At 65.7% G+C, this 225,525-nt stretch carries 205 protein-coding genes and 1 tRNA gene (1 of these 206 only partly in view); 103 read left to right on the top strand and 103 right to left on the bottom strand.

Annotated elements, in window-relative coordinates; all coding sequences use genetic code 11:
• Positions 1-22, top strand: the 3' portion of a protein-coding gene (locus HNE04_RS04445; protein ID WP_172217395.1) for a MarR family winged helix-turn-helix transcriptional regulator. It extends 425 nt beyond the left edge of the window; 22 of the gene's 447 nt are visible here — the last part of the coding sequence; its start codon lies off the left edge, out of view; the stop codon is at positions 20-22.
• Between the two features lie 144 nt (positions 23-166).
• Positions 167-463 (top strand): YciI family protein, encoded by a 297-nt coding sequence (locus HNE04_RS04440; RefSeq protein WP_172217134.1) that lies wholly within the window; start codon positions 167-169, stop codon positions 461-463.
• A gap of 152 nt (positions 464-615) precedes the next feature.
• On the opposite strand, the gene HNE04_RS04435 is transcribed toward HNE04_RS04440, so the two are convergent.
• Entirely contained in the window at positions 616-1,854 is a 1,239-nt protein-coding gene (locus HNE04_RS04435) for a branched-chain amino acid ABC transporter substrate-binding protein (RefSeq protein ID WP_172217132.1), read from the bottom strand.
• Entirely contained in the window at positions 1,851-2,501 is a 651-nt protein-coding gene (locus HNE04_RS04430; protein WP_172217130.1) for a TetR/AcrR family transcriptional regulator, read from the bottom strand. Before HNE04_RS04430 ends, HNE04_RS04435 begins: the two co-directional genes overlap by 4 nt.
• 79 nt (positions 2,502-2,580) lie before the next feature.
• On the opposite strand from HNE04_RS04430, the gene HNE04_RS04425 reads away from it, so the two are divergent.
• Together HNE04_RS04425 and HNE04_RS04420 are read left to right on the top strand one after the other, a co-directional pair.
• On the top strand, positions 2,581-4,179 hold the full coding sequence (locus HNE04_RS04425) for an AMP-binding protein (protein WP_172217128.1): 1,599 nt from the start codon (positions 2,581-2,583) through the stop codon (positions 4,177-4,179).
• Positions 4,180-4,202: 23 nt separating this feature from the next.
• The gene (locus HNE04_RS04420; RefSeq protein ID WP_172217393.1) at positions 4,203-4,967 is read left to right on the top strand and encodes a crotonase/enoyl-CoA hydratase family protein; all 765 of its coding nucleotides are present in this window, start codon (positions 4,203-4,205) and stop codon (positions 4,965-4,967) included.
• 228 nt (positions 4,968-5,195) lie between these two features.
• Here the strand turns inward: HNE04_RS04420 and HNE04_RS04415 are convergent, their stop codons facing one another.
• Positions 5,196-5,870, bottom strand: a complete 675-nt coding sequence (locus HNE04_RS04415; protein ID WP_172217126.1) for a LysR substrate-binding domain-containing protein — start codon at positions 5,868-5,870, stop codon at positions 5,196-5,198.
• A 208-nt stretch (positions 5,871-6,078) separates the two neighbouring features.
• On the opposite strand from HNE04_RS04415, the gene HNE04_RS28490 reads away from it, so the two are divergent.
• Both HNE04_RS28490 and HNE04_RS04410 read left to right on the top strand, forming a co-directional pair.
• Positions 6,079-6,366, top strand: a complete 288-nt coding sequence (locus HNE04_RS28490; protein ID WP_407926586.1) for a hypothetical protein — start codon at positions 6,079-6,081, stop codon at positions 6,364-6,366.
• On the top strand, positions 6,324-6,845 hold the full coding sequence (locus tag HNE04_RS04410; protein ID WP_407926585.1) for a group II intron maturase-specific domain-containing protein: 522 nt from the start codon (positions 6,324-6,326) through the stop codon (positions 6,843-6,845). Before HNE04_RS28490 ends, HNE04_RS04410 begins: the two co-directional genes overlap by 43 nt.
• Before the next feature lie 145 nt (positions 6,846-6,990).
• On the opposite strand, the gene HNE04_RS04405 is transcribed toward HNE04_RS04410, so the two are convergent.
• Together HNE04_RS04405 and HNE04_RS04400 are read right to left on the bottom strand one after the other, a co-directional pair.
• Entirely contained in the window at positions 6,991-7,788 is a 798-nt protein-coding gene (locus tag HNE04_RS04405) for an SDR family NAD(P)-dependent oxidoreductase (protein WP_172217124.1), read from the bottom strand.
• A 128-nt stretch (positions 7,789-7,916) separates the two neighbouring features.
• Positions 7,917-8,855 carry a LysR family transcriptional regulator gene (locus HNE04_RS04400; protein WP_172217122.1) on the bottom strand — a complete coding sequence of 313 codons (939 nt, stop codon included), beginning with the start codon at positions 8,853-8,855 and terminating at the stop codon, positions 7,917-7,919.
• A gap of 165 nt (positions 8,856-9,020) precedes the next feature.
• Here HNE04_RS04400 and HNE04_RS04395 point away from each other — a divergent pair, with 165 nt between their 5' ends.
• Entirely contained in the window at positions 9,021-10,301 is a 1,281-nt protein-coding gene (locus HNE04_RS04395; protein ID WP_172217391.1) for an aspartate aminotransferase family protein, read from the top strand.
• Between the two features lie 32 nt (positions 10,302-10,333).
• Here HNE04_RS04395 and HNE04_RS04390 read toward each other — a convergent pair whose 3' ends face one another.
• From HNE04_RS04390 to HNE04_RS04355, 8 genes are read right to left on the bottom strand one after another with little or no spacing between them, the layout of a single operon-like run.
• Positions 10,334-11,191, bottom strand: coding sequence for an amidohydrolase family protein (locus HNE04_RS04390; protein ID WP_172217120.1), 858 nt, complete (start codon positions 11,189-11,191; stop codon positions 10,334-10,336).
• 7 nt (positions 11,192-11,198) lie between these two features.
• Positions 11,199-12,317: an ABC transporter ATP-binding protein gene (locus HNE04_RS04385; protein ID WP_235964777.1), complete on the bottom strand. Its 1,119-nt coding sequence runs from the start codon at positions 12,315-12,317 to the stop codon at positions 11,199-11,201.
• 2 nt (positions 12,318-12,319) lie between these two features.
• Complete coding sequence (locus HNE04_RS04380; protein ID WP_172217118.1) at positions 12,320-13,909, bottom strand: phytoene desaturase family protein; 1,590 nt, start codon at positions 13,907-13,909, stop codon at positions 12,320-12,322.
• On the bottom strand, positions 13,906-15,570 hold the full coding sequence (locus HNE04_RS04375; RefSeq protein ID WP_172217116.1) for a class I adenylate-forming enzyme family protein: 1,665 nt from the start codon (positions 15,568-15,570) through the stop codon (positions 13,906-13,908). Before HNE04_RS04375 ends, HNE04_RS04380 begins: the two co-directional genes overlap by 4 nt.
• 9 nt (positions 15,571-15,579) lie before the next feature.
• Entirely contained in the window at positions 15,580-16,431 is an 852-nt protein-coding gene (locus HNE04_RS04370) for an ABC transporter permease (RefSeq protein WP_172217114.1), read from the bottom strand.
• Positions 16,428-17,267, bottom strand: a complete 840-nt coding sequence (locus HNE04_RS04365; protein WP_172217112.1) for an ABC transporter permease — start codon at positions 17,265-17,267, stop codon at positions 16,428-16,430. Before HNE04_RS04365 ends, HNE04_RS04370 begins: the two co-directional genes overlap by 4 nt.
• 22 nt (positions 17,268-17,289) lie before the next feature.
• Positions 17,290-18,342 carry an ABC transporter substrate-binding protein gene (locus HNE04_RS04360; protein WP_172217110.1) on the bottom strand — a complete coding sequence of 351 codons (1,053 nt, stop codon included), beginning with the start codon at positions 18,340-18,342 and terminating at the stop codon, positions 17,290-17,292.
• A gap of 40 nt (positions 18,343-18,382) precedes the next feature.
• Entirely contained in the window at positions 18,383-19,873 is a 1,491-nt protein-coding gene (locus HNE04_RS04355) for an aldehyde dehydrogenase (RefSeq protein ID WP_407926584.1), read from the bottom strand.
• Between the two features lie 110 nt (positions 19,874-19,983).
• Between HNE04_RS04355 and HNE04_RS04350 the strand changes: the two genes are divergently transcribed.
• Complete coding sequence (locus HNE04_RS04350) at positions 19,984-20,910, top strand: LysR family transcriptional regulator (RefSeq protein ID WP_172217108.1); 927 nt, start codon at positions 19,984-19,986, stop codon at positions 20,908-20,910.
• 26 nt (positions 20,911-20,936) lie between these two features.
• Here HNE04_RS04350 and HNE04_RS04345 read toward each other — a convergent pair whose 3' ends face one another.
• On the bottom strand, positions 20,937-21,848 hold the full coding sequence (locus tag HNE04_RS04345) for a LysR substrate-binding domain-containing protein (RefSeq protein WP_172217106.1): 912 nt from the start codon (positions 21,846-21,848) through the stop codon (positions 20,937-20,939).
• Between the two features lie 179 nt (positions 21,849-22,027).
• On the opposite strand from HNE04_RS04345, the gene HNE04_RS04340 reads away from it, so the two are divergent.
• The 11 genes from HNE04_RS04340 (at position 22,028) to HNE04_RS04290 (ending at position 34,248) form a co-directional block, all read left to right on the top strand.
• A complete protein-coding gene (locus HNE04_RS04340) occupies positions 22,028-23,095 on the top strand; it encodes an ABC transporter substrate-binding protein (protein WP_172217104.1) in 1,068 nt (355 codons plus the stop codon).
• A 43-nt stretch (positions 23,096-23,138) separates the two neighbouring features.
• Positions 23,139-24,206 carry an ABC transporter ATP-binding protein gene (locus HNE04_RS04335; RefSeq protein ID WP_172217102.1) on the top strand — a complete coding sequence of 356 codons (1,068 nt, stop codon included), beginning with the start codon at positions 23,139-23,141 and terminating at the stop codon, positions 24,204-24,206.
• Entirely contained in the window at positions 24,199-25,119 is a 921-nt protein-coding gene (locus HNE04_RS04330) for an ABC transporter permease (protein ID WP_235964776.1), read from the top strand. The genes HNE04_RS04335 and HNE04_RS04330 overlap by 8 nt, the downstream gene beginning before the upstream one ends.
• A 27-nt stretch (positions 25,120-25,146) precedes the next feature.
• A complete protein-coding gene (locus HNE04_RS04325; protein ID WP_172217100.1) occupies positions 25,147-25,944 on the top strand; it encodes an ABC transporter permease in 798 nt (265 codons plus the stop codon).
• 10 nt (positions 25,945-25,954) lie between these two features.
• Positions 25,955-27,085 (top strand): NAD(P)/FAD-dependent oxidoreductase, encoded by a 1,131-nt coding sequence (locus tag HNE04_RS04320; RefSeq protein ID WP_172217384.1) that lies wholly within the window; start codon positions 25,955-25,957, stop codon positions 27,083-27,085.
• On the top strand, positions 27,075-27,452 hold the full coding sequence (locus HNE04_RS04315) for a (2Fe-2S)-binding protein (RefSeq protein ID WP_172217098.1): 378 nt from the start codon (positions 27,075-27,077) through the stop codon (positions 27,450-27,452). Before HNE04_RS04320 ends, HNE04_RS04315 begins: the two co-directional genes overlap by 11 nt.
• On the top strand, positions 27,442-28,857 hold the full coding sequence (locus tag HNE04_RS04310; RefSeq protein ID WP_172217096.1) for an FAD/NAD(P)-dependent oxidoreductase: 1,416 nt from the start codon (positions 27,442-27,444) through the stop codon (positions 28,855-28,857). Before HNE04_RS04315 ends, HNE04_RS04310 begins: the two co-directional genes overlap by 11 nt.
• The gene (locus HNE04_RS04305) at positions 28,847-29,989 is read left to right on the top strand and encodes an NAD(P)/FAD-dependent oxidoreductase (protein ID WP_172217094.1); all 1,143 of its coding nucleotides are present in this window, start codon (positions 28,847-28,849) and stop codon (positions 29,987-29,989) included. The genes HNE04_RS04310 and HNE04_RS04305 overlap by 11 nt, the downstream gene beginning before the upstream one ends.
• A gap of 24 nt (positions 29,990-30,013) precedes the next feature.
• Positions 30,014-30,367, top strand: a complete 354-nt coding sequence (locus tag HNE04_RS04300) for a RidA family protein (RefSeq protein ID WP_172217092.1) — start codon at positions 30,014-30,016, stop codon at positions 30,365-30,367.
• A gap of 137 nt (positions 30,368-30,504) precedes the next feature.
• Entirely contained in the window at positions 30,505-33,612 is a 3,108-nt protein-coding gene (locus tag HNE04_RS04295; protein ID WP_172217090.1) for a PAS domain S-box protein, read from the top strand.
• The gene (locus HNE04_RS04290; RefSeq protein ID WP_172217088.1) at positions 33,613-34,248 is read left to right on the top strand and encodes a response regulator transcription factor; all 636 of its coding nucleotides are present in this window, start codon (positions 33,613-33,615) and stop codon (positions 34,246-34,248) included.
• Here the strand turns inward: HNE04_RS04290 and HNE04_RS04285 are convergent.
• From HNE04_RS04285 to HNE04_RS04275, 3 genes are read right to left on the bottom strand one after another with little or no spacing between them, the layout of a single operon-like run.
• Positions 34,213-34,635, bottom strand: coding sequence for a response regulator (locus tag HNE04_RS04285; RefSeq protein ID WP_172217086.1), 423 nt, complete (start codon positions 34,633-34,635; stop codon positions 34,213-34,215). The genes HNE04_RS04290 and HNE04_RS04285 overlap by 36 nt on opposite strands.
• A complete protein-coding gene (locus HNE04_RS04280) occupies positions 34,628-35,287 on the bottom strand; it encodes a hypothetical protein (protein WP_172217084.1) in 660 nt (219 codons plus the stop codon). The genes HNE04_RS04285 and HNE04_RS04280 overlap by 8 nt, the downstream gene beginning before the upstream one ends.
• A complete protein-coding gene (locus HNE04_RS04275; RefSeq protein WP_172217082.1) occupies positions 35,288-35,671 on the bottom strand; it encodes a response regulator transcription factor in 384 nt (127 codons plus the stop codon).
• Positions 35,672-35,937: 266 nt separating this feature from the next.
• Between HNE04_RS04275 and HNE04_RS04270 the strand changes: the two genes are divergently transcribed.
• The 3 genes from HNE04_RS04270 to HNE04_RS04260 all read left to right on the top strand — a co-directional run bounded on the left by HNE04_RS04270 (position 35,938) and on the right by HNE04_RS04260 (position 37,456).
• On the top strand, positions 35,938-36,372 hold the full coding sequence (locus tag HNE04_RS04270; RefSeq protein ID WP_172217080.1) for a hypothetical protein: 435 nt from the start codon (positions 35,938-35,940) through the stop codon (positions 36,370-36,372).
• Between the two features lie 137 nt (positions 36,373-36,509).
• On the top strand, positions 36,510-36,962 hold the full coding sequence (locus HNE04_RS04265; protein ID WP_172217078.1) for a DoxX family protein: 453 nt from the start codon (positions 36,510-36,512) through the stop codon (positions 36,960-36,962).
• Positions 36,963-36,982: 20 nt separating this feature from the next.
• Positions 36,983-37,456 (top strand): hypothetical protein, encoded by a 474-nt coding sequence (locus HNE04_RS04260; RefSeq protein WP_172217076.1) that lies wholly within the window; start codon positions 36,983-36,985, stop codon positions 37,454-37,456.
• Between the two features lie 18 nt (positions 37,457-37,474).
• On the opposite strand, the gene HNE04_RS04255 is transcribed toward HNE04_RS04260, so the two are convergent.
• A complete protein-coding gene (locus tag HNE04_RS04255) occupies positions 37,475-38,419 on the bottom strand; it encodes a sulfurtransferase (RefSeq protein WP_172217074.1) in 945 nt (314 codons plus the stop codon).
• A 215-nt stretch (positions 38,420-38,634) separates the two neighbouring features.
• On the opposite strand from HNE04_RS04255, the gene HNE04_RS04250 reads away from it, so the two are divergent.
• A complete protein-coding gene (locus tag HNE04_RS04250; RefSeq protein ID WP_172217072.1) occupies positions 38,635-40,866 on the top strand; it encodes a cellulose biosynthesis cyclic di-GMP-binding regulatory protein BcsB in 2,232 nt (743 codons plus the stop codon).
• Positions 40,867-40,870: 4 nt separating this feature from the next.
• Here the strand turns inward: HNE04_RS04250 and HNE04_RS04245 are convergent, their stop codons facing one another.
• Positions 40,871-41,266: a response regulator gene (locus HNE04_RS04245; RefSeq protein ID WP_172217070.1), complete on the bottom strand. Its 396-nt coding sequence runs from the start codon at positions 41,264-41,266 to the stop codon at positions 40,871-40,873.
• Positions 41,267-41,405: 139 nt separating this feature from the next.
• On the opposite strand from HNE04_RS04245, the gene HNE04_RS04240 reads away from it, so the two are divergent.
• A complete protein-coding gene (locus HNE04_RS04240) occupies positions 41,406-43,877 on the top strand; it encodes a sensor domain-containing protein (protein ID WP_235964773.1) in 2,472 nt (823 codons plus the stop codon).
• A 5-nt stretch (positions 43,878-43,882) separates the two neighbouring features.
• Here HNE04_RS04240 and HNE04_RS04235 read toward each other — a convergent pair whose 3' ends face one another.
• A complete protein-coding gene (locus tag HNE04_RS04235; RefSeq protein WP_172217068.1) occupies positions 43,883-44,596 on the bottom strand; it encodes a hypothetical protein in 714 nt (237 codons plus the stop codon).
• 17 nt (positions 44,597-44,613) lie between these two features.
• A complete protein-coding gene (locus tag HNE04_RS04230) occupies positions 44,614-44,910 on the bottom strand; it encodes a hypothetical protein (RefSeq protein ID WP_172217066.1) in 297 nt (98 codons plus the stop codon).
• A 122-nt stretch (positions 44,911-45,032) separates the two neighbouring features.
• On the opposite strand from HNE04_RS04230, the gene greB reads away from it, so the two are divergent.
• Positions 45,033-45,602: a transcription elongation factor GreB gene (gene greB, locus HNE04_RS04225; protein ID WP_172217064.1), complete on the top strand. Its 570-nt coding sequence runs from the start codon at positions 45,033-45,035 to the stop codon at positions 45,600-45,602.
• Here greB and HNE04_RS04220 read toward each other — a convergent pair.
• From HNE04_RS04220 to HNE04_RS04205, 4 genes are all read right to left on the bottom strand, one after another.
• On the bottom strand, positions 45,572-47,842 hold the full coding sequence (locus tag HNE04_RS04220) for a RelA/SpoT family protein (protein ID WP_172217062.1): 2,271 nt from the start codon (positions 47,840-47,842) through the stop codon (positions 45,572-45,574). The two genes, greB and HNE04_RS04220, sit on opposite strands and share 31 nt — an antisense overlap.
• Before the next feature lie 94 nt (positions 47,843-47,936).
• On the bottom strand, positions 47,937-48,140 hold the full coding sequence (rpoZ, locus tag HNE04_RS04215; RefSeq protein WP_172217060.1) for a DNA-directed RNA polymerase subunit omega: 204 nt from the start codon (positions 48,138-48,140) through the stop codon (positions 47,937-47,939).
• 19 nt (positions 48,141-48,159) lie between these two features.
• Positions 48,160-48,780, bottom strand: coding sequence for a guanylate kinase (gmk, locus tag HNE04_RS04210; protein WP_172217058.1), 621 nt, complete (start codon positions 48,778-48,780; stop codon positions 48,160-48,162).
• Positions 48,781-48,792: 12 nt separating this feature from the next.
• Positions 48,793-49,710, bottom strand: a complete 918-nt coding sequence (locus tag HNE04_RS04205) for a YicC/YloC family endoribonuclease (RefSeq protein WP_172217056.1) — start codon at positions 49,708-49,710, stop codon at positions 48,793-48,795.
• Between the two features lie 91 nt (positions 49,711-49,801).
• Here HNE04_RS04205 and HNE04_RS04200 point away from each other — a divergent pair, with 91 nt between their 5' ends.
• The 6 genes from HNE04_RS04200 to HNE04_RS04175 all read left to right on the top strand — a co-directional run bounded on the left by HNE04_RS04200 (position 49,802) and on the right by HNE04_RS04175 (position 59,166).
• Positions 49,802-50,812, top strand: a complete 1,011-nt coding sequence (locus tag HNE04_RS04200) for a serine/threonine protein kinase (protein ID WP_172217054.1) — start codon at positions 49,802-49,804, stop codon at positions 50,810-50,812.
• The gene (locus HNE04_RS04195; RefSeq protein ID WP_172217052.1) at positions 50,809-51,714 is read left to right on the top strand and encodes a PP2C family protein-serine/threonine phosphatase; all 906 of its coding nucleotides are present in this window, start codon (positions 50,809-50,811) and stop codon (positions 51,712-51,714) included. The genes HNE04_RS04200 and HNE04_RS04195 overlap by 4 nt, the downstream gene beginning before the upstream one ends.
• Positions 51,715-51,721: 7 nt before the next feature.
• Positions 51,722-52,450, top strand: coding sequence for a ribonuclease PH (gene rph, locus HNE04_RS04190; RefSeq protein ID WP_172217050.1), 729 nt, complete (start codon positions 51,722-51,724; stop codon positions 52,448-52,450).
• A gap of 3 nt (positions 52,451-52,453) precedes the next feature.
• Positions 52,454-53,059 (top strand): RdgB/HAM1 family non-canonical purine NTP pyrophosphatase, encoded by a 606-nt coding sequence (gene rdgB / locus HNE04_RS04185; RefSeq protein WP_172217048.1) that lies wholly within the window; start codon positions 52,454-52,456, stop codon positions 53,057-53,059.
• Complete coding sequence (gene hemW / locus HNE04_RS04180) at positions 53,050-54,258, top strand: radical SAM family heme chaperone HemW (protein WP_172217046.1); 1,209 nt, start codon at positions 53,050-53,052, stop codon at positions 54,256-54,258. Before rdgB ends, hemW begins: the two co-directional genes overlap by 10 nt.
• Before the next feature lie 96 nt (positions 54,259-54,354).
• The gene (locus HNE04_RS04175; RefSeq protein WP_172217044.1) at positions 54,355-59,166 is read left to right on the top strand and encodes an NAD-glutamate dehydrogenase; all 4,812 of its coding nucleotides are present in this window, start codon (positions 54,355-54,357) and stop codon (positions 59,164-59,166) included.
• A gap of 3 nt (positions 59,167-59,169) precedes the next feature.
• Here the strand turns inward: HNE04_RS04175 and HNE04_RS04170 are convergent, their stop codons facing one another.
• From HNE04_RS04170 to HNE04_RS04125, 10 genes are all read right to left on the bottom strand, one after another.
• Entirely contained in the window at positions 59,170-60,231 is a 1,062-nt protein-coding gene (locus HNE04_RS04170; RefSeq protein WP_172217042.1) for a PAS domain-containing sensor histidine kinase, read from the bottom strand.
• Positions 60,232-60,365: 134 nt separating this feature from the next.
• Positions 60,366-60,455 (bottom strand) — tRNA-Ser (locus HNE04_RS04165).
• 38 nt (positions 60,456-60,493) lie between these two features.
• A complete protein-coding gene (locus HNE04_RS04160) occupies positions 60,494-61,636 on the bottom strand; it encodes an ABC transporter substrate-binding protein (RefSeq protein WP_172217040.1) in 1,143 nt (380 codons plus the stop codon).
• A 90-nt stretch (positions 61,637-61,726) separates the two neighbouring features.
• A complete protein-coding gene (ureG, locus tag HNE04_RS04155; RefSeq protein WP_172217038.1) occupies positions 61,727-62,371 on the bottom strand; it encodes an urease accessory protein UreG in 645 nt (214 codons plus the stop codon).
• A complete protein-coding gene (locus tag HNE04_RS04150; protein ID WP_235964768.1) occupies positions 62,368-63,063 on the bottom strand; it encodes an urease accessory protein UreF in 696 nt (231 codons plus the stop codon). Before HNE04_RS04150 ends, ureG begins: the two co-directional genes overlap by 4 nt.
• Positions 63,026-63,541 (bottom strand): urease accessory protein UreE, encoded by a 516-nt coding sequence (gene ureE, locus HNE04_RS04145; RefSeq protein WP_172217034.1) that lies wholly within the window; start codon positions 63,539-63,541, stop codon positions 63,026-63,028. Before ureE ends, HNE04_RS04150 begins: the two co-directional genes overlap by 38 nt.
• Before the next feature lie 2 nt (positions 63,542-63,543).
• On the bottom strand, positions 63,544-65,262 hold the full coding sequence (gene ureC, locus HNE04_RS04140) for an urease subunit alpha (RefSeq protein WP_172217032.1): 1,719 nt from the start codon (positions 65,260-65,262) through the stop codon (positions 63,544-63,546).
• The gene (locus HNE04_RS04135; RefSeq protein WP_172217030.1) at positions 65,263-65,568 is read right to left on the bottom strand and encodes an urease subunit beta; all 306 of its coding nucleotides are present in this window, start codon (positions 65,566-65,568) and stop codon (positions 65,263-65,265) included. It abuts the gene before it with no gap.
• A gap of 7 nt (positions 65,569-65,575) precedes the next feature.
• The gene (locus HNE04_RS04130) at positions 65,576-65,752 is read right to left on the bottom strand and encodes a hypothetical protein (RefSeq protein WP_172217020.1); all 177 of its coding nucleotides are present in this window, start codon (positions 65,750-65,752) and stop codon (positions 65,576-65,578) included.
• Between the two features lie 28 nt (positions 65,753-65,780).
• On the bottom strand, positions 65,781-66,083 hold the full coding sequence (locus HNE04_RS04125) for an urease subunit gamma (protein WP_172217018.1): 303 nt from the start codon (positions 66,081-66,083) through the stop codon (positions 65,781-65,783).
• A 183-nt stretch (positions 66,084-66,266) separates the two neighbouring features.
• Here HNE04_RS04125 and HNE04_RS04120 point away from each other — a divergent pair, with 183 nt between their 5' ends.
• A complete protein-coding gene (locus tag HNE04_RS04120) occupies positions 66,267-69,719 on the top strand; it encodes a hybrid sensor histidine kinase/response regulator (protein ID WP_172217380.1) in 3,453 nt (1,150 codons plus the stop codon).
• On the top strand, positions 69,716-70,678 hold the full coding sequence (locus tag HNE04_RS04115; RefSeq protein ID WP_172217016.1) for a response regulator transcription factor: 963 nt from the start codon (positions 69,716-69,718) through the stop codon (positions 70,676-70,678). The genes HNE04_RS04120 and HNE04_RS04115 overlap by 4 nt, the downstream gene beginning before the upstream one ends.
• Before the next feature lie 8 nt (positions 70,679-70,686).
• On the opposite strand, the gene HNE04_RS04110 is transcribed toward HNE04_RS04115, so the two are convergent.
• Positions 70,687-71,913 (bottom strand): glycosyltransferase family 1 protein, encoded by a 1,227-nt coding sequence (locus tag HNE04_RS04110; RefSeq protein ID WP_172217014.1) that lies wholly within the window; start codon positions 71,911-71,913, stop codon positions 70,687-70,689.
• A gap of 38 nt (positions 71,914-71,951) precedes the next feature.
• The gene (locus HNE04_RS04105; RefSeq protein WP_172217012.1) at positions 71,952-72,563 is read right to left on the bottom strand and encodes a hemerythrin domain-containing protein; all 612 of its coding nucleotides are present in this window, start codon (positions 72,561-72,563) and stop codon (positions 71,952-71,954) included.
• A 177-nt stretch (positions 72,564-72,740) separates the two neighbouring features.
• On the opposite strand from HNE04_RS04105, the gene urtA reads away from it, so the two are divergent.
• The 5 genes from urtA to urtE all read left to right on the top strand — a co-directional run bounded on the left by urtA (position 72,741) and on the right by urtE (position 78,419).
• Positions 72,741-74,009 (top strand): urea ABC transporter substrate-binding protein, encoded by a 1,269-nt coding sequence (gene urtA, locus HNE04_RS04100; protein WP_172217010.1) that lies wholly within the window; start codon positions 72,741-72,743, stop codon positions 74,007-74,009.
• A 143-nt stretch (positions 74,010-74,152) separates the two neighbouring features.
• Entirely contained in the window at positions 74,153-75,724 is a 1,572-nt protein-coding gene (gene urtB / locus HNE04_RS04095) for an urea ABC transporter permease subunit UrtB (RefSeq protein WP_172217008.1), read from the top strand.
• A complete protein-coding gene (urtC, locus tag HNE04_RS04090) occupies positions 75,721-76,848 on the top strand; it encodes an urea ABC transporter permease subunit UrtC (RefSeq protein WP_328700257.1) in 1,128 nt (375 codons plus the stop codon). Before urtB ends, urtC begins: the two co-directional genes overlap by 4 nt.
• Positions 76,845-77,720, top strand: a complete 876-nt coding sequence (gene urtD / locus HNE04_RS04085; protein ID WP_172217006.1) for an urea ABC transporter ATP-binding protein UrtD — start codon at positions 76,845-76,847, stop codon at positions 77,718-77,720. The genes urtC and urtD overlap by 4 nt, the downstream gene beginning before the upstream one ends.
• 6 nt (positions 77,721-77,726) lie before the next feature.
• The gene (gene urtE, locus HNE04_RS04080; RefSeq protein WP_172217004.1) at positions 77,727-78,419 is read left to right on the top strand and encodes an urea ABC transporter ATP-binding subunit UrtE; all 693 of its coding nucleotides are present in this window, start codon (positions 77,727-77,729) and stop codon (positions 78,417-78,419) included.
• A 190-nt stretch (positions 78,420-78,609) separates the two neighbouring features.
• On the opposite strand, the gene HNE04_RS04075 is transcribed toward urtE, so the two are convergent.
• From HNE04_RS04075 to HNE04_RS04045, 7 genes are all read right to left on the bottom strand, one after another.
• Positions 78,610-78,825, bottom strand: a complete 216-nt coding sequence (locus tag HNE04_RS04075; RefSeq protein ID WP_172217002.1) for a hypothetical protein — start codon at positions 78,823-78,825, stop codon at positions 78,610-78,612.
• 81 nt (positions 78,826-78,906) lie between these two features.
• On the bottom strand, positions 78,907-80,139 hold the full coding sequence (locus HNE04_RS04070) for a DUF4382 domain-containing protein (protein WP_235964766.1): 1,233 nt from the start codon (positions 80,137-80,139) through the stop codon (positions 78,907-78,909).
• 208 nt (positions 80,140-80,347) lie between these two features.
• On the bottom strand, positions 80,348-80,824 hold the full coding sequence (locus tag HNE04_RS04065; protein ID WP_172217000.1) for a hypothetical protein: 477 nt from the start codon (positions 80,822-80,824) through the stop codon (positions 80,348-80,350).
• 162 nt (positions 80,825-80,986) lie between these two features.
• Positions 80,987-81,817, bottom strand: a complete 831-nt coding sequence (locus HNE04_RS04060; RefSeq protein ID WP_172216998.1) for an urease accessory protein UreD — start codon at positions 81,815-81,817, stop codon at positions 80,987-80,989.
• Between the two features lie 2 nt (positions 81,818-81,819).
• Positions 81,820-82,587: an ABC transporter permease gene (locus HNE04_RS04055; protein ID WP_172216996.1), complete on the bottom strand. Its 768-nt coding sequence runs from the start codon at positions 82,585-82,587 to the stop codon at positions 81,820-81,822.
• Positions 82,584-83,423 carry an ABC transporter ATP-binding protein gene (locus HNE04_RS04050; RefSeq protein WP_172216994.1) on the bottom strand — a complete coding sequence of 280 codons (840 nt, stop codon included), beginning with the start codon at positions 83,421-83,423 and terminating at the stop codon, positions 82,584-82,586. Before HNE04_RS04050 ends, HNE04_RS04055 begins: the two co-directional genes overlap by 4 nt.
• The gene (locus HNE04_RS04045) at positions 83,420-84,457 is read right to left on the bottom strand and encodes an ABC transporter substrate-binding protein (protein ID WP_172216992.1); all 1,038 of its coding nucleotides are present in this window, start codon (positions 84,455-84,457) and stop codon (positions 83,420-83,422) included. The genes HNE04_RS04050 and HNE04_RS04045 overlap by 4 nt, the downstream gene beginning before the upstream one ends.
• Before the next feature lie 277 nt (positions 84,458-84,734).
• Between HNE04_RS04045 and HNE04_RS04040 the strand changes: the two genes are divergently transcribed.
• Positions 84,735-85,001 (top strand): GlsB/YeaQ/YmgE family stress response membrane protein, encoded by a 267-nt coding sequence (locus HNE04_RS04040; RefSeq protein ID WP_172216990.1) that lies wholly within the window; start codon positions 84,735-84,737, stop codon positions 84,999-85,001.
• Positions 85,002-85,078: 77 nt separating this feature from the next.
• On the opposite strand, the gene HNE04_RS04035 is transcribed toward HNE04_RS04040, so the two are convergent.
• From HNE04_RS04035 to kdgD, 8 genes are all read right to left on the bottom strand, one after another.
• Complete coding sequence (locus HNE04_RS04035; RefSeq protein ID WP_172216988.1) at positions 85,079-87,382, bottom strand: NADP-dependent malic enzyme; 2,304 nt, start codon at positions 87,380-87,382, stop codon at positions 85,079-85,081.
• Between the two features lie 90 nt (positions 87,383-87,472).
• Positions 87,473-88,354 carry a 2-hydroxy-3-oxopropionate reductase gene (locus tag HNE04_RS04030; protein ID WP_172216986.1) on the bottom strand — a complete coding sequence of 294 codons (882 nt, stop codon included), beginning with the start codon at positions 88,352-88,354 and terminating at the stop codon, positions 87,473-87,475.
• A gap of 21 nt (positions 88,355-88,375) precedes the next feature.
• The gene (locus tag HNE04_RS04025; RefSeq protein ID WP_172216985.1) at positions 88,376-89,164 is read right to left on the bottom strand and encodes an HpcH/HpaI aldolase family protein; all 789 of its coding nucleotides are present in this window, start codon (positions 89,162-89,164) and stop codon (positions 88,376-88,378) included.
• A gap of 9 nt (positions 89,165-89,173) precedes the next feature.
• The gene (gene gudD, locus HNE04_RS04020) at positions 89,174-90,505 is read right to left on the bottom strand and encodes a glucarate dehydratase (protein ID WP_172216983.1); all 1,332 of its coding nucleotides are present in this window, start codon (positions 90,503-90,505) and stop codon (positions 89,174-89,176) included.
• Positions 90,506-90,521: 16 nt separating this feature from the next.
• On the bottom strand, positions 90,522-91,466 hold the full coding sequence (locus HNE04_RS04015) for a 2-hydroxyacid dehydrogenase (RefSeq protein ID WP_172216981.1): 945 nt from the start codon (positions 91,464-91,466) through the stop codon (positions 90,522-90,524).
• Positions 91,467-91,478: 12 nt separating this feature from the next.
• Positions 91,479-92,450 (bottom strand): Bug family tripartite tricarboxylate transporter substrate binding protein, encoded by a 972-nt coding sequence (locus HNE04_RS04010; RefSeq protein ID WP_172216979.1) that lies wholly within the window; start codon positions 92,448-92,450, stop codon positions 91,479-91,481.
• A 2-nt stretch (positions 92,451-92,452) separates the two neighbouring features.
• Positions 92,453-93,415: a Bug family tripartite tricarboxylate transporter substrate binding protein gene (locus HNE04_RS04005; RefSeq protein WP_172216977.1), complete on the bottom strand. Its 963-nt coding sequence runs from the start codon at positions 93,413-93,415 to the stop codon at positions 92,453-92,455.
• A gap of 26 nt (positions 93,416-93,441) precedes the next feature.
• The gene (gene kdgD / locus HNE04_RS04000; protein ID WP_172216975.1) at positions 93,442-94,359 is read right to left on the bottom strand and encodes a 5-dehydro-4-deoxyglucarate dehydratase; all 918 of its coding nucleotides are present in this window, start codon (positions 94,357-94,359) and stop codon (positions 93,442-93,444) included.
• Positions 94,360-94,514: 155 nt separating this feature from the next.
• On the opposite strand from kdgD, the gene garD reads away from it, so the two are divergent.
• Positions 94,515-96,104 (top strand): galactarate dehydratase, encoded by a 1,590-nt coding sequence (gene garD / locus HNE04_RS03995; protein WP_172216973.1) that lies wholly within the window; start codon positions 94,515-94,517, stop codon positions 96,102-96,104.
• On the opposite strand, the gene HNE04_RS03990 is transcribed toward garD, so the two are convergent.
• From HNE04_RS03990 to gcl, 3 genes are read right to left on the bottom strand one after another with little or no spacing between them, the layout of a single operon-like run.
• Positions 96,097-97,002 carry a 2-hydroxy-3-oxopropionate reductase gene (locus tag HNE04_RS03990; RefSeq protein ID WP_172216971.1) on the bottom strand — a complete coding sequence of 302 codons (906 nt, stop codon included), beginning with the start codon at positions 97,000-97,002 and terminating at the stop codon, positions 96,097-96,099. The two genes, garD and HNE04_RS03990, sit on opposite strands and share 8 nt — an antisense overlap.
• 23 nt (positions 97,003-97,025) lie before the next feature.
• The gene (gene hyi, locus HNE04_RS03985; RefSeq protein WP_172216969.1) at positions 97,026-97,805 is read right to left on the bottom strand and encodes a hydroxypyruvate isomerase; all 780 of its coding nucleotides are present in this window, start codon (positions 97,803-97,805) and stop codon (positions 97,026-97,028) included.
• Between the two features lie 10 nt (positions 97,806-97,815).
• Positions 97,816-99,606 (bottom strand): glyoxylate carboligase, encoded by a 1,791-nt coding sequence (gene gcl / locus HNE04_RS03980; RefSeq protein WP_172216967.1) that lies wholly within the window; start codon positions 99,604-99,606, stop codon positions 97,816-97,818.
• A gap of 107 nt (positions 99,607-99,713) precedes the next feature.
• Here gcl and HNE04_RS03975 point away from each other — a divergent pair, with 107 nt between their 5' ends.
• Positions 99,714-100,628 carry a LysR family transcriptional regulator gene (locus tag HNE04_RS03975; RefSeq protein WP_172216965.1) on the top strand — a complete coding sequence of 305 codons (915 nt, stop codon included), beginning with the start codon at positions 99,714-99,716 and terminating at the stop codon, positions 100,626-100,628.
• Positions 100,629-100,636: 8 nt separating this feature from the next.
• Here HNE04_RS03975 and HNE04_RS03970 read toward each other — a convergent pair whose 3' ends face one another.
• The 5 genes from HNE04_RS03970 to HNE04_RS03950 are packed head-to-tail and all read right to left on the bottom strand — an operon-like array spanning position 100,637 to position 106,272.
• On the bottom strand, positions 100,637-101,620 hold the full coding sequence (locus HNE04_RS03970) for a Bug family tripartite tricarboxylate transporter substrate binding protein (RefSeq protein ID WP_172216963.1): 984 nt from the start codon (positions 101,618-101,620) through the stop codon (positions 100,637-100,639).
• A 42-nt stretch (positions 101,621-101,662) separates the two neighbouring features.
• Positions 101,663-102,886: a M20 family metallopeptidase gene (locus tag HNE04_RS03965; protein ID WP_172216961.1), complete on the bottom strand. Its 1,224-nt coding sequence runs from the start codon at positions 102,884-102,886 to the stop codon at positions 101,663-101,665.
• Positions 102,883-104,658, bottom strand: coding sequence for a 2-oxo-4-hydroxy-4-carboxy-5-ureidoimidazoline decarboxylase (gene uraD / locus HNE04_RS03960; protein ID WP_172217374.1), 1,776 nt, complete (start codon positions 104,656-104,658; stop codon positions 102,883-102,885). The genes HNE04_RS03965 and uraD overlap by 4 nt, the downstream gene beginning before the upstream one ends.
• 2 nt (positions 104,659-104,660) lie before the next feature.
• Positions 104,661-105,596 (bottom strand): allantoinase PuuE, encoded by a 936-nt coding sequence (puuE, locus tag HNE04_RS03955; protein ID WP_172216959.1) that lies wholly within the window; start codon positions 105,594-105,596, stop codon positions 104,661-104,663.
• A 10-nt stretch (positions 105,597-105,606) separates the two neighbouring features.
• Complete coding sequence (locus tag HNE04_RS03950) at positions 105,607-106,272, bottom strand: GntR family transcriptional regulator (protein WP_172216957.1); 666 nt, start codon at positions 106,270-106,272, stop codon at positions 105,607-105,609.
• Between the two features lie 68 nt (positions 106,273-106,340).
• Between HNE04_RS03950 and uraH the strand changes: the two genes are divergently transcribed.
• On the top strand, positions 106,341-106,694 hold the full coding sequence (uraH, locus tag HNE04_RS03945; protein WP_172216955.1) for a hydroxyisourate hydrolase: 354 nt from the start codon (positions 106,341-106,343) through the stop codon (positions 106,692-106,694).
• A gap of 8 nt (positions 106,695-106,702) precedes the next feature.
• On the opposite strand, the gene HNE04_RS03940 is transcribed toward uraH, so the two are convergent.
• A complete protein-coding gene (locus tag HNE04_RS03940) occupies positions 106,703-107,221 on the bottom strand; it encodes a hypothetical protein (RefSeq protein WP_172216953.1) in 519 nt (172 codons plus the stop codon).
• Positions 107,222-107,359: 138 nt separating this feature from the next.
• Here HNE04_RS03940 and xdhC point away from each other — a divergent pair, with 138 nt between their 5' ends.
• From xdhC to HNE04_RS03920, 4 genes are all read left to right on the top strand, one after another.
• Positions 107,360-108,154: a xanthine dehydrogenase accessory protein XdhC gene (gene xdhC, locus HNE04_RS03935; RefSeq protein WP_172216952.1), complete on the top strand. Its 795-nt coding sequence runs from the start codon at positions 107,360-107,362 to the stop codon at positions 108,152-108,154.
• Between the two features lie 128 nt (positions 108,155-108,282).
• Complete coding sequence (locus tag HNE04_RS03930) at positions 108,283-109,482, top strand: urate hydroxylase PuuD (RefSeq protein WP_172216951.1); 1,200 nt, start codon at positions 108,283-108,285, stop codon at positions 109,480-109,482.
• A gap of 137 nt (positions 109,483-109,619) precedes the next feature.
• On the top strand, positions 109,620-110,576 hold the full coding sequence (locus tag HNE04_RS03925) for a tripartite tricarboxylate transporter substrate binding protein (RefSeq protein WP_328700256.1): 957 nt from the start codon (positions 109,620-109,622) through the stop codon (positions 110,574-110,576).
• Between the two features lie 76 nt (positions 110,577-110,652).
• Positions 110,653-110,898, top strand: coding sequence for a hypothetical protein (locus HNE04_RS03920; protein ID WP_172216950.1), 246 nt, complete (start codon positions 110,653-110,655; stop codon positions 110,896-110,898).
• 22 nt (positions 110,899-110,920) lie between these two features.
• On the opposite strand, the gene HNE04_RS03915 is transcribed toward HNE04_RS03920, so the two are convergent.
• Positions 110,921-111,844 (bottom strand): LysR family transcriptional regulator, encoded by a 924-nt coding sequence (locus tag HNE04_RS03915; protein WP_172216949.1) that lies wholly within the window; start codon positions 111,842-111,844, stop codon positions 110,921-110,923.
• A gap of 114 nt (positions 111,845-111,958) precedes the next feature.
• Between HNE04_RS03915 and HNE04_RS03910 the strand changes: the two genes are divergently transcribed.
• The 7 genes from HNE04_RS03910 (at position 111,959) to HNE04_RS03880 (ending at position 119,547) form a co-directional block, all read left to right on the top strand.
• On the top strand, positions 111,959-113,050 hold the full coding sequence (locus tag HNE04_RS03910; RefSeq protein WP_172216948.1) for a tartrate dehydrogenase: 1,092 nt from the start codon (positions 111,959-111,961) through the stop codon (positions 113,048-113,050).
• A 96-nt stretch (positions 113,051-113,146) separates the two neighbouring features.
• Complete coding sequence (pyk, locus tag HNE04_RS03905; RefSeq protein WP_172216947.1) at positions 113,147-114,565, top strand: pyruvate kinase; 1,419 nt, start codon at positions 113,147-113,149, stop codon at positions 114,563-114,565.
• Between the two features lie 65 nt (positions 114,566-114,630).
• Positions 114,631-115,584 (top strand): Bug family tripartite tricarboxylate transporter substrate binding protein, encoded by a 954-nt coding sequence (locus HNE04_RS03900; RefSeq protein ID WP_172217370.1) that lies wholly within the window; start codon positions 114,631-114,633, stop codon positions 115,582-115,584.
• A 111-nt stretch (positions 115,585-115,695) separates the two neighbouring features.
• A complete protein-coding gene (locus HNE04_RS03895; protein WP_172216946.1) occupies positions 115,696-117,009 on the top strand; it encodes a glycerate kinase type-2 family protein in 1,314 nt (437 codons plus the stop codon).
• 20 nt (positions 117,010-117,029) lie between these two features.
• Positions 117,030-117,923, top strand: a complete 894-nt coding sequence (locus HNE04_RS03890) for an aldo/keto reductase (protein WP_172216944.1) — start codon at positions 117,030-117,032, stop codon at positions 117,921-117,923.
• A 3-nt stretch (positions 117,924-117,926) separates the two neighbouring features.
• Positions 117,927-118,523: a DUF6064 family protein gene (locus HNE04_RS03885; RefSeq protein WP_172216942.1), complete on the top strand. Its 597-nt coding sequence runs from the start codon at positions 117,927-117,929 to the stop codon at positions 118,521-118,523.
• Positions 118,524-118,566: 43 nt separating this feature from the next.
• Positions 118,567-119,547, top strand: a complete 981-nt coding sequence (locus HNE04_RS03880) for a hypothetical protein (protein ID WP_172216940.1) — start codon at positions 118,567-118,569, stop codon at positions 119,545-119,547.
• Position 119,548: 1 nt separating this feature from the next.
• Here the strand turns inward: HNE04_RS03880 and HNE04_RS03875 are convergent, their stop codons facing one another.
• The 4 genes from HNE04_RS03875 to HNE04_RS03860 are packed head-to-tail and all read right to left on the bottom strand — an operon-like array spanning position 119,549 to position 124,729.
• Positions 119,549-119,968, bottom strand: coding sequence for an acyl-CoA thioesterase (locus tag HNE04_RS03875; protein WP_172216938.1), 420 nt, complete (start codon positions 119,966-119,968; stop codon positions 119,549-119,551).
• Between the two features lie 12 nt (positions 119,969-119,980).
• Positions 119,981-120,967 (bottom strand): Bug family tripartite tricarboxylate transporter substrate binding protein, encoded by a 987-nt coding sequence (locus HNE04_RS03870; RefSeq protein WP_172216936.1) that lies wholly within the window; start codon positions 120,965-120,967, stop codon positions 119,981-119,983.
• Positions 120,968-120,990: 23 nt separating this feature from the next.
• Entirely contained in the window at positions 120,991-122,574 is a 1,584-nt protein-coding gene (locus HNE04_RS03865) for an indolepyruvate oxidoreductase subunit beta family protein (RefSeq protein ID WP_172216934.1), read from the bottom strand.
• Between the two features lies 1 nt (position 122,575).
• The gene (locus HNE04_RS03860) at positions 122,576-124,729 is read right to left on the bottom strand and encodes a thiamine pyrophosphate-dependent enzyme (protein ID WP_172216932.1); all 2,154 of its coding nucleotides are present in this window, start codon (positions 124,727-124,729) and stop codon (positions 122,576-122,578) included.
• Between the two features lie 84 nt (positions 124,730-124,813).
• Between HNE04_RS03860 and HNE04_RS03855 the strand changes: the two genes are divergently transcribed.
• Positions 124,814-125,713, top strand: coding sequence for a LysR family transcriptional regulator (locus HNE04_RS03855; RefSeq protein WP_172216930.1), 900 nt, complete (start codon positions 124,814-124,816; stop codon positions 125,711-125,713).
• Here HNE04_RS03855 and HNE04_RS03850 read toward each other — a convergent pair.
• From HNE04_RS03850 to xdhA, 7 genes are all read right to left on the bottom strand, one after another.
• A complete protein-coding gene (locus HNE04_RS03850; RefSeq protein WP_172216928.1) occupies positions 125,703-127,079 on the bottom strand; it encodes a DUF3999 family protein in 1,377 nt (458 codons plus the stop codon). The genes HNE04_RS03855 and HNE04_RS03850 overlap by 11 nt on opposite strands.
• Positions 127,076-129,874 carry a DUF2339 domain-containing protein gene (locus tag HNE04_RS03845; RefSeq protein WP_172216926.1) on the bottom strand — a complete coding sequence of 933 codons (2,799 nt, stop codon included), beginning with the start codon at positions 129,872-129,874 and terminating at the stop codon, positions 127,076-127,078. The genes HNE04_RS03850 and HNE04_RS03845 overlap by 4 nt, the downstream gene beginning before the upstream one ends.
• A 129-nt stretch (positions 129,875-130,003) precedes the next feature.
• A complete protein-coding gene (locus HNE04_RS03840) occupies positions 130,004-130,153 on the bottom strand; it encodes a hypothetical protein (RefSeq protein ID WP_172216924.1) in 150 nt (49 codons plus the stop codon).
• A gap of 153 nt (positions 130,154-130,306) precedes the next feature.
• Positions 130,307-131,329 (bottom strand): SIS domain-containing protein, encoded by a 1,023-nt coding sequence (locus tag HNE04_RS03835; protein ID WP_235964764.1) that lies wholly within the window; start codon positions 131,327-131,329, stop codon positions 130,307-130,309.
• Entirely contained in the window at positions 131,307-132,440 is a 1,134-nt protein-coding gene (locus tag HNE04_RS03830) for an N-acetylglucosamine-6-phosphate deacetylase (protein ID WP_172216922.1), read from the bottom strand. The genes HNE04_RS03835 and HNE04_RS03830 overlap by 23 nt, the downstream gene beginning before the upstream one ends.
• 27 nt (positions 132,441-132,467) lie before the next feature.
• A complete protein-coding gene (gene xdhB / locus HNE04_RS03825; RefSeq protein WP_407926588.1) occupies positions 132,468-134,849 on the bottom strand; it encodes a xanthine dehydrogenase molybdopterin binding subunit in 2,382 nt (793 codons plus the stop codon).
• A 2-nt stretch (positions 134,850-134,851) separates the two neighbouring features.
• Positions 134,852-136,309 carry a xanthine dehydrogenase small subunit gene (gene xdhA / locus HNE04_RS03820; RefSeq protein ID WP_172216918.1) on the bottom strand — a complete coding sequence of 486 codons (1,458 nt, stop codon included), beginning with the start codon at positions 136,307-136,309 and terminating at the stop codon, positions 134,852-134,854.
• A gap of 110 nt (positions 136,310-136,419) precedes the next feature.
• On the opposite strand from xdhA, the gene HNE04_RS03815 reads away from it, so the two are divergent.
• The 10 genes from HNE04_RS03815 (at position 136,420) to guaD (ending at position 148,909) form a co-directional block, all read left to right on the top strand.
• Positions 136,420-137,352, top strand: coding sequence for a LysR family transcriptional regulator (locus HNE04_RS03815; RefSeq protein ID WP_172216916.1), 933 nt, complete (start codon positions 136,420-136,422; stop codon positions 137,350-137,352).
• Between the two features lie 15 nt (positions 137,353-137,367).
• Positions 137,368-138,945, top strand: coding sequence for an ABC transporter ATP-binding protein (locus HNE04_RS03810; protein WP_172216914.1), 1,578 nt, complete (start codon positions 137,368-137,370; stop codon positions 138,943-138,945).
• Positions 138,938-140,017, top strand: coding sequence for an ABC transporter permease (locus HNE04_RS03805; protein WP_172216912.1), 1,080 nt, complete (start codon positions 138,938-138,940; stop codon positions 140,015-140,017). The genes HNE04_RS03810 and HNE04_RS03805 overlap by 8 nt, the downstream gene beginning before the upstream one ends.
• A gap of 1 nt (position 140,018) precedes the next feature.
• A complete protein-coding gene (locus HNE04_RS03800; RefSeq protein WP_172216910.1) occupies positions 140,019-140,939 on the top strand; it encodes an ABC transporter permease in 921 nt (306 codons plus the stop codon).
• Positions 140,940-140,979: 40 nt separating this feature from the next.
• Positions 140,980-142,149: a BMP family ABC transporter substrate-binding protein gene (locus HNE04_RS03795; RefSeq protein WP_172216908.1), complete on the top strand. Its 1,170-nt coding sequence runs from the start codon at positions 140,980-140,982 to the stop codon at positions 142,147-142,149.
• Positions 142,150-142,313: 164 nt separating this feature from the next.
• Positions 142,314-143,981 carry a DUF1800 domain-containing protein gene (locus HNE04_RS03790; RefSeq protein ID WP_172216907.1) on the top strand — a complete coding sequence of 556 codons (1,668 nt, stop codon included), beginning with the start codon at positions 142,314-142,316 and terminating at the stop codon, positions 143,979-143,981.
• Positions 143,982-144,004: 23 nt separating this feature from the next.
• Positions 144,005-145,393 (top strand): DUF1501 domain-containing protein, encoded by a 1,389-nt coding sequence (locus tag HNE04_RS03785; protein ID WP_172216905.1) that lies wholly within the window; start codon positions 144,005-144,007, stop codon positions 145,391-145,393.
• A gap of 39 nt (positions 145,394-145,432) precedes the next feature.
• Complete coding sequence (locus tag HNE04_RS03780) at positions 145,433-146,476, top strand: adenosine deaminase (RefSeq protein WP_172216903.1); 1,044 nt, start codon at positions 145,433-145,435, stop codon at positions 146,474-146,476.
• Positions 146,477-146,553: 77 nt separating this feature from the next.
• Complete coding sequence (locus HNE04_RS03775; RefSeq protein WP_172216901.1) at positions 146,554-147,624, top strand: BMP family ABC transporter substrate-binding protein; 1,071 nt, start codon at positions 146,554-146,556, stop codon at positions 147,622-147,624.
• Positions 147,625-147,631: 7 nt separating this feature from the next.
• On the top strand, positions 147,632-148,909 hold the full coding sequence (gene guaD, locus HNE04_RS03770) for a guanine deaminase (RefSeq protein ID WP_172216899.1): 1,278 nt from the start codon (positions 147,632-147,634) through the stop codon (positions 148,907-148,909).
• Between the two features lie 349 nt (positions 148,910-149,258).
• Here the strand turns inward: guaD and HNE04_RS03765 are convergent, their stop codons facing one another.
• Positions 149,259-149,525 (bottom strand): hypothetical protein, encoded by a 267-nt coding sequence (locus tag HNE04_RS03765; RefSeq protein WP_172216898.1) that lies wholly within the window; start codon positions 149,523-149,525, stop codon positions 149,259-149,261.
• Between the two features lie 137 nt (positions 149,526-149,662).
• Between HNE04_RS03765 and dcd the strand changes: the two genes are divergently transcribed.
• Entirely contained in the window at positions 149,663-150,229 is a 567-nt protein-coding gene (gene dcd, locus HNE04_RS03760; protein ID WP_172216896.1) for a dCTP deaminase, read from the top strand.
• On the opposite strand, the gene HNE04_RS03755 is transcribed toward dcd, so the two are convergent.
• On the bottom strand, positions 150,226-151,134 hold the full coding sequence (locus HNE04_RS03755; RefSeq protein WP_172216894.1) for a delta(1)-pyrroline-2-carboxylate reductase family protein: 909 nt from the start codon (positions 151,132-151,134) through the stop codon (positions 150,226-150,228). The genes dcd and HNE04_RS03755 overlap by 4 nt on opposite strands.
• 92 nt (positions 151,135-151,226) lie before the next feature.
• Here HNE04_RS03755 and HNE04_RS03750 point away from each other — a divergent pair, with 92 nt between their 5' ends.
• Positions 151,227-151,577, top strand: a complete 351-nt coding sequence (locus HNE04_RS03750; protein WP_172216892.1) for a hypothetical protein — start codon at positions 151,227-151,229, stop codon at positions 151,575-151,577.
• A 3-nt stretch (positions 151,578-151,580) separates the two neighbouring features.
• The gene (locus HNE04_RS03745) at positions 151,581-151,898 is read left to right on the top strand and encodes a hypothetical protein (RefSeq protein WP_172216890.1); all 318 of its coding nucleotides are present in this window, start codon (positions 151,581-151,583) and stop codon (positions 151,896-151,898) included.
• Between the two features lie 230 nt (positions 151,899-152,128).
• Here the strand turns inward: HNE04_RS03745 and HNE04_RS03740 are convergent, their stop codons facing one another.
• The 3 genes from HNE04_RS03740 to HNE04_RS03730 form a co-directional block, all read right to left on the bottom strand.
• Positions 152,129-152,575, bottom strand: a complete 447-nt coding sequence (locus HNE04_RS03740) for a hypothetical protein (RefSeq protein WP_172216888.1) — start codon at positions 152,573-152,575, stop codon at positions 152,129-152,131.
• Between the two features lie 473 nt (positions 152,576-153,048).
• A complete protein-coding gene (gene recJ, locus HNE04_RS03735; RefSeq protein WP_172216886.1) occupies positions 153,049-154,758 on the bottom strand; it encodes a single-stranded-DNA-specific exonuclease RecJ in 1,710 nt (569 codons plus the stop codon).
• Positions 154,755-155,708: a phosphoglycerate mutase gene (locus tag HNE04_RS03730; RefSeq protein WP_172216884.1), complete on the bottom strand. Its 954-nt coding sequence runs from the start codon at positions 155,706-155,708 to the stop codon at positions 154,755-154,757. Before HNE04_RS03730 ends, recJ begins: the two co-directional genes overlap by 4 nt.
• 49 nt (positions 155,709-155,757) lie before the next feature.
• Here HNE04_RS03730 and HNE04_RS03725 point away from each other — a divergent pair, with 49 nt between their 5' ends.
• Complete coding sequence (locus HNE04_RS03725; RefSeq protein WP_172216882.1) at positions 155,758-157,011, top strand: lipoprotein-releasing ABC transporter permease subunit; 1,254 nt, start codon at positions 155,758-155,760, stop codon at positions 157,009-157,011.
• Entirely contained in the window at positions 157,004-157,678 is a 675-nt protein-coding gene (gene lolD / locus HNE04_RS03720) for a lipoprotein-releasing ABC transporter ATP-binding protein LolD (RefSeq protein ID WP_172216880.1), read from the top strand. Before HNE04_RS03725 ends, lolD begins: the two co-directional genes overlap by 8 nt.
• 74 nt (positions 157,679-157,752) lie before the next feature.
• On the opposite strand, the gene HNE04_RS03715 is transcribed toward lolD, so the two are convergent.
• From HNE04_RS03715 to HNE04_RS03700, 4 genes are read right to left on the bottom strand one after another with little or no spacing between them, the layout of a single operon-like run.
• The gene (locus tag HNE04_RS03715; RefSeq protein ID WP_172216878.1) at positions 157,753-158,793 is read right to left on the bottom strand and encodes a VWA domain-containing protein; all 1,041 of its coding nucleotides are present in this window, start codon (positions 158,791-158,793) and stop codon (positions 157,753-157,755) included.
• 12 nt (positions 158,794-158,805) lie between these two features.
• Positions 158,806-159,795 carry a DUF58 domain-containing protein gene (locus HNE04_RS03710; RefSeq protein WP_172216876.1) on the bottom strand — a complete coding sequence of 330 codons (990 nt, stop codon included), beginning with the start codon at positions 159,793-159,795 and terminating at the stop codon, positions 158,806-158,808.
• Positions 159,776-160,783, bottom strand: coding sequence for an AAA family ATPase (locus HNE04_RS03705; RefSeq protein ID WP_172216874.1), 1,008 nt, complete (start codon positions 160,781-160,783; stop codon positions 159,776-159,778). The genes HNE04_RS03710 and HNE04_RS03705 overlap by 20 nt, the downstream gene beginning before the upstream one ends.
• A gap of 33 nt (positions 160,784-160,816) precedes the next feature.
• Entirely contained in the window at positions 160,817-161,812 is a 996-nt protein-coding gene (locus tag HNE04_RS03700; protein ID WP_172216872.1) for a S1C family serine protease, read from the bottom strand.
• A gap of 105 nt (positions 161,813-161,917) precedes the next feature.
• On the opposite strand from HNE04_RS03700, the gene HNE04_RS03695 reads away from it, so the two are divergent.
• The 10 genes from HNE04_RS03695 to HNE04_RS03650 all read left to right on the top strand — a co-directional run bounded on the left by HNE04_RS03695 (position 161,918) and on the right by HNE04_RS03650 (position 173,146).
• On the top strand, positions 161,918-162,748 hold the full coding sequence (locus HNE04_RS03695) for a TatD family hydrolase (protein WP_172216870.1): 831 nt from the start codon (positions 161,918-161,920) through the stop codon (positions 162,746-162,748).
• Positions 162,749-162,832: 84 nt separating this feature from the next.
• Positions 162,833-163,237, top strand: a complete 405-nt coding sequence (locus tag HNE04_RS03690; RefSeq protein ID WP_172216868.1) for a hypothetical protein — start codon at positions 162,833-162,835, stop codon at positions 163,235-163,237.
• Positions 163,234-164,694 (top strand): ATPase domain-containing protein, encoded by a 1,461-nt coding sequence (locus tag HNE04_RS03685; RefSeq protein ID WP_172216866.1) that lies wholly within the window; start codon positions 163,234-163,236, stop codon positions 164,692-164,694. Before HNE04_RS03690 ends, HNE04_RS03685 begins: the two co-directional genes overlap by 4 nt.
• A 4-nt stretch (positions 164,695-164,698) precedes the next feature.
• Positions 164,699-166,195 carry a diguanylate cyclase domain-containing protein gene (locus HNE04_RS03680; protein WP_172216864.1) on the top strand — a complete coding sequence of 499 codons (1,497 nt, stop codon included), beginning with the start codon at positions 164,699-164,701 and terminating at the stop codon, positions 166,193-166,195.
• Entirely contained in the window at positions 166,192-166,947 is a 756-nt protein-coding gene (locus HNE04_RS03675) for a class I SAM-dependent methyltransferase (RefSeq protein ID WP_172216862.1), read from the top strand. The genes HNE04_RS03680 and HNE04_RS03675 overlap by 4 nt, the downstream gene beginning before the upstream one ends.
• 7 nt (positions 166,948-166,954) lie before the next feature.
• Positions 166,955-168,745 (top strand): GspE/PulE family protein, encoded by a 1,791-nt coding sequence (locus tag HNE04_RS03670; protein WP_172216860.1) that lies wholly within the window; start codon positions 166,955-166,957, stop codon positions 168,743-168,745.
• A 100-nt stretch (positions 168,746-168,845) separates the two neighbouring features.
• Positions 168,846-169,334: a tripartite tricarboxylate transporter TctB family protein gene (locus tag HNE04_RS03665; RefSeq protein WP_172216858.1), complete on the top strand. Its 489-nt coding sequence runs from the start codon at positions 168,846-168,848 to the stop codon at positions 169,332-169,334.
• A 10-nt stretch (positions 169,335-169,344) separates the two neighbouring features.
• Positions 169,345-170,859: a tripartite tricarboxylate transporter permease gene (locus HNE04_RS03660; RefSeq protein ID WP_172216856.1), complete on the top strand. Its 1,515-nt coding sequence runs from the start codon at positions 169,345-169,347 to the stop codon at positions 170,857-170,859.
• Positions 170,860-170,957: 98 nt separating this feature from the next.
• On the top strand, positions 170,958-172,247 hold the full coding sequence (locus tag HNE04_RS03655; protein WP_172216854.1) for a DUF3422 family protein: 1,290 nt from the start codon (positions 170,958-170,960) through the stop codon (positions 172,245-172,247).
• Complete coding sequence (locus tag HNE04_RS03650) at positions 172,244-173,146, top strand: DMT family transporter (protein WP_207717437.1); 903 nt, start codon at positions 172,244-172,246, stop codon at positions 173,144-173,146. The genes HNE04_RS03655 and HNE04_RS03650 overlap by 4 nt, the downstream gene beginning before the upstream one ends.
• A 3-nt stretch (positions 173,147-173,149) precedes the next feature.
• Here the strand turns inward: HNE04_RS03650 and HNE04_RS03645 are convergent, their stop codons facing one another.
• Both HNE04_RS03645 and HNE04_RS03640 read right to left on the bottom strand, forming a co-directional pair.
• Positions 173,150-174,055, bottom strand: a complete 906-nt coding sequence (locus HNE04_RS03645; RefSeq protein ID WP_172216852.1) for a M48 family metalloprotease — start codon at positions 174,053-174,055, stop codon at positions 173,150-173,152.
• Positions 174,052-174,621: an SH3 domain-containing protein gene (locus tag HNE04_RS03640; RefSeq protein WP_172216850.1), complete on the bottom strand. Its 570-nt coding sequence runs from the start codon at positions 174,619-174,621 to the stop codon at positions 174,052-174,054. Before HNE04_RS03640 ends, HNE04_RS03645 begins: the two co-directional genes overlap by 4 nt.
• Before the next feature lie 66 nt (positions 174,622-174,687).
• Here HNE04_RS03640 and HNE04_RS03635 point away from each other — a divergent pair, with 66 nt between their 5' ends.
• Positions 174,688-175,485, top strand: coding sequence for an SDR family oxidoreductase (locus HNE04_RS03635; RefSeq protein ID WP_172216848.1), 798 nt, complete (start codon positions 174,688-174,690; stop codon positions 175,483-175,485).
• Position 175,486: 1 nt separating this feature from the next.
• Here HNE04_RS03635 and HNE04_RS03630 read toward each other — a convergent pair whose 3' ends face one another.
• Entirely contained in the window at positions 175,487-176,386 is a 900-nt protein-coding gene (locus HNE04_RS03630; RefSeq protein ID WP_172216847.1) for a DMT family transporter, read from the bottom strand.
• A 96-nt stretch (positions 176,387-176,482) separates the two neighbouring features.
• Here HNE04_RS03630 and HNE04_RS03625 point away from each other — a divergent pair, with 96 nt between their 5' ends.
• The 3 genes from HNE04_RS03625 to HNE04_RS03615 all read left to right on the top strand — a co-directional run bounded on the left by HNE04_RS03625 (position 176,483) and on the right by HNE04_RS03615 (position 178,777).
• A complete protein-coding gene (locus tag HNE04_RS03625; RefSeq protein ID WP_172216846.1) occupies positions 176,483-177,466 on the top strand; it encodes a quinone oxidoreductase family protein in 984 nt (327 codons plus the stop codon).
• Positions 177,463-178,245, top strand: coding sequence for an NUDIX hydrolase (locus tag HNE04_RS03620; protein ID WP_172216845.1), 783 nt, complete (start codon positions 177,463-177,465; stop codon positions 178,243-178,245). The genes HNE04_RS03625 and HNE04_RS03620 overlap by 4 nt, the downstream gene beginning before the upstream one ends.
• 139 nt (positions 178,246-178,384) lie before the next feature.
• The gene (locus tag HNE04_RS03615; RefSeq protein ID WP_172216844.1) at positions 178,385-178,777 is read left to right on the top strand and encodes a response regulator; all 393 of its coding nucleotides are present in this window, start codon (positions 178,385-178,387) and stop codon (positions 178,775-178,777) included.
• Here HNE04_RS03615 and HNE04_RS03610 read toward each other — a convergent pair.
• The 4 genes from HNE04_RS03610 to HNE04_RS03595 all read right to left on the bottom strand — a co-directional run bounded on the left by HNE04_RS03610 (position 178,752) and on the right by HNE04_RS03595 (position 184,908).
• Positions 178,752-180,434 carry a Na/Pi cotransporter family protein gene (locus tag HNE04_RS03610; protein WP_172216843.1) on the bottom strand — a complete coding sequence of 561 codons (1,683 nt, stop codon included), beginning with the start codon at positions 180,432-180,434 and terminating at the stop codon, positions 178,752-178,754. The genes HNE04_RS03615 and HNE04_RS03610 overlap by 26 nt on opposite strands.
• Positions 180,435-180,494: 60 nt before the next feature.
• Entirely contained in the window at positions 180,495-180,986 is a 492-nt protein-coding gene (gene lspA / locus HNE04_RS03605; protein ID WP_172216842.1) for a signal peptidase II, read from the bottom strand.
• The gene (gene ileS, locus HNE04_RS03600) at positions 180,986-183,826 is read right to left on the bottom strand and encodes an isoleucine--tRNA ligase (protein WP_172216841.1); all 2,841 of its coding nucleotides are present in this window, start codon (positions 183,824-183,826) and stop codon (positions 180,986-180,988) included. Before ileS ends, lspA begins: the two co-directional genes overlap by 1 nt.
• 83 nt (positions 183,827-183,909) lie before the next feature.
• A complete protein-coding gene (locus HNE04_RS03595; RefSeq protein WP_172216839.1) occupies positions 183,910-184,908 on the bottom strand; it encodes a bifunctional riboflavin kinase/FAD synthetase in 999 nt (332 codons plus the stop codon).
• A 181-nt stretch (positions 184,909-185,089) separates the two neighbouring features.
• Here HNE04_RS03595 and HNE04_RS03590 point away from each other — a divergent pair, with 181 nt between their 5' ends.
• Complete coding sequence (locus HNE04_RS03590; protein WP_172216837.1) at positions 185,090-185,653, top strand: HNH endonuclease; 564 nt, start codon at positions 185,090-185,092, stop codon at positions 185,651-185,653.
• Here HNE04_RS03590 and HNE04_RS03585 read toward each other — a convergent pair.
• The 4 genes from HNE04_RS03585 to HNE04_RS03570 form a co-directional block, all read right to left on the bottom strand.
• The gene (locus HNE04_RS03585; protein ID WP_172216835.1) at positions 185,647-187,017 is read right to left on the bottom strand and encodes an alpha/beta fold hydrolase; all 1,371 of its coding nucleotides are present in this window, start codon (positions 187,015-187,017) and stop codon (positions 185,647-185,649) included. The genes HNE04_RS03590 and HNE04_RS03585 overlap by 7 nt on opposite strands.
• 109 nt (positions 187,018-187,126) lie before the next feature.
• Complete coding sequence (locus HNE04_RS03580; protein WP_172216833.1) at positions 187,127-188,242, bottom strand: acyl-CoA dehydrogenase family protein; 1,116 nt, start codon at positions 188,240-188,242, stop codon at positions 187,127-187,129.
• Between the two features lie 10 nt (positions 188,243-188,252).
• Complete coding sequence (locus HNE04_RS03575; RefSeq protein ID WP_172216831.1) at positions 188,253-189,431, bottom strand: acyl-CoA dehydrogenase family protein; 1,179 nt, start codon at positions 189,429-189,431, stop codon at positions 188,253-188,255.
• Between the two features lie 42 nt (positions 189,432-189,473).
• Positions 189,474-190,139 (bottom strand): YceH family protein, encoded by a 666-nt coding sequence (locus HNE04_RS03570; RefSeq protein ID WP_172216829.1) that lies wholly within the window; start codon positions 190,137-190,139, stop codon positions 189,474-189,476.
• A 20-nt stretch (positions 190,140-190,159) separates the two neighbouring features.
• Here HNE04_RS03570 and purN point away from each other — a divergent pair, with 20 nt between their 5' ends.
• On the top strand, positions 190,160-190,741 hold the full coding sequence (gene purN / locus HNE04_RS03565) for a phosphoribosylglycinamide formyltransferase (RefSeq protein ID WP_172216827.1): 582 nt from the start codon (positions 190,160-190,162) through the stop codon (positions 190,739-190,741).
• Here purN and HNE04_RS03560 read toward each other — a convergent pair.
• Positions 190,736-190,969 carry a DUF1653 domain-containing protein gene (locus tag HNE04_RS03560; RefSeq protein WP_172216825.1) on the bottom strand — a complete coding sequence of 78 codons (234 nt, stop codon included), beginning with the start codon at positions 190,967-190,969 and terminating at the stop codon, positions 190,736-190,738. The two genes, purN and HNE04_RS03560, sit on opposite strands and share 6 nt — an antisense overlap.
• A gap of 30 nt (positions 190,970-190,999) precedes the next feature.
• Between HNE04_RS03560 and HNE04_RS03555 the strand changes: the two genes are divergently transcribed.
• From HNE04_RS03555 to HNE04_RS03545, 3 genes are all read left to right on the top strand, one after another.
• Positions 191,000-192,271 carry an RsmB/NOP family class I SAM-dependent RNA methyltransferase gene (locus HNE04_RS03555; protein ID WP_172216824.1) on the top strand — a complete coding sequence of 424 codons (1,272 nt, stop codon included), beginning with the start codon at positions 191,000-191,002 and terminating at the stop codon, positions 192,269-192,271.
• Between the two features lie 129 nt (positions 192,272-192,400).
• Positions 192,401-193,615, top strand: a complete 1,215-nt coding sequence (locus HNE04_RS03550) for a DesA family fatty acid desaturase (RefSeq protein WP_172216822.1) — start codon at positions 192,401-192,403, stop codon at positions 193,613-193,615.
• Positions 193,616-193,747: 132 nt separating this feature from the next.
• The gene (locus HNE04_RS03545; protein WP_172216821.1) at positions 193,748-194,209 is read left to right on the top strand and encodes a hypothetical protein; all 462 of its coding nucleotides are present in this window, start codon (positions 193,748-193,750) and stop codon (positions 194,207-194,209) included.
• 75 nt (positions 194,210-194,284) lie between these two features.
• Here the strand turns inward: HNE04_RS03545 and rpmG are convergent, their stop codons facing one another.
• From rpmG to trxB, 3 genes are all read right to left on the bottom strand, one after another.
• Positions 194,285-194,455, bottom strand: coding sequence for a 50S ribosomal protein L33 (rpmG, locus tag HNE04_RS03540; protein WP_055899695.1), 171 nt, complete (start codon positions 194,453-194,455; stop codon positions 194,285-194,287).
• An 18-nt stretch (positions 194,456-194,473) separates the two neighbouring features.
• Positions 194,474-194,707: a 50S ribosomal protein L28 gene (rpmB, locus tag HNE04_RS03535; protein ID WP_172216819.1), complete on the bottom strand. Its 234-nt coding sequence runs from the start codon at positions 194,705-194,707 to the stop codon at positions 194,474-194,476.
• Between the two features lie 119 nt (positions 194,708-194,826).
• A complete protein-coding gene (gene trxB, locus HNE04_RS03530) occupies positions 194,827-195,783 on the bottom strand; it encodes a thioredoxin-disulfide reductase (RefSeq protein ID WP_172216818.1) in 957 nt (318 codons plus the stop codon).
• Positions 195,784-195,917: 134 nt separating this feature from the next.
• On the opposite strand from trxB, the gene HNE04_RS03525 reads away from it, so the two are divergent.
• The 3 genes from HNE04_RS03525 to lolA all read left to right on the top strand — a co-directional run bounded on the left by HNE04_RS03525 (position 195,918) and on the right by lolA (position 199,792).
• Entirely contained in the window at positions 195,918-196,592 is a 675-nt protein-coding gene (locus HNE04_RS03525; protein ID WP_172216816.1) for a Crp/Fnr family transcriptional regulator, read from the top strand.
• Positions 196,593-196,696: 104 nt separating this feature from the next.
• The gene (locus HNE04_RS03520; RefSeq protein ID WP_172216815.1) at positions 196,697-199,024 is read left to right on the top strand and encodes a DNA translocase FtsK; all 2,328 of its coding nucleotides are present in this window, start codon (positions 196,697-196,699) and stop codon (positions 199,022-199,024) included.
• 135 nt (positions 199,025-199,159) lie between these two features.
• Positions 199,160-199,792 carry an outer membrane lipoprotein chaperone LolA gene (gene lolA, locus HNE04_RS03515; protein ID WP_172216814.1) on the top strand — a complete coding sequence of 211 codons (633 nt, stop codon included), beginning with the start codon at positions 199,160-199,162 and terminating at the stop codon, positions 199,790-199,792.
• Positions 199,793-199,979: 187 nt separating this feature from the next.
• Here lolA and HNE04_RS03510 read toward each other — a convergent pair whose 3' ends face one another.
• Positions 199,980-200,264: a GIY-YIG nuclease family protein gene (locus HNE04_RS03510; protein ID WP_172216813.1), complete on the bottom strand. Its 285-nt coding sequence runs from the start codon at positions 200,262-200,264 to the stop codon at positions 199,980-199,982.
• Between the two features lie 127 nt (positions 200,265-200,391).
• Positions 200,392-200,763, bottom strand: a complete 372-nt coding sequence (locus HNE04_RS03505; RefSeq protein WP_172216812.1) for a hypothetical protein — start codon at positions 200,761-200,763, stop codon at positions 200,392-200,394.
• 41 nt (positions 200,764-200,804) lie between these two features.
• Between HNE04_RS03505 and HNE04_RS03500 the strand changes: the two genes are divergently transcribed.
• The 5 genes from HNE04_RS03500 (at position 200,805) to HNE04_RS03480 (ending at position 205,865) form a co-directional block, all read left to right on the top strand.
• The gene (locus HNE04_RS03500; protein ID WP_328700255.1) at positions 200,805-202,130 is read left to right on the top strand and encodes a replication-associated recombination protein A; all 1,326 of its coding nucleotides are present in this window, start codon (positions 200,805-200,807) and stop codon (positions 202,128-202,130) included.
• Positions 202,131-202,324: 194 nt separating this feature from the next.
• Positions 202,325-203,254, top strand: coding sequence for a branched-chain amino acid ABC transporter permease (locus HNE04_RS03495; protein ID WP_172216811.1), 930 nt, complete (start codon positions 202,325-202,327; stop codon positions 203,252-203,254).
• Positions 203,255-203,272: 18 nt separating this feature from the next.
• The gene (locus tag HNE04_RS03490) at positions 203,273-204,367 is read left to right on the top strand and encodes a branched-chain amino acid ABC transporter permease (RefSeq protein ID WP_172217362.1); all 1,095 of its coding nucleotides are present in this window, start codon (positions 203,273-203,275) and stop codon (positions 204,365-204,367) included.
• Between the two features lie 9 nt (positions 204,368-204,376).
• Positions 204,377-205,147, top strand: a complete 771-nt coding sequence (locus tag HNE04_RS03485) for an ABC transporter ATP-binding protein (protein WP_172216810.1) — start codon at positions 204,377-204,379, stop codon at positions 205,145-205,147.
• A gap of 1 nt (position 205,148) precedes the next feature.
• Positions 205,149-205,865: an ABC transporter ATP-binding protein gene (locus HNE04_RS03480; protein WP_172216809.1), complete on the top strand. Its 717-nt coding sequence runs from the start codon at positions 205,149-205,151 to the stop codon at positions 205,863-205,865.
• A gap of 6 nt (positions 205,866-205,871) precedes the next feature.
• Here HNE04_RS03480 and HNE04_RS03475 read toward each other — a convergent pair whose 3' ends face one another.
• Together HNE04_RS03475 and HNE04_RS03470 are read right to left on the bottom strand one after the other, a co-directional pair.
• Positions 205,872-206,492: an outer membrane beta-barrel protein gene (locus tag HNE04_RS03475; RefSeq protein WP_172216808.1), complete on the bottom strand. Its 621-nt coding sequence runs from the start codon at positions 206,490-206,492 to the stop codon at positions 205,872-205,874.
• A 132-nt stretch (positions 206,493-206,624) separates the two neighbouring features.
• The gene (locus tag HNE04_RS03470; protein ID WP_172216807.1) at positions 206,625-207,596 is read right to left on the bottom strand and encodes a Bug family tripartite tricarboxylate transporter substrate binding protein; all 972 of its coding nucleotides are present in this window, start codon (positions 207,594-207,596) and stop codon (positions 206,625-206,627) included.
• Positions 207,597-207,657: 61 nt separating this feature from the next.
• Between HNE04_RS03470 and HNE04_RS03465 the strand changes: the two genes are divergently transcribed.
• The 3 genes from HNE04_RS03465 (at position 207,658) to HNE04_RS03455 (ending at position 209,511) form a co-directional block, all read left to right on the top strand.
• Positions 207,658-208,797 (top strand): helix-turn-helix transcriptional regulator, encoded by a 1,140-nt coding sequence (locus tag HNE04_RS03465; protein WP_172216805.1) that lies wholly within the window; start codon positions 207,658-207,660, stop codon positions 208,795-208,797.
• Positions 208,798-208,880: 83 nt separating this feature from the next.
• Positions 208,881-209,132, top strand: a complete 252-nt coding sequence (locus tag HNE04_RS03460) for a type II toxin-antitoxin system Phd/YefM family antitoxin (protein WP_172216803.1) — start codon at positions 208,881-208,883, stop codon at positions 209,130-209,132.
• A complete protein-coding gene (locus tag HNE04_RS03455) occupies positions 209,119-209,511 on the top strand; it encodes a type II toxin-antitoxin system RelE family toxin (RefSeq protein ID WP_172216801.1) in 393 nt (130 codons plus the stop codon). Before HNE04_RS03460 ends, HNE04_RS03455 begins: the two co-directional genes overlap by 14 nt.
• 22 nt (positions 209,512-209,533) lie before the next feature.
• Here the strand turns inward: HNE04_RS03455 and HNE04_RS03450 are convergent, their stop codons facing one another.
• Both HNE04_RS03450 and HNE04_RS03445 read right to left on the bottom strand, forming a co-directional pair.
• Positions 209,534-210,073: a hypothetical protein gene (locus HNE04_RS03450; protein ID WP_172216799.1), complete on the bottom strand. Its 540-nt coding sequence runs from the start codon at positions 210,071-210,073 to the stop codon at positions 209,534-209,536.
• A 25-nt stretch (positions 210,074-210,098) separates the two neighbouring features.
• Entirely contained in the window at positions 210,099-211,181 is a 1,083-nt protein-coding gene (locus HNE04_RS03445) for a CDP-6-deoxy-delta-3,4-glucoseen reductase (protein WP_172216798.1), read from the bottom strand.
• Between the two features lie 43 nt (positions 211,182-211,224).
• On the opposite strand from HNE04_RS03445, the gene HNE04_RS03440 reads away from it, so the two are divergent.
• The 4 genes from HNE04_RS03440 to HNE04_RS03425 all read left to right on the top strand — a co-directional run.
• Positions 211,225-212,148 carry an NAD-dependent epimerase/dehydratase family protein gene (locus tag HNE04_RS03440; RefSeq protein WP_172216796.1) on the top strand — a complete coding sequence of 308 codons (924 nt, stop codon included), beginning with the start codon at positions 211,225-211,227 and terminating at the stop codon, positions 212,146-212,148.
• A gap of 124 nt (positions 212,149-212,272) precedes the next feature.
• Complete coding sequence (locus tag HNE04_RS03435) at positions 212,273-213,727, top strand: TolC family protein (protein ID WP_328700254.1); 1,455 nt, start codon at positions 212,273-212,275, stop codon at positions 213,725-213,727.
• 112 nt (positions 213,728-213,839) lie between these two features.
• The gene (locus tag HNE04_RS03430) at positions 213,840-214,556 is read left to right on the top strand and encodes an efflux RND transporter periplasmic adaptor subunit (RefSeq protein WP_407926587.1); all 717 of its coding nucleotides are present in this window, start codon (positions 213,840-213,842) and stop codon (positions 214,554-214,556) included.
• Between the two features lie 8 nt (positions 214,557-214,564).
• The coding region (locus tag HNE04_RS03425; RefSeq protein WP_172216792.1) for a cadherin domain-containing protein at positions 214,565-225,525 on the top strand (10,961 nt) is incomplete at its 3' end.

The raw sequence follows: 225,525 nt of genomic DNA, 5'->3' as shown, positions 1-225,525 counted from the left end.
CATGTCAGCAACGCACCTATGACTAGCCGCCTCGGTCTTCGCCCCCGCTTTGATTCTGATGACTTACCAAGGTGCGTTAATCAGCGCTCGCTTAACAAGGAACCCCGCAGTTTTGTTGGAGGCAGCAAGTTCGCTCGCAAACCCCTCTGTTCACGTGGGGACTGACATGAAATACTACCTGGCCAAATTCCTTCCACCCCGCGCTGACTTTCTCGCCACCATGACCCCTGCAGAAGTCAGTCTGATGCAGGAGCACAGAGCCTTCCTCAACGATCTCCTTCAGAAGGGAGTGGTCGTGGCGCATGGCCCGGTGGACGATCCGGCAGGAGGATGGGGACTCTCGCTCTACCAGGTCGAAGATGACCAGGATGTCAGCGCGATCGCGGCGAACGACCCAATGGTGAGGTCTGGCGGCGCCCGCTATGAGGTGTTCCCGATGCGGCACCTGAAGGCGCGCGGCTGAGATTGCGGGCTTTCACTGGGTTGCGTGTCACACCCGACCCAAGCGCTGCGCAAAGCAGCGTAGGCTAGCGACCAGTCGCTCATGCCAGCACGTGGCTGACCGTTTGGGTAGTGCAGCTCAGCCGGCTCCCTGGCCAGATCTATCAGCCCAGCCTACGGACGCTGCATCTTGCACTCCGTGCCCTGAGCCAGTTCGTTGCCACTGTAAACCGCGTCGGTGCGGAAGCCCCAGTTCGTGCCTTCCCAACCGGTTTTCACGGCCTTGCCGTCGACGGGCGCGATCGTGTTGACGACTTGCGGCAGCAGCAACTGGTGATCCTCGGCGCGCATGCGCACGGGGCCCATGGCGGAATCGAACGTGAGGTCTTCCATGGCGCGGGCGATCTTCAGCGGCTCGGTCGAACCCGCCTTGTTGATCGCCGCCGCTAGCATGCGCACCGCCAGGTCCATTCGCGGCGACAGATACTCGCTGCCGGTCCTGGCCTTGTAGGCTTTGGCCAAGGTGTCGACCTTGGGCATGTCCGCCTGGCCCGGGTGCCATTCCGCCACCCAGGTGACCTGGCCGATCTTGCTCTGCGACACCGCGAGCACCATTCCCGGCGCGGCACCGGCGCTGTGGTTGAAGTAGCGCAAGTTGTAGCCGGCGTCGCCCGCGGCCTTGAGAAGCAGCACGAGATCCTGCCCCCAGTTACCCGTTATCAGGCTGTCGGCGCCGGTGTTCTTGATCTTGGCCACGTAAGGCGAGAAGTCCTTCACGCTGCCGATCGGGTGCAGGTCGGAGCCGACGAACTTGATGTCGGCCCGCGCCAGGCCTACCAGCTCCTGTCCATAGCGGGCCCACTGCCGGCCATGGGCGTAGTTCTGGTTGAACAGGTAGACGTTCTTCACGTCGGGCTGCTTCTTCACGTAGTTCGCGATGGCCTTCATCTTCATCGCGGAGTTGGCCTCGAACTGGAAGTGCCAGAAATTGCATGCCTTTCCCGTGAGGTCCGGATCGATCGAGGAGTGGTTCAGCACGAGGATGGCGCGGTCCGGATTGCGCTCGTTGTGGCGCGCGGCGGCGGCCACCAGCGCCGACACCACCGAAGAGCCGGAGCCGCCGGTGACCACCGCACGCGCGCCCGCGTCGATGGCGGCCTGCAACGCGCTTTGGCTCTCCTGGGCCGAAAGCTTGCTGTCGTACTGCAGCAACTGCAACTGCGTCCCCTTCAGCACGCCACCCTTGCCGTTGATGTCCTGCACCGGGATCTGTATGTTGCTGAGCATCAGCTGGCCGATGTTGGCGAAGGGCCCCGACAGCGGGTCGATGAACGCAATCTTGAAGGTCTTTTCCTGGGCCTGGGCGGCGCCGGCCGCCACTGCGGCTGCGATCACGAGAATAGGAAGTTTCATGTGTGCTCCTTGGTGGGGGGGAAGTTGCGTTTCAGTCCGATGACGCGCCAGGCGAGCGGCGCCAGCTCACTCAGCATCCGTTCAGGACCGATGCGACCGTCGGGGCGGTACCAGGTGTACATGTACCCGGAGATGCTGCAGGCAGCTTGCGCCGTGGCTCGGGTATCGCCGAACTCGAGCGTTCCCTCGTCCCGCGCCTGCTCCATCAGCGCGCACAGCTTGGCATAGAAATGATTGGCCAATCTCTTCAGCTCGGCCGCAAACTCGGGGCGGAACGCTTGCGGTTCGCGGAAGGCGAAGAAGGACGAGGGGTAGTACTCGATGGTGATCCGGATCAAGCTCTGCAGCGCCAGCGCTACCTTCTCGTGCGCGGGCCGGCCGTCGTCCGGGCCGTCCAGCACGGTAAAGCAAGCCACCGTGGGCTCCCAGGACAGCAGTTCGAAGATCTCCTGCTTGTTGCGGAAGTAGTAGTACAAGTAGGGCTTGGCGACGCCCAGCTCGCTGACGATCTGCTCGATGGTTGTGTCGGCATAGCCCTGCTCGTGGAACAGCCGCTCTGCCACACGCAGGATGTTTTCGCGCTTGGTGTCCGCGCTGGGAATGGCGGCCTTCTGCCGGCCGCGGGCGGGATGGGATGTTTGTCGCATAGGTGCCTACCGCACGGTAGCATATTCCTACCGCACGGTATACAGTGGCCCGGACCGAAATTGTTTGGAGGCTGACGCAATGGAGACACTTCAACCCCTGCACGAGTACCTGCGGCAGCATGCGCGCGCGCGGCCCGGCAAGGCCGCGTACGTCTGGTACGGCCAGGCCATCAGCTACGCCGAGCTCGACCAGGCGAGCGACGCCTTCGCCGCGCGGCTGGCGCAGCTCGGCGTCAGGAAGGGCGAACCTGTCGTCCTGTTCATGAACAACTGTCCCCAGTACGTGATGGCGCACTACGGCATACAGAAGCTGGGTGCCATTGTCTGTCCGTGCAGCCCGCTGTTCAAAGAGCACGAGCTGCAGTACCAGCTGGACGATCTGAAGGCGCGCGTGATCGTGGCGGCGCAGCCCCTGCTGCCAGTGATCGACAAAGTGCGGGCGAACACGGCGCTCGAGCATGTGTTCGTGGTGCGGTATGCGGACTTGCTGGGCGACAGCCCCGCCATCGACGTGCCGGCCGAACTGCTGGCAATGAAGGAGAGAGCGCCGTCGATTCCCGCCGGCTGCGAGGACTTCCTGAGGGTGGCGCGCAGCGGCGAGTCCGCGCCGAGTGTCCGGATCGACCTGGACGATGTCGCGCTCATGACCTACACCTCGGGTACCACGGGGCTGCCCAAGGGCGCGATGCTGACTTACCGGAACGCCCTTTTCAAGACCGCGGCCGCCGCGGAGTGCAGCGGCGTGAAGCAGGAAGACGTTTTTCTGGCGATCGCGCCGCTGTACCACATCGCGGGCATGGTGGGCGGTGTCAACATGACGGTGTACAAGGGCGTCACCAGCGTGCTGCTGTACCGCTTCGATCCTGTGGCCAGCCTGCAGGCGATCGCGCGCCATCGCATCAATTATTGGTACAGCATTGCGCCCATGAACGTGGCCTGCATGCAGGTGCCGGGGGCGAAGGACTACGACTTGTCCAGCCTCTTGACGAACGCAGTCACCAGCTTCGGCATCACCTACACGGAGGCGCTGGCGAGGCAATGGCGCGAGCATGCGCCGAACTGCGACTCGTTCGAGTCCGGATACGGTCTGAGTGAGACGCATACGGTGGACACTTACATGCCGCGTCAGGCAGTGCGCTGGGGCACGCACGGCATCCCGATCCCCGGGAATGAAATTCGCATCCTCGACCCCGATACAGGCGCACCCGTGCCGGTGGGCCGGGAGGGAGAAATCGTGCTGCGCAGTCCCGGCGTATTCAAGGGCTATTGGAATAATCCGGAAGCAACCGCCAGGACGCAGCGCGACGGCTGGGTGCATACGGGCGACATGGGCCACATGGACCCCGATGGCTATCTCACCTTCACTGGCCGGCTCAAGGAGATGATCAAGGTGTCGGGCTACGCGGTCTTCCCCGAGCAGGTGGAGAGCATCCTGGTCAAGCACCCTGCCGTGGCGCAGGCGGCAGTCATCGGCGTTCCCGATGTCACGAAGGGCGAGGTCATCCGCGCCTTCATCGTGCGCAAGCCGGGCCTGGACGTTGAAGCGGACTCGCTCATCGCATGGTCGCGAGAGAACATGGCGGTGTACAAGGCCCCGCGCGAAGTGCGCTTCATCGACCAGCTACCCGCCACAGGCGCCGGCAAGGTGTTGCGCCGCCTGCTCAAGGATCTGGCATGAACCGCATCGCGCAGGGCCGACCGATGAGCGAGGTCCTGCTCCAAGGCCGTGAAGGCAATGTCCTCGTCCTGACACTCAATCGCCCCGAGAGCCGCAACGCCATCAACCTGGCCCTGGCGCACGCGATCGCCGCAGCCATGGACGCGTTCGAAGCAGACGATGAACTTCGCGTGGCGGTCCTGACCGGCGCCGGCAAAGGTTTCTGTTCCGGCATGGACTTGAAGGGATTCAGTGACGGCGAGTTGCCCGTCTTGCCGGGCCGGGGTTTCGCCGGCCTGACTCAGAGGTCTCCAGCCAAGCCACTGATCGCGGCAGTGGAAGGCTTCGCTGTCGCAGGCGGCTGCGAGATTGCGCTGGCGTGCGATCTCATCGTCGCGGCGGAAGATGCCCGCTTCGGCCTACCCGAAGTCAAGCGCGGACTGGTTGCCTCCGGGGGCGGGTTGCTTCGCATGCCCCAGCGCATCCCCTATCACGTCGCAATGGAAATGGCCCTCACCGGCGAGAGCCTGGGCGCGCACAGTGCCAGACTCCACGGCTTGGTCAACCGCGTGGTACCGGCGGGTAAGGCGCTGGCGACCGCGCTTGAGCTGGCACGGGCGGTTGCGGCCAATGCGCCGCTTGCCGTGGCGGCAAGCAAGGAACTCGTGCAGAAGTCCCGCGACTGGCCGCAGGATCGAATGTTCGAGTTGCAGGAACCGCTCGCGCGCAGGATTGGCGAATCGGCAGACGCGCTGGAAGGCGCGCGTGCCTTTGTCGGGAAACGGGCGCCGCATTGGAGCGGAAGTTGAGCCGGCCGGGTCCTGCGTAAAGGCGATGACCGCTGCCCTCCGAGATCCCGCACGCTAGCGCGATCCAGGAAGCCGATACGTTTGGTGTACCCGTCGACTCAGCGCTTGGCCAATCGCCGCCTTCCGCTCGCCAGCCGCTTTATCGCGGGATCCGTGCACGGCCTTGTCGGCTGATCTCGACGACGTGACCTTAGGCGGCCAACAAGGTTCTTCATGGTCCGGCGTCCCTTAGAGGACCTGCTGGGCAGCCAGCAACTCGATCAACCGCTGCGTAGCTGCCGAAAGGTACCCCTTATCGCGGTAAGTGACAACCATCTTCTCGGCGATAAGCGTTGGCAGCATCAACAGCGTGGTGCTCTCCACTTGCACCTGCGGACGCGGAAGGCTACGGCGATCGAAGGTGTGATCAAGCCAGTCCCGCGTGGGAGCGCCCGGCGGCTGCAATGCCCAGCGATGCGGCACCAGATCCTTCAACGTCGGCGTGCCGCGGAACAGCTCGTGGCGCGCGCTCGCGGCCACCACGATCGCGTCCTCAGCGACAACCTGCGAGACTATTCCCGGTTCGGGCTGCATCTCAGACGCCACGACGATGTCGAGCTCGCCCTCGCGCAATTTTGGTGTCAGCACGTCAACCAAGCCGACGGCGGTTCGCAAGGAGACTCTCGGCGCCTCATGCAGAAGCCGACGCGCTGCAGCTGGCAGTAGGAACTGTGTGGCCGTGGGCACGATGCCGATGCGAACCTGGCCGGCCAAACCTGTGCCGATCGCAGACATCTCCCGCTTGGCGTCTTCAAGGTCGAATCGGACTTGCCGCGCCCACTTCAAAAGCACGTGCCCCACCGGCGTGAGGCGAATGCCACGACGGCCACTCTCAAGTGGGCTTTTTTTGTGTGCGCCCAGCATGGGCGCAATCCTGGAGGGGCAAGTCCTCCCGCGAGCTGGCCACAGTGAGCGAAGCGAAGCGCAACTGCATGAGGGTGACCGAGTGTGGGAAGGAAGCGTGGAGCGTAAACCTCGAGTCGAGGAACACGAACCGCATATGAGGCGCTGCCTGGCAGGGCGAGCAGGCATGAAACTGCGAAGCTCTTGTGGTCAAGGCGAGGTGGCGTAAATGCGGCGGCTGTGCGGTGAAGGCGATGGGCGCACGGTAGAGCAAACCGGGGAGTTCCTCAAAACCCACTGGCCCGCCATCCGGCAAGGCTTGCTCCAAGGCACCTACCGGCCCAGTCCGGTGCGCCGCGTGGGCATTGCCAAGCCGGGCGGCGGGATACGGCAGCTGGGGATACCCACGGTTGTGGACCGGCTGATCCAGCAGGCCCTGCTACAGGTGCTGCAACCCCTGATTGCGGCCATCGGGTGCTCGAAGGGCTCAGGCGCTGTTACGGGCGGCTGCGGTTAAAGGTCAATGAGACCAAGACCGCAGTTGCTCCGGTGTGGCGCCGCAAGTTCGTTGGGTGCAGCCTCATCCGGGTGCGCGGCGAGGTTCGCCTTGCTGTGGCCAAGGAGGCGGTGCAGCGCTATCGCCGACGCGTGCGCGAGCTAACCCCACGACAAACCGGACGCAGCATTGCGCAGATCGTGCAGGGCCTGCGGGTCTACGTGCAGGGCTGGAAGAACTACTTTCAACTCGCACCGATGCCCAGGGGGCGCCGCGATCTCGACGAATGGATGCGCCACCGCCTGCGCGCGATCCAGCTCAAGCACTGGGGCCGCCCGGCCACGGTGCGCCGTGAGCTGCGAGCCCTCGGAGCCTCCGAGGACACCGCCAAGCAGGTGGCCGCCAACGTGCGGCGCTGGTGGCGCAACAGCACCGGGGCCATCAATCGGGTGCTCGACCTGGCGTACTTTGAAAACCTCGGCGCTCCCCGTCTGTGTTGACCTCAACTACTCGCACCGCCCGGTGCGGACCCGCATGCCGGGTGGTGTGGGAGGGGCCCGATCTGCAATGATCGGCCCCTATCCCGATTGGTGGACCTTCTGGGGGACTGGCCCTTTTGCGCCGCCTCTTCATCAGGGGGCGATCTCAGTCCAGGATCATTCCCGCATTCACGTTGAGGATGGCGCCAGTCGTCGCTGCCGCCCGGTTGGATGCCAGGAACAACGCCGCGTTGGCGACGTCGGCCAGGGTCGGCAACCGTTTGAGCAGCGTGCCTGCGGCAGCGCCGGCCAGCATCTCCTGCACCGACAGGCCTGCGTCGCGAGCCAGCTGACTGAACACCGCCGCACTGTGCGAGCCCAGGTCGACGGCTTGCGGCACGGCGTGCGAACGGATGCAGGCCACGCGGACACCGCATCCGCCAAGCTCGCCCGCCAGGTGGCGAACCAGCGCCTCCACGCCAGCGCAGGCGACGCTGTGGCCCAGGTAGCCTGGGCCCGCCATGCGTGACGCCGGCGTGGTGATGCCCAGCAGCGCACCTGAGCGTTGGCGCGTCATCAGCGGCGCGAGCGCCTTCGCCATGATGAAGAAGCTGTCGATGTATCCCCGTACCGGCAGCTGGAAGTCTTCCAGCGACAGTGCCTCCAGAGGACGCCCCTGCACGTGGGCAATGCCGATCGCCTGGAAGGCCATGTCCACCCGGCCGACGGTCGAACCGATCTCCTCGGCGTGGCGCCGGACTGCGGTCAGGTCGAGTGCATCAACGACTACAGCGTCAGCCCGGCCACCCGCCCGCTCGATTTCGTGGGCGACTGCCCGCAACTTCCCTGCGGTTCTTCCCGCCAGGAACACCTGTGCCCCTTCCCGTGCCCATGCGCGCGCCACCGCCGCGCCGATCACGCCGCCACCGCCATATACAACCGCAACCTTGCCTTCGAGTTCCATGCCGTTCTCCTTGCGAGCGCCGGCCGCCCGGTGCGGCCGTTCTCCTCAACGACGATCGACATCCCGGTTTTTCGACAAGCCGGGTTGCATATCAAGGGTATTCCCCGCATAGCAGCGCTTATAGAGGCTCAGCGTGCGTGGGCGCGCACCAGGCAGTCACGAAACGCCTGAGCGGCGCGCGCCGGCGCGGGCGACTTGCGCATGACGCAGACGAAGTCGCAGCCGTAGCGGAACACTTCCGGGCGGATCGCGCGCATCCGCCCGCTCTTTTCGAACACGTCGGCATAGTGGTCGGGCAAAAACCCCAGGAAATGGCCGGAAAGGATCAGGATGGCGATGGCCTCCTGGTCCAGCCCTGTCGCGGCGCGCCTCAGTCCCGCGCGCTGGCTCGCTTCCATGTTGGGTGAGTGGTAGCCGAGCCCGGTGAACTTGTGTTCGGCCAGCGCCTTCCAGTCCAGGGCGGAATGCCGGCCCTTGAACAGGGGGTGGTTCTCACCGCAGTAGAGAAGCATCGTCTCATCGAAGAGCTTGTCGTAGGCCAGGCTTTCCGAATTGCGGTGCGCCGGGATGATCCCGACGTGCAGGCTGCCGTCGATCAGCTTCCGCTCTATCGCGCTGATGGTCGACACCCGGATCTGCAGGCTCACTTCCGGTGCGCTGTCAGCGAACATCGCGATCGCTTCGCCGATGCGTGCCGCGGGATTTGTCGCGGTCTTGTCGAAGATGCCGATTTCCAGCTGGCCGCCCATGCGGCGATGGATGTCGTCCACGCCCAGCAGGAACGAATCCGTGGCATCGAGCAGGCGCGTGGTCTCCTCGTACACGCGCTGGCCTTCCGCCGTCAGTGCGAAACCGGAGCGGCCGCGCCGGCACAGCGTGAGCCCGAGCCGGGTTTCCAGGTCCTTCACCTGGCGGCTGATTGTCGAGATACCGACGTTGAGGTGCAGTTCGGCAGCGGCCATGCCACCGCAGTCCGCAACAGTCCTGAAGACTTTCAGAAGGCGCAGGTCGGAGTCGCCGAGCTGGCCGATGGGCGGCCTGGGCGAAGTGGCAGATCTTGGTTTCATGCGGAGGCAAGTGAACCTTAACATTCTCCCATTTATCGGGGAGCCGGTCGTCTGGAGAATGGATCCTATAACTTTGACCCGGAGATCACCTTGAACCTTCTCGACACACTGGACGCCCCTGCCGCCGCCGTCCGCAAGGACGCCGCCTGGCTCGACGCGCACTGGATGCCCTTCACCGCCAACCGGCAGTTCAAGGCCGACCCGCGCCTCATCGTCGAAGCGAAGGGTGCTTACTACACGGACAGCGATGGGCGGAAGATCTTCGACGGCCTGTCGGGCCTGTGGTGCTGCGGACTTGGGCATTCGCGCCCCGAGATCACCGAAGCAGTCAGCCGCCAGATTGCGAAGCTGGACTATTCGCCTGCGTTTCAGTTCGGGCACCCCGCATCATTCGAGCTGGCCAATCGGCTCAAGGACCTCACGCCCGAAGGGCTTGACTACGTGTTCTTCACCGGCTCCGGCTCCGAGTCCGCCGACACCTCGCTGAAGATGGCTCGTGCGTACTGGAGGGCGAAGGGCATGGCGAGCAAGACGCGCCTGATCGGCCGCGAGAAGGGCTACCACGGCGTCAACTTCGGCGGCATCTCGGTGGGAGGCATCGGCGGCAACCGCAAGACTTTCGGGCAGGCGGTGGAAGCAGACCACCTGCCGCACACGCAGCTGGCGTCCAACTCGTTTTCACGAGGCGAGCCGCAATCAGGCGTGGAACTGGCCGACCGTCTGCTGGACCTGATCGCGTTGCACGATGCGAGCAACATCGCAGCCGTGATCGTCGAGCCGTTCTCGGGATCGGCCGGGGTCGTGGTTCCGCCTAAGGGTTACCTGAAGCGCCTGCGCGAGATCTGCACCGCGCACAACATCCTGCTGATCTTCGACGAGGTGATCACGGGTTTCGGCCGTGCGGGCGCAATGACGGGCGCCGAAGCATTCGGCGTGACGCCGGACATCATGAACGTGGCCAAGCAGGTGACGAATGGCACCCAGCCGCTGGGTGCCGTGATCGTAAGCAAGGACATCTACGACACATTCATGGCCACTGGCGGCCCGGAGTACATGCTGGAGTTTCCCCATGGGTACACCTATTCGGCGCACCCGGTGGCATGTGCGGCGGGCAACGCGGCGCTGGACGTGCTAGTGAAGGAAGACATGGTCGGCCGCGTGCGCAGCCTCGCGCCCTACTTCGAGGAAGCAGTCCATTCGCTCAAAGGCCAGCGTCACGTCGCCGATATACGCAACTACGGCCTGGCTGCGGGGCTGACGATCGCGCCGTTGGCCGGCGAACCGGCGCGGCGGCCGTACGAGATCGCCATGGCGTGCTGGAAGAAAGGCTTCTACGTGCGCTACGGCGGCGACACGATCCAGCTCGCCCCGCCGTTCATTGCGGAACGCGCGGAGATCGATCGCCTGATCAACGCGTTGGGCGATGTGCTCAATGAAGTGGCATAAGAGACTGTCGATAGCAATCAAACCCCGGTGGTTTAACGGCGGAGAAAGTTCTTCGCGTTCCCTTTCAGCCACAGGTCCTGGATGTCGCCCGGCAACTGAAGGTCGTGCAGTTCCTGCAGGGAGCGCTCGACCGGCATCATCGGATACCCCGAGCCGAAGATCATCCTGCCCTTGAGGATCGTCTTGCCATACTGCAGCAGCGCCTCGTAACCGGAGTTCGGCAGCGCCAGCAGCTTCGGCCGCATGGCAACGATGCCGATCCACAGGTTGGGGTGACGCCAGGCCACGGCCAGCAGTTCACTGACCCAGGGCCATCCCGGCGGGGAGGCGCACACCCGCAGCTCCGGGAAATGCATCAGCACTTCGTCGAGCGCCGCGGGGTGCCCGAACGTGGCGGCCGTCGCCGTGGAGAAGTTCATGCCGCAATGGATGTTCACCGGGATGTCCAGCTCGACGCACTTGGCGTACAGCGGGTAGAGCAGCTTGTCGTTGATCGGCAGCTTGTGTTCGAACCCCTGGATGTTCAGCCCGCAAAGCCCGAGTTCGCGAACGGCGTGTTCCAGTTCGCGCACCGCCGCCATGCCGCGGTGGGGGTCGACGCCCGCGAACCCGATGAAGCGATCACCGTGCGACTTGCAAAAGGCCGCCACCGCCTCGTTGGGAATCTTCACGCCAAAGGTCGAGGTGAGGTCGCGTGCCTTGAGCACTACGGCCTCGGCGCCCAGCCTCTCATAGGTGGCCAGGTAATCCTGCAGTGCCTCCGGCCCGAGTTCCTTGTCCACCAGTGCCTCGCTCGATGCATAGACGCGGCGGTAGTTTTTCAGGTGTTCGGTGGGGGGCAGTGTCAGCTCGGGCACGGGCGGCCGGCTGGAGAAATCGATGAAGGTCATGGCACGCTCACTGAGCCGGCAGGACCAGCGCGTCGCGCCAGTTCCAGGTGAGGAACACTTCATGTCCCGGCAGGTGCGTCCTGCGTCGGGCATGGTTGGCTTCCTGCACGATCACTTCGCGTCCCGCGAGCGAGACATAGTGCTTCACGACGCCGCTCAGCACGATCGAGTCGCGCAGGGTGCCGCGAACCACATTCGCGCCGGGCGCGGCGCTCGTGCTCATGGTGACGTTCTCAGGCCGCACCAGCACGGTGAACCCGGCGCCCTCGCCGGCGAGGAAGTCCGGGCGCATGGCCTGCAGCTCGCCCACCGGGCTGTCGAGCCGCACGGTGTCGCCGTCGATGGCGCGCAGCGTCGCGGGGAACAGGTTGGCTTCTCCCATGAAGTCCGCTGCGAACACCGTCCGCGGCCTGAAGTACAGGTCCGCGGGCGCGCATTGCTGCTCGATGCGGCCGCCGTTCATCAGCACGATGCGGTCCGACAGGGTGAGCGCTTCATCCTGGTCATGCGTCACGTTCAGCATGGTGATGCCCAGTTCGCTGTGGATGCGCTTGATCTCCAGCTGCATCTGCTCGCGCAGCTTCTTGTCCAGGGCGCCGAGCGGCTCGTCCAGCAGGATGAGCGACGGGTTGTAGACGATGCATCTGGCCAGCGACACGCGCTGTTGCTGCCCGCCGGAGAGTTCGCGCGGCCGGCGCTGCGCGATGTCCGGCAGACGGATCAGCTTGAGCACATCATGGACCTTCTGCTCGATCTGCGCGCGAGCCATCTTGCGAACGCGCAACGGGAATGCGATGTTGTCGAACACCGTCATGTGCGGCATCAGCGCGTAGTTCTGGAACACCATTCCCAGGCCGCGCTCGCTCGGAGCCAGGTGCGTCGCATCGCGGCCGTCGATGACCACTTGCCCGCTGGTCGGCTGGGCCATTCCCGCGATGATGTTCAGGAGCGTCGTCTTGCCCGAGCCGCTAGGCCCGAGCAGGGTGACGAATTCGCCCTTGGCGACCGTCAGGTCGATCTCCGAGAGCGCGGCCGCCGCGCCGTACTGCTTGCTCACGGATCGCAGTTCGACCATCGGTGCAGACGCAGCCGGGGTTCCATCTTTGCTGGATAGGGGTTCGCTCATGTTCATGACGAGTGCCTGGATAGGATGGCCTTGGCGGCGTTGTAGCCCGGGACGCCGGTGACGCCGCCGCCTGGATGGGTCGATGCGCCGCACTGGTACAGGCCGTGGATCGGTGTGCGGTAATCCGCGTAGTGCCGCACGGGCCGGCGAAAGAAGATCTGGTCCGCGCTCAGCTCGGCATGATGGACATGGCCATGCGGGAGGCCGAAGATGCACTCGAAATCGACCGGCGTGAGCAGTTGCTCGTGCGCGATCGTTGAAGTGAAGCCGGGGGCGAACTCTTCCAGCGTCTCGAATGCCGCGCTGCGCAAATCCCCGCGTGCCTCATCCCAGCTGCGACCGCGCAGGAAGTAGGGTGCATGCTGGCCCATGATGCTCATCACGTGCTTGCCCGCGGGGGCGAGTGACGGGTCCACCACGCTGGGCGTCACGATCGTCATCACCGGCCGGCGTGCGAAGTCCCCGTACTTGGCCGGATCAAACGCCTTTTCGATGTAGTCGGTGTTCGGCCCGATCCGCACTTGCGCCGGATAGGGAAAGCCATGCGCGGCGGCGTCGAAGCCCCTGAACGTGGGCAGGCTGTGGAGGGCGAGGTTCAGCTTGAACACGGTGGAGTCGTCGCGGATGTGGGATACCTCCTGGAGGAACCCATCCGGCAGTTGCTCAGGCTGCACCAGTTGCCTGAAAAGCGTTTGCGCGCTCGCGTTGGAGATGACCATCTTCGCGTCTATACGTTCGCCGCTCTCGAGCACCACGCCCGCGGCCCGCCCGTTCTCGACGAGGACCGAAGCGACCGGGGCGCCCTTGCGAATCTGCATGCCGTGCGCCGTCCCGGAAGCCGCGATGGCATTGGAGATGGAACCCATGCCGCCTTGCACGAAGCCCGTCCCGCCCGCCGCCGTCGTGTTGTCGCGCACAAAGCCGCGAAGGAGGACATAGGCCGAACCCGGCGAGCGGATGCCCGAATTCGCCCCGCCGCCCGAGGCGTAGAAGCCGAGCGCCGCGCGCATCTCGTCGGATTCGAACCAGCGCGCCAGGTAGTCGTAGGCGCTGAGGGTCATGGAGTCGTACAGGTCGTATAGCCTGTCGCGCATGCCCCGGTGCCGCCAGCTGAGCTGCACGAGCCGCAGCAGGTCGCCCACGCCTTTCATTTCGAGTTCGGGCGGCGCTTCGAAGAGCAGGTCGCGAAACAGCAAGCCCAGGCGCTGCATGTGCTGGCGATAGCGCGGGTAAGCCTGCGCGTCGTGCCGGGAGAAGGCCGCGATCTGCTCGCACGTGCGGTCCAGGTCGTCATGGAACACCAGGCTGCGGCCGTGGTCGAGCGGCATGAACATCGGCGGCGGCTTCAGGATCCTGAAGCCATGCCGCTGCAGTTCGAGATCAAGGATGATGCGTGGCTGCAGCAGCGCCATGGTGTAGGAGGCCGTCGAGAGCAGGAACCCCGGCCACAGCTCCTCGGTGACGGCCGCGCCGCCGACCAGGTCCCTGCGCTCGGCCACGAGCACCTTGCGGCCCGCGCGCGCCAGGTAGGCGCCGCACACCAGGCCGTTGTGGCCGCCGCCGATGATCACCGCATCGAATGCGTCTTTCATGCTTGTTCCCGCACTGCCGGGGATCCCAGCCAGGCATCCCCGATGCGGTCGAACGTGTGTTCGTCGGGCCGCAATGCCTCGGACTTCAGCACCTGTTTCGCGATCTTCAGCGACGCCGTCTTGGGAAGCGCCGCGCGGAAGCTGTAGTAGCGCGGCACCTTGAAGCGGGCCAGCTGCGCCAGGCAGATGGCGATCACCTCGTCCAGCACTTCCCGCGTCGGCTGCACGCCCTCCTTGAGCACAAGATAGGCCTTCACCTCTTCCCCGCGCACTTCGTCGGGCACGCCGATCGCCGCGGACTCCAGGACGCTGGGCGCGCTGTTGAGGACGGCTTCCACTTCGCGCGCGGCAATGTTTTCCGAGCTGCGCCGGATCATGTCCTTCACGCGGCCAACGATGTAGAAGTAGCCGCGTTCGTCACGCCGAAACAGGTCGCCGGTATGGAACCAGCCGCCGCGCAACGCCTGCTGGCTGGCCTGCGCATTCTTGTAATAACCCGCGAGGATGCCCGGGCCGCGAATCAGCAGCTCACCCACTTCGCCCGGCGCCACCTCAGTGCCCTGCTCGTCGACGATCCTGCACTCGCGAAACGGCGACGGCTTGCCGCAGGACCCCGAGCCGGTCATGTCGCACGCCTCGATGGGCATGAACATGGCCGAGCCGACTTCCGTCATCCCGAATGCTTCGCGTGCGCAGAAGTCGAAGCGCTCTTCGAGCGCGGCATGGATACCCATCGGGACGCCATACACGTTTCCGCGGACAACCGTCGGCACGCCATCGTTGCCGGTCGTGGGCTGCTTGAACACCACATAGGGAAACAGGCAGAACTCAATGGCGAATTCGCGCAGCCACGAGGTGAAGCGCGACGCGCTCTGCCGGGCCGCGACGAACAGGCTGGCGCGCTGGTAGAGCGTCATCAGCAGCAACCATTGAGGGTCCATGTAGTAGAACGGCGTCGAGGCCAGGATGCGCTCGAACTTGCGCCCGTCCCGCATGGCGTTCACCTTGCCGCTAACGATCCAGTAGCGCTGCGTCAGCATGCAGCCTTTGGGGAAGCCGGTCGTGCCCGAGGTGTACTGGATGTTCAGCAGGTCATCGAGCCCTACCTCGGGAAGCTCGGGCTGTGCGGTGCACGCCGCCAGCGCGGTCCAGGGTGTGTAGCCGGCCGGGGCTGGGTCTCCCGCCACGGCGACGTGCGCGCGCTCCACCCGGATGTCGCCGGACTCGATGCCGGCTTCCACGGTGTCGAGGCGCGAGGCATCGAGCACGAGGTACTCGGCGTCGCTGTCGTTGAGGACGTACACCAGTTCCCGCAGTTGGTAGCCGACATTCACGGGGATCATCACGGCCCCGAGGACGCCGATCGCGAGCCAGGTCAGCGGAAACGCTTCGACGTTGGGCAGCATCACGGCCACGTGGGTGCCCTTGCGGATGCCGAACGATTGCAGGCCAGCCGCGAGCCGCATCACTCGCGCATACATCTCGGCGTAGCTGGCGCGTTCACGGCTTTCGAAGAAGTTCCACAGAACCTTGCCGCCGGCTTCGCCCGCCGCCTGCGAAATCAGTTCGTGGATGTTCCGGGGAAGCGGCTCCGCCTCGATGCGGCGGCGCCGCTCGTCGAAGTCGGGGACGGGGTAGGCGAGTGTGGTTTGGCGTGTCATGGGATTGGATCAGCGGCTCGGTGAAGCGGCCTGCGCGGCACTGCTGCGCTTTTGCAGCGCGGACAGAAGGGCGCAGACCCCGAGGGAAAGCAAGGTGAGGAGCGTCGAGACGGCGGCGAGCACAGGCGACACCTCCCACTTGATGGCGCTGTACATCTTCACGGGCAGCGTCTGGCTGGCGGGGCCTGTCAGGAAGTAGGCCACCACCACCTCATCGAAGGAGATCAGGAAGGCGAACAGGGTGCCCACCAGCATCGGGCCGTATATCTGGGGCAGCACCACGCTGACGACGATGCGCAGCCGGCTCGCGCCCATCAGCATCGCCACCGTCTCCAGCGCTGGGTCGGTCTGCTTGAGCCCGGCCATGAGGCTGATGAAGGCATAAGGCACGACCAGCATGGCATGGGCAAACACCAGGCCCGCGGTGGACCCGATGATCCGCATGGACGTGAGGTGCATGTAGAGCCCGAGGCCCAGGATGATCACCGGCACCAGCATCGGGGCCATCAACGCCACCTCCGCGACGCGGGCGAATCGAGAGGCGCTGCGTGACAGCGCATAGGCCGCCGGCAGTGCGATCAGCAGCGACAGCACGGCGGTGAGCGCGCCCACCAGAAGGCTCTGCACGGCGGCCGACCACCACGCGCTTTGCGTGAAGAACTCGCGGTACAGGTGCAGCGAGAGGTCGCGCGGGGGAAACTGCATCTCCTGCGTCCCGTTGAGGGATACCGGGATCACGATCAGGCTCGGCAAGATGAGGAAGAGGTAACCGGCCCAGGCGGCGACACTGCCCCCCCGCCGCCACCAGGCCTCGCTGCGCGTCAGCGGCGCGGCGGAGGCAGTGCTTTCTCCCTTGCTCATGCCATAACCCCTTCGTTGCGGCGCACGCGCAGCAACAGCGCGATCAACATCGCGGAGAGCAGCAGCAATACGATGGCGATGGCGGAAGCCAGCGCCCAGTCCAGCGTCTGCCGCGTGTAGAAGTCCACCAGGTTCGCCATCATCATGTCCTTGCGGCCGCCGAGCAGGGCCGGCGTGATGTACATGCCCATGGACAAGGTCATGGACATCAGGAAGCCCGCCATGACCCCCGGAAGCGAGAGTGGTAGCGTGACCGAGAGGAAGATGCGCAGCGGCCCGGCGCCCATGATCTGCGCGACGCGGTGGAGGCTGCGGTTCTGCGCGAGCAGGCTGGCCAGCACCGGGAACACGACGAAAGGCAGCAGGAAGTTGGCCATGCCGATCACCACCCCGAGCCGGTTGTAGATCATCTCGGTGCGGCTGCCTTCGCCCACTATCTGCACCAGCGCCTGATTGATGATTCCCTGCTCGCCCAGGATGATGCCGAACGCGTAGCTCTTCACGAGGATGCTGGTCCAGAACGGGAGCATCACCATCGCAAGATAGAGCGTGCGCCTGCGCGGCTCCAGCCCCGAAAGGTGCAGCGCGAGCAGGTAGCCGAGCAGCACGCTCACCAGCGTCGATGCGAGGCTGATCTCCAGCGTGTTGCCCAGCACCCGGAAAAAGAGCGTGCTGCCCGCCAGCTTGCGATAGGCCTCCAGCGACAGCGCGCCGGTGCCGTCATGCAGGCTCGTCCAGATCACCAGCCCGAGCGGGTAGGCGAACATCGCGAGCAAGAGCGCCGCGACGGGGAGCAGCAGCAAGATGGTGGCACGCAGGCCGAGCTGGTGGTTCATGGGCGAAGGCTGTAGCCGGACCTCAGGTCAGCATCCACTCCGTGAAGCGTTTTTGCAGCGCGTCGTAGTTGTCGGCCCACCAGGCGTCGTTGACGATCACGTTGTTCGGGTTCGTGGCATCCGGCATGTAGCGGCGTGCCTCGGACTGCACGAGTGGTTGCGCCTTGCGCGAGTTGGGCGCGAAGTACAGGGCATTGGCGAATGCCGCCTGGCGGTCGGGGCGCAGGCAGAAGGCGACGTAACGCATCGCGGCTTCGCGGTTTTTCGAGTGCTTGGGTACGGCCAGGTACTCCAGGCTGTTGATCATCTGCTGGCGCGAGATATCGACGGAGCTGCCGGCTTTCTGCGCGGGAACGACGCGGCTCAGGTAGGTGAACGAGAAGTCGATCTCGTTGCTCGTGAGCAGCGTGATGGTCTCGGGCGTCGTCTCGATCCACTTCTTCACGAAGGGCTTGATCCGGTCCATCGCCTTGAAGCCGCGCTCGATGTCGAGCGGGTAGAGCTTGTCCGGCGCGACTCCGTCCGCGACCAGCGCCATCTCCAGCGTCTCCGGGATGCGGTTGCGCAGGCCGCGGCGGCCGGGGAACGCCTTGCCGTCCCACAGGTCTTTGAACGTCATCGGACGTTTGCCTTCGGGCACGCGCTTCGGGTCGAAGGCGATCCCCCCGCCGTACAGGTAGGTGCCCACATAGTTGCGGCCGCCGGGGGAGATCAGGTCCGACGTATCGACGATCGAGCGGTCGATGTCTTCCCACAGGCCCTGCTTCGCGCCGGCAGTGATCTGCGGGCCGATGCTATCGAACACGTCCCACTGCACGTTCCGGCTTTCGACCTGCACCTTCATCTTCGTGAGGTCGGCGTTGTTCACGAGCGTGACCGGAACGCCGGTTTCCTTCGTGAAGGGGTCGGCGAACACATCCTTGATTCCCTTTTCATAGGCTCCGCCCCAACAGGTGACGACCAGCGGGTTCGCCGCGGCTGCCGTGCGGGGCAGCAACGCTGCGCCTGCGATGGCCGATGCGGCCCCGAGAAACTGGCGGCGGGAAGGTTCGAGGCGGTTCAGTCGCGTGGTCATGGATTTCTCCTTGGGTGGTGAGTGGGGGCGGGTACTGATCTCAGGCAGCGGTCCAAACCGCCTTCCAGTCCATATACTTGTCGAAAGCGTGCATGGATTTGTCGCGACCGGAGCCGGATTGCTTGAAGCCGCCAAAGGGTGCCGACATATTTCCCTTGTCGAAGCAATTGATCCACACGACACCCGCGCGCAGTGCCTTGGCGGCTTTCTGGGCGCTGCGGATGTCGCGCGTCCAGATCCCGGCGGCGAGTCCGTAGATGGTGTCGTTGGCCACCTTCAGCGCCTCGTCCAGGGAACGCACGGAGATTGTCGCCAGCACCGGGCCGAAGATCTCCTCCTGTGCAATCCGCATTCCACTGCCGACCCCGTCGAACACGGCGGGCTCGATGAAGTACCCTCCGGATTCCTCGCGTGCGCGACCACCCCCGACGAGAAGCCTGGCGCCTTCGTCGCGGCCGGTTTTGACGTACCCCATCACGGAGCTGAGCTGCTGCTGGCTCACGATCGCTCCTAGGCGGGTGGCGGGGTCGAGCGGATCGCCTGGCCGCAGGTCGCGGGCGATTGCGACCACACGCTCGAGCAGCTGCGCGCGAATGGGCTCTTCCACGATCAGGCGGGAGCCTGCGTTGCAAACCTGGCCCGCATTGCTGAAGATGCCTGCGGCCACCGCGCGTGCGGCGCCATCGAGGTCGTCGCAATCAGCCAAGACGATGTGCGGGCTCTTGCCTCCGCACTCGAGGCCAATGCGCTTGATGTTTGACTCGCCGGAGTACTTCATGAACAGCTTGCCCACGGCCGTCGAACCGGTGAAGCCGACCGCATCCACGTCCATGTGCAGGCCCAGCGCGCGGCCCGCGGTTTCGCCGTAGCCCGTCACCACGTTCAGCACGCCGGGCGGCAGCCCGGCTTCCATCCCGAGCTGCGCGATTCGCACGGCGGTGAGTGGCGACTGCTCCGCGGGCTTGAGGATGACGGAATTTCCCGCCGCGAGTGCGGGCCCGAGCTTCCAGGCGGCCATCGAAAGCGGGTAGTTCCACGGCACCACGGCGGCCACCACTCCGATCGGCTCGCGCACGACGATCGCGGTGAAGTCGTGCGGCGTCGGCGCCACTTCCCCGTAGAGCTTGTCGATGGCTTCGGCATACCACTGGATGCAGCCAATGGCACTGGGCAGGTCGCCAGTGAAGCTGTTGGTGATCGGCTTGCCGACATCGAGGGTTTCGAGCAGCGCGAGCTCCTCGCTGTGCGATGCCATCAGCTCGGAAAAGCGCAGCAGGATGCGCTTGCGGTCCGCCGGCGCCATCCTCGACCAGATGCCCGAGTCGAATGCCTTGCGAGCGGATGCCACGGCCAGGTCGACGTCGGCGACGTCGCATTCGGCGACTTCGCAGATCGCCTGGCCCGTGGCCGGGTTGATGTTGGCGAACGTCTTGCCGGAGAGGGCGTGGCGGTAGGCGCCGTCGATGAAAGCACGTCCTTCGGGTTGGAGCTTCGCGGCGCGAGCACTCCAGTCTTCTCTGGTCATCGTCATGCTGGGGGAACCCTTCCAAGGCGGATTGCGGTGGTGATGCAGGCAGAGTCTAGGAATCCGAATCCATTACGTCCAATACAATTTGCGAACATTCCCGGAAACTGAAAGTTATGGTTAACGTTCGCCATCTCGCAGTGTTTCGTGCCGTGGCCAAGACGGGGTCCGTATCCGGGGCCGCGCGTGTCCTGCACATTTCCCAGCCCGCAGTCACCAAGACCTTGCACCTGCTGGAAGAAGAGCTCGGCCTGCAGCTGTTCCAGAGGATCAAGGGGCGCCTGTTGATCACGCCCGAGGCCCAGGCGCTGCTGCCCCAGGTGGAGCGCCTCTTCGGCCAGGTCGATGCCGTGCACCAGTACACGCAGGAGATTCGCAGCGGCCACGTCGGCAGCCTCACGGTTGCGAGCGTGGCCACCTTGTCCTCGACCATTGTCGCGACGGCGATCAGCCGTTTCAGCGCCGGGCACCCCAAGGTCCTCTTCGATCTGCGCGCGCAATCGACCCGCCAGGTGATCGAGTCCGTGAGGAACAACCAGGCCGACGTGGGTGTGATCGACGTGTCCGAGGGCGGCTCGGACATGGACGTCACCGAGCTGTGCCGGGCGGACCTGGGCTGTGTGATGCGGCACGACCATCCGCTCGCATCGCTGCGTCTGATCTCGCCCGCCGACCTGGCGGGCGAGACCATCATCACCTTTGCCGAGGACACGCAGATGGGCTGGGCGGTGCGCGATGCGCTCAGGAAGAAGAAAAGCTCATCGGTGATCCTGTTCACCGTGAACCAGACCTTCTCGGCGTACGCGCTCGCGCAGTCGGGATCCGGCGTCGCGCTGGTGGATCCGTTTCCATTGCTGCTGGGCGTGTTTCCAGAACTGAAGGTGCGGCCCTTCCGCCCCTCGATCCACAGCCGGCCGCACGCGCTGATCGGGAACTCGCGGCCGGCCTCGATGATCGCGCGTGAATTCGTCAAGGAACTGCGGGAAGTCGCGAATGAGTTCGCCTTGCGTTCCGAGGCGTTGATGCGCCCGCAGGCTCAGTGATGGGCGGGCTTTTGCGGAAGGAGAACCTACTTCATCACCAGCCGAGGATCCAGCTCGGCTATGGCGAACTTGCGCACATGCGCAATGAAGGACTCGACCAGCTTGGGGGGCGTGCGCTGTAAGGGCATCAGCACCGAAAACTCCAGCGGCACCAACGGCTCGAAGGGAATGAAGCGCAGGTCGTTCCCCTTGTATTCCGTGGCCGTGATCGCATCGACCAGCGAGATGCCCAGGCCTGCCGCCACCAGTGAACACAGCGCGGCCGAGACCTGGCTCTCCACCTGCGCCGGTTTGTATTTCACGCCATAGGCCGCGAACATGGCGTCGATCAGCAGCCGCGTGCCGATATGGCTGGGGTGCGAAAGAAAAAGTTCGCCTTCGATGTCGGCCGGTACCACCACTTCGCGGCCCGCCAGGCGATGGCCGACGGGTACGGCGCACACATGGGCGGTCGACAACAGGTTGTCTCCGTGCGTGCCGGTATGGCTGATGGAGAGGTTGACGATGCCCACGTCGCAGCGCTGGCCGATCACCATGTCCACGATGCTGCGTGAGTCGTACACCCCCAGCGTGATCTTGATCTCGCCATGGTCCTTGAGGAAATGCGCGATCGCACGGGGCATGAAGGACAGCGCAATCGACGGCGGCGCGGCCACATGCAGCGTGCCGCGCTGCTGCGTCTTGATGGCGTGGGCCGCGCGCGCAATGCGCTCGACGCCGATCAGCGAGCGGTTGACCTCCTCGTACAACAGCTGCGCCTCGGTCGTCGGGTGCAGGCGCCCGCGCGAGCGTTCGAAGAGCGGGAAACCCACGCTTTCTTCCAGGTCGGCGAGCAGGCGCGTGACGGCCGGCTGGGAGATGAACAGCATATCGGCCGCACGCGTGACGGTCTGGCACAGCATGGTGGCGCGGAAGGCTTCGAGTTGTCTCAGGCGCAAGGGATAACCCCGAAAAAATCATAACACAGTGTTATGGATGAAAAAAATAATGGTATTGGTTTTACCTCAGACTGCCATTTACCATTCATTTCGTCAGTGTAGTGGCGGGTTGTGCGGTCGTGATTGTCCCATAACCTGGTGTGCAAAATTAGTGCGTCGGGCGCCCCACGATGGACCGGATGCACCGTTATGGAGAAACCCTGGTGATAGCAAAATTCCTGAGCGCGCCGCTTGCCGCGACCGTCGCCTTGGCTTGCGTGGGCCTTGTCCACGCGCAATCCGTTCCCACTCTCTACGTCGGCTCTTACGGCGGCTCCAGCGAGAAGCTGTTCAAGGAAAAGATCATCCCGGCCTTCGAGGCCGCACACAAGGTCAAGATCGTCTACGTCGCCGGCAACTCCACCGACACGCTGGCCAAGCTGCAGGCCCAGAAGGACAAGCAGGAGCTGGATCTCGTCATCCTCGACGACGGCCCGATGCAGCAGGCCGTCCAGTTCGGCTTCTGCGACAAGGTCAAGGACGCGCCGATCTACAAGGACCTCTACCCGTTGGCCCGCATCGACGACCGTTCCATGGCTGTCGGCGCCGTCGCCACGGGTCTGGCGTACAACACCGAAGCTTTCAAGAAGGCCGGCTTGCCCAAGCCCGATTCATGGAACGTCCTTACCGATAAGAGGTTCAAGCAGAAGCTGGCCATCCCGCCGATCTCCAACACCTACGGCCTGCAGGCGCTGATCATGTACGCCAGGATGCGCGGCGGCAACGAGACGGCCATAGACCCCGGCTTCACCGCCATGACCAAGGAAGTGGCGCCCAATGTGCTGGCCTGGGAGCCGTCGCCGGGCAAGATGACCGAGCTGTTTCAGAACGGCGACATCAACCTGGCGGTGTGGGGCAGTGGCCGCGTCGAGTCTTTCAAGGCCACCGGATTCCCCATCGAATTCGTCTACCCCAAGGAAGGCGCGATGGCGCTGCTGATCACCGCCTGCCCGGTCGTCCACAGCGACGTGCCCGAGCAGGCCCAGGCCCTGCTGCAGTATCTGATGACGCCTGAAGTGCAGGCCTGGCAGGCCGACACCCAGGGCTGGGGCCCGGTCAACAGCAAGGTCAAGCTCGCCCCCGCCATCGCCGCCAAGGTGCCTTACGGCCCGGCGCAGATCGGCAAGCTGCTGCCGACCAACTGGTCCGTTGTCAATGAGAAGCGCGGCGAGTGGACCAATCGCTGGAACCGCACGATCGAACGCTGATGCGCTGATTGATTTCTTCGGCCGCACCTGGGAACCCGACACCATGACTTTCCTCTCCCTCAGAAAGCTCACCAGGCACTTCGACGATTTCGTCGCGGTCGAGTCGCTGGACCTGGACATCGAGCGGGGCGAATTTATCTCGCTGCTAGGCCCTTCGGGTTGCGGCAAGACCACCACCCTGCAGATGATTGCCGGCTTCGTGAGCCCCACGCGCGGCAGCATCGTGCTCGAAGGCCAGGACATCACCGCCCTGCGTCCTGAAAAGCGCGGCATGGGTGTGGTGTTCCAGAGCTATGCGCTGTTTCCCCACATGACGGTTGAAGCCAACGTAGGGTTCGGCCTGGAGATGCGCGGCATGGGCCGAAGCGAGCGCGCCCAGCGCATCGGCGAGACGCTGGACCTGGTGCGCCTGGGCGGCCTGGGCAAGCGCTTCACGCGCGAGCTCTCCGGCGGCCAGCGCCAGCGCGTCGCCATCGCCCGCGCCCTGGCCGTCCGCCCGCAGCTGCTGCTGCTCGACGAGCCCATGTCCAATCTCGACGCCAAGCTGCGCGAAGACATGCATATCGAACTGCGCGCCATCCAGCGCCACCTGGGCATCACCACCTTGCTGGTCACGCACGACCAGGTCGAAGCCATGACCATGAGCGACCGCATCGCCGTCATGCACGGCGGCAAGATCGTGCAGCTGGCCGTGCCTTTCGAAGCCTACGAGCAGCCCGGCTCGCCCTTCGCATCGGCCTTTCTCGGCAAGACGAATTCACTGCACGGGCGCATCGTCGCCAGCAACCAGCGCTGCGCCGTCGTCAATGTGAACGAGCGCCAGTTGCACATCCCGCACGGCGGCCGCAGCCTCGACGGCGATGTGCACGTCTTCGTGCGGCCTGAAAAGCTCCGCCTGGGCGCGGCCGGCGACGGCCTGCCGGGCCAGGTCAAGACGCGCGTCTTCCTGGGCAACCACTGGATGCTCCAGGTCGACACCGCGATGGGCCTGATGAGCGTGAGCCTGCCCAACATCGGCGAGGTGCCGCCCGCAGAAGGCAGCGCCGTCGGCGTGAGCTGGTCGGACGACGACCTGCGCGTGCTGCCCCGGCAAGAGGTGGATCATGGCTGAAGCGACCGTCGCCGTGCCCGCACCCGGCGCTGCGCTGCGGCGCCGCAAATCTACCGAAGGCGCCGGCGCTGCGCCCTGGCTCCTGGCCTCTCCCGCGCTGCTGCTGTTCATCGGCCTGCTGCTGGTGCCGCTGGCGCTGACGGTCCTGCTTTCCTTCCACGCCTTCGACGGTGCTCGCGGCGTGCTGCCCGACTACACCTGGCGCAGCTATGTCGAAGTGTTCTCCGATGGCTATTACCACGAGATCTTCCTGCGCACCGGCGCCTTGGCGCTGGGCGTGACCTTGCTGTGCGTGGTCTTCGGCGTGCCGGAAACCCTGATTCTCGCGCGCATGAAAAGCCCCTGGCGTGCGCTCTTCCTCATTGTCATCCTCGGGCCGCTGCTGATCTCGGTCGTGGTGCGCACGCTGGGCTGGGCCATCCTCTTCGGCAACAACGGGCTGATCAACAGCACGCTGATGGCGCTGGGCATCACCAGCGAGCCGCTGCGCCTGCTCTTTAGCATGACGGGCGTGGCGATTGCGCTGACCCATGCGCTGATTCCCTTCATGGTGATCTCGGTCTGGGCCAACCTTCAGAAGCTCGACCCGCAGGTCGAGAACGCGGGCCTGTCGCTGGGCGCCCCGCCCCTCCAGGTGTTCTTGCGCGTGATGCTGCCGCAGCTGCTGCCCGGCATCCTCTCGGGCTGCATCATCGTCTTCGCGCTCGCGGCCTCGGCCTTCGCCACACCGGCCCTGCTGGGCGGGCGCAAGCTCAAGGTGGTGGCAACCGCTGCCTACGACGAGTTCCTCAACACGCTGAACTGGCCGCTGGGCGCCACCATCGCCGTCCTGCTCCTCCTGGCCAACGTGGTCATCATCCTCGGTGCCAACCGCTGGGTGGAGCGCCGCTTCAGCCAGGTCTTCGACGCCTGACCCCGGCAAGCATTCAAAGAACTTCCCATGCGCAAGAACGGTTTCTTCTCGCTGCTCTATCACGCCATCTTCATCGGCTTCATCATCGCGCCGCTGGTGGTGGTGATGCTGGTGTCCTTCACCAGCCAGGGCTTCATCTCCATGCCCTTCGCCGAAGGTTTCTCGCTGCGCTGGTTCCGGGCGATTCTCGACTCCACAGAGATCATCCGGGCCTTCTGGTTCTCGCTATGGCTGGGCCTGGCCTCGGCCGCCATCGCCACCCTGCTGGCCGTGCCGGGCGCGCTGGCGCTCACCCGCTACAAGTTCCCGGGCCGTGGCGCGCTGATGGCCTTTTTCATGTCGCCGCTGATGATCCCGCACGTGGTGCTGGGCGTGGCCTTCCTGCGCTTCTTCACGACGATCAACGTGACCGGCTCCTTCATCTGGCTGGCCGCGACGCACGTCATCGTGATCATTCCCTACGCGCTGCGCCTCGTGCTGTCGTCGGCCACCGGGCTGGATCGCGATGCCGAATGGGCCGCACTCTCGCTGGGCGCTTCCCGCCTCACCGCCTTCCGGCGCGTGGTGCTGCCTCTCATCGTTCCGGGTGTGGCCGGCGGCTGGATGCTGGCCTTCATCCAGAGCTTCGATGAGCTCACCATGACGGTCTTCGTCGCCACGCCGGGCACCACCACGCTTCCCGTCGCCATGTATAACCAGATCGCCCAGACCATCGATCCGTTGGTCGCCGCCGTCGCCACCGTGCTCATCGTCGGCACGCTGGCCGTCATGGTCATCATGGACCGCCTCGTCGGCCTGGACCGCGTGCTGATCGGCAAGAACTGAACCCCGCATGATGAACATCAGCGACATCATCGTCATCGGCGGGGGCCTCGTCGGCAGCGCCGTCGCCTATGGATTGGCACGCCAGGGCGCCAAGGTCACCCTGCTCGATGAAGGCGACCAGGCCTTCCGTGCCTCGCGCGGCAACTTCGGCCTCATCTGGGTGCAGGGCAAGGGCTTCGGCATGACGCCTTACGCCCGCTGGACGCGCTTGTCGGCCGGCCTCTGGCCGCAGCTTGCGAATGCCCTGTTCGACGACACCGGCATCGACGTGCGCCTGGAGCAGCCTGGCGGCTTCTGCTTCACCTTCTCCGACGAAGAGCAGGAAGAGCGCCGAAGGCGCCTGCAAGCCATCCAGGACGAACTCTCGGGCGACTACCCCTTCGAGATGCTCGGCCGGCAGGAGGCCATCGCCCGCGTGCCAGCCTTGGGCCCCGCGGTGACCGGTGCGAGCTACACGCCCATGGACGGCCACACCAACCCGCTCAAGCTGCTGCGCGCCTTGCATGCGGCCAACCTCGAGCGCCGCGTCCACTACGTCAGCGGCCAGCCGGTGAAAACCGTGACGGCACAGCTGCGCGCCGGCGGCAGCCTCTTCACCGTCGAAGGCCGTTGGCAGGCGCCGCGTGTGGTGCTGGCTGCCGGCCTCGGCAACCCGGGCCTGGCCGAGCAGCTTGGCCTGTACGCGCCCGTGGTGCCCAACCGTGGACAGGTGCTCATCGGCGAGCGCACCGCGCGTTTTCTGGAGCACCCCACGCTCAATGTGCGGCAGACCGACGAGGGCACCATCCAGCTTGGCGACTCGATGGAAGAAGTCGGCTTCAACGACAACGTCACCACCGGCGTGATGGCCAGCATCGCCCGGCGCGGCGTGCGCACCTTCCCCGTGCTCGCCGGCCTGCGCCTCGTCCGGGCCTGGGGCGCCCTGCGTGTCATGACCCCCGATGGTTTTCCCATCTACGAGGAGTCGCCGAAGCACCCCGGCGCCTTCGTCACCACCTGCCACAGCGGCGTCACGCTCGCTGCCGCGCACGCGTTCCGCGTCGCGCCTTGGGTCGCCGGCGCGTCGCGGCCCGAAGAGATCGGCGTCTTCCAGGCGGGCCGTTTCTCGAACCCCAACTACCGTCCCAGCCATGCCCACTGATTCGCTGTTCCAACCGCTGGCTCAGGCCGGCGCTTCTGCCAATGCGACTGTCGCCGTCACCCTCAACGGCCAGCCGCTGCAGGTGCCCGTGGCCTCCAGCGTGGCGGCCGCCCTGCTGGCTGCCGGCGTCAAGCGCTTTCGCAACTCGCCGGTGTCGGGCGACGGCCGCGCACCCTACTGCATGATGGGTGTGTGCTTCGAATGCCTGCTGGAGATCGACGGCGTGCCCAACCGCCAGGGCTGCCTGGTGCCGCTGGAGGCCGGCATGGCCATCCGCACGCAGGACGGCATGCGCGACCTGCTCGCCGAAGCCAGGAACCCGGCCCTGGCTCTCGCCCAAGCGGTGGAGGCGCCCCATGGCGTTTGAGGCATCCCCCGAGATGGCGCCCAGCCGCCCAGCCGACACCGTGGACATTGCCATCATCGGCGCCGGTCCCGCCGGCATGGCCGCGGCCGTTACCGCGCGCAAGCACGGCGCCAGTGTCGTGCTGCTCGACGAGCAGCCCGCCGCCGGCGGCCAGATCTACCGCGGCATCACCAATGCGCCTGCCAAGCGCCTGGATGTGCTCGGCCCCGATTACGGCGCCGGCGCGGCGCTGGCCAGGGACTTCACCGCCAGCGGCGCCCGCCACATCACTGGAGCCGCTGTCTGGCAGGTCACGGCCGAACGCCAGGTGCACTACCTGCAGGACGGCGGCGTGCGCTCCGTCCAGGCCCGCTGCGTGCTGCTGTGCACGGGAGCCATGGAGCGACCCTTTCCCATTCCGGGCTGGACCTTGCCCGGCGTGCTGACGGCCGGTGCCGCGCAGATCCTGCTCAAGGGCTCCGGCATGGCGCCCACCCAGCCCGTGGTGCTGGCCGGCTGCGGCCCGCTGCTCTACCTGCTCGGATGGCAGTACGTGCGCGCCGGCGTACCGATTGCCGCCATCGTCGACACCACCGACGGCACCGACTACCGCCGCGCCATCCGTCATGCGGGCGGTGCGCTGGCCGGATGGCGCTACCTGAAAAAAGGCCTGTCGCTGATGGCCGCGCTGAAGCAGGCCGGCGTGCCGTTCTACAAGGGCGCGACCGAGCTGCACGTTCTGGGCGAAGGCAAGGCCAGTGGCCTGGGCTTTGTCAGCGGCGGCACGCCGCGCAAGGTAGACAGCCCGCTGGTGCTGCTGCACCAGGGCGTGGTGCCGAACACGCAGTTCTCCTGGTCGCTGCGGGCCCGGCACGCATGGGACGAGGCGCAGCTCTGCTGGTCGCCCGTCACCGACACCTGGGGCGAGCTCGATGTGCCCGGCATCTTCGTCGCGGGCGACAGCAGCGGCATCGGCGGCGCCCGCGTGGCCGCGCTGCAGGGCGAACTCGCCGGCCTGGCTGCGGCCGCGCAAACCGGCAAGCTCGCCGTTCCTACACGGGACAGCCTGGCCGCGCCGCTGCGCGCCGAGATGCGCGAGCACCTTTTCATCCGCCCCTTCCTGGATGCGCTGTACCGCCCGAAGAAGTGCAACCGCATCCCGGCCGACGGCACCATCGTCTGCCGTTGCGAAGAGGTCACCGCCGGGGACATCCGTGGCTTCGTCGCGCTGGGTTGCACCGGCCCCAATCAGGCCAAGAGCTTCGGCCGCTGCGGCATGGGCCCCTGCCAGGGCCGGCAATGCGGCCTGACGGTCACCGAGGTGATCGCCGACGCGCGTGGCGTGCCGCCCGGCGAGACCGGCTACTTCCGCATCCGTCCGCCGATCAAGCCGATCACGCTGGGAGAGCTGGCGCGTGCGGCCTGAGCGCGGGCCGCCCCGAGGCAGCGACGTCATCGTCATCGGCGGCGGCTTTCACGGCACGTCGAGTGCCTTTCACCTGTCGCGCCGCGGCGCGAAGGTCACGCTGCTGGAAGCCGAGTACTGCGCGCGCCACGCCTCGGGCGTCAATGCCGGCGGCGTGCGCACGCTAGGCCGCCACCATGCGGAAGTGCCGCTGGCGCGCGCCTCGCTGGGTCTCTGGCATAACCTGCCCGAGTTGCTCGGTGAAGACGGCACCTTCGTGCCCAGCGGCCAGTTGCAGATCGCCGAAACGCCGCAAGAGCTGGACGCGCTGCGCCGCCGGGTGGCCGAGCTGAATGCGCTCGGCTTCACGCACGAAGTCATCGTCGATGCGCAGCAGGTGCGCGAGATCGCCCCGCGCCTGGCGCACCATGTGGTCGGCGGCATTTGGGTCAGGGACGACGGCCATGCCGTGCCCTATCGCGCCGTCACCGCGTTCCGCCTTGCCGCCCAGCGGCTGGGCGCGCAGTTCCATGAAGCCACGCCCGCGCAGACGATCGACCGCGTCGGCAACCAGTGGCGCGTCGCCACGCCGCGCGGCGTCTTCACTGCGCCGTGGCTGGTCAATGCAGCTGGCGCCTGGTCCGGCGACTTTGCCGCGCAGGCGGGCGACGTGGTGCCCATGAAGCCCGGCGGGCTGATGCTGATGATCACGCAGCGTGTGCCGCACTTCGTCGAGCCGGTGCTGGGCGCGGCCGGCCGGCCGCTGTCCTTCAAGCAGTTCGCCAACGGCACCGTGCTCATCGGCGGCGGCTTGCGCTGCGCGGCCGATGTGGTGCGCCGCCACGGCGAGGTCGATTTCATCAAGCTCTCGTCGAGCGCGCAGACGGTGACGGACCTGTTCCCGCACCTGGCCGGCATCAACGTCGTGCGCGCCTGGGCCGGCGTCGAGGCCTTCATGCCCGACGAGATTCCCGTCATCAGTCTGAGCAGCCGCGCTCCGCAACTGGTGCATGCGTTCGGCTTCTCGGCCCACGGCTTCGAGCTAGGCCCTATCGGGGGACAGATCGTCTCCGAGCTGGTGCTCGATGGGCGCAGCACCTTGCCGATCGCACCGTTTTCCGTGGACCGGTTCGCGCCGGTCGCCGTGCATTGACCAACCACAAAGAAGGACCATCCAATGTCTGACATCCAGCGCTACGAATCCACCCCCCGCCTGTCCCGCGTCGTCGTGCACAACGGCGTCGTCTACCTCGCCGGAATCACCTCGTCCGTACGTGACGGCGACATCAAGGTGCAGACGAAAAGCGTGCTCGACACCATCGACGCACGCCTGGCCAGCGTCGGCAGCAGCAAGGAAAAAATCCTGAGCGCACAGATCTGGCTCAAGGACATCGATCGCGATTTCACCGGCCTGAACGCCGCCTGGGAAGCCTGGGTTCCTGCCGCCGCGGCGCCGGCACGTGCGACCTGCGAAGCCAAGCTCGCCGCACCGGAACTGCTCGTGGAAATCATCGTCACTGCGGCGTTGTAAGCAACTCTTACCTCGGAGTTTCTGGCCGTGACAACGATTGGCCAGCGGAGCAAAATGGGGCCGGCTTTCCGCAGAGCGGTTGGAGGCCAGGCGTGGCTACAAGAGACAAGCTGGAAGCGCTGCCGTACGCGACGGCCTTGCTCGAGCTCGCGCACGACGGCATCTTCGTGCGCGGGATGGACGGCGTGGTGGCCTACTGGAACCGGGGCGCCGAAGCGTTGTACGGATGGACGGCGGCCGAAGCAGTCGGCCAGACGACCCACCATCTCCTGCAGACGGTCTTCCCGGCCCCCATCGAGCGGATCAATGAGGCGTTGCTGGGCACCGGCCGCTGGGAGGGCGAACTGCAGCACATCCGAAAGGATGGGACGCCGGTCGTCGTGGCGAGCCGCTGGGTCCTGCAGCGTGACGAGCACGGCGAGCCCGTCGCGGTGCTGCAGACGAGTGACCGCATCACCGAGCGCAAGCGCGCCGAGAAGGCGCTGCGCGAGAGCGAGGAGCGTTTTCGCACCCTTGTGCAGTTCTCGTTCGACGTGTATTGGGAAACCGATGCTCAGCATCGCTTCGTGCGGCAGGAATTCGACCGGACCGTGACGGCGGACTGGCCCGCCCCGGGCGCCGAGCTCGGCAAGACGCGATGGGAGGTGCCGTATCTGGAGCCCGACGAAGAGGCTTGGCGCAGGCACCGCGAGACACTCGACGCCCACCTGCCGTTCCGTGATTTCGAGCTCGCGCGCCCGACTCCCGACGGCGGCAAGCGCTATGTTTCGGTTTCCGGCTTGCCCGTGTTCGACGACATGGGCACCTTCGTCGGCTATCGGGGCGTTGGCCGGAGCATCACCGAACGCAAGCGCGCGGAAGAGACGCTGCGTCAGCGCGAGAAGGAACTGCGCGACATCATCGAGACCATGCCGGCCATGGCGTTCGTGACCGATGCCAGCGGCCAAAACGCGATGGGGAACCGGCGCTGGCACGAATACACCGGACTCGGCCCTGATGCCGCCAATTCGAAGGCCGCGGTTCATCCCGAGGACGCTTCGCGCTACAAGGCAGCACGCAATCACAGCATCGCCACCGGCGAGCCTTTCGAGCAAGAGGTGCGGCTGCGTCGCTTCGACGGCGAGTACCGCTGGTTCCTCGGCCGCGCCGTGCCGCTGCGGGGCGACGGGGGAAAGGTCCTGAAGTGGTACGGCGTGCACACCGACATCCACGACCGCAAGGTGGCGGAGGAAGAGCGCGCCGGCCACCTCTGGTTCCTGGAAAGCATGGACCGGATCAACCGCGCCATGCACGGCACCAATGACATTGAACGAATGATGAGCGACGTGCTTGACGCTGTGCTGGAGGTTTTCGCTTGCGACCGCGCCTGGCTTGTCTACCCGTGCGACCCCGATGCGCCGTTCTGGCGCGCGGTGATGGAACATACGCGTCCGCAGTTCCCCGGCGCGTTCGCCCTGGGAGCCGACGTGCCGCTCACCCCGGATGTCGCGGAGGTGTTCCGCACGGCTCGCGCGGCCGATGGCGCCGTGTTGTTCGGTCCGGGCCACGAGCTGCAGGTGCCCGGCCCGATCGCCGAGCGCTTCGCCACTCGCTCTCAGATGGCCGTGGCCGTACGACCCAAGGTCGACCGCGTCTACCTCTTCGGCCTGCACCAGTGCTCACATGCGCGGGTGTGGAGCGAGCAGGAAAAACGTCTGTTCGAGGAGATCGGCCGCCGTCTGGACGACGCGCTCACCAGCCTGCTCATTTTTCGCAGCTTGCGCGAAAGCGAACGCAAGCTTGAAGAGGCTCAGCGCATCGGGCACATGGGCTACATGGAATACGATCTGGGCAACCAGTGCCTGACGCTCTCGGAGGAAGCTTGTCGCATCTACGGCATCGCGCAGCAAGAACTCTCTTCATCCCGGGGTCGGGCCCTGGAACTCGCGCACCCGGAGGACCGGGCAAGGCTGGTCGAGACCATCGTGGCTGCCGGCAAGGGCAACGGGCGATTCGACCTGGAATTCCGGGCCGTTCGGCCGAACGGCGAGGTGCGAATCGTGCATAGCCGGGGCGAGGCGACGCGCGGCGTGCCGCGGGAGAAGCTGCGCGCTTTCGGTACGCTCCAGGACATCACGGAGCTGCGGCATGCTCAAGAGGAGCTGAGCGCGAGCGAGCAGCTGACCCGGCACATCTTCGAGAGTGCGCCGGACGCCATGGCGGTCATCGGCCGGGATTACCGCTATCAACGCCTCAACCCGGTCTATGAACGCAACTGGAAGATGCCGGCCGATCGAATCGCGGGCCTGCATGTGAGCGATCTCCATGGCGGCGAGGTCTACGAGAAGATTCTCAAGCCCAGGATGGATCGCTGTTTCGCGGGTGAGCAGGTGTCGTTCGCCGAATGGTTCGTGAACGCGAGCGGCCGGTACTATTACTCGGTGATCTACGCGCCCCTGCGATTGGGCTCCGAGCGGGTGGAGGCCGCACTCGCCATCACGCGCGACCTCACCGATCACAAGCTCGCCTCCGAGGCGTTGCGCGACGCGGAGGCGGCGCTCGCGCGCGTCAACCGCGTGACGACGCTCGGGGTGCTCGCCGCCTCCATCGCGCACGAGGTGAACCAGCCGCTTGGCGCCATCAGCGCGAGCGCTGCCGCCTGCACGCGCTGGATGGCGGCCCAACCGCCCGAGATGGAGAAGGCGCGATCCGCGCTCCAGCGCATCGTCACGGACGTCAGGCGGGCGAGCCAGGTCGTCGACCGTATCCGCGCACTCGTCAATCGCCAGGCGCCGCGCAGGGATTTCGTGGACGTCAACGAAGCGATTCTCGAAGTGATCGCATTGACGCGCGATGAAGTGCGCCGAAATGCCATCACGCTGAACACGTCGCTCGCGCCCGACGTGCCGCTCATCGAGGGCGATCGGGTTCAGCTCCAGCAGGTGGTCCTGAACCTCCTCGTCAATGCCATCGAAGCGATGAAAGGCAGCGGCGCTCGGACGCGTGAGCTCGCGATTGGTTCCGCCCGGGAGGGCGCGAACACGGTGACTGTGGAAGTGCGAGACTCGGGGCCTGGCGTCGATCCCGGCCACGTGGATCGGCTCTTCGAGGCCTTCTACACCACCAAGGAGGAGGGTATCGGGATGGGATTGTCGATCAGCCGCTCGATCATCGAGGCCCACGGCGGGCGGCTGTGGGTGACGCCCAACGTGCCGTGCGGCGCCGTCTTCCGGTTTTCGCTGCCGGCCCTGCAGCCGGTTTTGTAAATGGCCGAGGAGCGTCCCATCGTTTTCGTTGTCGACGACGATCCGTCGATGCGCGAAGCCGTGCAGGATCTCATTGCCTCCGTCGGGCTGGAGGCTCGCGGGTTCGCATCATCTCGGGAATTTTTCGAGGCGGCCCGTCCTGACGCCCCCGCCTGTCTCGTACTCGACGTCAGATTGCCGGGGTCGAGCGGCCTCAACTTCCAGCAGGAGCTTGTACAAGCGGGCGTCCTTATTCCCGTGATCTTCATCACCGGTCACGGCGACATCCCCATGTCGGTGCGCGCGATCAAGGCCGGGGCCGTCGAGTTCCTCACCAAGCCTTTTCGCGACCAGGAGCTGCTCGATGCGATCAACATCGGCATCGAGCGCAACCGTGCGCAACGCCGGGAGGGCGCCGTCCTGGATGACCTGCGGCAACGCTTCGCCGCGCTCACGCCGCGCGAGCGCGAGATCATGGCGCTCGTGATCCTCGGGCGGATGAACAAGCAGATCGCCGGCGATCTCGGCGTGAGCGAGGTGACCGTCAAGGTCCACCGTGGACAGATCATGCGCAAGATGCGAGCGAAGTCCCTGCCCGAACTCGTGCGGATGGGCGACGTCCTACGGCTCGCCACCGTGACTCCGCCGCCGACCTGAATCGGCCTCACGGGCCAGCCCCAGTGCCGCCTCCAGGACATCGAGCTGGACCGGCTTCCTCAGGTGCGCAGAGAAGCCCAGGTCGGCTGTGCGCCGCCGCGTCTCGGCATCGTCCCAGGCCGAGTAGGCGATCAGCAGGGGCGCAGGCCTGAGCCGGCCGAGGACGGCAGCCGCCTGGAAGCCGTCCATGATGGGCATGCCCAGGTCGAGCACCACTGCGTCGTAACGCACCCGGGTTGCCGCCCGGACGGCATCCAGGCCGTTATGGGCCGTGCTGGTCTGGTGTCCCTTGAGCTGGAGCAGGGCCGACAAACTGAAGGCGGCGTCGTGGTTGTCGTCGACCACCAGGATACGCAGATCTCTTCGGTTCCGGTCGTCTTCATGCATGGTGGGCTCCTTGGGTACGCCAATCCAGCCAGCACTGAGCGGCGAGTACGCTCTTCGTGTGAAGCGCGCGCAGTCTTGCGTAGAGCTGCTCCAGCAGCTGGATCGTGCGAAGTTCCGGAAACCATGAAAGCAGTGTCTGAAGCTCGATCAACACGCCTTCCCAATCGAGAGGCTGCTTCGTGCGGTGCTGCATCAGGAGGACGCGGCAATGCTCAAGCACTTGCCAGGCCGATCCACCATGATGCAGCGCCAGCATCTCGCTGACGTCGTATTTCCAGCGCACTCGCTCGATGGCCTGGTCGCACGACAGAAAGCCGGAGTCTGCGAACGCTTTCGCGAACTGCTCATCCAACTCCGGCATCCGGATCAGGGACCGCAGTACTCCGCTTGTCGACAGGATGCCCGGCGAGACAAGCTGAATCCGCTTGAGAAGTTGCGGAACCGCCCACGCCATCTCCGGTGCGATCGGCAGGATGGCTGCCGAAGCTGCAATATTTGCGCGTGCGGTCCGCAGCTCTTCGGGGTGACGCAGTTCCCTTGCCAGGAGCGCTTCGAGTCGACTGGCTCCGTCCAGCCGTTCACCGTGCAAAGCCGCCGTTCCCATTCGCGAGAATTCCTGCCGCAGATAGGCTTCATGCAAGAAAACAGGCATTCAAACGCTCCTTTGGCCCGGCCGCACGGCGGAGCTGATGCAGCCGAGCAGTTCGTCGTCGGTAAACGGCTTCGTGAGGTAGGCAACCACGCCCGCCTGGAGAGCGCGGGCACGGACGAGCTCGTCGGGGTAGGCCGTGATGAGGATGGTGGAAATGGGATTGCCCGATGCGAGGAGGTGCTCATGCAGCGCCAGCCCGCTCATACCGGGCATGCGCATGTCGGCAATTGCGCATGAGACGCTTGGCAGCAGTCCCGAGCTCAGAAAGTCTTCCGCAGACGCGAACGCCGCGGCATTCAATCCTGCAGACTCGAGCAGGTCCTTCGTGGTCACGCGAATGGATTCGTCATCGTCCACGATCGCGACGAGCGGTTTTGTCGGCATCTGTGATCTCCATCGTTCCAAGTGAGACTACGCGCAAGGGGGCGGAGCGGCCATTGCACATGCGTACCTTCCGCCTGCACGGATGGATGGCGGGGGTAGCCGGGGAGATGAGCGGGCTACGACTTTGGTATAGGCGCTTGGACGGATGAGATCAGGTGTCTTGGCGCCCAATCACATCATCACGGGAAGTTCGGCAGTCAGGATTCGGCGATCGTTGACCGCGGTGACGCCTTCTTGTCTATGCCCCCCAGCGAAGACCTGGATTGATGATCGATCTGTTGATCGAGGAGAAGCTCATCCTCGTGACTACTGATAGAACACTTCAGGTTCCGACGCCGGCGGAATACATCTACGTTGACTGGGGGCCGGAGTTTGCGGAACAGCACGCCATCGCGTTCCCGGAGTTGTCGGCTGGAGGCGTCTTTGCAAACCTTGGCCCTCTGGCGCGTGACTATCTGCTTGCGGCGGGCGGCGCCGGCTACTTCAGGAAGCAGGTGGTTGGCACACACCTGGCCGCCGGGCGCCTCTTCAAAATCCCTGGGGCGCCCGAGTTCCCTTACCCGGCGTATGCCGTCTATGCCCAGCATGCAGACATGCAAGTCCTCGCGCCTGCGATTGCCGGCCTCAAGTACGCGGCGAGGGCACATCGCAAGCAGAGGGTCACTTCATCGAGGAAAAGGAAGACTGGCACGAGCCCTTGACTTCAATTGTTTCTATTAGGAAGACAATTAATCTCAAAGCAGGTGGTTTATCTCTTGATTCGGGACATTTAAAGTGCAGTTGTGGCGGCGGAAAAGCCTCCGCAACATCCATCCCACATCGAATCAAGGAGACTCAAATGACACGTTCTTTCATTCCACGCCTGCTGGCACCCGGCTCCAGCTGGGGGCCGCTGGCCCTTCGCATTCCGGTGGGCCTGATCTTTGCGGCACACGGGGCCCAGAAGTTGTTCGGCTGGTTCGGCGGCTACGGTCTCGAAGGCACGGGCCAGTGGATGGGATCCATCGGTCTCGCACCCGGCTACCTGATGGCCCTGCTCGCTGGCAGTGCCGAATTCTTCGGCGGCGTGGCATTGGTGTTGGGCCTGCTGGTGCGCCCGGCCGCCGCCGCACTGGCCTTTGCCATGCTGGTGGCGATCTTCGCCGTTCACATCGACAAGGGCCTGTTCGTCGCCAACAATGGCTACGAGTTCGGACTGGCGCTGTTGGCGGTGGCTGTGTCGCTGGTCGTCAGCGGCGCGGGCCGTGCATCGCTGGACGCCGCGCTGGTGTCAAGGAGCGGCCAGCGCTAACGCAGAACTAGGGTACTGATATGACCGAGATCACGCGTATTTCGATTGGTGATCTGCAAACGCGGGTCTGCGTCGACGCTGGGTTTTCGTCCGCAGTCGACTTGCAACTCGGCATTGGACTGATGCAACTTGGCCGTGGACCCTTCCGGCGTGAGCCGCCGTCGGAGCTGGAACTGGAATCCGCGATCGCTTTCGTCGAAGAGGCCGTGATGCCGCTGGCCAAGGTGCTGCCGCCGTCGACGAAACTGGTCAGCTCGGACGCGATCGCATCAAGGCTGCTCGCGCTTGCGCAGCCCGCTGGACAGGACACGGGTGTGCTGACGCTGCAACAGGTCGAGCACATATTCGGCGAGCTGGCGGCGGTTTCGCTGGGCCGACCGTCCTCGTCGAGCGGCGTCCCAACGGACGGGCCATTCGTTTCCTACGTTCTTATCCTTCGCGAGTTCATGCACCACCTGGCTTTCGACGACATCGGCATCACACGCGCGCCTTAGCTGAGGCCGCGCGCTGCCTTACGTCGAAGTGACGTAAGTCCTTTTTTCATTCTCCGGATCGCTGCTCCATTCGCACCAGCCGCCGTCATACACGCTGATCTGCTCCCAGTTCATCAACCACGCATAGAAGAAGGCGAGGGAGGCGCGCCACCCCGTGCCGCAGTAGAACGTCGTCCGCTGCCCTGAGTGGATGCCCGCGTTTCCCCAGAACTCCTGGATCTCGGCGGGCGGCTTCATGGTGCCGTCCGGGTGATGGAAATCGTCCATGCTGTTGACATCGCCGTCGAGGCCGGCGCGCCCCCAGCGTGCTCCCGGGATATCGCCTTTTGCTGCGATGTAGCTGTAGCCGGAGGTCTTGCCGATGAATTCATTCCAGGTGCGGATGCTGACCAGAACGCCATCTTTCCGAAGCATGAGTTCACGCACCTGATGCATGTCCATCAGGTATTCCGGATGGGCGGGAAAGTGGGCGCCAAATTCGCTCGCCGTCGCAGGTGGATGCGGCGTTCCCGGCAAGACGGGACAAGCAGCGGCCTGCCAGGCCTGAAAACCGCCGTCGAGCAGGCGCACGTCTTCCACCCCGGCATACAACAGCAGATGCGCGGCCCGTGCCGCCGACAGCATATTGCGGCCATACAGCAGCACCGTGGTGTCGTGACGGATGCCGTTGTCCAGGAGCACCTGCAACAGCGCCTGGTCCGGAACCTTGTTCCACAGCGGACCGCTCTCCAACTGTTGGGTATCCAGATAGCCGGCGCCGGGGATATGGCTTTGCTTAAAAAGCTCCGCGCCATCGCACCCGACTTCGAACAGGCGCCACTGGCCCGGCGGGGCGGCAATGACAGGCTGCCCGGCAATCAGGGCGGCCAGCCAACCGGGCGTCACCAGTTGCTGCCATCGGGGAAGGTGCCGTGGCAACAGGTGGCCGGGTTGACGGCGGCCATTGATGTTGAGCGCGGCCATGGTGGTGGGTTCGGTTCTCGGTGGAGAGGGCGAGTTTAGCTGGCCTTTTCTCTTACATCCCGACGTTTTCGTAGGCACCCTCCTACGCGCTGACGGCGACTTTGCTGTCGGGTCAACCCGGTTACAAAATCTAAATTCAACAACGGGTTTGATACACACAAGCTGAGCCAGGGGCGCCAAGCTCCACGCAGTGCCTCAGCAGCAAGGGGATTCAATTGAAGCTACTTCGCTCGGTCCTACTGGTCACTGCTTTACTGCCGGGCATGGCCTTCGCCCAATCCGCAGGCGCCATGCCCCCCGCCGCCGCAGCTTCGGCTGCCTCACCTGCCGAAGTGTTCCGTCGCATGAGCAGCGATACCTGGGTTTCGCGCGTGGTCACCCTGGCGGACATCGGCATCACCAACCCCCTGGTGCTGGGCTATCCCGAAGCCACGCGCGAGATCGTGCTGCCCGTGCCGCCCGGCGTGCCCTTCGCCAACGGCACGCTGCAGATGGACGCCAGCTTCGTGCGAGCCGATGGAGGCCGTACCACCTTGATCCTGTCGATCGACGGTTTCCCGGTGTCGGCGCGGCCCGTGGCCGCCGAGCGCGGCGACGGCAGCCTGACGCTGGCCGTCGACGGCGCGCCGCGGTCTAGCGGGCTCGTGCGGTTCAACCTGGACTGGCGCACCGCCATCGGCCGCGAGAACACCTGCTCCGACACCCGCACGCCCGGCAACTTGTTGCGGATCGAGCCGACCACACGCTTTACCTATCGGTATGACAGCTCGGCCGTAGCCGATCTGCCGGCGGCCTGGGGCTCGCTGCCGCCGTCGCCGATGATCCTGATCGCCGGAAGCAAGCTCTCGACCGACGCGTACGACTCGGCCTGGCGCCTGGGTGTGGCGCTGGAGCGCGCCGGCAAGCGGCCGCGCATCGTCGCCCTGCCAGCCGTGGGCGACACGGTGGACTTGCACGCGGTGGTGGTGCCCACGGGGCTGCGCAAGGTGCCGGCATTCGCCGCCCTGGCGGAAGGCGGCAAGCGCCGCCTCAAGGACCTGGCGGAGGTCGGCGCGCTGATGGCATTGGGGCAGGGCGGGCTATTGCAGCCCGATATCGTCGTGGCCGATCGCGCCACCGGCAGCGTGCTCGCGCAGGCGCTGGACGAACTGCGCGCCCAGCTTCCGCCCGAATCGCTCGATGCATTTGCGGAATGGCGGGGCAAGGCCCTGGACGGCTGGGGCAGGCAACTGGCCACGGGCCAGGTCAGGCTGGGCAACGTGTTCGGGCGCGCGGCTATCGTGGTCGCGCCCGACGCAGGCGCGCAGGCGGCGGGGCTTTTCACGCAGTCGTGGCATCAGGCCACCGGGACGCCGTCGCTGACGTTGAACGCGGCGGACGATCCCAAGGTCGATTTCACGGCGGTGTCGCTCAAGTACCTGGGCGCCAAGCCCGCCACGCTGGACGTGCTTTCGCGCGCCGACTGGAATGCCGGCTTCGACATCACGGCCGTCACGGGCGAAGGCCGCGGCCCCGCCTCGCTCGTGATCGACGTCGCTGCTGCGCCCGGCGCGGCGCGCACACCACCCGTCGTCTCGGTATTCCTGAACGACGTGCTGCTGGGAGCGCGCGAGATGGAAGCGCACGGCCGGCGCGAACGCATCGTGGCACCCATCCCGCGCCATGTCCTGAGCACCCGCAACAACATCCGCGTTTCCTTCGTGCGGCAACAGGCGAGCGACCGCTGCCGCGAAACACCCGAGTCGTATCCGGTCTCCGTGCTGGCCACCAGCCATATGCTGTTGGACAAGCGGGAGCCGGGTCCCGATTTCAGCGGCCTGATTTCCCGTTACTCCGATGGCGTCAACCTGCTGGTGCCGATCGCGTATCTGTATGACTCGCAGAACAGCTTGCCGCGCGTGATCAGCCTGGCGGCGAGCACCGGCGTATCGCCTTCACGGGCCCGCTTCGTCGCGGTGGCAGACGTGGGGCCGCCGAAGCTCAAAGGCCCCTTCCTGGCCATCGACGTGGAGCTCAAGGATGCGGACAAGAGCGAGGTCAAGCTGGAAGGCGGCCGCCTGTATCTGGCGGATGGAAACGACCGGCCGCTGTTGGACGTCAATGGGCTGGGCCGCGCGGGCCTGCTGGAGGTCACGCAGGTGGGCCGCGACACCGGCGCCATCTACCGCACGCTGAGCCGCGAGGCGCCGCCCATGGGGATGCCCTTGCAGCTGTCGGCAGGCAACGTGGCGGTGATAGGCATGAGCGGGCTGCGCGCGGAAATCAACACGACGGATCCGTCGGGGCAGGACATGGTTCGCGAAACCATACCGGCGCCCAAGGCGCGCGGGCATCTGTGGTTGCCGGCTTTGCTGTTGATCGCTGCCGGGGCGGCGCTGCTGGCCTACGCCTTCCGCATGTACCAGCGCAAGGCCAGCAAGGCTGGCAATGGCAAATCGGGCGGCTGAGCGGTCAGGCCGCTTGGGCCTGCGCAATGCGGAAGCACTGGTGCGCGCAATAATCCACCAGCGCATCGATCTCCGTGGACTTGTCGAAGACGGCGTCGACACCCAGCTGTGCGCAACGTTTGCGCACGCTGGCGTTGATGTAATTGCTGAACACCACGATCTTCTGGCTAGCCCGGCGCCGCTTGATGCATTGTGCGAGATGGATGCCGCTGCCTTGCTTGAGAAACAGATCGACAATCACCAAATCCCATTTCTCGATGTTCTGTTCGAGCCACGACAACGCGTCTTTCTCGGTCGAGCTGACGCCCGCGACGTGCACGCATGTGAGCTCTTCCAGAGTCCCGATGAGATTCTCCCGAATCGTCGCGTTGTCTTCTATGACAAAGGCTTGCAGATGCACAGGAACTTTCGACAAGATTCAATGATGGTCCGCCATCATGCGAGGATGATGCTTGTTGCATCCCCGGACTAGCACGCGAGCCGCGGTAGGACGATGCCTACCTTGATACACAAGCAACCTTGGCGCACCTAAGATACGAATGGACGCAGACCAACCAATGATGACCGCCACGATGGAATCGGACCGGCTGGAACAGCTCCAGACGCTGCTCAAGCTTGTTGAGCGCACGGCGTTCGTGGGTGTGTGGACGCTCGACCTGGAGCAGGACAAGCTCGAGTGGTCCGATCAGCTGGCGGCCATCCACGACGCGCCGGCGGGCTACAGGCCGCCGCGTGAGGACGCGTTTGGTTTCTACGCACCCGAGTGGCGCGACAAGGTGCTGGGCCTGGTTGAAGCCTGCGCGACCGCAGGTGAGCCCTTCGACGAGGAGATGCAGATCGTCACGCTCAAGGGCCGGCGTGCCTGGGTTCGCTCCATTGGCCATGCCGTGCGCAACGAGGCCGGCGACATTGCGCGGGTGGAGGGCGCCGTGCAGGAGATCGCGCCGCACGGCCACCGCCCCGGCACGCTGCTGCGCCACGCCGTGAGCATGGGTGGGGCGATGGGCAGCGGCGAGGCTTTTGCCACCATCGATCGCGAGGGACGGTTCACCTATATCAATGAGAAGGCGGAGCTGCTGCTGGGCAGGCCGGCGCGTGAACTGCTGGGCCGCCCTATCTGGAATTCGTTCCAGAAAACCGTTCGCCTGCGCATGGAGGAGCAGTGCAGGCGCAGCTTCGAGAACGACCAGTTGCTGGAGGCCGAGGCGCTGGACGCCCGCCTGTCCAGCCGTATAGAAGTGCGTGGTTACCCCTTCGGCGCAGGCTTGGCTGTGCACCTGCGCGACGTGACGGCGCGGCATAAATCCGAGGAGCAGCTGAGGCTTCTGGAAAGCAGCATCGCGCGGCTCAACGACATCGTCATCATCACCGAGGCCGGGCCGTTCAACGCGCCCGGGCCGCGCATCGTCTTCGTGAACGAGGCTTTCGAGCGGCGCACCGGTTACAGCCCCGAAGAGGTACTGGGGCGCACGCCCCGGCTGCTGCAGGGACCGGCCACGCAGCGGCGCGAGCTCGACCGGATTCGCGCCGCGATGGAGCAGTGGCAGCCGGCCCGGGTGGACCTGATCAATTACAAGAAGAGCGGCGAAGCCTTCTGGGTCGACCTGGAGGTTTCGCCGGTCTGGAACGAGGCGCGCAAGCTCACCCATTGGGTCGCCGTGGGCCGTGACATCACCGAGCGCAAGACGGCCGAGGAAAAGATCCAGTACCTTGCCTTCTACGATCCTTTGACGAGGCTGCCGAATCGCCAGCTCCTGCTGGACCGGTTGCAGGAAGCGCTGTCCGACCATGACCGGCCGCGCGAGGGCGCGCTGATGTTCATCGATCTGGACAATTTCAAGGTGCTCAACGACACGCTGGGCCACCAGAAGGGCGACCAGCTGCTGCAGCAGGTGGCCGAGCGCCTGCGTTCGTGTGTCGCCCGCGGCGACACCGTGGCGCGCCTGGGCGGCGACGAGTTCGTGATCCTGCTGGAGAACACCGGCCACAAGCCGCTGGAACCCGCGGCCGGCGCGCGCGCCGTGAGCGAGCGCATCCTGGCCAAGCTGGGAGAGCCGTACATCCTCTCGGGCCACCTGCACCACAGCACCTGCAGCATCGGCGTCACCTTGTTCGGACGCGCGCCCTGGTCGGTGAGTGAACTGCTCAAGCAGGCCGACCTGGCCATGTACCAGGCCAAGAACGCCGGCCGCAACACTTTCTGTTTCTTCGATCCCGAGATGCAGGCGGTGGTGACGGCCAACGCCGCGCTGGCCACCGATCTTCGGCAAGCCTGGCGCGAGGGCCAGTTCCTCATCGACTATCAGCCCCAGGTGGGCGCCGACGGCTGCATGACCGGTGTCGAGGCGCTGCTGCGCTGGCGCCACCCGCAGCGCGATATGGTGCCGCCGGCGCATTTCATCCCGACCGCCGAGGAAACCTCGCTGATCGTGCCGATCGGGCGCTGGGTGCTGGAGCAGGCCTGCGCCCAGCTCGCCGAGTGGGCCAAATTCCCGGAGCGCAGCCATCTCAGCATTGCCGTGAACGTGAGCGTGCGCCAGTTCCGCGATGCGGATTTCGTGGACGAGGTGATGACGGCCATTGCCAACTCCGGCATCGCGCCGCACAAGCTCAAGCTCGAACTCACCGAGAGCCTGCTGGCCGATGGCATCGAAGTGACCGTCGCCAAGATGGGTAGCCTGAAGGAGATGGGCGTGACGCTGTCGCTCGACGACTTCGGCATGGGCTACTCGTCGCTGTCCTATCTCAAACGCCTGCCCCTCGATCAGCTGAAGATCGACCGCGAATTCGTGAAAGACATCCTGACCGATGCCAACGACGCCGCCATCGCCCGCACCATCATCGGCCTGGCGCAGAGCCTGGGCCTGGGTGTGATTGCGGAAGGTGTGGAAACGCAGGCACAGCGCGCGTTCCTGGCGCAGCAGGGCTGCTACGAATACCAGGGTTACCTGTTCTGCAAGCCCCTGCCCATCGATGAACTCGAGGCCTTCATGGACGAGCTGGAGAACTGACGCAACTAGATAGGGGCGATCTGCAGCGGGGCGGTAGCGATCGCACGCGGCATGCGTATCACGATCTGGTCATGGCTGCGGACCAGCTCGACCGACTCGGCCAGCGCCAGCGCCTGCACATCCGACCATTCCAGCTGGCGGTAGCTGGCCTCGTAAGGCAGGCCCTCGAATTCATCCTGGCGCGGGCTGATGCGCACCGATATCTCTGCAAAACCGGCGACCACCTCGGCCTTGACGTGCACCTCGCAGGGGCCGGCGGCGGCGTCGGTCAATGTGATCAGCGAGGCGATGAGCAGATTGCGAAGGACCACGCGCGACACCTGGAACGCACTGTCGGGCACTTCCTTGGTGACCACGAAGCCGCGGAAATTGAAGTTGCTGGCCAGCAGGGCCAGGCACTCATCCACGCCGTCGGCCAGGCGCACGCCTTCGTCTTCGCCGGGTTCGATCCAGCTGGCAACCTTCAGGCAGTTGGCCACCGCTTCGCGTGCCAGGCGGTTGAGCTTGGTGATGCTGGTCTGCAGCTCGGCAGGCGCGGGCGTACCGCGCTCGAGCTTGGCATTCAGCACTTCGGCCATCATGGCGATGGCCTGCAGGTTCACGACCATGTCGTGCTTGAGCGCGGCCCCCAGCCGCCGCAAGACGCCGTAGCGGGCAGCTTCAGCCCCGGCGCGTGATCGCCGTCCCGCCGGCACGGCGTCCGAGGTGCGAGTTTCCACGGTGCTCTTCTCAGCGGTCAGTGCCACGGCGAGACCCGTTCCCAGGCCGCCTGGGTGGCCAGACGTGCTTCATTCCAGCTCAGGCGCGAGCGGCCCTTCACACGATCCCAATCCTTGTGGAGTGCGTCCTCCAGCGACTCGAAGCTGCCTTCGCGCCGCAGAGGCCCGGTGTAGCCCACGCGATAGGCCGGGCTGTAGTCGTCATAACTCAGGTCGGGCTTGTAGTAGGGCTCGTCCTTGAAGGCCTCCCGCCAATAGGCTTCTTCCGCTGTCGGGTTGATCACTGCGGGGGGCGCTGCAAATGAGGGGCTCATCGTTTCTCCTGAGGTGGAAAAGATGTTGCACGAATTGCGCGACGGCGGCCGTAGGACCATGCGTATGCGAATGTAGGAATAGGCCACTGCAGTGTTACAGCCCCTTCGTTATGCTTGGCACCATGAGCAAGGCCTTCACCAAGGAAACCGACGCGGACGGTGACGAGCAGGATGGGCTGTTGCCCGAGATACCGGCCGGCGCCAAGAACTACATCACGCCGCAAGGCTACGCGCGCTTGCGCAGCGAGCTGCTGCAGTTGATCGACGAGGAGCGGCCCAAGATCGTCGAAGTCGTGCACTGGGCCGCGAGCAACGGAGACCGGTCCGAGAATGGTGACTACATTTACGGCAAGAAGCGCCTGCGTGAAATAGACCGGCGCATTCGCTTCCTCACCAAGCGGCTTGAGCTGGCCGAGATCACCGATCCCGCCGTGCACCACGGACACGACCAGGCGTTCTTCGGCGCGACCGTGACGTACGCCGAAGAGTCGGGGCAGGAGCGCACCATCACGATCATGGGCATCGACGAGGCCGACACCGCCCAGGGCCAGGTGAGCTGGGTGTCGCCGATCGCGCGGGCGCTGCTCAAGGCGCGCGAGGGCGACGTGGTCAAGCTGGTCACGCCGCTGGGCGCGCAGGAAATCGAAGTGCTGGAAGTGCGCTACCCGGCGCCGCCGGGCCTGACGCGCTGAACGCGCAGCACCGAAGGCGTGCGCTTCAGGACACGCATCGCGCCATCGAGGTGGGCCTTGTCGCGCACCGCCACGATGAAGCGCAGGTCGGTGGCGTCCTGTGCTTTCTCGTCGCCCATGTCCACGTGGGTGATGTCCGCCTCGGCGCTGGCTAGCGCCGCGGCAACACGTGCCAGCACGCCCTTGCCGTTGATGACGGTGACGAGCAGGCTGGTCTCGAACGGCCGCACCGGCTCGTCCGCCCACTCCACGCTGATGAAGCGCTCGCTGTCCTTGTGCTGCAGCCGACGGGCGACGGCGCAGTCCTCGGTGTGCACCACCAGGCCCTCGCCTCGCCCCAGGTAGCCGACGATCTCGTCGCCCGGCACCGGCCGGCAGCAGGTGGCGAACTGCACCGATGCGTTTTCGCTGCCGTCCAGCGTGACTTCGCCTTGCGAGACGTTCTCGTGCGCGGTGTAGCGCTCGCGGGTGATCAGCAGCGCGTCCGGCTTCTCGCCGCGTTCGGCCGCGAGCATGGTGGTCAATCTCTTGGCGACGATGCTGGCGATGCGCTTGCCCAGGCCGATGTCGGTGAGCAATTCGTCGCGGCTGCGGCTGCCGGTGAAACGCAGCAGCTTTTCCCAGATGGAGTGATGTTCCTCGTCGTCCGCGGGGAGCTTCTCCAGCCCTTCCGCGCGCAGGGCCTGCGTCAGCAGCTTCTCGCCCAATTCCTGCGACTCGACTTGCGCCAGCGACTTCAGGTGGTGCCGGATCTTGGAGCGCGCGCGGCCCGTGCGCACGAAACCCAGCCACGCCGGGTTGGGTGTCGATACGGGCGCGGTGACCACCTCGACCACGTCGCCGTTCTTCAGCTCGGTGCGCAGCGGAACCTGCACGCCGTTGATCTTGGCGGCCACCGTGCGGTCGCCGATGTTGCTGTGGATCGCATAGGCGAAGTCCACCACCGTCGCGCCGCGCGGCAGGGCCATGATCTGGCTCTTGGGCGTGAACACGTAGACGGCGTCGGGGAACAGGTCGATCTTGACGTGGTCCCAGAATTCCGCCGCGTCGCGGGTTTCGTGCTGGATGTCCAGCAGGGACTGCAGCCACTTCGTGCCCAGGCGGTCGGCGTTGTCGCCATCCAGATCGCTGGCCTTGTAGAGCCAATGCGCCGCGACGCCGGATTCTGCGACCAGGTGCATGGCCTCGGTGCGCATCTGGAATTCGACGTTCACCCCCGAGGGGCCGACCAGCGTGGTGTGCAGCGACTGGTAGCCGTTGACCTTGGGGATGGCGATGTGGTCCTTGAACTTGCCCGGCACCGGCTTGTACATCTGGTGCAAGAGGCCCAGCGCCGTGTAGCACTCGAGCACGGAGGGAACGATGACGCGAAAGCCGTAGATGTCGGTGACCTGGGCAAAGCTCAGGTGCTTCTCATCCATCTTGCGGTAGACGGAGTAGAGCGTCTTCTCGCGCCCCGAGATCCGTACCTGGATTCCGGCTTCCGCGAATGAGGACTCGACCTCGCGGTGCACTTTCTGGATCAGGTCGCGCCGGCGGTTGCGCGCCTTGGTGACGGCCTTGCTCAGCACGGCGTAGCGCCACGGCCGCAGATGGCGGAAGGCCAGCTCCTGCAGCTCGCGGTAGGTCAGGTTCAAACCCAGCCGGTGCGCGATGGGCGCGTAGATTTCCAGCGTTTCGGAGGAGATGCGTGCCCACTTCTCGCGCGGCACGTCGTCCAGCGTGCGCATGTTGTGCGTGCGGTCGGCCAGCTTGATCAGGATGACGCGCACGTCGCGCGCCATCGCCAGCAGCATCTTGCGGAACGACTCGGCCTGGTTCTCTTCGCGGGTGTTGAACTGCAGCTTGTCGAGTTTGGTCAGCCCATCGACCAGCTCGGCGACGGGCGCGCCGAAGCGCTCGATCAGCTGGGGCTTGGTGACGCCGCAGTCCTCGATGGCGTCGTGCAGCAGCGCCGCCATCAACGCCTGGGCGTCGAGTTTCCATTCGGCGCACTGCGCCGCCACTGCGATCGGATGCGTGATGTAGGGCTCGCCGCTGGCGCGGATCTGGCCCAGATGGGCTTCATCGGCAAAGCGGTAGGCCTTGCGGACCTGCTCGATCTCGGCCTGATCCAGGTAATCCAGGCGGGCCGTGAGCGCGGCAAAGCTGGCTGCGGCCGCGTTGGCGGCAGCGGGACTCGGCAGGACCGGCGCCGCGGGGCGCTTGCCTTTGCCGGAGGATTGCAGGACTGCGCTCATACCTCAAATGTAGCGCGCCCCTGCTGGAAGAGCTTTCCCCAAGAAAAAAGCACCGCAAGGCGGTGCTCTTTAGCGAGGAAAGGCGGTCTGGAGCTCAGCCGGGGACTTTCTTGAGCATTTCCAGGCCGATCTTGCCCTGGGCGATCTCGCGCAAGGCCGTGACGCCGGGCTTGTTCTTGCTCTCGATCTTGGGGGCGTGACCCTGGCTCAGCATGCGAGCGCGGTAGGTGGCTGCCAGGACGAGCTGGAAACGGTTGGGGATTTGCTGCAGGCAGTCTTCAACGGTGATGCGGGCCATGGAATCTCCAGTAAGGGAGTCAGGTGATGTTGAGGGCTTGGAAAGTGTCGGCTCGGGCACGGCGCTGAGCCGAAAACTTGAGCCGCTGGGCATGAACGATCGCCTTCAAGTCGAAAAGCGCCCGTTCAAATAACTCATTGATTATAACGAAATCGAATTCCCGTGCCTGCGTCATCTCTTCCGCGGCATTCTTCAGGCGAATTTCGATGACCTCCGGGGAATCTTCCCCGCGCCGCTCCAGGCGGGAGCGCAGTTCTTCCCAGCTGGGCGGCAGGATGAAGATCAGCACGGCGTTGGTAAATATGCGCTTGATCTGCAGGGCCCCCTGGAAGTCGATTTCCAGGATGACGTCCGCGCCCTGGGCGATCCGCTCCTCGATGGCCTTCTTGGAGGTGCCGTAGCGCTGGCCGTGCACGAACGCCCATTCCACGAAGGAATCGGCCAGCACCATGGCGTCGAACTCCTGGGGCGAAACGAAGAAGTACTCGCGGCCGTGCTTTTCCTGGCCCCGGGGCGGGCGCGTCGTGTGCGAGACCGAGGGGTGGACCAGCGAGTCCAGTTCCAGCAAGGCCTTGACCAGGCTGGACTTGCCCGCACCGCTGGGGGCCGCAACGACGAAAAGATTGCCTGGGTAGTCCATCGCTTGTTCTTGTTATTCTATGTTCTGCACCTGCTCGCGCATCTGCTCGATCAGCACCTTCATGTCCACCGAAACCTTGGTGAGTTCCAGGGCCGCCGACTTGGAGCCCATGGTGTTGGCCTCACGATGCAGCTCCTGGATCAGGAAATCCAGCCGCTTGCCGATTTCGCCGCCTTTCTTGACCAGCCGCTCGATCTCGTCGATGTGGCTTCCCAGGCGCGTCAGCTCCTCGGCCACGTCGATGCGGATGGCAAAGGAGGTCGCCTCGGTCAGGGCCCGGTCCTGCGCGGCTTCGGGGAGCGTGGCGCCGTCGGTGAGCGCCATGGCTTCCTTCCAGCGCTCGAGAAACCGGGCGCGTTGCTGCTCCACCAGCTGCGGCACCAGGGGCTGCGCCTGCTTGGCCAGTTCGCGCAGCTGCTTCAGGTGGCCCAGGAGCATCGTGGCCAGCCGGGCGCCCTCGCGCTCGCGCGCGGACATCAGTTCATCGACGGTCTTGCCGGCGAGCTTCGTCAGCGCCTCGGCCCAGTCGACGTCCGCGTTGCCCTCGCCGGCGCACATGCGTACCACGTCGGCGACGCTCAGCGCCTTGGCATCGGGCAGCCAGGCGCGCACGTTGTCTTGCAGGGCGTTGAGCCGCTGCAGCATGCGGGCCGTGGGATCGCGCAGGCTGTCGCCCGACGCCGACTCGAGGGCGGCGCGAACTTCCACCTTGCCTCGTTTGAGCTTGCCGACGATCATTTCGCGCAACATCGGCTCGTGCTGGCGCAATTCTTCGGAAAGGCGGAAGGTGAGGTCCAGGAAGCGGCTGTTGACGGAGCGTATCTCCAGTCCCAGACGGCTCGCCGGCGCGCCCTTGGCCTCCTGGCCTGCGGGGGCTTGCGCAGCGCTTTGTTGGGCGCTTGCGTAGCCGGTCATGCTGTAAACTGGCATGGAGGGTTCTTCTATCTAAACGGTTCGTTGCGGGATTGCGAGAATAACCGGGTTACGCAGTTGATCCTACATTCGGACAACTTCCTAAATTATGTCAAAGGTCAAACCAGCCCCGCTGCCGCCGGATACCGTCATTGGCGGCTATCGCGTGGTGCGCAAGCTCTCCGCGGGCGGCTTTGGCGTGGTCTACCTGGCGGTGGACAACGAGGGCCAGCAGGTCGCCGTCAAGGAATACCTGCCCGCGTCCCTGGCCACCCGCGCCCCGGGCGAGCTGTTGCCGCAGGTGCAGGCCGAGAAACTGTCCCTCTACCGGCTGGGCCTAAAGAGTTTCTTCGAGGAAGGGCGCTCGCTCGCCCAGATTTCGCATGCTTCCGTGGTGAGCGTGCTGAATTTCTTCCGTGAGAACGAAACCGTCTACATGGTGATGAATTACCTGGAAGGCGGGACCTTGCAGGATTTCATCATCACCGCGCGCGAGCTGAAAAAGCAGAAAGTCTTCCGCGAATCGACGATCCGCTCGCTTTTCGACGAGATCCTGCGCGGTTTGCGCATCGTGCACCAGCACAAGATGTTGCATCTGGACATCAAGCCTGCCAACATTTTCATCACCGACGACAACAAGGCGGTAATGATCGATTTCGGCGCCGCCCGCGAAGTGCTGTCCAAGGAAGGCAACTTCATCCGCCCCATGTACACACCGGGTTTTGCCGCTCCCGAGATGTACCGGCGCGATTCGTCGATGGGTCCCTGGACCGACATCTACGCCATCGGCGCCTGCATCTACGCCACCATGCAGGGCTACCCGCCCAACGACGCGCCGCAGCGGCTCGAGAAGGACCGGCTGGCGCTGGCCCTGTCCCGCCTGCGCGGCGTTTATTCCGACAACCTGATCGAGGTGGTCGAATGGTGCATGTCGCTCGACCCGCTGTCGCGGCCGCAATCGGTGTTCGCGCTGCAAAAAGAGCTCAGCCGTGAGGGCGAGCGCCGCTACACCAAGCTGACGGTGGGCGAGAAGATGCGCCTGCAGTTCGACAACATGGTTTCGGACACCAAGAAAAACGTGAAGCGCGCCGCGACGGGCTTCGGGGCTAAAGCCAAATGAAGTTTTCCGTCTTCCAGATCAGCCGCAAAGGCGGGCGCGAGAAGAACGAAGACCGGATGGGCTACTGCTACACCCGCGAATCGGGCTTGTTCGTGCTGGCCGACGGCATGGGCGGCCACCCCGAAGGCGAAGTGGCGGCCCAGCTGGCGCTGCAGACCATCTCGGCGCTGTACCAGAAGGAAGCCAAGCCCACCGTCAGCGACGTGACCGAGTTCCTATCCACGTCGCTCATGGCCGCGCATCACCAGATCATCCGCTATGCCAGCGAAAAGGGGATGCTGGACACACCGCGCACCACACTGGTCGCGGCCCTCGTGCAAGGCACCTCGGCGACCTGGGTCCACTGCGGCGACTCGCGGCTGTACGTGGTGCGCGAGGGCGAGTTGCTCACCCGCACGCGCGACCACTCCTACCTGGAGCAGCAAAGCAACGCGGGCGTGGTGCGGCTGGACCTCATCAACCGCAACATCCTCTTCACCTGCCTGGGTTCGCCCACCAAACCGGTGTTCGACGTTACCGGCCCCGTCACGCTGCAGCAGGGCGACAAGATCCTGCTGTGCTCCGACGGACTGTGGGGCAGCCTGAACGACATCGACATCGTGCGCCACCTGGCCACGCAGCCGGTTTCCAGCGCCGTGCCGGACCTGGTCGAAGCGGCGCTGCGCAACGGCGGCGAGCACTGCGACAACGTCACCGTGATCGCGCTCGAGTGGGAAACTCCCGACTCCTTCGAATCCACGCGCGGCATTTCCACCGACAGCATCATGGACGGCGTATTTGCCTCCACCATCCAGGCCGGCGTGCTCGACACCATGGTCGAGGATCTCGACGACGCCGCCATCGAGCGCTCGATCGCCGAGATCAACGAAGCAATCCGGCGCTCGGCCGCCCGCAAAACTTAAAGACCCAATGACCGTATTTGAAAGAAGCGGCGGCCGTGCCGCCGACCAGCTGCGCCCCATCCGCATCACGCGCGGCTTCACCATCCACGCCGAGGGCTCCGTGCTGATCGAGTTCGGCGCCACCAAAGTGCTGTGCACGGCTTCGGTGGAGGAGAAGGTCCCGCCGCACAAGCGCGGCAGCGGCGAGGGCTGGGTCACGGCCGAATACGGCATGCTGCCGCGCTCGACCCACACCCGCAGCGACCGCGAAGCGGCGCGCGGCAAGCAAAGCGGCCGCACCCAGGAAATCCAGCGCCTGATCGGCCGCTCCATGCGCGCCGTGTTCGATCTCAAGGCGCTGGGCGAGCGCACCATCCACCTCGATTGCGACGTGCTGCAGGCCGACGGCGGCACGCGTACCGCGGCCATCACCGGCGCCTTCGTCGCGGCGCAGGATGCGGTGAACAAGCTGATCGCCGAGGGCAAGCTCGCCGCTTCGCCCGTGACCGCGCCGGTCGCCGCCGTTTCGGTGGGGATCGTGCAGGGAACGCCCCTGCTCGACCTGGAATACATCGAAGACGTGGGCTGCGACACCGACATGAACGTGGTGATGACCGGCGTGGGGCACTACGTTGAAGTGCAGGGCACCGCGGAAGGCGCGGCCTTCACCCGCGCCGAAATGGACGAACTGCTGCGGCTGGCCGAAAAGGGCATCGCCGAGTTGGTGATGCTCCAGAAGAAGGCCTTATCGGCCTGAGCGATGACCAAGCGCATCGTGCTCGCCTCGAACAACCGCGGCAAGCTCGCGGAGTTGCAGGCCATGCTCGCGCCGCTGGGCGTTGAGCTGGTGCGCCAGGCCGATCTGGGCATCTCCGAGGCCGAAGAGCCGCACCGCACCTTCGTCGAGAACGCACTGGCCAAGGCCCGCCACGCGGCGCGCGAGAGCGGATTGCCGGCACTCGCCGACGACGCGGGCCTGTGCGTCGATGCCTTCGGCGGGCTGCCGGGCGTCGATACCGCCTTCTACGCCACGCAGTTTGGCTATGAGAAGGGTGACGCCAACAACGTGAAGGCGCTGCTCGAGCAGATGCAGGGCGTGGCCCATCGCCGCGCCGCAATGGTCAGCACGCTGGTGGCGGTGCGCACCCCCGAGGACCCCGAGCCGCTGATCGCGGTGGGCCGCGTGGTCGGCGAGATCGCGCGCGAGCCCGCGGGCAGCAATGGCTTCGGCTTCGATCCCGTGATGTTCATCCCGGAGTTCGGCAAGACCTTTGCCCAGCTGCCGATCGAGGTCAAGAACGCCAACAGCCACCGCGGCAAAGCGGCGCGCCAGATGATGGAACTCATACGCGAAAGATGGCTATGAGCGCGACGGTCAAGGACGTTCAACACTACCTGCGGCCCGGCACGCTGCAACTGGGCGCCTTGCCGCCGCTGTCGCTCTACGTGCACCTGCCCTGGTGCCTGAAGAAATGCCCGTATTGCGATTTCAATTCGCACGAGGTGCGCTCGGGCGACATGCCGGAACAGCGTTACCTGAACGCGCTGGTCGCCGACCTGGAAGGTGCACTGCCGCTGGTCTGGGGCCGGCCTATCCACAGCATCTTCATCGGCGGCGGCACTCCCAGCCTGTTTTCGCCGCAGGCGATCGACCGCCTGATTGGCGACATCCGCGCGCGGCTGCGCCTGGAGCCCGATTGCGAGATCACGCTCGAAGCCAATCCGGGCACCTTCGAGAAAGATCGCTTCAAGGCCTTCAGGTCGGCCGGCGTGACGCGGCTGTCGGTTGGCGTGCAGAGCTTCAACGACGATCACCTGAAGGCCCTGGGCCGCGTGCACGACCGCGCCCAGGCCATTGCCGCCCTGGAAGAGGCGGCCGCCGCCTTCGAGACCTTCAATCTCGATCTGATGTACGCCCTGCCGGGCCAGACCATGGATCAGCTGGAGCAGGACCTGGTGCAGGCGCTGGCCATGATGCCGCCGCATCTTTCGGTCTACCACCTGACCATCGAGCCCAATACCTACTTCGCCAAGTTCCCGCCGCGGGTCCCGGACGACGACACCGCCTATGCCATGTTGGATCGCATCACCGAAATGACCGGCGGCGCGGGCATGGACCGCTACGAGGTCTCGGCCTATGCCAAGGCGGGCCACCGCTGCTGGCACAACATGAATTACTGGCAGTTCGGCGACTACCTGGGAATCGGGGCCGGCGCCCACAGCAAGCTCAGTTTCCCGCACCGTGTGGTGCGCCAGGTCCGGTTTCGCGAACCCAAGCTCTATATGGACAACGCGCTGGCGGGCCAGGCCGTGGCGCAGGACGACGAGGTCAGCCGCGCTGAACTGCCGTTCGAATTCATGCTCAACGCGCTGCGCCTGAAAGAGGGTTTCGAGCTGCAGCAGTTCTGCGAGCGCACCGGCCTGCCGCTGACGGCCATCGAACAACCGCTGCAGGAGGCCGAACGCAAGGGCCTGGTCGAGCGCGGCCTGACGCGCGTGCGGCCCACTCAGCGCGGCTTTGACTTCCTGAGCGACCTGCAAGGGCTTTTCCTGGCTGCCCAGTAGCATGCGTTTTTTGCATGAAGCCGCGCGGATAAGGCATTTGCACTAGCGCCCGTACAGTCCTAGAGTGAGTCCTTGAGATAACAAGGGACAACTCCAATGACTGCCTACGCCCAAGCGCTGCACAACCGTGTCGACGCGGTACTGGCCCTGGCCGCATCGCGCCTGGGCGCGGATCGGCAAAAGTTCATCGAGGGCTTCGCGCGCGAATATTTCAGCCGGCTCGACAGCGACGACCTGGCCGAGCGAACGCCCGAGGACCTGCTGGGCGCGCTGCTATCCCATTTGGAACTGGGGCAGGAACGCCAACCGGGGCGGGCCAAGGTACGGGTTTTCAGCCCCACGGCGGGTGAGGACGGCTGGTGGTCCCGGCATTCGGTGATCCAGATCGTCAACGACGACATGCCCTTCCTGGTCGATTCGACCACGATGGAAATCAACAGGCAGGGCCTGACCTTGCACCTGATCGCCCACCCCATCTATGCCGTCGAGCGCGATGCGCAGGGCAAGCTCAAGTCGATCGCACCCCGCGCCCAGTCACCCCAGGCACCGCGCGAGTCGTGGATGCACGTGGAGATAGACCGCCTGGTCGATGCCGAGCAGCGCGATGCGCTCGCCGCCGGCATAGAGCGCGTGCTGACCGACGTGCGCGCAGCCGTGCAGGACTGGAAGCCCATGCTGGCCCGCCTGCAGGAAGCAATCGCCGAACTGGAGCAACCTCCGGCGAACTTGCCCAAGGCGACCGTCGACGAAAGCCGCGCCTTGCTGCAGTGGCTGGCCGAGGATCACATCACCTTGCTGGGCTACCGGCAGCACGACCTGGTGCAGGCGAGCGGCGAGCCCGCGCTGCGCCTCGTGGCCGGCAGCGGTCTGGGTCTGCTGCGCGAGACGGCGCAGGAGCAGCATTCGGCCAGCTTCGCTGCGTTGCCGCGCGAGGCGCGGTCCCTGGCCGGCGCGCCGCTGCCGGTGCTGGTGGTCACCAAGTCGAACACCCGCTCCTCGGTGCATCGCTCGGGTTACACCGACTACGTCGGCGTCAAGCGCTACAACGCCCGCGGCGAGGTGATCGGGGAACATCGCTTCATCGGCCTCTTCACCTCCACGGCCTACAGCGCCCGGGTCGCCGAGACGCCGCTGCTGCGCGGCAAGGTCGAGGCGATCGCCAGTCGCGCAGGCCTGCCGCCGGGTGGCCACCTGTCCAAGGCGCTGGACCACATCCTGGAGACCTATCCGCGCGACGACCTGTTCCAGATTCCGGATGAGGACCTGTACGAAACGGCGCTGGGCATCCTGGCGCTGGGCGAGCGGCAGCGGCTTCGGCTTTTCGTCTGGCGCGACCCCTTCGACCGGTTTATTTCATGCCTGGTCTATGTGCCGCGCGAGGCCTATTCCACCGACTTGCGGATCAAGTTCCAGCGCATCCTGCTCACTGCGTTGAACGGCACCTATGCCGAATTCGACGTCCTGATGAGTGAGGCGACGCTCGCCCGGATCCAGTTCACGATTCGCACCGCACCCGGCCAGGTGCCCGCGTTCGAACGCAAGGACATCGAGCGCAAGCTGGCCGCGGCCGCGCGCCGCTGGGACGACGAGTTGCGCGACGCCCTGATCGACGCAGAGGGCGAGGCCGCCGGGCTGCCGTTGTTCAAGGCCTGGGGCGCTGCCTTCCCCGCCGACTATCGGCATCGTGTTGCCGCGCGTGATGCGCTGCCGGATGTGCGCAAGCTCGCCGGCTTGTCGCCGCAGGCGCCGCTGGCCCTGGCGCTGTACCAGCGCGATAGCGCCCGGCCCGGCGCGCTCGGCCTGAAGGTCTATCGATTCGGTGAGCCGCTGGTGCTGTCGGACGCGCTGCCGCTGCTCGAGCACATGGGCGTGCGCGTGATCGCCGAGTCGAGCTGGCGAATCGCAGCGCAAGGCGACGCCGGGCCGATCGCGCTGCACGACTTCGAGCTGGAGGCGCCGATCGCGGGCGAGATCGAATCGGAAATGCTGGCCCGCCTGTTCGAAGACGCGTTCGCCCGGGTGCTGCGCTCGGAGGTCGAAAGCGACGATTTCAACCGCCTGGTGCTGCTGGCCGGCCTGGCGGCGGAAGAAGTGGTGATCCTGCGTGCCTACGCCAAATACCTGAAGCAGATCGGTTTCGCACAGTCTCAGGCGACCATCGCAGCGACGTTCTCCGCGCATCCGCGCATCGCACGCATGCTGGTCGGCCTGTTCAAGCTGCGCTTCGATCCCCAGCGCGGCGACCAGCAGGGCGCCACCGCCCAGGTGAACGGCATTGAAAAGGCCCTGGAAAAGGTCAGCAACATTTCAGAGGACCGGGTGCTGCGGCAGTTGCTTGCGCTGATCCAGGCCACGCTGCGAACCAACTTCTGGCGCACCGGGGTCGGCCATTCGGGCGCTCCCGGGCCACGCCGCCAATTCCTGAGTTTCAAGCTCGACTCGGCCCAGGTTCCCGGGCTGCCGCAGCCGCGGCCGCTGTACGAGATCTTCGTCTATTCGCCGCGCTTCGAGGGCATCCACCTGCGCGGCGGCAAGGTGGCGCGGGGCGGCCTGCGCTGGTCGGACCGGCCCGACGACTTCCGCACCGAGGTGCTGGGGCTGGTCAAGGCCCAGATGGTCAAGAACACGGTGATCGTGCCCGTGGGTTCCAAGGGCGGCTTCGTGCTGAAGAAGGCGCCGCCGGCGAGCGACCGCGAAGCCTTCTTGAAGGAGGGCATCGCCTGCTACCAGGACTACCTGCGCGGGCTGCTGGACCTGACCGACAACCTCATCGCCGGAAAGGCCGTGTCGCCGCCGCAGGTGGTGCGCCTCGACGGCGATGATCCCTACCTGGTCGTGGCCGCTGACAAGGGAACGGCCACCTTCTCCGACTACGCCAACCAGATCAGCCAGGAGTACGGGCACTGGCTGGGCGATGCCTTCGCCTCGGGCGGCAGCGTCGGCTACGACCACAAGGTCATGGGCATCACCGCTCGCGGCGCGTGGGAAAGCGTGAAGCGGCATTTCCGCGAGATGGGCATCGACACCCAGGCCACCGACTTCACCGTGGTGGGCATAGGCGACATGTCGGGCGACGTCTTCGGTAACGGCATGCTGCTGTCGCCGCATATTCGGCTGGTCGCCGCATTCGACCACCGCCACATCTTCATCGATCCGCAGCCCGATGCCGCGGCCACGTTCGCCGAGCGCAAGCGGCTGTTCGAGCTGCCGCGATCGTCCTGGGCCGACTACGACACCAAGCTCATCTCCGAAGGCGGCGGCGTCTGGGCCCGGTCGGAAAAATCCATCCCCATCTCATCCCAGGCGCGCGCCGCCTTGGGCATTGCCGCCGAGCGCCTGACGGCGACCGAGCTGGTCTCCGCCATCCTCAAGGCGCCGGCCGATCTGCTCTACAACGGCGGCATCGGCACCTACGTCAAGGCCAGCCACGAGTCGCACGCCGACGTCGGCGACCGGGCCAACGACGCGCTGCGCGTGAACGGCAGCGATCTGCGGGTCAAGGTCGTGGGCGAGGGCGGCAACCTGGGCTTCACCCAGCGCGGGCGCATCGAGGCCGCGTCGGCAGGTGTGCGCCTGTACACCGATGCCATCGACAACTCGGCCGGGGTCGACACCTCCGACCACGAAGTCAACATCAAGATCTTGCTGGGCCTGGCGGTGGGCGAGGGCAAGCTCACCGAGGAGCAGCGCAATGCCTTGTTGCCCACCATGACCGACGACGTGGCGGCGCTGGTGCTGCGCGACAACTATTTCCAGACGCAGGCGCTGTCCGTCGGCAGGTATCTCGCGCCCGGCCTCATCGACGACCAGAGCCGCTTCATGCGTTTCCTGGAAAAGAAGGGGCGCCTGGATCGCGCCATCGAGTATTTGCCCACGGACGATGAACTTGCCGAACGCAAGGCGCGCAGCCTCGGCCTGACCACGCCCGAGCAGGCGGTGCTGCTCGCGTACAGCAAGATGTGGCTGTCGGACGAGCTGGTGGCATCGGATCTGCCCGAGGATCCTTGGATCGCCAGTGCGCTCTATCGCTACTTCCCCGCCGCGCTCAAGGAAAAGTTCGGCGACCACATCGGCCGGCATCCGCTGCGGCGCGAGATCATCGCCACGCATGTGCTCAACAGCATGGTGAATCGCGTCGGTTCCACCTTCGTGTACCAGCTGGCCGAGCTCACTGGCGCAACGGCGCCGCAGGTCGTGCGCGCCTACCAACTGGCCCGCGAAGTGTTTGCCAGCGTCCCGCTGTGGCAAGAGATAGAGGCCCTGGACAACCGCGTCGCCGACAGCGTGCAGTGCGAGCTGATCGTGGAGTGGCGGCGCCTCATCACCCGCGCGACCACCTGGTTCCTGCGGTCACGGCGGCTGGACGAGCCGACCGAGCGCGGGGCGCAGCGGTTGGCGCCGGCGGTGAGCTACCTGCGCACGCTGCTGGAGCCGGAGGCGGCCGCGTCGGCGCGCGTGACGGCCTGGGTCCAGGCCGGCGTGCCGCTGCCGCTGGCACAGCAGGTGGGCGCGGCGGACCGTTTGTTCAGCGCGCTCGACATCGCCGAGGTCGCGGAGGCCGGACATGCCGCGCTGGACGCGGCCAGTGCAGTGCACTTCGGCATCGGCGAACGCCTGGGCCTGGAAAAACTGCGCCAGCAGATCGACCTGCTGCCGGCCGACAACCATTGGCAGACCCTGGCCAAGGTCGCGCTGACCGGCGACCTAGCCGACCTGCACCACTCCATCGCGCTGGACGCAGTGAGCCGCCACCCCGGCACGGCAGCCGAAAAGCTTTCGGCATGGGAAGCGCGCAACCCGATGGCTTTCGCGCGGGCCAAGCGCCTTTTGGGCGAGCTGGCGGAAGCGGCGAGCCCCGACCTGGCGATGCTGTCGGTGGCCCTGCGCGAGCTGCGCAATCTGGTCTGAGACCTACATCCGCGGCAGCGAGAAGTAGAAGCGCGCTCCCTTGCCGGGCTCTGATTCGGCCCACGCGCGCCCGCCGTGCCGCGCCAGCACGCGGGCGACCGTGGCCAGGCCGATGCCCATGCCGGGGAATTCGCTGGCCGCATGCAGCCGTTCGAACGCGTTGAACAGCTGGGCGGCATGGGCCATCTCGAACCCAGCGCCGTTGTCCCTCACGAAGAAGACGGCCTCGGCCTTGGTTTGCTTCTCCATCCCGACCGAGATCTCGGCGTGCGCCGTGGCGGAGGTGAATTTCCAGGCGTTGCCCAGCAGGTTCTCCAGCAGCGCCGCCATCAGCCTCGCGTCGGCCCTGGCACGCAGGCCCGGCTGCACGGTGATGGCCACCGCGCGCTGGGGCTGGGACTGTTGCAGCATGCCGAGAACCTCATTCGCCATGCGGCTGAGGTCCACATCCTCGTATTCCAGCTTGCGCCTGGTCACGTGCGACAGCGCCAGCAGGCCGTCGACCAGGCGTCCCATGTGGTCGACCGCCTCGGTGATGCGCGACAGGTAGTGGCGCACCTTGGTGTCGCCGATGGCCTCGAGCTGTTTGCCCAGCAATCGCACGAAACCCTGCACCGTGACCAGCGGGGTGCGCAGGTCGTGCGAGACCGAATAGGAGAACGCCTCGAGCTCCTGGTTGGCATAGCGCAGGGCTGCCTCGGTGGCCTTGAGTTCGGTGATGTCGGAATCCATGCCTACCCAGCAGACCAGGCCGCCGGCATCGAATACCGGTGTTGCCTTGTACGAAAGCGTGTGCCAGGTGCCGTCCTGGGCCTTGACCCGGCGCGTGCCTTCGAAGATCGAGCCCGTGGCGCTGGCGGCCTTCCAGCGCGCCCGCATCTCTGCCAGGTCTTCCGGCTCCACCACGTCGCCCCATTCATGGCCGTACCACTTGGGAGGCATGCCGCCCACGAGTTCGTACCAGGAGTGGTTCAGGTAGGTCACCGCGCCCTTGGCGTTGACGATCCACATGACCTGCGGCGCCTGGTCGGCCGCCGCGCGAAAGAGCGCGTCCGGCTGAGTCACGTGCGCAGATTGTTGTGTTGGGGCGCTGCTCGAGAGCACCATTCGTTGTAGTACTACTCGCCTAATCTGTGCAGCGGGTTTGTATTGCAAACTTTGGTGCCTATACAACCTGCGCTAGGCGGGCACATCCGAGCTGGCGGAGAGTGTGAGATTCGAACTCACGGATGTCTTGCGACATCGCCGGTTTTCAAGACCGGTGCATTCAACCGCTCTGCCAACTCTCCGGGGCGGCAGATTTTACCGCGTGGCCCGATGGGCAGCTTTAACGCCTGAAACGCTCGCCCGTGTAGTGCGTCAGTTCGACGAAATCCGAGCCGGTGTTGTCGCCGGACGCGAAGGCCACGTCGAAGCCGCCCATGTCGTACGGGCGCATGGTGAGGAAGGCTTGCAGGAAGCGTTCGCGGTCAGTGGTGCCCTTGGCGCGGCGCAGGCCTTCGATCAACACGCGGGCGGCGATATAGCCTTCCAGCGACGAATAGTTCGGCTCGCCGCCGTCGGTCTTCTTCATCGCTGCCTGGTATTCCTTGACGACCCTGATGGTGATGTTGTCGGGGTTGGGCACGACCTGCGATACCACCAGCCCGCGTGAGTGATCGCCCACCGCGTCGAGGATGGGCTTGGAGCCCAGCAGCGAGAAGGTGTAGGCGGGCGCCTTGATGCGGCTGCGCAGGGCGCGGAAGAACGGCACGCCATGGGTGGCCACCGACGCCGAGAGGTAGGAGCTGGGTCCCCAGGCGGCAATCTGTTCGACCAGCTTGCCGGTCTCCTCGGGCTTGTCGGTCAGCATGAAACCCTTCCACTCGGTGTTGCCTTCCTTCTTGGCGGCCGCGTCGAAGGCGGCGAAGGTGGACTTGCCGAAAGCGTTGTCGCTATAGACGACGGCGCATTTGTTCTGGCCGACCACCGCCAGCTGCCGGGCGATCTTCGCGATCTCGGCGCCGTAGGTGGGGCGGGTGTAGATCGTCAGCGGGTTGTACTCGGCGCGCAGGGCATCCAGGCCCGTGCCCGGAGCGATCAGCGGCACGCGGGTCTGCGCCAGCAGCGGCAGCATGGCGAGCACGGTCTGCGTCGGGCCGCAGCCGAGAAACGCGAACACCTTGTCGCGCTCCAGCAGCAGCTTGGCGTTTTCAACGGCCTTGGCCGCGCTGCCCTGGTCGTCCAGGGCAATCATCTCCAGCTTGCGGCGCTCGATGCCGCCCTTGGCATTGACCTCTTCGAAGGCGGCGGCAATGCCCTTGTTCATCTCCAGGTAGGGGTAGGAGAAAGGGCCGCTGGTGGCAGCGGTGCGGCCAATGCGAATGGGCTCGACGCTGGCATGGGCCCAGCGCGGCAGTGCCACGGCGGCGGCGGCGCCCGCGCCGGCTTGCAACATCAAGCGGCGGGAAAATCCAGGGGTGCGGGACATGAAATAGCTCCTCGTCGAATGAGGAGCGCAGCGTAACGTTCGGTAACGCCGCCTCTTGGTCAACTGCGAGACAGCAGGAGGTGCTGCCTGTCACCCTTGCGTCAGCAGTCCTTTACGCTCGATGAACGCCACCACTTCGCCCAGGCCGTCGCGCGTCTTGAGGTTGGTCATGACGAAAGGCTTGTCCTTGCGCATGCGCAGGGTGTCGGCTTTCATCACGCCAAGGTCGGCCCCCACGTAAGGCGCCAGGTCGGTCTTGTTGATGACGAAGAGGTCGCTCTTGGTGATGCCAGGCCCGCCCTTGCGCGGAATCTTCTCGCCGGCGGCGACGTCGATCACGTAGATGGTCAGGTCGCTCAGCTCGGGACTGAAGGTAGCGGCGAGGTTGTCGCCGCCCGATTCGACGAAGACGATGTCCGCCTCGGGGAAGTCCACCAGCATGCGGTCGATGGCTTCCAGGTTGATCGAAGCGTCTTCTCGAATTGCCGTGTGCGGGCAGCCGCCGGTCTCGACGCCCATGATGCGTTCGGCCGGCAACGCGCCGCTGACGGTGAGCAGGCGCTGGTCTTCCTTGGTGTAGATGTCGTTGGTGATGGCAACCAGCTCGTACTTGTCGCGCATGGCCTTGCACAGCATTTCGAGCAGGGTGGTCTTGCCCGAGCCGACCGGCCCGCCGATGCCGACACGCAACGGCGGCAGTTTCTTCGTGCGGTTCGCAATGTGATGCATGCTCATGACCGGAACAACCTCGAGTATTGGGTTTCGTGCTGGGCCGACAGGATCGCCAGCATCGGGGAAAAAGCCTGGCGCTCATCGTCGCCCAAGGCAAGCGCGTTGTCGACTGCCGCGGGTATTTCCGCAGCCAGCCGCTGCAGGATCCGCTGGCCCGAGCTCTGGCCCAGCGGAACGGACTTGATGGCCGCCTGCATCATGTTCTCGGCCCAGCCGAAAGCCAGGGCCAGCAGTGCCTGGCGCACCGGCGCCTGGGTGCCGGACACCGCGAGTGCGCAGGCAACCGGATAGGTCAGAGGCTCGCGCACCCGCGCCGCCTGCTCGGGCTGGACGGACTTGAGCCACTCCACCATCGAGCGCCCCATTTGCTCGGTCTGCTGGCGCAGCTCGGCGGTCTCGCGGGTTTGCAGGACCCATGCATTGAGCGCGGCGACGCGCTCGTCGTCGGATGTACGCCAGGCAGCGATCGCCTCCGCGGTCACGGCGAGATCGGCGCGCGACAAGGTCAGGTGCAGTTGTTCTACCAGCCAGTGGGCGGCGGTTTGCTCGTCGCTCACCAAACCGCGATCGACAGCCGCCTCGAGGCCCTCGGAGTACGAGAAACCTCCCACGGGCAAGGCCGGAGAAGCCAGCCACACGAGGCCCAGCAGGTCGGCATCAGTGATGGTCGTGCCCATCATGCGAATGCCCGGCATGGGAGTGCCCGCCGTGCGCGCCGTGCCCGCCATAGGCGCCGCCCTCGGGCTCGAACGCGGCCTGCGTTTCCTTGACGATGAGGTGCATGTTGCGCAGCATCTCCGCCAGCACGTGATCGGGTTCTATCTTCAGGTGGTCGGGCTTGAGTTCGATGGCGACATGGCGGTTGCCCAGGTGATAGGCGGCGCGTGTCAAGTCGAACGGCGTGCCGTGCTGGCTGCAATGCGTGATCACCAGCACCGGCTGCGGCGCGGCGATCACCTGGACCAGCGAGCCGTCCTCCGCCACCAGCACGTCGCCGCCGCGCACCACGGTGCCGCGCGGCAGGAACACGCCCAGATGGCGGCCCTGCGAATCGGTGCAGTCGAAGCGGCTCTTCTGGCGCACGTCCCAGTCCAGTTCCACCGTGGCTGCGCGCTTGAGCAATACTGGGGCAAGGCCGCGGCCGCCGGCCAGGAGTTTGGCAACTTGCAGCATCTCTAGAACAGGAAGTAGCGCTGCGCCATCGGCAAAACGGTCGCCGGCTCGCAGGTCAGCAGTTGCCCATCGGCTCGCACCGCGTAGGTCTGCGGGTCGATTTCCATCTTGGGCAGGTAGCTGTTGTGGATCAGATCGCCCTTGCGCACATTGCGGATGTTCTTCACCGCGCTCAAGGTCTTGGCCAGCCCGAACCGCTCCTGGATGCCCGCGGCCAAACCGGCCTGCGAGACGAAGGTGAGCGAGCCGCGCGCGATGGCGCCGCCGAAGCTGCCGAACATGGGGCGATAGTGCACCGGCTGCGGCGTGGGGATCGATGCGTTCGGATCGCCCATCGCCGCCATCGCAATGAAACCACCCTTCAAGATCAGCGCCGGCTTCACGCCGAAGAAGGCCGGCTTCCAGACCACGAGATCGGCCCACTTCCCTGGCTCTATGCTGCCGACTTCGTGGCTGATGCCGTGCGAGATGGCGGGGTTGATCGTGTATTTGGCGATGTAGCGCTTGGTGCGGAAGTTGTCGTGGCGCTCGCCGTCGCCGGGCAGCTTGCCGCGCTGCAGCTTCATCTTGTGCGCGGTCTGCCAGGTGCGCATGATGACCTCGCCGACGCGGCCCATGGCCTGGCTGTCGCTGGACATCATGCTGATGGCGCCCAGGTCGTGCAGGATGTCCTCGGCCGCGATGGTTTCCTTGCGGATGCGGCTCTCGGCAAAGGCCAGGTCTTCCGCGATCGCCGGGTCGAGGTGATGGCACACCATCAGCATGTCCACGTGCTCGTCCAGCGTGTTCACGGTGTACGGCATCGTGGGGTTGGTGGAGGAGGGCAGGAAGTTGGCTTCCCCTACCACGCGCAGGATGTCGGGCGCATGCCCGCCGCCCGCGCCTTCGGTGTGGAAGGCGCACAGCGCGCGGCCCTTGGTTGCCGCGATGGTGTTCTCGACGAAGCCGGATTCGTTCAAGGTGTCGCTATGGATCGCCACCTGCGTGTCGGTTGCTTCCGCCACGTCCAGGCAGTTGCTGATGGCGGCGGGCGTGGTTCCCCAGTCCTCGTGCAGCTTCAGGCCGATCACGCCGGCATTGATCTGCTCGTGCAGGGCGGCCGGCAGGCTGGCGTTGCCCTTGCCCAGGAAACCCAGGTTCATGGGGAAGGCGTCGGCGGCCTGCAGCATGCGTTCGATGTTCCACGGTCCGGGCGTGCAGGTGGTGGCGAAAGTGCCGGTGGCGGGCCCGGTGCCGCCGCCCAGCATGGTGGTGACGCCCGCGGCCAGCGCTTCCTCGATCTGCTGCGGGCAGATGAAATGGATGTGGCTGTCGATGCCGCCGGCCGTGACGAGGTTGCCTTCGCAGGAAATGATTTCCGTGCCCGGGCCGATGATCATGTCCACGCCCGGCTGGGTGTCCGGATTGCCGGCCTTGCCGATGGCGGCGATGCGCCCGCCCTTGATGCCGATGTCGGCCTTGACGATGCCCCAATGGTCCACGATGAGGGCGTTGGTCATCACGCAGTCCATCGCCCCTTCGGCGCGGGTGCGCTGGCTCTGCGCCATGCCGTCGCGGATGGTCTTGCCGCCGCCGAACTTCACTTCCTCGCCGTAGCCGCCGGCGCGCAGCGTGTAGTCGTCCTCGACCTCGATCACCAATTCGGTATCGGCCAGGCGAACCCGGTCGCCGGTGGTGGGGCCGAACATCTCGGCGTAGGCGCGCCGTCCAATGGTTGCCATTTAAAGTTTCCCTTGCACCAGGCCGCGAAAGCCGAACACCTTGCGCTCGCCAGACAAGTCCACCAGTTCGATCGTTCGTTGCTGGCCCGGCTCGAAGCGGACGGCGGTGCCCGATGCGATGTTCAGCCGCATGCCGCGCGCGGCATCACGGTCGAACTGCAGCGCGCCGTTGGTTTCGGCGAAGTGGTAGTGCGAGCCGACCTGGATCGGCCGGTCGGCGGTATTGCGGACCACCAGCGTCAGCGTGCGGCGGCCGGGGTTGAGCGGGTGCTCGCCGGCGTCGGTGAAGAGTTCTCCGGGCGTCACCTGGCGCTCACTTGTCGCGCGACAGCCAGATGGCGAGTCCGGCCAGCACGGCGACCAGGGCCAGGCCCGCGGCGTCCGTGGCGTGCCAGTGACTGCCGGTCAAGCCATGGCCGTCATGGGCGAGCGAGTGGGCGCTCACCGCCATCAGGGTGGCGGTGGCTGCAAGCTGTTTGGCAAATCGCATGGTTCTCGCTCCTGGCTAGGGGTGATGTTCAGACCACGGGCTGGTGCACGGTGACCAGCTTGGTTCCGTCGGGGAAAGTCGCTTCGACCTGGATGTCGGGGATCATTTCGGCCACGCCTTCCATCACGTCGTCGCGGGTGAGGACGGTGCGGCCTTCGCTCATGAGCTGGGCCACCGACTTGCCGTCGCGGGCGCCTTCCATGACGGCGGCGGAGATCAAAGCCACGGCTTCCGGGTAGTTGAGCTTGAGGCCCCTGGCCCGGCGCCGTTCGGCCAGCAAGGCCGCCGTGAAGATCAGCAGCTTGTCTTTTTCGCGGGGGGTCAGTTCCATGGCCGACCCATCTTAGTGCAAAGCCCGTACCCGGCCATACGCCGAAAGGCTAACAGGCGGCATGGAACCTGCGTTCCCCGGACCGTGAGCGAAACCATTCCCATCCTGCCGGTCCCCCTCGACGCACCCCAACGCGTCGTGAAGGTGCGGCGCGACTACAACAGCTGGGTGGCCAGCGAGACGATGGAAGACTACGCGCTGCGCTACACGCCCCAGCGCTTTCGCAAATGGTCCGAGTTCCGCGTGGCCAACACTGCCTTCGGCGCCGCCTCTTTCCTGATCCTGGAGGCCGTGGGCGCCACGCTGCTGGTGCAATACGGGTTTCTCAACGCCTTCTGGGCCATCGTCGCCACCGGCGTGATCATCTTCCTGACCGGCCTGCCGATCAGCATCTACGCCGCCCGCTACGGCGTGGACATGGATCTGCTGACACGGGGCGCGGGCTTCGGCTACCTCGGCTCCACGATCACATCGCTGATCTACGCCTCGTTCACCTTCATCTTTTTCGCGCTGGAGGCGGCGGTGATGGCCTATGCGCTGGAACTGGCGTTGGGCATTCCTCCGATCTGGGGCTACCTGGTGTGCGCTCTGGTGGTGATTCCGCTGGTGACGCACGGGGTGTCGGCCATCAGCCGGCTGCAGGTCTGGACCCAGCCCCTGTGGCTGGTGATGCTGGTGGTGCCCTTTGCCTATGTGCTGGTGCGCGATCCTGGTGCGTTCGCGGGGGTGCTGCACTACGGCGGTGAGAAAGGTGGCAGCGCGAATTTCGACATGCACTTGTTTGGTGCCGCGCTGACCGTGGGCATCGCCCTCATCACGCAGATGGGGGAGCAGGCCGACTACCTGCGTTTCATGCCGGCCAAGACCCACGCGAACCGCAAGGCCTGGTGGGCGGGTGTCCTCGCGGGCGGGCCGGGTTGGGTGGTGCTGGGCGTGCTCAAGATGCTGGGCGGCGCGCTGCTCGCCTACCTGGCCATCAAGCACATGGTCCCGCCGGACCGGGCAGTGGACCCCAACCAGATGTACCTGGCCGCCTACGAGTACGTGTTCCCTCACTACGGCTGGGCGGTGGCGGCCACGGCGCTGTTCGTCGTGATCTCGCAGTTGAAGATCAACGTCACCAATGCCTACGCCGGCTCGCTCGCCTGGTCCAACTTCTTCTCGCGCGTGACCCACAGCCACCCCGGCCGCGTGGTCTGGGTGGTATTCAACACGGCGATCGCCTTCATGCTGATGGAGATGAACGTGTTCCAGGCCTTGGGCGATGTGCTCGGGCTGTACTCCAACATCGCCATCGCCTGGATGATGGCCGTGGTGGCCGACCTGGTGGTGAACAAGCCGCTGGGCCTGTCGCCGCCGGGCATCGAGTTCAAGCGGGCCTACCTGTACGACATCAACCCGGTCGGCGTCGGCGCCATGGCGCTGGCATCGGCGCTGTCGATCCCCGCGCACCTGGGCCTGTTCGGTCCCATGGCGCAAGCCTTCTCCGCGGTGATCGCGCTGGGGGTCGCCTTTGTCACCGCGCCGCTGATCGCCTGGGCCACCCGGGGCCGCTACTACATCGCGCGCGAAGGCGAGGGCTGCCGGCCCTCCGGCGCGTACCTGGCCACCACGCTGCAGCGCTGCGTCATCTGCGAGCGCGAGTACGAGGCGCCCGACATGGCGCATTGCCCGGCCTACCAGGGCCCGATCTGCTCGCTGTGCTGCACGCTCGACGCCCGCTGCGGCGACCTGTGCAAGCCGCACGCCAGCCTGTCGCAGCAGTGGTCGGGGGCTTTGCGCTGGTTGCTGCCGCGCCCCGCCTGGCCTTATCTCGACACCGGCCTGGGGCATTTCCTGCTGCTGATGCTGATCATCGTGCCCCTGCTCGCGACCGTGTTCGGCTTGCTGTACTACCAGGAGCTGCGGGCGGTGGCGCAGATGCTGGACACCGCCGAGCTTTCCGAAGGGCCGCTGCGCTCGGGTTTCCTCAAGGCCTACATGGCCTTGCTGGTGATCGCCGGCATCGTGGCCTGGTGGCTGGTGCTGGCGCACAAGAGCCGCCAGGTCGCGCAGGAAGAGTCGAACCGGCAGACCCATCTGCTGATGCGCGAGATCGAATCGCACCGCCAGACCGATGAAGCCCTGCAAAACGCCAGGCTGCTGGCCGAAGAAGCCAAGCGCGCGGCGGAGCAGGCCAACCACGCCAAGAGCCGCTACATCAGCGCCATCAGCCATGAACTGCGCACGCCCCTCAACAGCATCCTGGGCTATGCGCAGCTGATGGGCGAGGACGCGGGCGTGCCGGCACATCGCAAGCAGGCCGTGAACGTGATCAAGCGCGGCGGCGAGCACCTGCTGTCGCTGATCGAAGGCACGCTGGACATCGCGCGCATCGAAAGCGGCAAGCTCACCTTGACCGTCAAGCCGATGCAGTTCGCCGACTGCGTGCACGAAATGGCGGGCATGTTCGAGCTGCAGGCGGCGGCCAAGGGGCTGGCGTTTCACTTCGAGGTGGAGGGCGTGCTGCCCGAGGTGGTGCGCGCCGACGAGAAGCGGGTGCGCCAGATCCTGATCAACCTGCTGGGCAACGCCATCAAGTTCACCGCGCAGGGCCAGGTCACTTTCCGCGTGCGCCACGCGCGCGAGATGGCCTACATCGACATCGAGGACACAGGCCCGGGCCTGTCGCGCGAGGAACTGGAACAGATCTTCGAGCCGTTCGCGCGCGGCGCCAGTGCCAGCCATTCCGCACCGGGCGCCGGCCTGGGCCTCACCATCGCCAAGATGCTCACCGACCTGATGGGCGGCGAGCTCAAGGTGGTGAGCACGCCCGGCGCCGGTTCGGTGTTCCGCATCAAGCTGTTCCTGCCCGAAGTGAGCAGCGCCGCCGTGCCGGGCCCCGTCGCCGCCACCCGTCCGCGCCGCGGCTACGAAGGCCCGCGCCGCAAGATCCTGGTGGTGGACAACGAAGAGGCCGACCGCGAGCTGCTGGTGCACCTGCTGGAGCCCCTGGGCTTCGAGCTGCGCACGGCCGCCAGCGGCCACGACGCGCTCGACCTGCTGGCCGCCGGCCTCGCGCCCGACGCCATCCTGATGGACCTGGCGATGCCCGGCATCGACGGCTGGGAAACGATACGCCGCCTGCGCCGCCTGGAGCAAGCCATCCCCGCCGCCGGGCCGCCCCAAGGCGGGGACGCCCCCTCGGGGGGCAGCGCACTACACGAAGTGAGAAGCGTGGGGGCCAGGATCGCCGTGGTCTCGGCCAACGCCTTCGACAAGAACCTGGACAACGACGCCGGCGTGCGGGCCGAGGATTTCATCCTGAAGCCGGTGCGCCACAGCGAGCTGCTCGATTGGCTGGAGCGCCAGCTCGGGCTGCGCTGGAGTCATGCGCAGGCGCCAGCGCAACCCGAGGCGCCGCTGACTGCCAGCTGGGTCTGGCCCGCGGCGCCGGAGCTCAAGTCCTTGCAAGACGTCGTGCAGCTGGGCTACTACCGCGGCATCCTGAACCAACTGGATGTGATCGAAGCCGCGCAGCCGGAAAGTGCATCCTTTGCCGCCGCCATGCGAGAGCTGGCGCGGCAGTTCCAGTTCGAGGCCATGAGCCGCCGCCTCGCCGAGGCCGGCGGGGCCCTAGAGGAGAAGCTTCCATGAGTGCACGCCAGCCTGGTGCGGTCCTAGACCGCGCCAACACCGAGGTCGTGCTGATCGTGGACGACGTGCCCGACAACCTTTCGGTGCTGCACGATGCACTGGATGAATCGGGCTACACGGTCCTGGTGGCCACGGGCGGCGAGGCGGCCCTGCAACGTGCCGACCAGGCCTTGCCCGACATCGTCCTGCTGGACGCGATGATGCCCGGCATGGACGGCTTCGAAGTCGCCAAGCGGCTGAAGGCATCGCCCAGGACGGCGCACATTCCCATCATCTTCATGACGGGCCTGACCGAAACCGAGCACCTGGTGGCCGCGCTGGAAGCCGGCGGGGTGGACTACGTCACCAAGCCGATCAAGCCCAAGGAAGTGTTGGCGCGCATGGGTGTGCACATGCAGGGCGCGCGCCAGGCGCGGCAGACCCGCAACGCGCTCGATGCCTTCGGCTACGCCAGCATCACGGTGCGCGCCAGCGACGGCAAGCTGATGTGGCAGACGCCGCTGGCGCGCGAGCTGCTGATGACGTACTACGGCACGGCCGCGCCCGAGACGCCCAAGCCGGTGGTCGACTGGTTGCAGCGCCATCTGGAAGAAGCCAAGCAGCAGGTCGAGCCGCCGCGCCTTACCGCCGAACTGGGTGCGCGCCGCCTGACCTTCCGGCTGCACCAGCAAACCGGTGACGATGACTGGTTGATCGTCATGCGCGAGGTATCGGACAGCGCGGTGATCGAAGCCATGAGCCTGTCATTCAAGCTCACTGCCCGTGAAGCCGAGGTGCTCTATTGGGTGGTCAAAGGCAAGATCAACCGCGACATCGCCGATATCCTGGGCTCCAGCCCGGCCACGGTGAAGAAGCACCTGGAACGGGTGTTCGCCAAGCTGGGCGTGGAGACACGGACGGCGGCCGCCGGAATGGCGATGAACCGCATCCGGCAGTTGCATCCGCAGTTCGAGGGGTAGGGGGATAACTAGCCAGCGGCGGAAGCCCGCGTGGCATGCTCCGACGGTGCCACGAGCGATACCGCCTGCGCTGCATCGGTGAGGTGCAAGGGCGCGCTGTCGTTGACGGTGGGTTGGGGCTGCGCCACTTCCGCTGCGCCGACCGCTTCATCGGCCTGCACGATCAGCTCCGCCATGGCTTGCGCGGTGCCGTCCCAGGACGTACGGCCGACGACTTCCGCCAGCGCCCGTGCGTGGTCCAGTTGCTCCTCGTGGGAACGCTGCAGGATCTCCTCGCAGGAAATCACGAAGCCTTCCGGCGTGTCGGCGATCTGGACCAGCTGGCCATAGGGTTCGACCACGTCCCGGATGGAGGTGCTCACAGAAGGCCGGCCACAGGCCATGTATTCCAGGGTCTTGGTCGGGCTGATGTAGCGGGTCGCCTCGTTGAGCGCGAAGGGCATCAGGCAGATGTCCCAGCCGCCGATGAACGCGGGCAGGTCGTCGTAGCTCTGTTGTCCCAGCCAGTGGATATTGGCTTGCCGCGGCAGCGCCGTCGGGTCGATCTTGGCGGTGGGGCCGACCATCACGATCTGCCAATCGGGACGGGCCTTGGCGACCTCCTCGATCAGGTGCAGGTTGATCCGCTCGTCGATCACACCGCAGTAGCCCAGGCGCGGGTGCGCGATGACCGCCTGCAGCGGATGGTCCTGGGTGGCCTTGGCGAAGTGCTTGGCGTCCACACTGCTGGGAAAGCAATGCACGTCGGGGTGCCGGCTGCGCTTGGCGTTGTAGATGCTGCGCCCACCGGTGAAGACCAGGTCGGCCAACTTGAAGAGGGCGTTTTCGCGCTGCACCAGCTGGCGCGGGGCGTTCTTGAACGCCGAGAGCTCGTCCATGCAGTCGTACACCACGCCGCGCGGCGTCAGGCCGGTCGCCAGCGGCAGCGCCATCGGCGTGTAAAACCAGATCCAATAGTCTTCCACGGCTTGCTCGCGCATGGCCTCGGCCAGCAGCCTTTGCAGCGCAGGGAGGTGGTCGTCGTGGAAGCCCGGTGCGTCGCCCGTCACATGGGGCCGCCAGACCTCGACGCCTGGCGTGGGCTCGAAGCGCTCCAGCTCGTTGCGCTCCGCGTTGAGATAAGGCTCTTCAACGAAGATGACTCGCCATCGCATCGCCAGCCGCGACAGAAGATGTTGCGGGCGCTGATAGACAAAGTTCCAGCGCAGATGGGAAAAGACAACGAGTGTTTTCATGAGTGTGAGGTTCCTTCGGTTTTATATAGAAGCAAGCACTAGCGCGGGGCCGCATCGCGGGTCTTGGGGGCTCCCAGCCCCGGCAGGCGCGGGCGGCTCAGCAGGTAACTGCAGGCGAGCAAGGCGCCGGCGCCCATCACTAAGCCTCCCGTGCCGACCGATCGCGCCATGCCGCCCGCGATTTCCCCGCTGCGCGGCGCGGCCAGTTGCAGCCGTCGCTTGGTCATCTGCGCGCCCAGCTCGCCCAGCCGGTCGGTCAGCACGCGCTCGGCCAACGGCAGCAGGAATGTTTCCTCGTCCGCCACGTGGTGCATGACGTTGTTCATGAGCTCGTAGAACGTCTCGTCATAGGTGGCATGGCCGGGTTCCAGGTTGCGCAGCTGGGTGATAAGCCGCCGCATCTGGTCATGTTCGGGAACGCTTTTCCCCAGAAATTCGGTATCGGCTACCGCGCGCAGGGCCGGGTAGAAGACTTCTTCCTCCAGTTGGGCATGGATCTCGAGCGCCACGCACACCGTATCGACCAGACCCTTCTTGACCCGCAGAGGAGTGTCGACCTCGTACTGGTGGAAAGTGGTGATCACATGGGTGTGATCCATGCGGATCATGTTGGTGATACTGGGGGATAACCGGCTCAGCAGTTGATTCATGGGCGGCCTCCTGAATGGTGACCGCCTATTGGAAAGCTCAGGTCGACGGCTGTCTGTCGGACGCAAGCTTGTCCGTAAGGGGGCTTGGAGCGCATGGCTCAGGCATACGCCATGTGCCGTATTTCGCGGGGGAGCCCCCAAACCTAGCATGAGGTTCCATTTCGCAAGGAGCCTCACATGCAACGTCGTTTTACCCTCAAGGCGCTCACCGCCGCCGTCGCGCTCGCGGGCCTTTCGGCCTTGCCGGCCCATGCCCAGTCGAAGGACACGATCAAGGTCGGCATCCTGCACAGCCTGTCGGGCACCATGGCCATTTCGGAAACCGTGCTCAAGGACACGGTGCTGATGGCCATCGACGAAATCAATGCCAAGGGCGGCGTGCTGGGCAAGAAGCTCGAGCCGGTGATCGTGGACCCGGCCTCCAACTGGCCCCTGTTCGCCGAGAAGACCAAGCAGCTGCTGACGCAGGACAAGGTCGCCGTGATCTTCGGTTGCTGGACTTCCGTGTCGCGCAAGTCGGTGCTGCCGGTCGTGGAAGAACTGAACGGCCTGCTGTTCTACCCCGTGCAGTACGAGGGTGAAGAGCTCTCCAAGAACGTGTTCTACACGGGCGCCGCGCCCAACCAGCAAGCGATCCCCGCAGTGGACTACCTGATGAGCAAGGACGGCGGCGGCGCCAAGCGCTGGGTCCTGCTGGGTACCGACTACGTGTACCCCCGCACCACCAACAAGATTCTGCGCGCCTACTTGAAGAGCAAGGGCGTGAAGGACACCGACATCGACGAGAAGTACACGCCGTTCGGCCACAGCGATTACCAGACCATCGTTGCCGACATCAAGAAGTTCTCGGCCGGCGGCAAGACCGCCGTGGTCTCCACCATCAACGGCGACTCCAACGTTCCCTTCTACAAGGAACTGGGCAACGCCGGCCTGAAGGCCAAGGACGTGCCGGTCGTCGCCTTCTCCGTGGGTGAGGAAGAGCTGCGCGGCGTGGACACCAAGCCGCTGGTGGGCCACCTGGCCGCCTGGAACTACTTCCAGTCGATCAAGAACCCGACCAACGACGAGTTCTCCAAGAAGTGGGCGACCTACGCCAAGGCAAAGGGCATTGCCGGCCACAAGGACAAGGCCCTCACCAACGACCCGATGGAAGCCACCTACATCGGCATCAACATGTGGAAGCAGGCCGTTGAAAAGGCCAAGTCCACCGACACCGACAAGGTGATTGCCGCCATGGCCGGCCAGACCTTCAAGGCGCCGAGCGGCATCGTGTCCAAGATGGACGAGAAGAACCACCACCTTCACAAGTCGGTGTTCATCGGCGAGATCAAGGCCGACGGCCAGTTCAACGTGGTGTGGAAGACGCCGGGCCCGGTCAAGGCCAAGCCCTGGTCTCCCTACATCGAAGGCAACGACAAGAAGCCCGACGAGCCGGCGAAGAAGTAACGGCGTAGCTGTCATCCCGGACTTGATCCGGGATCCACGTCGCGTTAGCTACATCGTGGCCGGCGCGGCATGGATTGCGGGTCGAGCCCGCAATGACAGCCCTGCAGGATGGGCAGCGTGCTGTCCATCCTATAGGTTCCCCAATGATCAAGAGACTCGTTTTACTGGCTGTGTTGTGGACGGCAGCCAGCGCCCAAGCGCTCACGGCCGCCGAAGCGCGCGCCATCGCAACCGGGGAAACCGACGCCCGCATCGAGGCGCTGAACAAGGCCGTCGCGGCAGCCGACGACAAGACGGCTGCCTTTATCCAGGCCCTGGTGGACGATGCCGTGAAGGTCGCCGGAGAGAAGATCCTGGTGGTCAAGGACGGCAAGGGCTTCGATCCCGTCAGTGGCGCCGAGGTGCCACTTCCGCCCGATGCCGAAGACGTGATCAACAACAACCGAATGCGCGGCGAGCTCGACACGGCCATGGCGGCGCTCAAGCTGTTCTCCAAGGACGAAAAGCTGCGGGCCGAAGCCGTGGCGACGCTGCGCAACGAAAGCGACGAATCGCGGCTGCCGCTGATCGAAAAAGCCTATGCGGCGGAAACCAATTCGCGGATCAAGGAGCAACTGGGCCTGGTGCGCGCCGCCGTCCTGCTGGGTAGCGCGGACCAGGCCAAGCGGATCGAGGCCGCCAAGCTGCTGGCGAAAAGCAACAATCCGGCGACCAAGACGCTGCTGATCGAGCGGCTGAAAGTCGAGACGGAAAGCGACGTCAAAGCCACGCTGGAAGCGAGCCTGCGCAGCGTCGAAGCCTCGCTGGCCTGGGGCGACAAGGTCGGCGCCATCTTCTCGGGAGTCAGCCTGGGTTCCATCCTGCTGCTGGTGGCGTTGGGCTTGGCCATCACTTACGGCCTGATGGGCGTCATCAACATGGCCCACGGCGAGCTCATGATGATCGGCGCCTATGCCACCTACGTGGTGCAAGGCCTGTTCCAGAAATACCTGCCCGGCGCTTTCGACTGGTACCTGGTGGCGGCTGTTCCGGTGGCGTTCGCCGCCTCGGCGCTGATGGGCGCGGTGCTGGAGCGCAGTGTGATCCGCTTCCTCTACGGGCGGCCGCTGGAGACGCTGCTTGCCACCTGGGGCATCAGCCTGATGCTGATGCAACTGGTGCGCTCGGTGTTCGGCGCGCAGAACGTCGGTGTGGAGAACCCCAGCTGGATGAGCGGCGGCGTGGTGGTCATGGGCAATCTGCAATTGCCCTGGAACCGCATCGTCATCGTCGGCTTTGCCTTCGCGGTGCTGCTGGGAATGGCTTTCCTGATCGCCCGCACGCGCCTGGGCCTGTTCGTCCGGGGCGTCACGCAGAACCGGCCCATCGCAGCCTGCATGGGTGTGAACACCGCCCGCATCGACACCTATGCCTTCGCCCTGGGCTCGGGCATCGCCGGCCTGGCCGGCTGCGCGCTGAGCCAGATCGGCAACGTCGGCCCCGACCTGGGCCAGAGCTACATCGTCGATGCCTTCATGGTGGTGGTGCTGGGCGGCGTCGGCCAGCTGGCAGGCACCGTCTACGCCGCGCTGGGGCTGGGCGTGCTGAACAAGTTCCTCGAAGGCTGGGCCGGCGCCGTGCTGGCCAAGATCGCCGTGCTCGTGTTCATCATCATCTTCATCCAGAAGCGGCCGCAGGGCATCTTCGCGATGAAGGGCCGGAGTGCCGAAGCGTGATTCGCGATCTGCCCCCCGCTGTCACTCCCATTGCCCTGCCGCGCCGGCCCGCTGTGCTCAGCCGCGCCGGCTGGAGCGCATTCGTGGTGGCGCTGCTAGTGGTATGCGCCGTCGCGCCGCTGTTGAACCTGGCGGTTCCGCAGGGCAGCGTCTTCCACATGAGCGACTACGCCGTGGCGCTGGTCGGCAAGATCATGTGCTACGCCATCTGCGCCCTGGCCATGGACCTGATCTGGGGCTACACCGGCATCCTGTCCCTGGGCCACGGCCTGTTCTTCGCGTTGGGTGGCTATGCCATGGGCATGTACCTGATGCGCCAGATCGGGCGCGACGGCAACTACAAGAGCGACCTGCCGGACTTCATGGTGTTCCTCGACTGGAAGGCCTTGCCCTGGCACTGGAGCTTCAGCGACAGCTTCATCGCCACGCTGATCCTTATCGTGGCCGTGCCCGGTGTGGTCGCCTTCGTGTTCGGCTACTTCGCCTTCCGCTCGCGCATCAAGGGCGTCTACTTCTCCATCATCACCCAGGCGATGACCTTCGCTGCGATGCTGCTGTTCTTCCGCAACGAGACCGGCTTTGGCGGCAATAACGGTTTCACCGATTTCAAGCGCATCCTGGAGGTCCCGATCGCCACGCCTTCGATGCGCATGACCTTGTTTGTGATCACCGGCCTGACGCTGCTCGGCTTCTTCCTGTTCGGGCGCTGGCTGGTGGCCAGCAAGTTCGGCCGCGTGCTGCAGGCCATCCGCGACGCGGAGTCGCGCGTGATGTTCTCCGGCTACAACCCGATAGGCTACAAGCTCACCATCTGGACCCTGTCCGCCATGATGTGCGGCGTGGCCGGTGCGCTCTACGTTCCGCAGGTCGGCATCATCAATCCCAGCGAGATGAGCCCGGCCAACTCGATCGAGATCGCCATTTGGGCCGCCGTCGGAGGGCGCGCCACCCTGATCGGCCCGATCATCGGCGCCTTCATCGTCAACGGCGCCAAGAGCTGGCTCACCGTGACGGCGCCCGAGTTCTGGCTGTACTTCCTCGGCGCGCTGTTCATCGCCGTCACGCTGTTTCTGCCCAACGGCGTCGTGGGTCTGGTCAAGCAGGTCAAGGGGCGGCTGAAATGACACCTGATTTGCTGGAAGAAGGCGCGCGCCGCGCCAGCGCGTACAGCCGGCATTCCAAGCTGGGCAAGACCGCATCGGGCGGCCGCGCGGCCGGCTTTGGCCGCCTGGCGACCGCGGGCGAAGTGGACGTCACGCACGGCCGCATCCTGTACCTGGAAGACGTGAGCGTCAGCTTCGACGGCTTCAAGGCCATCAACAAGCTCTCGCTGGACATCGCGCCCGGCGAACTGCGCTGCGTGATCGGCCCCAATGGCGCGGGCAAGACCACGATGATGGACATCATCACGGGCAAGACCCGACCGGACGAAGGCACGGTTTTCTTCGGCAGCACCATCGATCTTCTGCGCTACAGCGAACCGCAGATCGCGCAGATGGGCATTGGCCGCAAGTTCCAGAAGCCGACGGTGTTCGAGCAGCTGACGGTGTTCGAAAACCTGGAGCTGGCCCTCAAGACCGACAAGGGCGTCAAGCCTTCGATGTTCTTCCGCCTGGACTCGGGCCAGAGCGATCGCCTGGCCGAAGTGCTGCACACGATCCATCTGGCCGATGCGGTGACGCGCATGGCGGGTACCTTGAGCCATGGCCAGAAGCAATGGCTGGAAATCGGCATGCTGCTGATGCAGGACCCCAAGCTGCTGTTGCTGGACGAGCCGGTGGCGGGCATGACCGACGAGGAAACCGCGCGCACCGCCGAGCTCTTCCTCAAACTCAAGGGCCAGCACTCGCTGATGGTGGTGGAGCACGACATGAGCTTCATCAAGAGCATCTCGGAAATCGTCACGGTGCTGTCCGAAGGATCGGTGCTGGCGCAAGGCACGCTGGAGCAGGTGCAGAACGATGAACGGGTCATCGAGGTTTATCTTGGGCGCTGACGCTTCATGCTGACAGTCAAGAACATCAATCAGTACTACGGCGGCTCGCACATCCTGCGCGACGTCAGCCTGGAGGCGCACCCCGGCCGGGTGACGGTCCTGCTCGGCCGCAACGGCGTGGGCAAGACCACCTTGCTCAAGTCGCTGATGGGCTTGGTGCCGATCAAGACCGGCAGCATAGAGTTCGAAGGCAAGGCCATCTACCAGGCCACGCCGTACCAGCGCGCCCGGGCCGGGATCGGCTTCGTGCCGCAGGGGCGCGAGATCTTCGCGCGCCTCACGGTGGAAGAAAACCTGGCGATGGGCCTGGCCTACAAGAGCGCTTCCACGCCGATTCCCACCGAGTTGTTCGAACTTTTCCCGGTGCTCAAGCAGATGCTGGGCCGGCGCGGTGGCGACCTTTCGGGCGGCCAGCAGCAGCAACTCGCCATTGCACGTGCGCTGGCGGCCCAGCCCAAGCTGCTTATCCTGGACGAGCCCACGGAAGGAATCCAGCCCAGCATCATCAAGGACATCGGCCGGGTGATCCGCATGCTGGCGGACCGGGGCGACATGGCGATCCTGCTGGTGGAGCAGTACTACGATTTCGCGCGCGAGCTGGCGGACGACTACCTGGTGATGGAGCGCGGCGAATTCATTGCCCGCGGCCTGGGCCGGGACATGGATTCGCAAGGGGTGCGCCAGCTGGTGGCGATTTGAGGGTGCGCGACTGTAGGCATGTGCCTACCGTCATTGGGGTTCGCGTCGCTCAGGCGCCGCATTCGCGGGCGGGTACCTTGAATTCATCTCAAAACTGGGAGAAATCAAATGCCCGTCATTCTCTGGCTTCTCGGTGTTCCGCTCACCGTCGTTCTGCTGCTGATGCTGTTCGGCGTGTTCTGAACACGCCTCACGGCTTTCTCTTGACCTGCTCGAGCTGTTCCTGGTTTCGGCCGGACAGCTCGCCGCGGTCACCCTCGGCGAATTCTCCGCCGTGGGAGCCGGCCTCGCCACCCTGGTTGGCGTAAGGCTGGCGCCCCTTCCCGCTGTCCCAAGTAACTTCGCTGGGTGCGCCGTGTTCGGCCTTGCCCGCGTCGGGGCTTTTACCTGGTGACTGGTTGCTCATGAGGCTAGGGTAGCGGACAACGCCCGCGTGCGCGTATAGGACAACGCCGCGTCCGCGGCAGTTGTCGCTACCCCAAGCTCATCAAGGCCCGTAGTTGAAGTCCACGTTCACCGAACCGCTGGTGATATCGGCTGGCTTGTCCTGCGCGGCTCGTCCCGGTGCTTGCGCGCGCATCGTGTACTTGCCCGCGACCGCGGAATCGGTCGTGAACGACAACGGCGAGCCCGTAACGAACGCTGCTTTCACGGGGGCGGCCACGGGCAGACGGAACCGGTAGGTTCCCAAATCGCCGTCGACAGCCTGGTTGCCAAGTTCGATGGTCGGCCCGCCGGTGAGTGTCTGCAATGCCCGCACCGTTGCATCGGTCAGCGGCGCCGTCGTCGTGCCGCCGCCGGAAACGGAGGTCAGCGTCACGGTGCCCGTCACATCCGCCATGCTCGACACAGGCGGCACGATCGCCGTCGATGTGCCGCTGACCACCGTCGTGCTCGTGCCGACAGGTACGCCCGTCACTACCGCATTGGCACGCCCGTCGGACATCACGACCAGCGTGTAGGTGCCGGTGGAGAGGAACGGAATGCTGAACTTGCCCGTGGTGTCCGGCGCCGTCGATCGGATGGTCACACCGTCTTGCTGCGCCGCGATGGTGGTGCTGCTCAAGCTCAAGGTGGTGGTGACGAAGCCCTGGATGCCCGTGTTCACGCGCGGTACGACGGAAAGCACCGGTTTGAGGTTGTACTTGTTGCCGGAATTTCCGGCCTTCACGATGGACTTGCAAGCGTCGAAGTCCAGCAGGATGTCGGTCGTCTGGCCTTCGGCCACGTCGAAGTGGGCCTGCAGCTTGAGACCGCTTTGCTGACCGCTGGGCGTGTTCAGCGGGATCAACGCGCCGCCCGTGGGCTGCACCGCATTGGCCACGCTGGAGGTCCCGGTGCCGGTATTGCTCGCCAGCACCAGGCGGATCTGGGAGTAGTGGCCCGCTGCCAGCTGCGTGGTACCGAGCTCTTCCAGTACCCCATTGGTCAGATCGAGCAGGTCTATCCTGCGCGCCGGCGACACCGCGACCTCGGACCAGCCGCCCTCGGAATCACCCGCTGACCCGCTTTGGTGAACGCGTACTTTCTCGACGGTGACGAAGACGTGGTCGTAGCCACAACTCGGGGCGTCGGTCAGCGCAACGCGCAAGGTGCCGTTCGCCGCGGCTGAGCCGCCGCCGCCACCTCCGCAGGCCGCCAACACGGCGGCGGCCCCCATCACACCGGCCCAGCGTAGCGCTTTGGCCCAGCTTCCCACGATCGTTTTTCCAGCTGTCATCTTTGTCGCTCCTTGACTTGTAGGCTGCCCATCCTGAGGGACGGACCGGCTAAGGCGTTAGTGGAAGTGTCAAGAACAGCCGAATAGCTGCCATGTTGACTCAATTGCTTACGATTGCGAAGACTTGCAACAGTGTCATGAGCGTCGGCGCAACAAAAAAGCGGGCCCTAAGGCCCGCATGCTCCCTGACGCCAACCCAAAAGCATAGTTATTTAGTAGGTGCCGGAACCAGCACCACCGGATCGGCCGTCTTCGGCTCGATGGTCACCGTGCCGGAGCCTGCCGGCATCACAACCGTTTCCACTTCACGCAGCAGGCCACCGCCGGCAACGCTGCCGGTCGTGTTGCCATAGCCCATCACGCGTGCCTGGCAAGCCGCTTTGTCCTCACCCGTCAGGACGTCGCAACGGGCCGATGCATTCGAATCGAACTTCGCGCCGGCGTTGTCGAGCACGCCACGCTTCTTGTCGGCTTGCGCGTTGCGGGCTTCCTTGAGGCAGGTGTCGCGGTCTTGCTGGGTCTTGCCGGTCATGCAGGCATTGACTTCTTGCTGGTAGCTGCCTGAGGCGTCGATGCCCGTGGTACCGGTTGCAACCTGGGCCGTGGCGGCGGTCATGGCCAGCAATGCGGCCACGCCGAACGACACCAGGCTCTTGCGGGATCGGGCGTTACGGGGTGCTCTCATGGTGGACTCCTTGGAATCTGGTTAGATGACTGAAGTCTAGGGACGGCACTAGCCCGACCATGCCGGAGAGCACACCCCATTCGCGGCGGCGCGATGCCGGTCGCGTCGTAGGATGGGGATTGCAGGTGTGGGACTACAACTCGACCGTGGCCGATTTCGCGCTCAAAGCGCCCAGGTCCGCGGCTGGGTCGGCGCCAGGCCCCACAAGGCCGGGCGCCATGCATTGCGGATGGCCTTCAACAAGCCCAGGGCAGGCTCGACCAGGGGCGCGAGCACGCGCACGACCACGACGCGCGGCCCGGGGGCCGTGGCGCCGGCCCAACTGCATAACGGGTGAGCTGCGATGACTTCGCGCGCCAGTTCCAGAGCCTGGTCGCGCCGAGCGCGGCCGAGGTCGCTGCCGGCGGCCAGGAACAGGGTGGCGACGCAGCGCTGGCCGGCCAGGCCCAGCGGGCCGTTCATCAGCCGCGCATCCGAGGCGGCGATGCGGCCCCGCTCCAACCAGGCGCCACGCAACTCGAGGTGCTGCAGCAGGCGGCCCCGCTCGAACGGCAGCTGCGCCTCGGGCAGCCCTAGCGCCGCCACGTCCCAGCCGATCAACTCGGCCCCAGGGGCGAGATCCAGCGTGACATGGTTTTGCGCAATGCAGCCGCTGTAGCAGATCGCCTCCAGCGGCAGCCATTCGAAGCGCGCGCCTTCATCCAGCGCGATGCGGGTGCGCTGTACCGCCGGCTCACCCTGCGACCGGTAAAAGCGCGAAGCGCCCGGTGTCGTCACCAGCCCATGCGCGCCTGGACCGACATGCACGTCGAGATCCAGCGTGTCGCCGCCCACCAGGCCGCTCGGCGGATGCACCAGCACGTTGTGCGATATCGCATCGCCTTCGGGATACAGGGTTTGCAAGATCCGCAGCGGGCCTTCGTGCTCGAAGCGCGCGACGCAGCGACCGGCTTCCAGGCGCAACTTGAGCGAAAGACGCGCATGCCAAGACAAAGCTATCTTCCTTGCGAGCCGCGATGCGCCCAGGCCGTGGTGTGCATCTCGATCCGGCTGAACAACTCGTACATCAGCATGGCCATCGCTCCCACCACCACCAGCCCGGCGAACGCCAGGCCCATCTGCATCGCCGAGCCGGCGGAGATCAGCAGGTAGCCGATGCCCTCGTTGGACGCCGTCATCTCCGACACGGTGGTGCCGACGAAGGCCAGAGTGATCGCCACCTTGAGCGAGCCGTAGAAGTAGGGCATGGAGCGCGGCAGGCCGACCTTGATCAGCACGTCCCAGCGCCGCGCGCCCAGCACCCGCAGCACGTCTTCCAGCTCGGGCTCCAGCGTCGCCAGGCCGGTGGCGATGTTCACCATGATCGGGAAGAACGAGATCAGGAACGCGGTGAGGATGGCCGGCCCCGCGCCAATACCGAACCAGACCACCAGGATGGGTACGAAAGCGGCCTTGGGCAGCGCATTGAAGGCCGTCATCAGCGGATACACGGCGGCGTACGCGATGCGCGAGCTGCCGATGACGAATCCCAATAGCACGCCGACCACGATGGCCAGGCCGAACCCGGCCATGGTGACCCAGAACGTGCGCCAGGCGTGCGCCGCGATGATGCCCCGGTACTCCACCATCTGGTTCCAGATGCGCAGCGGGCTGGGGAAGATGAACTCGGAGACGTTGAATACGGCGCAGACGAACTGCCACAAGCCGATCACCGCGACCAGCAGGAGCCAGGGCGACCAGCGTTCCAGTTGCGTCGTCTTCATGGCAGCGTCGTCTCCGTCGATTGCCGGCGGATGGCGCCGATGTGGCCGCGCAGTTCGTGCACGATGTCGCTGAACTCCTTGGTGTAGGTGATCTCCAGCTCGCGCGGGCGCGGCAGCTCGATCTCCTTTTTCACCATGAAGCGTCCGGGGCTCTTGCTCATCACGTACACCGTGTCGGCGAGGAACACCGATTCGCGCAGGTCGTGCGTGACCAGGATCACGTTGAAGCGCTGCTCTTCCCAGAGGTCGCGCAGGATGCACCACAGCTCCTCGCGGGTGAAGGCGTCGAGTGCCCCGAAGGGCTCGTCCAGCAGCAGCATCTTGGGCTCGTGGATAAGCGCACGGCAGATGCTGGCGCGCTGCTGCATGCCGCCGGAGAGCTGCCAGGGAAACTGGTCCTCGTAGCCGCCCAAGCCAACCTTCTGCAGCAGCTGGCGGGCCCGCTGCTCGTATTCGGCGCGCTTGGCCTTGAAGCTGCTGCGGTAGGGCTCGACGATCTCCAGGGGCAGCAGCACGTTGTCCACGGTGGTGCGCCAGGGCAGCAGCGAAGGCGCCTGAAAGGCCATGCCCGAGATCTTCAGCGGCCCGGTGACCGGTCGGCCGTCGATCAGGATGCGGCCGCGCGAGGGCATCTTCAGGCCGGTGGCCAGCTTCATGAAGGTGGACTTGCCGCAGCCCGAGGGCCCGACGATGGCGATGAACTCGCCTTGCCGCACGGCCAGGTCGATGGCTTCGACCGCGAACTGGCCTTGCGCGAGCAGTTCCTCGTTGTACGCGAGCCAGACGTCCTGGAAGTCGACGAAGCTGCCGAAATCTCCGCCGCCTGGGGCCGTCATTTCTTCGGCGCGGGCAGAACGCTGTTCAGCTCGGCCTTCGCCGGCAGGAAGGAGCCGTTCCAGATCACATCGGGATTGACGCGGGTCTTGGTGCCAAAGGCATCGGATACCTGCGAGGCCATCAACGCCAGCCGTCCGGCGTTGACCTGGCCGAAGCCTTCGGCGCGCGCATCGGGGCTGTTGATGACGGTGTCGATGGCGAGCTTGAGCCGGCGGGTTTCCAGCTCGGTGTTGATGATGCCGTCGCGGGCCTTGACATCGGCGATGGCCGCCTCGGGCCTGGCGATGACTTCCCTGGCGCCCTTGGTGAAAGCGGCAAGGAACGCCTTCACGGCTGCGGGGTTCTCCTTGATGATCTTGGGCGTGGCGATGATCACGTTGCCGTAGAGTTTGACTCCGTGCTGGGAGTAGGGGAGGACAACCACATCCTCTGCCTTGACCCCGCGCGCCTCCAGGTTGAGCAGCGAGGTGAAGGTGAAGCCGGTGATCGCGTCCACGTCGCCGCGGGCCAGCATGGTCTCTCGCAGCGGCGGATCCATCGAGGTCCACGTCACGTTGCCAATGCCGTTGGCCTTCTGGAAGATCGGGAAGGCGCGGCGGCCCGCGTCGAATACCGGGGCGCCCAGCTTCTTGCCGTTGAGGTCGCCGGGCGCCTTGATGCCCGACTTCTTCAGGGCCATTACCGAAGCGGGCGTGTTGTTGTAGACCATCATCACGGCCACCGGCTTGTTGGGTGCGTCGGGGTTGTTGGCATGGAATTCCATCAGCGCCGCCAGGTCGGCGAAGCCGATGTCGTAGGTGCCCGAGGCCACCCGCGTGACGGCCCCTCCGGAACCGCTGCCCGCATCAATGCTCACGTCGAGCTTGGCCTCCTTGAAATAACCTTTGGCCGCGGGCGTGAGGAACAGGGCGGCCGGGCCTTCGAAGCGCCAGTCGAGCTGGAACTTGATCGGTGTCGTCTGGGCCTGGACAGCGCCGAAGGTGGCGGCCAGCGCGATCATGGCGGCGGTTTTGAGGACGACCCGTTTCTTCATTGAAAACTCCAAACGCAGGAAAAAGACGAAGCATACAAAGCAAAAAAGATGCCTCGCTTCGGACTTACCCCCAAAAACGCCCGTCCGGGGGTAGGGCCCGTCCGACGCCGCCATGCGATAAGCGCGCACGCTGAGCCTTTATTTGTGACTACGCGGGGCCAGTGGGCCGCAGACCATATTGCGTTCACCGGCCGTTCGTTTCTTGGCGGCGGGTGGTCGGAACCGAGAGGGCTGGCCCGCTAGCAACAACACGCCGTTCGCGGCAAAGGAGTCTCAGATGAGTTTCATACTCTGGTTAATCGTAGGTGGTATCGTAGGCTGGCTTGCTAGCCTGATCATGAAGACCGACGGTCAGCAGGGCATCCTGTTGAACGTGATTGTCGGTATCGTTGGCGCGTTCATCGGTGGCTGGCTGATCTCCCCGCTGCTGGGCACGGGCACCATCAATGAGGGCTTCAGCATCGGCTCCGTGGTCGTGTCGTTGATCGGCGCCATCATCCTGTTGGCGATCGTCAATCTGTTCCGCCGCGGTCGCGTCCGCTAAGACGCCTTCAAAGGCAAGCATTTCAGGCATCCGGCTCGCGCCGGGTGCCTTCTTTCGTTTGGCGAGCGCATCAAGGCTTACGAGTAAGCCACACCGGCCGCCGCCAGCGCGGTCATGTTGACGACCCGCCGCACCGTCGATGATGGTGTGAGCACGTGGACCGGCCTGGCGGCGCCCAGCAGGATGGGGCCGACGGTGATGCCGTGGCCGCCGGTCATCTTCAGCACGTTGAAGAGAATATTGGCCGAGTCGAGGTTCGGGCAGATCAGCAGGTTGGCCTCGCCGGTCAAAGTCGTTTCCATCAGGCTGCCGCGCCGCACGGTTTCCGACAAGGCCGAGTCGCCCTGCAGTTCGCCATCGCACTCCACCTCGGGCGCCATCCGCGCGAAGATGTCGCGCGCCAGCCGCATCTTGCGCGCGGACGCGCGGCTGGACGAGCCATAGTTGCTGTGCGACAGGAATGCCACCTTGGGCGGCAGGCCGAAGCGCCGCACTTCCTCAGCCGCCATCAACGCGATGCTCGCCAGCAATTCGGCATCCGGATCCTCGTTGACGTAAGTGTCGGCGATGAACAGCGTCCGGTCCGGCAACATCAGCGCGTTCAGTGTGGCCAGGCCCGGCGCACCCTTGGCTTTGCCGATGACGTTGCGTACATGCTCCAGGTGCTGGTCGAAACGGCCGACCAGCCCGCACAGCATGGCGTCGGCATCACCCAGCTGCACAGCCAAAGCGCCGATGAGGGTGTTGGACCGGCGCACGGCCGCCTTGGCGGCCTCAGGCGTGATGCCTTCACGCCCCATCCGGTGGTGGTAGGCCTCCCAGTACTGGCGAAAGCGCGTGTCGCTTTCCGGGTTGACGCATTCCACGTCCTTGCCCAGCTTCAGCCGCAGGCCGGCCCTGGCGATACGGGCCTCGATCACCGCCGGGCGGCCGATCAGGATGGGCTGGGCCAGCCCGTCTTCGAGCGCCAGCTGGGCGGCGCGCAGCGCGCGCTCGTCCTCGCCCTCGGCAAAAACCACCCGTTTGGCTTGCGCGGCTTTCGCGGCCTCGAACACGGGCCGCATGATCATGCCGGTCTGGTAGACGAAGCGCGTCAGCGCCTGGCGATAGGCATCGAAATCGGTGATCGGCCGGGTGGCGACGCCGGATTCGGCCGCCGCCCGTGCCACCGCGGGCGCAATGCGCAGGATCAGCCGCGAATCGAAAGGCGTGGGGATCAGGTAGTCCGGGCCAAAAGCCAACTCCTTGCCGGCATAGGCATTCGCCACTTCCTCGCTGATGTCGGCCTTGGCCAGGTCGGCGATCTGGCGCACGCAGGCCAGCTTCATGGCTTCGGTGATCTTGGTGGCGCCGCAGTCGAGCGCGCCCCGGAAGATGTAGGGGAAGCACAGGACGTTGTTGACCTGGTTCGGATAGTCGGAGCGCCCGGTCGCAATGATGCAATCCGGCCGCACGGCCTTGGCCAGTTCCGGCCGAATCTCCGGTTCAGGGTTGGCCAGCGCCAGGATGATGGGCTTGGAGCCCATGCTCTTGACCATTTCCTGGGTCAGCACGCCCGCCGCCGAGCACCCGAGGAATACGTCCGCATCCTTCACCGCATCGGCCAGGTTGTGCGCGCCCTGCGCATCCGTATTCTGGGCATAGCGGGCTTTGGACTCGTCGTAGCCGCCGGGCCGGCCTTCGTAGATCAGTCCCTTGGAATCACAAGCCCAGATGTTGTGGCGCTTCACGCCCAGGCCGACCATCACGTCGAGGCAGGCGATGGCGGCCGCGCCTGCGCCCGAAACCGCGATCTTCACCTCGGCAATGTTCTTGCCCACCAGCTCCAGGCCGTTGAGCAACGCCGCGGCCGAGATGATGGCCGTGCCATGCTGGTCGTCGTGGAACACGGGGATGCTCATGCGCTCGCGCAGCTTCTTTTCGATGTAGAAGCACTCGGGCGCCTTGATGTCCTCCAGGTTGATGCCGCCCAGCGTGGGCTCGAGCGCGGCGACGATGTCGACCAGCTTGTCCGGGTCTGTTTCGGCCAGCTCGATGTCGAACACGTCGATGCCCGCGAACTTCTTGAACAGGCAGCCCTTGCCCTCCATGACCGGCTTGCCGGCCAAAGGTCCGATATTGCCCAGCCCCAGCACCGCCGTCCCGTTGGTGATCACGCCCACCAGGTTGCCGCGCGAGGTGTATTCGGCGGCGAGCGACGGGTCGGCCTGGATGTCCAGGCAGGGATAGGCCACGCCCGGCGAATACGCCAGTGACAGGTCGCGCTGGTTCGACAGCGGCTTGGTCGGGGTGACCGAAATCTTGCCGCGCGTGGGCAGGCGGTGGTATTCGCGCGCTGCCTCCCGCAGCGCCTGCTCGGCCTGGGATAGTTCTGCAGCCATCGCTAGTCTCCTTCGGGTCTTGCCAGACCTCCGACGCTACCCCATCCGCAGCCGCCCGTGTGCGTGAAAACACGCGGACCGCAGGAAACCTCAGGTATCTGGCATGACCGTGTGCTGCGCCATGTTCTCCAGCGCCCGCACCAGCGCGGAATGATCGGCCTGGCCGTGGCCGAGCGCCACGCAGGACTGCATGAGCTGCGCCGCACTGGCGGTTTGCGGCAGCGCCACGCCCAGTGAGCGCGCGCCCTGCAGCGCCAGGTTCAGATCCTTCTGATGCAGCGCGATCCGGAAACCCGGATTGAACGTGCGCTTGATCATGCGCTCGCCATGCACCTCCAGGATCTTCGAGCTCGCGAAGCCGCCCATCAGCGCCTGGCGCACCTTGGCCGGATCGGCCCCGGCCTTGGAGGCAAACACCAGGGCCTCTGCCACCGCCGCGATGTTCAGCGCCACGATGATCTGGTTGGCTACCTTGCAGACCTGGCCGTCGCCCGCGGCGCCGACCAGGGTGATGTTCTTTCCCATCAGCTCGAACAGCGGCCGGATGCGCTCGAAGGCAGCCGGCTGGCCGCCCACCATGATGGTCAGGCTTGCGGCCTTGGCGCCCACTTCGCCGCCGGAAACCGGCGCGTCGAGATAGTCGCAGCCCAAGGCCTCGATCTTTTGCGCGAAACCGCGGGTGGCGATCGGGTCGATCGAGCTGCAGTCGACCACGGTCTTTCCTTTCGACAAGCCGGCGGCCACGCCATCCTTGCCGAACAGCACCAACTCCACGTCGGGTGTGTCCGGCAGCATCAGGAACACCACGTCGGCAGCCCGCGCCACCTCCGCGCTGGTGGCGCAAGGCGTCGCCGCGCGCAGCGCCTCGGGTATTTGGCTGCGCGTGCGCACGAACATCTCGTGGCCGGCAGCCAGCAGGTGCCCGGCCATGGGGGCGCCCATGATCCCCAGGCCGATGAATCCGATCTTCATTGCAAATTCCTTTCTTGAAACTCAATAACCCGACGCGGGCGGCGTCGTCTTGCCGGCGCGCATCTTGGCCATCACTTGCTGCGCACCCGCCGCGATCAGCCGCGCGTCCGAGCTGACGGTCACGTACTGGAAGCCCTTGGCGATGCGGGCCAACGCCGACTCCGCGCTCATGTTGTGAATTCCCGCCACCACCTTGTGCGCCTTGGCCCGCGCCAGGATGTGGTCCACAGCCTGCGCGGCCTTGGGCTCGAGGTCATCCATCGTCGGCGTGCAGCCCAGGGACAGGGACAGGTCGGACGGGCCGATGTAGACCGCATCCAGTCCCTCCACCGAAAGGATTTCGTCGAGGTTGTCCAGCGCCTGGGCCGTTTCGATCATCGCGAACCGCACGATCGTGTCGTTCGCGTGCTGGGGGTAGTCGGCGCCGCCGTACAGCAGCGCACGCACCGGGCCGAAGCTGCGCGTGCCGCGCGGCGCATAACTGGTCCAGGCCACCAGTTTCTGCGCATCTTCGCGGGTGTTGACCATGGGGCAGATCACCGCATAGGCCCCTGCATCCAGCGTCTTCATCAGGATGCCCGGCTCGAGCCAGGGAACGCGCACCACCGGGACCGTGTCCGTGGTGGAGATGGCCTGCAGCATCGTGACCATCGCCTGGTAGTCGACCACGCCGTGTTGCATGTCCACGGTCAACGAATCCCAATCCTGGTGGGCCATCGTTTCGCTGGCAAAGCTGTTGGGGATGGCCAGCCACCCGTTCACGGCGGCGCCGCCGGACTTCCAAAGCGTGCGCAGGCGGTTCTCTCTCATGGGAAGCTCCTAACGATCGAGGGCGGGGCGTTTGGGATCGAACTTCCATCCCGGGATGAGGTACTGCATGGCCATGGCGTCGTCGCGGGCGCCCAGGCCGTGCTGCTGGTAGAGCTGATGGGCCTTTTCAACCTCGGCCATGTCGAGCTCGACGCCCAGGCCCGGCTTCTTCGGGACCTGGACCAATCCACCCTGGATACGCAGCGGGTCGCGCGTGAGGCGCTGGCCGTCCTGCCAGATCCAATGCGTGTCGATCGCGGTGACCCGGCCGGGAGCGGCGGCTGCGACATGCGTGAACATCGCCAGCGAGACGTCGAAGTGGTTGTTGGAATGCGAGCCCCAAGTCAGGCCCCAGTCACGGCAGGTCTGCGCCACGCGCACCGAGCCGGCCATGGTCCAGAAATGCGGGTCGGCCAGGGGAATGTCCACCGATTGCAGCGACAGCGCGTGCGTGAGTTGCCGCCAATCGGTGGCGACCATGTTGGTGGCGGTCGGCAAGCCCGTGGCGCGGCGGAATTCCGCCATCACCTCGCGGCCGGAGAAGCCGTCTTCGGCGCCGCAAGGGTCTTCCGCGTACGCGACCACGCCGCGCATGTCGCGCATCAGGCGGATCGCGTCCTTGAGCAGCCAGCCGCCGTTGGGGTCCAGCGTCACGCGGGCCTTCGGGAAGCGTTCGTGCAATGCCTTGACGGCTTCGATCTCTTCACCGGCGCGCAAGGCACCGCCCTTGAGCTTGAAGTCGTTGAAGCCGTAGCGCTCATAGGCGGCTTCCGCCAGCCGCACCACCGCCTCCGGCGTCATCGCCTTTTCGTGGCGCAGGCGGGACCAAGCGTTGTCGGCGCTCGGCTCGCTGGCGTAGGGCAGGTCGGTTTTCGACTTGTCCCCGACGAAGAACAGGTAGCCCAGCATCTCGACGGCGTCGCGTTGCTGGCCTTCGCCGAGCAAGGCGGCGACGGGCACTTCCAGGTGCTGGCCCAGCAGGTCCAGCAAGGCCGATTCGACGGCCGTGACTGCGTGGATGGTGGTGCGCAGGTCGAAGGTCTGGAGGCCGCGGCCGCCGCTGTCACGATCGGCAAAGCTGCGCTGCATCTCCTGCAGGATTCGCTGGTGCGAGCCGATGGGCTGACCCACCACGAGCGGGCGCGCATCTTCCAGCGTCTGGCGGATCTTCTCGCCGCCGGGCACCTCGCCGACGCCGGTGTGGCCGGCGCTGTCCGTGAGGATCAGCAGGTTGCGGGTGAAGAAGGGTCCGTGCGCGCCGCTGAGGTTCAGCAGCATGCTGTCGCGCCCGGCCACGGGAATGACTCGCAGCTCCACGACCTTGGGTGTCGAATGTGTCATGGGAATGTCCTGAATGCTAGGGTGAGGGCGCGGCCGAAACCAGCCGGCCCTCGGTAAAAAATGATTGCAGGTTGTCGAAGACGCGGTCGGCCATGGCTTGTCTCGTTTCGCGCGTGCAACTGGCAATGTGCGGCAGCAGCACGACGTTGTCCAGCGCCATCAGTTGCTGCGGTACATGGGGCTCGTCGTCGAAGACGTCCAGGCCGGCGCCGGTGATGCGCTTTTCCACAAGCGCCTGCACCAGCGCGGCTTCGTCGATCACCGACCCGCGCGCCACGTTCACCAGGAAGCCTTCTGGACCCAGAGCGTCCAGGACGGATGCGTTGATCAGATGGCGGGTCTGCGGGCCGCCCGCCGTGATCACGATGAGAAAGTCGGCCCACTTCGCGAGCTCGATCAGCGAGGGCTCGTGCTGCCACGAGACATCGCCCACCGGGCGGCGCGAGTGATAGCGCAGGTCCATCCTGAATCCAGCGGCCCGATCCGCGATGGCCCGTCCGATGCGGCCCATGCCGACCATGCCCAGCCGGGCGCCGCTCACCTTGTGCATCAGGGGGAACTGGCGCTTGAGCCATTCACCACTTCGCACGAAGCGGTCGGCCGCGGAGAAGCCGCGTGCGACGTCGAGCATCAGTCCGATGGCGGCGTCGGCGACGCACTCGTTGAGCACATCCGGCGTGTAGCCGACGGCAATTCCCCGGCGCTGCGCGGCGGCGACGTCGACCCGGTCCAGGCCCACCCCGAAGTTGGAGATCACCCGCAGATTGGGCAGCGCCGCGATCAGGGCTTCATCGGTGCCGACCGCAGCCGAGGTCACCAGGGCCGTGAACTCAGCGCCATGGGCGGCGAGGAAGGCGGCCCGGTCGCAGTCGCCGGGCAGCGTGGCGAGCTGGTAGGCCTCGGCCAGCCGGGCCTCGAGTGCGGGCGGGATGCGCCCGGCGTTGAGCAGCCGTTGTTTCAAGGCGGTTCTCTTTTAGTCCAGGGTGATGCCGCGCTCGTGGATGATGCGGGCGTAGCGCTTGCGATCGCTGTCGATCATCTGCGCGAACTGCGCCGGCGTGCTGCCGGCCGGGACGGCGCCCAGATCCGTCAGCCTGCCCTTCACATCGCCTTCGGCCAGGACCTCGCGCACGTCGGCCGAGAGCTTCTCGACGACCTCGCGCGGCGTTGTCCCGGGCGCCAGCAAACCGATCCAGGAGATCGAGTTGAAGCCCGGCAGCACGGTTTCGCCCAGCGTCGGGACCTCGGGCAGGGCGCCCACGCGCTTGCCGCTGGTCACCGCCAGCGCCCGCAGCTTGCCGGCCTTGATATGGCCGCTGGCTTCGAGCACCGTCATGAACGACAGCTGCACATGGCCCGCGAGCAGGTCGCTGACGGCCGGGCCGCCGCCGCGATAGGGCACGTGCAGGATGTAGGTGCCGGTCGCTTCCTTGAACATTTCCGCCGCCAGGTGCGGCGCGCCGCCGGCACCCGAGCTGCTGTAGCTCAGCTTGCCCGGCCGGCTCTTGGCCAGCGCGATGAACTCCTGCGGCGTCTTGGCGGCCACTTGCGGATTGATCATCATCGCCAGCGGCAGCTCCGCCAGCAGCGAGATCGGTGCGAACGCCGTATCAGGGTCGTACGGCAGTTTTTTGTACAGCGCAGGGTTGATCGATTGCGTGCCGATGTTGCCCACCAGCAGCGTGTAGCCGTCCGGCTTGGCCTTGGCCACGTAGTCGGCGCCCACCTGTCCGGCCGCGCCGCCGCGGTTTTCGACGAGGACCGGCTGGCCCCACTTCACGCTCAGCTTCTGCGCGACGATCCGCGCCCCGGTGTCGGTGCCGCCCCCGGGCGGGAACGGCACGACGATGGTGACGGGCCGGGCCGGGAAGGGCGCGGTCTGCGCATTGACCGCCGCGCAGGCCAGCAGCGCGAGGGGCGCGATGAAACCGAGTGCGGCCTTCACGCTCAGTCCGCCTTGATGTTCCGGCTGGTGATCAGCTTGCCCCAGCGCGCGTACTCCGACGCCTGGTACGCCGCGAACTGTTCAGGCGTGTTGGCCACGATCTCGAAGCCGAGTTCCAGCAGCTTGGGCTTGACAGCCGGGTCGTTGAGCGAGGCGACGATGGCCGCGTGGAGCTTGCGCTTCACGTCCGCGGGCAAGCCCTTGGGCGCGGCGATGGCCTGCCACGAGTACACGTTGGCGTCCTTGATGCCGCTTTCCTCCAGCGTGGGCACGTTGGGCAGGAGCGGCGAACGCTTCTCGCTCGTGATCGCCAGGGCCCGCAGCTTGCCCCCGAGGATCTGCGGCATCGCGGTGTTGATGTTCATGAACGACGAATCCACCTGGTTGCCGAGCAGGTCGGTCATCACCGGGCCGCCGCCCTTGTACGGTACGTGGATGCCAGTGGTGCCGGTCTGCAGCCAGAACAGTTCGGCCGTGAGGTGGTCGCTGCTGCCGTTGCCCGATGACGCGAAGGTCATCTTGCCGGGGTTGGCCTTCTCGTACGCGATCACGTCGGCCAGCGTCTTGTGCGGCGAGGCGGCGGGCACCACGAGCACATTGGGAGCCTGGACGGCGATGGACAGCGGCTCCAGGTCCTTCAGGGCGTCGTAGGGCACCTTGATGAGGTGCGGGGCGATCACGAACGGGCCGAGCGAGGACACGAGCAGGGTGTAGCCATCGGGCTGCGCGCGCGCCACCTGGGTGGCGCCGATGGTGCCGGTGGCGCCGGCCTTGTTGTCCACGATCACCGTGGCGCCGCCCAATTTCTCGGGCATCTTGCCGGCGAGCGTGCGCGCGATCAGGTCGGTGGAGCCCCCCGGCGGGAACGGCACCACGAGCGTCACGGCCTTGCCGGTCGGCCAAGCTTGGGCGTTGGCCATCAGTGTGGCCAGGCCGAACAGGACGGCAGTCATTACTTTTTTCATGAGTCAGTCTCCAGGGGTTGATGCGCTTACTGCGCGCCGAGTTTGGAAATCAGTTGGCCGAGCTGGTCAACTTCTGCGGGCTTCAGTTCGGACAGCGGCGGGCGCACCGGGCCGGCCGTGTGGCCGACGAGGGTGGCGCCGGCCTTGACCAGGCTCACGGCGTAGCCCTGTCCCTGGTTGCGCAAGGCGATCAGGGGCAGGAAGAATTCGTCGAGCAGCCGGTTGGTGGTGGCGGTGTCGCGGGCGTGGTGGGCGTTGTAGAACTCCATGGCCGTGCGCGGGACGAAGTTGAAGACGGCCGACGAATAGACCGGGCAGCCCATCGCCTGGTAGGCGCCGGCGAACACCTCGGCCGTGGGCAGGCCGCCCAGGTAGGCGAAGCGGTCGCCGAGCTGGCGGCGGATGGCGACGAACGATTCGATGTCGCCGATGCCGTCCTTGAAACCGATCAGGTTGGGGCAGCGGTCGGCCAGCTTCAGCAGCGATGCCGGCGTCAGGCGGCAGGCGCCGCGGTTGTAGACGATGACGCCGAACTTCACGCTCTTGCAGACGGCCTCGACGTGGGCGACCAGGCCGTCCTGGGTGGCTTCGGTGAGGTAGTGCGGCAGCAGCAGCACACCCTGCGCGCCCAGGCGCTCGGCCTCCTGCGCGTACTTGATGGCAAGCGTGGTGCCGCCGCCGGCGCCGGCGATGATGGGCATGCGGCCGCGGCAAGTTTCGACCGCGGTGCGCACCACGTCGCTGTATTCCTGCGGCTCCAGCGAGAAGAACTCACCCGTGCCGCCTGCGGCGAACAGTGCCGTCGCGCCGTAGGGCATCAGCCACTCGAGGCGTTCGGCATAAGGCTTGGGCGCGAACCGCAGTTCCTTGTCGAAGTCGGTCAGGGGAAAGGACAGCAGGCCGTAGGAAATGATTTTCTTGAGCTCTTGGGGGGTCGAAGACATGGTCATTACTCGATTAAGGTAAGTCATCGTACAACCTAAATAAAAAAATGGCCATACGCAATCTCACTAATGCCGTTGATTTTAAAAGGTATTTTGTTATTTGGCGTAAACCGACATAATCCTAAGCACAACGTTGTACGACAACTAAGCCAAATATGACAGCCACTTCCCAATCAGCCCCGCTGTACATCACCATGCATGCTGCCGATAACGTGGCGATCGTCGCCAACGACGGCGGGCTGCCTTCCGGCGCCACCTTTCCGTCGGGGCTGGTGCTGCGCGAACATGTGCCGCAAGGCCACAAGGTGGCGCTCGTGGACCTGCCGGCCGGCAGCCCCGTGCGGCGCTACAACGTCACTATCGGCAACGCGCTCAAGGACATTCCCGCCGGGAGCTGGGTGCACGAGCGGCTGCTGCAGATGCCCGACGCGCGTGAACTGGCCAACCTGCCGATCGCCACCGTCAAGCCCGAGCCCTTGCCCCCGTTGGAGGGCTACACCTTCGAGGGCTTTCGCAATCCGGACGGCTCGGTGGGCACGCGCAACATCCTGGCCATCACCCAGACCGTGCAGTGCGTGGCCGGCGTCACCGATTTCGCGGTCCGCCGCATCAAGGCGGAACTGCTGCCCAAATTCCCCAACGTCGATGACGTGGTGGCGCTGGAGCACGGCTATGGTTGCGGCGTCGCGATCGACGCCCCCGATGCCATCATTCCGATCCGCACGCTGCGCAACATCAGCCTGAACCCCAACTTCGGCGGCGAAGTGATGCTGGTGAGCCTGGGCTGCGAGAAGTTGCAGCCCGAACGGTTGATGCCTCCGGGCACCATCCCGCTGGTCGATGAGCGCAATGTGGCCGACGTCGGCGTCACTGCCGAGAGCAAGCTCGATGTGGTGTGCCTGCAGGACGATGCGCATGTCGGCTTCATGTCCATGGTCGATTCGATCATGCGGCAGGCCGAGGAGCATCTGGAGCGACTGAACGCGCGGCAGCGCGAGACGGTGCCCGCCAGCGAGCTGGTGGTCGGCGTGCAGTGCGGGGGCAGCGACGCGTTCTCAGGCGTCACCGCCAACCCGGCCGTGGGCTTCTGCACCGACCTGCTGGTGCGCGCCGGCGCCAGCGTGATGTTCTCCGAAGTGACGGAGGTGCGCGACGGCATCGACCAGCTCACATCGCGCGCGACCACACCGGAGGTGGCCGAGGCGATGATCCGCGAAATGGCCTGGTACGACGCCTACCTCCAGCGCGGAAGCGCCGACCGCAGCGCCAACACAACGCCCGGCAACAAGAAGGGCGGCCTGTCCAACATCGTCGAGAAGGCCATGGGCTCGATCGTGAAGTCGGGCTCGTCCCCGATCTCCGGCGTGCTCGCGCCCGGCGAAAAGCTCAGGCAAAAGGGTTTGACCTATGCCGCGACGCCCGCCAGCGACTTCATCTGCGGCACGCTGCAACTGGCCGCCGGCATGAACCTGCACGTGTTCACGACGGGACGCGGCACGCCTTACGGCCTGGCCGAAGTGCCCGTGATCAAGGTGGCCACGCGCAGCGACCTGGCGCGCCGCTGGCATGACCTGATGGACATCAACGCCGGCACCATCGCCGACGGTTCGGCCACCATCGAGGAAGTGGGCTGGGAGATGTTCAGGTTGATGCTCGATGTCGCCAGCGGCCGCAAGAAGACCTGGGCCGAGCACTGGAAACTGCACAACTCCCTGGTGCTCTTCAACCCGGCGCCGATCACCTGACTTCCGGCGACACCGTGTGCTGCGCCATGTTCTCCAGCGCCCGCACCAGCGCGGAATGATCGGCCTGGCCGTGGCCGAGCGCCACGCAGGACTGCATGAGCTGCGCCGCATTGGCGGTTTGCGGCAGCGCCACGCCCAGTGAGCGCGCGCCCTGCAGCGCCAGGTTCAGATCCTTCTGATGCAGCGCGATCCGGAAACCCGGATTGAACGTGCGCTTGATCATGCGCTCGCCATGCACCTCCAGGATCTTCGAGCTCGCGAAGCCGCCCATCAGCGCCTGGCGCACCTTGGCCGGATCGGCCCCGGCCTTGGACGCAAAGACCAGGGCCTCTGCCACCGCCGCGATGTTCAGCGCCACGATGATCTGGTTGGCTACCTTGCAGACCTGGCCGTCGCCCGCGGCGCCGACCAGGGTGATGTTCTTTCCCATCAGCTCGAACAGCGGCCGGATGCGCTCGAAGGCTGCCGGCTGGCCGCCCACCATGATGGTCAGGCTCGCGGCCTTGGCGCCCACTTCGCCGCCGGAGACCGGGGCGTCGAGGTAGTCGCAGCCCAGCGCCTCGATCTGCTTGGCGAAGCCGCGGGTGGCGATGGGATCGATCGAGCTGCAGTCGACCACCGTCTTTCCTTTGGCGAGCCCAGAAGCCACGCCGTACTCGCCGAAAAGCACTTCCTGCACATCAGGGGTATCGGGCACCATGATGAAGACGATGTCGGCGCGCTCCGCGACACCCCGGGCGGTGGTGCACACCGTGGCGCCGCCGTCGGTGAGTTCGGCCGGTGTCTTGCCGTGCGTGTAGATGAACATCGTGTGGCCGGCTTTGAGCAGATGGCCCGCCATCGGCGCGCCCATGATGCCGAGGCCGATGAATCCGAGTTTGAGTCCCGATTTGGTCATTCAGTGGTCCTTGAGTCTTTGAGTTAGTGCACCAGGGCCTGGATCCAGCCCAGGCCTTGGGTGGTGGTCGTGCGCGGCTTGTACTCGCAGCCGATGGAGCCGCGATAACCCAGCGCGTCTATGTGCTTGAACAGCCAGGCGTAATTGATCTCGCCAGTGCCCGGCTCGCCGCGCCCCGGGTTATCCGCCAGCTGGATATGGCCGATCCGGTCGAGATGATTGCGCAGCGTGGCGCCGAGCTCGCCTTCCATGCGCTGGGCATGGTAGATGTCGTACTGCACGAACAGGTTGTCCGAGCCGACTTCCTCCACGATGGCCAGCGCCTGGTCGGTGCGGGTGAGAAAGAAGCCGGGGATGTCGTAGCTGTTGATCGGCTCGATCAGCAGCCGGATGCCCGCTTCCTTCAGCGCGGCGGCGGCAAACTGGAGATTGCCGATCAGCGTGGCGTGCGCATGTTCTCGCGCCACGCCTTCCGGCACCCTGCCTGCCAGGCAGTTGAGCTGTGGGCAACCCAGCGCCTTTGCGTAACCGATGGCGAGCGCCACGCCCTCGCGGAATTCGGTGACGCGGTCGGGGTGGCAGGCGATGCCGCGCTCGCCCGACTCCCAGTGACCGGCGGGCAGGTTGTGCAGCACCTGCTTCAAGCCGTTGGCGCGCAAGGCGGCGGCCAGTTCCTCCTTGGGATAGGCATAGGGGAACAGGTACTCCACGGCGTCGAAGCCCACGGCTCGGGCGGCGGCGAAACGCTCCATGAAAGGCAGCTCGGTGAAGAGCATGGTCAGGTTGGCGGCGAATTGGGGCATTAGTTTTCCTTCAGTCGAGCATGGCGGCGATGGCGGTGGGCGCGTCGGCGCGCGACGTTGCGAGTTCCTCGAACTCGTTGATCTTGTCGATCTCGGTGCCCATGGAGATGTTGGTGACGCGCTCCAGGATCACCTCGATCACGACCGGCACCTGGAATTCCTTCATCCAGGCCTCGGCCTGCACAATGGCGGGGCGCAGTTCTTCCTGCCGGTGCACGCGGATCGCCTTGCAGCCCAGGCCCTCGACCACCTTGACGTGATCCACACCGTAGGCCCGCTCGGGCTGGCCGTCGTCGGGCATGTTGATGTTGTCGAAGCCGAGCTGCACGCAGTAGTCCATCTCGAAGCCGCGCTGCGACTGGCGGATGAGGCCCAGATAGGAGTTGTTCACCACCATGTGGATATAGGGCAGCTTGAATTGCGCGCCCACGGCCAGCTCCTCGATCATGAACTGGAAGTCGTAGTCCCCGGACAGGGCCACGATCTTGCGCGACGGGTCGGCCGCGCGCACACCCAGGGCGGCCGGCACGGTCCAGCCGAGCGGACCGGCCTGGCCGCAGTTGATCCAGTGGCGCGGCTTGTAGACATGCAGGAACTGGGCGCCTGCGATCTGCGACAGGCCGATGGTGCTGATGTAGCAGGTGTCCTCATCGAAGGCGCGGTTCATGCACTGGTAGACGCGCTGCGGCTTCATCGGCACGGAGTCGAAGTTGGTCTTGCGCTGCATGGTGCGCTTGCGTTCCTGGCATTGCGCGACCCAGTCGGCGCGGCTGGGAAGCCGGCGTTGCCGCTCGCGCTCGCGTGCCACCTGGACGAACAGCTCGAGCGCGAGCTTGGCGTCGGAGACGATGCCGAAGTCGGGCGCGAAAACGCGGCCGATCTGCGTGGGCTCGATGTCCACGTGCACGAACTTGCGCCCCTGCGTGTAGACATCGACCGATCCGGTGTGGCGGTTGGCCCAGCGGTTGCCGATGCCCAGCACGAAGTCCGAGGCCAGCATGGTGGCGTTGCCGTAGCGATGGCTGGTCTGCAGGCCGCACATGCCGGCCATCAGCGGGTGGCTGTCGGGGATCGCGCCCCAGCCCATCAGTGTAGGGATCACCGGGATGCCGGTGATCTCGGCGAACTCCACCAGCAGCTCGCTCGCGTCGGCGTTGATGATGCCGCCGCCGGCCACGATCAAGGGGCGCTCGGCCTGCTCGAGCATGTCCAGCGCCTTCTCGATCTGGGCGCGGGTGGCAGCCGGCTTGTAGACCGGCAGCGGCGAGTAGGTGTCGGGATCGAACTCGATCTCGGCCATCTGCACATCGAAGGGCAGGTCGATCAGCACCGGCCCCGGCCGGCCCGATCGCATCAGGTGAAAGGCTTGCTGGAAGGTGCCCGGCACCTGCGCCGGCTCGCGCACCGTGACCGACCATTTGGTGACGGGCTTGGAGATCGACTCGATGTCCACCGCCTGGAAGTCTTCCTTGTAGAGCCGGGCGCGCGGTGCCTGGCCGGTGATGCACAGGATGGGGATGGAGTCGGCCTGCGCCGAATACAGGCCCGTGATCATGTCGGTGCCGGCTGGCCCGGAAGTGCCGATGCACACACCGATATTGCCCGCCACGGCGCGGGTGTAGCCCTCGGCCATGTGCGAGGCGCCCTCGACGTGGCGCGCCAGGATGTGGCCAATCGTGCCCTGCTTGCGCAGCGCCGAGTACAGCGGGTTGATCGCCGCGCCCGGGATGCCGAAGGCCTGCGTCACGCCTTCCTTTTCCATCACCCAGACGGCGGCCTGGGCGGCTGTCATTCTTGCCATAGCGACTCCTTGTCTTTGAGTCACGACTGTAGGAATTCCGGGGCCATTGCGGAAGGCGGCCCGCGGCCATAACATTCATTCCACAGCGGAATAACTGAAGGCGGACCATGGATCGGTTGCAGGCGATGGAAATGTTCGTGCGGGTGGTGGAGACGGGCAGCTTCTCCAAGGCGGCCAAGGAGTTCGCGACCACCCAGCCGACGGTCACCAAGCAGGTGGCCGCGACCGAGGAGCGCCTCAAGGTGCGCCTGCTCAACCGCAATACCCGCGGCGTCAGCCTGACCGAATCCGGCGCCCTGTACTACGAGAAGTGCAAGAGCATCGTGCGTGAGGCCGACGAAGCGGAGAACATCGTCAAGCTGCGCCAGTCGCAAGCCCAGGGGCTGCTGCGCATCGGCACCTCGGTCGCGTTCGGCAGACGCGTGATCGTGCCGCTGGCCCTGGACTTCATGGCCAAGCACCCGCAGGTGCAGGTGGACCTGAGTTTCGAGGACCGCTACACCGACCTGGTGGCGCAAGGCCTGGACGTGGCGGTGCGGATGGGCAAGCTGGCGGATTCGACGCTGGGCGCCCGCTTCCTCGGCATGAATCCCTGGGTGCTGGTGGCCTCGCCGAAATACCTGAAAAAGCAGGGCACGCCCAAGCGGCCGGCGGACCTGAGCGGCCACAACGCGCTGATCTACAGCAGCGTGCAGGGCGACGATGTGTGGCGGCTGTTCTCGCTCAAGGGCGAGCCGGTGACCGTGCCCGTGACGGGCAAGCTGCGCTCCAACAATCTTTCCGCCGTGCTGGCGGCGGCCAGGAGCGGCCTGGGTGTCGCCGCGCTACCGCGCTACGTGGCCGGCGATTCGCTGGCATCGGGCCATGTGGTGGAACTTCTGCGTGACTATGCGCTGCCCGAACAGGAAATCCACGCCGTGTTTCCGTCGCCCAAGCTGGTGCCGGGCAAGGTGCAGGCCTTCGTGGCGTTCTTGCAGGGCGGATTCGGCCCTCGCTGGTGGGAAACGCTGCCCAAGGCCTGAAAGCTGCGTCAGAGCCGCACGCCCGCTGCCTTCACCGTCGGGCCCAGCTGGCCCACCTGTTCCTTGACAAAGCCGGTAAAAGCCGCCGGGCTGGCCGGCGAGGTGGTGATGCCCAGTTCGAGCATCCGTTTTGCGACGTCGGGCTGCGCCAGGATTTCGTTGCAGGCGGCGTTGAGCCGCGCCACCACGTCGGCCGGCATTTTCGGCGGACCCGACAGGCCGAAGAAGTTGTCCAGCACCAGCTTGCGGTAGCCCGCCTCCACCACGCTCGGCACTTCAGGCACCAGGGGCGAGCGCTTGGCCGACGTCACGGCCAATGGGACGATCTGGCCGCTCTTGAAATACGGCACGAAAGCCGTCAGCACATCGATGCCGACCGGCACCACGCCGGCGATCAGGTCGGTGGTCATGGGCGCGCCGCCGCGGTAGGGCACATGGACCATGTTCAGGCCCAGGCTGCTCTTCATCAGTTCGCCATAGATGTGGCCGATCGAGGCCGGCCCGCCGGAGCCGAAATCGAGCCGGCCGGCCTTCTTGGCCGTAGCTTCCAGATCGGCCAGCGTCTTCATGCCGCTCTTGGGGTTGGCCATCACCACGCAGGGCGCGCTGCCGATCAGGGCGATGTGCGTGAAGCCGTCGACCGGGTCGTAGGGCTGCTTTTCCAGGGCGAACGGGCCGATCGAGATCGGGGTGGAGTTCGACAGCATCAGGGTGTAGCCGTCGGCCGGCGCTTGCGCCACCAGCAAGCCGCCCACGCTGCCGCCGGCACCGGGGCGGTTATCCACGACGAAAGGCTGGCCGAGCTTGCGGCCGAGCTGCTCGGCCATGACGCGCGCCACGATGTCACTGGCCCCGCCCGCGGCAAAGGTGACGACGATCTTGATCGGCTTGTCGGGCCAGGCAGCCAGCGCCGGCAGCGAGACGGCTGCGGCGCCGGTTGCCAGGGTTTTGAGGACGTCGCGCCGGCTGGGGCTGGAGAAGGCAGTACTCATGAGATGCTCCTGGCGTTTACTGCAACGATGAAACCATATCCTTCAGGTCAACAGGTCCCGCAATGTGCGCGCGATGACCTTGGTCGCGCTGCGCAGGTCTTGCAAGTCGAGCCGCTCGTCAGCGCGCTTGGCATGCGACTCCAGCACCGTGCGGGGGCCGGCGCCGTAGATCACGCCGGGAATGCCGGCCTCGACGTAGAGCCGGACGTCGGTGTAGAGCGGCGTGCCCATGGCGGGGATGGGTTCGCCGAACACCTGTTCGCCGTGTTTCTGGATGGCGTCGACCAGCGGCTTGTTGCCGGGCAGCGGTTTCATGGAGTTGGCCAGCAGCAGCCGCTTGATCTCCACCGTGATGCCCGGGCACAGGGCGGCGGCGTCGGCGATCACGCGGCGGATGGCGGCTTCCACTTCCACCGGGTTCTCCTCCGGGATCATGCGGCGATCGAGCTTGAACGACACCTTGCCGGGGACCACGTTCGTGTTGGTTCCGCCTTCGATGCGCCCGACGTTCAGGTAGGGATGGTTGATGCCCGGCACCTTGGACGTGATTTCCTTGTACAGCCGGTTCTGCGCATACAACGAATTGAGGATCTGCACCGCGCCTTGCAGCGCATCCACGCCCGTGTCGGGAACGGCCGCGTGGGCCATCTTGCCGTGCACCGTCACTTCCATCTGCAGGCAACCGTTGTGGGCGGTGACGACTTCGTAGCTGAAGCCGGCCGCGATCATCAGGTCGGGCCGGGTGAGCTTGTTGCGCAGCAGCCAGCCCGGGCCCATTTCCCCGCCGAACTCCTCGTCGTAGGTAAAGTGCAGTTCGACGCCGCCCTTGAGTTCGGCTTGCAGCGATTCGAGAGCGCGCACTGCGAAGCTGAACGTGGCGAAGTCGCACTTGCTGACGGCGGCGGCGCGTCCGTAGATCTTGCCGTCGACGATCTCGCCGGCGTAGGGATCGCGGGTCCAGCCCTCGCCCGGTGGCACCACGTCGCCATGGGCGTTCAGGGCGATGGTCCGGCCTTCGCCGTAGCGCCGGCGAACGATCAGGTTGGTGATCGACTGCAAGCCATAGGCCTGCACTTCAGCCTGCGGGACCGGGTGCTGCTCGGCCTCGAAGCCGAAACCTTGCAGCAGCTGGGCCGTGCGCTCGGCGTGAGGTGCGTTGTTGCCGGGGGGCGTGTCCGTAGGCACGCGGATCAGCTCCTGCAGGAAGCGCACCTCCTCGTCGAAGTGGGCATCGATCCAGGCGTCCAGCTTGTCGTAATCCGTCATGAGTTTTCGTTGGAGAGGTTGTCGAGGAGCAGCTGGAAGGCTTCGACGGCCAGCTGCATGTCGTCGCTGGTGGTACTTTCCAGCGGGTTGTGGCTGATGCCCGAATTCAGGCCGCGCACGAACAGCATGGCCTGGGGCATGACTTCGTGCAGCTTCATGGCATCGTGGCCCGCGCCGCTGGGCATGCGAAAGAGTGGCACGCCGAGCGTGTCCACTGCTTTCTCCCAACGTTGCTGCCAGCCGGGCGCGCTGGGCGCGGCGGCGGCCCGCATGGTTTCTTCCACTGTGTGGCGCACACCGCGGCGCTCGCAAATCGCTTTCAGCTGTGCCAGCACGTCGGCCACCAGCGCGTCGCGCTGCGCGTCCGTGGGTGCGCGCAGGTCCAGCGTGAACTGGCAGCGGCCGGGGACGACGTTGATGGAGCCGTTGGGCACGTTGAGGATGCCGATGGTCCCCACTGAATCGCCGTCCTTGGCTGCGCGCTTCTCGATGAAGAGGGCCAGTTCGGCGACGGCGCAGGCCGCATCGCGGCGGCGATCCATCGGTGTGGTGCCGGCGTGGCTGGCCATGCCGATGATCTCGCACTGATAGCGGACGCCGCCGTTGATGGAGGTGACGATGCCCAGCGGCAGGTCCATCTCGTTGAGCACCGGCCCCTGCTCGATGTGGACTTCCACGAAGCCCAGGTAGTCGGCCGCATTGCGGCGCAGCTTGGGAATGTCGTCTATGCACAGGCCCGCGTGCTGCATCGCCTCGCGCATAGTGACGCCGTCGGCGTCTTTCTGGTCGAGCCAGGCCGGGTTGAAGCCGCCCATCAGCGCGCCCGAACCTAGGAAAGTGGCCTTGTAGCGCTGGCCTTCCTCTTCCGCGAAACCGATCACCTCGAAGTCGTAGGGCAGGCGCTTGCCCTGGCGCGATAGTTCGCGCACGCAGGCCATGGGCGTGAAGATGCCCAGGCGGCCGTCGTACTTGCCGCCGTTGCGCACGGTATCGTAGTGGCTGCCGGTCATCAGCGTCTTGGCACCGGGCCGCGCGGCTTTGTAGCGGCCCACCACATTGCCCACGGCGTCGATCTCCACCTCGTCAAAGCCGCAATCGCGCATCCAGTGCGAGATGCGCTGGGCGCAGGCCCTATGCGCTTCGGTAAGGTAGGTAACGGTGAGCTGGCCCTTCTCGGCATAGCCCGGGTCGCTGTGCTGGGCCAGTTTTTCCTGCCAGTCCCAGACCAGGTTGCCCAGCGTGGGCTCCACGCCGAACTTGTCGTTCAGCCGCATCTCCACGATGCGGTGGATGTTGCGCAGGCACTCGGCCATCTCGAAGTCCGGCGGGTTGTCCAGGCGGCGCTCGAAAGTTTCGATGATCTCCTTTTTGCTCAACCCGGTGCCGCGCGGGCCCCGCACGGCCAGGATGAAGGGAAAGCCGAACTTCGCGTTGTAGTCGGCGTTGAGCTTCTGGATTTTCTCGAACTCTTGCGGCGTGCAGTCGGTCAGGCCGGCTTTGCTCTGCTCCTGGGTGGATTCGGCGGTGAGGGTCTTGCTCACCATGGCCTTGCCGGCCAGCTCCGGGTGGGCGCGGATCAGGGCCAGCTGCGCCTCGCGCCCGGCCTCGGCCACGACGCGGGCCATCGCGTGCTTGATCTGGGGCAGCGACTTGAACGGCCGGTGCGCCAGGGTCGCTTCGGCGATCCAGGGGGAATGCTCGTACAGGCCGTCGAGTATCTCGGCCGCCTCCTCGTGGGAGACACCGTTGAGTTGTTCCAGGGTAAGAGCCATCATCAGTCTCGGTAAGGGTGGACCTGCTTCCAGTGGCGGGCGATGTCGATGCGCCGGCAAATCCAGACCCGGTCGTGCTTTTGCACGTGATCCAGGAAACGCTGCAACGCCACGATCCGGCCGGGCCGCCCGAGCAGCCGGCAGTGCATGCCGATGCTCAGCATCTTGGGCGACTGCTCGCCCTCGGCATAGAGTGCGTCGAAACTGTCGCGCAGGTAAACGAAGAAATCCTCGGCCTGGGCGAAGCCCTGTGGCAGCGAGAAGCGCATGTCGTTGGTGTCCAGCGTGTACGGCACCACCAGGTGCGGCGCGATGTTGCCGTCGCTCTTCTTCACCTTCATCCAGAACGGAAGATCGTCGCCGTAATAGTCGCTGTCGTATTCGAAGCCGCCGTAGTCGGCCACCAGCCGGCGGGTGTTGGGGCTGTCGCGCCCGGTGTACCAGCCCAGCGGCCGCGCGCCGGTCAACTGCTCGATGATCTCCATGCCGATACGCATATGCTCGCGCTCGGTGGCCTCGTCGATGTTCTGATAGCTGATCCAGCGCCAGCCATGGCAGGCGATCTCATGGCCCAGTTCCTTGAAAGCAGCGGTCAGTTCGGGATGGCGTTGCAATGCCATGCTGACGCCAAACACCGTGAGGGGCAGGCCGCGCTTCTCGAACTCGCGCAGGATGCGCCAGACGCCGGCCCGCGAGCCGTATTCGTAGATGCCTTCCATGCTCAGGTGCCGCGCCGGGAAGCTGGAGGGATTGAACATCTCCGAGAGGAATTGCTCGGAACCCGCGTCGCCGTGCAGCACCGAGTTCTCGCCGCCTTCCTCATAGTTCAGGACGAACTGCACCGCCACGCGTGCATTGTCGGGCCACTGCGCATGGGGCGGATTGCGGCCATAGCCGGCCAGGTCGCGCGGGTAGGGGGCTGTGCTGTCGTAAGTCATTGTGTGCCGTTCACGAAAGGGCAAGGCTGATGTCGTGCGTGGGTACGTGACGGTCGAAAGAGAGGCTTTCCTCCACGTGTTCCAGGTGTTCGGTCATCAACCGCACGGCGCGTTCCTCGTCCTTGGCCGCCATGGCCTTGACGATTTCCACGTGCTCCTCCTGCGAATGGCGAGCCGCGCCGTCGCGCTGGTACATCAGCGAGATCAGCGAACTGCGAGATACCAGGTCGCGCAGCATCTGCGCCAGCACCTCGTTGCCCATGAGCTCGGCGATGCGCACGTGGAAGTCGCCCAGCAGTTCGACGCGGCCTGCGGCGTCTTCCTTGTCGACGGCGGCCTTTTCCTGCGCGATGTGGTCACGCAGCGCCCGCACCTTGGCCGGTGTGATCTGGCGAATGAAGGCCCGCGTCATCTCCGCCTCCAGCATCCGCCGCACCGCGAAGACCTGGCGGGCCTCCTCCACGGTGGGCGCGGCCACGAAGGCGCCACGCGCGGGCTCGAGCTTGATCAGGCGGTTCTGCGTGAGCTGGAACAGGGCCTGGCGCACCAGCGTACGCGACACGCCGAAGTGATCGGCCAGCTTCTGCTCGGCCAGTTTGGTGCCCGGCTGGAGCCGGTGGTCGACGATGGCTCGAGTCAGCGACTCGACGATGAAACTGGTGGTGGACGACTCCATGGAATCGCATGATAGCCCTAAATCCAAAAAGTGTATACACTTCTGTCCACCAAACTGAAGGACATCTCATGGGCTTGAGCACACACGTACTGGACACCATGCACGGCTGCCCGGCCGCGGGCATGGCGGTGGAGCTTTACACGACGCAGGGCGAGCAAGCGGCCCTGGTCAAGCGTTTCAATCTGAACGAGGATGGGCGCAGCCCGGACGGGCCGCTCTACGAGACAGGGAGCCTGACGAAAGGCACTTACCGGCTCGTGTTCGACGTCGCCGGATACTTCAAAGGGCGGGGCGTGGCACTGCCGGAGCCGAGTTTCCTGGGCAAGGTCGCGCTGGACTTCGGCGTGGCGCAACCCGAGCAGCACTACCACGTGCCCCTGCTGGTGAGCCCGTGGAGCTACTCGACCTACCGGGGCTCATGAAAGTGCGATCAGTCCTGGCCTTCGGTCAGGGTGTCCAGCTGGAAGCGGCCGCTCTTGTGCCACAGCCAGGTGTCGGTATAGACCACCTTGCCCATGCGATCGGGCGCGGGGAAGGGGGCGGCGGCGCGGACGGTGCGCTCGATCTCGGCGATCACCTCCGGCGCATGCTTGGGTGCGCGCATCCAGTTCAGGTCGCGCACGTTGCCGCGGCTGTCGACTTCCACCTGGAGCACGCCGATGGCGTACAGCAGGGGTGGCATCCGGCCCTTGTAGATGCGATCCTGATTCAGCCCATACAGATGAGTGGCTGCATCCTTGCGGTACGCCCTGGGGTTGGCTGCGGTCGACTTGCGCGAGGCCGTCGCTTCCGCCTGGGACTGCGGCTTGACTTGGGTCGGGGCGGATGTCTCGGCAGGAGTAGCGGGGGGCGACACCGGTGTGGTGGAGGTGCAGCCGGCCAGGAAGGCCGCAACGGTGGCTGCAAGCGCGCCAGGCACCAAGTAGCGCAGGTCGAAAGTAAGCTTCATGATGTGTCTCCTGTTAATCGTTTTTCGCCGAGTGCAGTACCGCTGAGTTATTTGAACGCCTCACCGCCGGATTTGACGACGCTTGTTAGCCAATAAATACGATTCTTTCGATTGGATGCTATTTCGCCTTGACTTATCATGAATGTTGTCACGCACAGATTGGCGAGCGAAGACGGCGTACTGGTAACCGTTGAAACCACGAAAGGTTCCGCGCCGCGCGAAGCGGGCGCCTGGATGATGGTTTTTTCGGCCGACACGGTAGGCACCATTGGCGGCGGCCACCTCGAGTTTCAGGCGATCGCGGAAGCCAGGCGCCGGCTGGCCGGCGGTGTCGGCGACCCGGTATGCCAATACGCCTTGGGCCCCAGCCTGGGCCAGTGCTGCGGCGGCGTCGTCCGCTTGGGCTTCGAGCTCTTGGGCGCGGCGGACATTCCCGACATGACCGCACGCCTCGCGCCGCGCCTGGCCCCGCTGGCCTTGTTCGGCGGCGGCCACGTGGGCAAGGCGCTGGTGAACGCATTGGCGCCACTGCCCTTCGCCGTGACCTGGATCGACAGCCGCGACGAGATCTTTCCGCAACAGGTGTCGCCCCATGTTTCTTGCGAGCATTCCGATCCGGTGCACGCGGCCGTGCCCCAACTCGACGCGGGGTCGCGGGTCCTGATCATGAGCTTCAGCCATGCGGAAGACCTGGACGTGGTCGCCGCATGCCTGCGGCGGCTGCGCGAGCGGGACGATCTGCCCTATGTCGGGCTGATCGGCAGCAAGACCAAATGGGCGACCTTCAGGCACCGGCTCGAAGAGCGCGGATTCACGGACGGTGAACTGGCGCGCGTCACCTGCCCGATCGGCCTGCCCGGCATTACCGGGAAGGAGCCTGAAGTGATCGCCGCCAGCGTGGCAGCACAGATATTGCAGCTGGCGCCGCCTTGAAAAAGTGTATACACTGCGGTGGACAGGCCGCAGCGGAGCCCGGGGATCGAGTCCGATTCCTGTTGTTCGCGGTCCCAACTGCTCAGAGCGCCCGCAGTGGTGAGCAGGCCTTCCACCGTTAGAGAAACATGGAAAGCTATCTCCTCGATTGGGCCAACCTGCTGCTGCGCTGGGTCCACGTCATCACGGCCATCGCCTGGGTCGGCTCCTCGTTCTACTTCGTCTTCCTCGATTCCAGTCTCACGCCGCCGGTCGACGAGGACTTGAAGAAGCAGGGCGTGAATGGCGAATTGTGGGCCGTCCACGGCGGCGGCTTCTATCACCCGGTCAAGTTCAATGTCTCACCGCCCAAGCTGCCCGAGCACCTGCACTGGTTCTATTGGGAAAGCTACACCACCTGGCTGACCGGCTTTGCGCTCTTCACGGTCTCGTACATCTGGAGCGCCAGCACCTACCTGATCGACAAGTCGCTAATGAACTGGTCGCCGGGCGCGGCCATCAGCGTCGCGCTTTCGTTCCTGGTGGTGTTCTGGATCCTGTACGACGCCATCTGCCAGATCTTCGGGCAGCGCAAGAACGGCGACGCGATCGTCGGCGCACTGGTGCTGGTACTGGTGTGCGTGGCGTCGTGGCTGGCCTGCCACTGGTTCGCCGGGCGCGCGGCCTTCCTGCTGGTGGGCGCGATGATCGCCACCGCGATGAGCGCCAACGTGTTCTTCTGGATCATCCCCGGCCAGAAGAAAGTGATCGCCGCGATCAAGGCGGGCAAGCCGGTGGATCCCATCCACGGCAAACGCGGAAAACAGCGCAGCGTGCACAACACCTACTTCACGCTGCCGGTGCTGTTCTCCATGCTGAGCAATCACTACAGCTTCACCTGGAGCCACCCGCAGAACTGGCTGGTGCTCATCTTGATGATGTTCGCCGGCGCCGCCATCCGCCAGTTCTTCGTCATGCGCCACGGCTACAAGCTCGGGCGCAACCCCCACCCGCTGCCCTACGCCTTGACCGGCGTGGTCGTGATCATTGCAGTCATCGGCTGGCTGCGGCCGGAGCCGTCGGTGGCGGCCGCCGCCGTACCGCAAGCCGCCGGCTATCAGGACGTACAGAAGGTGCTGGAGCAGCGCTGCTACATGTGCCACGGCGCGCAGTTGCAGATGAAGAACGTGCGGCTCGACACGCCGGCCGCGGTGAAGCAACACGCGCAAGCCGTGTATCAGCAGGCGGTGATGACCAAGCTCATGCCGATGAACAATTCCACCGGCATCACCGAGGCCGAACGCGCCCTGATCGGGCAGTGGTTCCAGGACGGCGCCAAGACGCCCTGAACATTACCAGCTGACAGTCGATGCGAAACTCACACTAAAGACCTCGGTGCGCAACGCGGCACTGAGGAAGTCACCAATGCCTTGATTGCCCTGCTTGCGCAGAATGCGAGCAAACAATCCCGCATCAAGGAGACAGCGTGAAAATTGGTATCAGCAAATGGATAGGCATCCTGTGCCTGGCGGCCGCACCGGCCGCGATGGCCCAAGCCTGCCCCGACAAGAACATCATGTACTGGCAGGCGTTTCCGCCCGGCGGCGAATCCGACTTGTCGGCGCGCCATCAGCAGATCGTGCTGAAGAAGAAGTGCCCCGCGATCGACACCATCATCCAGTACAAGGCCGGCGCCGGCGGCGGGCTGTTGTGGTCGCAGATGAACAGCATGCCGGGCGATGGTTTGAACGTCGTCGGCGTGAACCTGCCGCATATCGTGTTCCAGCCGATCGAGGGCGAGGTGCAGTACAAGACCGCCGACGTCACGCCGGTGTTCTGGTACCACTTCACGCCCGACGCGCTGGTGGTGCCGGAAGCCAGCCCCCACAAGACGTTTGCAGATTTCATCGCGGCCGCCAAGAAGGAGCCGGGCAAGATGAACCTGGGCGGCTCCGGCCGCAACTCGGCCAATCATGCGTCGCATGAGCGCCTGAACGCCGCATTCGGCGTCAAGAGCACCTATGTGCCGTACAAGGGTACGGGCGACATGTCGCTGGCCTTGATCGGCAACCAGATCGATGGCGCCGTGACCTACACGCCCTTCGCCGTGAACAACAAGGGCAAGGTTCGCGCCCTGGCCGTGGCCATGGAAAAACGCCATCCGCTGCTGCCGGACGTGCCGACCTTCAAGGAGCTGGGGGTGGACTGGGTGGACGGCGCCTACCGCGGCATCGGCGTGCCCAAGTCGACACCGCCCGAAGCGCGCAAGCGGCTGTCGGACCTGTGGGCGTCGCTCAACAACGAGCCCGAGATGAAGGAACTGGCGGCTAAGAGCGGGTTCGAGCTGATCAACGTGGGCGTGGACCAGATGGACGCTTTCATGAAGGACAAGACCAAGCTCTACACCGAGGGCGCCAAGATGCTGGGGTTGGGCAAAAAGTAACCTGCTGCCTTGCGGCCGCGCTGGCCTTGGCCGGCGCGTTTCTATAGACTTTCCTGGCCAATCTCAGGAGACTGTCATGCGTTGTTCCCGACTCCTTGCTTCTCTCGTCCTGCTGGGCGCCTCCGGTGTCGCGCTGGCTTACCACTGCCCCGCTGACATGAAGGCCATCGACGACAAGCTGGCGACCAAACCCACGCTGAGCGCCGACGACGCGGCCAAGGTGAAGAAGCTGCGGGCCGATGGCGAGGCCTTTCACAAAGCCGGCAAGCACGACGACTCGGTGAAGGTCCTGGGCGAAGCCCGGAAGATCCTCGGGATCTGAACCCCGCCAAGACCGCCGACGGTCAACCGGCCGTCGCGCTGGTTGCGCGCGACAGCGACAGCGCGACGAAGTCCACGAAGGCGCGCACACGTGCGCTGGCCTGGTGGCGTTGCGGGTACACCGCGTAGATGTCCGCATTGGGCGTGTGGTACTGAGGCAGTAGCGCCACCAGCCTGCCGCTGCGCAGGTAGCGCTCGATGTCCCATTCGGCGCGCAACAGGATGCCGTGTCCGTCCAGGGCCCAGCTCACCGCAATCTCGCCGTCGTTGGTGGTGAGGTTGCCGCGAACTTTCACGCTCTCCACATGGGCCCCGCGCCCACGCGCCAGCCGCAGCAGTCCGTAGGCCTCTTCCCCCTGCCGGATGCTGATGAAATTGTGCTGCGCCAGGTCGGCGGGAACCTTGGGCTCGCCATTGCGGGTGAGGTAGGCCGGAGACGCGCATAGCAGGCGGCGGTTGGGCGCGATGTGGCGCGCAATGATGCGCGCATCCGGAGGCGGACCGAATCGGATGCAGACATCGAAGGCGTCCTCCGACAGCGGCGGCGGGTCCACCGACAGCTGCAGCCTGACGTCCACTCTCGGGTACTTGCGCACGAAACGGGAAATGATTGGCGCGATGTGACTGCGGCCGAACCCCAGTGTCGCGTTGACCCGCAGCTGGCCGCTGGGCGTCGACTTCGACAGGCCCAGCATCTGTTCCATGTCGTCGATCTCGCCCAGGATCGCGCGTGCCCGCTCGAGGTACAGCTCGCCCTCGGCGGTGAGACTCATCCGCCGTGTGGTGCGATTGAGCAACGATACGCCCAGGCGTGCCTCCATCTGCGCGAGGCGTTTGCTGACTGCGGGCGTCGTGATGCCCTGCTCGCGAGCCGCGGCGCTGAGGCTGCCGGCCGCGACCAGGACCGAAAAGAAGCCCAGATCGGCCGGTTGGATGGCGGTGCTCATCGGTTTCCGATTGTTGAATCCAAGTTAACAATGGATTCACTTTAGCGGCGTCGCCGGAGGCTGTCCAGAACCTACAGTCATGCCATACCAGCAACCCGCACACGGAGATCATTCATGAAGACCTACGCAATAGCCACCATTCCCGGCGACGGCATCGGCAAGGAAGTCGTACCCGCCGGCCAGGAAGTGATGCAGGCGCTCGCCGCCGGCAGCAACGCTTTCCGTTTCGAGTTCGAGAATTTCGACTGGGGCGGCGACTACTTCCGGGCCCACGGCGTGATGATGCCGGAGGACGGCTTGAAGGCGCTGCGCGACAAGGACGCCATCCTGTTCGGCTCCGCCGGCGATCCGCACATCCCGGACCACATCACCCTGTGGGGCCTGCGCCTGAAGATCTGCCAGGGCTTCGACCAGTACGCCAACGTGCGTCCCACGCGCATCCTGCCGGGCATCGACGGTCCGCTCAAGCGTTGCAAGCCGGAAGACCTGAACTGGGTAATCGTGCGCGAGAACTCGGAAGGCGAATACTCGGGTGTCGGCGGCCGGGTGCACCAGGGCCACCCGATCGAGGCGGCCACCGACGTGTCGATGATGACACGCGCCGGTGTCGAGCGCATCATGCGCTTTGCCTTCAAGCTGGCCCAGTCGCGCCCCCGCAAGCTGCTCACCGTCATCACCAAGAGCAACGCGCAGCGCCACGCGATGGTGATGTGGGACGAGATCGCACTGCAGATCTCGAAGGAGTTCCCGGATGTCAAATGGGACAAGGAACTCGTGGACGCCGCCACTGCGCGGATGGTCAACCGGCCCGCCTCGCTCGACACCATCGTCGCGACCAACCTGCACGCCGACATCCTGAGCGACCTGGCCGCCGCTCTGGCAGGCAGCCTTGGCATCGCCCCGACCGGCAACATCGATCCGGAGCACCGCTACCCGTCGATGTTCGAGCCGATCCACGGCTCCGCCTTCGACATCATGGGCAAGGGACTGGCCAACCCCGTGGGCACGTTCTGGTCGGTCGTGATGCTGCTCGAGCACCTGGGTGAGAACGAGGCCGCGGGCCGCATCATGCAGGCCATCGAGCGCGTTACGGCCAATCCGGCGCTGCACACCGGGGACCTGGGGGGCAAGGCGACTACGGCCGAAGTGACGCGCGCCGTCTGTGAAGAACTGACCGGCAGCGCGAGCAAGCGACTGGCAGCCTGACCCGGCAGGGGCGCGCAGCGCGCCCCTGCTTTCCCAGCAAGCAAACCCGCGGCCGCCGTGCCGGCCGCGCGCCCGTTCGCGCCCAAGGAGTTAATGATGCGCCGAAACAAGAACGCGAAGATCATCGCCACGCTCGGTCCCGCCAGCGATGACCGCGCGACCATCCAGGCCTTGTTCGAAGCCGGGGCCGACGTGTTCCGGCTGAACTTCAGCCATGGCGTTCACGAGGATCACCGGCGCCGGCTGGAACTGATTCGCCAGGTCGAACAGCACAGCGGCCGGCCCATCGGTGTCCTGCTCGATCTGCAGGGGCCGAAGCTGCGCATCGGGACTTTTGCCGACGGCCCGGTGATGCTGAAGGAGGGCGCTTCGTTCCGCCTCGATCTCAACGCCGCGACTCCCGGCAACGGCGCGCGCGTCAGCCTGCCGCACCCGGAAATCTTCGCCGCCCTGGAAGCCGGAACCAACCTGTTGCTGGACGACGGCAAGATCCGCTTGCGCGTCACGGACTTCGGCCCCGACTTTGCCGATACGGTCGTCGTGGCGGGCGGCGCGTTGTCCAACCGCAAGGGCGTGAACGTGCCGGATGTGGTGCTCCCCCTTTCGGCGATGACCGACAAGGACCGCGCCGATCTCGACTACGGGTTGAAGCTGGGGGTCGACTGGGTGGCATTGTCGTTCGTGCAGCGGCCCGAAGACATCGTCGAAGTCAAGGCCATCGTCGCGGGCCGCGCCGGCATCGTTGCCAAACTGGAGAAGCCCGCAGCCATCACCCACCTGGAGGCGATCGTCGCCGAAACGGATGCAGTCATGGTGGCGCGCGGCGACCTGGGTGTAGAAATGCCGGCCGAGCAGGTTCCCTCGATCCAGCGGCAGATCGTCCGCGCCTGCCGCCGTGCGGGCAAGCCCGTGATCGTGGCAACCCAGATGCTCGAATCCATGATCGGCTCCCCCGTTCCGACACGGGCCGAGGCGTCCGACGTGGCCACCGCCATCTATGAAGGCGTGGATGCGGTCATGCTATCGGCGGAGTCGGCCAGCGGGCGGTTTCCGCTCGAGGCGGTGCGGATGATGAGCAGCATCATCTCCCACACCGAGAGCGACCCGAGCTATCGCGACGGCATCGACGCCTCACGAACCGAGCCGCTTGCCGTCGCAGCCGATGCGATCGGGCACGCATTGCGCGAGGTGACGCGGCTCTTGCAAGCCGCTGCGACGGTCGCCTACACCAGTTCCGGCTATTCGGCCATTCGCACGTCGCGCGAGCGTCCGCGCGCGCCCATCATCGGCATGACGCCGCGCCTGGCAACCGCGCGCCGCCTGGCGCTGGTGTGGGGAGTCCACGCCGTGCTGTGCCACGACGTGGCGGACGTGCCGGAAATGAGCGAACTGGCTTGCCGCACCACCTTGCGCGAAGGTTTCGGCAAGGTCGGAGAAACCATCGTCATTTCCGCCGGCATGCCCTTTGGCACGTCGGGCACCACCAATCTCCTGCGCATCGCGCAGATCCACTGAATTCGTTCCCACCCCCTAAGGAGACACCCATGAAGCAACTTTCAACCAGCCAGTTCCGCCGCGCCATGCTCAAGGCCGGCGTCGCGGCCGCGGCGCTTTGCGTCCAGGGCGCCTTTGCCCAGGCGTGGCCGGCCAAGCCGATCAGCCTGATCGTGCCATTCTCTGCCGGCGGAACGACCGACGTGCTGGCGCGGGCGATCGGGCAGGAGTTGTCCAAGGCCCTGGGCCAGCCGGTCATCGTGGAAAGCAAGCCCGGAGCCGGCGCCACGCTAGGCGCGGATTTCGTGGCCAAATCCAAGCCCGACGGCTACACGTTCCTGATGGGCGCGGTGCACCACACCATCGCGACCAGCGTCTACAAGAAGCTGCCTTATGACTTCCAGAAGGACCTGGCGCCCGTCGGCACCGTGGCCCTGGTTCCCAATGTGCTGGTGGTCAACCCGGGCCTGCCGGCCAAAAACGTGGCGGAGTTGCTCGCACTGGCGAAGGCGCAGCCGGGCAAGCTTACCTATGGTTCCAACGGCAACGGCACGGGCCAGCACCTGATCGGCGCGCAGTTCGAATCCATGGGCGGGGTGCAAATGCTGCACGTTCCCTACAAGGGAAGCGGCCCGCTGACGACCGACCTGCTCGGCGGCCAGATCGCCATGTCGTTCGACACCATCACCCCCGTGCTGCCGCATATCAAGGCGGGCAAGCTGCGGGCGCTGGCCATCACGACCAACAAGCGCTCCGTCGCCCTGCCGGATGTCCCGACGCTGGATGAGGCCGGGCTCAAGGGGTTCAACCTCGGAACATGGTTTGGCGTGCTCGCACCGGCAGCCACGCCCCAGCCCATCGTGGAGCGGGTGAACAAGGAAATCGTGCGCATCGTCAATCTCCCGGACTTCAAGAAGAAGATGGAAGAAATCGGTGCGGAACCGGTCGGCAACACGCCCGCGCAGATGGCCAAGCAGATCAAGGAAGACACCGAGCGGTTCGCAAAGCTCGTCAAGGATGCGAAAGTCGCTATCGAGTGAATGCCGAGCAGCGCTGCTGTGAGGTTGGAACAGTACTGACCGCTGGGTTGCAATCGGCGGCTGGTTACCACCGGGTTACGGCGTCACAATTGGATCGTGGAGACGCTACTCATGACACCCAACCCAGCCACCGAACCCCATCGCTTTCTCGAGCACCTCTACCAAGCCGCCGTGCGGCGCGCCTTACCGCTGCACAACACGGCCGCCTTCCTGCCACCGCCGCCCAAGGGCCGGACCATCGTGCTCGGCGCCGGCAAGGCCGGCGGTTCCATGGCCCAGGCGGTGGAGGCCCTGTGGCCCGCCGATGCGCCATTGGAGGGCCTGGTGGTCACACGCTATCACCACATCCCGCCGCGTCCAGAGGGATTGAAAAAGCGCATCGAGCTTGTCGAGGCCTCGCATCCCGTTCCCGACGCCGCCGGGCTGGCCGCGGCCCAACGCATCCTCGCCATGGCGCACGGGCTCACCAAGGACGACCTGGTGCTGTGCCTGATCTCGGGCGGCGGCTCGGCGCTGCTCACGCTGCCGGCCGAGGGCCTGACGCTGGAAGACAAGCAGCGCATCAACCGCGAGCTGCTGAACTCGGGCGCCAATATTTCCGAGATGAACTGCGTGCGCAAGCACCTCTCGCGCATCAAGGGCGGCCGCCTTGCCGCGGCCTGTGCGCCGGCCAAGGTGGTGACGCTGACCATCAGCGACGTGCCGGGCGACGACCCGTCGATCATCGCCAGTGGCCCCACGGTTCCCGACGCCACCTCCTGCGCCGACGCCATCGCCATCCTGCAGCGCTACGGCATCGAAGTGCCGGGTGCGATCATGAGCTTGCTGGAGCAGGGCGCGCTGGAAACGCCGAAGCCGGGCGATGAAGTATTCGCCGGCCACGAGGTGCACATGATCGCCACGCCCCAGCAGTCGCTGGAAGCCGCCGCTGCGGAGGCGAGGGCGGCGGGACTGGAGGCCTACATCCTCAGCGACGAAATGGAAGGCGAGTCGCGCGAAGTGGGCAAGGTGCATGCCGCGCTGGCCCGTGCGGTCGCGCAGCGCAGCCAACCGTTTCGCAGGCCCTGCGTGATCCTTTCCGGCGGCGAAACCACGGTCACGGTGAGGAAGCAGCCCGAGGGCACACCCAGAGGCCGAGGCGGCCGGGCCGGCGAGTTCTGTCTGGGGCTGGCGCAGGCGCTGCAGGGGCAGGCCGGCGTATGGGCGCTGGCGGCGGACACCGACGGCATCGACGGCGTGGAAGACAACGCCGGCGCGCTGGTCGCGCCGGAAACCCTGTCGCGCGCCGTGTCGCTGGGCATGAAGATCGACCACTATCTGGATCGCAACGACGCCTACGGCTACTTCCGGCTGCTGGACGACCTGGTGATCACCGGGCCCACCCACACCAACGTGAACGACTTCCGGGCGATCCTGGTGCTTTGACGCACCGCGGGGCTTGCGCCATGAAACGCCGCACGCTCCTGGCATCGCCGCTGGCCGCGGCGGCGGCATGGGCGCAGACCCCGGCGCCCGCACGGCCCGCGTCCAGGCCGATTCCCTCTTCCGGCGAAGAAATTCCCGTGATCGGGCTGGGCAGCTGGATCACCTTCAACGTCGGCAACGACCCGCCGGCGCGCGCCAATTGCGCCGAGGTGATGCGCAACTTCTTCGCGATGGGCGGGCGCCTGATCGATTCATCGCCGATGTACGGCTCCTCCCAGGGCGTGATAGGCGAAGGGCTGAAAAAGCTGGGCATGCCGCGCGGGCTGTTTTCGGCGGACAAGGTCTGGGCCTCTTCCGGCGGCGCGGCGCAGATCGAGGCATCGCGCAGGCTCTGGCAGGTCCCGCGCTTCGACCTGCTGCAGGTGCATAACCTGCTGGCCTGGCAGGAGCAGCTGCCCTTGTTGGTTTCCATGAAGGCGGCTGGGCAATTGCGTTACGTGGGCATCACCACCTCGGAGGGCAGGCGGCACCGCGAGATCGAGCAGATCATGCGCAGCCACCGCATCGATTTCGTCCAGCTCACCTACAACCCGCTCGACCGCGAGGCCGAGCAGCGGCTGCTGCCGCTGGCGCGCGAACGCGGGATCGCCGTGCTGGCGAACCGGCCGTTTCGAGAAGGAGCGCTGCTGCGCGAATTGCAGCGGTATCCCGTGCCGGCCTGGGCGCGCGAGATCGATTGCGTGAGCTGGGCCCAGCTTGTCCTGAAATTCATCGTCTCGCATCCGGCGGTCACCTGCGCCATCCCCGCCACCAGCAGCGTCGCCCATGTGCGCGAGAACATGGCCGCGGCCGGCGGGCGCATGCCCGACGAGGCCCTGCGCCAACGCATCGCCCAGCACATCGAGAAGCTCTGAGCGATGTCGGATTGGTGGACCTACCGGCTTTCCGACTTCCTGATGTTCTCGCCCACGGTTTATTGGCGCCTGGTCGAGCGCTACAACCGGGATGCCTGGCCCCTGCAGGTGTTGATGCTCGGAGTGGGGCTGTTGCTGCTGTGGCTGGCAGCCGCGAGGCCGGCCGCGGCCGGCCGTCTGGTCGCGGGCACCCTCGCGGCGATCTGGCTGTGGGTTGGCTGGGCCTTCCACCACCAGGCCTATGCCCAGATCAATTGGGTGGCCGAATACGCTGCCATTGCCTTCGCGGTCCAGGCTGTGCTGCTGGTGGGCCGGGGTGTTGTGCGCCTGCCCGGCGCTGTGCCGAGCACGCTCGCGCCGCTGCGACGCGTTGGCCTGGCGTTGGCTGTTGCCGGGATACTGGTCTATCCCTGGGCGGGCCTGTTGGCCGGACGGCCATCCGCCCAGTGGGAAGTGTTCGGCCTGATGCCGGAACCTACGGCGCTGGCGACCCTGGGGCTCTTGCTGGCTTGCGAACAACGTCGCCGCGCCTGGCTCATGGTGATTCCTCTGGTGTCGTTGTTTATCGGTTGGGCGACCCTCTGGCAATTCGGGAGCTGAACAGTTCCTTGTTAAAGTGGGGCCGTTCGCATGAGGAGCCTCAATGTCCGGGAAACCGACGCCGCCATCCGGCACCAGCCAGACCAAAGCCGCGCTCGAGCGCGCCATCGACAAGCTCGCCCGGCGCATCAAGGAATTGCGGACCTTCGATGTCGCCGCAATCGATGGGCGTTGGGATCCGGCGGTCGAGGCCCTGCAAAAGAGCGTCAACACGACGCTCGCCGATATCCTGGGCGCGGGCACGCCGGAATACAAGCAGCACGCGATTCCTGCCCTGGATTCGGGCCTTGACCCCAATTTCGGCGACCGCTTGTCGCTGGAAGAAGTACAGCAAGGTATCAAGCAGAGCATTGACGAGGCTATCGGCCAGCTGGATGCGGTCAAGAAGCTGCTCACCGACCGATTCGAAGGCAAGGTAGTCGCGGCACCGCCGCCGGCACCCGCGCCTGCGCCTGCGCCGCCCCCGGCACCGACTCCCCCGCCGACGCCGGCACCGACTCCGGCACCCACACCCGCACCTGCACCTACACCTACACCTACACCTGTACCCACACCCATGTCGACATCTGCACCCACCCCAGTTCCGTCCCCCGCCACATCGCCTGCCCCTGCGGCGCAGGGCGCTCCCGGCCGCCGCATCGCGATCCTCGGCCAGCGAGGCGGCGCCGCCGGTGAGGCGGTATCCGGGCTCGTGACACAACTCGGCCTCGAAGCGAAGCCACTGCAAGATGCGTCCGCTACCGCCGGCGGTGCCTACATCGACAGGCTGGCGGCCTTGCGCGACGTGGACTACGGCATCGTCCTGCTATCCGAAGACGATGCGTCCCTGCTGGAGATCGGGTTCCTGCTCGGTGCCATCGGCCGCGCCCGAATGTGCTTCGTCGTTGCCGGTAACCCGGCGGTCGCGCCGCACTGGGACGGTGTGGCTCGCCATGCGATCGATGACGCCGGGTTGTGGCGTCTGCTCGTGGCGCGCGAGATGCGTCAGGCGGGCCTGGACGTCGATATGAACCGCGCCGTCTGAACTATTCGCAGAGCGTGCGGATGCTGCCGGGAATCGGCAGCGCTCGAATACCGGTGGCTTCTCCTTCGCGCCGCCCGGCGAAGATGCGAACCTCGTCGCATTCCATGATGAGTTCGCCGCTCCGGTTCACCCGGTGGCGCTGCACGAAACTCTTGCCGCGCCACTCGGCGATCGAGGTGTGAATGAGCAGCACGTCGCCGTAGCTTGCAGTCTTGACGAACTTCGCGTGTGTGTCGACCAGCGGCGTGCCGATGATGCCCAGCGTTTTCTCGGTTTCGTGCCAGGGCGGTACGCCGCATTCCACGAAGAAATGCCGGGAGGCGGCATCGATCCAGCGGAAAAAATTGGGAAACCAGACGATGCGCGCCGGGTCGCAGTCGCCGAACTCGACGCGCTGGGTGTAGACAACTTCTTTTGCCATGAGTGAGGTATTTCAGTCCGCCGTTATTTTGCGTTCCTTGATGATCGCACTGAAACGCCTGGAATCTTCCGTCGCCTTGGCGCCGAACTCGGCCGGGGAAAGCGGCAGCGCCTCCCCACCTAGGGCAAAAATCCGGTCCTTCACCGCCTGGGTGCCCAGGATGCGGTTGATCTCGCGGTTCAGGCGGCTGACCACATCGGCGGGCGTGCCGGCCGGTGCGTAGAAACCGAACACCGTGTCCGCGTCGAAACCCTTGAGGCCCGCCTCATGGAGCGTGGGGACGTTGGGGAACATGGGGGAACGCTGGGGACTGCCCACCGCCAGCAGCTTGAGCTTGCCGGCCTTGACCTGTGGCAATCCGATGCCCGGGTCGAAGTAGTAATCCAGCTGGCCCGCCAGCAGGTCCTGCAACGCGGGTGCCGCGCCGCGATACGGCACGTGCAAGGCAAAGAGCCCCGCCTGGCTCTTGAACATCTCGCCGGCCAGATGGGGCGAGCTGCCGCTGCCCGGCGAGCCATAGGAAAGCTTGCCGGGGTTGGCCTTCACGTAGGCGATGAAGTCCTTGATGTTGTCGGCGGGGATGGAGGGCTTGGCCACCAGGTACACCAGCACCCGCGCGGCCGCGGCCACCGGCACCAGGTCCTTGGCCGGATTGAACGCCAGCCGCGGATAGATATGCGGATTGACTGAGACCATGCCGCCCGAGCTCATGAGCAAGGTGTAGCCGTCGGCCGGCGATTTCGCCACCACTTCGCCGCCGATATTGCCGTTGGCGCCGGCGCGGTTTTCGACCACCACCGGCTGGCCCAGCGCCTCCTGCAGCGGCAGGCCGATGGCACGCGCCAGCTGGTCGGCCGCGCCGCCCGGTGGGAAGTTCACGACGACTTTCACCGGCTTGCTGGGCCAGGCCTGGGCGAAGGCCGCGGGCGCGGCCAGGCCCATGAAGATGAGGCAACTGGCCGCGACGACGCGGCGGGTGAGCGGATGCAAGAGTTTCATGTGGGTCTCCTTCGGTTCTTGTCTTAAGCAGCGGGCTGCGAATTCAGGGGTTTGGGTTTGCGCACGAAGCGGATCGGCTGTTCCTTGACCGGCCGCGCCGGTGCGCCGTGCGCCACCAACGCCGCGTCCAGGGTTTTGCCGGCGTCGTCGGCCAGCGCCGCATCGCGCGCCGCGGCGATGGCTTGCGCGCTGGCTTCGGGCGACGGCCCTTGCGCCAGATGATCCAGCACGTGCAACAGGTTCTCCTTGCCGCGCTCATTGGTCGCGCCATAGCCCTTGATCAGGCGCCCGCACAAGGCGATCTCGTGGCCCAGCCGCCAGTGCCTGCGCGTGCCCTGGACGACCCCCGCCAGCCATTTGTCGATCATCGATTGCTCGATCGCATAACGGCTACCGCGAACCCGCAGCCACTTGAGGCTGGCCAGCACGCGCAGCCCGAGCATTCCCAAGATGCTGTGTGTGCCCACCTTCAACGGCAGGGCCCAGGGCTGCTTGCCCTGGAGCACGCGCGCGCGATCCCAGCGCACGAGCCTGTCGGCCAGGGGCGCGGGCAGCAGCGCGGCGAATTCCGGAATGCCGGGCTTGAAGTGGTCGTAGACCTTGAGCAGGTCGTCCTCGCCGGCCTTGACCTCGCCCTTGACCCGCTCCCAGCGCGTGGCCCGGCTCTTCAGGTCGGCGACCCGCACGATGTCGTCGAAAGCCATCCACAGCGCCAGCCAGCGCGCCATTTCACGCGTGGTGGCGTAACTCTGGACGCCCGCAGGGTCGCTGGCGCGCTCGGCATCGAGCACTTGCTGCAGGCGCTCCAGGTAGAGATTCGCGTAAGCGGGGCCCTGGTATTCCAGCATGCGGGCATGGCCGAGGGCCAGCATGTCGTGCACCTGGACCGGAAAGGCCCCGAAAGCGGCTGTCATTGCGGGCCTGACCCGCAATCCATCTTCCCGCGCCACCATGGATGCCGGATCGAGTACGGCATGACAACCAGAAACCATGTCGTACGCCTTGGCAAACCCCCGCAAGCTGGCCTCCGCGCCTCTGCCCCCCGCCCGCACCACCGCCTCGTAGTCGCCGCGCGCAAAAGGAAACAGCCCGCTGCCGGCCACCGCGCCCAGCATCACGGCGCTCACCACCGTGCCCGCCTCCTTCGCCACGGCGCTCATGTCGAACACATGATGCCGGCGGCTGAACTGCTGCACCACCTTCATCAGCTCGGCGCTGTCGGTCCGGCCGTCGGCGAGCTGCATGCGCTCCGCGGTGGTGAAGGTCCGACTCGACGAGGAGATGACCAGCGTGCGATCCGGCGAGCTCATGCCGTTGCCGATCTGGCGCGTGGTTTCCAGCAGCTCCGACGACACCATGGCGTTGAGCGCGCCCGGCACCGGATTGAGGCTGAATACCGGGCGCTTGCCGCCGAGCTGTGCCAGCGGCACCGGGAACACCTCGACGTAGTAGGTCGTGGCGCCGGTGCGTTGCGCCACGCCGGGGATCGAGGTGCTTTGCACCGCGTAGCCGGCATGGTGCGCGGTCTCGACCAGCCATTCGGTGAGGACGCCGCCGCCTTCGCCGCCCAGGGCGCAGATCAGGAGTGAAATGGGAGCTTGGTTCATATCAGGCAGGGCGCAAGGCATTGACGACGGCACCACGCAGGGAAGCCAGCAGCCGCTCGTGCCACTTGGGGTTCTGGACCACCTCGGCGCGATAAAAGGAAGGGCACAGGGTGGCGGCATGGGCGTTCTCGCCGCACAGCCCGCAGCCCACGCAGCCGTCGATCACCACGGCCACCGGATCCACCTTCAGCGGATCGGGGTTGTCCTTGATGGTGAGGGTGGGGCATCCCGACAGGCGGATGCAGGCGTGGTCGCCATTGCAGACGTCTTCGTCGACACCGTACTTCACGCGCACCACGCGCTTGCCCTTCTTGAGCAGATTCGCGATCCAGGGCTTGACCCGGCGCTGCCGCTCGAGCTGGCACTCACCCTCGGCCACGATGACCTTCAGCCCGTTGAAGTCACTGGTAAAGGCTTCCTTCAACGTCTCGCGCATCTTCTCCACACGGTAGGTGTGCACCGTGCGCAGCCATTGCACGCCCAGGCCTTGCAGCGTGGACTCGATGGTGGTGTTGGTGTGCGTCAGGCTCTCCATCTTGTCCGCCGACATTTCCTTGGCCGCGCTGTCCGGCGTAGAGATCAGGTTCTGGGTGCCCGTGGCCGAGGAGTAGCCGTTCTTGAAGATCAGCAGCACCGCGTCGTCATTGTTGAACAGGGCGCTCTGCACGCCGGTCAGCAGGCCGTTGTGCCAGAAGCCGCCGTCGCCCATGATCGAGAGCGTGCGGCGCTGCATCATCGGCGAGACTCCGGCCCGGCTGGCCAGGCTCATGCCGTAGCCCAGGATGGAATGGCCCATGGAGAAGGGCTCGAAGGTGCCGAAGGCGTGGCAGCCGATGTCCGCCGCGATGTGGACCGGGCCGACCTCCTGCTGCGCCAGTTTGAGCGCCGAGAACACCGGCCGCTCGGGGCAACCAATGCAAAAGCTGGGAGGGCGGTTGGGCAACGGCTTGTCGAGCTGGGCTGCGACGGCTTCGCGGCGCGCGCGATTGGCGGCCAGCCAAGCCTTGGCCGATTCCGTCGCCGGGCCGGGCAGGTAGCTGGATGCAAAGAGCGACAGGCCCTGCGACAACACCTCGACGCTGTACTCGCCCGCTGGCGGCAGCAGGTCCTTGCCATGCAAGCGCGTCTGGATATCGCGCCGGCGCAGCAGGGTCGCGATCTCCTGCTCTATGTATTCGGGCTGGCCTTCCTCGACCACGATGACGCCGCGCTTGCCCACGCAGAAATCCGCCACCTGCTCGGGCACGATGGGATAGGTCACGTTGAGCACCAGCAGCGGGATGTCGCTCTGGCCGAAGGCATCGGCCAGGCCCAGCTGCTGCAGGCTGCGCATCAGCGCGTTGTACAGGCCGCCCTGCACGACGATGCCCAGGTCCTGGTGCTTGCCGGGCATGAGCTCGTTGAGCCCCTGCTCCACGATGTACTTGCGGGCGGCGGGAATGCGCTCCTCGCCCTTGAGCTTCTCGTGGCGGAAGGTCACCGGCGGATGCGCGAGCCGCATGTAGTCGAAGCCCGCCGGGTTCTCCATGAGCGCCCGGGTCGAGACCGCGGGCGGCAGATTGTTCCTGGCCTCGAAGCTGCCGCGCACGTGGCAGGCTCGGATGCGCAGCTCCAGGATGCAGGGCATGTTGGAGCTTTCGGAAAGGCGGAAGCCTTCCTCGACCATGCGCACCATCACGCCCAGGTCGGGCCGCGGGTCCAGCAGGCACATGGTGGATTTCAGCGCGTAGGCATGGGTGCGCTCCTGGATCACCGAGGCACCTTCGCCGTAGTCTTCGCCCACCACGATCAGGGCGCCGCCCTTGACGCCGGGTGAAGATAGATTGGACAGCGCGTCCGAGGCCACGTTGGTGCCGACTATCGACTTCCAGGTCACCGCGCCGCGCAGCGGGTAGTGGATCGAGGCGCCCAGCATGGCGGCCGCCGAGGCTTCGTTGGCGCAGGCTTCCACGTGCACGCCCAGCTCGTCCATGTAGGGCTTGGCCTGGACCATCACGTCCAGCAGGTGCGACACCGGCGCGCCCTGGTAGCCGCCGACATAGGCCACACCCGATTGCAGCAAAGCCTTGGTGATCGCCAGGATGCCCTCGCCATGGAAGGTCTGTCCCGCGCCCAGGCGCAAGGATTCGATTTCCTTGCCAAATGAAACTTCCAAGAGGGTCTCCGGTGGTGAGGCCGCAGTTTCGGGGGCGCGGCATCATAAATCAATAAAATGAGACGACTAAGCGGTATTAACAGAATGCATATCAACGACATCGACCTCAACCTGCTGCGGCTGTTCGATGCCGTGTACCGCACCCGCAACGTGAGCCGCGCGGCGGAATTGCTCGACCTGACGCAGCCCGCGGCCAGCCAGGGACTGACGAGGCTGCGGGCCCTGATCCATGACCCCTTGTTCATGCGCGCCAGCGGCGGGGTCCAGCCCACACCGAAAGCCAACCGCCTGGCCGACCCGATACGCTTGGCGCTGGTCACCATCGAGCAGGCGCTGAGCGAATCGGTCGGGTTCGAGCCGCTGCAGTCGCGCCGCAGCTTTCGCATCCACATGAGCGACATCGGGGAAGGGCGCTTCCTGCCGGAGCTGATGAAGATGCTGCGCCAGCGGGCGCCCAATGTGCGGCTGGAGACCATGCCGCTGCCGCGCGCCGAAATCACCGATGCCCTCGACAGCGGCAGGATAGACCTGGCTTTCGGCTTCCTGCCGATGGTCAAGGACACCCAGCGGGCCCAATTGCTCAAGGACCGCTACATCGTCCTGCTGCGCAAGGGCCATCCGTTCACGCGCAAGCGCCGCAGCGGCAAGGCCCAGCTGGAAGACCTGGGGCTGCTGGAGTTCGTGGCTGTGCGCACCCACGCCGATACCTTGCGCATCCTGCAGCTGCTGAACCTGGAGGACCGGCTGCGCCTGACCACGGAGCATTTCATGGTGCTGCCCTCCATCGTCCGGGCGACCGACCTGGCCGTGGTGATGCCGCGCAACATCGCCCAGGGTTTCGCCGACGAGGGCGGCTACGCCATCGTCGAGCCGCCGCTGCCCCTGCGCGACTTCGCGGTGTCGCTGCATTGGAGCAAGCGTTTCGAATCGGATCCCGGCAACCGCTGGCTGCGCCAGGCCATCGTGGAAATCTTCAAGTCTTGAGTTGCCGCAGCAGGGACCACGCCACGCCGGCGAGCAGCAGCACACCCGCAAGCAGCACACCCCACAGCACGGCGGTCTTGCCGGGCACTGCGCCGGGCCAGTACCTGGCGAGCGGTCCGGCATCCGGCTTGGTCACGATGGACGTGCCGATAGCCGCGGCAGGCAAGTCCTCGGGCTTTCGCGCCGAGCCCAGGGCGGTGGTGATCGCGGTGAGCGGCAGCGCGGCCGGCTTGCTACCTGCCAGTCCGGCGGCCAGCTGGAAGGGTACCTGGCCGGTGGCCACGAAAATCAGTTGCACCGGCTCGAACTCGGCGGTGGCCTGCAGCTGGGCGGCGGTCAGGTCCGCGCCGTTGCTCGCTTCCAGGCGCAGCCAGCGCACGCTGGCGCCGTGCAGGTCCGCCGGCGGATTGACGGATTCGCCGCCGGCATCGGCGAGGCGATAGACGACGGTTCGCGCCAGCAAGCGCCATGGCTGCGATGCGTCGTTGCGCCCGAGGATGCGCACCGGCAGCAGTGTGTTGGCGCGCGGCGTGGTGAGGGCCAGCCCCGCCAGCGGCGTGAGAAAGCCCGTCTGCAGTTCCACTGCACCTGCTCCGGCGGCATGCGGGGCCGGCAGTTCTGCGCGCTCGCGAGTGCGCGCAGGAGCGGCAGCCGCGATGACGCCTGAAACTCCAGTCAGCGACACGCCCTGCTGGCTGCCCCAATCCAGCCGGAGAAACTGCCCCTCGAGCTTGATCGGCCGCTCGAACTCCAGGGTCATATTGGCCGGCGCGCCCTCGCCCTCGAAGCGATACAGGCGGCCGCGCACCGCTTGCGTATTCCATTGCGACAAATCGGGGCTGGTAGACACCGACAGGGCCACCGGCGTGTTCGGTGGCACAGTGCCCTGTACCACGAGCCCGCTGAGCGTCTGCTCCTCCTTCTTGGTGGCGAACAGGGCCGAATTGAGTCGCGGCGCGTTGGGGACTTCCGAGCCGCTCATATGCACCCAGACCGAGCGCTGCCCGTCCTCCTGGATGCGCACTTGCGTCGAACCCTTGGGCTGCCGGGTGCCGGCTGCGGTGCTGTACAGCGGCAGCGCCGGATAGCTGCGTGTGGTGGCCAAGGGAGCCGGCGGGGTTTTGGGGGAAGCCATGATCGCGAAGGCGACGGCCTCGCCCGCGCCGTTGAAGACCCGGATGTCGCGGGCGTCGCTGCTTTGCAACTGCACCAGTGCCTGCGCCGGTAGGCTCACCCGTGCCATGCTGGTCCCAGCCGGCAGCTCCAGTGACGCGCGCCAGGCGAAGTCCAACGGCGCCGGCGCGCCGGCATGGCAGAGGCCGGCGCACAGCATCAGGCCCGCAGTGGCCGCTGCGAAATGGCTCATGGTCGCGCTCCCTGCAACGTTTCGTCGCTACGGCGCGCCACCGGCGGCAGGGGTGCGAAGTAGCCGACCACCAGCATGAGAATACCCACCGCGATGAACACGAAGATCCGCTCCGAGCCGCCGCGGTTGGACAGGTCGATGACGAACAGCTTGAGCACGGTGAGGCCGAGCAGGCCGGCGCCCAGCATCCACGCCGCGCGCAGGCCGCGCCGGTGCGAGCCCACCATCAGCCCCAGCGCCATCAGCGTCCACAGGATCGAGTAGCCGGCCTGCACCAGGAACGAATCGAACAGGCGGCTGCCGTCCCACGGGATGCCTGCGTAGTGATGGGCCACCCTGAGCCAGACGGTGTTGATGGCGATGAAGCCGATGGCGGCGAGCGCCAGCAACCAGCGCGTGTCGCGGGCCATGGCCGGCACCCCCAGCTCGCTCTGGCGCAGGCGTGTGAGCCAGGCGGCGCAGGCGCCCAGGCCGAGCGCGATGGCCAGGTCCGTGGGGTTGAGGAGGGGAACGTAGGGCAGCGGCTTGGCATTGCCGTCCGAATGCACGGCCACCAGCAGGCAGGCCAGCGCGACGGCAAATACCAGGGGAGCGGCCGCCAGCCACAGGTAGGCGCGGCCATAGCGGTTCAAGGGCCAGGGCCCGCCCTCACGCGCTGCCGCGAACCAGGCGCGGCGCGACAGCAGCAGCAAGACCACGATGGCGGACACCAGCAGGATCACCGTGGCCCAGGCGGTTTGCCAGAGCTTGGCCTGGCCAACGGCGAACACCAGGAGATTGCCTACCAGCAGGACCAGCAGCCACACGCCGCCGGCATGCACCCAGGGCCACCAGCGCTGGGGCGGGCCGGCATCCAGCCGGCGCAGCATCACGAGATGCATGAGCAGCACCAGCGGCCATGAAATCCAGCCCCCTGACTTGAACACATGATCCAGGGTCAGCACGCCGAACAGTGCGGTGATCACCATCACCGGCAGCACGGTGTACGCGGGCGTGGCCGCGATGGGCCAGGGGCGCTGCCGCGCGGGCAAAGCGAGATGGTGCAGGGCGAATGCGCTGCCCACCCAGGCCAACAGATGCAGGTGCAGGCGCGCCGCGGCGTCGAAGACCGGCACCGCGATGCCCTGGGCGTCCAGCGGCATGCGTTCGATCTCGCTGTTGAGGGCGTACTGCAACCACAGGAAACCGAGCCAGAAGAGGAAGGGCGACAGGCCATGCTCCAGCCTGGCGAACGCGCCTGCCATTCCTTCGCGCGCATCCGCCGCCGGATCGCGCGACCAATGGGCAATGCCGAAGGCGGCGAGAGCCAGCATCAGGCCGCCGATGAAGGCGGGATGGGCAAAGGGCCATTGCGCGGCCAAGCTGCTGGCATGTGATTCCAGGAAGGCGACGGCGGCCAGGCCTTGCAAGGCCAGCCCGGCGGTGCGGGCCAGCCAGCGGCCCTGGCGCCGGCCCATCCAGAACACGGCCGCGCCTTCGATGGCCCAGACTGCGGAGGTCCAGCGCGCGTCCAGCGCCAGCGGCACGGCCAGCGTGACAAAGCCCAGGCCCAGGGCGGCAAAGCATTCGGCCAGCCAGCGATGCACCTCCCCTCGGCCGCTGGTGCGGCGTGCCATCCACCAACCCAGCCCCAGGTACAGGGCGCCCATTGCCAGCGACGAAAACGCCGTGGCGTATTCATAAGGACGCACCAGCGCGGCCTGCAGGCTGAAGGCGACGATGGGCGTGCCGAAGATCAGGGTCGCATCCACCGCCTTCTTGGGATCCTGCGAATGGCGCAGCGCGTAGAGCAGGCTGGCCACCAGGTACACCAGGAAAAAGGCGATCAGGAACGGCTCGGTCGTGTCGAAGTGTTCGGGGCGGTACTTCAGCACGCCCCACAGGGTTGCCACGCCGAAGGTGGCGAAAAAGCCCAGCAGGTTGAGCGGCCTCCAGGCCTTGGCCCAGGCCAGGCCGGCGATGGCGACGCCGAGCAGCAGGTAGTAGGAGAACAAGCCGACGTGGTTGCCCTGGCCGGTGGAAACCAGGATCGGCGCGGCGAAGCCGCCGGCAAATCCGATGAAGGCCATGGGCATCGCGTTCTGTGCCACCGCGATCACGGCCGCGAAAGCGCAGACCAGGCCCAGCGCCGCGAAAGCGGCGCCGGCCGGAAGGAATTGGTAGAGCCGGAAGGCCGCGAACACCGTGAGGTAGAGCACAGCGATGCCGGCGCCCTGCAGCGTCAGCGCGTAGGCCAGTTTGTCGGGTGCTTTGCCGCGCAAACGGAAGCCGCCCGCGAACAGCGCGATGCCGGCGGCACCGATGGCGGCCAGCCGGAGTTCGGGCGGCAGCAGTGCATTGTCGATGGCGAATTTCGCCAGGAAGGCAAGGCCGACGAACAGCACCAGCACACCCATGCGCACGACGGTGTTGCCGCCGAAAAGCCAGGCGCGGGTCCGGCCGAAAGCGACGGTGACGAGATCGGGTTTCCACGGCTTCGGAGGCCGGGCAGGGGCTTGCCGTGGTGGTTCGGTGGCGGGGGCTGCGGCGGCTGAGGCGGTGGGGACCGGCAGCGGTTGCGGCAGGGTGGCCTGGAAGTCCTCGTCCGCCGGTGCGTCAACCCGGGGCGCAGCCGCAACGGGCGCAGCGGCCGGTTTTGCGGCCAGGGCGGCCTTGATTTCCGCGCGTATGGCCCGGCGCAAGCCGAGGCCGGCCAGGGCGCCGAGCACGATGCCGACCAGCAGGTGAAACTCCCAGTCGTGCCCGCGCCATAACAGGCCGAGAACCCCTCCGCACATCGCTCCCCACAGCACCATGGTGAACCCCTCTCGCCGGAACGGCGGCAGCCGAATATGCCAGGCATCGCATACGTGGCTGCCCGTGCACGGGGACAGTATAAGTAGGTGCTACCGGCGGTGTCGCGCCGGTGCTCTGCCGGGCCCTGCTCAGGCGAACATGCGCTGGGCCTTGTCGGCCAGCTCTTTTTGCCTGAGCATGATCCGGGGCAGATCAGGGTGCAGGGGGTTGATTTCGCGCATCGCCCAGCTGTAGAACGCCTGCGCGATCATGACGTGGATGAGGTTCAGAATCTTCATTCGACCTATGGTGCCGATGCCAGCGGCTGGGCTTGTAGGCGCCTGGCTCATGCATTTGCGGCTTTTTTCGACACGTCGTGTCGGACGGCATGATCGTTCAATGCCCAAAGCAATACCCAGGCGGATTTGGCGCTGTTGAGCAAAAACCCCGCCTCATTGAGTTCGGGTCACCTTGTTCAGGTGGCGCGGCCGGTCCGGGTCCAGGCCCCGGGCGCGGGACAGCGCCTCCACCAGGGGGTAGAAGCTCTGGATCATGGAAATCGCGTCGAGGTCTTCCGACCCGGTCTCCACGATAGGCAAGCTGCTGCCGGGCGTGCCGGCCGGAGCCGCCACCAGCACGCGGCCACCCCGCGCGCGCATGGCTTCCGCCAGCGCCAGCAGTCCGGCCTGGGCCGGGCCGCGCGGCGCGAACACCAGCAGCGGGTAGCCTTCCTCGATCAGGGCCATGGGGCCGTGCTGGACCTCGGCGCCGGAAAACGCCTCGGCCTGGATGCCGCAGGTCTCCTTGAACTTGAGCGCTGCTTCCAGCGCCACCGGCAGCCCCAGGCCGCGCGCGATGACCAGCAGGCGGTCGGCGTTGTGCAGATCGGCCAGCGCCGCGGACCAGTCGGTTTGCGCAGCGCGGGTCAACGCCTCGGGCAGCGCCGCTATCGCCGCTTGCAGGGCCGCGTCGTCCTGCCAGGCAGCCAGCAGTCGGGCTCCGGCGACCATCTGGGCGATGAAGCTCTTGGTTGCCGCGACACTGGCTTCGCTGCCGGCATGCAGGGGAAACGTCCATTGCGACGCCCGTGCCAGTGGCGAGCCGGCGTCGTTGACGAAGGCGGCCGTGATCGCGCCGCCATTACGGAAGTAGCGGGTGGGCTCGACCAGGTCGGGGCTCTGTCCGGACTGCGAAAAGGCCAGGGTGGCCAGGCCCTGGCAGGCGATCTTCGACTGGTAGAGCGTGACCAGCGACATGGGCAATGAGGTCACGAGCCGGCCCAGCCGCGCCATGATGAGGTACGCCGCATAGTGGGCCGCGTGGTCCGAGCTGCCCCGTGCCACCGTCAGCACCGAGCTGGGCGGCTGTTTGCGCAGCAGGGCGCCAAAGTCGCGGTAGGCGGCGTGGTCCTGGGCGAGCTGGTGCGCTACGGTGGCTGGAGCTTCGCGCGCCTCAAGCAGCATGCGCGAGGTCAATCGACGCTCCTTCGACGAACACGTCTTTCAGCTTCAGGTCGCGATCGAGCACCACCGCATCGGCCCAGGCGCCCGGCGCCAGCCGGCCGCGATCGGGCAGGCCGAGGTAGTCGGCGGCATGGGTGGACAGGCGCATCGACGCCTCGGCGAGATCCAGGCCCAGGTCGTTGGCCAGGTTGCGCAGGGCCTGGTCCATGGTCAGCGTGGAGCCGGCCAGGGTGCCGTCGGCCAGCCGCACGCCACCCAGGCATTTGGTGACGGCCTGGCGGCCCAGCCGGTACTCGCCGTCGGGCATGCCGGTCGCGGAGGTCGAGTCGGTGACGCAATAGAGGCAGGGAATGGCGCGCAGGGCCACCCGCATCGCGCCGGGGTGCACATGCAGCAGGTCCGGGATGATCTCGGCGTACCGCGCATGGGCCAGCGCCGCACCGGCCATGCCGGGGGCGCGATGGTGCATGCCGGTCATGGCGTTGAACAGGTGGGTGAAGCCGCGCGCGCCATGGGCCAGGGCCTGCACGCCGTCTTCGTAGCTACCCAGTGTGTGGCCGACCTGGACGATGTAGCCCGCTGCGACCAGGGCCTTGATGTCTTCCAGGTTTTGCGCCACCTCCGGCGCCAGCGTGATGAGCCGGATCGGCGCCACCGCATTCAGGCGCGCCAGTTCTTCCAGTGAAACCGGCCGCGTGAAATCGGGTTGCGCGCCCAGCTTGCCGGCGTTGATGTAAGGCCCTTCCAGGTGCACGCCCAGCACCCGCGCAGCGCGCGGCGCGCGCTCGGCACACGCCGAACGCAGGCCCGCGAACGCGGCTTCCAGGTCGGCCGCCGGCGCTGTCATGGTGGTGGCCAGCAAGGCCGTGGTGCCGTGGGCGGCGTGGCACGCGGCCACCTTCAGGGCGGCATCGCCGCCTTCCATGATGTCGTGCCCGCCGCCGCCGTGCACGTGCAGGTCGACGAAGCCGGGCAGCACCATGGGAAGCGCTGAATCGCGCACCGCACCGGCGCTGACCGACGAGCCGCTGATGCCACGAACGCGGCCGGCATCGTCGAAGGCGATCGTTCCGTCGACGAAGCCTTGGGGGCCCAGGATATGTCCGCGAAGTGTCCTGCTCATGCCCCGCAGTATCCACCTTTGGGCTGCTTAACGCCGCATCGCCTTGAGCACATTCTCCGCCGTCGCCGGCGCTTCCATCTGCACCGCCCCGCCCGTCGCCGTCGCGGCCGCATCGCGCAGCGCCTCCCAGACGCTGATCGCCAGCATGAAGGGCGGTTCGCCCACGGCCTTGCTGCCGAACACGTTGTCTTCGCGGTTCGGCTCGGGCCAGAGCTCGATCTTGAAATGCTCCGGCACGTCGCCCGTGGCGGGGATCTTGTAGGTGCTGGGTGCATGCGTGGACAAGTAGCCCTTGTCGTTCCACACCAGCTGCTCGGTCGTGAGCCAGCCCATCCCCTGGATGAAACCGCCCTCGATCTGGCCGATGTCGATGGCCGGGTTGATGGGCGTGCCCACGTCGTGCAGGATGTCCACCTTCAGCAACCGGCTTTCGCCGGTGAGCGTGTCGATCGCGACTTCGCTGCAGGCGGCGCCATAGCTGAAGTAGTAGAAGGGGCGGCCGGTCAGCGTCACCTTGTCGTAGTGGATCTTCGGCGTCCGGTAGAAACCGTCGCTCCACAACTGGATGCGGTTGGCATAGGCGGCTTTCACCACCTCGTCGAAGGAGCGCGTGTTCTTGGGCGAGATCACCTGCCCGCGCGAAAAACTCACCGCGCCGGCGCCGCAGCCGTCCAGTCCGCTGACAAAGGCGGCCAGGTTGTCGCGCACGTTGCGGGCCGCGTATTGCGCCGCCCGGCCATTCAGGTCGGTGCCGCTGGAGGCCGCGGTGGCGGACGCATTCGGCACCTTGCTGGTGTCGGCCGCCGTGGAGCGCACACGTTCGAACGGCACGCCCAACTCGTTGGCGACGATCTGCGCCACCTTGGTGTTCAGCCCCTGCCCCATCTCGGTGCCGCCGTGATTCACCTGCACGCTGCCGTCGGTGTACACGTGGACCAGCGCCCCCGCCTGGTTGAAGAAGGTTGCGGTGAAGCTGATACCGAACTTGACGGGCGTGATGGCGATGCCGCGCTTGATGACGGGGCTCTGGGCGTTCCAGGCGGCGATGGCTTCGCGCCGCTGCCGGTACCCGGAGCTGCGCTCCAGCTGCGTCATCAGCGGCTGCAGGATGTTGTCCTCGACCTTCATCTGGTAATGAGTCACGTTGCGATCCTCCACGCCGTAGAGGTTGCGCATGCGCACGTCCAGCGGGTCCAGGCCAAGCCGGCGCGCGACGTCGCCCAGGATGGTCTCGATCACGATCACGCCCTGCGGCCCGCCGAAGCCGCGGAAGGCCGTGTGGCTCTGGGTGTTGGTCTTGCAGCGGTAGGACGCTATCTCGACGTCGCTGAGGAAGTACGCGTTGTCGGTGTGGAAGATCGCCCGGTCGGCCACCGGTCCGGACAGGTCGGCCGAGAAGCCGCAGTTGGCCAGCATGGTGAGCTTGAGGGCGGTGATGAGTCCGGTGTCGTCGAAGCCCACGCTGTAGTCATAGGCGAAGGGGTGGCGCTTGCCGGTGATCATGAAGTCGTCGTCGCGGTCCAGCCTCAGCTTGACCGGGCGCTTGCACTTGCGCGCGGCCAGCGCCGCCCACACGGCCAGATGGCCGGCCTGCGTTTCCTTGCCGCCAAAGCCGCCGCCCATGCGCCGGCACTCCACCGTGACGGCGTTGTTCTCCAGCCCCAGCGCGTGCGCCACCCAGTGCTGGATTTCGCCCGGGTGCTGGGTGCTGGAATAGATCCACCACTGGTCCTGCTCGAGCGGCAGGACATACGCGACCTGGCCTTCCAGGTAGAAGTGTTCCTGGCCGCCGACTTCGAGCTGCCCGTCCAGGCGATGCGGTGATCGCGCCAGCGCCGCATCGGGCTCGCCGCGGCGCACGGTCACCGGCGGCAGCACATAGCTTTGAACCGAATGAGCTTCGCGCGGCGACAGCACGGCATGCAGCGGCTCGATCTTGAGCTGCACCTTGCGCGCCGCACGGCGGGCCTGCATGACCGTATCGGCGACGACCACGCCCACGACCTGGCCGATATGTTCCACCTTGTCCACCGCGAAGATGGGTTCGTCATGGACGTAGGTGGCGAGCATGGGATCGCCCGGAATGTCCTGCGACAGCACCACGCCGCGCACGCCGGGCATGGCCAGTGCCGCGCGGGTGTCCACGCCGAGCAGCCGGCCATGGGCGACGGTCGAGAGGATGGGCGCCGCGTGCAGCGTCCCCTTCACCTCGGGGATGTCGTCGACGTAGCTCGCCGTCCCGGCAACCTGGGCGCGGGCGCTTTCATGGGGGCGCGAAACCCCCGCCGCCGGACCGGGTGAGGGCCTGGCGTGGGGCGACACCGTACCCGGTGCGAAGTTGCGTTCGCCGGCATCGGCGGCGCCGCCCGGGCCGCCGCCGGTGCGGGCAGTGAAGTCCTTGTCCCGCATGTTCATGCCGCCTCCCGCAGAGTGAAGCATTCCAGGTTGATCTGTTCCATCCCCTGGCTTTCCAGCCAGAAGCGCTGCATCAAGTTGCCCAGCACCTCGCTGCGATAAGCGGCCGACGCGCGCATGTCGGAGATCGGCTGGAACTCCGCACGCAAGGCGGCAGCGGCTTCCTGCGCGGTATCGAGCGTCCATGGTTTGTAGCGCAGGAGGGCCTCGGTCTTGACGGCCCGCACGGGCGTCGCGGCGACACCGCCCGCGCCAATCGAGATCTTCGCGACGGTGCCGTTCTCCAGCCTGAGGTTGACCACCAGGCACACGGCCGAGATGTCGTCGTCATAGCGCTTGGATATCTTGTACGCCCGCAGCTGCTCCCCGGCCGCCGGACGCGGCACCTTGATCCAAGCCAGCACCTCGTCCGGCGCCAGCAGGGTCTTGCGATAGCCGGTGTAGAAATTCTCCAGCGGCATGTCCCGGTAGCCGCGTGTGCTCATCAGGATGACATGCGCGTTGAGCGCTATCAGCAGCGGCATCGAGTCGCCGATGGGTGAGCCGTTGGCGACGTTGCCGCCCAGCGTTCCCGAGTTGCGCACCGGCAGGCCGGCGAAGCGATTGGCAAAGGTCTTGAGTTGCGGCCACTGCTCGACCAGCGCGTCGAAGGCGTCGGTCAGCGTGACGGCCGCGCCGATGGCGATGTGGTTGCCGTAGTGCTCTACGCGGCGCAGCTCCTCCACCGCGGTAACGTCGAGCACCTCACCGAACTGCATGTGCATCTTCGTCACCCACAGGCCCACGTCGGTGCAGCCGGCGACGATCTGCGCCGCGGGATGGGCGGCGCGGGCCGAAAGCAAACCCTGCAGCGTGGTCGGCGCGAGGTAGGCCCCGAGCGCCGGAGCCGGCTCGCGGCGGATCGAGTGCAACTGGTCGAGCAGGGCGGCCTCGTCGATGCGCACGGCGGGCAGCTCGGCCATTTGTTGGGCAGCGTCGAGGATGGGCCGATACCCCGTGCAGCGGCACAGGTTGCCCGACAGTTCTTCCTGCGCCAGTTCGCGTGTGATGGCCTCGCCGCGGCACACATGGTTCTGGTACATGCCGAACATGCTCATCACGAAACCCGGTGTGCAGAAGCCGCATTGCGAGCCGTGGCATTGAACCATCGCTTCCTGGGCCGGGTGCAAGGTTCCGTCCTTCGCGGCCAGGTCTTCGACGGTCCACAAAGCCATGCCGTCCACCGAATGGGCGAGCCGGATGCAGCTGTTGATCGCGCGGTAGCGGATGCCATCGCCCTCCGTCTCGCCCAGCACGACAGTGCAGGCGCCGCAGTCGCCTTCACCGCATCCTTCCTTGGTGCCGGTGCATCCCAGGTCCTCCCTCAGCACTTCCAGCAGCGTGCGGTCGGGTGGTACATTGTTCAGCGAGACAAGCTCGCCCTGGCGGATGAATCTGATCGTCTTCGATTCCATGAAAACTCAGTATGGTTGATTTGTGTGTCGCGTGAGGGTAAGTGCAAGGGTAAAGAGGCGACCGCGCTGCAACATAAGGCTCCTCATATGACAAGAATGCAGGCCCAGGTATGAGAGATCAAGCGCTTTTCGACAAGATAGACCTCCACTTGATCAGGGTCTTGCACACCGTGTTAACCGAACGCAGCGTCTCTCGAGCCGCACTCCGCCTTGGAATGCACCAGCCCGCCGTCTCAGCGGCGCTGAAGCGCCTGCGGGAGCTGTCGGGCGATCCGCTTTTGGTGCGCTCGGGCTCCGGCATGGTGCCCACGGATGCGGGCCTTCGCATGATAGAGCCCAGCGCAAGCATTTTGCGCGCCGCCGAAGTACTGTTCACCGGCGCCCGCGGCTTCGATCCCGCGCACGCAACCAATACTTTCCGCGTCGCCGCGAGCGACTATCTCGATCCGCATTTCCTGCCCCAGCTGGTGTCGCGGATCAAGTCGCAGACGCCCCTGTGCCATATCGAGATCCATCCGCTCTCGGCCGATTCCGACTATCACGCCCACCTGGCGCACGGCGACGTCGACGTGGTGGTGGGCAACTGGCTCAAGCCCCCGGAAGACCTGCACCTGGGCAAGCTGTTCGCCGACGAAGTGGTTTGCATGGTGTCCAAGGACCACCCCGCCGCGCGGCGCGGCTGGACCCAGGAAAGCTGGCTGGAGGCCGAGCACATTGCGCCCACGCCGCCGTACCCCGGCGCCCGCGGCGTGATCGACGACCACCTGGAGAGCCTGGGCCTGGTGCGCAACATCACGGCGCGCTGCCCGCACTTCGGGCTGATCCCGGGCATGGTGGCATCGAGCTTGCTGGTGATGACGACAGGACGGCAGTACTGCGAGCGCTTCGTCGATCGCCTGCCGGTGAAGATTCTCGAATGCCCCATCGATTTTCCGCAACTCATGTATTACCAGCTGTGGCATGAACGCACCCATGCGTCCGCTTCCGCCAAATGGCTGCGCGAGCAGATCAAGTCGGTGGCCGCGGCGTTGCGGAAAGAATAAAACGGAGACAAAGCAGTGAGCACCCCAAGACTTCAACTCGCGCACATCACCAAGCGCTACCCTGCGGTAGTCGCCAACAGTGATGTGTCGCTGAACGTGCAGCCCGGCGAAACCCACGCCGTGCTGGGCGAGAACGGCGCCGGCAAATCGACGCTGATGAAAATCATCTACGGCTCCGTGAAGCCCGACGAGGGCAGCGTGATGTGGAACGGCCAGCCCGTGCACATACGCAACCCGCAGGAGGCGAGGGCGCTGGGCATCAGCATGGTGTTCCAGCACTTCAGCCTGTTCGACACGCTGACCGTGGCCGAGAACGTGTGGCTGGGGCTGGCCAAGACCCTGACCCTGAACCAGGTGACGCACAGCATCACGGCCAAGGCGGCGGAGTATGGGCTGGACATCGATCCGGCGCGTCCGGTGCACACGCTGTCGGTGGGCGAGATGCAGCGGGTCGAAATCATTCGCGCCTTGCTCACCAATCCCAAGCTCTTGATCCTGGACGAGCCCACTTCGGTGCTGACGCCGCAGGCCGTGGAAAAACTGTTCGTGGTGCTGAAGAAGCTGTCGTCCGAAGGCTGCAGCATCCTCTACATCAGCCACAAGCTGCACGAGATCCGTGAGCTGTGCAGCGCGTGCACCGTGCTGCGCGGCGGCAAGGTCACGGGCGTTTGCAACCCGCAGGGCGAGACCAACGCTTCGCTCAGCCGTTTGATGATCGGCGCCGAGCCGCCGGCGCTGGAGCATCACGCACGCGCCGCCGGCGACGTGGTGCTGAAGGTGCAGGACCTGCACCTGCCGCGCGAAGACATGTTCGGTGTGGACCTCGACGGCATCAATCTCGAAGTGCGGGCGGGCGAGGTCGTCGGCATCGCCGGCGTCTCGGGCAACGGCCAGCAGGAACTGCTGTATGCGCTTTCCGGCGAAGACACGCGAGCCCCCGCTTCCTCCATCCAGGTCTTCGGCAAGCACGCCGCGCGCCTGGGTCCCGCGCCGCGGCGTGCGATGGGCGTGCACTTCGTGCCGGAAGAGCGGCTGGGCCGCGGCGCCGTGCCCACCCTCGGGCTGGCGCACAACCTCATGCTCACCCGCACCGATGCCATCGGCAAGAGCGGCTGGATCAAGGTCAAGGCCCTCGAGAAACAGGCACTGGACATCATCCGGCGCTTCAACGTCAAGGCGGGCGGTCCGCATGCGGCGGCCAAGTCGCTCTCGGGCGGCAACCTGCAGAAATTCATCGTCGGCCGCGAGATCGACGCCAAGCCCAAGCTGCTGATCGTCTCGCAGCCCACCTGGGGCGTGGACGTTGGCGCCGCCGCCCAGATCCGCGGCGAGATCCTGGCCCTGCGCGACGCCGGCTGCGCCGTGCTGGTGGTGAGCGAAGAGCTGGAAGAGCTGTTCGAGATCAGCGATCGCATGCACGTGATCGCCAAGGGGCGCTTGTCGCCTTCCATAGAGCGCGCCCGCGCCACCGTTTCGCAGATCGGCGAATGGATGAGCGGGTTGTGGGTGGTGCAACCCTTGCGCGAACCCGCCCCCACTGCCCTCAACCCCGCCCTCTCCCAGGGGGAGAGGGAGAAAGGCCAACATGCTTAAGCTCGAACCCCGTCCCCAGGCCTCTCAGTTCTGGAGCCTCGCTTCGCCCGTGCTGGCACTTGCCGTGACGGTCGTCATCGGCGTCATCCTGTTCGTGGCGCTGGGCAAGGACCCGGTCAGGGGCTTGCAGGTCTTCTTCTGGGAGCCGATCAAGTCGCCTTATGCGCTGGGCGAGCTGATGGTGAAGGCGACCCCGCTGCTGATCATCGCACTGGGCCTGGCCGTGTGCTTCCGCTCCAATGTGTGGAACATCGGGGCCGAGGGGCAGTTCGTCATCGGCGCCGTGGTCGCGGGTGGAGTGGCGCTGCTGGCGGACAAGGACACCGGCCGCTGGATCGTCGTCGCCATCATGCTGGCCGGGGTCCTGGGCGGCATGGCCTGGGCCGGCATCACGGCGCTGCTTCGAGACAAGTTCAACGCCAACGAAATCCTGGTCAGCCTGATGCTGGTTTATGTCGCCGTCCAGATACTGAACTACATGGTGTTCGGTCCCTGGAAGGACCCGGCGGGCTACAACTTCCCGCAGAGCAAGAACTTCGAGGCCGTGACGCAGATACCGCGCCTGATGCAGGGCTCGCGCATGAGCATCGGCATCCTGATCGCCATGGCGGGTGTGGCGGCGCTGTGGGTCTTCCTGTTCCGCACTCGCGCCGGTTTTGCCCAGCAGGTGGGCGGGCTGGCCCCGGCGGCGGCCCGTTATGCCGGCTTCTCCTCGCGCAAGGCGCTGTGGCTGGCCTTGCTCACCTCGGGCGGCGCGGCCGGCCTGGCCGGCGCGCTGGAAGTCGCCGGTCCCATCGGCCAGCTGACACCCTATGTGCCCGCCGGCTATGGCTTCGCCGCCATCATCGTGGCCTTCGTCGGCCGCCTGCACCCGGTGGGCATGTTCTTCTCGGCCATCCTGATGAGCATGTTCTACATCGGCGGCGAATTGGCGCAGTCCCGGCTCGGCCTGCCCAACTCGCTGACCGGCGTGTTCCAGGGCCTGCTGCTGTTCTCATTGCTCGCGTGCGACACCTTGATGGCTTATCGCATTCGTTTCGTTGCCCCACCGGCTCTGAAGGGAGCGAACTGACATGGAATCCTACGCACTCCTTTTTGCGGCCACGCTCAATGCGGGCACGGTGCTGGCCATCGCCGCCCTGGGCCTGTTGATCAACGAGAAAGCCGGCATCGTCAACCTCGGCGCCGAGGGCATCATGTTGTGCGCGGCCATCGCCGGCTTCGCCACCGTGGTCCATAGCGGCAACGACTGGCTGGGTTTCGCGGCCGGCATGGGCGCCGGGGCGCTGCTGGCCGCCATCTTCGGCGTGCTGGTGATCTGGCTCAACACCAACCAGTACGCCACCGGGCTGGCACTCAGCCTGTTCGGCACCGGCTTCTCGGCCTTCGCCGGCATCAAGTACGTGCAGGAGAAACTCCCCGAGCGCATGAGCTTCTCGTTCCCCGTGCTGGGCGATATCCCGCTCGTGGGCCCGGCGCTGTTCCGCCAGCATCCGATGGTGTACCTGGCCATGGCCCTGGTGGCGTGGCTGGTCTGGTTCCTCTACCGCTCGCGCACCGGGCTGGTGTTGCGCTCGGTCGGCGAATCGCCGGACTCGGCCCATGCCCTGGGCTATCCGGTGCGCCGCATCCGCCTCGCCGCGGTCGTGGCGGGCGGTGCGCTCTGCGGCCTGGCCGGTGCCTACCTTGCCGTGGTGTACACCCCGCTGTGGGTGGAGGGCATGGTGGCCGGCAAAGGCTGGATCGCCCTGGCGCTGACCACCTTCGCCACCTGGCGGCCGGGCCGGGTGCTGTTGGGCGCCTACCTGTTCGGCGGCGTCACGATGCTGCAGTTCCACTTCCAGGGCATCGGCGTGGATGTACCCAGCCAGTTCCTCACCATGCTGCCGTACATCGCCACCATAGCCGTGCTGGCCGTGATCTCGCGCAACCCGGCCTGGATCCGGATCAACATGCCGGCGTCGCTGGGCAAACCTTTTTATCCCGGCTCATAATCTCCGCTTTCGAGTCAACCACCCCGTAGAAGGACCTGAAATGACAGACCTGAAGAAACGCTCGATGTTGAAGCTGGCGACGCTTTCCGCGTTGGCCGCCACGGCCCTGGTGGGCTGCAGCAAGAGCGAGCCGCCCGCCCCCGCGCCCGCACCGGCACCTGTCGCCGCACCGGCCGCCGCGCCCAAGCCCGAACCGCTGAAGATCGCCTTCGCCTACGTCGGCCCGGTCGGGGACGGCGGCTGGACTTTCGCCCACGACAACGGCCGCAAGGCGGTGGAAAAGGAATTCGGCGACAAGGTGGTGACCAGCTTCGTCGAGAGCGTGCCCGAGTCGGCGGCCGCCGAGCGCGTGTTCCGCGACATGGTGGGCCAGGGCAACAAGCTGGTCTTCGGCACGACGTTCGGCTACATGGAGCCCATGCTCAAGGTGGCGACCGACCACAAGGAAGTGAAGTTCGAGCACGCCACCGGCTACAAGTCGGCTGAGAACCTGCGCGCCTACGACAGCCGCACCTACGAAGGCGCCTACATGGCCGGCGTGATCGCCGGCAAGATGACCAAGACCAACACGCTGGGCGTGGTCGGCTCCATCCCGATTCCCGAAGTCGTGCGCAACATCAACAGCTTCACGCTGGGCGCGCAGTCGGTCAATCCCAAGGTCAAGACCAAGGTCGTGTGGGTCGGCGACTGGTTCAATCCGCCAAAGGAAACCGAAGCCGCCACCTCGCTGATCAACGGCGGCGCCGACGTGCTGATGCAGAACACCGACTCGTCGGCCGTGCTGCAGACCGCCGAGAAGATGGGCAAGCGCGCCTTCGGCTGGGACAGCGACATGACGGCCTACGGCCCGAAGGCCCACCTGGGCTCGGCCGTCATCAACTGGTCGCCGTACTACGTGAAGGCCGTGGGCGATGCGCTCGCGGGCAAATGGCAGACCTCGGCCGACAAGATCTGGTGGGGCGTCAAGGAAGGCTCCATCGACATGGTCTCCGTCGCGGCCGACGTTCCGGATGAGACCAAGAAGCGCATCGACGAGATCAAGGCCGGGCTGAAGGACGGCAGCTTCCAGATCTGGAAGGGCCCGGTCGTGGACAACACCGGCAAGGAAGTGCTGGCCAAGGACGCCGTTGCCGACGACAAGTTCCTGGGCGGCATCAGCTTCTACGTCAAGGGCGTCGAAGGCAAGGTGCCGGGCGGCGACAAGAAATAGGCTTTGCAGCTGATGAGAGGCCGCCCGTGGGGCGGCCTTTTTTTTGTGCGCTCAGCATGGGCGCGGTCGGCGAATTCCCGGACATCCGTACTAGCACAAGGAGGACAAAGCTCCCGGAGTCAAGGACTGCGGCGGAGGCATATTTCATTAAAAGGGAGCCGAATATGGAAAACGAGATCGAACAGGGCCTGCCAGCTGCGTCCGCGGTTGCTCTCGTCACCTCGGTTCTAGCGGCGTGCGGCGGCGGCGGCGGCGGCGGCGAGCGCGCTGCCGATCGCGTGGCCGATGGCGGCGCGGTCAGTTCGACCTCAGGTACTTCGCCGAGCGCGGCCCAAGCATCGCGCTTTCTTTCGCAGGCTGCCTTTGGCGCGGCAGAGGCCGAGATCGCGCACGTGCAATCGGTGGGCTACGAGGCTTGGATCGAAGAGCAGTTCGCCCTGCCCACAGCGCAATCGCACTGGGACTGGATGATCGCCAACGGCTATGGAAAGCTCGAGTTCAAGGACAGCTTCGCGGGCGTCGATGCAACGCTCTGGCGCAAGTTGATGAGCTCGCCCGATCCGCTGCGCCAGCGCGTCGCGCTGGCTCTGAGCGAGATCTTCGTCATTTCAATGGCCGGCCTTCCCGTGCAATGGTGCGGCCTGGCGGTGGCAGCTTACGTGGACATGCTGGAGGCCCACGCGTTCGGCAACGTTCGCTCCTTGCTCGAAAGCGTGACCTTGTCCTGCGGCATGGGCGTGTACCTCAATATGCGCGGCAGCCAGAAAGAAGACGTCGCCACCGGCCGCCAGCCGGACGAAAACTATGCGCGCGAGGTGATGCAGCTGTTCACGATCGGCTTGTACGAGCTGAACGCCGACGGCACGCCCAGGATGGAGAACGGGGCGCCCGTCGAAACCTATGACCAGTCCGCCGTGACAGGCTTGGCCAAGGTGTTCACCGGCTGGGACTTCGACGCCCCGGTGACGGGCCAGCCGGACCACATGCGCCGGCCGATGGCATTCAATGCGACGCGGCACTCCACCAGCGCTAAGAGCTTTCTGGGCGTTGACTTGGCAGCCGGCGGCACGGACGGTGAGGGGGAGCTGAAGACTGCGCTGGACACGCTTTTCAATCATCCCAATGGCGGCCCGTTCATCTGCCGGCAGCTGATCCAGCGCCTGGTGACCAGCAATCCTAGCCCGGCTTACGTGGGCCGCGTTGCCGGCGCCTATGCCAACAACGGCCGCGGCGAGCGCGGTGACCTGAAGGCCGTGCTGAAGGCAGTGCTGCTCGACGATGAGGCACGCAATGCCGCCACTGCCGGCGGCGGCCGGCTGCGTGAGCCCATCTGCAGGCTGGTCCAATGGGCGCGCAGCTTCGGCGCCGGGTCGCCCAAGGGGCTGTGGGACATCGGCGACACCTCCGAGCCCTCCACCCGGTTAGGTCAGAGCTCCTTGCGCTCGCCCTCGGTCTTCAACTTCTTCCGTCCTGGCTATGTGCCGCCCAACACGCGCATTGGCAAGCAGGGACTGGTCGCGCCGGAGTTCCAGATCGCCAACGAGTCCACGCTGGTGGGCTACGCGAACTGGATGCAGGCCGTCATCCAGAACGGCCGTGGCGACGTCAGGGCCGACTATGGCGGGTTTACTGCGGACGCCGCCGATGCCTCGGCCCTGTTCGATCGCATCAATCTGGTTCTTGCCGCAGGGCAGTTGAGCACCCTCACGCGCAGCATTGTCGTGAATGCGGTGTCGACGATCGATGCCTCCACCGCCTTGGGCAGGCTGAGGCGGGTGCAGGCCACCGTGCTGCTGGTGATGACCGCCCCGGAGTACCTGATCGCGAAATAGACAAGAAGCAAGGGAGACACAACATGGCCTTGAATTCACGTGGTGTCGCTTTCCACCAGCGCCGGGAATTCTTGCGCCGAGGCGCGGCGCTCTCGATGGCCGGCGTTGCAACTCCCTGGGCACTCAACCTCGCGGCGACCGGCGAGGCGGCAGCGGCAACTTCCGTCGGCGACTACAAGGCGCTGGTGTGTGTCTTCCTGTATGGAGGCAATGACTACGGCAACACGCTGGTCCCTTGCGACGACGCCAACTATGCGGCCTACCAGGCCATTCGCACCGGCATCGTGCTGCCGCGTGAGACACTGCTGCCACTGGCGCCCAGCGTCGCGCTGCCCAGTGGGCGCCAGATGGCTTTTGCGCCCGAATGGAGCGGCCTCAAGGAACTGTTCGACGCCGGCCGCATGGGCGTGCTGCTCAACGTGGGTACGCTGATGCAGCCGACCACGCGAGCCCAGTACAACATGCGGAGCGTGCCGCTACCGCCCAAGCTGTTCTCGCACAACGACCAGCAATCGGTGTGGCAATCATCCCTGCCGGAAGGCGCGACCTCGGGCTGGGGCGGGCGCCTGGGCGACCTGTTCCTGTCCAGCAATGCGCGGACCACGTTCACCTGCATCAACGTCTCCGGCAACGCCGTGTTCATGTCCGGCCAGACCGCGGTGCAGTACCAGGTGGGTTCCGGCGGCGCCGTGGCCCTGTCGGCTGCAAAGTCGCCCGTGTACGGTTCGCCCGCCTGCGCGGAAGCGCTCAGGGTAGTGACCATGGCGACGGGCACGCATCTGTTCGAGAGCGAATTGGCGACGATGATGACCCGTGCCTTCGAGGCCGAATCGCAACTGTCGACGGCCCTGGCCGGCGCCGCGCCTTTGACCACCGCGTTCGATGCCGCCAACCCGCTGGCCATGCAGCTGAAGATGGTGGCGCGCATGATCAGCGTTCGCTCGGCGTTGGGTGCGAGGCGCCAAGTGTTCTTCGTCTCGCTCGGCGGCTTCGACCTCCACGACTTCTTGCCGCAGCAGCATCCCGGCTTGCTGGCGAAAGTCTCGAGTGCCGTCAAGAGCTTTCATGACGCCACCGTCGAGCTTGGCGTCGCGAACTCCGTGACCAGTTTCACCGCTTCGGACTTCGGGCGCACCCTGTCATCCAACGGCGACGGCTCGGACCACGGCTGGGGCAGCCACCACATCGTGGTGGGCGGTGCCGTGAAGGGTGGGCGCTTCCACGGCATCTTGCCCGCGACTGCCGTCAACGGTCCGGACGACGTGGGTCAGGGGCGATTGCTTCCGACCACCTCGGTCGATCAATTCGGCGCGGCACTGGCGACCTGGTTCGGCGTGCCGGCGACGGATCTGCCCCTGGTGTTCCCGAACATCGGCCACTTCGACGCCAACGCCTTGTCGCTGTTCGCCTGAGCGCCAGGGCGGCAGCGAAAAAGCAGTAAGCTTCCGCTCATGTTGAAACTTGCAAGCAGCATTTCCGCCGAGCGCCTGCCCGAGTTGCTGCGCCGCATGCCCAAGGCCGAGCTGCACATCCATATCGAGGGATCGCTGGAGCCTGAGCTCATCTTCGCGTTGGCCCAGCGCAATGGCGTACAGATTCCCTACGCGAGCGTGGAGGAACTGCGCAAGGCCTACGCCTTCACCAACCTCCAGAGCTTCCTCGACATCTACTACGCCGGCGCCAGCGTGCTTTTGAAGGAGCAGGACTTCTACGACATGGCCTGGGCCTACCTGCGCCGTGCGGCGGCCGACAACGTGGTGCGCGCGGAAATCTTCTTCGACCCGCAGACGCACACGGCCCGGGGCGTGAGCATGGAGACGGTGATCAACGGCCTGTACCGCGCCTGCGAGCAGGCCCACGCGGACCTGGGCGTCAGCGCTTCGCTGATCCTGTGCTTCCTGCGCCACCTGAGCGAGGAGGAGGCCTTCGAGACGCTCGAGCAGGCGCTGCCCTATCGCGACAAGTTCATCGGCGTGGGGCTCGATTCCAGCGAGGTCGGCCACCCGCCCGAGAAGTTCGCGCGGGTCTTCGCGCGCTGCCGCGAACTGGGGCTGCACCTGGTCGCGCATGCCGGGGAAGAGGGGCCGCCGGCCTATGTGTGGACCGCGCTGGACCTGCTGAAAGTGGAGCGGGTCGATCATGGCGTCCAGTCCACCAAGGACGCCGCCCTGATGCAAAGGCTGGCGAAGGATCGCATCCCGCTCACCGTGTGCCCGCTGTCCAACCTGAAGCTGTGCGTCTTTCCGCAGCTGAAGGACCACAACCTGGGCCAGCTGCTCGATGCGGGCCTGGTCGCTACGGTGAACTCCGACGACCCGGCCTATTTCGGCGGCTACATGAACGACAACTTCATCCAGACCTTCGCGGCGACGGGGCTCACGGCGCCCCAGGCCTACCAGCTCGCCAAGAACAGCTTCGACGCCAGCTTCATCGACGCCTCCATGAAGCGGCGCTACACCGACCTGCTCGACGCGACCTTCGCCGCCTTCGAATAGAGCTGGACGTAAAATCGTTCTAACCGCTGTGCCCCCAGCGGCTTTTCTTTCATCCCGGGGCCATGTAGAGGACCACCATGTATAAAAACCTCGCCGCCACGGTCGTGGCCGCCTGTTTTTTCTTCCCTGTTTTTTCGCAGACCCAAGGCCCGCTCAAAGTCGGCTTCGTCTATGTCGCGCCGATCACCGAAACCGGCTGGGTGCGCCAGCATGACGATGGCCGCAAGGCGGTGGAAGCCGCCTTCGCAGGCAAGGTGAAGACCACCTACGTCGAAAACGTGCCCGAAGGCCCCGACGCCGAACGCGTGATCCGCGACCTGGCGCAGCAGGGCCACAAGCTGATCTTCACGCCCAGCTTCGGCTACATGGAGCCCACGCTCAAGGCGGCGAAGGACTTCCCGGACGTGAAGTTCGAATCCATCACCGGCTACAAGACGGCGCCCAACGTCGCCGCCGCCAACGCCCGCTACTACGAGGGCCGCTACCTGGCAGGCATTGCAGCGGGCCGGATGACCAAGACCCATGTGGCAGGCTATGTCGCGGGCTTCCCGATTCCTGAGGTGCTGCAGGGCATCAATGCCTTCACGCTCGGCATGCGATCGGTGGACCCGAAGGCGCAGGTCAAGGTGGTGTGGCTCAACGCCTGGTTCGATCCGCCGCGCGAGCGCGAAGCCGCAATGACGCTGTTCAACCAGGACGCGGACGTGGTCGCCTTCCACACCGGCTCCGATGCGGTGATGGTTGCCGCCCAAGAGCGCGGCAAGATGGCCGTGGCCTATCACTCCGACATGCGCAAGGCCGGGCCCGATGCGCAGATCGCCGCCGTCACCCATCACTGGGGCGACTACTACAAGGCTCGCACCCAGGCGGTGCTGGACGGCAGCTGGAAGAGCGGCCAATTGTGGGGCGGGGTGAAGGAGGGCATGATCCGCGTCGGCGATTTCGGTCCCAAGGTGCCCAAGGCCGTCCAGGTCGAAGTGCAAGCTCGCCAGAAGGAAATCGCCGCCGGCAAGCTGCGGCCCTTTGCCGGCCCGATCAGCGACAACGAGGGCAAGCTTGTCGTGATCAAGGGCCAGTCAATGACGGATGAGCAGATACAGGGTATGAACTTTCTCGTATCTGGCGTGCAGGGGAAGATAGCAAAATGACGCGACTATGCATTCCTATCGCGCCGCCATCCTGAGATTCGCCGACGACCGTTCCGCCATCTATGAAGAGGACGGCCTGCTGGTCGTGGGACCCGACGCCAAAGGCCGTCAGGTGGTGCGGGCCGTGGGGCCCTATGCCACCTTGGCGCCCGACTACCCGGGCGTCGCCGTCGAGCACCTGCCCGGCGCCATCATCGCCCCGGGCTTCGTCGACCTGCACATCCATTTTCCGCAGGTCGACGTGATCGGCTCGCCCGCCGCGGGCCTGCTGCCTTGGCTGGAGAACTACACCTTCCCGCACGAGTCGCGCTTCGTCGAAGAAGCGCATTGCAGCGAACTCGCCACCTTTTTCCTGGACGAGCTGCTGCGCCACGGCGTGACCAGCGCGCTGGCTTTTGCCACGTCCCACCCTTCGTCCGTGAACGCGCTGATGGCCGAGGCCAGGCACCGCGGCATGCGCCTGATCGCCGGCAAGGTGCTGCAGGACCGGCACTCGCCCGATGGCGTGCGCGACGAGACCGAGCAGTCGTTGATCGATACCGAGTCCCTGATCCGCAAGTGGCACGGCCAGGACCGCCTGGGCTACGCCATCACCCCGCGCTTCGCGCCCAGCTGCAGCGAGGCGCAGCTGCGTGGCGCGGGCGAACTCGCGGCGAAGTATCCCGATGTCTGGATCCAGTCCCATGTGGCCGAGAACCTGGACGAAATCAAATGGGCGCGCGAGCTGTTCCCGGCGTCGCGCAGCTACCTGTCCATCTACGACGACTTCGGCCTGATGCGCGAGCGCGCCATCTACGCCCACTGCATCCATTTCGACGACGAAGACCGCGCCCTGATGCGCAGCACCGGCGCGGCGGCGGCGGTGAGCCCCACCAGCAACCTGTTCCTGGGCAGCGGGTTCTTCGATTACGAAGGCGCGGACCGCATCGGCTTCAAGTACGGCCTGGCCAGCGACGTGGGCGGCGGCACCAGCTTCAGCCCTTTCCACACCATGCTGGCGGCCTACTATGTGGGCCGGGAAGGGCAGACCAAGCCGGGCGTTTCGCTCTCGCCGCAGAACCTTTGGTGGCAGCACACCGCGGGCGCGGCGCGGGCACTGGGGCTAGAGGGCGTGATCGGCAATTTGCAGCCCGGCTGCGAGGCGGATTTCGTGATCCTCGATCCCAGGGCGACGCCGCTGCTGGCGCGCAAGACGGCGCAGGCGACGAGCCTGGACGAGCTGCTGTTTTCGCTGATCGTGCTCGGCGACGACCGCGCCATCGCGCGCACAGTCATTGCAAGTTGAGTTGTCGTCCCGAGCTTGACCCACTACTGTCCGGAGATTTCAGCTGTTGCAGGCCTGGGTGTGAGCGGCGAAGCCGCGTGCGGGCGGGCTGTGACGCGCGGTCAGCCCGTTCCGCGCCTTTTCAATGCGCGCAAGCGGCGCCGGGGAACGGACTTGCGGGCTTTGGACTCATCGTGGACTGTCCTCGCACCCCGGAGAGGCCCGCGCGCTGATCGCGCGCAACGCCCGCAAGTCCATTCCCCGACGCCTCGGGCAGCCCTGACTGCGCGCCCCAGCCGAACGGCTGGTCCGCGCGCCGCAGCCGACCGGCGCACAGCCTTGCCGCGAGGTGTTGGCGCGCAACGCCCGCTTACCGGTGCAGTTTCTTCTCCCGGATATAGCGCGCCAGCCCGCAATAGCCCTCCTTGAACAGGATCTCGTTCTCCAGCTTGGCCGGCAGCAGCTTGTCCTTCAGCTCCTGCGCCGCCTGGCTGCCCTGGTTCTGGCGCACGAAACCGATCGCCTGCTCGAACTTGGAAACCTCCGCGCGGCAGGGGTCCGGCGCATTCAGGCTCAGGTCCGCCGCCGCGGCTTGTGACAGGACCGCTGCGGCCAGGATGACGCTTGCTTGCTTCATGGAAAACTCCTGCGATGAGGCTTGCAAGGATGAGCTTTCCGCCGTCACGCGGCCTATCGCCGGGCATATCGCGCCTATCGCCAAAAACGTATGAAACGACCCATTGCCTAGAATAGCGGCGCAGGAGCTAAACAGAAATGACGATCAAGAGCGATAAATGGATCCGCCGCATGTCCGAGCAGCACGGCATGATCGAGCCTTTCGAGCCCGGCCAGATCCGCGAGAAGGAAGGCCACCGGATCATCAGCTACGGCACGAGCAGCTATGGCTACGACATCCGCTGCGCGCCCGAGTTCAAGGTCTTCACCAACATCCACAGCACGGTGGTGGACCCCAAGAACTTCGACGAGAAGAGCTTCGTGGATTTCCACGGCGACTCCTGCATCATCCCGCCCAACAGCTTCGCCCTGGCGCGAACCCTGGAGTACTTCCGCATCCCGCGCAACGTGCTGACCATCTGCCTGGGCAAGAGCACCTATGCGCGCTGCGGCATCATCGTCAACGTCACGCCATTCGAGCCGGAGTGGGAAGGCTATGTGACGCTGGAGTTTTCCAACACCACGCCGCTGCCCGCCAAGATCTACGCGGGCGAAGGCTGCGCGCAGGTGCTGTTCTTCGAGAGCGACGAAGTCTGCGAGACCAGCTACAAGGACCGGGGCGGCAAGTACCAGGGCCAAACGGGCGTGACGCTGCCCAAGGCCTAAGGCAAAAGCGCCGTCCTGGCCGCGGCCAGGTCCCATCCCGCCCAGCCGCAGCTCTTGAAGAGTACCGGCCCCGCGCCGCGCGCTGCTTTTTCATTGCCGAGCACGTCGCGCAGCGTTGCGAAGGCCCGCACGTCCAGCCCGGCCTGCAGCAGGTCGCCGGCTTCGTGGACTGCATCCGGCGTATCGACCACTATCCTTCCCTGGGCCGCGAAATGCCGGCATAAATCGGGGCCCAGTTCCACCATGCGCGGCGTGAACGCGCCAACTGCGGCAATGAACGCGTCGCTGCGCGGAAGTGCATGCAGCACCACCGCGTTGGCCGGAGTGCAGGTCACCACCAGCGGGCAATCGGCCAGCGCCTCGTTCGGATCGCCCACGACGCTTGCCCGCAGGCCCAGCGTGCGCGCGTAGTCGGCCAGGGCTTGCGCGCTGGCCGCGCCACGCGAAGCGATGAAGACCTGCGACAGCGGCAGACCCTGCGCGAAGGCATCGAGATGCGCGCGGCCCTGCACGCCCGCGCCCAGGATGAGCAAGGGACCGTCCTTGCGGGCCGCCAGCGTTTGCGCCGCAAGCAGCGAAACCGCGGCCGTCCGCCGCGCAGTGACGGTGGGACCGTCAAGGATGAGCTTGCGCTCGCCGGTGGCCACGTCGAAGACCACCACATCACCCTGGATCGCGGCGCGATCGGTGCCGGCATTGGCCGGCGTGAACGTGATCAGCTTGGTGATGGCGGTGCGGCTATCGTGCGCCGGCATCACGAACAGGCTGCCGCCACCGGGCAGCGCCTGGATCAGCCGCTCCGGCACCTGAACCGAGGCGTCGGACAGCAATTCGCGCAGCTGCGCCACCAGGTTTTCATAGGGCAGGCGGGCGGCGGTTTCGTCGGCTGACAAAAGTTGCTTCATGGCGCGATTTTGTCCTACACCATCACAGGGCAAAAACGGCCCCCGGGGCGGCCGCGGATTTCTAGCATTGAACCAACACGAAGGAGACGACCATGCTGCCCCACCTGCTCGCCAAGAGTGCCCAAACGTCCCCGGGGAAGTTGTTCTGGTCGGTCATCGTGGCCCTCATGCTGGGGCAGATCGTTGCCTTCTGGATGCTGTGCAGCCACCAGGTCCGCAAGGCGCAGGTGCGCGACGCCACCTTGCAGGTGGAACGCATGGCGATGTCCGACTGCCTGCGCTATATCCCCAAGTCCACGCTCAACAGTTGCGCGTCGCGCGTGGTGCAAAACCGCGAACCCGGCCCGGCGCTGGCAGCGGGCGGTGCGCCGGCCGCGAGCCCGGCAAAGCCCGTCAAGGTCGCGTTCCAGGGAGCGGCTGCGCAAGGCATGAAAAGGGAGTGAGCGATGAACAACGACGTTGCTTCTGCCAGACTGCCCTGGAGCGATCCGGGACAGACCTCACTGGATGCGTCCGACGACTTCGAGCTGCCGGATACCACGCGCTATTGCCCCACCCGGCTGCTGTCGGCCTTCGCGTTGCTCATGGCCGGCCATGGCCGGTGCATCAACACATCCATGATGCTCGGCGATCGCGAGTATGCGATGTGGCAGCTGGCCCGTGCGCACACCCTGGGAGACGCGCAAGTGCGCGTGCTGGCCGCCAAGCTGTTCGCCTATTTCGACGATGACCGCGCGCCCGTTCCCGTCGGGCTGCATGCCTGAACTTTCGGACCCGCCAGGCCTAGCCTAGCGCCCGTTTTCCAGCCTTTACGAGGGGATCCTCAATGACGACTCCCCTCTGAATCGGGCTTGCGACGATAGTTGCCACTTTTTTAGGCAGAAAAATTGTCCGGAAGAGTCGAACCGCGATCTAGCTGTGACGTTTCAATAGGTTGTTCACCCGGAAGAGTCTGGGAGACTTCTTGACCGCCCCGTGCCAGAGAGTTCTTGAATCAGGGAGTTCGACACGGAACGTCAGCGGTGAACCTAAGGGTAGTCACCTCCACGTTCCAGAAGGTGAACTGCTTACCGGGGCCGTTCGCGGAAGTGACTGTGGTTTCGATGTACAGCCGCCCCGTGCTTGGCTCTATCCGGCCCGCGGTGATCGCCACAACGCCCTCGCTGGGCGAAGTCGCAGTGTTCGTGAACGTGACGGCGGGCCCCGAACGGGTTATCGGAAGCCGCTCCGGGCCTACCGCCCAGCCATCCAAGCTAATCCATCCTGCGGCCTCATCAAGCTCAACACTAATGATGGCTGGTGACGGCGTCTTGTCCGTGTCCACTTCCATGGTGCCAGCGCCCTTGCACAGCAGCTTTACCGGCGCAGCGTCAACGGACGAAACAAGGCCGAAAAGCGCGCTAAGCGCCAAGACAAAGGCGAGGTTGGTTTTGGACGTCATAGCGATATTGTGAGGAATGCGCAAAGGATTCATAGGGGAGCTTTGTCCTGCCCCAATGGGAGAACCGAAAAGTCCCTAAGCGACTGGAGGTGATAAACGGTGACGCGCGGGAAACGGCAACCCGCACGGTTTGACTGGGCGAACGAAGTCCGTCTTGAAAAACGCCGGTCGCGCAACTCGCAACGCCACCGGCGGTCGATTTACTGCACGGCTCGACGGGCCGGTGGAGAGGGGACCATCAACCCCCGCAGTTCTTTCGGCCAGCGCGGGGGGCTTGCCGAGTCAGCTTCCGGCCGTGCTCGCGAGTTGCGATGCGCGAGCGATGAAGTCCCCCGGACTGCCGATATGCGCCGTCGGAAGCGACTGGTTCAACGCCAGCGCGCTGCCGACTGCTTCCAAGGTGGACAGCCACACGGCAGGATTTTGAGCCGTACGTCGGCGACTCGCTGATCCGACTTGAGCCAAGGGACTTCCTAGAACTCCGCGCCTTCCACCAGGAACCGCACCCGCCTCACGCCTTGCCATTCGTCGGCGTCGAGCCGGAACGCGAGCTTGACGCGCGTTGGCAGCGGCTCGGTGTGGCCGAACCAGATGCCGTCCACCGGCTGCCCCTGGTGCCGCAGCTTGATCTGCAGGTGCTTTTCGCCGACCAGCCTCTGGGAAATGATCTCCACCTCCTCGCTGAACACCGGAGGGGCAAAGCCCTGGCCCCAGACTTCGTGGTGCAAGGTGTCCACCAGGTCGGGCCGGCGGTACTCCGCTGCCAGCGGACCATCGGTATCCAAGCGGCGCAGCAGCGTGGGTGCGTCCAGCCACTCGTGCGCCACCTGGGCAAGGGCCTGCTCGAAGACGTCGAGGTGCTCCTCGGCGACGGTGCAACCCGCCGCCATGGCATGGCCGCCGAATCGCAGCAGCACGCCCGGATGCCGCTTGGCCACCAGGTCGAGCGCATCGCGCAGGTGAAACCCGGGGATGGAGCGGCCAGACCCCTTGAGTTCGTGTTCCTTGCCGGGCGCCTGGCTGGCCGCGAAGACGAAGGTCGGGCGGTGCAGCTTGTCCTTGATGCGGGAAGCCACGATGCCTACCACGCCCTCGTGAAAATCGGGGTCGAACACGCAGATGGCGGGCGGCGGCTCCTCGCTTTCGTCGAACAGCGAGTCCACGATCAGCATCGCCTGCTCGCGCATGCCGCCTTCGATATCGCGGCGCTCGCGATTGATGGTGTCGAGCGCCCGAGCCAGTTCGTCGGCGCGCGCGGCGTCGTCGGTGAGCAGGCATTCGATGCCCAGCGTCATGTCTGCCAGCCGGCCCGCGGCATTGATGCGCGGCCCCAGCGCAAAGCCGAAGTCGAAGGTGGTGGCGACTTTCGAGTCGCGCGCCGCCGCGGTGAACAGGCCCGCCAGCCCGCAGGGCAGGGCGCCGGCGCGGATCCGCTTCAGGCCCTGGGCCACCAGGCGCCGGTTGTTGGAGTCTAGCTTCACGACGTCGGCCACGGTGCCCAGCGCCACCAGCGGCAGCAGCGCATCCAGCTTGGGTTGGCTCTGGGCATCGAAGACGCCGCGCTGGCGCAATTCCGAGCGCAGCGCCAGCAGCACGTAGAACATCACGCCGACACCGGCGATGGACTTGCTCTCGAAGCCACAACCGGGCTGGTTGGGATTCACGATCACGGCGGCGTCGGGCAGCTGCGGCCCGGGCAGGTGATGGTCGGTCACGAGCACTTGCAGCCCCAGCGCATTCGCCGCGGCAACGCCTTCCACGCTGGCGATGCCGTTGTCCACGGTGATCAGCAGGTCGGCGCCACGTTGTTTCACGCGCTCGGAGATCGGCGGCGTCAGGCCATAGCCATCGACCACGCGGTCGGGCACCAGGTAGTCCAGGTGCCGCGCGCCCAGCAACTTCAGGCCGCGGATCGCAACCGCACAGGCGGTGGCGCCATCGCAGTCGTAGTCGGCGACGATGCAAAGCTTCTTGCCTGCTGCGATGCTGTCGGCCAGCAGCACGGCCGCTTCCTGCAGGCCTTTCATGCCGCTGGGCGGCAGCAGGCGCGCGAGCCCGTCGTCGAGTTCGTCCTTGGCCAGGATGCCGCGCGCCGCGTACAGGCGCGCCAGCAGGGGGTGGACGCCGGCCTGCTCCAGCGCCCAGGCGGCGCGCGGGGGAATATCGCGGGTGATGATTTTCATAGGTTGTGAAGCAGCGCGGATGCGCTCTTGCGCCCGAACAGGCTACCCATTCGGCTGAAGATGTTGTTGTCGCCACTGGCCCAGGTTTGCGCATTGCGCTCGCCGCACAGTGTCAGTGAAACGGCCTCGCCGGCGTCGAGCGCCTTGGACAGGCGCGCGCAATCTTTCGAATCCAGCTGCTGCCAGGCGGCGGCCCAGCCGCGCCAGTCCGCCAGCAGCGCGGCGTCGCGCAGGTAGTGGGTGATCTGCAGTCCGGGCGCCGCCGGCTGCCGGGGCGAGTCGGGCAGGGCGCCGGTGCCGCTGACCCAGAATGAATTGACCGGCAGCAGCCCGCCACGGATGCGCGCCTCGTTGACTTCGTGGGTGTACAGCAGCATCTGCATCTCCTGCTGCAAGCGGCGCACGGTCTTGGCCGCCTCGGCGCGCGGCATCCAGTCGTCGATGGTGCGGCCGACCACGCGGTCCAGCGAGGCCGTGGCGAGGCCGCGGAACACCTCGCCCCGGGCCAGCCACAGCGTGGGCGCGTCGTACTCCAGCGCGATGCCGTCCTGCTCGAAGAAGGGTTGCATCGCCGCCAGCAGGGCCTGCGAGTCGCGCGGATCGAGCTGCAGCTCCTGCGGATGCCCCATCGCGATATGGTCGGTTTCAACGCGCCAATGGCAGGGTGTGATGCGGGCCCAGGCCGCGCCCTGAACGTCCCGGCCCGCCTGCTGCACTTGGCAGGCGGCCCAGGGAATGCAGCCGTCGGCCGCGGAAATGCCGAATTCGCGGGCCAGCACGCGCTCGTGCGGCATGGAAAGAGATGAGTCTTCGCCGCCGTCGGTGCCGGCGAGCTTCAGGCGGGCGACCAGCCTTTCCAGCTGCGGCAGGGCCAGGTCCTGCAGCGCGCGCGAACAGCCTTCGTTGCTGCTGTAAGCGAAAGGAATCAACAAGTGGACGCCGTCTGACATGCCCCTATTGTCAGTGATGCCACAATGCCCACCACAACAATACCCCTCAATGAGACTCCCCTACGAACTGGTCCTGGGCTGGCGCTACACGCGCGCCGGCCGCGCCACCCGGCGCAACGGCTTTATTTCCTTCATCTCCGGCGTGTCCATGCTGGGAATTTCCCTGGGTGTCGCCGCCTTGATCATCGTGCTCTCGGTGATGAACGGCTTCCAGAAGGAAGTGCGCGACCGCATGCTCGGCGTGGTTTCGCACATCGAGATCTACGGGCCCGGCGGCGGCATATTGACCGACGTGAACCGCACCATGACCGAGGCGCGGCGCAACCCTCAGGTGATCGGCGTGGCGCCTTTCGTTGCGGCGCAGGCGCTGCTGGCGCGCGGCGAGGACATGCGCGGAGCCATCGTCCGCGGCATCGACCCGGCGCGGGAAGGCGAGGTCACGGACCTGGCTGCCAGCATGCAGCCCGTGCTCGCGCGGCTCGTTCCCGGCCAGTTCGGCGTGGTGCTCGGGGCTGAGCTGGCGCGCCAGCTGGGCGTGCGCGAGGGCGACCCGCTGACCCTGATCGCCCCGAGCGGGCAAGTCACGCCGGCAGGCGTGGTGCCACGGCTGAAGCAGATGACCGTGGTCGGCACCTTCGACTCGGGCCATTTCGAATACGACAGCGGCCTCGTTCTGCTGCACCAGGACGACGCGGCGCGCATTTTCCGCCTGGAAGGCCCGACGGGCATCCGGCTCAAACTCAAGGATCTGCACCAGGCCCGCGAGGTCGCCTCGGAGCTGGCCACCTCAATCAGCGAGCCCGTCCTGATCCGCGACTGGACGCGCCAGAACCGCACCTGGTTCGCCGCCGTGCAGCTGGAAAAACGCATGATGTTCATCATCCTCACGCTGATCGTCGCCGTGGCCGCCTTCAACCTGGTGAGCACCCTGGTGATGACCGTCACCGACAAGCGCGCCGACATCGCCATCCTGCGGACCTTGGGCGCGAGCCCGGGCAGCATCATGGGAATCTTCGTGGTGCAAGGCGCCGCCGTCGGCGTCATCGGCACGCTGGCGGGGCTGCTCCTGGGCCTGGGCATCGCCTTGAACATCGACGTGATCGTGCCGGCCATGGAGCAGGCGCTCAACGCCAGTTTCCTGCCCAAGGACATCTACCTCATCAGCAAGATGCCCAGCGACCCGCAACGAGAAGACATCATGCCGATCGCCCTGATTTCACTCGCGCTGTCGTTCGTCGCGACGATCTATCCGAGCTGGCGCGCCAGCCGCGTCAATCCGGCGGAGGCGCTGCGCTATGAATGACGTGGTATTGAAGGCAGAGGGCATCACCAAGCGCTTCAGCGAGGGTGGCCTGGACGTGGAAGTGCTGCGCGGCGTTGACCTGCAGGTCCACGCGGGTGAAACCGTCGCCATCGTCGGCGCCTCGGGCTCGGGCAAGAGCACCTTGCTGCACTTGCTGGGCGGATTGGACGCGCCGACCGGCGGCACCGTACAGCTCATGGGCCAGGAGTTCACGAAGCTGGATGCGGCCGCCCAAGGCAAGGTGCGCAACCAGCACCTGGGCTTCGTCTACCAGTTCCACCACCTGCTGCCCGAGTTCAGCGCGCTGGACAACGTGGGCATGCCCCTGCGCATACGGCGCGAGTCGCTGGAGGAGTGCACAGCCCAGGCCACCGACACGCTGGCGGCGGTGGGCCTGGCCGAGCGGCTGCGCCATCGGCCGGCCGAACTTTCAGGGGGAGAGCGTCAGCGTGTGGCCATCGCGCGGGCACTGGTCACGCGCCCGGCCTGCGTGATGGCGGACGAGCCCACCGGCAACCTGGACCGCAGCACCGCCGACGTGGTGTTCGACCTCATGCTGAAGCTCGCGCACGAACGCGGAACGGCGTTCATTCTGGTGACGCACGATGAGTCGCTGGCCGCGCGCTGCGGCAGGCAGCTGCGGCTGACGTCCGGCCACCTGACGTGAACTGGCTGTCATCCCGGACTTGATCCGGGATCCAGGAAGTCATGGATGCCGGGTCAGGCCCGGCATGACAGATATCAAAGAATCCGGTTGAACCAGAGCAGCGAGAGGCCGGCCGACAAGAGGGCGAGGGCCGCGGCTGCCAGGGCCATCAATGCCGAAACTTCGGTTTCCTTCTTCTCGACCGTCAGCCGCGAGCTCAGCGTCTCATAGACCTTCTTCAGGTCGGCGGCCGTGCCGGCGTAATAGTATTCGGCGCTCGTCTTGTTGGCGATGGCCTTGAGGGTTTCCTCGTCCAGGCGCACGCGCATGGACCAGCCCTCGAAACCGATGGTCTCGCCGTCCACCGTGCCGATGCCCACCGTGTACACGCGCACGCCGCGGTCCGCGGCCATCTTGGCGGCTTCCAGCGGGTCCACGCCCGTGGTGCGCTGGCCGTCCGTCAACATGATGATGGCCGCCGATGCGTAGGAGCCCGGCGCGACCGGCGTGAAGTCCTTCTTCTCCTTTTTCTCGCCATCGATCGAGAAGCCGCGCTGGCGCTCGCGCCCGCTTTGCAAGGACTGCAAGTCGATGCCGGCATCGGGGAACAGCGTGGCCAGCGAAATCACGATCGCGTTGCCGGTGGCCGTAGCGCGCTGCAGCTGGAAGCGGTCGATCGCGGTGACCAGGTCTTCGCGGTTCACGGTCGGCAGCTGCGCCACCTGGGCCGACCCGGCGAACGCCACGATGCCCACCTTCACGTGGCGCGGCAGTTCGGCCAGGAAGGACTTGGCCGCGTTCTGCGCCGCGACCAGGCGGTTGGGCTGCACGTCGGTGGCGCGCATGCTGCCCGAGACGTCCATGGCCAGGATGATGGTCTGCTGGTTGGAGGGCAGGGTGACCACCGCCACCGGCCGTGCCGCCGCCAGCAGCATGGCGGCCAGGGCCAGCAGGAACAGGAACGGCGGGATATGCCGGCGTATCGTCTGGCCCGCTCCCATGGCTTCCTTCACGATGGACAGCGAGGCATAGCGCAGCGCCATCTTCTTCTTGCGCCGCATCAGCCAGACGTACAAAAGCACCAGCAGCGGCAGAGCCGCCATCAGCCATAGGAATTCGGGCCAAAGAAAGTGCATGATCTCTCTCCTCTACGCCGCCCGCCTCAGGTGCGCGGGCAGGCCGCCGCCGGCCGCCAGCCGGGCGCGCCGCTTGCGCATTTCCGTGAAACGCACCACGGCATCGACCAGGTCGCCGTCGGTGGACAGTTCCAGCGCATCGACGCCGGCGCGCACGAAGCCCTGGCGCAGCTCGGCTTCGCGTTGCGCCGCAATGCGCGCGAAGCGCTTGCGAAAACCGGCGTCGTGCGTGTCCACCAGCAATTGCTCGCCGGTTTCCGAATCGCGGATGGTCAAGAGGCCCAGGTCGGGCAAGTCCAGCTCCAATGGATCGAGCAGCCGCACGGCGACCACTTCATGGCGCTGGGCCAACAGGGCCAGGGGCCGGTCCCAACCGGGTTCGCTGATGAAATCGGAAACGACGAATAGGGTGGAGCGGCGCTTGATGAGGCCGGCCGCGGCTTCCAGCAGATCGCGCAGCTTGGTGGTGCCCGATTCGGTCGGGGCCGGGCGTTGCTGCATGCTGTGCAGCAGATGCAGCACATGGCGGCGGCCGCCGCGGGTGGGGATGACGGTGTCCACGCCCGTGCCGTAAAGCATGGCGCCGACCCGGTTGCCGTGCCGCGTGAGCAGGCGCGCGAGCACGCCCACGAAATCCGCCGACACGTTGCGCTTGCGCTGCTCGCCCGATCCGAAATCGACGGAAGGGCTCAGGTCCAGCAGGAACCAGGCCGCCATCTCGCGGTCCTCGGTGAACACCCGCACATGTGGTATCTGCAGCCGCGCCGTCACGTTCCAGTCGATGTGGCGCACGTCGTCGTGGTGCTGGTATTCGCGCAGGTCCGCCAGGTCCAGCCCGGCCCCGCGCATCAAGGTGCGGTAATTGCCTTGCAGCAGGCCATCGAGCCTGCGGATCGCAGTCCACTCCAGCCGGCGCAGCACATGCTCCGCGCCTTCGTGCGTGCCGGCGCTCGCGGCGCCCTGCGCCGCGTTCCGGTCCTGCTTAAGCTGCGAGCTTTTCATGTTCCAGGGGCCTGGGCGGAGACTGGATCTTGGTCATGATCTTGCCGACCAGGGCGTCGGCCGACAGGCCTTCGGACAGCGCCTCGTACGAGAGCACCAGCCGGTGCCGCAGCACGTCGGGTACCAGGTCGGTCATGTCCTCGGGCAGGGCGTAGGTGCGACCGCGCAGCATGGCCAGGGCCCTGGCGCCTTCGGTCAGGTTGATCGTGGCGCGCGGGCTGGCGCCGAAGGTGATGTATTTGCCCACGTCCTTGAGCCCATGCTTCTCGGGCGTGCGCGTGGCCGACACCAGCCGCACCGCGTACTGCACCAGCGAGGGGTCGACATAGACACGCCGGCACTCGCGCTGCAGCGCGGCCAATTGCTCGGTGGTGGCCACCGACGAGACGGCGACGGCCGGGCCGGTGACGCGCTCGACGATGACGAATTCTTCCTCGTCGGTAGGGTAATCGACCAGCACCTTCATCATGAAGCGGTCGACTTGCGCCTCGGGCAGCGGGTAGGTGCCTTCGGTCTCGATCGGGTTCTGTGTCGCCATCACCAGGAACGGGCTGGGCACCTTGTGCGTTTCACCGGCAATGGTGACCTGGCGCTCCTGCATCACTTCCAGCAGTGCGCTTTGCACCTTGGCCGGGGCCCGGTTGATTTCGTCGGCCAGCAACAGGTTGGTGAACACCGGGCCCAACGCGGTGCTGAACTCGCCGGTCTTCTGGTTGTAGATGCGGGTGCCCACCAGGTCGGCCGGCACCAGGTCGGGCGTGAACTGGATGCGCTTGAACTGGCCGCGAATGGTGTCGGCCAGCGTCCTGACGGTCAGCGTCTTGGCCAGGCCCGGCACTCCTTCCACCAGCAGGTGGCCCTGGGCCAGGATGGCGACCATCACCCGCTCGAGGAAACGGTCCTGGCCGACGACGACCCGCTTGACCTCGTAGAGGATCTGTTCCATCAACTGGGCGGTGTCGCTGTCCTGTCGTGTCGTTGAATCCATGAGTGGTAGGTCCCGTTCAAAAGGCAAAGTTCATCAGAAAGGCGGCAGGCCGGCCGCGGATGCCGCGTTCTCGATCGGCACCGCGAATGCGATGCCCAGGAAGGTGCGCGCCGGCGTGGGGTTGAGGATGGCAGTGACGATGCCCACCACCTCGCCGTCCATGGTGACCAGGGGACCACCGGAATTGCCGGGGTTGGCGGCGGCATCGAACTGGATCAGGTTGCTCATCTCCTGCTTGCCTTCCGGTGAACGGAAGGCTCGCTTCAGCCCGGAAACGACGCCGCCAGAAGCGGAGGGGCCGATGCCGAACGGGAAGCCCACCGCCAGCACCTTGTCGCCGGTGCCCAGGTCGCTGGTGGAACGCATGGTGGCCGCGATCATGTCGTCCGGGATCTTGCTGGCCTGCAGCACGGCGAGGTCGTTCTCGGCCTGCACGCCGGTGATGGAAGCCTGCGCCTCCAGCCCGTCGGAAAAAGTGACCATGATCCGGTCGGCGCCGGACACCACGTGCAGGTTGGTGAGGATGATGCCCTTGTCGACGATCACCACGCCCGTGCCCACGCCATGCTCCACTTCGTCATCGGGCCCGGCCTTGTCGGCTTCGCCATTGGCAGGACCGAGCGGCTTGGGCTTGGCACCGCCTTTGGGCAGGCTGGGCGATTCTTCCTTCAGCCGGCTTTTCTTGACGTAGCTCACGACCCGGACCACCGAGGGCCGGATCTTGTCGTAGGCCTTGGCGTATTCCGAAGGAATGTTCTGGGTTTCCAGGGTCTTCAACACCGCGGCATTGATATCGGCCTGGGTCAGTTTGCGCGGGGTGGGCCGCAGGCCCAGGCTGATGCTGAACACCAGCAGCGCCGCCAGCATCAGGATGGCCGCCCATAGGAGCTTGGGACTGGTTAAGGAGAATCTGGATGGGGTGGCGGCCTTGGCAGGCGCAGGCGGAGTGACCTCGGGAGTGGCGGCCTGGGGAGGGTTCTGCCCCGGCCGGCCCGAGCGGCTTGAGCTGTAAAGGGCTTGCCTGCGCATTCGTTCACCTATCAAAACTGCGGGGAAAACGAAGAAAGAAAACCGGTAAAACACACGGTATCACGGTTTGCGCTGCCATGCACGGGCTTGCGGCATCATCGGCGCATGATGTGGATCGATACGCACTGCCACCTTGATGCGCTGGAATTCGCGGGCGATACTGCCAACGTCCGCGCCCGAGCGGCGGCTGCGGGCGTATTGCACTGCGTTGTGCCGGCGGTGGAGGCCGGCAATTTCGCGGCGGTGCGGGATCTGGCGCACCGCCATGGCGACAGTTATGCACTGGGCATCCACCCCCTGTGCACCGGCCGCGCGCATGAGGATGACCTGGCGACGTTGGACCGCGCGCTCATCGAGGCGCGCGACGATCCGCGCTTGGTGGCCGTGGGCGAGATCGGCCTGGACTATTTCGTCCCCGGCCTCGACCCGGAACGCCAGGAACTTTTTTATAGAGAGCAGCTCTCGCTGGCGCGGCGCCACGGCCTGCCGGTGATCCTGCATGTGCGGCGCTCCGCCGACCGCCTACTCAAGCACTTGCGCCAGGCCGGGGTGAGCGGCATCGCCCATGCCTTCAACGGCAGCGCGCAACAGGCCGATGAATTCGTCAAGCTCGGCTTCAAGCTGGGGTTCGGCGGCGCCGTGACTTTCGATCGCGCGCTGCAGATCCGGCGGCTGGCGCAATCGCTGCCGCTGTCGGCCATCGTCATGGAAACCGACTCACCGGACATTCCGCCGCATTGGCTGTACCTTACGGCCGAGCAGCGCGCGAAAGGCCGGCCACAGGGGCGCAACGAACCTGCGGAGTTGCCGCGCATCGCGCAGGTGATGGCACAGCTGCGTGGCATCAGCCTGGATGAGCTGGCGATGGCAACCACGCAAAACGCCGTGGCGGCGCTGCCCAGGCTGGCCGGCATTCTGGCATCCGCTCTCAGGTAGCCGGGCCCACACGGTCGGGCAAAGGCGTACCATGGGTCCTTTCCATGCTCCCAGGGTAGGCCACAGAATGTTCAGGCGGAGTTGATGGTGGTGCCCCTCGACATTCGGTCGCGCGACGGTGCAAACAGTGCGAGGCTCGCGGATGCGGCCGTGTCGCAATGGCGGGCTATCGACGCGGCGCTTGCCCCCATCATCGGCAACCTTGGGGTTGCCGCGCTGTACCACCGCAGCCTTTTCCTTAGCAAGAAAGCCCACCCGTGGCTGGACCATGAGCGCAGCCCGGATGTGCCGGGCATGGATTTGCCGGCTCTCAGGGCTTTACTGGCCGGCCGGGACCCCGCCGAAGTTTCCGAGGCCAGCGCTACCTTGCTTCGCACTTTCATGGGACTGCTCGCCAGCCTGGTGGGTGCTCCGCTCGCCGAGCGCCTGCTCGGCCCCCTCTGGATCCCATCGCCAGCCGGTACCTCTGGACAGGACACATCATCATGACGCCCAAAGTAACCATTAATTGCCTGGCAACGGGCGTGCCCGGCCTGGACGAAGTCCTGGGCGGCGGCCTGCCCGAGTTTTCGTTCAATCTCATCGCCGGCCTGCCCGGTTGCGGCAAGACCACCCTGGCGCACCAGATGATGTTCGCGCTGGCCACGCCCGAGCGCCCGGCGCTCTACCTCACGGTGCTGGGCGAGCCGCCCCTGAAGATGCTGCGCTACCAGCAGCAATTCGACTTTTTCGACCTGGAGCAGGTCAACCGCTGCATTCACTTCGTGAACCTTGGCCCGGACACCATGACAGGCAACCTCGACAAGGTGCTCGAGCGCATTGCCGCCGAGGTCGAGTCCCATGCACCTGCATTCGTCTTCGTGGACTCGTTCCGCTCGGTGGCGCTGGCCGGCGGCACGGACAGCAGCTTGCAGCAGTTCATGCAGAAGCTGGGCGTGCTGATGACGAGCTGGCAGGCCACCACCTTCCTCATTGGCGAATACGCCGCCGACACCGCCACCAATCCCGTGTTCACCGTGTCCGATGGCTTGATCTGGCTGCACCAGAGCGTTCAGCGCAACTCCATGGTCCGCAAGATCGAGGTCATGAAGATGCGCGGCCAGCCCACCCTGGCGGGCATGCACACCTTCCGCCTGAGCAGTGCCGGCGTCCAGGTTTTCCCGCCGGCCAGTGCGGCGGCGCCCCGACCGGGCAGCCAAGCGCGTCCGCAGGCCTCCGGCCGTGTGCTCATGGGGGTGGATCGCCTGGACGAGATGCTGGGCGGCGGTCTGCCGCGGGGCTACTCGCTGCTGGTGGCCGGCCCCTCCGGGTCGGGCAAGAGCATCCTGGCGGCCAGCTTCCTGCAAGAGGGCGCACGCAAAGGTGAAACCGGCGTGATCGCGGTTTTCGAACAACGCGCCAACCGGTCGCGCAACCCGGTTCTGGAAGAGCTGATAAAGAGCGGGCGGGTCAGCCTGGTCGACAGCCGGGCGCCCGACCTGTCGATCGACGAAATCGTGATGCTGCTCATCAAGGAAATCCGGCGCCTGAACGCGACGCGGGTGGTGATCGATTCACTCTCCGCGTTCGAGGTGGCACTGGCGCCGACCTTCCGCGAAGACTTCCGGGAATCCATGCTCCGCCTGGTGGGCGCGCTGGCCCAGGAGGGGGTGACGGTGTTGCTGACGTCGGAGCTGGAGGACCGGTACACCGACCTGCGTTTCAGCCCCTACGGCACGGCTTTCCTCACCGACGCGATCATCGTGCAGCGCTACATCGAGGTGGATAGTCGCCTGCGCCGCGTCATGGCCGTGATCAAGGTGCGTGACAGCGCGCATTCGGACGAACTGCGGGCCTACACCATCGATGCCGAAGGCATCCGCATCGGCGGGATGCTGCCCGGCGAAGAGGGCCTGCTGGGCGGCCGACCAACCCGTAAGAGCGGGCTCGCTGCGCCCGCCGGCTAGCAGGATGGACGCCGCCCGCGCCGCTCACCTCCTGGAGGCCAACCAACAGTTGGTGCTGGCCGTTATTCGTGCGCAGGATGAAGCCGCGGCGGCGGCGCAGGCCCTGCGGGACCTTTCGCGGTCCTCGCGCATCGAGGCCTTGACCGAGCAGCCCGACGGCGCGCTGTTGTTCGACCGCCTCGCCCATGCGCTGGCAGTCGCACGGCGAAAGGGCGACCGGCTGGGCCTGCTGTTCGTGAGCGTGGACAACCTCAAGGATATCAACGACACACTGGGCCACGCCCGCGGCGACCAGGTGCTCAAGCTGGCGGCCCAGCGGCTCGCGGCGGCGGTGCGTGGGTCGGATACGGTCAGCCGGCACGGGGGGCATGAATTCCTGATCCTGCTGACGGACCTGGCGCACGCGCGCGATGCCATCACGGTGGCCGATTCGATCGTCGCCGCCATGAGATTGCCGGGCCAGGTGGGCGGCCAGAAAGTGAGCCTGAGAGCAAGCATAGGCATCAGCGTCTTTCCGGACGATGGAAGCGACGGCGACGGACTGATCGACCGTGCCACCGCGGCCATGTACAACGCCAGGCGGCGCGGCCTGGGCAGCTATTTCTTCAGGGGCGAAGCGGCCACCAAGGAGCGCAGCCTGGAGCTTCGGACGGCCGAGTCGCTGCAGCAACTCGATGTGCCTGCAGCCGAGGAGGGCGACCCCGGCACCGCGTCCCACCGCAGGGAGGTCAATGAACAGCTGCTGCTGGCCGCGCTGCATACGCAGGAATTGCTGGACGCCGCCGAGCTGGCGTATCGCCGCCAGTCGGAACTCATGGGCGTGGTCGCCCATGAGCTGCGTGGGCCGCTGGGGCCTATGACCATGGCCGCGTCTTTGCTGGGGCTGGCGAAGACGCAAGAGCCGGTGCTGCCGATGGTCAAGGGCGTGATCGAGCGTCAGGTGGCCCTGATGGCGAAGCTGGTGGGCGATCTGCTCGACATGACACGAATCAACACCGGCAAGCTGAGGCTGGATATCCAGCGCATGGATATGGCCCGGGTGATCGATGACGTGGTTTCGGACCTGCGCCCTGCCGTGGAGGCCCGCTTGCAACAGTTGTGTATCGAGCGTCCACCCGGCGAGTTCATTGTCAATGGCGACCGGCTGCGCTTGGCCCAGGTGGTCAACAACCTGCTGGGCAACGCGTCCAAATACACCCAGCACGGCGGCATCCTCACGATCTCCCTCGCCGCCAGCGAGGCGCTGCTGACCATCAGCGTCACCGATAACGGCATCGGAATCAGTGCCAAAGCGCTGCCGCACATCTTCGATCCGTTCGTGCAGGAAAAGCACGCGACTTCGTTCGACGGTTCCGGCCTGGGGATCGGCCTCAGCCTGGTGCGCGAACTGGTGCAGGCACACGGCGGGCACGTGACCGCCGAAAGTGCCGGCCTGGGCCAGGGCAGCTCGTTCACCGTGACGTTGCCCTTGCTGCGCGGTGGCGATAATGCTGCCCAGTGAAAGCACGCCCCACCCCCCAACTCCCCGAAGTCAATTTCTCCGATCAAGGCGACGTCCGCTATCTGCACCTGGGCACCGAATGGATCCAGGGCTCGATGCTGATGGACAAGCCATTCGACATCGAACTGGAGTATGTCCAGCGCATGATGGTCTGGCTGCTGTTCGTGGATCCGGCCAGTGTGGCCAAGCGGCATGCCATGCAGCTGGGACTGGGCGCCGCATCGCTGACCAAGTTCTGCCACAAGAGGCTGCGGATGAGGACCACGGCCATCGAGCTCAACCCGCAGGTGGTCGCGGCCTGTCGCCTGTGGTTCAAGCTGCCGGGCGATGATTCGCGGCTTTCAGTCATCCTGGGCGATGCGGCCGAGGTGGCTGCGCATGAGCATTGGCGGGGCGCCGTGGATGCGCTGCAGGTGGACCTGTACGACCATGAAGCCGCCGCGCCCGTGCTGGACAGCGAAGCCTTCTATGCCGATTGCCGCAAGCTCCTGACCGATGACGGCTGCATGACGGTCAACCTGTTCGGCCGCTCGTCCAGCTATGCCCAAAGCCTGGAGAAGATCCAGGCTGCCTTCGGCGCCGGATCGGTCTGGGCGTTCAAGCCGACGCGTGAGGGCAACACCGTCGTATTGGCTCTGCGCGCGCCCCAGCAGCCCAACCGGGCCACGCTTGCCGAACGGGCCGAAACCATTGAAACTCGCTGGGGCCTGCCGGCCCGCAAATGGTTGCGGGTGTTTAAACCCGTAGCCTGACCCAACAATGAGCGCCGTCGCCAAACCCAAGCCGCCCGCCAAGAATACCCACCGCGGGCCGCTGGATTGGCGTCTCCTGGTCGAATGGCTGAGCCAGGACGGCGTCATATCCGCAGATGAGGCCCGCCGGACCGTCGCGCGCTGCTCCCAGGCCGAGAGCGCCCAGCATCCCCTGGTGCGGCTCGCCGCCGTGGCCATGGCGCGAGCCAGCGACGGCAAGCCGCTCGACATCGAATCGCTCACGCAGTGGCTGGCCACGCGCGCCGGGCTGGACTACCTGCGCATCGACCCGTTGAAAGTGGACGTCGGCAAGGTCGCCGACACCATGAGCGCCGGCTATGCCGAGCGCCATCGCGTGCTGCCGGTGCAGGTCACGGGCAGCGAGGTGGTGATCGCCACGGCCGAGCCTTTCCTCACCGACTGGGTCGATGAGGTCGAGCGGCAATCGCGCCGCACCGTGCGCCGGGTGGTGGCCAGCCCGCTGGACATCCATCGCTACACGGCCGAATTCTTTTCCTTGGCCAAATCCGTGCGGGCGGCGCAAAAGGCCGGAGGCAACGCCGGCGCGGCCAGCTTCGAGCAGCTGGTCGAGCTGGGCAAGAGCAACAAACAGCTGGACGCCAACGACCAGGGCGTGGTGCAGGTGGTCGATTGGCTCTGGACCTACGCCTTCGACCAGCGCGCCAGCGACATCCACCTGGAGCCGCGGCGCGAGCAGGGCGTCATCCGCTTCCGCATCGACGGCGTGCTGCATCCCGTGTACCAGATGCCCATTGGCGTGCTCAACGCCATGACGGCCCGCATCAAGCTGCTGGGCCGCATGGACGTGGTGGAAAAGCGCCGGCCGCAGGATGGCCGCATCAAGACCCGCAATCCGCGCGGCGACGAGATCGAGATGCGGCTGTCCACGCTGCCCACGGCCTTCGGCGAGAAGATGGTGATGCGCATCTTCGACCCGGATACGGCCGTGAAGGACCTGGATGCGCTGGGCTTTGCCCCGCATGACTCGCAGCGCTGGGAGGCGCTGGTCAAGCGCCCTTACGGCATCATCCTGGTGACCGGGCCGACCGGCTCAGGCAAGACCAGCACGCTCTACTCCACGCTCAAGCGCATCGCCACGGAAGAGGTCAACGTGAGCACGGTGGAGGACCCGATCGAAATGATCGAGCCTTCCTTCAACCAGACCCAGGTGCAGGTGCAGCTCGATTTCGGCTTCGCCGAAGGGCTGCGCGCCCTGATGCGGCAAGACCCGGACATCATCATGGTCGGCGAGATCCGCGACCTGCAGACTGCCGAGATGGCGGTTCAGGCCGCGTTGACCGGCCACCTGGTGTTCTCGACCCTGCACACCAACGACGCGCCCTCGGCCATCACGCGGCTGATGGAGCTGGGCGTGCCCGGCTATCTCATCAACGCGACCATGCTGGGCGTTCTGGCGCAGCGCCTGGTGCGAACCTTGTGCAAACAGTGCCGCCAGGAGGACGAGGGCGCCTCGCGCGAGGCGCTGGATGCCATCGTGAAGCCCTGGAAGATCAGCGGCGGCTACAAGCCGTACAAGCCGGTCGGCTGTGTCGATTGCCGCATGACGGGCTTCATGGGCCGAATGGGCCTGTACGAACTGCTGACCGTGAGCGAGGCCTTCAAGGAGAAGGTGACCCAGGCTCCCTCCATCGATGTGCTGCGCCGCCAGGCCGTCGCCGACGGCATGCGGCCGCTGCGGCTGGCCGGGGCGCTGCGGGTGGCGGAGGGGCTGACCACGCTTGAGGAAGTGCTCACTGCCACACCGCCGCTCGACTGAGATTGCCGTCGCCGCGGCGATAGTAGGTGAAACCCACAACGGACAGCGGTGCTATTGCCACCACAATCGCGCCATCGGAATGGTTTCGAGGAGACAACTCGTGAAGATCAAAAGTCAAAAGGACTTTTACTCCGGCCTCATGTTCATGAGCGTCGGCGTTGCCTTTGCCTGGGGTGCGAGCACCTACAACATCGGCGAGGGCTCCCGCATGGGGCCGGGCTACTTTCCGCTGGTGCTTGGCATCCTGCTGGCGGCCATAGGCGCATTCACCATCTTTGAATCGATGGTCGTGGAGACGGAAGACGGCGAGCCTATCGGCAAGTTCGCCTGGAAGCCGCTGGCCTTCATCATCGGCTCCAACGTGGTTTTCGGCATCCTGCTGGGTGGCGTGCCGCGATTGGGCATCCCCTCATTCGGCCTGATCGTGGGCATCTATGCGCTGGTCTTCATCGCCTCAATGGCCGGCGAAGAGCACAAATGGAAGGAAGTGATCGTGCTGGCGACGATCCTGGCGGCAGGCAGTTACCTAGCCTTCATATTGCTGCTGAAGCTCCAGTTCCCGGTCTGGCCCAGTTTCATCACCGGCTGAAGGATAAAAAATGGACTTGATTTCCAACCTTTCGATCGGCTTCGGCGTCGCCTTCACGCCGATCAACCTGCTGTACTGTTTCATCGGCTGCTTGCTGGGCACCCTGGTCGGCGTGCTCCCCGGCATCGGACCGGTCGCCACCATCGCCATGCTGCTGCCGGCAACCTACGCGTTGCCGCCGGTTTCGGCCCTCATCATGCTGGCCGGCATCTATTACGGAGCCCAATACGGCGGCTCCACCACCGCCATCCTGGTGAACCTGCCAGGGGAATCCTCCTCGGTCGTCACAGTGATCGACGGCTACCAGATGGCAAGGCAGGGCCGCGCGGGCCCCGCGCTTGCGGCTGCGGGCCTGGGTTCGTTCTTCGCCGGCTGCGTCGGCACCCTGATCCTGGCCGCGTTCGCCGCGCCCCTGACCGAGGTGGCTTTCAAGTTCGGCCCGGCCGAATACTTCTCGCTCATGATCCTGGGCCTGATCGGCGCCGTGGTGCTGGCCTCCGGCTCGCTGATCAAGGCCATCGGCATGATCGTGCTAGGCCTGTTGCTCGGCCTGATCGGCACTGACGTGAATTCGGGCGTGGCTCGCTTCTCCTTCGACGTGCCTGAACTCACCGACGGCATCGGCTTCATCGTGATCGCCATGGGCGTGTTCGGTTACGGCGAAATCATCAGCAACCTGGGCAAGCACGCCGATGAGCGCGAGGTGTTCACGGCCAAGGTGACTGGCCTGTTCCCGACCAAGGAAGACTTCAAGAACATGATCCCCGCGGTGCTGCGCGGCACCGCGCTGGGATCGGCATTGGGCATCTTGCCCGGCGGCGGCGCGCTGCTGTCTGCCTTCGCGGCCTACACCATCGAGAAGAAAACCAAGCTGCGCCCGGGCGAAGTGGCATTCGGCAAGGGCAACATCCGCGGCGTCGCGGCGCCCGAGTCGGCCAACAACGCCGGTTCGCAGACCTCCTTCATCCCGCTGCTGACGCTGGGTATTCCGCCCAACGCCGTGATGGCGCTGATGGTGGGCGCGATGACCATCCACAACATCCAGCCGGGCCCGCAGGTGATGACCAGCAACCCGCAGCTCTTCTGGGGCCTGATCGCCTCGATGTGGCTCGGCAATGCCATGCTGGTGATCCTGAACCTGCCGCTGATCGGCATCTGGATCAAGCTGCTCACCGTGCCCTACCGCTGGTTGTTCCCCGCCATCGTGCTGTTCTGTGCCATCGGCGTGTACTCCACCAACAACAACACCTGGGACATCTGGATGGTGGCGATCTTCGGTGTGATCGGCTACATGTTCATCAAGCTGGGGGCCGAGCCGGCGCCGCTGCTGCTGGGCTTCATCCTGGGGCCCATGATGGAAGAGAACCTGCGGCGGGCGATGCTGCTGTCACGCGGCGACTGGAGCGTGTTCATCACCCGGCCTCTGTCCGCCGGCCTGCTGGCTGCAGCCGTGCTGCTGATAGTGATAGTGGCGCTGCCCGCGGTGAAGCACAAGCGCGAGGAAGCCTTCGTCGAAGCCGACTGAAGACGCGCGGCCACCCATCGCGAAAAGGCACCTCCGGGTGCCTTTTTCGTTGCCCCCGCGCTGGGCGACAATGGCGGGCTTCGAGGGAACGCATGCAAATGAAGAGAAGCCGGCCGACGCCGCATCCGCAGCGCGTGGCGCTGCACAACGAAATCCACGCCCGACCGCCCGAGGCCATGAGCGCACCGCTGGCGATCTCGCACATGGTGATGGTGGGCGATGCCCAGGAGCGGGAGGCCAGCCGGGCCCATGTGGCCGCACTGCTGCGCGACCACCACCTGCCGCAGCCCGATGCGCAATCGACGCACATCCGCATGGACCTGGGCGCGTTTCGCGTTCGCTGGGAACTGCACACCGAATTCGTCACCTGGAGCTTCTCGCGGCCGATCGAGGCCGACGGCTTCGGCGAGCGCGAGCCCGTCACGGCGCTGGATGCCGTGCCGAACGAGTGGCTCGGGCAGCTGCCGGGCCAGTGCCTGGCCAGCATGCACCTGTGGGTGCTGCCCACCCAGGCCTTGGGCAGCAACTCCCTGGTCAAGCATGTGTTGAACGAGGAGACCCTGGTCGCCTCCACGGTGGCCGATGGCCACGGCGAGGTCTACACCGACTTTGCAATCCACGCAGACGGCTTCTCGCGCATGGTGTTGCTGGCCGGCAGCATCGCGCCGAGGCGCCTCGGCCGGCTGGTGCAGCGGCTGCTGGAGATCGACACTTATCGCATGGCGGCGCTGCTCGGGTTGCCGGCGGCGCGCGAAGCGGCCTCGGTGCTGGCTTTTGCCGAGCGCGAACTGGCGGAGCTGGCGGGCGCTATCCGCGTCGCCGGGCGCCACGAGGAGCCGCAGCTGCTGGACCGCCTGACCAAGCTGGCCGGCCAGGTGGAGAGCCAGTACGCAGGCACGCACTCGCGCTTTTCGGCAAGCTCCGCCTATTTCGAACTGGTGGATCGCCGCATCGCCGACATCGCCGAGTCGCGTTTGGCGGGCCTGCAGACCATCGGCGAATTCATGGATCGACGGCTGTCGCCCGCCCGCGCCACCTGCGAATGGGCCACCCGGCGCCAGGATGCGCTGTCGCAGCGCGTCTCGCGCATCAGCAACCTGCTGCGCACGCGCGTCGAGATCGAGCAGCAGCAAAGCAGCCAGGCACTGTTGGCAGCGATGAACACGCGCCAGGGCCTGCAGCTCAAGCTGCAGGCGACGGTGGAGGGCCTGTCCGTGGCGGCCATCACCTACTACACCGTGGGGCTGGTCAGCTACCTCGCCAAAGGTGCGCAGGGCCTGGGCTGGCCCTGGAGCGCGGAGAGCACCGCCGCCGTCGCGATTCCCGTGGTCGCGTTCGCCGTGTGGTGGTCGCTGCGCCGGCTGCATTCCAAGGTATTCAACGATTGAGCCAGCTGCCCGAACGAAGCCTCGTGCCCGGCCTGGCACTGGCCGTGTTCGGCGCTATCGCGTTCAGCGGCAAGGCGATCATCGTCAAGCTGGCCTACCGCTATGGCGTGGATGCGGTCACGCTGATCATGTACCGCATGCTGTTCGCGCTGCCCATCTTCCTGGTGATGGCGTGGTGGGCCAGCCGCGGCAAGCCGCCGCTGTCGGGGCGGGACTGGCTGGGTGTGATCGGCCTGGGCTTCACCGGCTACTACCTCTCCAGCTTTCTCGACTTCCTGGGCCTGCAGTACATCACCGCATCGCTCGAGCGCCTGATCCTCTACATCAATCCCACGCTGGTGCTGCTCCTGGGCTGGCTGCTGTACCGCAAGACTTTCCGGCCTATGCAGTTCGTTGGCATGGCTATCAGCTATTGCGGCGTGATCGTGGTGTTCGGCCACGAGGTCCAGTTGCAAGGCGGCCAGGCGGCGCTGGGCACGCTGCTGGTGCTCGCCAGCGCTGTCACCTACGCCATCTACCTGGTGTACAGCGGTGAATTGGTGCAGCGGCTGGGGTCTTTGCGACTGGTGGGATTGGCGACCTCGGTGGCTTGCCTGTGCTGCCTGCTGCAGTTCGCGGTACTGCGCCCGCTCGGGGCGGCCCTGGAGGTCGCGCCGCAGGTGATATGGCTGTCGGTGCTCAACGCCACGTTGTGCACGGCCGCGCCGGTGTTGATGGTCATGATGGCCATAGAGCGCATCGGTCCCGCCTTGTCGGCGCAGACCGGAATGATCGGCCCGCTTACGACCATCCTCTTGGGCGTGCTGATACTGGGCGAGCCGTTCACGGCTTGGGTGGCCGTGGGAACGGTGCTGGTGATTGCCGGGATCTTCGTGTTCAGCCGCAGCCGCAGCCGCTGAACGTCAGCGCCTTCCGCCCAGCCGATGGGCCACGCTCACGGCCGGTTTGCCGGAGTAGGCATCCAGTCGGCTCCCCATGGCACCGGCCAACTGGTCCAGGCGCTGCTGCGCCGGCGGGTGCGTGCTGAGGGACAGGCTGAATAGCGGATCCTCGGGCGCGGCGGTGCGCAACTGCTGCAGTACCGAGGCCAGGCCGTAGGGATCGAAACCGGCGCGCGTGGCCAGGGCTACGCCGTTGCGGTCGGCATCGAACTCGTCGCCTTGATCCAGGCCGCTGGAATACAGGTTGCGCCCCAGCGCCAGCATCTGGGCCGACACCGCGCCGCCCATGTTGTTCTTCAACTGCGCCGCCAGCAATTGGGTGACCAGGCCGGCGCGCGCCTTGACGCGCAAGGCGTTGAGGTGGTGCCGGTCAACGACGTGCGTGATCTCGTGTGCCAGGATGCCGGCGAGTTCGGCTTCGTCCATGCGATCCACCAGGCCCTTGGTGACGAAGATGTAGCCCCCCGGCGCGGCGAAGGCATTGAAGCCGGGGTCGTCCAGGACGGCGAAGCTCCAGGGCAGCTGCGGACGCGACGACTGCAGGCTGATCCAGCGGCCCAGCCGATTGACATAGCGCTGCAGCGCCATGTCCGGGTGCAGCGGCTTGCTTCCGAGCAGAACGGCAGCGAGTTGCCGGCCGATCTCGATCTCCTTGGCCTCGTCGATCTGGCCCTGGCTTTGCGACAGCAGCTGGAGCAAGTCGCCGCCGGCCGCTGCGCCGTTGGTCGGCAACGGCGCAGCGGGCGCCGTCGGAAGCTGGCCGCCCACCAGCGAGTTCAGCATACTGAGCGCCTTGTTCTGCGCAAAGGCGCCAGGGATGGCAATGATCAATACGGCGGCTGCGTATGCGCGCATCTGGGTTTTCATTGGGCTTGCTCCGGGTTGCCCGGCGCGGCGTGGCCGGTGGATGCCGGCCGGGGCGCGGCGGGCAGCGCGGGCACGTCGACGGTGGCCAGCGCGGCTTCGCGTGCGAATTCGCGGGCTTGCCGCTCGCCTTGGCGCAGGGCTTCCATCTGGCCCACGGCCTGCATGTTGGGTGTGGCCTGGGCCAGGTCTTCCGCCCCGAGCCCGCGAATGCCGATGGTCGCCGTGGGCGTCACCACGCGCTGGTTACCGCTTTTGCTGAACAGGTTGGTGAGGCCCCGCAATGCTCCCGTGGCTGCATTGCCGCCGGAGGCGGAACCGTCGGCAGGTCCGACGTCGAACATGTGAACCCAGCCGGTCGCGCCCGCGCCGCTGCGTACCTCGATCCAGGGGCCGCGGCGCTCGCCCAGCCGGGTGACCGGCGACTGCGCCGCCAGCGCTGCCACGGCGCGTGCCGATTCCGCCGGCGCTTCGCGCAAGTCCGCAGCGCGTTTCATGATGGCGGCCTCGCCCTGCGCCTGGGCAGCCCCGGCCAAAAGCACCAGCAGCCCGCAGGCCCAATACCCCATCTTCCTCGCCGATGTCGATCCTGCACTTATCATGGTTCTGGGTCTTTCTGATCAGTAAGGAATTGTATGGACTTTGGTATCGCAGGCAAATGGGCGCTGGTGTGCGGGGCCAGCAAGGGGTTGGGCTTTGGCTGCGCGCAGGCGCTGGTGCGCGAGGGCGTGCACGTGGTGTTGGTGGCGCGGGGTGCGGAAGCGCTGGAGGCCGCCGTCATGAAACTCCTCGCCGACCCGGGAAGGCCCACCGATACCGCGGTACAACACGTGGCCGCGGACATCACCACCGCCGAAGGGCGGGCCAAGGTGTTCGAGAAGCACCGCGAGTTCGACATCGTGGTGACCAATGCCGGCGGGCCGCCCCCGGGCGACTTCCGCGAATGGGACCGCGACGTCTGGCTCAAGGCCGTCGACGCCAACATGCTCACGCCGATCGAGCTGATCAAGGCGACGGTGGACGGCATGGCGGCTCGCGGCTTCGGGCGCGTCGTCAACATCACCTCGAGTTCGGTGAAGGCTCCGATCGACGTCCTGGGGCTGTCGAACGGCGCCCGCAGCGGCCTGACGGGCTTCGTGGCCGGGGTGGCCCGCACTTCGAAGCTGGCTTCGGCCAACGTGACGATCAACAACCTGCTGCCCGGCTCGTTCGAGACCGACCGGCTGAAGGTGACGATGGCGGGCGCGGCCCAGAAGGCCGGCCAGTCCCTGGAGGTGGTGATGGACGCGCGGCGCGGCAATATACCGGCTCGCCGCTTCGGCACCGCCGAGGAGTTCGGCGCGGCCTGTGCATTCCTGTGCAGCCAGCATGCGGGCTACATCACCGGCCAGAACATCCTGACCGACGGCGGCGCCTACCCCGGGACTTACTGAGCTACCGGCGCGACGACACCACGATCCCGCCCACGATCAGCACGAAGGCGACGGCGTGGTACAGGTGGGGCAACTCGCCGAGAAACGCCGCCGACAGCACGGCCGCGAACAGGGGTGTGAGGTTGACGAAGAAGCCGGCGATGTTGGGCCCCACACGCTGCACGCCGATGCCCCAGCAGCGATAGGCCAGGATGGCCGGGCCTATGGCGACATAGACCAGCGCGGCGGCCAGCGGCCAGCCCCACTGGATGTGGGTGTCACCCGTCGCCCATTCCCCCGCGGCGAACAGCCCGGACCAGCCCAGCCCCAGCACCACCTGCGCCATGAGGAAGGCGGCCCAGTCACCACGGATCTGGGACGGATCGCCCGGGCGGATCAGCAGCCAGCTGTAGAACGCCCAGGCGGCGGTGGCCAGCAGCACGTACAAGTCGCCGGGAACCAGCCGCATTTGCAGCAACAGCTGCCAGTCGCCGCGGCCAAGCACCAACAGCACGCCGGCAATGGACAGCACGGCGCCCGTCATTTGGCGCGAGGTGATGCGCTGGCGGAAGAAAAGTGCGCCTATGCCCAGCATCCATACCGGCGAACTGGCGGCGACCAGGGTCACGTTCAGCGGCGTGGAGGTCTTGAGCGCCAGATACAGCAGCGCGTTGTAGCAGCCCACACCCAGCAGGCCGAGCAGCGCGAAGCGGCGCCAGTTCTGCCACAGGCCGCTGCCCCGCCGCAGCACCCAGCCGGCGAGCGGCAGCAGCAGCACGAAGGCAAGTGCCCAGCGCAGGAAGTTCAGCGTGACCGGCGGCACCAGTTCAGTGACCAGGCGCCCCACGACGGCATTGCCCGCCCACAGCAGCGGCGGAATGGTCAGCACGAAGGCGGTTCTGAGGTTGAGGCGTTGGTCCATGGGGAACCCGGCACTGTATAGCCTTACCGATGGATTGGCTGAGGCAAGGCTTGCAGTTTCATGGCAGGATGCGCGCCTGACCTTCGCGAGGAAATCATGAGCAAAGCAGTCCAAATCGAGCAGCACGGCGGCCCCGAGCAATTGAAGATCGTCGACGTGAAAGTGGGCGATCCCGGGCCCGGCGAAATCCGCATCCGGCATCACGCGATCGGCCTGAACTTCATCGACGTCTATCACCGCACCGGCCTGTACCAGCTGCCGATGCCGGCATCGCTGGGCATGGAAGCCGCGGGTGTGGTCGAAGCGGTGGGCGCTGGTGTCACCCACCTCAAGCCCGGTGACCGCGCCGCCTACGCCAGCCAGCCGCCCGGCAGCTATTGCGAGCTGCGTGTGATGCCCGCCAAGTGCGTGTGCAAGCTGCCCGACGGCATCGATTTCGACACCGGCGCGGCCATGATGCTCAAGGGCCTGACGGCGCAATACCTTCTCAAGAGAACCCTGCCCCAGGGCGGCCTGAAGGAAGGCGACTTCGTGCTGTTCCACGCCGCCGCGGGCGGTGTCGGCCTGATCGCCTGCCAGTGGGCACGCGCGATGGGGCTGCAACTGATTGGCACCGCGGGCTCCGACGCCAAATGCGCGCTGGCCAAGGAGCATGGCGCGGCGCACGTCATCAACTACGCCAAGGAAGACTTCCTGGCCCGCGTCAAGGACATCACCGGCGGGCGCGGCGTGAAGGTGGTGTACGACTCGGTCGGCAAGGACACCTGGGACAAGTCGCTGGACTGCCTGCAGCCGTTCGGCCTGATGGCCAGCTTCGGCGCCGCCTCCGGCCCGCCTGCGCCGTTTTCGGTGGGGCTGCTGGCCGCCAAGGGCTCGATCTACGTGACGCGCCAGACGCTGTTCTCCCACATTGTCACGCGCGAGATCACGCAGGCCATGGCCGACGATTTGTTCGAAGCCGTGGGCAGCGGCAAGGTCAAGATCCGCATCGACCAGCGCCATCCGCTGGAGCAGGTGCAACAAGCCCACCGTGACCTGGAAGCGCGCAAGACCACCGGTTCCACCATCCTCACGCTGTGAGCCTGGTGGTTCCCGCCGGCTGGCTGGCGGCACAGCGCGCCCGCGCCGACCAGCCGCCGCGCAAGCCGCGCGTGCCGCTGTGGACCGGCGATGCCCGCATCGGCTCCGTGGAGCCCGACTTTCTTGCCGCTGTGCCGATGGGCGCAGGCCTGGTCGAACCGGCGGTGAATGGCGGCGAACAGGGCTGGCGGATCCAGGGCGAACTCACGGCCAGCCTGCGGCAAGTCGCCCTGGCCATGCGCGAGGCGGGCGTCGCGCATGTCTGGCGCGACGAGCAGCTAGCGGTAACCGACGGCGAAGGGCGCAAGCTCGGCACCGTCGAACGCGCCGTCGTCAGACCTCTCGGAATCACGACCTTCGCCGTGCACCTTGCAGGCATCTCGCCGGATGGCGGGCATTGGTTGCAGCAACGCTCGCTCACCAAGCCGAACGACCCGGGCCTGTGGGACACGCTGATGGGTGGAATGATCCCGGCATCGGATTCGATGGAACAGGCGCTGGAGCGGGAGACCTGGGAAGAGGCCGGCCTGCGTCTTTCCCAGATCGAGCAGCTGCGATACCGGGGCCGCATGCTGACCCGCAGGCCCAGCGATGAAAGCAGTGCGGGCTATATCGTCGAATACCTGGACTGGTATAGCTGCGTGGTCCCCAGCGGTGTGGCGCCCACCAACCAGGATGGCGAGGTCGCCCAGTTCAGGCTCATGCGGCCCGAGGAGGTCGCACGACGGATGCAGCGTGACGAATTCACGCTGGAAGCCGCGCTGATCCTCAGCACTTGAACTCAGGATGAGCGAACTCTCCTACAGGTGCTTGGCCTAGGGGCTTGCACCTTGGGCGAAGGGGCGGCGGTAGATTGTCTCCAATGAGCAAAGACCTGTGACACGGCGTAAGCTGGGCGGGTCATCAAATGGAGAATGCATGACGTTTCGAGCCTATATCGTCGAGGACAGTCCGACGATTCGCGAGAACCTCATCGAGACTCTGCAGGAACTGGCGCTGATCGAAGCCGTGGGAACGGCCGAGACCGAGCATGAAGGAAAGAAGTGGCTGGCCCAGAACGATGCGTACTGGGACTTGGCCATCATCGACCTTTTCCTCAAGGAGGGCAGTGGGCTGAACATCCTCGAAGCCTGCCGCCTCCGGCGCCCGACGCAGAAGATGGTGGTTCTGAGCAATCACGCGACCAGCGATGTCCGTTGGCGCTGCGCCCAGCTGGGCGCCGATGCGGTATTCGACAAGTCCACCGAGATCGACGCGCTGGTGGATTACTGCGTGAGAGAGCGCGTCAAGACCGAGCCTGAGACACACTAGGCGGTCCTTCGGACAGCGATTGCTGCCGCAGCCTGTTGGGTGCCAGCGCACCGGCGGAGTCGAGGATCGGGTAGGCGATCGAGCAGATGTGCGAGTTGATGCGCTTGAGGTCGCTGATCAGGTCGATGTGCAGCGAGCTGGTTTCTATGCTCTGCATGGTGTTGCCCGACAGCCGCGTCAGGTGCGTTGAGGCATAGGCGCGCTCCAGGTCGCGAAAGCGCGCCTTCTCCTCGAGCAGCTTTTGCGCGTCGCGCACCGAGCCGTTGAGGAACACGCTCATGCCCAGCCGCAGGTTGTCGATCAGCCGCGCATGCAGCTCGCAGATTTCGGCCATGCCCGCGGCCGAGAAACTGCGGCCCTTCTTGATCTTCTTGTCTTCGATGTCGATCAGGATGCGCTCGATGATGTCGCCGATCTGCTCCATGTTGATGGTGAAGCTGATGATGTCGGTCCAGCGCCGGCTTTCCTCCTCGCCCAGGGCCTCGCGCGAGATCTTGGTCAGGTAGTACTTGATCGCGGAGTAGAGCTCGTCGACGTCGTCATCGAGCTGGCGCAGCTTCTGCGCCAGGGCCAGGTCGTTGTTCTTGATCACCGTCAGCATGCCGACCATCATGGTCTCGACCACGTCGGCCTGATGCAAGGCTTCGCGCGCCGCGCAGGAGATCGCGAGCGAGGGGGTGGCCAGGGCGGAAGGATCGAGATGGTGCGGGCGGCCGGCCACCAGGGTCTTGTCCGGTTTGGGCAGCCATTGGGTCACCACGCGGGCCACGAAGCTGGTGAGCCCGATGAACAGCACGGCGACCATCAGGTTGAAACTGAGGTGGAACAGCACGACCACCGTCGCGCGGTCCTGCACGTAGGGCCGGGCATAACGCAGCCACAAGCCGACCAGGGGAATCGCGATTACGACGCCCACGGCCTTGAAGACGAAATTGCCCAGGGGCACCTGCCGCACTTCGACCGCCGACTTGGCGGTGGTCAGCACGGCCAGCAGGCCGCTTCCGAGGTTGGCGCCCAGCACCAGCCCCAGCGCCGGTTCCAGCGGTATCAAGCCGGAAGCCGCCATCGTCGCCGTCAGCAGCACGATCGCCAGGCTCGAATAGGCGACCACGGACAGGAAGGCGCCGACCGTGATCTCCAGCAGCAGCTCGCTGGTGATGGAGCCCAGGAGCGCCTTCACGGCCGGCGACTGGGTCATGATTTCGGTAGATGCGGCCACCAGCCGCAGCGCCAGCAGCATCAGGCCCAGGCCGATCAGGATGCGGCCGATGCGGCCCACCGGGTTGGTCTGGCGTGAGAGAAACAGCACCACACCCACGAAGATGAAGAGGGGCGACAGCCAGGACAGGTCGAACGAGAACACCACGGCCATCAGGCTGGTGCCCACGTCGGCGCCCAGCATCACCGCCAGGGCCAGGGGCAGGCTGGCCAGCCCCTGGCCGACGAAGGAGGAAACGATGAGGGCGGTGGCGGTGCTTGACTGCACCAGGGCCGTGACGCCCAGGCCGGAGATGGCCGCGGTCCAACGATTGGCGGCGCTGTGCGCCAGTACGTTGCGCAGGTTCGTGCCGAACACCCTCAGGATGCCGGTTCGAACTAGATGGGTTCCCCAGACCAGCAGCGCGATGGCCGCCAGAAGATTCAACAAATGCTTCATTGCTTGTGTTTCAACTATACGCCTTGGTGCGGCGCAGCATTGAAAACGGCAGGCAAAGAATCAATTCGTCTTGCGAACTCGAAGCAACTCGTCGAGGATCAGGCAGGCCGCACCGACGGTGATCGCGCTATCGGCCACGTTGAATGCGGGAAAGTACCAGCCGCGCCAATGCAACTGCACGAAGTCCACCACGTAGCCGTGCATCAGGCGGTCCACCACGTTGCCGATGGCGCCGCCCAGGATGCAGGCCAGCGCGAAGGAGAACAGCCGCTGCCCCGCGTGCGAGCGCAGCATCCAGATGATGAAGACGGCCGCGGCGACACCGATGGCCGTGAAGAACCATCGCTGCCAGCCCGAGGCGCCGGCCAGGAACGAGAAGGCCGCGCCCGTGTTGTGGGCGCGCACCACGTTGAAGAAACTGGTGACGTAGGTGGAATCGCCTAACTGGTAGTAGCCCAGGATCAGCACCTTGGTGAACTGGTCGGCGATGATGATGGCCAGGGCCAGCCCCAGCCAGGGCAGCCAGCTGCCCGGGTTGCTGCGATCGGCCATCAGGCGAATTTCCTGTCTTCGCCTGCGCCGAACAGGTTGCTGGTGCAACGGCCGCAAAGGGTGGGATGCGCCGGATCGTTGCCGACGTCGTCGCGCCAATGCCAGCAGCGTTCGCACTTCACGGCTTCGGAGGGGGTCACCTTCACGGCCATCGTGTCGCCCGCGGCCAGGCTGGCGGCGGACGTGATGAACACGAACTTGAGGTCGTCCTCCAGGCTGGCAAGGGACGCCCACAGGTCGCCGTGGGTGGCCATCGGCAGCGTCAGTTCCACGTTCGCCTGCAGGGACGAGCCGACCTTGCCGGCTTCACGCAGCGACTCGATTTCCTTGTTGACCAGCTCGCGGGCGGCGCGGATGCGGGTCCACTTCTCCAGCAGGGCGGCGTCGGGCCCGCCGATCTCGGCGTAGGTCTCGAAGAAGATCGATTCCGACGTGCCGAACAGCTTCCAGGCTTCTTCCGCGGTGAAGCTGAGGAACGGCGCCATCCAGCGCAGCATGGCGTGGGTGATGTTCCAGAGCGCGGTCTGCGCGCTGCGCCGGGCCAGCGATTTCGGCGCGGTGGTGTAGAGGCGGTCCTTCAGGATGTCGAGATAGAACGCGCCCAGGTCCTCCGAGCAATAGACCTGCAGCTTGGCAACCACCGGGTGGAATTCATAGACCTCGTAGTGCGCGAGCACTTCGGCCTGGAACTGCGCCGCGCGCGACAGGGCGTAGCGGTCGATCTCCAGCATCTGGTCGAGCGGCACCGCGTCCTTGGCCGGATCGAAGTCGCTCACGTTGGCCAGCAGGAAACGCAGCGTGTTGCGGATGCGCCGGTAGGCGTCCACCACGCGCGCCAGGATCTTGTCGTCGCCTGCGATGTCGCCCGAATAGTCGGAAGCGGCCACCCACAGGCGGATGATCTCGGCGCCCAGCTTCTTGGTGGTCTCCTGCGGGTCCACCCCATTGCCCATCGACTTGCTCATCTTGCGGCCCTGGCTGTCCACCGTGAAGCCGTGGGTGAGCAGGCCGCGATAGGGGGCGCGCCCGTACATTGCGCAGGCGGTGAGCAGCGAGGAGTGGAACCAGCCGCGATGCTGGTCGTGGCCTTCCAGGTACAGGTCGGCTTCGGGCCCGCTCTCGTGCGCGGCGCCGGCGTGCGAGTGCCGCAGCACCGTGGTGTGGGTGGTGCCGGAATCGAACCAGACTTCCAGGATGTCGGTGCTCTTGGTGTAGTGCTGCGCGTCTTCCGCGCCCAGGACCGACTCCGTCGTGGCCTTGCTCCAGGCCTCGATGCCGCCCTTTTCGACCATGTCGGCGGCGAGGTCCAGGATTTCCATGGTGCGCGGATGCAGCTCGCCCGAATCCTTGTGCAGGAAGAAGGGCAGGGGCACACCCCAGCTGCGCTGGCGGCTGATGCACCAGTCGGGCCGGCCCGCGATCATGTCACGCAGCCGCGTCTTGCCGTTCTCGGGGAAGAAGCTGGTTTCCTCGATGGCTTCCAGCGCCATCTGGCGCAAGCTCTTGGGCGCCTTGTCCTTGGTGAACACGCCCTGGCCTTCGTCCATGCGGATGAACCATTGGGCCGCGGCGCGGTAGATCACCGGGCTCTTGTGGCGCCAGCAGTGCGGATAGCTGTGGGTGATGCCCTCGGTGGCGAACAGGCGGTCCGACTCGGCCAGCACCTCGATGATGCGCGGCACGGCCTTCCAGATGTTGAGGCCGCCGAACAGCGGGAAGTCGGGCGCATAGGCGCCGTTGCCCTGCACCGGGTTCAGGATGTCGTCGTAGGCTAGGCCGTGCGACACGCAGGAGTTGAAGTCGTCCAGGCCGTAGGCGGGCGAGGAATGGACGATGCCGGTGCCGTCTTCGGCCGTGGCGTAGTCGGCCAGGTACACCGGCGAGAGCCGGCGGTAGCCCGGGTCGACGTCGTACAGCGGATGCTGGAAGTTCAGCCCGGCCAGCTTCTCGCCCTTCGCCGTGGCCAGCACGGTGCCGGTGAGCTTGTAGCGTTCCATGCACTTGCCCACCAGCGAGGCCGCCAGTACCAGGAGGCCGCGCTCGGTATCGACCAGCGAATACTCCAGCTCGGGGTTGAGGTTGAGCGCCTGGTTGGCCGGGATGGTCCAGGCGGTGGTGGTCCAGATGACGATGTAGGCGGGCTTGGTCAAAGCCGCCACGCCGAAAGCGGCCGCCAGCTTGTCCGGCTCGTCCGCCTTGAACCCGACATCCAGGGTCTGCGACTTCTTGTCCGCGTATTCGATCTCGAATTCGGCCAGCGAAGAGCCGCAGTCGAAGCACCAGTACACGGGCTTGAGGCCGCGATAGACGAAGCCGCGCTCCACCACCCGCTTGAACGCGCGGATTTCCTCGGCCTCGTTGACGAAATCCATGGTGCGATAGGGATGGTCCCAGTCGCCCAGCACGCCCAGCCGCTTGAAGTCGGCCATCTGGATGGCGATCTGCTCGGTCGCGAAAGCCCGGCTCTTGGCCTGCATTTCGTCGCGCGGCAGGTTGCGGCCGTGCTTCTTCTCGATGGCGTTCTCGATCGGCAGGCCGTGGCAGTCCCAGCCGGGGATGTAGGCCGCGTCCAGTCCCTTGAGCTGGCGGGCCTTGACGATCATGTCCTTCAGGATCTTGTTGACGGCGTGGCCCATGTGGATCTGGCCGTTGGCATAGGGCGGGCCGTCGTGCAGGACGAATTTCTCGTGGCCGCAGCGGGCGGCGCGCAGCTTCTTGTACAGGCCCTGGTCTTCCCACTCCTTCACCCAGCCGGGCTCGCGCTTGGGCAAGTCCCCGCGCATCGGGAAGGGCGTGTCGGGCAGGTTGAGCGTGGCGCGGTAATCGGTTTTTTCGGTCATGGTTGTCATTCCGGGCTTGACCCGGAATCCAGGAGGTTTGATGGGCAGCAAATGGATTGCGGATCAGGCCCGCAATGACAGCCTCAAATTCGGTCGCGCGTGGTCTGGCGACGGGTGGACGCAAAGTACGCACGAGCGTCGTCGCAGTCCTTGCGGATGCCTTGCGTCAAGGCGTCCAGACCGTCGTACTTGAGCTCGTCGTGCAGTTTGTGCAGCAGTTCCACGTGGATGATTTTACCGTAGCCCCCCTCGTCGCCGAGGCCGGCGGGCCATTCCAGGCAGTGGGTCTCCAGTAGCACCCGTCCGCCGTTGACGTCGTTCGGGTCCAGCGAGGGCCGGATGCCCAGGTTGGCCACGCCCGGCAGGGGCTCCTCGCTCAGGCCGTTCACCAGCACCGCGAAGATGCCGCTGGCGGCGGGTTTCCAGTGGGAAAAGCGCAAATTCAGGGTCTTGAAGCCCAGCTCGCGCCCGAGCTTGCGCCCGTGCACCACATGGCCGCTGATGCTGTAGGGCCGGCCCAGCAGCGCGGCGACCGCATCCATGTCGCCGCGCCCGAGCGCTTCGCGCACGGCGGAACTGGACACCCGCATACCGTGGACCTCGTAGCTGTTCATGCGCGCGACGTCGAAGCCCTTGGCGTTGCCCGCGCCATCCAGCATCGCGTAGTCGCCCGCCCGTTTCGCCCCAAACCGGAAGTCGTCGCCGACCAGGACGTATTGGGCACCGAGGCCTCGGACCAGCACGTTGTCGATGAAGGCCTCGGGAACTTGCGAGGACAGCCGAGCATCAAACGGAAGTACCACGCATTGATCCACTCCGCAGCGATGCAGTTCGGTCAGCTTGTCGCGCAAGGTCGCGATGCGAGCCGGCGCCAGTTCGGGCTTGCGGGCCAACCGGGCGAAGTAATCGCGCGGATGCGGCTCGAAGCTCAGCACGCAGCTGGGTATGCCGCGATGCCGGGCCTCGTTGTTCAGCAGCGCGAGCATGGCCTGGTGGCCGCGGTGCACACCGTCGAAATTCCCGATGGTCAGGGCGCAGGCTGGCGCGATGCCCGGGTGGTGGAAACCTCTGAATATCTGCATCGCGGCGTATGTGGATCTTTGCGGTATCTTTTTGATAGCAACTCGTGCCCGCCCGCCAAGCACCGCAAGGCATTTCCCTAACGAGGACGGTCACGAAAACAGGGTATATTGTGCTGTACAGCGCTGCAAGGCGCTGTACCTGACCTCTGCGTGGTTTCCTGTCGTTCGAAGGAGGCGTGTTTTGAAGGTTTTGAAGCTGTCCGCCCAAGGGCTGCCCCAGTCGTGGATCTCGCTGGAGCAGGCCGTGCTGCACTACGCGGCCGATGAGGTGCGCTGGGAAGTGGGCGCGCGGGTGGCGTTGTTCCGCGGTGGCCACAACGCCATGACCGGTGAGCAGTCGCAGATCGCGGTGAACAGCATCATCGGCACCAAGGGCGTGCCCAACATCAACCCCTTCGACCTCAAGCCCGGCCTTACCAACAGCAAGCTCTTCGCCCGCGACCGCAACGTCTGCGCGTATTGCGGCGGCCTGCACCATGAGGAAGAACTCACGCGCGAACACATCATCCCCTTTGCCCAAAATGGCAAGGACCACTGGATGAACGTGGTGACGGCCTGCCGGGCCTGCAACCACCGCAAGAGCAACCGCACGCCCGAACAGGCTCGCATGCCTCTGCTGTACGCGCCCTACGTCCCCAGCCTGTGGGAAGACTTCATCCTGCGCAACCGCCGCATCCTGGCGGACCAGATGGAGTTCCTGATGGCGCACCTGCCCAAGACCTCACGCCTGCACCTGCTTCAGTAGGTCAATTCCAGGATAGCCACATGGTTCTCGGCCGCCGGCCAGGTGCGGCCGATCACGCGTTCGCCATTGAACTCCGCGACGACCGGGCGTGCCGCTGCGGCCGGCTTGATTTTCGAGCTGGCCACGCCCGCACCCGGCAGCGCGCCTGGAGGCGGCGACTGCCCGTCGAATGACATCTTGTCGCGGGCCGGGTCGAAGTAGCCGCGCGGACGGATCATCGTCACGATGGCGGAGGCGGTCTTGTCGGCATCGGCAATGCGCTCGGCGCGCAGGTGCACGATGTTGCTGGAGCGCGCGAACGGGCTGCGATAGATATGCGTCGTGGCATAGCCGGGCGCCGCCACCACGAACTCGTAGCGCGTGCCCGGCTGGGCGGTGAACGGACCCCACGCGCCATCGTTGCCGACGGTCTTGCTGTACGCCGGGGCGCCGCGGCGCTCGCCGCTGGCCGGATCGAGGGCGAACACCTCCAGCCGCGCGCCCGGCAAGGGCAGGTTGTTGGCGAAGTTGCCCGATGCCGGATCGGTGGACGAAACGCCCATGCCGCTGACCTTGCCGCCGAGCACCAGGCGGTCTTCGGGCCGGATCTCCACCGCGGCCGGCATGCGCCCCGTGACGAAGCGATAGGTGGCCTCGAAGGCCGCCGGCGCGTACGAGGTCTCGCGATGGTCGATGCGCGGGATTACGACGTTGGTTGCGCCCTTGAGCTCCGGCCCCGCGAAGGTGATGTTGGTGGCCGTGCCCTTGGCGCCGATCCACAAGCCGTCGGGCTGGGCGAACTTGTCGTTGTTGTCGGAACGGATCGTGAGCCACTTGACCGGCCCCGTGACCTCGTCGCCGGCGGCGTTCTTGGACGCGTTCAGCGAGACCAGGAATGAGCCGGTGCCGGCGAATTCGTTGCCTTCGCGAAAGCCCTTGACGGCCCAGACGCCGTGGTTGGGCGTCCCGCCCAGCACTGCGTGGCTGACGGTCTTGGCGCCGCCGCCGTTCTGGATGTAGTTGCGGATGGCATTGCCGCCGCGCGAGTTGCCTACCAGCACCACTTGCCGCGCACCGGTGGCCTGGAGCACCTTGTCGACCTCGGCCTTCAGGAAAGCCATGTGCTCCGCGGCGGAGGTGCGGCCCGGCTGGGGCTTGCTGTCGTCGTCGCGCGCCAGCGGATAGGGAACGTCGATGGCATGCAGCCGCTCGCGCGGCCAGCCGTTGGACTCGAACCGCCAGATCGTCGTCTGCCACAAGGCGGCGGTGTCGCCGTTGCCATGGACGAAGACGATGGGCGGCGCTTGTTCGAGCGATGGGCCGGTGGCGCAGCCGGCAGCCAGCGCGGCTGCGGCCAGGCCGAGAAAAAGACGGCGTGAGGTCATGCGTGTTGTCTCCGGAAGTTGTCATGCCGGGCCTGACCCGGCATCCATGCCTCCGCGGACGCGTCCCAGGACAACGCGACGTGGATTGCGGATCAAGTCCGCAATGACATCACGCGAACACGCCCGCGGTGTCCTGCATTCTTTCCGAGACTTCGCCCAAGTGGTGCAGGGTATCCCCGAAGCTCAGCTCCAGCTGGGTGAGCTTCTTGAAGTAGTGGCTGCCGATGTATTCGTCCGTCACGCCGATGCCGCCGTGCAGCTGCACCGAGTTCTGCCCGATGAAACGCATGGCCACGCCGGCCTGGTACTTGGCGCGGGCCATGGCGTGACGCCTTTCCGCGGCCGGCGCGTTCAGCTTGAGCGCGGCGTAGTAGCTCATCGAGCGTGCCAGCTCCAGCTGCATCTTCATGTCGGCGACGCGGTGGCGCAGGGCCTGGAACGTCGACAGGGTCACGCCGAACTGCTTGCGCGTGTTCATGTACTCCACCGTCACGGCCATGGTCTTGTCCAGAACGCCCACGGCCTCCGCGCAGCTCGCGGCGATGCCGATGTCCACCGCATGTTCGAGCGCCGTGAGGCCATCCAGCGTCACCAGCGTGGCGGGCGCGGACTTGAACGTGACCTCGGCCGCGCGGCCGCCTTCTTGCGTGCCGTAGCCGCGCGTCGTAACGCCGTTGGCCTTGCGCTCCACCAGGAACAGGGCGATCTTGCCCTTCACGGTGGCCGGCACCAGGAAGGCGTCGGCCTGGTCGCCCGCCGGGACAACGCTCTTGGCGCCGCTCACGGTCCAGGCGTCACCCGATCCGCTGGCCTGCGTTTCGCAGACGTCCAGGCGGTAGCGCGCCTTGCGTTCCTGCTGCGCCAGCACCACCAGGGCCTCGCCACCCGCGATCTTGGGCAGCCAGGCGGCTTTGACGGCTTGCGGCGCATAGCCGCCCAGGATGCCGCCGGCAATCAGCGTCTGGCCCAGCGGCTCCAGCACGATGCCGCGTCCCAGTTCCTCCATCACCACCATGCCTTCGACCGGGCCCATGCCCATGCCGCCGTGCTCCTCGGCGATGTACAGGCCCGCCAGGCCGAGGTCAGCGAGTTCGCCGTAGGCGCCGCGGTCGAAACCTCCGGCCTTGACGATGGCGCGGCGGCGCTCGAAGTCATAACCCTTGTCGACCCACTTGCGGACCGCGTCGCGCAGCTGTTCCTGGTCGTCTGAAAAATCGAAATCCATGTCTGTCCCCTTAGCCGAGTACCGTCTGCGCGACGATGTTGCGTTGAACTTCGTTGCTGCCGCCGTAGATGGTGGTCTTGCGCATGTTGAAGTAGGTGGAGGCCAGCGGCGCGCAGTGGGCGGCGCCCACGTGCTCGCCCTGCCAGCCCGCTTCCATGGCTTCCTGGATGAAGGGCAGGGCGAAGGGGCCGGCGGCCAGCATCATCAGCTCGCTATAGCGCTGCTGGATCTCGCTGCCCTTGATCTTGAGCAGGCCGGCGATGTCCAATGAGTTCTTGCCCGATTTCTCGGCCGACAGCACGCGCAGCACCAGCATTTCCAGGGCCACCACGTCGACATCGAGCTTGGCAATCTCGTCGCGGAAGCGCTGGTCGTTGTACACGCCCTCGGCCTTGGCGATGCGCTTCAGGCGCTCGAGTTCGCGCTTGGCGCGGTTCACGTCGGCGATGTTGGTGCGCTCGTGCGAGAGCAGGTGCTTGGCGTAGGTCCAGCCTTTGTTCTCTTCGCCGATCAGGTTCTCGGCCGGCACTTCGACGTTGTCGAAGAACACCTCGTTCACTTCGTGCTCGCCGTCCAGCATGGTGATGGGGCGCACGGTGACGCCGGGAGACTTCATGTCGATCAGCAGGAAGGAGATGCCGGTCTGCGGCTTGCCTTCGGTGCTGGTGCGCACCAGGCAGAAGATCCAGTCGCCGTATTGCGCAAGCGTGGTCCAGGTCTTCTGGCCGTTCACGATGTACTTGTCGCCCTTGCGTTCCGCGCGGGTCTTGACCGAGGCCAGGTCCGAGCCCGATCCTGGTTCGCTGTAGCCCTGGCTCCACCAGACTTCGCCGCTGGCGATGCCGGGCAGGAAGCGCTGCTGCTGTTCGGGGTTGCCGAAGGCCATGATCACCGGCGCCACCATCACCGGCCCGAAGGGCACGACGCGCGGCGCACCGGCCAGCGCGCATTCTTCCTCGAACAGGTGTTTCTGGATGGCGGTCCAGCCCGGGCCGCCGAACTGCTTGGGCCAGCCGTAGCCTAGCCAGCCCTTCTTGCCCAGGATGCGCGCCCAGCGCTGCAGGTCGTCGCGCGTCAGGCGCAAGGCGTTGTGGACCTTGTGCGAAATCTCCGCCGGCAGGTTGGCGCGCACCCAGGCGCGCACTTCTTCGCGGAACTGCTGTTCTTCAGGGGTAAAAGCTAAATCCATGACAGGTATCTCCAGTGCTGCGACATTATCAGCACGGTCGTTCTATTCGTCGTGTCCGGGTTGTGACATGCCGAGTTGCTCGTAGATGTTTTGCACAGCGGAACGCAGCATCGCGACTTCGTTTTCCAGCGCCTCGACCCGGCCTTCCAGGTGTAACTGGGCCCCGGTCAACGGCGCCTGAGATTGAGTGTCACCCGGCTCCACCGGACCGCAGAGCAAATGCGCCCAGCGCTGCTCGCGCATGCCCGGCGCCCGCGCCAGCTTGATCACCAGCGGCCCGCCCTTTTCGGGCGCCCGGTCCTGCAGCTCGTCGAGAAATGCCTCGACCGAGGAAATATCGGCAAAGCGATACCAGCGCTCGCTGTTGATCCGCAGCTCGCCGGCGGTTTGCGGCCCGCGCAGCATCAAAAGGCCCAGCAGCACGGCTGACTGCTCCGGCACGCCGACGCCGCGCTGGAAGTTGTGCTCCCAGCGCGCCACCCGGCTGCCGCTGGACTCGAACACCAGGCTGAGCAGTTTGAGGGAATCCAGCGCCTCCTGGGCCTGGGCATCGCTGACGTTCATCAGCGGCTCGCGGCTGGTCTTCTGGTTGCACCCCGCCACCAGCGAATTCAGCGTCAGCGGATAGCTGTCCGGCACGGTACGGGCTTTTTCCATCAGCGTGGCCAGCACGCGGGCTTCAACGGGGTTCAGGGGACGCAGCTGCATGGCAGGGATAATTCTTTTAAATGAAGAACATCGTGATTCTGATCTCCGGCGGCGGTTCGAACATGGGAGCCATCGTCCGGTGTGCCCAGCGCGACGACTGGCGCAAGACCCGTGGTGCCCAGGTGGCAGCCGTCATCAGCAACCGCGCCGACGCCGGCGGCTTGGCCCTGGCGCGCGAGCACCAGATCGCCACCGACGTGGTCGACCATAAGCGCTTCGCGACACGTGAGGAGTTCGAGGCCGAGCTGGCAGCCGTGATCGACCGCCACCAGCCGTCGCTGCTGGTGCTGGCCGGTTTCATGCGCATCCTCACGCCCGGTTTCGTGCAGCGCTACCAGGGACGGCTGCTCAATATCCACCCGTCCCTGCTGCCTGCCTTCCCGGGCTTGCACACCCATCAGCGGGCCATTGATGCCGGCTGCAAATTCGCCGGCGCGACGGTGCACCAGGTCACTGCCGAGCTGGACCATGGGCCCATCCTGGACCAGGCGGTGGTGCCGGTGCTGCCGGACGACACAGCCGAGACCCTGGCCGCCCGCGTGCTGACGCAGGAGCACTTGATCTATCCGCGCGCGATCGCTGCTCTGCTGCCGCGCCTATAGCCTGGTAAAGCGCGGCTGCCGCACCCCGTCGATCACGACCTCTTCGTTGAACATCGCCGCCGGGCGTACCCAAAGCCCCTGTTCGCCGTAGAGCGCGCGGTACAAGGTCATGGGCTCCAGCGTCTCGCTGTGGCGCACGGTGTCCAGCACCTCGTAGAGCAGGCCCTTGTAGTGGCGATATCGGCCGGGTGGCGTGGTAATCAGTGGCGGCAGGGGATGGTCGGGCATGGGCGGAAGGGCGAATGGGACAATAGGCCCATGCATCCTAAAGCCCTGCTCGACGCCTGTGCCGAACTCGTCAAGCTCACCCTGAAATTCGATCACCCGGCCGACGCCGTGGTGTCCCGCTACTTCCGCGACAACCGATCCCTGGGCCCGCGCGAGCGCGCGACACTGGCCGAAACCGTGTTCAACGTGCTGCGCAAGAAGCTGCTGTTCGACCACCTCTCGCCTTCGGGCAGCGGGCCGAAGGAGCGGCGCATGGCGATCCTGGGCTTCCACGGGCCGCGCGATTTCCTCAAGAGCGCCTTGACCGACCAGGAGAAGAACTGGCTCGACCAGTGCGACTCCATCAACCCCTCGGACCTGCTGGAGCGCCATCGTCACAACCTGCCCGAATGGCTGGTGCAACCCCTGAAGGACCAGCTGGGCAAGGATTTCATGGCGCTCGCCGAGAGCCTGAACCAGCCCGCGCCACTGGACCTGCGGGTGAACATGCTCACCGACAAGCGCCCCGAGGTGCAGAAAGAACTCAAGTTAGCCGGGATCAATTCCGTGCCGACGCCGTATTCGCCCTGGGGCCTGCGCCTGGACAGCAAGCCGGCCTTGACCAAGGTCGATGCATTCGCCCGCGGTGCCATCGAAGTGCAGGACGAAGGCTCGCAGCTGCTGGCCCTGCTGCTGGACGCCAAGCGCGGCGAGATGGTGGTCGATTTCTGTGCCGGCGCCGGCGGCAAGACCCTGGCGATAGGCGCGGCCATGCGCAGCACCGGGCGCCTCTACGCCTTCGACACCTCCGCCCACCGGCTGGATGCCCTCAAGCCCCGCCTGGCCCGCAGCAAGCTTTCGAACGTGCATCCGGCGGCGATCGCGCACGAGCGCGACGAACGCATCAAGCGCCTGGCCGGCAAGATCGACCGCGTGATCGTGGACGCGCCGTGCTCCGGCCTGGGCACGCTGCGCCGCAATCCCGACCTGAAGTGGCGCCAGTCGCCGCAGTCCGTGCTGGAGATGACGGCCAAGCAGGCCGCCATCCTGCAAAGTGCGTCGCGGCTGCTCAAGCCGGGCGGCCGGCTGGTCTACGCGACTTGCAGCCTGCTGCCGCAGGAAAACGAACAGATCGCGCTGGCCTTCACCGAGGCCAATAGGGAGTTCAGCCCACTTCCGGCCGTGGAAGTGCTGTCCAATCTGAAGGTCGATGGCGCCGCCGGCCTGTGCACCGGTGGCGAGGGCGGCGGGGATTTCCTGCGGCTCTGGCCCCATCGGCACGCGACGGACGGATTTTTCGCGGCCCTATGGGTGAAAAATTGACAATAGAGCACTGCTATTTGGCCCGACTGTATCTATCTACAGTCCAGTTTTGAACCTCGCATCGTAAAATGGGTCTATAAGCAGGCCCCCTTGGGCCGACGTCGTTTTTAAGAGAGAGACCTCCCATCTATGTTGCTTCCCGATTGGGCCGTGCTGAACGCGGCTGTTGACTGGCTGGCCCACGGCTTGCTAAATCTGTCCTGGTGGCAGGTCCTTCTGTACACGCTGGTGACTACCCACATCACCATTGCCGCCGTCACCATCTTCCTGCACCGCGCCCAGGCGCACCGGGCGATGGATCTGCACGCCATCCCGTCGCATTTCTTCCGCTTCTGGCTCTGGCTGGGTACCGGCATGGTGACCAAGGAATGGGTCGCCATCCACCGCAAGCACCACGCGAAATGCGAAACCGTGGACGATCCGCACAGCCCGCAGACCCGCGGCATCGAAACCGTGCTGTGGCGCGGCGCCGAGCTCTACCGCGCGGAAGCCAAGAACCTGGAGACCGTGAGCAAGTTCGGCCACGGCACGCCCAACGACTGGATCGAGCGCAATCTGTACACCCGCTATAGCTGGCAGGGCGTCGGCCTGATGCTCATCATCAACGTGGCCCTGTTCGGTGTCATCGGCCTGTCCGTCTGGGCCGTGCAAATGGCCTGGATCCCGATCACCGCCGCCGGCGTGATCAACGGCATCGGCCACTACTGGGGTTACCGCAACTTCGAGGCGCCGGACGCCAGCACCAACATCTCGCCATGGGGCCTGCTCATCGGTGGCGAAGAACTGCACAACAACCACCACACCTACCCGACGTCAGCCAAGTTCTCGGTCAAGAAGTACGAGTTCGATATCGGCTGGCTCTACATCACGCTGATGAGCAAGATCGGCTGGGCCACGGTCAAGAAGATCCCGCCCAAGCTGCAGCTCGGCGCCATCAAGCCGGTCGCGGACGAAAAGACGCTGGAAGCGCTGATCACCAACCGCTACGAGGTCATGGCCGGCTACGCGCGCGAAATGCGGCGCGTCTGCAAGACAGAGATCGCCGTGCTGAAGGAAAAGCAGGCCGACCTGGCGCTGCTGAAGGCCGCCAAGCGCTGGCTGCACCGCGACGACGACAAGGTGCCGGCCGCCGCCAGGCCGCATCTGGCTCAGGTACGCGCTGCCCACCCGGTTCTGGACAAGATGGTCACCATGCGCGAGGAACTGCGCCAGATGTGGCTGAACACCTCGCAGTCGCGCGAGCAATTGGCCCTCGACCTGCAGGCCTGGTGCCGCCGCGCCGAGGAAAGCGGGATCGTGGCCTTGCAGCAGTTCTCGAGGAAGCTGCGCGCGGCGCACGCGTAGGCGCAGGCGCTTCCTGACGGTACGTTCGGTAACCGTCCGACACCGATTGGGCGTTTGCCCGACATGTTGCCGATACCCAAGAGGTATTCAATGGCGACATGCGGGCCAACATGCCCGCCGCAAGGAGTCGACATGAAAAAGCTCATTCTTTCCGTTCTCGGCGCGGCCAGCCTCTGCGCCGGGCCGGCGTTCTCGCAGGAGGCGGGGAACGTGAACGACAACCTTCCGGGACCGCAGTTCGGCACGATGGAATGGGTCCACCGTTACGGCCCGAACGCCGTTCCGCCTCCCTACTCCCAGGACGGCAGGCTGCAGCAGCCGCACTACCCCTATGTGGTGCCGGCGCCCAGGATATTGGGCCGCGATAGCGCCACCCTGCGCCGTGAGCGCGAGATCGCCGCGCTGCGGGAACGCGAGATGGCGCTGCAGCGCGAGCGCGAGATCGCCCTCCAACGCGAACGTGAGCGCGACATCGCCGCGCGGCGCGATCGCCAGGGGGATCGCACCATGGGCGGACCGCGGGAGCGGGACCGGGACGGCGACGGAGTTGGCAATCGCCGTGACCGCTACCCGGACGATCCGTACCGCAACTAGCGCCTGCGACCAGGCGAAAAAAAGCCCCGCGATGCGGGGCTTTTTTGTGTCATCCCGGATCCGGAATCCATGGATTTACTTGAGCTTGGTCTCTTTGTATTCCACGTGCTTGCGAGCCTTCGGGTCGAACTTCATGATCGACATTTTCTCGGGCATCGTTTTCTTGTTCTTGCTCGTGGTGTAGAAGTGGCCGGTACCCGCGGTGGATTCCAGCTTGATTTTTTCGCGTCCGCCTTTGCTTGCCATGATGGTGCTCCTTAGGCTTTAAGCTTGACCACGCGCACGCAGGTCTGCGAGCACGGCGTCGATGCCATTCTTGTCGATGAGGCGCAGCGCGGCGCCGGAAACGCGCAGGCGAACCCAGCGGTTTTCGGTCTCGACCCAGAAACGGCGGTATTGCAGGTTCGGCATGAACCGGCGCTTGGTTTTGTTGTTGGCGTGGGAAACATTGTTCCCGACCATCGGGCCTTTGCCCGTTACGTCGCAGACGCGTGCCATTGAGATATTCCTATCACCGACCGTCACATCACGTGAGGGTCTCACCTCGCCCTGACGGGGGCGGTAACCGGCTGAATCCAGAAAGCTGAATTCAGCAGAGCCCGCAATTATAGCCTTTTTCAGCTTTCGGACTGCTCGAGGAAGCGTTGGGCGTCCAGCGCCGCCATGCAGCCGGTGCCGGCGCTGGTGATCGCCTGGCGATAGACGTGGTCCTGCACGTCGCCGGCGGCGAACACGCCCGGCACGCTGGTCATGGTGGCAAAGCCCTGCAGGCCCGACTTCGTGAAGATGTAACCGTCCTTCATCTCCAGCTGGCCTTTGAAGATGTCGGTGTTGGGCTGGTGGCCGATCGCGATGAAGCATCCCTGCAGCATCAGGTCTTCGGTTTCCCCGCTCTTGGCGTCCTTGAGGCGCACGCCGGTCACCCCGCTCGAGTCGCCGAGCACCTCGTCCAGGGTCTTGAACAGTTTCAGTTCGATCTTGCCGGCCTTCACTTTTTCCATCAGCTTGTCCACCAGGATGGGTTCGGCCTTGAACTTGTCGCGGCGGTGGACGAGGTACACCTTGCTCGCGATGTTCGACAGGTACAGGGCTTCTTCGACGGCGGTGTTGCCGCCGCCGATCACGCAAGTGACCTGGCCCTTGTAGAAGAAGCCGTCGCAGGTTGCGCAGCCCGACACGCCGCGGCCCATGAACGCCTGTTCCGAGGGCAGGCCCAGGTATTTGGCCGACGCGCCCGTGGCGATGATCAGGGAGTCGCAGGTGTATTCGCCGCTGTCGCCCTTGAGGGTGAAAGGACGCTTGCTGAAATCGACGGTGTTGATGTGGTCGAACACGATCTCGGTCTTGAAGCGTTCCGCGTGCTCGAGAAAGCGTTGCATCAACTCCGGGCCTTGCACGCCGTGCACATCGGCGGGCCAGTTGTCCACATCGGTGGTCGTCATCAGCTGGCCGCCTTGTGCGATGCCGGTGACGAGCACCGGGTCGAGGTTGGCGCGTGCTGCGTAGACTGCGGCGGTATAGCCCGCGGGGCCGGAACCGAGGATCAGGACTTTGGCGTGTTTGGTATTTGACATGGTAGAAACCTGTGTGGAAAACGCCACACCTGGGTGTACATTTTGGGGCCTTGCGGCAAGTATCAACACTTGCCAATTCAATCGGCCCGATTGTAAGAACCCATCGCGTGGCACGCACCGGAAGGGATTAAAGAATGTCGATGTTGTCCAATCTGGAACTGATTCGCCGGGTACCGCTGTTCGCGTTATTGACAGCAGCCCAGGCGGAGGCGGTTGCGGACGCCGTCGTCAAACGTCGCTTCAAGCGCGGCGAGATCATCGTGGAGCAGGGCGAGAAATCCAACACCCTGTTCATCATTCTCACCGGCAGGGTGCGAGTGGTGACCTCCGACAAGCGCGGCCGCGAGGTGATCCTGGCCACGCTGCAGCCCGGTGACTACATCGGCGAAATGAGCCTTATCGACAACGAGGCGCATTCGGCCACCGTGCGCGCCGAGGTGCAGACCGACATGCTCGCGCTGGGCCGCGCCGAGTTTGCGCGTTGCCTGCCCGAGAACAGTTCCATGGCTTACGCCATCATGAAGGGCCTGGTCCAGCGCCTGCGCCAGGCAGACCGCAAGATCGAGTCGCTGGCGCTGATGGACGTGTATGGCCGGGTAGCACGCGCCTTGCTCGAATTCGCCGCTCCCGACCGCGAAGGCCTCATGACCATCCGTGAGCGCATCTCGCGGCAGGACATCGCCAAAATGGTCGGTGCTTCGCGCGAGATGGTCAGCCGGGTCATGAAAGACCTGGAAGACCGCGGCTTCATCGAAACGCGCGAGGACGGCTCGATGCTGATCAAGGATCGGTTGACGACGCTGGGTTGATAAGAGGGCTGTCATTGCGGGCCTGACCCGCAATCCATGGCCGCCATGGATGCCGGATCAAGTCCGGCATGACAGCCGTTAAGCGTTAAGCTTTGCCCTGTTCCATGACTTACTCCCTCAATACCCTGAACAACCCGGGCGCCGCCGGATCCGCGCCGCGCGCCGGCGTCGGCCGCTTCGCCCATGAATTCGTGCTGGTGCTGGGGCTCGTGGCCCTGGTCTTCTGGTTGCTCGCCCTGGTGAGCTATTCGGCGCAGGACCCTGCTTTTTCCACCTCCGGTACGGGCGTTGCTATCCGCAACTGGGGCGGGCGCCTGGGCGCCTGGCTGGCGGACGCGAGCTACTTTCTCCTTGGTTTCTCGGTCTGGTGGTGTTTCGCCGCCGCCATACGCGCCTGGCTGGCAACGCTGGCGCGCTGGATGCGCGGCGAGCCGCTGCCCCAGCCCGAAGTGGGCAGGTTCTCCCGCACGCGCCTGGCTTTCTGGATCGCCCTGGCGGTGCTGCTCTGCGCCAGCACCGCGCTGGAGTGGTCGCGGCTGTACCGCTTCGAAACGCGGCTGCCCGATCACGCGGGCGGCGCGCTGGGCTACCTGATCGGGCCGCTGGGCGTGAAGTGGCTGGGTTTCACGGGCTCGGGCCTGGTGTTCGTGGCGCTGGTCGTGCTCGGCGCGGCCGTCGTCTTCCGATTCTCCTGGAGCCATGTCGCCGAGCGGCTGGGCGCGCGTATCGACGGCTTCATCGAGTCGCGCCGCGAGAAGCGCGAGATTGCGCAGGACCTGGCGTTTGGCCAGAAGGCCGCTCGCCAGCGCGAGGAAGTCCTGATCGAGGAACGCATCGAGATCGAGGAACACCATCCCACGCCGGTGCTGATCGAGCCGCTCGTGGTGGAGGTGCCCAAGAGCGAGCGCGTCGCCAAGGAGCGGCAAAAGCCGCTGTTCATCGAAATGCCCGACTCCAAGCTGCCGCAGGTGGACCTGCTCGATGGCGCGCAGACCCGCCAGGAGACCGTGGCGCCGGAAACGCTGGAAATGACCAGCCGGATGATCGAGAAGAAGCTCAAGGACTTCGGCGTGGAAGTGCGGGTGGTGCTAGCGCAGCCGGGCCCCGTAATCACGCGCTACGAGATCGAGCCGGCCACGGGCGTCAAGGGTTCGCAGATCGTCAACCTGGCGAAGGATCTGGCGCGATCGCTCAGCCTGATATCCATCCGGGTGGTCGAAACCATTCCGGGCAAGAACTACATGGCGCTGGAACTGCCCAACGCCAAGCGCCAGTCGATCCGCCTTTCCGAGATCCTGGGCTCGCAGGTTTACAACGAAGCCAAGTCCATGCTGACTATGGGCCTGGGCAAGGACATCATCGGCAACCCCATCGTCGCCGACCTGGCCAAGATGCCGCACGTGCTGGTGGCCGGCACCACCGGCTCGGGCAAGTCGGTGGGCATCAACTCGATGATCCTGTCGCTCTTGTACAAGGCCGAGGCGCGCGACGTGCGCCTCCTGATGATCGACCCGAAGATGCTGGAGATGTCGGTCTACGAGGGCATCCCGCACCTGCTGGCGCCGGTGGTGACCGACATGCGGCAGGCTGCGCATGGCCTGAACTGGTGCGTGGGCGAAATGGAGCGGCGCTACAAGCTCATGAGCAAACTGGGCGTGCGCAACCTCGCCGGATACAACCATAAGATCGACGAAGCCAAGGCCAAAGAGCAGTTCATCTACAACCCCTTCAGCCTGACGCCCGACAGCCCGGAGCCGCTGGAGCGCCTGCCGCATATCGTGGTGGTGATCGACGAGCTGGCCGACCTGATGATGGTGGTGGGCAAGAAGATCGAAGAGCTGATCGCCCGCCTGGCGCAGAAGGCCCGCGCCGCGGGCATCCACCTGATCCTGGCCACCCAGCGCCCCAGCGTGGACGTGATCACCGGCCTGATCAAGGCGAACATCCCGACCCGCATCTCGTTCCAGGTTTCGAGCAAGATCGACAGCCGCACCATCCTCGATCAGATGGGCGCCGAGGCGTTGCTGGGTATGGGCGACATGCTCTACATGCCCAGCGGCACCGGCTTCCCGATCCGTGTGCACGGCGCCTTCGTCAGCGACGAGGAAGTGCATCGCGTCGTGGCCTACCTGAAGGAGCAGGGCGGTGAGCCCAATTACATCGAGGGCGTGCTCGAGGGTGGCACGGTCGATGAGGACGGCGATATCCTGGGCGAGGGCGGACCTGCGGGGGAAAAGGACCCGATGTACGACCAGGCCGTGGAAGTGGTGCTGAAGAACCGCAAGGCCAGTATTTCCCTTGTGCAAAGACACCTGAAGATTGGTTACAACCGCGCCGCGCGGCTGGTGGAAGATATGGAAAAGGCTGGCTTGGTGAGCGCCATGAGCGGCAGCGGCCAGCGCGAGATCCTGGTGCCCAATCGCGCCGAATAGCGATCGGTTGCGAACTTCCGGCCGCGGGACGAACCCAACGGCATGTCATTGCGGGCTTGACCCGCAATCCATCGCGGCGCGCCAAAATGGATGCCGGATCGAGTCCGGCATGACAGCCACACACAAGGGAGTTTCATGAAAAAGTTAGTCGCGACATTGCTGGTTTCAGCCTTCGCGCTGTCGGCGCAGGCCTCGGGCCTGGACAGCCTGGAGAACTTCGTCAAGTCGGCCAAGAGCGGCCGCGCCGAATTCACGCAGATCGTCACGTCGCCCGCCCGCGAGGGCCAGACGGCGCGCAGCAAGACATCGTCGGGAACCTTCGAGTTCGCGCGGCCCAACCGGTTTCGCTTCAACTACAAGAAACCGTTCGAGCAGACCATCGTCGCCGACGGCCAGACACTGTGGCTGTACGACGCCGACCTCCGCCAGGTGACCTCGCGCAAACAGGCCGAGGCGTTGGGCTCCACGCCGGCCGCGCTCATCGCCGCGGCGCCCGACCTGACTGCGCTGCGCAAGGACTTCAACCTGGAGGCCGCCGGCACCAAGGACGGCCTGCAATGGGTCCAGGCCACGCCCAAGGCGAAGGAGGGGCAGTTGCACCTGGTGAAGATCGGATTCCGCGGCAACGACCTGGCGGCGCTGGAAATCCTCGACAGCTTCGGCCAGCGTTCCATGCTGACCTTCAACAAGATGGAACTGAACGTGGCGGTGTCGCCCGATGTCTTCAACTTCAAGCCGCCGCAGGGCGCGGACGTGGTGAAGCAGTAGGCAAGTGTGCGGCCAAGGCCGCAATGACAAGTGTGCGGGGCCTTGCCCCGCAAGGAAAGGCTGTCATGCCATGGATTGCGGGTCGAGCCCGCAATGACAACTGTACGGCCAAGGCCGCAATGACAAGTGTGCGGCCAAGCCGCAAGAAGGGCTGTCATGCCGGACTTGATCCGGCATCCATGCCTCGCTAGAGAATGCTTTCGTAAAGATCCAGCCACTGCGGATTGTTCTTCTCGATCAGAGCAATCTTCCACTCCCGCTTCCAGTTCTTAATCTGCTTTTCCTTGTGGATCGCGGCCTCGACCGACGGCGTGGACTCGAACCAGACGAGTTGATGCACCCCGTAGCGATCCGTGAAGCCCTCCACCAAACCGTTTTTGTGCTCGTACGCGCGCCTCACGAGGTTATTGGTCACTCCAACGTACAGCGTGCCGTTCTTTTGGCTGGCCATGAGGTAGACGAAGTAGTCCATGAGCAACTGTCGAGAGTCCTGGATTGCGGGTCGAGCCCGCAATGACAAGTGTGCGGGGCCTTGCCCCGCAAGAAAAGGCTGTCAGGCCCGCACTGACAAGTGTGCGGCCAAGGCCGCAAGAGAAATCTCAGATCTCGCGCGTCACCTTCTCCAGCGTCTTGCGCTCGATGAATTCGTCCATGCGCGAGAGCAGGCGCCACCACTCGGTGCCGTCCTCGCGGTAGATGCGCATGGCGCCGGCGCGCACCAGGATCTTGCGCAGCTCGTCATCCTCGAAACCACCGAGGTGGTTGCGCAAGGTGTCGAACGACCGGTCCGTGAAGCCCTTGTGACTGAGGAACGCTCGCGCGGTCTCCTCGGCCATGAATTCGGTGCGATGCTGCTCCTGCGACAAGCGCAGCTGGTTGGCAAATTGCTGGCGATTGAGCAGGTAGCTGATGCCGCCGCCGACGAGCGCGCCGAACAAGGCGGAAAAGGTTGACCAGAGTGAAGCATCCATGGGCCGGGACTATAAACGGAGCGGGATCCATAATTCCACCCGTGCCCAAGACCGTCGCCACCGCCCACCAGCCCCTGGCCGAGCGCCTGCGTCCCAAGACGCTGGGCGAGGTGATCGGCCAGCAGCACCTGCTGGGCGAAGGCATGCCTTTGCGCATCGCGTTCGAATCGGGCCAGCCGCACAGCTGCATCCTCTGGGGCCCGCCGGGCACCGGCAAGACCACCATCGCGCGGCTCATGGCCGATGCGTTCGATGCGCAGTTCATCACCATCAGCGCCGTGCTCGGTGGCGTCAAGGACATCCGCGATGCCGTGGAAGCTGCACAAATTGCGCAAGGCACGGAACTGGAAAACGCCTCCGGCGTGGGCGGCGGCGGCCGGCGCACCATCGTCTTCGTCGATGAAGTGCACCGCTTCAACAAGAGCCAGCAGGACGCTTTCCTGCCCCACGTCGAGTCGGGGCTGTTCACCTTCATCGGCGCCACCACCGAGAACCCTTCGTTCGAAGTGAACTCCGCCTTGCTTTCGCGTGCGGCGGTGTACGTACTGCAGCCGCTGGCCGAGGCCGACCTGCAGCAGATCGTGGCCAAGGCCCAGGGCATCGGCGCGGTGCCCGCGATCGAACAGGCGGCACTGGATCGCCTGATCGCTTACGCCGACGGCGATGCCCGGCGGCTGCTCAACACGCTCGAAACCCTGGCAGTCGCCGCCGGCAAGGAGAAGATCGAGGAGATCACGGACACCTGGCTGCTCAAGGTGCTGGGCGAGCGCATGCGCCGCTACGACAAGGGCGGCGAGCAGTTCTACGACACCATCAGCGCCCTGCACAAATCGGTGCGCGGCTCCGACCCCGACGCCTCGCTGTACTGGTTCATGCGCATGCTCGATGGTGGTGCAGATCCACGCTACATGGCGCGGCGCCTGATCCGCATGGCGGCGGAAGACATCGGCCTGGCCGACCCGCGCGCGCTGCGCCTGGCGCTGGACGCGGCCGAAGTCTATGAGCGGCTGGGCACGCCCGAGGGCGAGCTGGCGCTGGCCGAGTGCGTGATCTACCTGGCGATGGCGCCCAAATCCAACGCGGTCTACAACGCCTTCAACGAAGCCAAGGCCCTGATCAAGAAGGAAGGCACCCGGCCCGTGCCCCTGCATCTGCGCAACGCGCCGACGAAGTTGATGAAGGACCTCGACTACGGCCGTGACTACCGTTACGCGCACGACGAAGAGGGGGGCTTTGCCGCCGGGGAGAACTATTTTCCCGAGGGCATGCGGGCGCCGGAGTTTTACCGTCCGGTCGAACGTGGCCTGGAAATCCGCATTGCGGATAAGCTGCGTGAGCTGAAAAAGCTCAACAATCAGAAAAACTAATCGGAGCGCAACGTCCCTAACGGGACATTCTCTTCCAGGGTAAACCCCGGTCGCAGCCTGTTCTTGTAGTAAGAACGCTTGGCTACAATCGCTCACCACAAACCCGCCCATGCGTATCCTGGCGGGTTTTTTGCTAGATGGATGCGGGCTCACGAGGCCGGCGGCCGTCAGAAAAACAAACGGAGTAACCTAATATGGAAATCCTGCTGCAGCAGATCATCAACGGTCTGGTTCTCGGCAGCATGTATGCCTTGGTGGCCTTGGGCTACACCATGGTGTACGGCATCATCAACCTGATCAACTTTGCGCACGGCGAGGTCCTGATGGTCGGTGCGCTCACCAGCTGGGCCATCATCACCACGATGCAGGAGTCGTTGCCCTGGATGCCCGGCTGGGTGATCCTGATCATCGCCTTGATCATTTCCTGCGTGGTCGCCGCCGCCCTGAACTTCACCATCGAAAAGGTGGCGTACCGGCCGCTGCGAAACAGCCCCAAGCTGGCGCCCCTGATCACCGCCATCGGCATGTCGATCCTGCTGCAGACGCTGGCCATGATCATCTTCAAGCCGAACTACAAGCCCTATCCCACACTGCTGCCGGCCGTTCCCTTCCAGGTGGGCGGCGCCGTGATCACGGCCACGCAGATCATGATCCTGGGCCTCACGGCCGTGTCGCTGGCCGTGCTGATGTACCTGGTCAACTACACCAAGCTGGGCCGCGCGATGCGCGCCACGGCAGAGAACCCGCGGGTCGCCGCGCTCATGGGCGTCAAGCCCGACGTGGTGATCTCGGCCACCTTCGTCATCGGCGCCGTCCTGGCGACCATCGCCGGCGTGATGTACGCCTCCAACTACGGCACGGTGCAGCACACCATGGGCTTCCTGCCCGGCCTCAAGGCCTTCACCGCGGCGGTGTTCGGCGGCATCGGCAACCTGGCCGGTGCGGTGGTGGGCGGCATCCTGCTGGGCTTGATCGAATCGATCGGCTCCGGCTACATCGGCGCGCTCACAGGCGGCGTGCTGGGCAGCCACTACTCCGACATCTTCGCTTTCATCGTGCTGATCATCATGCTGACGCTGCGGCCCTCGGGCCTGCTGGGCGAACGCGTGGCGGATCGGGCCTAAGAGGAGAACACCAACATGATGAACTTCATCAACAAGCAGAACAGATACGTGGTGTTCCTGGTCGCGGCCGCGGCGCTGCTGATCCTGCCGCTGCTGCTGCAAACCCAGGGCAATGCCTGGGTGCGCATCGCCGACACCGCGCTGCTGTACGTACTGCTGGCCCTGGGCCTGAACATCGTGGTCGGCTATGCCGGCCTGCTCGACCTGGGCTTCGTCGCGTTCTACGCCATCGGCGCCTACATGTTCGGCCTGCTGGCCTCGCCGCACCTCACCGACAACTTCCCCTGGATCGCAGCCATGTTTCCGCAGGGCCTGCACCTGCCCCTGTGGATCGTGATTCCCGCGGGCGCGGCCCTGGCCGGCATGTTCGGCATCCTGCTGGGCGCGCCCACCCTGAAGCTGCGCGGGGACTACCTGGCTATCGTGACCCTGGGGTTCGGCGAGATCATCCGGGTGTTCATGAACAACCTGGACCACCCGGTCAACATCACCAACGGGCCCAAGGGGCTGAACCAGATCGACCCGATCCACTTCTGGGCCGTCAACCTGGGCAAGCCGTTCGACATCCTGGGCTATGAGATCGCCTCGGTCACGCTCTACTACTACCTGTTCCTGGCACTCGTTATAGCCAGCGTGGTGATCTGCCACCGGCTGGAGCTGTCTCGCATCGGCCGCGCCTGGATGGCGATCCGCGAGGACGAGATTGCCGCCAAGGCCATGGGCATCAATACCCGCAACATGAAGCTGCTGGCCTTCGGCATGGGCGCCACCTTCGGCGGCGTCTCCGGTTCCATGTTCGCCGCCTTCCAGCAGTTCATCTCGCCCGAGTCGTTCAGCCTGATGGAGTCGGTGATGATCGTCGCGATGGTCGTGCTGGGGGGCATCGGCTACCTGCCGGGGGTGATCCTGGGCGCGGTGCTGCTGTCGGCCTTGCCGGAAGTGTTGCGCTACGTCGCCGGCCCGCTGCAGGCCATGACCGAGGGCCGCCTCGACGCCGCCATCCTGCGCCAGTTGCTGATCGCGCTGGCCATGATCATCGTGATGCTGATGCGTCCGCGCGGCCTCTGGCCCGCGCCGGAACACGGCAAGTCGCTACAGAACACTCCCAAATAAGAGGGCGACATGGCAGAAACAGTACTTCGCGTCGCCGGCATTTCCAAGCGGTTCGGCGGCTTGCAAGCCCTCAGCGATGTGGGCATCACCATCGAACGCGGCCAGGTTTACGGCCTGATCGGCCCCAATGGCGCCGGCAAGACCACGTTCTTCAACGTCATCACCGGCTTGTATACGCCGGACAGCGGCAGCTTCGAACTGGCGGGCAAGCCCTATGTGCCCAGCGCGGTGCACGAGGTCGCCAAGGCGGGCATCGCGCGCACCTTCCAGAACATCCGCCTGTTCGCCGAAATGACGGCGCTGGAGAACGTGATGGTGGGCCGCCATATCCGCACCCACTCCGGGCTGATTGGCGCCATCTTGCGCACACCCGGCTTCAAGGCCGAAGAGAAGGCCATTGCCAAGCGCGCGAAGGAACTGCTCGAGTACGTGGGCATCGCCAAGTTCGCCGACTACAAGGCCCGCACGCTGTCCTATGGCGACCAGCGCCGCCTGGAGATCGCGCGGGCCCTGGCCACCGATCCCCAGCTGATCGCGCTCGACGAGCCCGCCGCCGGCATGAACGCCACGGAAAAGGTGATGCTGCGCCAGCTGATCGACCAGATCCGCAAGGACAACCGCACCATCCTGCTGATCGAGCACGACGTGAAGCTGGTCATGGGCTTGTGCGACCGTGTGACGGTGCTCGACTATGGCAAGCAGATCGCCGAAGGCACGCCGGCCGAGGTACAGAAGAACGAGAAGGTGATCGAGGCTTACCTCGGCACCGGAGGACACTGAGATGGCACAAACACTGCTGAAAGTCACCGGCCTCAAGGTGGCCTATGGCGGCATCCAGGCCGTCAAGGGCGTGGATTTCGAGGTGCGCGAGGGCGAACTGGTCTCACTGATCGGCTCCAACGGCGCGGGCAAGACCACCACCATGAAGGCGATCACCGGCACCTTGCCGCTGAACGCCGGCGATATCGAATACCTGGGCAAGAGCATCAAGGGCAAGGGCGCCTGGGACCTGGTCAAGCAGGGCCTGGCCATGGTGCCCGAGGGCCGCGGCGTGTTCACGCGCATGACCATCATAGAGAACCTGCAGATGGGCGCGCACATTCGCACCGACACGCCGGAGATCGCGGCCGACATGGACAAGGTCTTCACCATCTTCCCGCGGCTCAAGGAGCGCAGGGACCAGCTGGCCGGCACCATGTCCGGCGGCGAGCAGCAGATGCTCGCCATGGGCCGCGCGCTCATGAGCCGGCCCAAGGTGCTGCTGCTGGACGAGCCGTCGATGGGCTTGTCGCCCATCATGGTCGACAAGATCTTCGAGGTTGTGCGCGAGGTGTATGCGCAGGGCGTCACCGTGCTGCTGGTGGAGCAAAACGCCAGCCGGGCGCTGCAGATCGCCGACCGCGGTTATGTGATGGAGTCGGGCCTCATCACCATGAGCGGCGAGGCCAAGGGCTTGCTCAACGACCCCAAGGTGCGCGCCGCCTACCTGGGCGAGTAAGCCACACTAATACCGGAACTGCAGTCCGAGGCTGGTCGAGCGCACCGGGTCGCGCGCGCCACCCGGGAAGCGGAAATCGTTGCTGTCCCATTCAAGCGTGGCCGAGAGCCGGGGCGTGAAGTCGAAGCTCACGCCGGCGCCGTAGGACAGGCCAAAGCCCTGCTCGGACCCAGTGACGATGCTGCTGGCGGCGAGCGCGGAGGTTTCCGAGCGGCCGTAGGTGGTGCCGACCTTGCCGAACAAGCGAAGCGAAGGTGTCAGTTGGGTTTTGCCCACCAGGCTTAGGTTCAGCCCCTGCGACCGGGTTTCGCCGCCCGCGCGGGCGATCCGCCCCATATTGAGGTAGCCGAGTTCGACCCCCCAGAAGTTGCCGATCATGGTGCCGGTGTAGAGCTGGACCGAGCGCTCGCTGTCGTCGCACAGCAGGGCCGTGGTGCCGCAGGAAATGTTGTAGCGGGAGCGGCCCAGATTCAAGCCCAGATAACTTCGGCCGCCGGGCAGCCAGGCCCCGCGTGGAGCAGGGCCGACAGCGGTGCCGTCCGGTCCCACAGCCACTTGGGCAGCCACGGGCGCAGCGAGCGCCGAGGCAATGAAAAGAAGCCAGAGAAGGGTGCGCAGCACTACCATGACTCCACTCCTGCTTATCGTTCTGGAAGAGTCAATGTACCCACCGGTAACGAAAAGGCGTGTAGGAGAAACCTCACACGGGGCGTAGGACGCCCTTTTACGACACAAGGACTTTCCCTGAGTCCGTGGTCTTTAGTCCACCTTTGCGCCCGAAAGCCTTACTAGTTTTTCGTACTTGGTCAATTCGGCCTTCATGAATCGGCCGAACTCTTCCGGGCTGCTTGTCACGGGTTCCGCCATCAGTGCTGCGAAACGTGTCTTCGCTTCGGGCGATTGCAAAGCAGCGACGAAGGCGCTGTTGAGTTTGGCCACCACGTCTCTGGGAGTGCCCGCGGGCGCAACGAGCCCCCACCACGTGTCGATGGCGAAACCCTTGAGCGTGTCCGCCACCGGCGGCACGTCCGGCAGCGCCGGCGAACGGCCCAGCGTGGTGACGGCGAGCGCCTTGAGCTTGCCGGCGCGGATGTTAGGAGCGGCGGTGGCCAGGTTGTCGAAGTTGAAATCGACCTGGCCCGAAAGCAGCGCCAGTTGGGCCGGGCTGCCGCCGTTGTAGGGGATGTGCACCGCGAAAATGCCCGCGCCCTGCTTGAACATCTCGCCGGCGAGATGGCCGGCGCTGCCGTTACCGCCGCTGCCGTAGTTGAGCCGGCCGGGGTTGGCCTTGCCATAGGCGATGAGATCGGCCAGGGTGTTGATCTTCAGCCGTGCAGCGGTGTCCGCGTTCATCACCAGCACGTTGGGCACGCGAACCATCTGCGTGATGGGCGCGAAATCCTTGCCGGCGTCGTAGGGCATCTTGGCAAAGAGCCAGGGGTTGATGGCATGCGTTGCCACGGCGGAAATGCCGATGGTCAGGCCGTCGGGGGCAGCCTTGGCCACCGCGTCGGCGCCGATGTTGCCGCCGCCACCCGGCCTGTTGTCGATGATGACGGTGCCCAGCGAATCCTTCACCCGCTCGGCCATCAAACGGGCGGTGACATCGATCGGTCCGCCCGCGGCATAGGGAACGATCAGGCGGATAGGCCGGGCCTGCGCCAGGGCCAGCGGTGACGAAACGGCCGCTGCTGCGGCCATGGCGGAGAGGACGAGGGATCTGCGTTTCATGCCTCGTATTGTGCAGAACTTGCGGCCCGTCCCATCACCGTGCTAGATTCAGTGCTGAGCTATGCATCATCCAAGAGCCACGGGCGGAACTGACTGGGACATGATGCTGTCCGGCGTGTACGACGCGGCCTTGCACCCGAGCCAATGGGGCGATGCACTGGGCCGGATTGCGAGCCACATCGACGCCAGCTCGGCTTTCCTTTTCAGCTCGCACAGCCATACCGAGCCGGAAGCCTTCGTGCATGTGCACAACCAGCCGGCCGAGATGCTGCACGGTTTCGGCTCCTACTGGCATACGCAGGACGAATGGGCACTGGCCGCACGCCGCACGGGCCAGATGCGTCGTGGCACCTGGGTGGTGGGATCCGAACTGCTGCCCCCTGAGCGCCTTGTCAAGACCGCGTTCTTCAACGAGTTTTGCAAGCCCCACGGCATCGAGAGCCTGGTCGGCGGTGTGCTGTTCGATGGCAGCGAAGCAGACCGGATGCCCTTCACCAATGTGTCCTGGTACAGGCCCCCGGGAGCCCTGCCTTTTCAAGGCGCCGAGAAGGAGCGCCTGAAAAAGCTCGTGCCCCATTTGCAACGGGCATTACGGATCCAGCGCAACGTGCGGTCGTTGGCGGATGAACGGATGGATAAAGCCTTGGGCGCTACACGCGTCGCCAGCCTGGTGCTCGATCGCCAAGGCCGCTTGCACCATCACAACCAGCTTGCCGCATCTTTCCTGCGAAGCCTGCCCGAGGGCTGCGTGCGTTTTGGCCAACTGCGTGGCATCGGCGCCAGTTGCTCTCCATCGGTGCCTGAGGCTTTGGCCGCATGCAGCGCCAGCAACCCGGTCCGCATTGTTGCTGTGCTGCCTGGCAGCCCGCCCCAGGTCATTGGCGGCACGCTGATGCAGCTGCCATCCGAAGAGGTGCCCTCGTTGGGTGTCCATGGGCCTGAGAGATTTCTGTTCCTGATCGAGTTGCCCCGCACCGATGGCCATGGCGCCGCGGCCGCCGTGGCCGAGCTTTTCGGCCTGTCGGCGGCAGAGGTCCGGGTGCTGGGTGGGCTTCTGGAAGGCAGCTCGCCGGCAGAAATAGCCACCGCGTCAGGCACGGCAGTGGCCACCGTTCGCAGTCAGATCAAGAGCCTGTTCATCAAGACAAATACCAGCGCTCAGACCGAGCTCTTGCTGCTGATGCGCGGCATGAGGTTTTGAGCGGCTCAAGCATACCGGGTAAGCAGCGCCGATTGACAATTCGACAGGTTGTAGCTATATTTGGCTCTGATTACGGAGCCCAAATGGAAGCTATTCTCGCAGACATCGCGGTGAGCATGTCCGAGTTCAAGAAGAACCCGGCGGCTGTGCTGCGGGGAGCGAACAATCGGCCCGTGGCCGTTCTGAACCACAACCGCCCAGCCTTTTACATGGTCGAGCCATTGCTGTTCGAAGCGTTCATGGAGGAGTTGGCTGACCAGGAGCTGCATCGAAAAGTCCTTCGGCGCATGGCTGACAAGTCCAAGGCGGTCGAGGTAGGCATTGACGACCTCTAAGCAGGCTCCCAAACACAAATATCGGCTCTTCTTCCTGCCGGACGCACTCGAAGAGTGGCGCGACCTAGACGGCTCTATCCGCCAAAACCTGAAGAAGCTGCTGGCAAAGCGCCTTGACAATCCTCACGTGCCAGGCGGCGAACTGCACGGGCCTCTTTCCAGCTGCTACAAGATCAAGCTCAACAAGCAGGGCGTGCGGTTGGTCTACGAGGTCGAAGACGACAAACTCATTGTGATGGTGCTGGCGGTGGACCGGCGAGAGGACAGCGCGGCGTATAAGGCTGCTGTTGACCGACTGTCCGCCTCTGCTACGGCATTGTCGAAAGCCGGGACCCCTAAGCCCACAGCGCGGTCGCCGGGGCGATCGGGGAAGAAATGAAGAACACAGGCCTGTCGCTGCATCACTGTTTTGCGAGCGAACTGCCCTCGTCGAGCGTGTTGGGGTAGCCTTCGGAATCTTCGGTGAAGCCCGGCTGGTCGCGCTCGATGCTGAAGAAGAGGCGGCTGTTCCTGATCACTGCAAGCATCTTTTGCGTCTGGCCGTTCTCGGTGGTGATCCACTTGTCGACGATTTCGGTTCCCACGAGCTTGGTGCCGGTGACTGCCACCGTGCCCGTGCCTTCGCCGATCACCGTCGCCGTGCCGGTACAACCAGACGCAGTGTGGGTGCGGAACGTGAACGTATAGGACAGAGCCGCATCGCCCGTCTTCGCGAAAACCAGGGTCTGGGATGTGGAGCCAACGCCGGTGGACAAGCAAAGCAGCCAGGTGCCTACGTATTTGTCCACGGCCGACGCCGCGGAAACGGTAGTCGTGGTCGTCGTCGTGGTCCCCCCGGACCCTGACGTGGCCCCGGGGTTTCCGCCGCCTCCGCCGCAAGCTGCCAGCACCGCCGCCGCCGCGGTGGCAATCACCAGGTTGCGAATTCTCTTCTCCGTCATCGTGAGTCCTTTCGTTGAGGGCTTGCTAGTCTTTGTGTTTATCGGCTTCGGTGGTGAATGCGTCGGCGTGGAATTCGTCGGGTGGAAGGTTCGCGATGGCGCTGTACTCGGTGCGCGCCGAGTCCACCACGATCGGGGCGCCGCAGGCGTAGACCTGGTAGCCCGACAGGTCGGGAAAGTCTTCCAGCACCGCCTTGTGGACGAAGCCCGTGCGGCCGGTCCAGTTGTCCTCGGGCAAGGCATTGGAGATGACCGGCACGTACTTCAGGTTGGGCATCTCGGCCAGTTTTTGCTTCACCCAGTCGTCCAGGTACAAGTCGGCGGGGCGGCGGCCACCCCAATACAAGGTGGTGGGGCGGGTGATGCCCTTGAACTGCATGTGCTCCATGACGGCTTTGATAGGCGCAAAGCCGGTGCCAGACGCCAGCAGCACCATCGGCTTGTCGGAATCCTCACGCAGGTAGAAGCTGCCGTACGGCCCCTCGACCCGCAGGATTTCCTTTTCCTTCATTGCGGTGAACACATGGTCGGTGAACTTGCCGCCGGGCATGTGGCGGATGTGCAGTTCGATCGCGGGGGCGCCGGGCACCGCGGCGTCGGCCTTGACCATGGTGTGGGGCGCGTTGGCCATGGAGTAGCTGCGCCGTGCGCCGTCGCGCAGGATGAACTCGACGTACTGGCCCGCGTGGTAGCGCATGGTGTCGTTGGCGGGAAGCTGCAGCTTGACCACCATCACATCGGGCGATTTCTTTTCGAGCGACATCACGCGCGAGGGCATCTTCCTGATGGGGAAGGCGCTCTCGTCGGTGACCTGGCGCGACTCGATCACCACGTCGGTCTGCGGCACGCCGCAGCAGGTAAGGATGTAACCGGCCGCTTCTTCTTCGGCGCTCAGGGCTTTGCTCTGGTGCGGGCCATGCACCACGATGCCTTCAAGCTTCTTGCATTTGCATGAGCCGCAGGCGCCGTCCTTGCAGCCATAGGGCATGCCGATGCCCTGGCGAATGGCGGCCGGCAGGATGGCTTCGTCGGGATTGACGCCGAAAGCGCGTCCGCTGGGCTGGACCGTAACCTGGAAAGAACCCGCTGGGGCCTGGGCGGTGGTCATGTATTGAGTATCCTCGGGCTCTTTTGTTGTCAAACATACGATTTTGCCTTCATTCCAAAGTCCCCTCGGCGCATTGCCCGCGCGCTTCCGCCGCGAGCGCGTGCTGATCATCGGTTGCGGTGATGTGGGCGTGCGCGCGGCCCGCGGGCTGCAGGGCAGGGTGCGGCTGCTGGCGCTGACTTCATCGGCCGATCGGATGGGCCACTTGCGGGCGGCCGGAATCACGCCGCTGCTGGGAAACCTCGATGAACCGGCGACGCTGTCGCGGCTCGCCGGCCTGGCCACGCGCATCGTGCACCTGGCGCCGCCGCCGGGCGAAGGCAACCTGCAGTGGTGGCGCGATCTGCGCACCGCCGCCCTGCTGCAGGCCCTGAGGCGGCGCAGCCCGCCTGCATCCCTGGTGTATGGCTCGACCAGCGGCGTGTATGGCGACTGTGGCGGCGAGAAGGTCGCCGAAAGCCGGCCGCCCCGCCCGCGCACGCCCCGCGCCCAGCGCCGCGCCGATGCCGAGATGGCCATCCGCCATTACGGCCGTGCGGCGCACGTGCAGGCCAGCATCCTGCGCATCCCCGGCATCTATGCGCCCGATCGCGAAGGCGGCACGCCCCGCGAGCGCTTGCAAAAGGGGACGGCCGTGCTCGAGGCCAGCGACGACGTCTATACCAACCATATCCATGCGGACGACCTGGCGCGCGCCGTCGTCGCAGCCCTGTGGCGCGGCAAGCCGCAGCGTATCTACAACGTCAGTGACGACACCGAACTGAAGATGGGCGACTACTTCGACCTGGCCGCCGACCTTTATGGCTTGCCACGCCCACCCCGCGTGCCGCGCAGCACCGCCCAGGACGAGTTGCCGCTGATGTTGCTGAGCTTCATGTCGGAATCGCGGCGGCTGGACAACCGCCGGCTCAAGCGGGAACTGAAGCTCGCTTTGAAATACCCGACGGTGGTCACCGGACTGCTTTAGTACTCGCCCTCTTTCATGCTCTTTACGAAAATTTCCTAACTGAAATTCCTTAAGCTGTTATATTTCAGCTAGAAATAGTTGTAAAAGAGTGTGTATGAGGAATTTGGGCTCAATTGGTGTTTGCGTGGCCGTTTTTGTCTCGGGCTGCGCCAGCGTGGTACCTCAAGAGGTAACCCGCTCGCAACTCGCCACGCAGGCGGGCGAGGACAGGCAGTCCGCTCTGGCCGATATCGAGCCGGTCCGCGGGCCGGTCAGCCTGGAAGAGGCGATCGCACGGGCGCTCAAATACAACCTGGAGCGCCGCACTCGCATGATGGAAGAGGCGCTGGCGCTCAACCAGCTGGACGTCAGCAAGTACGACATGCTTCCGCGCATGGTGGCCGCAGCCGGCTATAGCGAGCGCAGCGAATTCCTGACCACGCGCTCCATCGATTCGGTCACGGGCGCCCCCTCACTGGCGAACCCCTCGATCTCCAGCGACAAGAAGCACACCGTGGGGGACCTGGGCCTGACCTGGAGCTTGCTCGACTTCGGCTTGTCTTACTACACCGCCAAGCAGAACGCCGACCGCGTGCTGATCGCCACCGAGCGCCGTCGCAAGGCCATGCACCTGTTGATTCAGGACGTGCGCACCGCCTTCTGGCGTACCGCCGGGGCGCAGAAACTGCGGGCCGATGTGCGCAAGGCCATCGAGTTGGCCGAGGATGCCCTGGTCGATGCACGCAAGGCAGAGGCGGAGCGGGTGCGCTCGCCGCTGGACAGCCTGCGCTACCAGCGCCAGCTGCTCGAAAACGTCCGGCTGCTCGAGGCGATCGAGCATGACCTGTCCACCGCCCGCGTTGAATTGGCCCACCTGATCAATGCACCGCTGGCGCTCGATCTGAAGGTGGCCGAACCCAGGGAATCCGTCAATCGCCGCCTGCTGGACCTGCCCTTGCCGGAAATGGAAGAGACCGCGATTCTGCGCAACGCGGACCTGCGCGAACAGTTCTACAGCGCCAAGATCGCCCGCGACGAGAGCCACAAAGTGCTGCTGCGGCTTTTCCCCAACCTGTCGTTCAACTTGAACTTGAAGCATGACGACGACCGTTTCCTGGTTCACAACCGGTGGAACGAGGCCGGCGCCCTGCTGTCATTCAACCTGCTGAACCTGTTGTCGGCGCCGGCGCAGAAGCGCCTGGCGGATGCCGGTGTCGCGGTCGCCGACCAGCGCCGTGTGGCGACGCAGATGGCGGTGCTGGCGCAAGTCCATGTGGCAAGGCTGCAGTACGCAAGCGCCCACCAGCAATTCACGCGCGCCGACGCCATCTACACGGTGGACGAGCGGATCAATCGCATCATCGGCGCGGGCGAACGGGCCGAAACACAGAGCAAGCTCGATCGCGTCTCCAGCAACACGACCACCATCCTGAGCCTGCTGCGGCGCTACCAGGCGCTGGCATTGCTGCATGCCGCGGCGAGCAAGCTGCAGGCCACGATGGGCGTGGAACCCACACTGCCCAGCGTGCGCGAGAGCTCGCTGGATGAACTCAAACTCGTCGCGGCGGAGTTTCTGCGGCAGACCCAAGGTGAGCCCTAAAAAGGCGAGTCGAAAAATGCACGCAGTACCCCGATACGCTTTTCTGTTGTCCGGCCTTCTGGCGATGCCCGCCGCCTTCGCCGCCGATGGACCGCGCGCGCCCGCCGCGGTGATGGCCTCGCCCATCGCCGCCCAAGCCGCGCCGGCCCCCAATAACGATCGGCGCGAAATCCGGGCACAGCTCTCGCCCCGGCGGTTCACGACATTGGCCGCGGAGATCGGCGCCAAGGTCAATCGCCTCCCCGTGCAAGAGGGCGGGGCCTTCCGCGCCGGCCAGACGCTGGTGCAGTTCGATTGCGCCCTGCAGCACGCGCAATTGGACAAGGCCCGCGCCGTGCTGAGCGGCGCCGACAAGACCTGGACCGCCAACAAGCGATTGGCCGAACTCAACTCCATCGGCAAGGTGGAAGTTGATCTGTCGGAGGCCGAAGTCATCAAGAACCGCGCCGAGGTCAGTGGTTCGGCTGCAGTTCTCGGCAAGTGCGCCATCGCCGCGCCGTTCGCCGGCCGCATTGCCGAGCAGAAGGTGCGGGAGCAGCAGTATGTGCAGCCCGGCCAGGCGTTGCTGGAAATCATCGACGACAGCGTGCTCGAACTCGAGTTCATCGTTCCGTCACGCTGGCTGGCATGGTTGAAGCCCGGACACGTGTTCCAGGTCGCCATCGACGAAGTTGGCAAGTCGTTTCCTGCCAAGGTGCAGCGCATCGGCGCCCGCGTGGACCCGGTGAGCCAATCCGTCAAGCTCGTGGCCGCCATCGACGGCAAGTTTCCCCAGCTGATCGCCGGTATGAGCGGGCGCGTGACGATGGCGCCGCCGGCCGGCCATTGAGGCGCCCCATGAAGAAGAATCGCACCAGCGGTATCCAGCGGCGCAAGCCGCAGCTGATGGCTCTCGAGCCGCGGCTCATGTTCGACGGTGCGGCCGTGGCGGCGGCTGAAGCGGCCGCGCTTCCCGGCGACGGATCAGGACACGCGACGGAGGCGCCAGCGTTGCCGCCAGTCGAGGCGGCGCCGGCGGTAGCCCCGGCCGTGGACGCGCCCGCAGTCAACCGGCACGAGATCGTTTTCGTCGACACCAGCATCACCGGCTGGGAAGCTTTGGTCGCCGATACGCACCCTGGCGTCGAAGTGGTGCTGCTCGACCCTGCGCGCGACCCTTTTGCGCAGATGGCGCAGCGGCTGGAAGGCACGCGCGACCTGGACGCTATCCACGTGCTGAGCCACGGCTCTGACGGCGCGCTCATCATCGGGGGCCACGCGTACGACGCATCCACACTTGACCAACACCGCGCCGAGTTGGCCACCGTGGGCCGCGCGCTCACCAGCGGCGGAGACATCCTGCTGTATGGCTGCGACATCGCGAATGGAGGCAGCGGCGCGGCCTTCGTTGGCGAGATCGCCAGGCTCACGCAGTCCGACGTCGCCGCCAGCACCGACACCACGGGCGCGGCCAACCCCTGGGGCGGCGACTGGACGCTGGAGGCGACATCGGGGGATGTCGAAGCCAGTCTCTTCGCGTCACCGGATTCGCTGGCGGACTACTCCGGCAAGTTGAGCACGGTCAACCTGAGCGGCAATACAGGCTGGACCGCGATCATGTTCGGCAGCGCCCAGGATCCGCATGGCGACAGCCAGGCCGGCGCCGCCGATACCGACATCATTGCGGACCTGACGCACGGTTCTCTCTACACCGCCTACGACGACGGCGGCACCACCACGACGGCCGACGACTACCTGGTCTTTCGCCTGCGGGTGGACAACCCGACGAGTCCCACGGAGTTCGGCGGTGTCGCAGTCATCGGCATGGACGCCGACCTGGATGGCCGGATCGACCTGTTCATGACCGTCGACGGGCGCAACAACGGCCAGGTCGTGCGGCTCATGGACCCCGGCACCGGCGCCAACATCTCGCCGAGCACCACCACCACGACGCCGCTGCCGGCGGGTTGGCTGCCGAACAACGGCGTCTATCCCATGGCCGCCAGCAATTACTCGGTGGTGGCCGTTGGCGCGACCACCGATCCTCATTGGAACGGTGATACGGACCTGGGCAACGACGGGGTCGGCGACGCTTTCGTCAATTTCCGCATTCCGATCGCCGACCTGGCCACTGTGCTGGCCAAGCCATCGCCGGTGGGCCGTGACGGAACCTATGGGCCGCGCGGAGCCACCGGCATCAGCGGCTTCGACAAGGACACCGTGGTCCAGTATGTGTCCTTCACGCAAACCCAGTCCGGCCCGATCAACGGCGACCTGAACGGCGTCGGAAAGAACTACGACAGCAACGCCACCTTCGCCTCCCTGGGCGCGATGACGGCGCCGATGTCGCCGAGCAACCCCGTTTCCGCGGGGCCGGCGATCACCGTCTCGGAGCCCATCAGCGGCGGCATGCTCAATGACGCGGAAGACAATTCCGTCGCGATATCGGGCACCAGCACCTATCTGGCCAATCGCCTTCTGACCCTCACGGTGAACGACGGCATCAGCACCGTGACGGGCACGACCACCACAGCGGGCAACGGTACCTGGACCGTGAGCGGCCTGGATCTCTCCGCGTTGAACAACGGCACGCTCACCGTGTCCGCCACTGCGACAGATGACGCCGGCAACGCCATCTTGGACCTCGGGTCGGTCTCGCACGACAAGACGGCGCCTGTCGTGACCATCGACCAGCTTGCCACGGGCACTAGCGGGCAGCCGACCATCTCCGGCACGAGCGACCAGCCCGATGGTTCGATGCTGACGGTCACCATCGACCACGACAACAATGCCTTGACGGCCAACCTGGTCTACCAGGTGGTTGTTTCGGGGGGCTTGTGGACCCTGAATACCGGCACCGTATCGCCGGTTTCCGGCACGATGCCGAGCAGCGGCCTGACGTCGTCCGCCAAGATCACGGCCAGCGCGACCGACGCGGCGGGCAACAGCGCTTCCACCATCGCTTTGACGCGCCCGACGGTCAATACCGTGTCCAGCAACCTGGCCGCGCCCATTGTTTCCGGCACATGGACCAACATCGGCGGCGATACGCTGACCGTTTCGGTGAGCGGCGCCACCTACACGCTCAGCCCGTCCGGCAACACCTGGACGCTCGACCTGGCCACCGCCACGCCCGCGAGCGGCACGTTCACGCCCCTGGTGCCCGGCAACAGCTACGAGGTCGTCGCCACCGTCACCCGTGCCAGCACCAGTGTGTCCGACACCACCTCGGCCGAAGTCACCGCCACCAACGACCCGGTGGTGGCGATCGACATCACCGGCGGCGCCACTGACTCGGGCCTGGACACCACGCCTGTCGTGACCGGCACGTCCTCGAATGCCGGGGGCTTCGTCATCGTGCGGCTCGACCCGGGCGATGATGGCGACCTGGCTGATGCGGTCACTTATTCGGTGACGCCCGGCGCCGGCGGAAGCTGGTCTCTCGACGTCGGCAGCGCGTCGCCCATCTCCGGCTCGCTACCGAGCGGGGGCCTCGTCGGCGCCATCGGCATAACCGCCACCGACAGCACGGGGGCGGTTTCGGACACCCAGGTGCTCACGATCACCACGCCCACCGTGTCGATCGGCGGCATCACCTCGGCGGCCAGCACCAACACATTCGCTCAGGTCAGCAATAGTGGCGGCGGCGCGGCCTACCTGAACATGACGGAAGACGACTCCGTCACCATCTCGGGCACTGCCACCAGTGGCTTCACGGTGGATATCGTCGTACGGGATTCCAACGGAAATTCGGTCACCGCCAGCAACGTCGCCGTCACCGGTGGCAACTGGAGCGCCAGCGGGCTGAATCTCTCGAGCCTGGACAATTCAACCCTCACCGTCACCGCGACGCTGTCCGGCACGAGCATCAGCGCCACCGACTCGTCCGTCACGCACGACAAGACGGCGCTCAGCATCATCAACACGACGCAAAGCCCGATTCGCGCGACCTCAGGCGCGACGATCAAGGGTGTGACGGACCTGCCGGCCAACACGACGCTGACCGTCCAGATCTATACGGCGTCCGACTATTCGGGTTCACCGGTTCAAACGCTCAGCCCGGTCGTACAGGCCGACGGCTCATGGAGCGCGGCCACGACATCGAACCTGAGCAACAACACCACGTACTATTTCCGCGTCAGCGCTCCGGCGAACACGGTGGATGCCGCCGGGAATCTGGTGCAGAAGGTCGATTTTTCGCGCCAGGCGCAGAACTCCATCGGCAACTCCGCCCGGTCAATCGACATGAAGTCCGTATCGGGCGACAACCTCGTCACCGTCGGCGACATCACCAGCGGCCTGGTGCTGCAAGGCGAGACGAACCAGACGAGCAGCACCGTGACCGTGGTGGTAAGCCAAGGGGGAACGACCCTTTACACCAAGACGGCGACGAGCGGCGCCACCTACACGGCCGGCACCAACAACTGGTCGGTCACGTTGACGGCTGCGGAAGTCCAGGCCATGGCCAATGGCCAGTTCCAGGTGTCGGCCACGGTTCTCGACACCGGGATATCACTGACCGACGTGGAATTGCCGACGCTCGATCTCGACACGCCGGTACTCACCATCACCGACGATACGGCAGGCACGATCGCCACCGGGCCAGTCACCTTTACGTTCACGTTCACCGAAGCATTGAAGGCCGGCACGTTCACCGCGAGTGACATCACGGTTACCAACGGAACGAAGGGCGCCTTCTCGGGTAGCGGCACGACTTATACCCTGGTGGTCACGCCTACCGCCAGCGCGAGCGGCACCATCACCGCCACGGTCGCCGCCGGTGCCGCAACTGGCGATTTGACGGGCCGCGGCAATGCAGCAGCCACGACGACCCAAGCGTTCAACACCACGACAGCGGCGGCCGCTCCCACGGTGACCGTCGACACCAGCGCGCTGGCGACGGACAGCACCCCCTCGATCACGGGCACGAGCAGCCTTGCGGCGGGCTCGCCGATCGTCGTCGAGATCGACACGGACAACGACGGCGATACCGACGTCGCTTACTCCGCCACCATGCAGAGCAACGGAACATGGAGTGTGGACCTGGGCAGCGCGACGCCCACACTTGGCGCGCTTCCCGCGGCGGGATTGGATCCATCGGCAAAAGTCACCGCGACCGCCACCAATGCCTTCGGCGGCAGCTCGTCGGCCACCGGGCTGAACAAGCCCACCGTCGTCAGCCAACTCAGCTCCGACAACACGCCTACCGTGACCGGCACCTGGACGCAGACTGGCAGCGATACGCTCTCGGTGGTCGTCAATGGCGTTACCTATTCCGCGGCCAACGGAAATCTCACTGTCACGGCGACGGGATGGTCGCTCACACCGGCCTCGGCCATGGCGGACGCCAGCTATTCGGTCAACGCCACGGTGACGCGAGGCGCCAGCAGCGTGGTCGATCCGACGAGCAGCGAAATCGTGATCGATACGTTGGCGACCGTGACCATTGGCGGCGGCGCCACGACGGAAACAACCGGCGACTCCACGCCTGTCATCTCGGGCAGCTCCACCGGCTTGCCCGCCGGGACGGTGCTCACGCTCAGCCTGGACACGGACAACAACGGCGCATCCGACCTGGTTTACAAGACCGTCGTGGCAGCCGATGGTTCCTGGTCGGTCAACACGGCGACGGCTGTTGCTTTCTCCGGCAGCTTCCCCGCGACGGGTCTCACCGGGCCGGCGCCCATCACTGCCACTGCCACCGATCCGGCTGGCAACACGGGCACGGACGTGCAGACGCTCACGGTGGATGTGACGCCTCCCGTGATCGCGATCACTTCCAATGCGCGCACGCCCGACACCACACCAGTCCTTGGTGGCACAACCGATCTGGCCGTCGGAAGCACGGTGACGGTGGTGGTGGATCCGGACATCACTTCCGGTGCCACGACCCACACCTACACGGCCATCGTTCGGGCGGGTGGCATTTGGGATGTAGATACCGGCAATCCGACGGCAAACGGTGGAACCGGACCATCGGTCACCTATACCAGCGGCAACACGCTGGGTGTCACCGCGAGTGGCGCCGACGCCGTGGGCAACGCCACGAGCACGACGCGGAACGTGGAGATTGGAGCGGCGCCGACCGTCGCCGTGACGGAGCCGCTCGACGGCGCGGGCGGCAACGGCACACTGACCGCCGCCGAGGACGATAGCGTCGTGATCCAGGGTACGGCTACATCGGTGCCCGACGGCAGCGTCGTGTACGTGAGCATCACCGATGGCAGCACCACGATCAGCGACACCGCTGTGGTGACCGGCGGGGTGTGGACTTTGTTGCCCCTCAACCTCAGCGGCATGGCCAACGGTGTGCTGTCGGTCAGCGCCACCTACGTGGACGGTTCCGGCGATTCCTATGGCGACACGGGCACGGTGTTGCACGACAAGTCGGGCGTTGTCAGCATCGACCAGATCAGCAACGACACCGGCACCGTATCGGACTTCATCACCAGCGACAAGACGCTGAGCTTCAGCGGCACCGCAGCGGCCAATGCAACCGTTACTCTGACGCTCACCGACTCGTCTGCGGGAACGGTGTTCAACATTTCCGTCGTAGCCAACTCGACTGGTACGTGGACCTATGACTTCACGGGCACGACCCTCAGCGATGGCGGCTATACCTTGCTGGCCGCCAGTGGCGGCAGTGCCACGCAAGCGATAGTCATCGACAGCACCGCGCCATTGGGCCCCGTGACTGTGACCAGCCAGACAACGGTGGACACGACGCCGACCATCACCGGTACCGCGACGCTGGGCACCGGTGAGTCTCTGAGCGTGACGGTCAACGGCGTCACCTATACGCCGGGGGACGGGAACCTGGTGCATGTCGGCGCCGCCTGGACATTGACAATTCCCGCCGCCGATGCGCTGCAGACCGCCGTGGGTGGTGCGTTCAATGGCGTCTACAACGTCTCCGCAACGGTGCGGGACAGCGCGGGCAATGTGCTGAGTGACAGCACGTCGGGAGAGCTCACGGTCAGGGACACGACCGCGCCCGTCCTCGACCTCGACCCCAGCGACGGTGGCACCATCAACCGCAGCGTCACGAGCCTCAATGGCGCGGCTGTCAGCCTGGACGATGACGCGGACGCTGCGACGCTGGTGGAACTCTCGGACAAGCTCGGCGCCGTCACGGTCACCGTGGCGGGGCTGGCGAACGGCACGAACGAACGGCTGGTCTTCGGCAGCACTGACCTGGCGGCGAACGGAAGCAACGGCGACCAAGCCGATGTGCTTGTGGGAGGCGTACGCGTCAATGTGAGCCATGCGGGCGGTGTCTTCACCATCCAGCGCTTCGATGGCGCGAACCTGACCGCCGCCGAAGCGCGGGCCATCATCGGCGATGTCACGTACCAAAATACCGCTGCAACGCCTACGGGCGGCAATCGCACGTTCACGGTAGTCGCGACGGACGAGGCGGGCAACAACTCGGCCGCGGCAACAACGACCGTAACCGTGTCCGTCGACACCACGGCTCCGAGCATCACCGGCCCCTCCGGCGCAACGGGAGCTACCAGCGCCAAGAGCATCGACGAGAACGGCACGGCCGTGCACACCTTCACGGCCAACGAGGCCGTGACCTGGAGCCTGGCGGCAGGCGAGGACCAGGGTAAATTCAGCATCAATGCGAGCACGGGCGCGTTGACCTTCGCCGCTGCCCCGAACTACGAGGGCCCGACGGACGGCGCCACCACGGGAAGCAACACATATATCGTGCAGGTGCGCGCTACTGATGGTGCTGGCAACGCCAGCATCCAGACCGTGACGGTGACCATCAACAACGTGGACGAGGTGGCGCCCACCATCACGTCGGGCACGACTGCGACGGCGATCAATGAAAACTCCGGCGCAAACCAGCTGGTCTACACGGCAACGGCCACGGACGCCGGCGATATCAGCGCCGGCATCACCTACAGCCTGGGCGGAGCAGACGCCGCCGCCTTCACGATAAATGCGTCAGGCCAGGTCAGCCTGACGGGGGACCCCGATCACGAGACCAAGTCCAGCTACAGCTTCACGGTGGTGGCGGACGACGGCGTCACCACGCCCGCCCAGCAGGCCGTTACTCTGGCGATCAACGACTTGGACGAAGCCGATCCCTCCATTACTTCGGGTGCAACCGCCACGGCCATTGACGAGAACAGCGGCGCGGGCCCAGTGATCTACACCGCGACCGCCACCGACACGGACGACATCAGTGCGGGCGTGACCTTCAGCTTGGCGGGCACGGATGCCGCTGCTTTCACGATCAATGCCGGTACCGGCGCGGTGACCCTGACGGGCAACGCCAACCACGAAGTCAAGAGCAGCTACAGCTTTTCGGTAGTGGCTACCGACGGAGTCGGGCGCACCGATACCCAGGTCGTCACGCTGGCAATCAACGACTTGGACGAAGCAGACCCGACAGTTACCTCAGGCGCCACAGCCACGGCCATCGACGAGAACTCCGGCGCAGGCCAAGTCGTTTACACCGCCACTGCGACCGACGCGGACGACATCAGCACAGGCGTGACCTTCAGCCTGGCGGGAACGGATGCGGCGGCGTTCACCATCAACGCCAGCACAGGCGCAGTGACGCTTACCGGCAACCCCAACCACGAGGCCAAGTCAAGCTACAGCTTCACTGTGGTGGCCACTGACGGAGTGGGCCGCAGCGACAGCCAGGCAGTTTCCCTTGCCGTTAACGACCTGGACGAAGCCGACCCCACGATCACGTCCGGTGCCACAGCCACGGCGATTGACGAGAACAGCGGCGCAGGTCAAGTGGTCTACACGGCCAGCGCCACCGATACCGGCGACATCAGCGCCGGCGTCACATTCAGCCTGGCGGGCACAGATGCCGCTGCGTTCACCATCAACGCCAGCACTGGCGCGGTGACCCTGACGGGCAATCCGGACCACGAAGCCAAGAGCAGCTATAGCTTCAGTGTGGTCGCTACTGATGGAGTGGGGCGCACCGATACCCAAGCCGTTACTTTGGCGATCAACGACCTGGACGAGGCCGATCCCACGATCACTTCGGGTGCAGCCGCGACGGCCATCGATGAGAACTCCGGCGCAGGCCAAGTGATCTACACGGCGAGCGCCACCGATACTGACGACATCAGCGCTGGGGTGACTTTCAGCCTGGCCGGTACCGACGCGGTCGCGTTCACCATCAACGCCGGCACCGGCGCGGTGACCCTGACGGGTAACCCGAACCACGAAGCCAAGAGCAGCTACAGCTTCAGCGTAGTGGCCACGGACGGAGTCGGACGTACCGACAGTCAAGCTGTCACGCTGGCGATCAACGACCTGGATGAGGCCGACCCAACAATTACCTCTGGCGGCACAGCCACGGCCATCGACGAGAACTCTGGCGCTGGCCAGGTGGTGTACACCGCGAGCGCCACCGATACTGACGACGTCAGCGACGGCCTGACCTTCAGCCTGGCGGGCACGGACGCCGCTGCCTTCACGATCAACGCGAGCACTGGCGCGGTGACCCTGACGGGCAACCCGAACCACGAAGCCAAGAGCGACTACAGCTTCACGGTGGTTGCCACCGACGGAGGGGGCCGCACCGACAGCCAGGCTGTGACTCTGGCGATCAACGACCTCGACGAAGCAGATCCCACGATCACCTCGGGCGCCACGGCCACGGCCATCGACGAGAACTCCGGCGCAGGACAGGTGATCTACACGGTGACCGCCACCGACACGGACGATGTCAGTGCTGGCGTTACGTTTAGTCTGGCAGGCACGGACGCGGCTGCGTTCACCATCAATGCCGGCAACGGCGCGGTGACACTCACCGGCAATCCGAACTACGAAGGCAAGTCCAGCTATAGCTTTAGTGTGGTCGCCACGGATGGAGTCGGACGCACCGACAGCCAAGCCGTGACGCTTGCCATCAGCAATGTCATTGATCTCGACGACGACACCACCGCTCCGCAGATCACCGGCCCTTCGGGCGCAACTGGAGCTACCAGCGCCAAGAGCGTCGATGAGAACGGCACGGCCGTTCATACCTTCACCGCCAACGAGAGCGTGACGTGGAGCGTGGTGGGTGGGCAAGACCAGGCCAAGTTCAGCATTGACGCTGCGACCGGGGCGCTGAGCTTCCAGGCCGCACCTGACTACGAGAGCCCGACCGACGGGGCTACCTCGGGGGCCAACACGTATATCGTGCAGCTGCGCGCGGCCGATGCATCCGGCAACTCCAGCACGCAGACCGTGACGGTGAGCATCAACAACGTCGATGAAGCCGATCCGACGATCACGTCCGGCGCCACAGCGACTGCGATCGACGAGAACAGCGGCACAGGCCAAGTCGTTTACACCGCCACTGCGACTGACACGGACGACGTCAGTGCGGGTGTTACGTTCAGTTTGTCGGGTACAGACGCGGCTGCGTTCACCATCAATGCCGGCACCGGCGCAGTGACGCTCACCGGCAATCCGGATCACGAGACGAAGAGCAGCTACAGCTTCAGCGTGGTAGCCACCGATGGGGTTGGGCGGACCGATACCCAGGCCGTCACGTTGGCGATCAACGATCTGGACGAAGCGGATCCCTCGATTACTTCGGGTACAACCGCTACCACCATTGACGAAAACAGCGGCGGTGGCCAAGTGATCTATACGGCCATTGCGACCGACACGGACGACATCAGCGCCGGCGTGACCTTCAGCTTGGCCGGCACGGATGCCGCGGCGTTCAACATTAACGCCAGCACTGGCGCGGTGACCTTGACCGGCAACCCCAACCACGAGACGAAGAGCAGTTACAGCTTCAGCGTGGTGGCTACTGATGGAGTGGGCCGCACCGACAGCCAGGCTGTGACCTTGGCGATCAACGACTTGGACGAGGCAGATCCCACGATCACTTCCGCCGCCGCAGCCACCGCGATCGACGAGAACTCAGGCGCAGGCCAAGTGATCTATACCGCCACAGCGACCGACACGGACGACATCAGCACAGGCGTGACCTTCAGCCTGGCGGGCACGGATGCGGCCGCCTTCACCATTAGCGCCAGCACTGGCGCGGTGACCTTGACCGGGAACCCCAACCACGAGACGAAAAGCAGTTACAGCTTCGGCGTGGTGGCTACCGATGGAGTCGGGCGCACTGACAGCCAAGCTGTGACTTTGGCCATCAACGACCTGGACGAGGCTGATCCGACACTTACCTCAGGCGCCACAGCCACTGCGATCAACGAGAACTCGGGCGCTGGCCAAGTGGTTTACACCGCGACGGCCACCGATACTGACGACGTTAGCGCCGGTCTGACTTTCAGCCTCTCAGGCGCGGATGCCGCTGCGTTCACCATTGATGGAGCCACCGGCGTAGTAACGCTGACCGGCAATCCGAACCACGAGAGCAAATCAAGCTACAGCTTCACCGTAGTAGCCGCCGACGGAGTCGGTCGCACCGACAGCCAGGTAGTGACTTTGGTCATCAACGACTTGGACGAAGCCGATCCCACGATCACTTCGGGTGCAACTTCCACGGCGATCGACGAAAACAGCGGCACAGGTCAAGTGGTCTACTCCGCCACTGCGACCGACACCGACGACATCAGCGCGGGTGTCACATTCAGCCTGGCGGGCACTGACGCGGCTGCCTTCAGCATTGATGCGAGCACTGGTGCGGTAACACTCACGGGCAACCCGAATCACGAGGCGAAGTCGAGCTACAGCTTCACCGTAGTAGCCACCGACGGAGTCGGGCGCACTGACAGCCAAGCTGTGACTCTGGCGATCAACGACCTGGACGAAGCAGACCCGACAGTTACCTCAGGCGCCACGGCTACGGCGATCGACGAAAATTCGGGCGC

Source organism: Caenimonas soli (genome assembly GCF_013155545.1).
In the GTDB taxonomy this organism is placed as follows: domain Bacteria; phylum Pseudomonadota; class Gammaproteobacteria; order Burkholderiales; family Burkholderiaceae_C; genus Ramlibacter; species Ramlibacter soli.
The sequence above is the reverse complement of the archived record's forward strand: the minus strand, read 5'-3'. Positions and strand labels throughout refer to the sequence as shown.

What these genes read in the sequence shown, in the direction of transcription:
- HNE04_RS03910 (WP_172216948.1), top strand. Translation starts at nt 111,959, where the DNA reads ATGAAGACCTACGCAATAGCCACCATTCCCGGCGACGGCATCGGCAAG.
- rpmB (WP_172216819.1), bottom strand. Translation starts at nt 194,707, where the DNA reads ATGGCACGCGTCTGCGACGTAACGGGCAAAGGCCCGATGGTCGGGAAC.
- HNE04_RS03470 (WP_172216807.1), bottom strand. Translation starts at nt 207,596, where the DNA reads ATGAAACGCAGATCCCTCGTCCTCTCCGCCATGGCCGCAGCAGCGGCC.
- HNE04_RS04325 (WP_172217100.1), top strand. Translation starts at nt 25,147, where the DNA reads ATGCGCAAGAACGGTTTCTTCTCGCTGCTCTATCACGCCATCTTCATC.
- purN (WP_172216827.1), top strand. Translation starts at nt 190,160, where the DNA reads ATGAAGAACATCGTGATTCTGATCTCCGGCGGCGGTTCGAACATGGGA.
- HNE04_RS04040 (WP_172216990.1), top strand. Translation starts at nt 84,735, where the DNA reads ATGAGTTTCATACTCTGGTTAATCGTAGGTGGTATCGTAGGCTGGCTT.
- recJ (WP_172216886.1), bottom strand. Translation starts at nt 154,758, where the DNA reads ATGAAAATCATCACCCGCGATATTCCCCCGCGCGCCGCCTGGGCGCTG.
- HNE04_RS04270 (WP_172217080.1), top strand. Translation starts at nt 35,938, where the DNA reads ATGATCGATCTGTTGATCGAGGAGAAGCTCATCCTCGTGACTACTGAT.
- xdhA (WP_172216918.1), bottom strand. Translation starts at nt 136,309, where the DNA reads ATGGAATCGAAGACGATCAGATTCATCCGCCAGGGCGAGCTTGTCTCG.
- HNE04_RS04385 (WP_235964777.1), bottom strand. Translation starts at nt 12,317, where the DNA reads ATGAGCGAACCCCTATCCAGCAAAGATGGAACCCCGGCTGCGTCTGCA.
- HNE04_RS04070 (WP_235964766.1), bottom strand. Translation starts at nt 80,139, where the DNA reads ATGACAGCTGGAAAAACGATCGTGGGAAGCTGGGCCAAAGCGCTACGC.
- HNE04_RS04290 (WP_172217088.1), top strand. Translation starts at nt 33,613, where the DNA reads ATGGCCGAGGAGCGTCCCATCGTTTTCGTTGTCGACGACGATCCGTCG.
- HNE04_RS04405 (WP_172217124.1), bottom strand. Translation starts at nt 7,788, where the DNA reads ATGGAACTCGAAGGCAAGGTTGCGGTTGTATATGGCGGTGGCGGCGTG.
- lolA (WP_172216814.1), top strand. Translation starts at nt 199,160, where the DNA reads ATGAAAAAGTTAGTCGCGACATTGCTGGTTTCAGCCTTCGCGCTGTCG.
- HNE04_RS03450 (WP_172216799.1), bottom strand. Translation starts at nt 210,073, where the DNA reads ATGACGGAGAAGAGAATTCGCAACCTGGTGATTGCCACCGCGGCGGCG.
- HNE04_RS03850 (WP_172216928.1), bottom strand. Translation starts at nt 127,079, where the DNA reads ATGAGCCATTTCGCAGCGGCCACTGCGGGCCTGATGCTGTGCGCCGGC.
- HNE04_RS03880 (WP_172216940.1), top strand. Translation starts at nt 118,567, where the DNA reads ATGTCCGGGAAACCGACGCCGCCATCCGGCACCAGCCAGACCAAAGCC.
- HNE04_RS04360 (WP_172217110.1), bottom strand. Translation starts at nt 18,342, where the DNA reads ATGACCACGCGACTGAACCGCCTCGAACCTTCCCGCCGCCAGTTTCTC.
- HNE04_RS03495 (WP_172216811.1), top strand. Translation starts at nt 202,325, where the DNA reads ATGGAAATCCTGCTGCAGCAGATCATCAACGGTCTGGTTCTCGGCAGC.
- HNE04_RS04115 (WP_172217016.1), top strand. Translation starts at nt 69,716, where the DNA reads ATGAGTGCACGCCAGCCTGGTGCGGTCCTAGACCGCGCCAACACCGAG.
- HNE04_RS04280 (WP_172217084.1), bottom strand. Translation starts at nt 35,287, where the DNA reads ATGCCTGTTTTCTTGCATGAAGCCTATCTGCGGCAGGAATTCTCGCGA.
- HNE04_RS03520 (WP_172216815.1), top strand. Translation starts at nt 196,697, where the DNA reads ATGACTTACTCCCTCAATACCCTGAACAACCCGGGCGCCGCCGGATCC.
- ureE (WP_172217034.1), bottom strand. Translation starts at nt 63,541, where the DNA reads ATGCTGCAAGTTGCCAAACTCCTGGCCGGCGGCCGCGGCCTTGCCCCA.
- uraD (WP_172217374.1), bottom strand. Translation starts at nt 104,658, where the DNA reads ATGGCTCTTACCCTGGAACAACTCAACGGTGTCTCCCACGAGGAGGCG.
- HNE04_RS03710 (WP_172216876.1), bottom strand. Translation starts at nt 159,795, where the DNA reads ATGAAAAGCTCGCAGCTTAAGCAGGACCGGAACGCGGCGCAGGGCGCC.
- HNE04_RS03700 (WP_172216872.1), bottom strand. Translation starts at nt 161,812, where the DNA reads ATGCGCAGGCAAGCCCTTTACAGCTCAAGCCGCTCGGGCCGGCCGGGG.
- HNE04_RS03680 (WP_172216864.1), top strand. Translation starts at nt 164,699, where the DNA reads ATGGACGCCGCCCGCGCCGCTCACCTCCTGGAGGCCAACCAACAGTTG.
- HNE04_RS04415 (WP_172217126.1), bottom strand. Translation starts at nt 5,870, where the DNA reads ATGCTGGGCGCACACAAAAAAAGCCCACTTGAGAGTGGCCGTCGTGGC.
- HNE04_RS04395 (WP_172217391.1), top strand. Translation starts at nt 9,021, where the DNA reads ATGCCCTTCACCGCCAACCGGCAGTTCAAGGCCGACCCGCGCCTCATC.
- garD (WP_172216973.1), top strand. Translation starts at nt 94,515, where the DNA reads ATGACAGCCACTTCCCAATCAGCCCCGCTGTACATCACCATGCATGCT.
- urtA (WP_172217010.1), top strand. Translation starts at nt 72,741, where the DNA reads ATGCAACGTCGTTTTACCCTCAAGGCGCTCACCGCCGCCGTCGCGCTC.
- HNE04_RS03575 (WP_172216831.1), bottom strand. Translation starts at nt 189,431, where the DNA reads ATGGATTTAGCTTTTACCCCTGAAGAACAGCAGTTCCGCGAAGAAGTG.
- HNE04_RS03990 (WP_172216971.1), bottom strand. Translation starts at nt 97,002, where the DNA reads ATGACCAAATCGGGACTCAAACTCGGATTCATCGGCCTCGGCATCATG.
- HNE04_RS04390 (WP_172217120.1), bottom strand. Translation starts at nt 11,191, where the DNA reads ATGACCTTCATCGATTTCTCCAGCCGGCCGCCCGTGCCCGAGCTGACA.
- HNE04_RS03645 (WP_172216852.1), bottom strand. Translation starts at nt 174,055, where the DNA reads ATGAAAACCCAGATGCGCGCATACGCAGCCGCCGTATTGATCATTGCC.
- HNE04_RS03875 (WP_172216938.1), bottom strand. Translation starts at nt 119,968, where the DNA reads ATGGCAAAAGAAGTTGTCTACACCCAGCGCGTCGAGTTCGGCGACTGC.
- HNE04_RS03660 (WP_172216856.1), top strand. Translation starts at nt 169,345, where the DNA reads ATGGACTTGATTTCCAACCTTTCGATCGGCTTCGGCGTCGCCTTCACG.
- HNE04_RS03505 (WP_172216812.1), bottom strand. Translation starts at nt 200,763, where the DNA reads ATGGATGCTTCACTCTGGTCAACCTTTTCCGCCTTGTTCGGCGCGCTC.
- hemW (WP_172217046.1), top strand. Translation starts at nt 53,050, where the DNA reads ATGGCTATGAGCGCGACGGTCAAGGACGTTCAACACTACCTGCGGCCC.
- greB (WP_172217064.1), top strand. Translation starts at nt 45,033, where the DNA reads ATGAGCAAGGCCTTCACCAAGGAAACCGACGCGGACGGTGACGAGCAG.
- HNE04_RS04340 (WP_172217104.1), top strand. Translation starts at nt 22,028, where the DNA reads ATGCACCGTTATGGAGAAACCCTGGTGATAGCAAAATTCCTGAGCGCG.
- HNE04_RS04355 (WP_407926584.1), bottom strand. Translation starts at nt 19,873, where the DNA reads ATGACGATGACCAGAGAAGACTGGAGTGCTCGCGCCGCGAAGCTCCAA.
- HNE04_RS03950 (WP_172216957.1), bottom strand. Translation starts at nt 106,272, where the DNA reads ATGGAGTCGTCCACCACCAGTTTCATCGTCGAGTCGCTGACTCGAGCC.
- HNE04_RS04350 (WP_172217108.1), top strand. Translation starts at nt 19,984, where the DNA reads ATGGTTAACGTTCGCCATCTCGCAGTGTTTCGTGCCGTGGCCAAGACG.
- HNE04_RS03805 (WP_172216912.1), top strand. Translation starts at nt 138,938, where the DNA reads ATGCTTAAGCTCGAACCCCGTCCCCAGGCCTCTCAGTTCTGGAGCCTC.
- hyi (WP_172216969.1), bottom strand. Translation starts at nt 97,805, where the DNA reads ATGCCCCAATTCGCCGCCAACCTGACCATGCTCTTCACCGAGCTGCCT.
- HNE04_RS03965 (WP_172216961.1), bottom strand. Translation starts at nt 102,886, where the DNA reads ATGACGGATTACGACAAGCTGGACGCCTGGATCGATGCCCACTTCGAC.
- HNE04_RS03745 (WP_172216890.1), top strand. Translation starts at nt 151,581, where the DNA reads ATGAACAACGACGTTGCTTCTGCCAGACTGCCCTGGAGCGATCCGGGA.
- HNE04_RS04435 (WP_172217132.1), bottom strand. Translation starts at nt 1,854, where the DNA reads ATGAAACTTCCTATTCTCGTGATCGCAGCCGCAGTGGCGGCCGGCGCC.
- HNE04_RS03615 (WP_172216844.1), top strand. Translation starts at nt 178,385, where the DNA reads ATGACGTTTCGAGCCTATATCGTCGAGGACAGTCCGACGATTCGCGAG.
- HNE04_RS03525 (WP_172216816.1), top strand. Translation starts at nt 195,918, where the DNA reads ATGTCGATGTTGTCCAATCTGGAACTGATTCGCCGGGTACCGCTGTTC.
- HNE04_RS03475 (WP_172216808.1), bottom strand. Translation starts at nt 206,492, where the DNA reads ATGGTAGTGCTGCGCACCCTTCTCTGGCTTCTTTTCATTGCCTCGGCG.
- HNE04_RS03580 (WP_172216833.1), bottom strand. Translation starts at nt 188,242, where the DNA reads ATGGATTTCGATTTTTCAGACGACCAGGAACAGCTGCGCGACGCGGTC.
- rph (WP_172217050.1), top strand. Translation starts at nt 51,722, where the DNA reads ATGACCGTATTTGAAAGAAGCGGCGGCCGTGCCGCCGACCAGCTGCGC.
- HNE04_RS04315 (WP_172217098.1), top strand. Translation starts at nt 27,075, where the DNA reads ATGCCCACTGATTCGCTGTTCCAACCGCTGGCTCAGGCCGGCGCTTCT.
- HNE04_RS04035 (WP_172216988.1), bottom strand. Translation starts at nt 87,382, where the DNA reads ATGGCTGCAGAACTATCCCAGGCCGAGCAGGCGCTGCGGGAGGCAGCG.
- HNE04_RS03490 (WP_172217362.1), top strand. Translation starts at nt 203,273, where the DNA reads ATGAACTTCATCAACAAGCAGAACAGATACGTGGTGTTCCTGGTCGCG.
- HNE04_RS04130 (WP_172217020.1), bottom strand. Translation starts at nt 65,752, where the DNA reads ATGCGATTTGCCAAACAGCTTGCAGCCACCGCCACCCTGATGGCGGTG.
- HNE04_RS03730 (WP_172216884.1), bottom strand. Translation starts at nt 155,708, where the DNA reads ATGTCAGACGGCGTCCACTTGTTGATTCCTTTCGCTTACAGCAGCAAC.
- HNE04_RS03715 (WP_172216878.1), bottom strand. Translation starts at nt 158,793, where the DNA reads ATGCACTTTCTTTGGCCCGAATTCCTATGGCTGATGGCGGCTCTGCCG.
- gudD (WP_172216983.1), bottom strand. Translation starts at nt 90,505, where the DNA reads ATGACACATTCGACACCCAAGGTCGTGGAGCTGCGAGTCATTCCCGTG.
- HNE04_RS04110 (WP_172217014.1), bottom strand. Translation starts at nt 71,913, where the DNA reads ATGAAAACACTCGTTGTCTTTTCCCATCTGCGCTGGAACTTTGTCTAT.
- HNE04_RS03970 (WP_172216963.1), bottom strand. Translation starts at nt 101,620, where the DNA reads ATGAGTACTGCCTTCTCCAGCCCCAGCCGGCGCGACGTCCTCAAAACC.
- HNE04_RS03690 (WP_172216868.1), top strand. Translation starts at nt 162,833, where the DNA reads ATGGTGGTGCCCCTCGACATTCGGTCGCGCGACGGTGCAAACAGTGCG.
- rpoZ (WP_172217060.1), bottom strand. Translation starts at nt 48,140, where the DNA reads ATGGCCCGCATCACCGTTGAAGACTGCCTGCAGCAAATCCCCAACCGT.
- HNE04_RS04055 (WP_172216996.1), bottom strand. Translation starts at nt 82,587, where the DNA reads ATGAAGACGACGCAACTGGAACGCTGGTCGCCCTGGCTCCTGCTGGTC.
- HNE04_RS04240 (WP_235964773.1), top strand. Translation starts at nt 41,406, where the DNA reads ATGGACGCAGACCAACCAATGATGACCGCCACGATGGAATCGGACCGG.
- HNE04_RS04370 (WP_172217114.1), bottom strand. Translation starts at nt 16,431, where the DNA reads ATGAGCAAGGGAGAAAGCACTGCCTCCGCCGCGCCGCTGACGCGCAGC.
- HNE04_RS04310 (WP_172217096.1), top strand. Translation starts at nt 27,442, where the DNA reads ATGGCGTTTGAGGCATCCCCCGAGATGGCGCCCAGCCGCCCAGCCGAC.
- HNE04_RS04005 (WP_172216977.1), bottom strand. Translation starts at nt 93,415, where the DNA reads ATGAAAAAAGTAATGACTGCCGTCCTGTTCGGCCTGGCCACACTGATG.
- HNE04_RS04150 (WP_235964768.1), bottom strand. Translation starts at nt 63,063, where the DNA reads ATGCCGGGCATTCGCATGATGGGCACGACCATCACTGATGCCGACCTG.
- ileS (WP_172216841.1), bottom strand. Translation starts at nt 183,826, where the DNA reads ATGACCGAAAAAACCGATTACCGCGCCACGCTCAACCTGCCCGACACG.
- HNE04_RS04125 (WP_172217018.1), bottom strand. Translation starts at nt 66,083, where the DNA reads ATGGAACTGACCCCCCGCGAAAAAGACAAGCTGCTGATCTTCACGGCG.
- HNE04_RS03555 (WP_172216824.1), top strand. Translation starts at nt 191,000, where the DNA reads ATGCATCCTAAAGCCCTGCTCGACGCCTGTGCCGAACTCGTCAAGCTC.
- HNE04_RS03900 (WP_172217370.1), top strand. Translation starts at nt 114,631, where the DNA reads ATGCTCAAGGCCGGCGTCGCGGCCGCGGCGCTTTGCGTCCAGGGCGCC.
- HNE04_RS03510 (WP_172216813.1), bottom strand. Translation starts at nt 200,264, where the DNA reads ATGGACTACTTCGTCTACCTCATGGCCAGCCAAAAGAACGGCACGCTG.
- HNE04_RS04220 (WP_172217062.1), bottom strand. Translation starts at nt 47,842, where the DNA reads ATGAGCGCAGTCCTGCAATCCTCCGGCAAAGGCAAGCGCCCCGCGGCG.
- HNE04_RS03885 (WP_172216942.1), top strand. Translation starts at nt 117,927, where the DNA reads ATGTCGGATTGGTGGACCTACCGGCTTTCCGACTTCCTGATGTTCTCG.
- HNE04_RS03635 (WP_172216848.1), top strand. Translation starts at nt 174,688, where the DNA reads ATGGACTTTGGTATCGCAGGCAAATGGGCGCTGGTGTGCGGGGCCAGC.
- trxB (WP_172216818.1), bottom strand. Translation starts at nt 195,783, where the DNA reads ATGTCAAATACCAAACACGCCAAAGTCCTGATCCTCGGTTCCGGCCCC.
- HNE04_RS03685 (WP_172216866.1), top strand. Translation starts at nt 163,234, where the DNA reads ATGACGCCCAAAGTAACCATTAATTGCCTGGCAACGGGCGTGCCCGGC.
- HNE04_RS03930 (WP_172216951.1), top strand. Translation starts at nt 108,283, where the DNA reads ATGGAAAGCTATCTCCTCGATTGGGCCAACCTGCTGCTGCGCTGGGTC.
- HNE04_RS04175 (WP_172217044.1), top strand. Translation starts at nt 54,355, where the DNA reads ATGACTGCCTACGCCCAAGCGCTGCACAACCGTGTCGACGCGGTACTG.
- HNE04_RS03940 (WP_172216953.1), bottom strand. Translation starts at nt 107,221, where the DNA reads ATGAAGCTTACTTTCGACCTGCGCTACTTGGTGCCTGGCGCGCTTGCA.
- HNE04_RS04430 (WP_172217130.1), bottom strand. Translation starts at nt 2,501, where the DNA reads ATGCGACAAACATCCCATCCCGCCCGCGGCCGGCAGAAGGCCGCCATT.
- HNE04_RS03765 (WP_172216898.1), bottom strand. Translation starts at nt 149,525, where the DNA reads ATGAAGCAAGCAAGCGTCATCCTGGCCGCAGCGGTCCTGTCACAAGCC.
- HNE04_RS03445 (WP_172216798.1), bottom strand. Translation starts at nt 211,181, where the DNA reads ATGACCACCGCCCAGGCCCCAGCGGGTTCTTTCCAGGTTACGGTCCAG.
- HNE04_RS03920 (WP_172216950.1), top strand. Translation starts at nt 110,653, where the DNA reads ATGCGTTGTTCCCGACTCCTTGCTTCTCTCGTCCTGCTGGGCGCCTCC.
- HNE04_RS04205 (WP_172217056.1), bottom strand. Translation starts at nt 49,710, where the DNA reads ATGCCAGTTTACAGCATGACCGGCTACGCAAGCGCCCAACAAAGCGCT.
- HNE04_RS03625 (WP_172216846.1), top strand. Translation starts at nt 176,483, where the DNA reads ATGAGCAAAGCAGTCCAAATCGAGCAGCACGGCGGCCCCGAGCAATTG.
- HNE04_RS04380 (WP_172217118.1), bottom strand. Translation starts at nt 13,909, where the DNA reads ATGAAAGACGCATTCGATGCGGTGATCATCGGCGGCGGCCACAACGGC.
- HNE04_RS04275 (WP_172217082.1), bottom strand. Translation starts at nt 35,671, where the DNA reads ATGCCGACAAAACCGCTCGTCGCGATCGTGGACGATGACGAATCCATT.
- HNE04_RS03595 (WP_172216839.1), bottom strand. Translation starts at nt 184,908, where the DNA reads ATGCAGATATTCAGAGGTTTCCACCACCCGGGCATCGCGCCAGCCTGC.
- uraH (WP_172216955.1), top strand. Translation starts at nt 106,341, where the DNA reads ATGGGCTTGAGCACACACGTACTGGACACCATGCACGGCTGCCCGGCC.
- HNE04_RS04045 (WP_172216992.1), bottom strand. Translation starts at nt 84,457, where the DNA reads ATGAAGAAACGGGTCGTCCTCAAAACCGCCGCCATGATCGCGCTGGCC.
- xdhC (WP_172216952.1), top strand. Translation starts at nt 107,360, where the DNA reads ATGAATGTTGTCACGCACAGATTGGCGAGCGAAGACGGCGTACTGGTA.
- HNE04_RS03795 (WP_172216908.1), top strand. Translation starts at nt 140,980, where the DNA reads ATGACAGACCTGAAGAAACGCTCGATGTTGAAGCTGGCGACGCTTTCC.
- HNE04_RS04320 (WP_172217384.1), top strand. Translation starts at nt 25,955, where the DNA reads ATGAACATCAGCGACATCATCGTCATCGGCGGGGGCCTCGTCGGCAGC.
- HNE04_RS03655 (WP_172216854.1), top strand. Translation starts at nt 170,958, where the DNA reads ATGAAGAGAAGCCGGCCGACGCCGCATCCGCAGCGCGTGGCGCTGCAC.
- HNE04_RS03610 (WP_172216843.1), bottom strand. Translation starts at nt 180,434, where the DNA reads ATGAAGCATTTGTTGAATCTTCTGGCGGCCATCGCGCTGCTGGTCTGG.
- HNE04_RS03830 (WP_172216922.1), bottom strand. Translation starts at nt 132,440, where the DNA reads ATGAGCAGGACACTTCGCGGACATATCCTGGGCCCCCAAGGCTTCGTC.
- HNE04_RS04200 (WP_172217054.1), top strand. Translation starts at nt 49,802, where the DNA reads ATGTCAAAGGTCAAACCAGCCCCGCTGCCGCCGGATACCGTCATTGGC.
- HNE04_RS03545 (WP_172216821.1), top strand. Translation starts at nt 193,748, where the DNA reads ATGAAAAAGCTCATTCTTTCCGTTCTCGGCGCGGCCAGCCTCTGCGCC.
- HNE04_RS04195 (WP_172217052.1), top strand. Translation starts at nt 50,809, where the DNA reads ATGAAGTTTTCCGTCTTCCAGATCAGCCGCAAAGGCGGGCGCGAGAAG.
- HNE04_RS04330 (WP_235964776.1), top strand. Translation starts at nt 24,199, where the DNA reads ATGGCTGAAGCGACCGTCGCCGTGCCCGCACCCGGCGCTGCGCTGCGG.
- HNE04_RS03865 (WP_172216934.1), bottom strand. Translation starts at nt 122,574, where the DNA reads ATGAACCAAGCTCCCATTTCACTCCTGATCTGCGCCCTGGGCGGCGAA.
- HNE04_RS04440 (WP_172217134.1), top strand. Translation starts at nt 167, where the DNA reads ATGAAATACTACCTGGCCAAATTCCTTCCACCCCGCGCTGACTTTCTC.
- HNE04_RS03780 (WP_172216903.1), top strand. Translation starts at nt 145,433, where the DNA reads ATGTTGAAACTTGCAAGCAGCATTTCCGCCGAGCGCCTGCCCGAGTTG.
- HNE04_RS04420 (WP_172217393.1), top strand. Translation starts at nt 4,203, where the DNA reads ATGAGCGAGGTCCTGCTCCAAGGCCGTGAAGGCAATGTCCTCGTCCTG.
- urtE (WP_172217004.1), top strand. Translation starts at nt 77,727, where the DNA reads ATGCTGACAGTCAAGAACATCAATCAGTACTACGGCGGCTCGCACATC.
- HNE04_RS03890 (WP_172216944.1), top strand. Translation starts at nt 117,030, where the DNA reads ATGAAACGCCGCACGCTCCTGGCATCGCCGCTGGCCGCGGCGGCGGCA.
- HNE04_RS04105 (WP_172217012.1), bottom strand. Translation starts at nt 72,563, where the DNA reads ATGAATCAACTGCTGAGCCGGTTATCCCCCAGTATCACCAACATGATC.
- HNE04_RS04335 (WP_172217102.1), top strand. Translation starts at nt 23,139, where the DNA reads ATGACTTTCCTCTCCCTCAGAAAGCTCACCAGGCACTTCGACGATTTC.
- HNE04_RS03855 (WP_172216930.1), top strand. Translation starts at nt 124,814, where the DNA reads ATGCATATCAACGACATCGACCTCAACCTGCTGCGGCTGTTCGATGCC.
- HNE04_RS04265 (WP_172217078.1), top strand. Translation starts at nt 36,510, where the DNA reads ATGACACGTTCTTTCATTCCACGCCTGCTGGCACCCGGCTCCAGCTGG.
- xdhB (WP_407926588.1), bottom strand. Translation starts at nt 134,849, where the DNA reads ATGCGGGACAAGGACTTCACTGCCCGCACCGGCGGCGGCCCGGGCGGC.
- HNE04_RS04120 (WP_172217380.1), top strand. Translation starts at nt 66,267, where the DNA reads ATGGAAGACTACGCGCTGCGCTACACGCCCCAGCGCTTTCGCAAATGG.
- HNE04_RS04025 (WP_172216985.1), bottom strand. Translation starts at nt 89,164, where the DNA reads ATGAGAGAGAACCGCCTGCGCACGCTTTGGAAGTCCGGCGGCGCCGCC.
- HNE04_RS03815 (WP_172216916.1), top strand. Translation starts at nt 136,420, where the DNA reads ATGAGAGATCAAGCGCTTTTCGACAAGATAGACCTCCACTTGATCAGG.
- HNE04_RS03775 (WP_172216901.1), top strand. Translation starts at nt 146,554, where the DNA reads ATGTATAAAAACCTCGCCGCCACGGTCGTGGCCGCCTGTTTTTTCTTC.
- HNE04_RS03740 (WP_172216888.1), bottom strand. Translation starts at nt 152,575, where the DNA reads ATGACGTCCAAAACCAACCTCGCCTTTGTCTTGGCGCTTAGCGCGCTT.
- ureC (WP_172217032.1), bottom strand. Translation starts at nt 65,262, where the DNA reads ATGGCAACCATTGGACGGCGCGCCTACGCCGAGATGTTCGGCCCCACC.
- dcd (WP_172216896.1), top strand. Translation starts at nt 149,663, where the DNA reads ATGACGATCAAGAGCGATAAATGGATCCGCCGCATGTCCGAGCAGCAC.
- gcl (WP_172216967.1), bottom strand. Translation starts at nt 99,606, where the DNA reads ATGGCAAGAATGACAGCCGCCCAGGCCGCCGTCTGGGTGATGGAAAAG.
- HNE04_RS04425 (WP_172217128.1), top strand. Translation starts at nt 2,581, where the DNA reads ATGGAGACACTTCAACCCCTGCACGAGTACCTGCGGCAGCATGCGCGC.
- lolD (WP_172216880.1), top strand. Translation starts at nt 157,004, where the DNA reads ATGAATGACGTGGTATTGAAGGCAGAGGGCATCACCAAGCGCTTCAGC.
- HNE04_RS04160 (WP_172217040.1), bottom strand. Translation starts at nt 61,636, where the DNA reads ATGTCCCGCACCCCTGGATTTTCCCGCCGCTTGATGTTGCAAGCCGGC.
- pyk (WP_172216947.1), top strand. Translation starts at nt 113,147, where the DNA reads ATGCGCCGAAACAAGAACGCGAAGATCATCGCCACGCTCGGTCCCGCC.
- kdgD (WP_172216975.1), bottom strand. Translation starts at nt 94,359, where the DNA reads ATGTCTTCGACCCCCCAAGAGCTCAAGAAAATCATTTCCTACGGCCTG.
- HNE04_RS03640 (WP_172216850.1), bottom strand. Translation starts at nt 174,621, where the DNA reads ATGGGGTATTGGGCCTGCGGGCTGCTGGTGCTTTTGGCCGGGGCTGCC.
- HNE04_RS03755 (WP_172216894.1), bottom strand. Translation starts at nt 151,134, where the DNA reads ATGAAGCAACTTTTGTCAGCCGACGAAACCGCCGCCCGCCTGCCCTAT.
- HNE04_RS03585 (WP_172216835.1), bottom strand. Translation starts at nt 187,017, where the DNA reads ATGACCTCACGCCGTCTTTTTCTCGGCCTGGCCGCAGCCGCGCTGGCT.
- HNE04_RS04365 (WP_172217112.1), bottom strand. Translation starts at nt 17,267, where the DNA reads ATGAACCACCAGCTCGGCCTGCGTGCCACCATCTTGCTGCTGCTCCCC.
- HNE04_RS03570 (WP_172216829.1), bottom strand. Translation starts at nt 190,139, where the DNA reads ATGCAGCTGCGTCCCCTGAACCCCGTTGAAGCCCGCGTGCTGGCCACG.
- HNE04_RS03630 (WP_172216847.1), bottom strand. Translation starts at nt 176,386, where the DNA reads ATGGACCAACGCCTCAACCTCAGAACCGCCTTCGTGCTGACCATTCCG.
- ureG (WP_172217038.1), bottom strand. Translation starts at nt 62,371, where the DNA reads ATGAGCATGCATCACATTGCGAACCGCACGAAGAAACTGCCGCCGTTG.
- HNE04_RS03705 (WP_172216874.1), bottom strand. Translation starts at nt 160,783, where the DNA reads ATGGATTCAACGACACGACAGGACAGCGACACCGCCCAGTTGATGGAA.
- HNE04_RS03695 (WP_172216870.1), top strand. Translation starts at nt 161,918, where the DNA reads ATGATGTGGATCGATACGCACTGCCACCTTGATGCGCTGGAATTCGCG.
- HNE04_RS03725 (WP_172216882.1), top strand. Translation starts at nt 155,758, where the DNA reads ATGAGACTCCCCTACGAACTGGTCCTGGGCTGGCGCTACACGCGCGCC.
- rpmG (WP_055899695.1), bottom strand. Translation starts at nt 194,455, where the DNA reads ATGGCAAGCAAAGGCGGACGCGAAAAAATCAAGCTGGAATCCACCGCG.
- HNE04_RS03750 (WP_172216892.1), top strand. Translation starts at nt 151,227, where the DNA reads ATGCTGCCCCACCTGCTCGCCAAGAGTGCCCAAACGTCCCCGGGGAAG.
- lspA (WP_172216842.1), bottom strand. Translation starts at nt 180,986, where the DNA reads ATGGCCGATCGCAGCAACCCGGGCAGCTGGCTGCCCTGGCTGGGGCTG.
- HNE04_RS04065 (WP_172217000.1), bottom strand. Translation starts at nt 80,824, where the DNA reads ATGAGAGCACCCCGTAACGCCCGATCCCGCAAGAGCCTGGTGTCGTTC.
- HNE04_RS04375 (WP_172217116.1), bottom strand. Translation starts at nt 15,570, where the DNA reads ATGACACGCCAAACCACACTCGCCTACCCCGTCCCCGACTTCGACGAG.
- HNE04_RS03800 (WP_172216910.1), top strand. Translation starts at nt 140,019, where the DNA reads ATGGAATCCTACGCACTCCTTTTTGCGGCCACGCTCAATGCGGGCACG.
- HNE04_RS03840 (WP_172216924.1), bottom strand. Translation starts at nt 130,153, where the DNA reads ATGAAGATTCTGAACCTCATCCACGTCATGATCGCGCAGGCGTTCTAC.
- urtD (WP_172217006.1), top strand. Translation starts at nt 76,845, where the DNA reads ATGACACCTGATTTGCTGGAAGAAGGCGCGCGCCGCGCCAGCGCGTAC.
- HNE04_RS03560 (WP_172216825.1), bottom strand. Translation starts at nt 190,969, where the DNA reads ATGCCCGACCATCCCCTGCCGCCACTGATTACCACGCCACCCGGCCGA.
- HNE04_RS03845 (WP_172216926.1), bottom strand. Translation starts at nt 129,874, where the DNA reads ATGGTGCTGTGGGGAGCGATGTGCGGAGGGGTTCTCGGCCTGTTATGG.
- HNE04_RS03975 (WP_172216965.1), top strand. Translation starts at nt 99,714, where the DNA reads ATGGATCGGTTGCAGGCGATGGAAATGTTCGTGCGGGTGGTGGAGACG.
- HNE04_RS03915 (WP_172216949.1), bottom strand. Translation starts at nt 111,844, where the DNA reads ATGAGCACCGCCATCCAACCGGCCGATCTGGGCTTCTTTTCGGTCCTG.
- HNE04_RS04260 (WP_172217076.1), top strand. Translation starts at nt 36,983, where the DNA reads ATGACCGAGATCACGCGTATTTCGATTGGTGATCTGCAAACGCGGGTC.
- HNE04_RS04400 (WP_172217122.1), bottom strand. Translation starts at nt 8,855, where the DNA reads ATGAAACCAAGATCTGCCACTTCGCCCAGGCCGCCCATCGGCCAGCTC.
- HNE04_RS04230 (WP_172217066.1), bottom strand. Translation starts at nt 44,910, where the DNA reads ATGAGCCCCTCATTTGCAGCGCCCCCCGCAGTGATCAACCCGACAGCG.
- HNE04_RS03670 (WP_172216860.1), top strand. Translation starts at nt 166,955, where the DNA reads ATGAGCGCCGTCGCCAAACCCAAGCCGCCCGCCAAGAATACCCACCGC.
- gmk (WP_172217058.1), bottom strand. Translation starts at nt 48,780, where the DNA reads ATGGACTACCCAGGCAATCTTTTCGTCGTTGCGGCCCCCAGCGGTGCG.
- HNE04_RS04255 (WP_172217074.1), bottom strand. Translation starts at nt 38,419, where the DNA reads ATGGCCGCGCTCAACATCAATGGCCGCCGTCAACCCGGCCACCTGTTG.
- HNE04_RS03550 (WP_172216822.1), top strand. Translation starts at nt 192,401, where the DNA reads ATGTTGCTTCCCGATTGGGCCGTGCTGAACGCGGCTGTTGACTGGCTG.
- HNE04_RS04050 (WP_172216994.1), bottom strand. Translation starts at nt 83,423, where the DNA reads ATGACGGCCCCAGGCGGCGGAGATTTCGGCAGCTTCGTCGACTTCCAG.
- HNE04_RS04030 (WP_172216986.1), bottom strand. Translation starts at nt 88,354, where the DNA reads ATGAAGATCGGATTCATCGGCCTGGGGATCATGGGCGCCCCCATGGCC.
- HNE04_RS03465 (WP_172216805.1), top strand. Translation starts at nt 207,658, where the DNA reads ATGCATCATCCAAGAGCCACGGGCGGAACTGACTGGGACATGATGCTG.
- HNE04_RS04075 (WP_172217002.1), bottom strand. Translation starts at nt 78,825, where the DNA reads ATGAGCAACCAGTCACCAGGTAAAAGCCCCGACGCGGGCAAGGCCGAA.
- puuE (WP_172216959.1), bottom strand. Translation starts at nt 105,596, where the DNA reads ATGACTTACGACAGCACAGCCCCCTACCCGCGCGACCTGGCCGGCTAT.
- HNE04_RS04285 (WP_172217086.1), bottom strand. Translation starts at nt 34,635, where the DNA reads ATGCATGAAGACGACCGGAACCGAAGAGATCTGCGTATCCTGGTGGTC.
- HNE04_RS03430 (WP_407926587.1), top strand. Translation starts at nt 213,840, where the DNA reads ATGGCCTCGCCCATCGCCGCCCAAGCCGCGCCGGCCCCCAATAACGAT.
- urtB (WP_172217008.1), top strand. Translation starts at nt 74,153, where the DNA reads ATGATCAAGAGACTCGTTTTACTGGCTGTGTTGTGGACGGCAGCCAGC.
- HNE04_RS03460 (WP_172216803.1), top strand. Translation starts at nt 208,881, where the DNA reads ATGGAAGCTATTCTCGCAGACATCGCGGTGAGCATGTCCGAGTTCAAG.
- HNE04_RS03785 (WP_172216905.1), top strand. Translation starts at nt 144,005, where the DNA reads ATGGCCTTGAATTCACGTGGTGTCGCTTTCCACCAGCGCCGGGAATTC.
- HNE04_RS03480 (WP_172216809.1), top strand. Translation starts at nt 205,149, where the DNA reads ATGGCACAAACACTGCTGAAAGTCACCGGCCTCAAGGTGGCCTATGGC.
- HNE04_RS04300 (WP_172217092.1), top strand. Translation starts at nt 30,014, where the DNA reads ATGTCTGACATCCAGCGCTACGAATCCACCCCCCGCCTGTCCCGCGTC.
- HNE04_RS28490 (WP_407926586.1), top strand. Translation starts at nt 6,079, where the DNA reads ATGCGGCGGCTGTGCGGTGAAGGCGATGGGCGCACGGTAGAGCAAACC.
- HNE04_RS03895 (WP_172216946.1), top strand. Translation starts at nt 115,696, where the DNA reads ATGACACCCAACCCAGCCACCGAACCCCATCGCTTTCTCGAGCACCTC.
- guaD (WP_172216899.1), top strand. Translation starts at nt 147,632, where the DNA reads ATGCATTCCTATCGCGCCGCCATCCTGAGATTCGCCGACGACCGTTCC.
- HNE04_RS03870 (WP_172216936.1), bottom strand. Translation starts at nt 120,967, where the DNA reads ATGAAACTCTTGCATCCGCTCACCCGCCGCGTCGTCGCGGCCAGTTGC.
- HNE04_RS03485 (WP_172216810.1), top strand. Translation starts at nt 204,377, where the DNA reads ATGGCAGAAACAGTACTTCGCGTCGCCGGCATTTCCAAGCGGTTCGGC.
- rdgB (WP_172217048.1), top strand. Translation starts at nt 52,454, where the DNA reads ATGACCAAGCGCATCGTGCTCGCCTCGAACAACCGCGGCAAGCTCGCG.
- HNE04_RS03790 (WP_172216907.1), top strand. Translation starts at nt 142,314, where the DNA reads ATGGAAAACGAGATCGAACAGGGCCTGCCAGCTGCGTCCGCGGTTGCT.